Genomic DNA, 230686 nt, shown 5'->3' on the forward strand with positions numbered 1-230686 from the left:
CTGTAGTTGCTTTGCTGCACTTCAAAAACATAAATGTAATTTTTGTCTTGCTCTAAAATATTTATATTGATATTTATTGGAAGAGGTGTAATTGAATCAGATATTCTGCTAATCAGAGAATCTTTCTCTAATAGATCTGATACTGGCGAGAGGTTTCCTTGAAAAATTGTTATGTCATGCAATTTTTTTGCCAAAGGTGCACCCCAGATTAAAAGGCCTCCGCTGGAGTTTAAAAAAGCGCAAATGCCTCTGATTACCCCTTCCAGATTCTTACCGAGATTACCGAATTGAGGATGATAGGCTTTAAATTCGATCTTATCAGACTCTTCCTTTTCTGCATTAAAGAATGCCGTTATATCCGAATAATCAAGTTCCTCCAGGTTTTTTCCAAAATAACTATTTGAAAAGTTAGTCATGTTTTAACGTTTTAACAGAATTTATAAAAGTATAAATAAAGCAACGATATTTTAAATATTTTAATTTAAACAAAAATCGTTATCTAACATATTTGTTTATTTCGAACTGCACAAGTTCAGGCTGTCTGCGAATGAACTGCTTAAAATCACTGTTAGAAATCAAATTGCCGTTATCATCAAACTGAATGTTCTTAATCTGCTCGTTTTCATTTAAAAGCCTTATTATATTAGGACCAAGTCCTATCCTTGTCAGATTGATTAAATTAACGTCAGCAGTTCCATATACAGCTAGAAAGTATGCCTTTTCACTTATGAGATTGAAATCAAACAAAAATGCGATAAGCTTTTTAATTTTAAAACTGACAAAATCCTCTTCCAGTTTTATCTTTATAAGAGCAATATTTGCCAGTCGCTGTCTATTTTTATCTTGGAGATTAATGTAAACTTCTTGCTGGGTTTCAGAATTAGTGTAAACAGCTGATTGTCTAATTGTATCACCAAAAGAACTGCCTATATACAAAAACGGATCAGCAGTTTGAGCCTTTATTTCAAAATATTTAATAGTATCGTTAATTTTTTCCTTTAAACCAAACAGCTGGAATAGTTCAATATAGTATTTATAATAATTTCTTGCCTTTTCATTTTTTAAACGTTCCACTTCAAAATCCTTTATTTCATAAGAAAGGTTCTGTATGAAGACTTCATAAATTGTCTGAATCACATTATCAGGATCTGTAATCTTCTGAATGTTTGAAATGACAGTAGGAATTATGGTATCAACATTTTTATAAAAATCGTCTATGTTGTTTTCAATAAAGTTTAATTTAATTCTGTCACTCTGGTTTTTAGCCTCTCTATTGATTAGAAAATCAGTAGCATCAATTATCCTATTATCTTTTATAATTTTGGATTCCTTCTCATATCTGCTTAATCCTAAATTATCGACATTATAATTTTCCAGCAGCGGATTCTTATTTTCATCTGTGAATGTATGCTCACGAAGCAGGACTATCTTGTTTATCATGTTGCTTCTGGAATCGGTGTAAGTTTCACTGTCAACAAAATGTATGTTAGAAATGATTTTTTCTATTGAGTTTTCCCTGAAAACATAATTAAGCCTGTTGACCCTTCCTATTAAATTATTCAGTCCTTTTGCTTTCAAGCCAAAAGTAGATGTAATGTAAAGGTTATCAATTGGGAAATTGATGCCTTCCAGAATAACTGAGTTTGCTACAACATATTTGAATTCAGGCAGTTCTTTGTAATTATATTCAAGGTATTCTTTTAATATTGTCGGCATTTTTCCGTGGAGATAAACGATGCCCTTTAAAATATACTGAACAACATTTATGTCTTCGGAAATCTCAGTTTCTATTACTTTGGAAATTTTGCGGATAGTGGGACTTTCAATTTCAACCGAAATATTATTATATATTTCTTCTGCAATTTTTTCGACATTTTTTGGTCTGTAATTGTATACAAAGTTTTTTTCCTTTGATCTGGTTGTAATGTAGTCAATGAAATTAGTATTTGATGCTAAAGGGTACAAATCATCAGTAAATCGATTGTAAGCTGATAATCTGTTTCTTTTGTCCAGATAAAAGACTTCATATGCTTTTAAGTTATGTTTTATAACGCTTTCTGCTATTGGACCTTCAGAGGTGTTTTTTATTTTTAAATTTGAAATATCAGATACAAGCGGTGATAAAAACAATAATCTCTGGTTTTTATTACTTTTATAATTAAGCATTATAAGCCTGGAAAGGAGTAAATTACGGCTATCAGTACTTAATAAATTATGAGCCTCATCTATAAATAAAATATCAAAACAGATATTGAATTTATTAATCAGCCTTGTTGCCCTTTCCTGAGTAAGAATTCCAATAAATTTCTCCTGACCGGTGTACATTTCGTCATGGAGTATAAGTTTATAGTTTAGGTTTAGTTTTCGTATGTCATTGTAAGTTTGTGTGATAAGTGATTTTGTCGGAACTATAACAGCAATCCTGTTAAACTCATTCTGGAGGATTACTTCTCGCACAATTGAACTTTTACCATACGAAGTCGGTGCAATATAGGCTGTGTCTTTTGTTTTAACACTGCTGAAAACTTCTGCTGACCTATTGTACTGTTCAATTGTTTCTATATAGCTGTCTCGGCCATAACGTTTACTGATCTGCCGATTTATTATGGATTCATGCAGGAAGTTTTCATCCAGCATTCCGTTTGTAATTAAGTAATTAGAAACGGGGTAAAATCCAATCTGTAAAGAGATGTCATATAAAGGTTTAAAGTTTTTATGAACAAAACTGTATTTGAGTATGATATAATATGCAATATTAAAATATCCTTTTAATCTTTTGTCTTCATTATAATATTGAAAAAATATCAAAGCCGCACTTAGCATGTATTGCTGTTCATGCTCTTCCAACTTGGTATTAAGCACTAGTTTAGTGAAGGAGCTGTTAAAGTACTCATTGTTTTTAAGTCCTGACAGCTGTCTTTTTTCACTGCTTGTAATTTTACTCATTTAGATAGTTAATAAATTGCTGAATAGAATTTTTGTTGATGCATAAAACATCGATCTTCTGAAATTTGTAGTCTTTTGTCAGGCTTTCAATTCTGACTTTTAGGTCGTCTTTATCTATAGTTGCAAATCTTGCCCCTAGGTATATTGTCGAACTTGGAATTATATTATAATTGTCGATTTTACTGAATTTCTTCTGTACGTAGTCCTGAGAGAGCTTTTTTAAAGTTTTCGAAATATTTTCATTGAAATTTACACTTCTGTGTACCGAATGGTTATATGCATTTCTCCATGGATCATTAACTGCATTTGTACCTTCTATTTTCTTTTTAAGATCATTGTAAGCTTCACTTATATTTCCATTGTGGGTTGAATCCATAGTACTTTCCAATGAAGATTTGCTTTCGTAAACGAAATAGAGGTCATTTTGAAGATATAATCCGTCAAAACCTTTTTTCATTCCTTTTTCTTCAAGATTTCTAAATAGAAAATGCTGTTTGAAGTTGTTGCTTCTCAGGTAAAGATGGCAGATAAATTCTGCAACTATTCCTATTTTTTGCACAGCGGACTTATTTTCAATCAGATTTATTAATTCTTGTTTGGTTACTTTCAGGTCTTCAATACTTTCAATTTCTTCATTGTCTCCATTCCAGATGAAGTGCAAGTTGTTTTCAATGTACTTTTTCAATCTGTCTGAGTACTGATCTATATTGATGCAGTGCAGTGTAATTTTGTCAGAAATTTTAATCTTGTGTCGTCCAAACATTTCGGGTATGCAGTATTAGAATTTATTATTTATTTGAGGAAGATAGGCTTTATTATATAGGCATGTAGGGTGTCGTGCAAATATTAAAAATATTAAACTTTATACATTACGGAAAACCGTATCGTTTTTTTAAACATGCAATAAAAATATCATTTAAATAACTTTTAAGCACAGGTAGAAATACCTGATTAGTTTACATAATTATATGAATAAAGATGGATTTTAAAGCAAGAGATTGCGATGGCAACTTTAACCTTCGTATCTGCATTGAATTATTTTAAAAACTTGTTGTCTTTGTGTTGAATAAAGGTAATCTCTTTCAGAAAATAAGTATTAATAATTTCTACTGAATTGAAAAGCGCATTTCTAGAATAATGCAAGCATTTTTTGAAAATGCAATTGCAGATTATTTGGAAGTACTGTAGTATATTTACGTCATAAAATTTATTTACTGCGACTATGAAAAATTTGCTCGGAAAAATATTTGAAGTTTTGAACGTTACTAATTTACCGGATGAGATTCCTAATCATATAGTTATCAATAAACGATAAGCTAGGTTGAAAGCAGCTGAAAAAAAATCTTCTTTAAAACCCGTCTATGAAATTTAATTTCAGAACAACTGCAGACTGAATCCGTGAATTAAGGCAATTAATTTTAACAATTCAACTTAAAATAAGAAAAATATGGCTCGAGACGAAATGGGAAAAGCTATGATAGACAGTACCATCGAATTGGGAATGGCAAATAAAAAAACAATTCCGCTGGTAAGAAATTGGTGCAAACATATTAAAATAATTGATAAGTCAGCTGGAATGATTTCTGAAATTTATAATCTTCCGACAAATCAAACCATATGCTGTCCGCACACGACAAACGAATTAACAGCGGCAAATTTTAAATGGATAGCTACTGATTTTATCATAGATAATTGTATTGACTGCACTTTACATAAAGAAGTCTCTGCAAATAATTATGGTCGTGGTGTGATTGAAGAACATAAAGCAAAGCTGGCAGCTGACAAGCAGAAAAATGAAGAGGAACAACAGCGCAAGAGTAAGATAAAAGCTGAAATTGAGACTGTTTTAAAGGCTGTTCCTTCTGTGAAGAAAACAACTTCACTTTCAATACTAAAATTAATTCAGTCGCTCGATGATTCTCAAATGATAGATTTAGCACCAGCAAAAATTTTGGAAGCAGCTAAACTTTCCCCTGAATTCTTCAGTGAAGCGGCTCTAGATTATCTTTCAATATATTTTGGACAGGAATCAGGAAAAATACTCTTGGAAGCGGCTGATTACATTACGGAAAACGGGATGCAGATATCAAAGTTTACATTTGAGAATCTAATGGAAACTCTGAAAAATCCGCTGACACTTGACAGGGCGGCAAAAATACTGAACCAAAAGCTTTCAGACAAAGAATTAGTAGAACATGATTTAATTTTTGAAGCTATTCTTAATAACTGTGATTATGACGATAGTTATGGAAGAAGGTATTTGACTGAAATTACGTATCCTAACGCTTGTGCTTTATTTTCAAGATTATTCCACATCAATATAAAAACTTTTAATATTCTTTTAGAGACAAAACTTAAAGATAATGACAAACATTCAAGGATAAACTGCTGCGGATTTCTGCGTGATTTATGCGCAATAAATCCTGATATGATTACTCCTTTTACTTCTTTGATAATCATGTCATTTGAGTTCTTTGAAGATGGATACGGCAGCTCAGCGGATGCTGCAGTTCGTGAAGTACTTAAAAGCCTTTATCAGCATGATGCGCAAATAGTAATAGATCATATTGATAGATCATATGAAAAGATAAGTTCTCCTGGGAAAGCTGAAATTTTAAAATTTTACAGCAGACTGCTGGGCACATCATTAAATTTCGATATTTCAGAAACTGATTCCAGTTATATAATCCAGAAATTGGTTACTTTATTGTTAATAGGTATTTCAGATGAACAGCTGAAAGAAGAATTACTTGATACCATTAAAGAAATTTCCAAGAAACGACCGCTTGAATTTTTAACTCATTTTGACTCTCTGTTGGGCTTTTTAGTGACTGCGCACCAAGATCTTGCCAAACTGCACTGGAACATCAATGATCTTGAAAATACAGATAAGCCAGCCCTGACCTTTAATCCTCTGATAGGGAAAAATTTCTATGAGATTGATTCGCTAAAAATGCATGCCGAAAAGTTTATAAACATAGCAGAGGATATCATTGGGAATGTAATAAAAGGAAAACCGGATGATTTCTATGATAAAGTATTAAAAATTATTCTAAACCTTGACAGCAAAAAAGAACAGATTCTTAAGACCTCACTTATTGGCATTCTTAGAGAATCCCTGAAAGATGCTGTAGATATCAGTAAACTGCTTCCCAGCATACATTCCTTTTTACATGATATAGACTCGGAGTCTGTCAGAGATGCAGGGATGAAATATCTGGTGCACGTTATCGATAAACATCCACAGATAGTAACGCAGACATTTATAGATACAGTTAAGATTTTCCTTAACGATCCTGTGACGATCGTACGGGGGAGAGCTATAGAAGCCTATGGCGCTATAATGAGGACACTTCCGGAGAATGTAGCGGAAAAGGAGCTGGATATAATTATAGATTATACAGTCGATTCTTACGTTTTTATTCATAAAGAAGCGGCAAAGCTTTCCTATAGACTATATCCTTTTCTTGATGAATCCCGCCTCACTAAATTGATTATTAATCTGTATAATTTACAGTACTATTATTTTGAAGAGAAGAAATTTGATTATTGCGAAGATCTGACGGGTTATCTTCTTTTCATTACCAAAAAACGTCCGGATGACTACGCAGGTGTTGTCAATAATGTACTGGTAAAAAACTGCAACACGAAGGATTTTTATTGCGAACAAAAAGCAATAAGAAGATTAACTTCAATTGCTGCCGAATCAAACAAATTCGAATCTGTATGGTTTCCTGCAGCGGTTAATTTCCTATTGCACACTTTTCCAGATCCATATAATCAGGGAATGGATGAGCGAAAAACGATTTTTGCCATGATGTACAGGATTAAACCACAAGTATTTGAGAAAAATATCAAAATTTTTACATCTTTCTTAAAAGACAGAATAAACAAATCCATATTTAGGGATGTTAAAGATGGCTATTCGATAATGGCTTTCTTCTGTTGCTATGATAACCTTAAAATTCTGACAGATCATTTTTCAAATGCCATACCGCATAATGCTTCAGTGCAGTACATCCATGAATTCAATGATAATGTAAACGTTATAGCTGACACGGAACTGTCAGCAGGATCTGGAAAATTAGAAATCGAAAAGTTAAAAAACGCAAAGGGAATATGATAGAAAAAAAATACAATCCTGAACTTGTAGATTTTCAGGAAGACCTGCGTAATAATTTATTACTTGTGTCAACAGAATTTGAAATTTCAGAGACCGAGATCTGCCTTGAAAGAGAAAAGAAGATAATCACTCTTATTGAAGCCCTGCAGCGTATAACAAAAGACTCATTAGAGGAAGAATATTTTAAAAATTATAAATATTTCATTTCTGTCTTATTCCATATTATCAAGTGGGCTAATAAAGAGTTTACGGGAAAAGCAGGCGGAGATGCAAATCTAAAGGCTGCTAAGCTACATGCAAATCAAATTAATCTGTCTAAATTTAATTATCCGGAATCTTTTATTGAAAATATTAAGGACTGGCTCACTTCTGTAGCTTCACTGGCTGATGTTAACGATGCGAAAACAGTTTTAGCCGAATTTTCAACAATAATCTTTCCTATGCTTTTTACGCAGGATTACGATGCCTACGCCCGTTTTAGAGGAAATCAACAGCCGGAATATGGATCAAAAGAAGAGATTATATTGGTATCTATTGAATTTTCAATCGACAGCGAGCCTTGGGCGAACCCGCAGATATTAAAGCCTCAGGAAATTTATGGAATTAAAGGAAAAATAAGAGTTAATGAGTGGCCAAAAGGATACAGCCAATTATTCCTGATGCCGGTATCAGCTCAAAATAATTCGCTGTTTGAATTAATTCTTCCTCCCATTGATAAAACTGCCGATCCTGAAATTGAGGTTAGAGGTCAGATTGTCTTTAAATATCCCCAGCATAGTTTTGACGAATCGATGGCTGTCAAATTATTAGCCTATTTTCAGGGTAGCAACGAAAGACTTTTTCCAACAATTATTGGTTATGATCAGCTTATAGCTAAAGTACTGGATCCTAATGCGGTACATTTTCTGACAGGTTTTAAAGGCATGAATAAGGCAGTGTTTGATGTTCTGGAAACTATTCAAAATGAAGCTGGTACAATCGATAAGGAAGAGCTTTATGATTTTTCCTTACTATTGAGTTCAATCCTAAATTATCAGGGCTTCTCTCTACAGCAGGGGATCTACAAAAATATTGACAATATATCTGAAGATATTTTCAGGGATAATATGATTCAGCATTTAATAGGGATGCATTACATAGGCGAAAATTTAAATAAGGAGGCGCATCTGGCAGGGGGGCGTGTAGAAATCGGATACAAAGGAATAATAGCCGAACTGAAAGTGGAAAAAGTAATTTCAGACCGCGATAAAATCATCGCTAAATACAGCAAACAGCCGGTTGCATATGCATCAGGAAATGCGAAACAATTGTCTATTTTATGTGTTCTAGATCTTACAAAAAAAATACTGCCTCCTGCCGCTCCGCAGAATAACGTCATGGTTGTCACTCCTGATGTTCACGGTTTTCAGAATGGAAGAATTTCCTACCCTTCAAAACAGGTTGTCGTTATTTTTGATGGAAATACAGTTAAACCAAGTGATTATAGTAAATAGTAAAAATAGAATTAGCACTTATAAAAATGATCTCAGGTAATAAATAAAGCCAAAAGAAATAGAGAATGCCTGGAAAGGCTACAATCTGCATAAATTAATGAGGAAACAGTCGACAAAGAAAAAAGAGATTTTTTACTGCCTGAGTCTGATGTTCTTTAATATAATCGGACCTTTTTGTCATTGAATTATTAGTTTTTTTCTTGAAAGGCGCTTCGCCACAATTCTGCAGCTAAACCTTTAGATAGGGGAACAATCGACAAAATCTTTAGGTTTACGACGGAAATTTGAAATCAAGTCGATTCACTGTAAATAGAGGGGCTATCTATACTTATCCAATAGTTTTTTCATATCTTCTTTTATGTTTATATCCAATACTTTGGCATAATGCTGAGTCTGCAAGATATTTGCATGTCCCATCATTGATGAAACGTTTTCTATTCTGATCCCATTTCCCAAGGTTACTGTTGTGGCAAAAGTATGCCGTGCCGTGTACCATGTCAGTTTCTTTTTGATGCCGCATACTGCTGCGATTTCCTTGAGGTATTCATTCATCTTCTGATTTGATATGGCAGGCAGAAGCGTTGACTGCAGTTGTTTGTATTTGTTGATTATTCTGTATGCTGGAGGAAGCAGCGGAACGTTTTCATGTAATGAAGTCTTTGTTTTGTTTACCAGAATCCAGAGATCATTGTTGTTGTCAGAAACAAGATTCTCGTATCTAAGAGCAGAGGCATCTGCCATATCCTGTATAACAGCAGAATATGAAGATGTCTCTGGTTTTTTACTAACCGTCCTGCAGTAATTTCAGTTATTTCTATCGTTTTTAATTCTGTAGGAGTCAGATAAACTGCATCTGTTTCGATTACTTTTCCTTGGTACAGATCGAAAGGGTTTTTTTCGATTAAGCCTGACTTGAGGGCATAGTTGAAAGCAGTTTTGTACATGCGCATGTACTTTACAGTTGAATTGTTTCTGATCCCTATATGACCTTTGAAAGTGCTTTGGTACCTAAGGAACAATTCCAGATTATTGATAAAATTGCTGCTTACAGATTTCCATCCCAAGTCCTCTTTGTGATATTCTTCCTTGATAAAATTAGAAAGCAGGTCTTTAGACCGTTCGTATTTGCTTAGGGTTGCACGAGATCATTCATCATGATTAACTTTCCTGCTGAAATAACTGATATGGATTTCGAGAATGCTTAAGACAGTAATTTTGTCATGCGTTTTGCCTTTAAGTTCATTTTTGAGCGTACGAAGGGAAAAGCTTTCATCTCTACGGATTATTTCGTTGAATTTTTTCTCAATTGCCAGTTGAAAAGCATCCAGGCTTCTGCGGAGTGTTTTTTCTTCTTCCAGCCTGAGCACCCTTCGGAGCTTGTTTGTAAAATCCCATCTTTCTTTAGTTATATAATGACCTGTTGATATTGTAATTGAGTCATGTTCATGCCAGAGGCGAACATAAACCGGAGATTCGTTTTTCCAGTTCAGCTTTCCAAGTTTTAGAAAAAAATAAATCTTGAGCATGATTGAATTATTTTCAGTTTGGAAAAAAATAAGTTTATTAAAGGTCTGTAAATTTTATTTATTTACCTATTTATGATTCTGAAAACAGGCTAGTTAATGTTTGATTTTAAAGTGAAAAAATCTTTTTTTTTGTAAAATTAGGGACACTGATAGGGACACAAAAGTATGCCTTATAATTTCAGGTTTTGAGGATCTGTAATTGCAGAAGAAATAAAATCTCCAGTGTTTTCGGAGCTTAAGAGGGGGAAAAACCGTCTTCGGATTTCGGGTTCGAAAACAAAAGGCATCGCCTAAAATGTCGAAACCCCCAGCGTCTGCTGGGGGTTTCGTTTTCAGCGGAGGAAGAGGGATTCGAACCCCCGGACCTGTTACAGTCAACAGTTTTCAAGACTGCCGCATTCGACCGCTCTGCCATTCCTCCAATAAGTCGCAATTATTTTCTCATTGCGGGTGCAAAGATAAAATGTTTTTTCAATTCTAGAAATTTTTTTGATAGTTTTATAAAGGAAATAATTTTTATCGCAATTTATATTTTTAATATTTGTGTAAATGCTTGTGAAACAGTGGTTGTTGTTTCCATAGTTTGCTGGTAGAAAAAATGCCATAATTTACTGCGACATTTATATTTTTTAATCAATTAATGGAATAAAAATATCGATCTTTATTTTTTGTGCATCTTTTTACATGGCTAATTCAATTGCTTTTACAGTGCGTCCGCAATTGTAAAGGTCAGTAAAGTCGATAATTAACTTTGAAAAGTATTATGCGCGTACTAAAGTTGAGAATTATGAAACTGGTATTCATCCAAACATCCGTTTTCTGGTATTTCGAGAGAATGCTTTAAGTAAAAAAGATTATCCTAATGTACTACATGCAAGTGCAGCTATATTTAAAACGATGGCAAAAGATGTAATATCTTCTGAGAGTATTGAAAATGATTCACTGGATGGTTTTTTAATAAATATAGAAATGAATCGAAACTACTACAAGGAATATTAGATTATATTCTGGAAATTTACAAAAAGCGAAACTTCAGCCCACTTTCTGGACATGGAAGTGTATTAATCCCTTATGTTATTAATGGAGGGGGGAGTTATTTTGTACCAAATGACAAAAGCTTTTGTGAAAATTGAATCTGAATTGCATAGACAAACCAATACACTTATTGCTTTTCTATTTTTAAACTGTCTACAGAGATGAAGTTTATTTTGCTTTTTATCAATTCATTGTAACTATCTTTTCCTCAGGCACATCATATATTCTGCTTATGCAGTTTATTGAATTTATATTTGAAGATAGAATTTTATTCTTATAATTCATATTATAAAATATTACGTTTTTACAATTTTCAGGAGAGTTTTTAAAAGGAGTTTGTATTTCATTTTCACTATTAATTTCAGGAGCAACGAAGCAAATTGCCTCATTTTTTTGTGCCGACAAATATTCGTCAAGTGGATTTCGCTTTGTAATTTCAGTTGAATTAGTAATAACAAAAATAAATTTTCCTTTTAGAGAATCAAGTGATGGTAGAGAATTTGATAAAACAGCGTCTTTTAAATTTTTTTCGCCTTTAAGTAGTTTTAAGGGCGTAAGTATATTTTCTTTTCCCATTATAGATATAAGAATTAAATCTAAATCATTAGGTTTTCTTGTTTCAGCGGAATCACTCCAATTTTCTTTCTTATCTATAAATATGGTCAAAACATGATGATTTTTATGTTCATCACTCCATTTTTTTAATGAATTTAAACATTCTCTAAAAGAACCTCCAAAACAATTTACATTACCTTTTTGATAAAAATCATGCTTAACATACCAATCTTGATTCATTTTGTTTCCAGTTTTCAATAAATCCCCAAAACCTTGAAAATTATCCCAAACATCTATCTCAATGGCTGACGTATATTTTAAAACATCTGATATGCTTTTATATATTGGTAAGTAACAGTTGTGACAAGCAATTTCATAGTTTTTATTATAAGGAGTCTGTTGACTATATGTAAAGATAAAAAAAAATAAGTTGATGCTAAGTCTTTTCATTGTTATGGTTATTAAAATCGCCTTTTGATAATTAAACTACCAGGCTTTACATTTCTATTAATAAGTAATCTTGATTTGTTTTGATTTAAATTTTAAGATTTCCTCAATGGAGTTTTTTTTTATTTAAATGCCTCTTAATTGCTCCCTCAATTATGATTTTAGAAGCAGCATTTGAACGATCGATAATTTTTTGCTGTCTATCGATCCCATCATTTGTAAATACCAAAACTTCGTTTATTTTATTTAAGACAAGTGTTTGGTTTTTATCCAATTTATTCCATTTTTCTATTTCTTTAGCTATATCCTCAATTAAAAGCGGTACTCGTGATAATTCTTTTATTGGAGTACTAACTTTGAGAAGCTCATCTCTTTCGAATTTTTCGTATCCTTTTTGGAAAGCTTCATTTATAGCGTCTGCTGGTGATTTTCCATTCTCGTAGTATTCTTCTAAGTATTTTTCAACGACAGCTTGGGTCAGAGTTATTGCTTTCGTACTGTTTTTATCTGGGTTAATCATAGCGACTGCTTTTTCAATTATTTTGCTGCTTGTAACTAATGCCTGAGAAATCGTTTGATACAGCGCTAATTTTTGCAACTCTTGGTCCTCTTTTTTTAAAGGATCAATGTTTTTGTTAAGTTTACGTATTTGAATCTCAGCAGCCCTGACTTTTTGGGTTAGTTCTTTTATTTCTCCTTTTTCTGAAGGAAGTAAATTGTGTTTAAGTATTAAATTTTGAGCTTCTTCATCTAATATTTCATCTTGATTCTCAACTAATTCAATCAGTTCCGTAGCCTTATGATAATCTTCAAGGGCTTTATCCATTATTTCATCTTGCTGATTTTGATAATCTTTAATGCTTTTTCCTTGTGCTACATTTTCGGCTACTTTTTGAGAGATTTGCTCCAGTTTTTTATAACTCTCTAAACTTCTTTTGTAAAGTTCTTCACAATGAGGATATTTGCTTGATGTAACTTGTGTTTGCTTCATCTTTTCAACGACATTAATCGATATAGTTAATTTCCTGTTGAATCTGTTAATTTGTCGTTTATAATCATCCACTTGCGCTGAATGATATGCATCCGCTTTTTTATTTACTTGGTCAAATGCATCTTGTGTTGAGTTTCCATACCTATTTGTGCTTTCTCCAGGCGTTGAAAAATTGTATGTAACTATCCAGCCATTATTTTGAGCGCTTATTGTAAATATCCCAAAAATAATTTGTGCAATTAAAAAGATTATTTTTTTTCTCATAAATTTATAATTAAGAAACTTAGAATAATTATAATTGTCAAACGTGAATATTTTCCAGAATTTTATAGCAATTTAAGAGTATTGAATTAATAATATTTATCCGACATGCATCCCAGGAGTCATGCCTCTTACTTTTAAGAACTGACTTCTAGTGAAAAATTCTTTTTTGATATTTATTTGAGTTTGGGGAACCACGAAATTATATTCAATTTGAGGCTCACTGCCACCAGTAGACAGAATATTATTATTTTTAAATTTCATGTAAAATTCCCACCTAAGATTCCATTTATCATTTGTTGCATCATTTTGGTTTGGCTTATTACCTAAAATTGTAATATGGATATTTTGGATACCATCGTAAAAAATTTTATGAGCATCTTTCTCACTAAAATTAATCCCCATATCTCGAACTACGTTACTTTCAATTTCTGTATTATTTATAAAACTACCTTTAGCTGAATAGAGACTGTCGTAACATTGGATATCAACTATTACATCCACAAAAGAATCATCTCCATTTTTTCCATCACCAGTACTAGGAGTTGCAAATATGCAAATAGCTTCAACCAAATGATTCTTTTTGTCAGGAAAATTGTTATGGGATTCCTGACTTGCAGGCTCATTATTTAATGCAGAAATATTATCAAATTTAAAATAGCCAATAAAAGGGATGAGTAAAAAAGCTGATTTTGTTGTTTGTATAAAATGACGGCGATCCATATAATTTTAGATTAGTGTCAAAAAAATATATTGTATTGATAAGTATTTATTAGAATTACTTTATCTAATTACAGGTTTAAAAAAAAGCTGTAATTTTAAACAATTTCGAGAGTTTTAATCAAGAATTTTCATTGAATTGAAAATTTAATAAAAAGATTTGATTGCACTAAATTTTCAACGTTTCCACAGTTCAAAATTAATTTGCGATTACAAAATTGAAGATTATGCAATAACCGAAAGATTTGGTTATTGTAAAGGTAATTAATTTCTTGCAAAATGTTTTTGTTTATAATTAAAATCTTTAGGTTTGTAATATTATTGTATTTCATAGAATAGTAACCATACTTAAGATGACCTTTTTCGCATTGTATATTTATAATTTTGATTCGTAAAGCCTAAAAAAAAATAATAGTAATAGTATTGGAAGAAATTTATTTAAAATTTACTTGAACTTTTTCTCTTTTTTTTTTGATTCTTTGCATTAAAGTAGTGAACTAATCAACTAATTTTTAATTTATAATATAAACAATTTATAAGTGAAGATTTGCAATTTGTACAATTTAGTAATAGAAACTAAAGAAAATGATTTAATTGTTCTTTTACTTAGTGATTTATATTATTAGCTGTAAATTATACATACAAATTTGTAAATACATTTGTATATGTAAAATTTTTTCATCTTTTATTTATATACGATTCGACCTTTAACTTTTTATTTATCAGAATGTAATGTGCCAACATTCTGATATGAAAGTAAAACTGAGGAAGTCAAGAACATCGTTAGGCGTATTTTCCTCAAGTTTTATGTATAAAAAGGTATCAATTCCAATTTTGTTTAAGATTTTAGCGTGGATAACTTAATGGATTGTTTTTTACTTTCAATGAAAGAAATAAGATATGCGGTTAATTAAAGAGGTAAAACACTAATACATTGTTTTTGGAATTCTTCGATTGTTAAATATTCAAGAGCTGAATGTCTTCTGCAGGTGTTGTAGAAATTTTTGATATAATTGGTGACTGATGTTTTTGCCTTTTGAATAGATGTATATTGGTTTTGATAAATTAACTCTGATTTAATTGTCTTGAAAAAGCTTTCCGCAACTGCATTGTCGTAGCAGTTTCCTTTTCTGCTCATACTCTGAGTAATCTGATCACTTTTAGATAAAATGTAGACAAAGGCTTTGCAAGCATATTGGATTCCGCGGTCTGAATGAAATATTAATTTTTGGCTTCGAATTAATGGGCGGTTGCGCAAGGCCTTCTTAAAAGCGGCTATAGTTGTGTCTATTGCTTTCATGGTTTTGCTTATGGACCAGCCTATAACTTTACGATCGAAGAGGTCTATTACTGCGGTAAGGTATGCCCAGCCTTTCTTAGTTTGGATGTAAGTAATGTCAGATACCCAGACCTGGTTTTGGTTTCTAACTTTAAATTCCTGATTTAGTAAATTGTCAGCTGCAGGATATTTGGGAGAGGAGATTGTAGTTCTTTTGAACTTTAGTTTTGCGACCCGTTTAAGATCATTCTCTAGCATTATCTTTCCAACATACGTGCGGGATACATTTATGCCTATTGCTGAAAGTTCTTTAGTGATTCTTATGCTTCCGTACCTTCCTTGGCTCCAATGATAAATTCTTAGAATTTCAGATGTTATAAATATTTTTCTTTCAGCTCTGCTCGTTGAAAGGTCTTTCCTCCATCTGTAGAAACAGCTTGGATCTACCTTGAAAATTTTACACATCTTAATAATTGGAAATTTATCACAGTTTTTCATGATGAATTTATAGCGAAGCCGTCTTTTCTGTAAAATAATTCCTGTGCTGCTTTCTAAGATATCCTTTTCTATTTGAATATTTTTGATTTCTTTTTTTAATCTTATTATTTCTTTCTGGTTAGTATCTAAATCTGATTTTTTCTCAAGGGTCAGTTTTCCATCCTTGTAAAGTTTTTTCCAATGTTGGAGGCTATTTTTACTGATGCCCAGTTCTTGAGCTACAGTTAATACACTTTTATATTGATTACTGATTGTGACGGCACAAATTTTAAATTCCAACGGCCACTTTTTTCGAGTATTTTCCATGGTTTCAAATTTATAGAGTGATGAATTGTTTTGCAATTGTTTATTCTTACAATTTACTAAATTGAAATCTAATTAATATTTTTAAAACCGCCTTAGCTTTTTGTGGCAAAAAAGGTATCACCTCCACTTTAACTATGTCACAAATTGACCCTATTATAGAAACACTTTCGTTGTTAGATAAATCGTTAGATTATCTTATTAATTCTGATACTCTAAGTTTACATTTTAACGAGTTAAAAAACAAACTTTTTAATGATTCCACTAAAGATATTGAGCTATCTCAATCTGACAATAATAGCGTAGACGAGTTATTTAATGATATCTTTTCAAAACAAAGTCAACAAACAAAGAACTTAACTAAAATAAATGAAGTCTTGTTGTTTTTAGAAACTGAAAAACTAATAAGGCTCATTGAACAAAATCACATAAGAATAACGTATCAAGGTATTATTCAACATTCCAAAGGTTATCTTAATACTTACAATTTGAAAAAGTCAAACGCCCAACGGTTACAAAACGTTGAGGACGTACAGAAGTTCCACCTAAAGTGGATGACGATTCTAACTTCTCTGATTGCGGTTGGTACTCTTGTTGCATCGATTTACTATTTATTTGAGCTATTCTCTGTCCGATTTTGTTTATGTAACAAATAAAGCTAATCATTATTTAATGCTACAAATATCAAAAAAAGTCTACCCGTTATTAAATTTGTAGATTTTCAATCTCTAGTGACCACGGAGGGGTTCGAACCATTCGTACAGGCTCTGTTTTTCCATAATTTATCATCTTTTGCATGTCACCAACACATCTGTAACACCTAGTCTGATCTAACTCCATTTTTTTAGATTTAAGCCATTATTAGAATAAAAAAAACAGCCTTCAGGCTGTTTTAATTTTTATGCGATATTAATATAAATATCTGATTATCTGCAAATGTTAGATGCAATAGTTAACCGCCAACAAATCTGACACATTGCCTAATTTGCTTGTTTTTTCTTTTTGCATACTTTAATTTGAAGCTAAACAAAAAAATAAGGATGCTGAAATACATACTTTACTTTTTCTCTATTATTTGTTAGTACTTTCATTTGCCCAATAAGGAACTTCTATATATACCGATTAAAGACAACACTTGCATTTAAAAAAAATAAATCTTCTTAACACCAATTGGTTAATTCCTCTTTATTTGTGTTATTTCTTTATGAACTTTATCTCTTACACGTGCCAAATTAATAATGAAAAATGATTCTGTATCTTTTTTTGGCCTCTAAAATATATTGAAGTTCAAAAATAAATCGATTTTTTCTTACAACACACTCTACATCAATAAATTGCGAATTTTCATACTTTTTACACTTAAAACATTTATTTTGCAGGAAAAAACATATATTTGATTCCCATTAATTTATCAGCCTAATGCTCTACATTCCAGAACCTTCGTATGAAGACTATTTAACGTATAAGATTAAAAAAGGAGATACTCTGCTTAGTGTGGCTCAAGATTTGGGCGTTGAACCTTACCGTCTCAGAAGTTACCATAACCAATTTGTTCCATCTACAAAAGACTTAATCGAAGCAGATTTTCCCCCTCATCTCGAATATCTTATTTTGGAGCCTGAAAAGGCTGCGCTTACTGATAAAGAAAAAGAACAAAACCGAACAAAAATAAACACTAAAGGTTCCTTTAAACTTTCTCTTGACAATTCGCATATCAACAATTCATACGCCGTTCTTTACTCTATTGAAAAAGGACAAAATGTATATCATATAAAACAAGAATTCAATGTAAAGTGGAGAGCCAAAAATGAAGATGGATATTCTTTTTTTGAGGTTAACCGAATTGGAGATCTTTACATAAATGATACTCGAACCTCAACAATGGCACACGAAATTGCAGAAAAAGCTTCTACAGCCTTATATCCTCTATTGGTTGTAGTTGATCAAACCGGAAAATGGGTTTACATTAATAACTTTAATCGAATTGAAGAACGTTGGGTCGAAACCAAAAAACAGATTCGAGAATATTACAAAGGCGAAGTAGTTGAAAAATACATTTCTATTTATGATCGGAATTTAGAAGACAGCGATTCCTTATATATTTCACTTTCAAGAGACTGGTTTCTTAATGCTTTTTTCAACGAAATTCATATTGAATATCCTACCTCTTTGAGCATTCAGAAAGAACAGGAATTTCCATTCATGGCTAAAAGCGACAATCTTAATTTTAAGGTTGAACAAAAAGTAGATGAATACTTAGACATCGATAACTTTTTAGTAATTGACATTAGCGGGAAATTAAATGACCAGCGAACCAAGACTGATATAGAAAAAGAATTAGGTCTGCCCGTAAAAGAATATTCCGAAGAAAAAGTTACAGGCAATTACAGAGCAAAATATTTTCTAAATCCACAAAATCATATCCCTGAAGTCGTTTTTATAAGCTGCGATTTGGCATTAGAAACCCCTCAAAAATTTTCGGTGACCATATCCAACAAAGACGATCAAAAAGAAATGAGCGTGAAACCCAAAGCGCAATTATTTGTTGAAGAAATAGAATCTAAAAAGAAGTGGTGGCAATTTTAAAAATCAAATTATGAGCGAAAAACATTTTGCAGTACAAGGCGCCACTTGCAAATGCAAGTTTAGCGAAGATCCTTCTAAAACGGATAAAATTAAAGTCAAATCGCAAAATAAACATTTTGGAAATGACAAAGAAGGTTCGGAAAAACTTATAGCAACATCCAAAGAAATCGGTCAGACTTTAGAAAAAAACACCTTTGGGAAATGCAAAAAACAACCCGTTGGAAACAGTTTTATGGTTTGCCAAGCCACAATTACAAAGTGGAGTGGTTTTTATGAAAAAGTAACTCTTAGTAACGAAGGCAAAATATTACTCGAAGACAGCAAAGCAACCTGCCCAATGGGAGCGCCCGATTGTATTGAAATTACAGATCACGGACAAACCGCAGAACCTGGCGAACAGAATTTTAAAAATACGGAACCTATGGTACATAATCTTATAAACCCGATGGTTGATGTTAGAGATATGTACACAAAGGAAGCGAAGCATGAAGGAATAAAATTTGACTAATTATTGTAAAATGGCAAAAGGCGTTAAAAAAATAAAGTGGACAGGAAAAGGTAAAGTAATAGCCAATAAGTCTATCCCAAATAAAAAAGTGACTATTGATGCAGATCAGATTGTTTCTTTTGAAGTAGAGTCTTGGTATAATCAAACAACTGAGGAAGAAAAGAAAAAGAACATAACTTGGATCTTGCAGGATCGAAAAAAACAAACCATTATTATTCAAAAAGTACAGTCTGCAAACCTTCCTAAAGAGATTAGTATCCCTAAAGAATTATGTGGCCCTTTTCAATATTATCTTGAAGCAAGTCTAGGAGGCAAAAGAGATTTTCATAATGAAACTGGTCTCTACATAAGTGGATATGCTCCTGCAAAATTAATCAGTAGTAAATGGTCACAGGTTTATGATGGAAAAGACATTCGTAAAACTTATTGTTTTTCTTATGGCGAAAAAGTTTACTTAAATCTAAAGACAGAAGGTCTAAATGGTCACCAAAACTTACAGATCTTAATTTTTAGACATCTTAATTTTCAAACAGATCCTGCGGTTTTTAAGTATACAAATGTACTTGTAATTGATGGGGAAATAAATCTGGAAATAACCAGCACTTTTAATTGGTACACTGCAATTAAGGACATAAAACAAACCGAAGAATTTTATGTGAAAATTTATGACCCTACTGCTAAGGTTTATATTACTGACGAAAAAGGCTTAACAGATCATGCTACATTTTTAAGAATTAACAAAAAAATTGTTTCTAAAGAAATAAAACCTCCAACAAATTTATCTCCATTAAAAACTGGAGAACCAGATAAAGATGAAGCTAGATTTGAACTTTGTAAGTTTGAAACAATTTCTATAACAGAGCCTAAGGCGACTACCAAATTATTTCATAACGGTCAAAATTTAAGCAAAGTAACAAACCCAAAAACACCAATTTCAAAAACCATTTTATTCGAATTTGAAAAACATGAAATTACAGCAGAAGCCAAAACAATTCTAAACAATGTTTTACAGTATCTGCTGCAATCACATTATTCAACAATTAAAATTGATGGTCACGCATGTGTCATTGGCAAGGAACAATATAATCAAAAACTATCCCAGCAAAGAAGTGATGCTGTAAAAAAACTTTTTGTTGATGGCGGTCTGGATTCACGTCGTATTATTTCTTTAGGCCGTGGCGAAGTAAACCCAACCGATGATAAAAAAGGAAGAGATAATATAAAATACAAAAATGAGAAAGAATATATTGAAAATCGCCGTGTCGACATTTCGTTTGACTCTCTTGGTCACGATGCCCAAACCATTGTGTATGAAACTATTGTCCCTAGCCATAGCCAAAATATTACTATTGACGTTACCGAATATCAAAACAAAGCCTGTTTTAGAGAATTAGGAAAACACAAAAAAAATATCAAGATTAGCTCTCCCGAATATAGCAAAGCAATAGATCAGGTTGCAAATAAATTGGATTTTCCTGTCAGGTCAGATTTGTCATGGATGAATCCTGCCCCATTACAATATATATGGCCAAGATATAACATAACGCATGTTTTAAATGCTGAAAAAAGTATGGATTCAGCAAATAACTATTTTATTGATGTTCATTCTTGTAGGTACTATTCAAATGATGCTAATCATACTATTCAGATAAAAGCCTACCCAGATATAAAATGGTCGCTTAATTTCTTTTTAAATCTAACTAATGATTTAAGTGTTAAATGGGCTAATCAATCAGATTATAAATTAAAAGAATTGCAAAGTAAAGCAGGGAAAATTGGTGCTGAAAGAAGATGGAAACAAAAAGAAGCATCAATTGGTTTTAGTTTACAGGCAAAATGGGATAATAATCAGCAAAGTAAAGAATTAAAGGACGATTATGATATTAAATTCAAAAAATTATATAATGTATTTAATTCACTAGGTGCCTTAGCTGATGGAATTACAAATAAAACTAAAGGATCTATTCGTTCTATTACACCTACAGGCCTCCCTGTAAGCTTTGCTGTAAAACCACCCAACTTATCCTTTACTGGGGATTGGTTTTTAAGCCACCCTAAAAATAATAACTTAATAGTTGGTACGGATGTTAAATTAGTATTAGAAGCATCTCCTTTAATTGGGTTAGAAATTACGATAGATTTATTGGGTGCAGCAGTTTTTATAGCTGGCGAAATTGTAAGTATGGGAACAGCAGGACCTCAAGCTTTACGATTATATAATGAAATTCAAACAAAATTAAAGCAGGGGATCAATTTCGGCAATGATAAAGCGGGTGTCAAAACCTCTGTTGATATTTATATGGATTTAATAATTACGGGAACAATAAGTACGAAATCAGAATTTAGATTTAATACTTCTGGCAAGGCTAAGGATTCCAATTTTAAATTAGCTTCAGAAGCCAAATTAAAAACAGAACTGAAAGTAGGAATAAAAATAAAGGGCGAAGCGGTCATTGCGGTTGTTAAGGTAAACGCCTATTTTGAAGCTTCAGGAGCAGGGACTGCCTCTGTTACTTTTGGACATGGAATAATTTACGATGATAAAGGATTGTATTACCAACCAAAACTTGGTTTTGATGGTCTAGACATCACATATGTTGTGAAAGTAAGTGCTAGTTTAGCAATAAAAATAGCAAAAGAAGGAGTCAAAATTGACGAAAAAAAAGAAGGAAAACACACTTTTGCAGAGGGAAAATTCATTGGTTTTATTCCTCCGTTTGATGTTATAAAAGAATTAGAAGAATTATTCGATATGACTGCAAATATTCCATTAATTAAAAACAATTAAAAAAATGAAAAAAATATTCATCTTATTATTTATGTGTACAACATTTATTTCTTGCAATTCGCAGACAGATTTAGAAACATTAAAATTTGACAAACCAATTTCTGAAGATATTAAAAAGATCAAAGATGTTGAAAAAGATGATAATGGAAACTATGGACTAAAATCTTATAGAACCAATCAACTAGATTATTTTAAGTTTGGCGAGGTTAATTTCTCTAAATACGCTGTGCCTAACGGCTACGATGACGCATACAGTGATATTTATATGCATGTAGACAATTTTGAGCAAAATAATTATTTAGGTTTTAGCATGTATATAACAAATGATCAAGAAGGTACTGCTTTGCTAAATTATTTAAAAAAAAGGTTTGGTAAGCCTGAAGAAAGAAGTACTGGATTAGAAAATGGCATTGCTTTCGTTTGGGAACTAAAAGAATCCAAACAATGGGTTTTATTGGAGCAAAATACTGAAAACACAAGAGACCATAAAAAATATTTAAGAACTCAAGTTACAATTGTAAAACAAGGAACTAGAATGTTAAACTCAAAAAATCCCGAATGGATTACTATTTTGGAAAACTTTAAAGGGTCAAGTACTCCAAAAGATAAATAATTTCTATAAAAATTGAAGAAACTAATATTATTATTTACAATTAGCTTGATGGTAACTTCATGCAATTCTCAAACTAATTTAGAGGCATTGAAGTATGACGAACCCTTTTTGGAAATTATAAAAAACACAAAAGAATTAGGAAAAGACCAAGATGTAATCTATGGTCTAAAGTCATATAGAACAGATAATCTCAAAGATTTTAAATTTGGTGATGTTTCTTTTTCTAAGTATGTTATGCCAAATGCTTATAATGCAGATTATAACGATTTATATATCCACGTTGATAATTATGAAAACAACAACTTTATAGGTTTTACTGCTGAGCTTGTAAATAAAGAAGAAGGTGAAAAATTATTTCTCTATTTAAAACAAAAATATGGCAATCCGGAATTTTGTCAACCACGCGAAGGATATAAATATCAAAAAGGCGAAGGCAATTACATTTGGGATAATAATAATAATTTAGATTATTGGATTTTACTCTCACAAACTCCTAGATTAAAAAAAGATGGAAGCAAATTTATTTATAGCAGATGTGTCATCATAAAAAAAGGAACTCGTGTAGAAAATTCATCAGACAAAAAAGTCTTTACTGTTTTAGAGAGCTTTAAAATGAGTAATTAAAAAATTATGAAATTAGCCATATTAATTTTGATTACTTTAATGATCACATCATGCAACTCTCAAACAGATTTAGAAACATTAAAATTTGAAGATAAACTATTAAATCTTGATAATTTAGAAAAAGATTATAGCATTTATGTCCCTTTGGAAGGAATTTATAAAGTAAAAGACATTGATAAATTTAAGTATTCTAATATTGTCATTGGCTCAGATAGTATAAAATTTAAAAACGAATTAATTGTTTACAAAAATTCATTAAACCTAATAGTTAATTCTTACGACAATAATCAATATTTGGGTTTTGAACTAGAATTAATAAACGAAAAGACAGGTGATAAATTTTTAAACTTTTTGATTAAAAAACATGGTAAACCGCTAAAAGAATATAAATACTTGAAAAATGAATATAAAGACATTGATTACTTATGGCAAAATAAATCTACCAATGAAATTATATTATTTCAAAAATATAATGAAACTTCCCACACATCTTTAGATGGGAACAAAAATGCTGTTTTAAGTAAAACAAGAGTTATAATTGTGAAAGATGGGCTATCAGCAAAACCAAATGAAAATGACCCTAGAAATACTCCAGAAAAGATAAAAGCTGTTTTAGACTCAAATCCTAAAGCTTTTGAATTAATTGAAATTTTTAAAAATTCTATTATAAATTAATTATGAATCAAATATATTACGAATTAAATTGCAGTGCTTTAATGTGCTATTTTGAAGTACGCATAAATGATGTATGCGTTTTTTCTTTAAATGTAGATGGCCAAGCCTCAATGGATATTCCAATAAACAGTGGAATATTAGAGAAAGGAGAACAAGATATAGAAATCAGAGTTTTACCATTATCTGGGGGCAAGGAACTTCATAAAGAAGCTTATGTACGATATAAAGTTATAGAATATGATGTAAGTTCTGGAGATTTTAAATTTATACAGCAATTTGAGAATTTTCAAACAGCTCCTGTTCAGAAAAATATTCCTTTTCTCATACACAAAAGTATCTTTATAGCAAATGTATCTTATAAACTAGATGCATGGCAAAATGGTGTAAATTTAAAAGATGTTAGTTTTGATTTGAAAGAAGCTTTAATAAAAGAAGGTAACAAGCTTGTTGATATGCTGAACAATAAAAACTACAAACTTTTTATTGATAAACTATCAAAAAAAGAAAAAAATGCAGCAATTGTGATGTACTTAAACGCATCAGAATCTAAAAGCAGAATTTCAAAAATAACAGATGAAATTGAGGATGGCTTTAAAGCCGTACCTATCAAAAATGATGTATATATTGAATACTCTGCCTATAACAAATTAGCAACATTAAAAAGATTAAACAGAATGCCTGCCTTATATCTTGAAAATTCACAAACGAATGAAGAAATTGTTTTGGACATACGGTTTTGTGGTTTTCCAGGAAAAGATGAATTTGAAATTTTTTAGAAACAATTGTTAATTCTCCTTACGCAGCAAAGGTTGCCAAACAACTATATCAATACTATTGGCGAAAGCTAGTTTTTGGTTAAGAACAAAATTCTATAAATTACGTATCTGCTTTTTCTTAAAAAACTTGCAACAACACATCTAAAAAAGTAATTGAAAAATCAAACTTGATTTAAATTTAATTTTTTCAAATCATTTTGAAAATGGTTCGAGAATTGTCCCGTTAAGGCTATCAAATGGTCCGACATTAAAATGATATGAAATGAGAAAGCAGAGGATTTCAAATTTTGAAATCCTCTGCTTTTCTTACGAAACTTTTTCTTCATATTTAGATTTGACCATATTCATATCGTCCATTATATTCGCATCTAGGACTTTCGCATAGTGCTGGGTTTGCTTGATATTTGTGTGGCCCATCATCGCTGAAACATTTTCAAGTCTGACTCCGTTGCCAAGAGTTACTGTAGTTGCAAAAGTATGTCTTGAAACATACCATGTGAGGTACTTGGTTATTCCGCAGAGATCCGCAATTTCCTTTAAATAAGCATTCATTTTTTGATTTGAAATGCTTGGCAGCAATCCTGGCTGCTTCCCTTTGTACTTCTGAATGATTTTTTCGACGGGCGGCAGAACTGGAACATTTTCTTTAATTGATGTTTTCGTTCTATTTGATATAATCCACTGGTTACCATTATTGTCTTTTGAAATGTTTTTTTTTGAAAGCTTTAAAGCGTCAGTTGGAGCATATCCGGTATAACAGCTGAACAGGAAAATATCTTTGACCCTGTCGAGTCTTTCAATAAAGAAGACTTTTTTCTCGAGGGCATCAAGTTCGCACTGTGTTAGAAATACTGCATCTTTAACGCTGAGCTTTCCATCATAAACATTAAAGGGATTTTTTTGGATTAGATCCATTCTGATAGCATAATTAAAGGCTGTTTTATACATCTTAATATATTTTACCACTGAATTGTTTTTTATTCCAACATGGCCCTTAAAACAGCTTTCGTATTTAAGGAATTCCTCAAGATTGTATATAAATGAACTTGAAATTTCATCAGCAGGAATATCTTCTATGCCGTATTGTTTTACCATAAAGTTCGAAATTAGCTCAGTGCTTCGTTTGTATTTCTGCAGTGAAGCTGACGCTCTTTCGCCGGCATCCACTTTTTTTCTGAAAAATTTATTATGGCGCTCCATAATTTGAAGCAGTGTGGTTTTCTTTGTCTGTAACTTTGATTTTCCTGAAAGTTCTGCTTTAAGTATTTCTAATGGAACATCTGGATCGACATTAAAAAGGATATTGAATTTCTTTTCGACAGTTAGGCGGTAAATATCGAGATAGTTTTTAAGAACCTTTTCCTTTTCTGTCCTCAGAAGAATTCTTAATTTGTTTGTGTAGTCCCATCTCTCCTTAGAAATGGTCTTTCCGGTACTTAAGGAAATTCTTTTTTGTTGAATGTAATACGTGCAAATATTGAAAACTCTCCATTCTTATCTGCCTTTTCTGATTTCAGGTAAAAAATTACTTTTAACATGCTTTCTAGTTTTTAAATTAATACTCAAATTGATTTAAAAATTTCGAAACACACCTTTGTTTTCGGGGAATACCGAGAGAATTCCCTTTGATTTAGTACACTTTTTTTATGGTCAAAACCCACCAAAATAAAAGTGTACTAATAAGTGTACCACGCTTTGCAATAACATGTGATTTTTGACGATTGCCAAAAAATGAAAAACCCTTTAAATACTTGTATTTAAAGGGTTTTAACTTTTAAAGTTTCTTTTTGAAACTCCATTCAGCGGAGAAAGAGGGATTCGAACCTAAGCTCCGCATCCCGCTCTTATACTGCATTTTCCGATATTTTTTACTTGTTGCGCCACGATTCTGCCACGAACTTTAAAATATACTAAATTAAGATGTAACGTCTTGTTTTTTAGTAGGTTGTAATTCTGTTTTTTGTTATGTGGCAAAAATAGACTTTTTTATGTTATAAGCAACATTTTAGAATTTTTATATTTCATTTAAAAGGTATTTTGACATATTTTAACTTAAATATGGATAATATTTATATTAAATAGCTTTGTAAGCCTGGTCGGGATGATTTGGCATGTCAATTATTGTATGCTGTAATCTGCCTTCATCTTTCATTGGCAAGATATAATTTCTATAAATGTAATTTTCATTTCTATTAAGTATTAGAGCTATCTGTTTTGTGGAGTAGCTTTTAAAACTGCATATTTTATAAATTATATCTTTTATTTTATTTTGATCATTTTCTCTAACTCCTAGGTTGGATATTTGTTCTCTTATGTCAGAAGGTAGCTCCTGTGTTAGATCATAGGGTTCTGTTGTAAGATCATCAGCTTCTGTGTTAAGATCATTAGGTTCTGTGTTAGCAACATCATCTTCTGTGTTAAGAACTCCACCAGTAGTATAATATGTAGATCTTCCTTTTCCTTTTTGTTCAATAAGACCTTTATCTCGGAGACTTCTTAATTCATTACTTGCTTTTAATACATCACATGCATTTAATTGTCGATATGTTGAATTATCAATGGCACCAGCTTCTCGAATGAAAATTAATCCTTTTTTCTGTTCAGTATTTAACTCATATTCAGCAAAAGTATTTAGCCATTGAAGGTCACTTTCATTAAGAAAATGATGCAGTAAAAGACGAGTGGTAAATAAATTTGCGGTGTGGTCACTTTCAAATGTTGGTGGTGCTAGGGAGGATTTTTCCATTAAAATTCTCATTGTCCTTATACCGCTCCCTTTTGTTTCTGCAAGATTGGTTTCGTGAAAAATGGATGCAATAAATGGATTTCTGTTTTTAGAACCTGGTTCGCCTAACTGCTCTTCTGGCTTTAATGAAAATCCTGGATTTTTAATTTCTAGTCTATTGCCATAACGAATAATTTGTATAGGCTGATTTTCTCTATAAGTTCTATGTATAAAAGCATTCACAAGTGCTTCACGCAGAACTTTAGAAGGCAGGCCAATAGCAGAAGCCTGCAACTCTCCATCACCCAAAAGAAATCCTTTAGGAAGATCATCAGCAATTGCACTAAATACTCTTTGAACCAATTCAATAAGCGGACCTCTCATATCTATTGTTGTAAACCTGTTTTCAGGATCTTCAACCCATTCATTACCTGGTACTCTAATGTAATCTATACGTACCATCGGAAGTAATCTTCTTAGGGCAGGACGTTTTCCAAAAACAAGTAATCCTGTATAGGTTAGTTTCCATTCGTCCTTATCTTTTTTGACACATCCTAAAGATCTTAATAAATCAAAATCAGAATAGTTTAACTCCTCAGCATATTCATTTACTTTTGACCTTAAACTTTTATATAAAGAGATAGCTTCTTCACTTACATCATCAAGACTAGTATCTTTTACAATAATACTATCTAAACTATCTTCTTTATTATAGAATATAAATAGATCATCTTCTGTGCATCGCTGGTCACTTGAACCAATTCTTCTGTAAGCGCCTTGCGGCAAGCCCTTTTTTTTTGAAATAAAGAGGTTTTTGTCCGTCAGGTAATTCTTTTACAAACATTTTTAGGACTAACTTTCCATTGGGCATTTTCTCTATTTCAATTTCTGGTCTAACAGGCTGATTAAATAATGTCGCTGTTTGAGAAGCTATATCTAATTGTAATTTGTCTGGATTTGTAATTCCTTCAACTATATAATTTTGAAATAAGGTGCTTTCGTCTTTAACCACTCCTAAAACTATTAATCCTCCTCCTAATCCCGGCTCATTAGAGAAAGCACAAATAGTTTCCATTATAGATGTGTCAATTTCGCTCCCTCTTTTGGCTTCAATTGTCGTGCACTCGTCCGTAATATTTAAATGTTCTAAGATATCTTTAATAAGCTCCATGAAATAGTTTTAGCAAGTATAAAACAAAAATAATCAACTTTTTGTCAATTCAATTTTTAAAGGTCTTTTTAAATTTTAACTTCCAAAGAATTACTGATCTTATTTAATGTAATGTGTTCGCTATATCTGGCTGTTCATTCTGAATGAACAGCCAGATATAGTGAACAAGGTTAATTGAGACTCTATAATTGGAAAAAATAATTTCGCTAATATGTACTTAAAATAATAGAGCAAGAATTACTTTTAATTATTTAAGTTTTTTGTAAATGTTTAGTAATTAATTAAGTTAAATATGGTAACTGTGACAAAAGACACATATAATATCGATGGCTAAAAGTATTTTAGCATTGTTTAAATCAAATCGGTTTTATGAGGCTAATAACTTACCACCATTATTTTTGATTCCGGAACCCAAACGTATGCAGTATAAAACAATTTAGGAAGCATAAATTATTTAGATGAAAAAAGCTAAGACCTATGAAATTTTTGATAATTTTTTTAAACTCGACCAGAGATTAAATAAAATAGAAAACTTAATACTCATAAATGAGTATCGTAATGATTTATTGTTAGCTGAAAAGTGCAGAAGCACTTACAGTAAAAGTGAGCTTGCAATCCTTTTCTATGTTTTAATGAGGGCATTTTATTTTTTGATTCAAGTGATGCGAAAAAAATCGGATCAGTATTCAGGAATTTCTAAGTGAAAATTTTACATATAAAAATAATGAAGGAGTTCAGAAAAAATAACTACAATAAGCAGACAGTTTTCTGATTGTAAAGGTTATACTTATAAAGAGAAACAGATTAAATTTTTAGATGACTTGATTGGGATAGTGATGGAGCGAAAAAGAAAACTTGAGAACTGGTAAGCTCGGGAGGAAAAAAATATAACATTAACAAATAATTCAATATGACAAAGAAAGAAAAGAGAGAGGCTTTTATAATGAAGATTAAAAATATTATAGATCCTTTAAGGGTAAAACTGTAAGGGATCGATTCAAAAATTAGTAAAGGGAAAACCTTGAGACCTGCCTATTACATAAATGAAGATTTAAAAAAGATATTTGGGCTGTCTAATAATACCATTATAAAATACAGGATAAACATCAGGACTTTTTGATTTCTTATCCGATAATTTCCAGATGACATATTGGATTCGTGGAAATCATGAGTATTATCATTTTGATGCTGTTCTTAAATCAGGAACTTTTTATGAGAAGATTAGAAATAATGTGATCCTTCTAAATAATTATGTGGTAGAGTATGATAATTTAAAATTGGTTTTCTCGACTTTATGGTCCCACATTAGTGAGGTTTCCCGATTGAACATTGAAAGAGGTCTTAGTGATTTTCATGTTGTTAAATACAATGGAGACAGGTTTTCAGCAGATAATTACAATAAACTGTATTTTGAGAATATAGATAATGAATTGGAGATAGTAGATTCTAAAAAATTTATCGTTGCAACTCATCATGTTCCAACTTTTAAAAAATATCCGAAAATGTATAAAAAGAGTCTGTTGAATGAAGCTTTTGCTGTTGAGCTTTCAGAGCTTATTGAGCGGTTCAAGCCAATGTGGTGGATATATGGACACAGCCATTATAATACTAAGGACTTTAAAATTGGAAATACAAATATGGTAACAAACCAGCTGGGATATATTCAGAGAGGTGAAAATGAAAGATTTGCCGCTGATAAGGTTTTTATTGTTTAAAATTTAAGATAGGAAATTTATTTTTTACTAATGGTTTCGAATTTAGATTTGATGTTTTTCTTTTAGTTGTCGTTTTGTGAGTTAAGGCCGTTATCTTTAAAGCGATCATTAAGAACATTTAATCTTTCTTTTAGCATATCATAGCTAAGTGTTGCGCCATAAAACATATTTTCTCTCATTTCTGTATAGTCCTGTCTCCATGCTTCATCCACTTCTGGAGGTGGAAGGAATGATAAAGTAGAATGGGTGTGTCTTTCATAAGATATACCTCTCACTGTGGTGTATTTTTGCCTAAATTCTACAATGGTAAAAAATAGATTTTTATCCTTGACTGCAGAAATTCCGTATTCATTATCCATGACTTTTTCTAGATCATATAAATGTCTGGTCAGCCTACTAAATCTTATTTTATCAACTGGCTTACTAAATTCTTCATGAAGCAGAAAAATTTTCTCAAGAAAAGTTCTGGATGGTAATACTACATTTGCATTAAAAGCAGGGATATTAAAAGATTGTTCAGGGAATGTTTCATCAAGTATGGATGAAATAGGACGCATTTCAGAGGGCTCTCTTAGTGATCTGGCTCCGATTTCGATCAGAACTCTTTGAGGTAAGTAACCTGATCCATGATTAATTACAGGCTTATATATTAGTTCAATTGAGTGCGGGTCGCTTGTGTCATCGATATTTTCATCAGTTTTGAGGCTGAAGAGAGTACTTGGTATTCCAATTTTTAAAAGTTGCGCTTCAAGTTCATTTTTGAAGTCAGCAATGATGAATTGCCCAGAAGCTTTGCGAAGTTTTTTGATCGCAGTTTTAGAAAGTTCTCCTGGGAATTTAAGGAAACTTCTATCTATAGCAAGATCTATATCCTCAGAGAAGCGTTCAATTAAATTGTAAGCTTTACTTAATGAAGTTCCTCCTTTGAATATGAGGTGATCTGAATATTGGGAGGTAAAAATTGCCAGCAGTGTCACAGTGACCCACCAGTCTTTTTCAACAGCATAAGCAGGAAGTCCTTTTTGTGCTGCTGCTTCTGTAAATAAACCTGCTTTTTCTTCATCTGATAATGAAATCCAATTTTTTATCATAACTGCTGGTTTTCTGGTAATGCCTCTTTCATTATTGTTCGGATCCATTCAGGAGCTAATTTAATATCATGACGCAGGCGTTCTGTCTTTTCTTTTTTTAATATTTCAATTACTTTTAATATCTCGTCCTCATTAAGCTGGTCTTTTCCCAATGCCTTAAGGCCTTGAATTACCAGTCCGCTTATTTCTCCAATTGAGGCCAGATTTTTTGTTGCTGTTTTTTTAAAATGTAGCGATCTTTTTCCTATTGCTATTTTTCTGGCAACACCATCTGTAAGATATATAGCATTCATTGGTATCTGTGTAGAAAGTCCAAGAATGTTTAGAGAATATGCACCAGTAGGAATAATACGTGCCCGATCTCGACGCGCTATTGCCTTTGCGATATTCTCAATTGAAGGAGTTATTGTGATTCCAAGGGTTTTGTTTATTTCGGGCCTTGTATAAATACCTCTAGAAACTCTCATGATTTCTTTTTTTTCAGCGAGTCGTTCTAAGGATTTACTGATTGTTTTTGCACTTCCGAAACGAAGAAAATCGTCAGTAAAAAACACAGACCCCCTCTTGGCTTTTTTTATGCGTTCAATTACTTTATTTTCAGTGCTTTCTGTCATTTTTTTAGTGCTGTTTTGTCGCAAATATAGTAAATATTTGCGACAATTATATTGATTTTGTATTCTTATGAATGGAGTGATTTTTTTTTGTAGAATGTACCCTGTAATTTACGTTAAGGTGAAAAGTAATAAATGTATTGGATTTTTAAGCTGGATGGTAAAATTTACGATAGTTCTTCATCACAAAGACGAAGTCTTTGTGATGAAGAACTATCAGTCTCTCAATGGGTACATAAGACGCTTATTGCTTACTTAATTTAAAGGCCTTATTGTTTAAGCAATAAGCGTCTTATGTACCCATTGAGGCAAAGTTAGTCTTTTTTTTTGAGAAAGTCAAGAGTTTGGAGATGTTTTGTTTGGGTTAAATGGTTGATTGTTAGTGTTTTGTTTTGTTTTTTTTAATAAACCTTTGAATATTATAAAGGGAAATAGTATTTACTTTAAAATCGAGATCATAAATTTGGTGCTTCTGCATTTTCTTAATTTTAAGATTCTTTTACTATGTGAATTTAAATTAAATAATTCAGAGTGCTAGAAGTGATTAACTAAATGGCATCGAAATTTTGTTTTTCTACCCATGTTTTCTACCCATATAATTGTAAATTTCTTACCAGTTAGTAAGACGGGCTTTAAATTTTCTTTAATTATGATATAGTCGTTAATTATGTTATCTACCCACCTTTCAAATTTAGAGCGTCTTAATTTAAGAATATCAAAACTGGAAAGTATATTTATTTTTAGCTAACTTATATGAAGTTAAATCATGTTCATTTTTTCGTATTGTTCACGAAACTTGAACTATTAAAAAAAAGTGAACAAATCACAAGATACGAATCTGCTGCCCCCAAATCAGCAAACATATCTGTCTCAACCCGATTCGAACCATACTTCGGAATCGTTGGCTGTAGTTGCTTCAATAGGGGATTGTCATCTGTGCCACGATTCTGCCACAAAATATGTAAAGTGCAATTTTGCGGCGCAGTAAGCTCTATTGCCGATGCGCCACGAATGTGCCGCAAAAGTGTTTATTGTAAATCTCTAAAGTGTATAAAAGAACAGCCCTGCAAATCATTAGATTTGCAGAGCTGTTAATTTTTAAGGCTTTTTCAATAAGTCTATATATTCTAAACTTAAAGCCATCAGCGGAGGAAGAGGCCCCGCAGTCTTTATTCCAATCCCGCTAAATACAGGCATTATCCATCATTTTTCATAACACGTGCACCGATAGGTGCAGTTTATCGTAAAAACAGAAAAACCTTTAAATCGTGAGATCTAAAGGTTTTTGTTTTTTGAAAATTTCTCTCGAAATTTCATCAAGGGGAGAAAGAGGCTCTGTTAACCTTATATTGATCCCAACAATTGCTGGTGTTTTCAGCGTTTTTTTAAACTTGGTACACCCATAGGTGCGGTACAAATTTAACTCTCAATTGTTAAGTAACAAAGATATAAAATTCATGGAATTTGATTTGCTAATAGAAAGGTTTTAATTGTATATCTGTACTACTATATCTTTTGATAAGTTCGCTGAAATTATATTTTATACTATCAATCGGAATATCTTCAAAAGGGCTTATTTCTAATGTCCAAGCATTGTCTTTTTTTATTTCCGTTGACGATGGGAAGAACTTCTTTGCCTTCGATGAATCCCAAAAAAAATATACTAATCTTGTAATTGATTTTTTTGTTTAGAGTACAAGAATATATGTACTAATGAAAATTTGAAACTAAATTAAGTGTAAAAATACATGCTTAGGTATTTTTTATATAATCAATAATTAGGGTGAAGAATCATCTTTTAAAATTCACCTTAACTTTGGTAGAAAACTTAATCGTATTTCCAGTTTTCCTACCTTTACTAATCTTGCTTTGCTGATTTGATCTCGTCAGAGGGAGTGTTAAGTATAAATTCTACCATGAGACGTTTGATGTCATTCCCTTTTTCGTTCAGCATATTATGGCCGCATAACGGCAATCCTACTAACCAGGTTTTAGGTCTCTCTTTGGCTATATTTAAGGCACTTTCAGGCACTGCGACCCGATCTAATAAACAAGTTATAACTAACATTGGCGCAGTACCGCCCGTTGACCACTGTTCTTTTGGTGTGGCATCACTAGACTTAGCCTGTTGTCCGGCCAAGGCTGGAAATTCGCCTTGTGCCTGATCCAGCATTGCCAAATTCTCGTTACCTGGAGCATACATAAGCTGTCCTTGCAATTTAAGCCATTCCTCTTTGCTGATTGAGGGATCCATGTAGCGTTGATACAGCGCCATAGTCTCTGCAGATGGCTGTGCTTCGCCGCCGGCACCAATTAAAATAATGCCCAAAACACGTTCGGGGCGGTCTTGAGAAGCGGTTCTCACCACGCGATTTCCATAAGTTTTTCCAGCTAGGTAAACTTTCTTGAGACCGAGGCCGTCTGCCACTTTCTAAAGATCATCTGCATAATCGTGGAGTGTTAATCCCTCAATTTTTCCAGTACTGGCTCCCAGAGTTCGGTAATTGTAGGTAACAACTTTGATTCCTTTTGATGCAATTGCCTGAGCGAGTTCATCGAGCTGGATTGCCGGCCTGCCATTACCGGCAGCCATAATTAAAGCGGCCGGACCATCACCAAAAACAAAGGTTTCGATTTGAATGCCGTCTGCCTTTATAAGCTTTCTGACCCCGTTTGATTTAATTTTTTGGGAGTATCCAAATGTTATTGTGAAAAAAATAAATAAGGCCAGCAAAGGCTTTAAGAGATTATGATATAAAATTTTCATTTTGCTTTTTTTATTTTTTAAATACCGTTTTTCCTTCTTTGATGGACTCCAATATTTGAATGGTGTTAATATCCATTGGATTAATTTTTAATGGATTTTTATCCAAAATCACCAAATCGGCAAGCTTTCCTTTGGTTAATGTGCCCTTTGAGTTTTCTTCAAAATATTGGATTGCAGCCCATTCTGTCAGGGTCTTCAAGCCTTCATAAGAACTAATTCGTTGGTTTGGTCCCAATATTTTTCCGCTTCTGGTCACTCTGTTTACCGTTGCATCCAATACACGCATTGAATTTGGGAAAGTTACCGGTGCGTCATGATGGGAAGTGGTGATAAGTCCTGCATCTATTGCATCTCTCATTGGAGAGATATAATCGGCTCTTGGATGTCCCAAAACGGATTGGGCATGCCAATCTCCCCAATAAAAAGTGTGCATTGGGAATAATGACGGGATCACTTTTAGGCGGACCAATTCAGGAATTTGATCTTTACGCAATGTCTGTCCATGAATAAGCACTGTTCTGTGATCGGGATAATTGTATTTTTTTTCCGCGAGATCAATTGCTTTTAGATACTGGTCAATTGCAGCATCACCATTGGTATGGCACAATAGCTGCCATTTATTTTTAAAGGCAAGTGACACATAATCGTCCGCCTGTTGATCGGTCATTACGCCTTGTCCTTTATAATCTGCTTTTTCACATGCGGGCGGAATATGGTAAGGGTGGGAGAGCCATGCAGTTTTACCTTGCGGCGAACCATCCAGCGTTAATTTCACACCGCCAATTCGATATTTGCTTTTATATTGATGTTCGGGGCTGTAATAAGGGCTTTTCATAATTTTTTCTACACCCAGCGCAACATCAGGATAGGAAACAATATCTAAATAGAACTTTTTGCTGTTTGCTCCATCTTCCAACTGGGACATCTGCTGTAAAGTAGCTCTGCCTTCTTGTACAGTCAAATAACCATTTTTAGCATATTCAACCAAGGCTTTATCAATAAACATTCTATTGGCCTGTGCATCTCCTTTGCCTAAAATAGGGAATAGAACGGCAAAAAAAGCACCTTCTTCCAATACGCCGTTTGGCGTCCCATCAGCATTTCTACGATATTTTCCACCTACGGGTCTTTGGTGTCCTTATTGATGCCTAATATTTTCATTGCATAGGAGTTAAGCACCCCTAAATGTCCTGATTGATGTACGATAACTACTGGTTCAGTGGTACTTATTTTATCCAAATCAGCAGCTTTTGGGTGGTCCGCTTCTTTGAGCTGGGAATCATCGTAGCCATTTCCTAAAATCCAGCCAAATTTTTTAAGCATCGTTTTACCGTCTGCTGAATTTTTATATTGGTTCACTGCATTGATAATTGAAGCAAAATCGGCACCGGGACCATCCGGAGGCGGCAGTAAATTAGCGACCGATGCGGTAAAACCTACATTTAGAAAATGACTATGGGCATCTAAAAATGCCGGGAGCATCGTTTTTCCTTTCAGATCTACCATAATGTGTCCAGATCCTGCTTGCTTCATGGCTTCTTCTTCCTTGCCTACAAATAGTATTTTTCCGTCTTTAACTACAATCGCCTGGGCATAAGTGGGCTTTTTTCCTTCCATGGTGATGATGTCTCCATTGTAATAAACGGCAGTTTTATTGCCTGAACTTTGATCTGTCAACAGTTTTTCGTCTTTTTTGCAGGAGACCATCAACATTGCAAATGCCAATATTGATAAGATTGAATTTTTCATAAGCTTATTATTTAATTAAAAAAATAAATCATTTGATTTTTATGGTTTTACTTCTACTAATTCCGGGCATTTCCAAGTTCCATTCAAAATTTCTTTGTGAGGCCTGTAGAGTCTAATCATATAATTCCATCCCTTCATGATATATAAAAAATTTGGCTGGTTGGGATCTCCTCCAAAATGTATGGTTACGCTGCCATCAGGATTCTTCTTGGATGTTATCGAATTGAAATTATAGCTATTGTATTTGTTTACTTCATAGTATCCTTTTTCATTGTATAAAGAAACAGACCAAAAAGCATCAACAGGAACATCTTTCAGGGTTAGGGTATAAGCAGTTGCACCATCATCTTTAGGTGGATTTAAATTAAGATAAATAGCATCTTTTTCTGGATTTCCACCGTAACCTCCTGCTGTTCCTAACAGTTGTCGTACTTGGGTTACTTCCCATTCTGTGCCAAAAGCGGCTTTACTGTTAGGTAAATCTTTGGCCAATGCCAAAAGTAAATTACGCGTTTTTGTAAGGCTCTCTTCATCCCAATCGGGAATTTCCAACTTGCCCGTACTTGCCTGTTTGACAACAATGGATTCTTGTATTGCTGTGACTATTTTATTGTCTTCGGGACTATTGGGGTCTGCCAAAGTTCTGACGGTTATATGAATAAATCGAGTGCCAACATTTTCCCTGGTCAAGGTATAATTGCCCGGTTCATAAAATACCCGGATATAGGAATCTTCATTGATAACCATCATCGATACAAAACGCCCTTTGGTGTCGGGTATGGTAATGTTAAGGGGTGAGCTGAGATCAAAAATTCCATAAGAATACCTCGTGTCACGATTGGTACGGATTATGGATTGATGATTAACATCTGCCGGGCCGCTGTTGTGGCATAATTTACCAAAGCACCCGTCATTTGTTCTGATTTTGAAATAGTTATCAGTTTCGGCGCGAACAAAATTATCGATTGTTACTTTTTGTTTTCCATTGGGCAGCGTAATTGGATCAAACAGCTTTTCGGTGTTCTTTTTGGGTGGTTTGCAAAAGGTGTTAATTGTGGGACTCAATTTTTCAATTGTTTTACTTTTATTAGTATTCTGGCTGTAAGCACTAGTGAATAATACTATGCACGATGATAAAAGGATAGATGTTAAGATTTTCATGCTAATTATCTGTTTAATTTATTAAAAATCTGTATGCAAATGATTAAAAATTATTATTTAAATAATCTGTTAACTACTCTTTTAAGGGAAATGATTTGCCTTCAAAGACAGTTTCTAACACTTTAATGTCTTTCATTTTTATAGGGTCTATCTTTAAAGGGTTTTCAGCAAGTATGACGAAATCCGCTTTTTTACCCACTTTTATGGATCCCGTAATTTTATCCAATTGCATTAAATTAGCCGCATCAATCGTGATGCCTTTCAATGCATCATAAGCAGATACTCTTTCTTGAGGCGCCATCAAAGTTCCATCGGCCGTTACACGATTAGTTGCTATCCAAGCCAGGAGCAATGGCTGAATAGGAGCCATAGTGAAATCGGAATGCAGGGCAAACTTCACTTTGTTTTTAACCAATGAGCCCAAACGAACCATTTCTGAACCTCTTTGCTGGCCAAGAACAGTATTGGATGCATATTTATCACCCATAGAATAGAGATAGTAGGGATTAGCAGACACCACCGCTCCTAATTTTGCAATACGGGCAGACTGTTCAGGTTTAGATTCTCCAAAATGCTCTATGGTGAGTCTTTGTTTTAATTGTGGCAATTCTTTTTGCAATTTTTCCAGTTCATCCAAGATGGTTTCTAATCCCATGCTGCCATTGCAATGAATATGGATAGGATAGCCTTTGTTCCACCAAAATTTCATGGCTTTGTTTAAATTTTCAGGGGTCATAATCCATTCGCCGCTATGCCCGTCCATATATCCTGGAGGTAAAACTTGAAAATTCTGACCAAAAAATGCACCATCAGCATAAAGTTTTACGGCATGTTCTATTATAATATGCGGCGAAGTCTTTTTGCCAAACTCCTTTACATCGGCAAACGTTTTTTCAAAATCACCGCCATTTACCAGGTTCAATGTATTTACATCGGGGGTAAATTGCATACGGAAAGGTGTCTTATCGTTTTCCAGATTATTTTTCATGTATTTAAAATCGCCCCAAAGTTCTCCCGATGAACCTGTACCCATATCGCCAATGGTAGTTAGTCCACCCATATGTACAAGATCACGAAGTTTTAACATATTGGTCTTCATAACTTCATCATTTCTAATGGTCGGTGCCCATTTCGGAACAACGACATTGAAAAATCCAGCTTCTACAAATTTTCCGGCAGCATAATCAATTTGGCTGTTTCCTTTGGTTTCTTTCTCGGTAATATTCAAATACTTCAAACCTGCGGTGTTCAGCCACATTACATGTGCAGAATATTGCCAAATCATAATTGGTCGTGTAGCAGAAATTCCATCCAATTCTTTACGTGAAATGTCTCCATGAAAAGGCTCCATAAAACCCCAAACAACAAGAGGTTCTTTAGGCTCTTTTAACTCAGCTTCATATTCTTTTACCTTGGCTATGAAAGCTTCATGTCCTCTCACGGATTTTACATTGCCCCAGGGAAAAACCCAGTCAAAAGGTGTGACAAATTTGGTGTTCAAAATCATAGCGCCAAGATTGGGATGCAAGTGCGGGTCTATCAGACCCGGCATCATTGTTTTTCCTTCTAAATCGACCATAGTATGGCCTTCGCCGGCTTGCTGCATGGCTTCGTCTTTCTTGCCTACAAACAATATTTTTCCATCTTTTACGACTACGGCTTCGGCGTAAGTAGCGTTTTCGCCTTCCATGGTTAGAATATCTCCGTTGTAATATACTGTACTGATAGATAAAAGTTTGCCTGCATTGTCACTTTTTGCTGCTTTTTCTCTGCAAGAAACCATAACTATGGAAAAAGCAAGCAATAAAATCAAGTTTTTCATGGTTTTCTAAATTATGTTATGCTTAGTTTTTATAGTTGAAAATTTTGGTATTATATATCTGTTCGTTTAAAGTAAATGAATTGAAAATCAGGAGTGTATGGTGATTTTTTTAGTGGCTAAATAAAAACGGATTGCAATTATGCTTAAAAGTAAGAATTAATACTATACGTAAAAATGTTTTTTATCACTTTTCAAATAGATAAGAATTATTTTTCTTTACTAGTCAGTTGCCATTAGCTCTCCGAGAGCATATCTAAAATAACCTGATGTCTTACTGCGAAGAATCTTCTTTATTTTATTTGGAAACTTGTCTTATATCTTCTTTTAATTTAATTCTTTCCATAATATTTACTATTATTTTGTTCAGCAAATTTATGTCGGGGTATCAGATAAAAACTGAGGCAGATTTTTTAAATAAAAACATATAAGTTTTTTTTAGATATTATGACGTTGTTATTTCAGTGCTAGAATATCTGCTGTTACCGATATTAATTTCTTCTTAAATATCATCTTTCGTATTCTCCAATAGGTTGTAAAAGTTTTGAGATGAGCAGTTATTACTGTATTTCACATTATAGGAAAACAAAAACTCGCACTACTGGTGCGAGTTTTTGTTTAATAACTTTTATTTCGTAAGATGAACTAAATAGTTTTACAATGCACATGTAAATTAGGGGGATTGTAAACCAAAAATTGGTACACTTTGAAAGTATGATTAATTTAAGGAATAACTTGATTTATAGATGAAAGTGTTTTTAAACACAGTAATTGCAAGGAAGTCCGAAGATCAGTTATTAAACATAAAGTAGGTTCAAGAATTTTTGGCCCTGTCCAAAACAAGAAAAACCCCTGTAAACACAGGGGTTTTTTATTCAGCGGAGGAAGAGGGATTCGAACCCCCGGACCTGTTACAGTCAACAGTTTTCAAGACTGCCGCATTCGACCGCTCTGCCATTCCTCCAGTAAGATGCAATCATTTGCTCATTGCGGGTGCAAAGATAAAATGTTTTTTCAATTCAAGAAACTTTTTTGATAGTTTTATATGGAATATTTTTATCAGCGTCTATAAATTCAATTTACGGTGTTAACCCCTTGTGAAACAGATGTTATGAAGTTCGTAATTTGCGTGTGCATTAAATGCCGTAAATTTTGTCATTTATATTTGACAAAATCAATGGAATAATAATATCGATCTCTATAATTTTTTGCATTTTTTTATGTGACAAGTTCAATTGTGTCCGCAGTGCGGACGCAATTGTAAAAGGTTGTAAATCTGATGATTAATTCTGAACAGTATTATCCGTGTATTCAAGTTTAAACCCGTGGAGCCTGCTGAGTGCAAAATTATATAGGATTGTTATTTAGATGTTTAAATTACCAAAATTAGTTTTATTATAGTATCTCGCTTAAAATTGGAGGTATTCATTTGGAAGTTAACGATTAGGTTGAGGTGGCCGCTCAGCCATTAGAACTCTCTGTAGTAAGTCTTTGTAGATTCTGTGTTCTTATTTCTTCTGTAACTATTGTGCCATGATTCTCACACGAAAGAAATACTTGTGGAATATCTTTGATAATCGCCGTAATTTTTGTGGTGCAAAGGCGTGAAGTCCATTTTGATGGATCAATTTGGTGCAATAAAAAAAAGGCAATTGGTTTTGAACTATAAAGAAATTGAAGAATTTAATAAACTAACTAATTATAAAAATCTAGCTTAATTTTTTCTCCAGCTTTTGTTTGCATATCCAATGTGATTGCAGTCTAATTTTAAATAACGGACTTTATATTTTATCTTAAAATTGGTATAGGCGGCAAAAGTTCTTGTCTCGGTTATGATGTTTTTAAGATTATAGTCACTGCCAAGTTATCACGATACACATGTAAATGCTTGTTTATTAATTATTAACTGATCAAATTAGATTTGTGATTCCATTATATTGAAAAATTTATATGAAGTTATCGTATCCAATTTTCACTGCCGTTTGCACGTTCGGTTTTTATGATGATTATTTCTTTTTAAGCTATTTATTTAGTACTGTATTTTAATTATTAAGATTAAAAGAGTACTTGATTATTGCTTTGCAGGTTGTGAATTAATTTCTGAAAAAATACCTTTATCAAATATAATTCTTTAGATTATTTCAGTTTTTATTCTATTTTGAGTGATCACGTTGATATTTTTGAAGGTTTTAGTAATTTATTTAAACTGGATTTTTCTAACTCTTGTAAAATGTTTGATTTTTTTAATTTTAAAGAAGATATACGCAAATTAGCATCGATGGCAAAAGTGGATTAATGATTCTTAATTGACGTGAAGACCTTCGAAGTTACTAGGTTGGAAGTAAATTTAAAACGTGAGTCGTATGTTCTAAATATGAATAGTTTATTAATCGATTGGTACAGGATAACATTAACTGACTGCAATAGTGCGGCAGGTGAAATTTTTTGCTGGATAATCTATTTATATTATTAAAATAGCCCTAGGCCGCAATTATTTTGGATACAAACAAATGATTGTAATCTGCCAATTCATGCTAAAGAAGGTTTTTTTGATAAAATCAGACAGCGTTTTTGGACTTGGACATACCATAAACAAACAATGGATCTTAAATTTGGCATATCACATTCAATTGGATCGGGTAGCCTAACTATTTGAAACCCATTTGAACCACAAATATTTTTAGATTGGATATTTGCTGGACTTTACCGAACCTAAAACACGAACCATTTGACACACTAGATGCTGATTATCTGAAATATTAATACCTGGACATATGAAATCAATTACTCGTTTTATTATTAATACACTTACGGGAGGCATTTTATTTTTAATTCCTTTAGTATTCCTGATAATATTGTTTAATACAGTTAACAAATATATTGTAAAGATATCTGGGCCACTGGCAAATTTGCTTCCTGATCGTTTTTTGGGTTTGGATGGAAGCAGATTATTGGCAGTCGTCTTATTGGCTATTTTTTGTTTTTTAGGAGGATTAGTCATCAGAACTTCATTTATCGCCAATTTTATTTCAAGATTAGAAGTAGCTGTTTTTTGTTATTTGCCAGGATATTCAATGATTAAAGCCATTGCTTCGGATGCTGTTGGTGCACGGGTGTCGCATAAAGCGGTTGCTGTTTTTGTAAAAGATCGCGGCAATTGGTCGCTTGGTTTTTTGATTGAAGAAAATAAAGAATTTTGTGCCGTTTTTTTTCCAGAAGCGCCAAAACACGATTCGGGTGAAGTGCGAATAGTCCCCATTCAGACTGTGCAAAAAATTGAGGTTCCAACACACAAAATAGCTCAAAGTTTTAAAAATTATGGAAGAGGAACTTTAAATTGGCTCGAAAAGGCTAAGGAAATCAATTAATTTAGCCAATACTAAACAATTAGCACAAGTATTTTTAAGGGCTTTAACTGTTTTGTTTTTGCATCATTTTTTTTCTTTATCAGTAAAAACGGATTATAGCAAATCTGTTGATTTTTAAAATAGAAAACCTTTTCTTTTTTGTCAACCTGTAAACAAAAGTGTTGGCGTAAGTGATTTGAATAAGAAATGAATTATTATCACCTTAAATAAGAAATGGAAAACAAAGGTTTTAAAGAAATCTCAAAAAAAACCAGATGTATTTATAAATCTCTCTTCCATATTGATTAATGGACAGTCGATTACATCTGCTGCTAATGTTTATGGATTGTGGATATTATCGGATTTAGAGAAGGGACGGAAGTTATGGCAGTATGTCTGCACAAATTATGACATTTATTATTATAGAGAAGTTTCTTGTTCTTGTTATAGATGGTGCCAGCAAAGCATCGGTATTAAAATGAATAGAAAATTAAAATATAGGCAAACCTGTTAATGATGCTGATATATCCATTTCGGCGGTAATTAATAAAAACATACGAATTTTATTACAAGTATAACGGAAAAAATATTTCTAATCTTTATAAACTAAAACTATTACAAATGAAAAATTACACTAAGTTATTTAATCTCATTCTTTTAATAGCAGCTTCTGCAGTTTACAGTCAGGGCGCTAAGTCTATTCGTGTTAACCTCTATGGTGCTTATACTTTTGAGGACAGTTTCGATTCTTATTATGATTATGGAAATTATTATCAAGGCCAATTACAGGATGGATTTCAATATGGTATTGGAGCTGAATTTGAAGTTCGGCCAAATTCGTTTATTGAAATATTATATTTAAGAGAGGATACTAATGCTCCAACGCAATATTATGACGGAGGTATTTTTGATAAATATGCTGATTTTGATGTTGCAATGAATTATGTTTTGGTCGGTGGAACCCGAAGTTTTAGAAAACCGGGCTCTGCTATTGAAGGATTTGGGGGCTTTATGGCAGGATTAGGTGTTTTAAGTATTCAAAATCCTGAAACTAATAAATCGAATTCTACAACAAAATTAGCATGGGGATTAAAAGGGGGGGCTACGATCTGGGCTTCTAAAAAAGTTGGTATAAAACTTCAAGCTCAGCTTTTATCTATTACACAGTCAATTGGCGGTGGATTCTACTATGGAACTGGCGGAGCAGGTGCTGGTGTTAGTAGCTATTCGTCACTATATCAATTCACATTAGGTGGAGGACTGGTTTTTGAGCTAGGAAAATAAATCTTATCTTTAACTGCATCAATCATAATGTATATTCAAATGAAAACTATGATCATTTAAAAAAGGAGAGCACTGCTTTTTTGCTTTTATTGAGTCACTTTAGTATTAATGCTCTCTTTTTTGCACATATTTTTATACTAGGGAGTTCCTGCATAAGGAACTCTTTCGTTTATTATTATATTAAAGGAACTTTAGTTCTTTTTTATGAGATAAGTTTTTTAGTGGAAATTTACCTGCTAAAAAGTTTTTTTTAGTAGGTGCATGCTTAGCTTATTCTGTTGGTTCATTGCTGTGACGGTTTTGTCTTTTTATGAAGCAGGGCGGACAAAAACGATTAAACTTTAAAGTTTTGAATTGGCTAGACAGACTCTAAGTGGAATTGTGGTTGTGGAATTGCAGCTAAAAAGTGGAGTCTTTTTAGCTGCAATTCCATCTATAGCTTGCGCTTTCTTTAATGGAAAATATTTTGACTCGAAATCATCTTCCCCAAATCATTTTGCTCCTAATGTCTATTGCTATTTTGTTAATAAATAATAAATAATCTATTCTGCCACTTATATTGCGCCAACTTCCTTTTATTGCATGAAATGTAATAAGTATTTGGTATTGATTAATTTTTCGGGATGTAATGCTACTTTAGTATGAAGAAATTATTCTAAATCTATTTACAAAATTTAAGCAATAAAAAAGTACAAGATATGTCAAAAGAAGCAAAAATGATGTTTTGGGTCGAATCAGAATTGCAAACTAAGTTTTTTAATATCGCTTTTCTGGAAGATCGCTCTGCTGCCGAAGTGCTCCGTGAATTTATGAAATCCTATATTAACCAATCGTACCAGCACAACAACAACAATCCTGTAGATACCCCGCCTGTAAATACCAACCTTATAAACGATCTTACTCCCGATCCCGAATATAGGTATAATGAGAATGGTATCAGCCCGAAAAAGCCATCTGATGAAGCATTGGAGTTAGCACGCCGAATTATCAACGGTGAAATTGATCTTCCTGAGTTTGTTCAGACGAAACACATTCCAGAACCAGTTACTGATAATAACAATAAAGAGGAATGTAAAAGTATTGTTAGCCCTTCAGTTGCACCTATCAATCTTGGCTATAAGCCGTCTAAGGAAGAATTAGAGCAAGCCCGTCGATTCTTAAACGGTGAAATCAAAGTGTCGGAATTTATTATCAAGTAAATTCTGTTAATGTAAAATAAGTTGGCATTCAAATGATATTGTACAATTCAATGTGTCTGTTGAGCATTAATTAAAAAAGCATATATCACGTCAATGTCAGGCATATTAATTTATTCACTCTAATACATGAATGTTTTGACTAGTCTAAAAGTCCAAATTAGTTTGAAGACGCACTTTTGTATTTATATATCTATTTGCAATCGTCAACATTTTTGTTTGCCTTCTTATTTTAAAATTCTGAATTATCTAAACCCAGAATCTAAATTATATTATTATAGTCTATATTTAGCGCTAATTCAAAGAGAGGGTCTCCAATTTTCTATAGGAAAGCAATTATTATTGATGATGGGATTTTTTCAATAAATTTGAAATTCAATTGTAAATAAGTTCGAAATTAAAACACTTAAACCATGATAAAAAAAAATCTATTGTTGTTATTAGTTGCATTATCGAAATGAATCATATTTTTAAATTAGTTGAATAAAAATTGAGTATTCAGATTTTGAAAATAACGATGAAAATATAATTGTTTACTAACGATAATGAATGATGAATATGGCAAAATCCTTACTATTTGATGCGGAAACAGAAGAAGTAGGCGAAATCTGTAAAGCACTGGGTCATCCTGCTAGAGTTCAGATTATGACTCTTCTGTGGAAAAAAAACAAAAGGACATGTGGTGAAATCGTTGATTTGATTCCTTTGGCACAATCTACAATATCCAAACATTTGCTAGAACTAAAAAAAGCAAATTTAGTTACTATTCACTATAAAGGAAAGAAGACTATTTATTCTATTGAGGTAAATACGATTAATGTTCTAAAAAATTATTTAAAAAGCTACCTTTCAACGATTGAAATTCCTGAAGAAAAAAAATCGACTGTTTTAACCACCACTTATAGAGTCAGAGGAAGAAATAGTCATTTTAAACAATATAACTATCAATTTCCTCATAAAAATCAAAACAGTAGAGTTTAAAGAGAAGAAAATAATTAACGATCAGAAATAAGTTATTGATATAAAATTTAATATCAAACTATAACAGTACTTTATGCTTCATAGCAACTAGTTGCCTGTAAAGGTTGTAACTTTACATGGGCTTACAGCAAAAAGTCGGACATTTTTTTAATCTCGCACAAATTCTTACCATAAATTATCCTTGTTTTGTTCTCCATATTTATATGAAAACTGATTTGTTGATTCTCTTGAAATAAGCTCGCTAATAAAGTGTGCATCTCCTTCAAGCAGACACCATTTCAATAAAATATCTTTCACGGTTGTATTTTGCCGAGAATAAATGAGTTATTGAGCTTTTAAACATGAGACTTCATTGAGATTTTTAAGTATTTCAGCTCATCAGAAGAAAAAGTTCCCCTGAATTAAATCTTTCATAAATAAAATAAACTGGAGGAAATTTTGCATTTGAAGACCAATATTTGAATGCGCTATATAAGGCTTTTATTCTTTTTTATTAGAAGAAATACCGTTTAAAATGTTTCTTGAAAGTTCGTATTCTGCTTACCAATATAAAATATTCGTACCCGGTTGTTGACCAGAAATACTTCTTTGAAGAAGAGTAATCTAAAGGTTATTTCCAGCTAAAACGTAGTCAGGATTATCCCTTGTTCAGAATCGTCCAAATGGAGGTTTATACATATTTAGGAATACTTTAATCTTTAAGGTTTTAAAACTAATAGAAATGAACGCGACAGAACATAGTTATTCAAAAATCTAATTTTTTTCAGATAATGTATTTTAAATTAAGATTTACCTTAGTTATGTTGAGGTTGAAGAAATAATGAAAATTAGGGGATTGCCTATGTAGAGTACCATTATCTAATGCCGGTTTTATAAGTTTACACCTTTCATTTAGTCAGAGAGGGAGAAGAGAAAAGCCAGAGTGGTGAAGAGCTGGTAATTGATTGAGACTTACATTAAAATAAAAGCTAAGTGGTGTTATTTGGATAGAGAAGTATATAAATTACGAAATACCGCGGACTTTACATTGAGTGGAAAAAGACAGAGAACTGAGCGCTCAGGCATTTCTAATTAAAGCAAAATTGGCACCCTGACCATCCCGAGGCCGTAAAACCAACATTAAGAAAATTGCTATGGGCATCTAAAAATGCCGGGAGCATCGTTTTTCCTTTCAGATCTACCATAATGTGTCCAGATCCTGCTTGCTTCATGGCTTCTTCTTCCTTGCCTACAAATAGTATTTTTCCGTCTTTAACTACAATCGCCTGGGCATAAGTGGGCTTTTTTCCTTCCATGGTGATGATGTCTCCATTGTAATAAACGGCAGTTTTATTGCCTGAACTTTGATCTGTCAACAGTTTTTCGTCTTTTTTGCAGGAGACCATCAACATTGCAAATGCCAATATTGATAAGATTGAATTTTTCATAAGCTTATTATTTAATTAAAAAAATAAATCATTTGATTTTTATGGTTTTACTTCTACTAATTCCGGGCATTTCCAAGTTCCATTCAAAATTTCTTTGTGAGGCCTGTAGAGTCTAATCATATAATTCCATCCCTTCATGATATATAAAAAATTTGGCTGGTTGGGATCTCCTCCAAAATGTATGGTTACGCTGCCATCAGGATTCTTCTTGGATGTTATCGAATTGAAATTATAGCTATTGTATTTGTTTACTTCATAGTATCCTTTTTCATTGTATAAAGAAACAGACCAAAAAGCATCAACAGGAACATCTTTCAGGGTTAGGGTATAAGCAGTTGCACCATCATCTTTAGGTGGATTTAAATTAAGATAAATAGCATCTTTTTCTGGATTTCCACCGTAACCTCCTGCTGTTCCTAACAGTTGTCGTACTTGGGTTACTTCCCATTCTGTGCCAAAAGCGGCTTTACTGTTAGGTAAATCTTTGGCCAATGCCAAAAGTAAATTACGCGTTTTTGTAAGGCTCTCTTCATCCCAATCGGGAATTTCCAACTTGCCCGTACTTGCCTGTTTGACAACAATGGATTCTTGTATTGCTGTGACTATTTTATTGTCTTCGGGACTATTGGGGTCTGCCAAAGTTCTGACGGTTATATGAATAAATCGAGTGCCAACATTTTCCCTGGTCAAGGTATAATTGCCCGGTTCATAAAATACCCGGATATAGGAATCTTCATTGATAACCATCATCGATACAAAACGCCCTTTGGTGTCGGGTATGGTAATGTTAAGGGGTGAGCTGAGATCAAAAATTCCATAAGAATACCTCGTGTCACGATTGGTACGGATTATGGATTGATGATTAACATCTGCCGGGCCGCTGTTGTGGCATAATTTACCAAAGCACCCGTCATTTGTTTTGATTTTGAAATAGTTATCAGTTTCGGCGCGAACAAAATTATCGATTGTTACTTTTTGTTTTCCATTGGGCAGCGTAATTGGATCAAACAGCTTTTCGGTGTTCTTTTTGGGTGGTTTGCAAAAGGTGTTAATCGTTGTATTGAGCTTTTCAATATCTTTACTTTTTTTAGTATGCTGGCTGTAAATATTAGCGCTTAATATACTGCATAGTACCAGAAAAGTTGATTTTATGGCTTTCATATTTTCTGTTTTTTAAGCTGATCAAATTAACATTAGAATTCAAATTCCATATTTTTTTGGAATTAAATAAAATGAACTCTGGAAGATTTAGATTTGCCAAACTTTATTATAGATTCCAATTTATTGATAAGAATTTTCAAATCTTTTACGATGATATACAGTTGCAAGAACTTTAATATCTTTGATTTTTATAGGGTCTATCTTCAAAGGGTTTTCGTCAAGAATAGTAAAATCTGCCGTTTTTCCTGTTTTTATAGAACCAATTTCATTCTCTAAATTCAAGGTTCTGGCAGCCGCGATCGTAATTCCTTACAAAGCCAAGTAAGGGGTAATCCGCTGGTCTTGCGAAAATTTACTGTTTTGAGATGTTACTCTGTTAATCGCTGTCCATGCCAGAGTTAAGGGTTCAATAGGCGCCATAGCAAAATCCGAGTGGAAAGAAACGGGGACCCTTCGGCTGGTGAGCGATTTGATTCGCACTAAATTTTCGCCTCTTTCTCTGCCGAGTCCTTTTTCGGAGTATTTATCTGCCAAAGTCCACAAATAGTATGGGTTAACAGATGCTTTAATACCTAAGTCTTTTATCTGATGTGCCTGTTTATTAGAGAAGCAGCCCATGTGATGCAGGGTAACTCTATGGTCTTTGCGGGGATTTCTTTTTTCATTCTCAGCCGCATAATCCAGCACCTCTTGAATACCCTGGTCACCATTGGCGTGTACGTGAATTTTATAACCGGTATCCCAATAAAATTTTATCTGCTGCTGCAATAGATTCAAAGGAGTCATCCATTCGCCCTGGTGTCCGTCGGTATAACCCCCTTCCATGCGCATCAATTGAGAATAGATTGCTCCATCCGAGAAGAGTTTTACCTGGTTGGGCAAAAAGATGATGTTAGCGGTATTGTATTTTGCAGGCAGTTCTTCCATAAATGCTTCTGCTTTTTCATTGCTGTTTCCTTTCATACCATACGATTGTGTGCCGTTGGGAATGAGATAGACAGTATAAGGCGGTTTTTTGTCCATTTCTTTTTTTAGCAGACTATACTCTAGATCAAAATCAGAACTTGGAAAACCAGGTTCGGCTACTGTTGTTATACCATTTCTCTGGATAAGCTGCGTCATCAAAGCTAAACCTTTTGAATATCTGGAAGGTACAATAAACCATCGTGCAATTTTTGGAACCAGTCCTAAGCATCCGCCTTCAAAGAAGTGGCCCCTTTTCCATTCTACTTGAGGATTTCCTTTAAAGTCGGCTTCTTTTAAATGCATTAATTCTATGCTTTATCGTTCAAAAAGACTTCGTGGAAGGAACGATGCAGTACGGCAATAGGTTTATCGGGAGAAATTTTGTTTAATATGTCCCGATTTAAATCGCCGTGCCATAATTGGTGGTATCCCCAAACCCAATACACTTCACCTGCTTTAGCATTTTTTTGAATCGATACTGTGAGCGCTTTGATGTAAGGGTCGTGCCCTACAACGCCTTTTTTGATTCTTCTGGCAGTGTCCAGTCATATGGAGCAATAATTCGTTTGGCAGAATAGAAGCTGCAATGGAGGGATGTACGTGAGGCTCCACAAATCCGGGCGTCATTGTTTTTCCTTCTAAATCGACCCTATTATGTCCTTCTCCGGCTTGCTTCATCGCTTCATCTTTACTTCCTGTGAAAGTAATTTTTGCGTCTCTGACCACTACCGCTTCTGCATAATTGGCATTTTCGCATTCCATGGTTAGAATATCTCCGTTGTAATATACTATACTGAAAGGTGGTGTTTTGCCTGAATTGTCAGTTTTTTTTCTTCTTTTCGGCAAGAAATCATAACAATGGAAAAAACAACCAATAAAATCAAGTTTTTCATGTGTTTTCTAAATTAGGTCATGCTTAATAATTATAACTGTAAATTTTGTTATTATCTTGTTATTTATCTAATTAATGGATTGAAAATCGGAAAGATATCTTAGTGTTTTTTGTTTTGCTAATACCTAAATGGACTTCTTTAATTAAGTTTAAAAGTAAGAATTTCCACTGCATATAAAAATGTTTCTTATCACTTTTCAAATTGATCAGGATCATTTTTAATACTGTTATATTACTTTAATTTGTTTATTATCCTTTGTTTAAAGGAGCGAAAATTTGAATCTAAAAATGCTGAAGACCAATATTCATAGCTACCGGTTATATAAAAAACTTAGTTTAACTTGCTTAGACATTCCAATGCTTTTTCGGGTGCGGCCATGCCGGACTCATATCACTGCATCATTTGTAATTTTCTATAGCCGAGCAGACGTTCTTTAGGAATGCCGGCAATCAATGATTCTGGTATGGGCTTACAGTGCTCTTCCAAAGAGGGGCGAAGGCTGCCAAAGAGCTCTATTTTGTTTTGGAAAACTGCACATTGGAGTGCAATTATTATAATTTTAATCAATACTCAGTTTTTTTTTTTTTAATACTATATGCACCTTTTTTTTCACAAAGCTTCTATTGCACAAAAATAAATAGGTTTTGCGGCTCCATAAGCAGAAAATTGATCACCCTAAAACACCGGAACCTGTCTTTCAGCTTTACAATAAAAACTTAATCAATTTTTTATAGAGGAGTCGAATGTTACGGCTTTCCAACCACTTATTGGTTTTAGAATTTTGAAAAAATTATCGAGAATATTTTTACAATGAAATTTAGATTTAAATTATTGATAAAATGATATTAAAGAATAGTTATTTTAAAACCATTACGAATGCTCTTTTCTGCGGAAGTTTTTTTGCTGTTTCAAACCTGTATGCGCAATGTGATGTAAATACCGTAAATAATGATTTTGAAGAGCCCTTAGTAAGTATTTCTGCTGAAATGGTTGCTCAAGCAAATGTTCCTGGATGGAAAACTACTGCTCCGGATGGTATTATCGAATTTTGGAAAAATGGTTCTATGAATGGCACAGCATATTCAGGAAATCAATATATAGAGTTAAATGCATATTTTCAGGCAGGTGTATATCAGGATTATGATTCCGCTAAAAATAAGCTGTTTAATTTTTCTTTTGCCCACAAAGGCAGAGCTGGAAGAGACGAAATGGTTCTAAAAGCTGGTCCTCCAGGAGGGCCATATACAATTATTACAACCGCATCAACTGATAATGTGGCATGGAAGGTTTACAGCGGAAATTATACTGTCCCCTTGAGCCAAAATACCACAAGATTTATTTTTGAAGCCATAAAATCCTTTACCAATGATCCGACAGTTGGTAATTTTTTGGATGCGATAAATTTTGCTTCAGCTTTAAAGGCTCCTATAGTATCAGGTGATCTAAACGTATGCTCTGGCAATTCGGCTACATTGAAAGCAGTTGGAGAAATTGATTCGGAAATTAAGTGGTTTGATTCACAGGGCAATATCCTGTATATTGGAGAAACTTTTATTACGCCAATTATAATTTCTGACACAAAATTTAAAGTGATGCAGATTAATTCAAAAGGATGCCAGAGCAGTTTAGAGGATGTGGAAGTAAAATTAAAAATTAAAAAACAGATAATTGCTGATAATGCCTTTTCTATAAAGCAATTAAGTTCAGAATCAGGAATCGATCTAATCGTTGAAAGTACGAACTGGGAGAAAAAAGAGAATTTGTTTTATCAGCTGGATGATGGAGATTTTACTTCCTCGAATAAATTTTTTAATGTACCGCCTGGTATTCATAAGGTTACAATACAATATAGCGGGAGCTGCGAGGATTATAATGAAAAAGTTTTGGTAATCCATTATCCCAGATTTTTCACGCCCAATGGAGACGGATATAATGATATATGGGATATAACAAAATTTGAAAATATGCCTACTCTCAAAAATCTTTCGATTTTTGACAGATTTGGAAAACTGGTAAAAAAAAATAATTCTTACGGGATAGGATGGGATGGAAATTACAATGGGGTAGCAATGCCTTCAAGTGATTATTGGTTTATATTTGAATATACCCATGATGGATCTTCAAAAATAATTAAATCACATTTTGCTTTAAAACGATAATTATATTATTTATTCTGATCACCATGTTTATTTACTAGGTGTGTTTAAAAAAAAGCAGTTTTCTGGCTATTGTAAATTTTTAGAGCCGCGAGTGGTCTATAAAATTCAGCTTAGTTTTTGGTGGAAGAAAGTGTTCAGTGCAAAAAAAAAACTGCTTTAAATTTTGCGGCAGAGAAGTTAGAAGATTCATTTTGAAATATGCTAAAAAAGGGTATGCAGTTGCTATACCCTTCTAAAGTCTACAAGTATTAAAAAAAAATGATAATTATGATCAGCTAAAAATCCTATCTGTAAGAAAACAGATTTAGCTTATTTTTGGTCTGCTTTAGATTTGGATGAAGTGTCAATAAATAAAAAAAATTACGTAAATATTTAATAAAACCTTAAATTTTTAATAATGCAAATTTTAAATATAAATAAGATTTAAATTTTATGATTGTTATAATTGGACGTATCTGTGTAACTATTAGGGTTTTTGCTGATTGTTAATATGCTGTTGTGCAATTATATTTGGTTGATAAATAGTGTTTTGTATAAAAAGAAAAGCTTGCGCTGTAAAGATGTTTTCCTTAAGTTTTTTTTATATATAACTTTGTAATTTGCTGGTTTTGGTGTTAGAATGAGGAGTTTTTAAGAGGCTCAAATATGCATGATAAAAGGAAATGTCGAAATGATGATAATCTGTGATTTAAGATGGTTTTTGTATGTTTTGTGTTTAGGTGCTTCAATGTGAATTTTAATAAGTAATTTTCAAATCAGCTTCGTTTGATATAACTGTTGGCAATTTAAAGGAATGATCAAACGTGATGTTTCTTTCTTTCTTTCTTTCTTTCTTTCTTTCTTTCTTTCTTTCTTTCTTTCTTTCTTTTTTTTGTTAAGTTTAAGTCGTAATTTCTTTTTTAAGAATGCGCATTTAATAATGAAACTGATTATGGATTGTGAATATGTGCTAAGGGAAAACTTATTTATGTTTCGGGTTTCTTAATTAAAAAAGTTATATTGCGTTTGTTTTATCCTAAGTCCCGAGGATAAATTATGAAATGCCACTTTCAGACAAATCCTCTCTTAATACCCCAAACTAAAATTTAAAAAAATGATGTCTAGAAAAGTTAATGCATTATTGGTTGATGATGATTTGAAGAATTTAGAATTATTGAAACATTTCTTAATTAAATTTTGTCCGCTTGTAAATATAATTGGCGAGGCTAACAATGTTAAAGATGCAATAGCATTGATTGAAAATTTGAATCCGGAACTAATTTATACCGATATCCAGCTAGATGATAAAAATGCCTTTGATGTACTTGATCAGATTAAAGTTAGTGGGATTGAAGTTATTTTTGTTACGGCTTATAGCGAGTATGCCTTAAAGGCTTTGAAGTATAATGCACTTGACTATATTTTAAAGCCCCTTGCTATTGAGGATATTATTGTTGCTACAAATAAAGCTGTTTTTAAGCTTAATGAAAAGAAACGAATCAATAAATTGGTTTCAAGAAATGACGAAAAAATGCTTGCCAATATAGGTAGTGATGATAATGATGCGGTCAATGGTTCTTCTTATTTGGCAATCAGTTCTCTTAATAATATATTGATTATAAAAAAAGATGATATTTTGTATTGCAAATCCGAAGGGAGGTATACAATATTTTTTTTAAAAAACAAAATAGAACATGTTTCGTCAAAGAATCTGGGAGAGTATGAATTGATATTGAATAAAAAGTTTTTTTTAAGAATACATCATTCCTACATCGTAAATATAGATCATATTTTATGCATTAATAAAAAACAAGGCTACTATTGTGAAATGGTAGATGGTTCGTTGCTTCCAATTTCTAGGCGTAAAAAAGAAAATTTATTGGTACTGTTAAAAATATAGTTTCCTGGATGGGTTGGCTTAGTATGGAGAAACGGTTTAGGCCCAGGTCTAGGCCTTAGGTATAAAAAGGAATTATGGACGCAGTGCAATTAAGTTTAAGTGCGCAAAAAGGAAATCTAAAAATCAAGTCCTGCAGTGCAATTAAAGTATCAGCTTAAAAAAAATCAAAGTGGATCGTGATATTCTAGCCATAGGTACCCTTTCTAAGGGAGCCAATATTTTGTCTTTTTTATAAGATAATGAAAAAAATATATCTGCCTTAAAGGACGTGCCTTATTTTATCTAGGTTTAACAGGTGTAAAGAAGGGTCTGGCGTCTTTCGGCAGCTGAGTACGCAACAGACTCCATGGTTGCGGTTTAGAAATTGCTCATAAGCATAAAACAACTGTAGATGGATTCCTAATCCATTCTGATCTGGGAACTAAGTGTTCCAGTAAACTTTTACTGCTGGACGGAATTCTTGTAAAACAGCAAAAGAAGTCTGGGCTGGGGAAACAGTTGGAATTAAGCGGCCACTGAAGTTTTTTTCGGATCTTTAAAAGCTGAAGAGCCTCTGGCTGTAAATTAACTTTTGGATAAGAGCTCTGTTGAATTTCTTAAACAAGGATTGAGTGCAATGATTAATAAGGCTGCAGGATTTTGGCTGCACAACCACTGAAGTATTAAAAGAAAAGGGGGTATCGCAGAAATGCGGTTTAACTTTTTTTTTTGTTTTTTCTCAGCATAACCAAAATGTCAGGTTCAAAGACTCGTTATTAGTGTTTCCTTATGCGACCATTTGTTTCCTGATAAAGGCCACTTGTTTCTTTTTATGGTTTTTCTGTGTTTTCCTGTCTTACTTTTGCCGAAGAATAAACCTGTTGGTGTTTTTGAAATCAGCAATACAAAAAAAAATATACACTATTTTGAAAGTAGGATTTTCTAGTGTTGATTTGCGGGACTTTTTGCGAGCTGTTTGTTCAGATTCTGCTGACAGGTTTTATTTAAAAGCTTTAGTTTAAACTTTTTATTTGAATTAATTCGTAAGTATCTGAAATTAAAATGATTGTATGAAAGATGTGTTGGTTAGTCTAAAAAAAAGAATATTCTGTATTTCTGGTCTCTTTGAATCTGGATTTAAATATTTTTGTTGTTCATTAGACGATTCTATTTAGGTGTTTGCGGTTTCTTTAATTAAGTATTTTGATAATGATTTGATGTGGTTTTTGGATATTGCATTGAATGGGCTTAGCTGGATTGATTTGTCTTTTCTTGCAATATAGCTGGTTTAGCAGAACCTAGGGCTTTCTAAAGAGACTGTAAAGTTTCTGAGTTAGGCTTTTTGAATGTGAGACTGGGATTCAAGTAGTGAATTAGCTCTTTGCGTTTGGCTTATGGGTCATTTTATTTCGACTTCATATAAAAAGTGACGGGTTCTGGCTAGTAGCTGTAGGAGTGTAATTCAATTTGCTGGTACTGCATCATTTTTCTTGCCAGCAGATTCCTGTAAATATTTAATTTTAATTTACTGTAAAGCTTCTGATGTTAATTTTCTAGCATCAAAACGATATGCGGCAAGATCTGCATTTGTAAAACATCTTTTAATAATTAATTCTATATTTCTTTCTGTATCTAAAGTGGTCTCCTTGGCAGGGTTTCTTTGCTTGAAGGGGAAACTGTTTTCAACAGTCGCAGTAACTTGATATGGTTTGGTTTTTGCAGTTATAGCTGTTGGCGCATCTGTTCTTTTTTTTTTGCTGATTTGTTGGTTGGGGTAATATAATGCTCTTTCTATTGGATAGGAGGTTTGATCTATTGATGGGCGAGCTAGAATATTTTGTGAAAAAAAAAGCTATTTTTTGACGTGTTCTATTGGGTTCCAAGCTGCGAAATCACTTAAAAAATATATTAACATTGCGGGTTTCTATTGGAAATTCCGAAAAAAGAAACGATGGTGTTGCGGTTATTTGTATTGGAATATATTGTCTCTTTAAAAAAGAATCAAGCTGCCTCTAAATGCGCGTTCCTTCTGCTGCTAAATTCCAATCTCTAAAAACTGCTTTTTCTCTATCTTTATTGAGTCGTCTACTGCGGGTAATGTGATTGTGTTTCTGATGTCTGCGAATAGGTAAATCCTAAGCTGTTATCTCCATGAAGAATCCATTTGGGTTTAATTAGGTTCTCTGTGTTCTTTTGGTATGGAATTAATCTGTTTAGATGAAGAGGTGGTGTTTTGTCTTCTTTTTTTGTAAAAAAAAATAATTTCGAATTGGTCTAGGAGGTATAATTTTAGAATCTCGATAAAAGGCCTTTGTATTGCAGAGTGATTTTATAATACATATCTGGATTTTAATATTTCTTCATAACATATAGTTTGATCTAAAAAAAAATAAGGCGCTAGGGTTGGGTTTTTAAAACCATACTAGAATAAAAAAAGACGGACCGTTGCGACGATGTGGCTTAACTTTTTTTTAGCATGCCCAAAATGTTCGATTTAATTAGTGTTTAGCGGTGTTTTTATTTAAGCCATTTGTTGCGTGATAAAAGCCACTTGTTACTTTGCTGGTTTTGCTTGTGTTTTTTTGTGTTATTTTTGTTTGAAAATAAACCTGTTGGTATTTTTGGAATTCAGCTATACAATAAATATACACTGTTTTAAAGGAGGATTTGCTAGTGTTGATTTGCGGGACTTTTTGTGAGCTGTTTATTCAGATTTTACTGACGGGTTTTATTTTGGTACTTTATTTCAAATTCTTCATTTGGCTTTATTGCTAAAACATGAAAAATCTTATTTTTAATGTTTTTTAAAATTAGTATTCATTAATAATAATATAATACAAGTCCGTATCACGGCAGAATCAATCAGAAATGATTAGCAAAAAAAGGCGATATTCCGTATTTGCATTTTATCGATATAAAAAAATCTGTCTAAACATTTTTTTATAAATTAAATGAGAAATTGCTTCTCTGTTTCATTACAGGCTGTTTTTTTTTTGGTATTATATATTGGCTAGGTATCTCCATAAGTAATTAGTTTTTTAATGGTTTTTGGCAGGGCTTTATTTTAAAGCCGTTACTGTTTTAATCCCGTTTTTCTTGAGTGATTCTTGCTTTTAAACGTGAAAACTTCATGTCGCGCTAATTTTTTATAGAAAATCAATTTCTATATATTAAGCCCTAAGTCTGGCACTATCTGCCGAATTCTGGTGATTTTCTTAACGGAGCCCCTGTTTTTGCATTTTTTATATATAACAAATTAGCTTTTTGAGCTGTATGCAGGCATAATGATGGAGAATAATGGTTTCTTATTGTTTCTTTCCCTGTTCGCTGTTCAAAAGAGTGCTGAGTTCAAAATATGGAAGAAAAGTTTAGCTTGTTAGCGAGTATTTTTCGGCTTTCTGCTGAAGAAGCCGTTGCTTTGTATGTGTTGTTTTATCTCAAATCTTAAAAATATTTAGAAAGCCGTTGCGTGCAATTTTTATTCTTCACTTCATGATGTGTAGTAATAGTGTGGCGATTATTTGATTATGAATTAAGTGATTCTGATGCGTTTTTTTAGTTCTCGAATTTTAAAAACCGGTTATTGCTTGAATTGGCTCAGTTGTTACATGCTTATGTATGAGACATTGTTTTATGTTTACTATTGTAATGAATTTTTTTTCTTTTGCTTTTTCGTTGTTACTTAAACGAGAGAGTCTTTTTAGTTTTTCAGTTTCACATAAAAAAAAATAGTATATAAATTGCTTATGTCCAGTCCCTTTGTTTTTAAAATAAATAAAAAATATTTCTTAAGCCGTTTTAATCATGGTGATGCAAAGCAGGTAAATAAAATTGTTTCTGATAGTATTTTGAAAAGAAAAGAATCGTATTGCAATTATATAAATTCAATTAAGTGCAATAAGGCTTTAATTTTTTTTATTATTTTATTTTTTTATCATTTTAATTCTAATTCCCAAACTAAATCAATAAATCCTCAAGTATTGCCTTTTGATAGAATTTGTGCTGGCAGCGAGGGAGGTAATGATTATAGCGTGACTTTTAGCTATGACGGATTTAATGCTCAAACTGTTTTTGCAGTTGAACTTTCAAAAGACAATTTTGGAACTATTGTATTGCCGGAGACATTGTCCGCCGAAGATTCTGGTGTTAATCAGAAAACAATAAGATTTGCAATTCCTTCGGATATTGTAGGTTCAGATAACTATTGTCTTAGGGTTTCCGCAGCGGGTTTTTCCAGCGGTAAATTCCTTTCTTTCGGTTTAAAAAATTATTTTCCAATTTATTATAAAGTGCATGATAGGCAATTTACAATTAACAATTTTAATGGGGATGCAACATATTGTTTCGGCTCTAATTATTTATTGGCTATTGATGGTGATTCAAAATTACCTGCAAATGATTCGCCTTTAAAATTTGGCTTTTTAACATATAACTGGTACAGAGACAATGGCGTTTCCCAGCCGCCAACGCTAGTAGCTGGAGCCAGCGGACCCTCTTATAGCGTAAATTCTGATGGAGTTTATTATGTCGAGACAAATTATGGAGGCTGCAGCTCTCAGTCTTATTCTAATCGTGTTGCAGTGACTTCGTCCGGTTCTGGATCAGAGTTTATTATAAGTTCTAGCTTGGGAAATCCTTTTTGTCCTACTGCTGATGGAACTGTTTTAACGGCTCCAATGGGTAAATATTATAGCTGGAAAAAGAATGGAGTTGCATTTGGCGGCAATAGCAGGAATATTACTGTTAAAGATCCTGGCCTATATACCGTTGCTGTTGATTCGGAAGGCTGCAGTTCAGCAGGATCCATCAACCTTAAAACCAATGGCATTAATGCAGTTATTGATGCAAAAGATGAGTTTGAACTTAAAGATGGGGAAAGTATAAGTGTAACTGTGACTACTGATGCCAGCCAGCCAATTTTTGAGTGGTATTTGGATAATAAGCTTATAGCTTCTGCCACAGCTGATACTTATGCAGTTAAAACTTCAGGTGTTTATAGAGTAAAAGTTACGCAGATTTCTGAATGTTTATCATCTAAAGAATTTATTTTCAGGGTGAAGGACGAAATGGGCACTGCGGATCTAATACCAAATATAGTTAGGCTGGATAGCCCCTACTGGAAAATTCCTGATATATATAAAACGCCTGCAGCCAAAATACTTATTTTAAACTCAAATGGTGAGGTGCTTTTTGATGATGTGGGAAGCGCCTATGACCCAATGGTGAATTCATTCATTAAAGATTTTAAAAATGTAAATCCGGTATATTACTATGTCATCAAATACGAGGGTAAAATAAAAAAAGGTTCAATAACAGTAATAAAGTGATATGAGAAAATTGTTACTATTTATAGTTTTATTCTGCAATTTTTCAAATATAGCGAATTGTCAAAGTAAATCTGATGTTGAAGCTGTTTCTCTTTCATTGCCTATTAGAAATTCTTTAAAATTTAACAGGAATTTAATTAATCCAACTTTTAGTTTTGTGCGTGAAACAAATTCCTCTGTTAGTTTTTACAGTAAGAAGCAATGGGTGCAGTTTGAGAATGCCCCAAGTACTTATTTGATGAATTATTCAAGCCGTGTCCGAGAAAACGAAGCATTTGCTGTTGGTATATTTCAGCAAAATTACGGACTGATGACAATTTTTGGAGGAATAATGAATTTCGCACATAACATTGTTTTAAATCAAGGCAATAATTTAACTTTTGGATTAAATATGGCTGTTTATCAAAGCGGCTTAAATAAAGGAAAGATTGTATCTGATGATTCTGAGCTTCTAAGTGCCAATTATACTTCAAATTTTTTACTAGGCTTAAATCCAGGGATTAACTATGGAACTGAGTTTCTTGATCTAGGGCTATCGATTAATAATCTGGTTCTCTATAATTTCGGAGGAGGCATTATAAAAGAGGATCCCGAAAAAGCTATTGAGCTTCATGCTATGTATACAGGATATCTGTATGGTAATGGTTTTTTTGGTGACAGTAAATTTTCTGGATTTTTAAAAACAGAAATAAAAAAGGACAAAACAGTTATTTCTGGTCTTGCTATGCTTGCTTTAAAGCAAGGATTTTGGGCGCAAACAGGCTATAATACTTTATATGGGTTTTCTGCAGGATTGGGCATCAATTTGATGCCAGGTGTTGCTATTGAATATAACTTCGAAAGGGGAATGGGGCAGGTTGCCAACATGGGGGGATCGCATGAATTTGCTATTGCTTATAAATTCAAAAACAGCAATTATTATGAAGAAGATGAAAGTGCATTTATAGATCTTTCAAGGTCAAAAACTGTTAAAAAACACGTTGGAATTGAATCTAGCCCGGCTGGCGAAGAGATAGAAGTCTCAGAAAAATTACCTAAAGGCAATTCGAGTTCTACGGAATTTAGCGGCACTACAGCAGGAAATATGAAAGGAAATTTTGCAGCTAATAGCAGCGAGAAATTAGCAGCTGAAGATAAAGAAAAATTTGTAACCGATCCAAAAGGTCTAGCAGCCGAAGGTGACGCATTACAAAAAAAACTGGCAGCTGATTCAAAAGTAAAACCGGATGCAGAGGGTTTTAAATTAAAAGGGGCTTCCGATAAAGCTCAGCCTGAACACGCAGTCTCGCAGAAAAGGGCAGCTCAAAATGTGGAATTAGAAAAAAAATCTGCTGCTGATTCAAAAGTAAAGGCGGGTGCAGAGGGTTCTAAATTAAAAGGGGCTTCCGATAAAGCTCAGCCTGAACACGCAGTCTCGCAGAAAAGGGCAGCTCAAAATGTGGAATTAGAAAAAAAATCCGCTGCTGATTCAAAAGTAAAGGCGGGTGCAGAGGGCTTTAAATTAAAAGGGGCTTCCAATAAATCTCAGCCTGAACACGCAGTCTCGCAGAAAAGGGCAGCTCAAAATGTGGAATTAGAAAAAAAATCTGCTGCTGATTCAAAAGTAAAGGCGGGTGCAGATAGTTTACCTATAAAAGATAAAACCTATAAAGTTATAGAAAATGATAGGGGTAAAGAGTCAAAATTAATGGCCGGTTCTGAAGCTAAATCATTTAAAGTGGATATGCTGGAGAAAAAAACTTATGAAAATTCAAAACTTAAAAAGGATAAAGAACAATCGGAAAGCGGCGCCTCCCTTCTTGAAGATGAAGGAGTTAAAACTGTTAAAAATATTAGTCAATACAGTACAGATTTAAGTAAAAAACAGGAAGATTTATTATTACAGGTTCGGGAAAAGGTTATGGATAAACAAAGAGACCTGGATGACCTAAAACAGGAAAATCAATTAAGCGAAAAACAAATTTATAAAGAACCCAAAGCTTTTAAAAGCGTCACCGACGAGAACAATAAGCTAGAAGCTCTAATAGCGCAGCTTGATAAAGCGGAAATCACTCAAAAAGATCAGATAGCTAATTTAACCAATATGTATAATCAAAGGCTTAAAAAAGCTGGAAATGGAAAAGATTCTTTGGACATGTTTTATCTTGAAAAGATAAATGGGCTAAAGGCAGCGCAATTAAAAATTCAAGACGAAAAAACGGGCTTAATTTTGAATTTAGAAAACATTAAGCAAGCAACTGAAATCGAAAAGAAAAATAGAATTAAACGAGCAGTTTACCAGAATGATCAGAATAGGTATGCCCAGGACGTTGCTACCCTAAAGTCTATTAAGGAAACAACAAAAAGTAGCAGTACGCCATTAACGCCAAAAGATTTTGATTTTGGGGAGAGTCAGACGAACATGCAAGTATTTAAAAATATAAAAAATTACCAGCAGGGCTATTATCTGGTTATGGCTGTTCATAGCAGTATTGAAAAAAGAGACAAATTTTTAATTAAAGCCTTCGCGGCAGGCTGCACAAATATTAATTTCTTTTATAACGTTCAGACTAGTCGCTATTATATATACTATCAGAGATTCGATGATTTAGATGAAGCAATTATGTATTTAGAGGCAAAGGAAGCGAAACCTTATAATGGCAAAATGGCAATTATCAAATTAGAAAATTAAAAAGTATTTTTTAAAGGGCAGAACGATAGTCAATTGCTGTAATACAGTAATGTATTTTAATAGACTATATAACTACCACACAAGACAAAGACAATAAGCAGGTTATGAAAAAGACGATTATTTTTAAATTATCCCTTATAGCAGGGCTGGTGCTAATTTGTATCTCATCTTATGCGCAATTAAGAAGAAGTTTTATACCCAGATACACAGATAGTCTGCATGATGATAGATCAGTTATCGAAAATAATATGCTGAATTGGGGTAATGGAAACCTTCAAGGGCCAAATATTTCTTATTATGTTGCCCAAGCGTATGAAAATTTTAACATAGGCTATGCTGATTATTTACAAATGACAAATAAAAACCCTGTTACAGGAGATAATATTAATCCTGCGACAGGAGAAGCTTATGCCTGCGTGCGTGATAATAAACCCTTTCCTAAGATATATTTATGCGGTTTGAATGATAAAAGGATAATAGATAGTAAAATTACTAATGCTAGCAGTATTCTTTGGCAGGAGACAAAAGATCTGCCGCCACCTGATACGCCAAATCCAGACAGTTGTCCATATGAAGGTGCACAAAACTGGACAACCATTGGAAACGGTCCTATATTTACCGCTGATAGGGCTGGTGTATATAGAGTCATAATTAAATATGACAATACTACGGTGGAAACGTACTATTTTAATGTGTATCAAAACCTGTTTGAGCCAAAAGCAGTAAAACAAGATATGATATGTAATTCTAAAGGAAAAATAACTGTTACAAATCCACCTGAAAATTCTGGTTACATTTACAGTTTGGATGGCATAAATTATCAAAGTTCGAATGTATTTAACGACCTTGGCAGTGGAGATTATAAAGTCTATATCAAACAAAGCCAATTGTCGGATAATACAATTTCAGCGTGTACGTTTTTCACTGATATTAGCATCTTAAAGTTTGATTTTGCCACAGCTATAGAAGCTACACACCCAGCGTGCAATAATGAAAAGGGAACAATAAAGGCTGTAGTTAATAATGTCCCTGGCGAGTATAATTTTATTCTGAGAAAAAAGGGAAGCATTTCAGAGATTCAGAACACGGGACTTATAGAAAATAATTATACTGTATTCCAAGGTGTTGATCCAGGGATATATGAGGTTGTGTTTTCGACAAATAATAATGGCTGCAGTGAGGTTAGGGAAATTGAGGTATTTGATTATCGTCTGACTGCTGCTGCTAATATCACAAAAGCACTTTCGGCTTGCAGTGATGGCGAAATTACGATAACTGTTAACGGGGGGACGCCCAGACCCGGTCCGCCTCCTTATTATATGTACTATATAAATGGAAGTCAAAATTATATTACAGACAATGTGATTCCTGTTAGTAGAGCTACACTTCCACGAGATGGTATCTATAATATTGTTGTTGTGGATGATATGGGATGCAAGGTAAGACTGGCTCCCATCCAAATTATTGAGATTCCAAAACCGACCGTTACGGCAACTCCTAAAATTGTTCCATGCGGTGATAATAAAAGCGGTGAAATTGATATTACAGTAGTTCCAGCAAATTCAGGATACTCTATCTCTTATAATGTTGATAATAAAGGGTTTGTCACCTCTCTACCGATTCTTAACTTAGCAGTAGGACTGCATTCTTTAGTAATCAAATACAGCTACAATGGTGTCGAATGTGCTGAAGATGTACGTAAAATATTTATTAGCGGTGAAGATGGCTCTTTAAGTGCATCTGCAGGAGTAGGTGAAATGTCAGGTTGCGGACCTGTGGGATTTGAGTCTCAGGGAAAAATTAGAATTACCAATGTTCAAGGCGGGGTTCCTCCTTATATGTACAGTTTTGATGATCAGATGTCATGGATAAATTCAAACGAGGCTTATGTGAACCCAGGGATATATACTGTTTATGTTAGGGATAGTAAAGGCTGCAGTTTTGGCATGTCGGATATTGTTTTAGAGGCAAGACCGGCTGATCCGACAATTGAATTAGATCCTATTAGCTATAATTGTGATGGTACTGGGAAAATTACTGCTAAAGTAAGAAATCCGGCAAACGGTAACTATACTTGCGAATATTATATTGACGGAAAAGCAAATTCTCCCATTACCAATAATGTTTTTACAGATGTTACTTCCGGTTCCCATGTCATAAGTGTTAAGTATAAGTTAGTTTCAGCGTTAACTTTCAGTAATTTATTGAGAGAAGATTTTGGAAGTGGGGAAGATACAAAATCACCTGGTATTAATGCCAATTATTGCTGGGAGAAGCAGGATTATATTGCTGAATGCGGTGTTGGGTTATGGCATGATTGGCTTTTAAATGATGGTGAATATGTAGTGACAAAAAAGATTCTTCCTGAACATGGACCTGATTTTGGCTGGATTATTCCTAAAGATCACAGTAGCGGTGGGATTAATAGCCAGGGGCGATATTTAGCCGTAAACGTTGGAGGTACAGTTGGAATAGGAGGTGTTTTATATAAAAAGAGAATAGTTGACATTATACCAAACCAGAATATTAAGGTTGAATTTTATGCTTTAAACCTATTGCGTAAAACTACATTAAAAGACGCCCCAAATCTTACTGTGGAATTACATCAAAATGGGGTTTTAGTGCCGGGAGCATCTTTAAATACTTCTGATATTATTCAAAACGAAAGCTGGAATTTAATTGATAATTTATCATTGAATCCAGGCAATAACACTGAACTAGATTTTGTAATTAGATCCAATAGTGATATCTGGGATGGCAACGATTTGGCAATTGACGATATTTTGGTATATCAGGTGCCTAAGTCCTGTTTATCTTCCAAAGAATTTGATGTGATAGTAAACAGTACTAAAGCCTTTAAAGCCCATCCTATTTTTGATGATGCAAGCTGCTATAATGCATCAGATGGTAAAATTACTATTTTTGCTGAAAATTTCGATTTAGTCAATGGATTTAAATATTCTATAGACAATGGTAAAACGTGGAATGATTCTAAGATTTCGCCAGTGATCATTTCGTCATTGGGCACAGGAAATTATACGGTTATAGTAAAAAATGACGATCAGGGGAGCTGTTTGATTACTATTAACGGAATAATAAAAGCGCCTTCTGAACTTTTGGTTTCCGCCGCTTTAGTCAGCCAGCATGATTGTAGCAATGGCGCATCCATTAAAGCAATAGCGAGCGGAGGGAAACCAAATTATAAATATGAGCTCCGTAAAAGCGATGGTACAGTTGTTGCCTCATTTCAGTTCTCAGACATATTTTATAATATCCCTGCCGGAGATTACTTCATTGTCGTTGAAGATGCTTCTTCATGCTCTTCAGTGGCTTCATATCCTATTTCGGTGACCGCTGCGTCCAAACCGATAGCATATTTAGACGCTAAATCAGATTTTTGTTACGATCCGATAGACAAGACAACGCTGGCTGTAAATGTTTTTGGAGGAAAATCCCCATATTATTACAGTATAGATAATGGTGCTTTCCAGCTCAATAATGAATTTAAAAATGTTGAACCTGGATTGCACAGCATTCGGGTAAAAGATTCAAATGGCTGTGAGGCAGATCAGATCAAGGATATTAAAATTTCTGATAAGTTAAAAGCAGACGCAAAAGTAACTAAAGATTTAGACTGCAGCTTATTTTCGAAAGCCGAAATTACGATTACTGCTTCAGAGGGTTATCCAGGATATAGCTATGAAGTATCTGATGATGGCGGAGGGTCATATAGGGCAATATATGGCAATGTTTTTGAAACAGATAAAGCAGGCAGTTATGTATTTAGGGTAACAGATTCAAAAGGATGCGTTTTTATAACTCTGCCTGCTGATATTAGCTTTTCAAACCTAACAGCTTCATATAATGCAAAGAGCCCTTACTGTCCAGATGATGCAAGCGGATCTGTAACGTTAAATGCGCTGAGCGGAGCTGCTCCATTTAAATACAGTTTCAATGGTGGAAATTTTATTGATATCAATGTCTTCGGTGGCTTGGATTCTGGAGTTTATCCTTATGCTGTCAGAGACAGCAGAAATTGTGAAGTGCAAGGAATGGCAGTTATAGAGGCGCCAGCAAAAATTGATGCAAAGATTCATACGGTAGGAATTTCTTGCAATCCAAACAGGCTAGGAAGAATTGAGGTCAATGTGGAACAAGGAGGGACAGCACCTTATAAATATTACTTATACAATAGTGGAATGCAGGAAATTGCTTCATACACTGAGAACGCTGCTGCTCAGACTCCTGTATATAATTTTTTAGGATTGGATTATGGCATTTATTATATTGCTGTGATAGACGCGAATGGTTGTGCATTTCGAAGTGAAAAAGTAAAAATTGAATCACCCCCTATTTTAGAAGCGGGTGCTGTTACCGCTGGTGCTGCCTGTAGGGATGGTATTTCCGTTGAATTGCTGGTGAAAAGCGGAAGCCCAAATTATACATTTTCAATTAAAGGGCAGAATGTTCAGTCAGGTCCAATTTCTACACCTTCATTTACGTTTGATAAGCTGGATCCAAATTCCACATACACTTTTGAGGTTGTAGATGGAAATGGATGTATATCTGATGTAGAGGTAATAACGCCTCGCATTTCTCCTATTGCAATAAATACTTTCGCTAATGATATCGATTGCTATCAAAATAACGATGGTGAGATATCTGGTGAGGTATTTAACTATGGCCCGACCGTTACGGGACTATATCTTGAAATTCGCGATAATCTCACTAATCTTCCTATTGCGCCGGCTCAGAATATGCAGCTGCTAAATCTGGATGGCAGCCCTGCTTCTTTTAAGTTTGAAAATTTAAAGGCGGGCAGCTATATAATTTATGCACAAGAATTAGATGGCCAGGAATGTTCTACAGCGGCTAGTTTTGAAATAAATCAACCAGATTCTCCTTTAAGCATAAGTATTGACAGTGTGCTGAATGCTAATTGCAATAGAGGGGCCTTAATTACAGTAATGGCTAGTGGAGGTAAGGCTCCATATGAATATGGAGCGATAGAGGCTCCCGGTGCTAATCCTTCTTCTTTTAATAGCAGTAATGTGATTGAAGTCCCCAATCCAGATAAAAAATGGAATATAGTAGTTAGAGATGCTAACGGTTGCGTAAAGGCAGTCGAATTAGATGTTATAAAAGATCCGCTGCCCTCTGGATTTAAAGCCTCCGTTACATCTCAATGCCCTGATGCTGAAGGGAATTTTCAAATTATTATAGATGATTCAGCTGCGTCAGGAATAGCGCCATTCGAATATAGTATAGGGGGAGGCTTCCAGGCTGATAAAATATTTAGAGTAAACGTAGCAGGAACTTATAATTTAACAGTAAAGGACAAGTTCGGCTGTACTTCTGTTTTTCAAGCAATTGTAGATGTTTTAAAGCCATTGGAGCTTGATGCTAAAATTGTCGGCCTTACAGGCTGTTCTGATGGAGATGGTATTTTGAGCGCTATGGCAAAGGGAGGATCTGGAAATTATATTTACTCAATTGATGCAAAAAACATAACCGCAACACCAGCTGTGTTTACAGGTTTATCCTCAGGCTCTCACCGAATAGCTGTGAAAGATCTTGTGACAGATTGCATAGCTGAGGTTGTTGTTGAGTTAAATGCCGCTACGCCTATTACAAAATTTGATGCTTCTTCTGTTTCAGTTACATGTACAGGAGGAAATGATGGTATAATTATAGCTAGTTTAGAGCAGGCAGGTGCAGGCATTAATGATAATCCTATCTATAGTTATAGCTTAAATAACGGTCCCGCACAGCAGAGCCCTTATTTTTTCGGCTTAATGGCAGGAAGCTATAAGGTTTCTGTAGAATCAGAAAGGGGCTGTTCAGCAGAAAAGGATGTGATTGTAGGCGAGCCAGCATTAATAGCAGTTCCAGATCCAACGATAACCCAATATAAATGCAGCACAGATAACAGCACTAATTTTGCAACTGTTGAGGTGAGAGATGTAAGGGGTGGCACTGGAATTTACAGCTATGAGTTTATAAGGGACAATAAAACAGTTTATAAAGGCCCAAAAAGCACCTATACAGAAATGGATTATGCAGGAGGTGCTTACCGTATAAATGTTTATGACAGCAATGGCTGCGTTGGTTCGGCACTAGGGACAAGCACTGTAGAGCCCTTCAATGCAATGGACGATATTGTAATTGATATAGATAAAGATATTACGTGCATCAGCAACCAGCAAGACATTACAATTACAGTTAAGGATAACATGGGGAGCAATCTTGCAGGCAAATTTGATTACATTGTAAAAGGCGCTAATGGAACCCTTTACGGGCCTATTAAAAATAATGACGGAAAATTTACTGGATTAGCTGTTGGCAATTATTTAATTACTGTATATGATTCAGCTACTGGCTGCACAATTCAGGATGTTCATTACATCTTTGAACCCAATACTTTTGATATTAAAGCGATGCCGGTTAAAAATAAAATCTGCTATGGAAGCTCCGATGGGATTATAGAGTTAATGTTTGTTAATAATCAGGCTAAGCAAATAGATGCAGGTCCATTTAGCTATACAATTACGGGCCCCGTTTTTATTTCAGACACAACGGCCGGCGGAGGGCCGGTTAGGATTTCAGATCTGGCGGCAGGGCAGTATAATGTTATTGCTAAATTGATCAATAAACCGGAATGCACCGTACAGACTGTTTTTACAATAGACCAGCCAGTGGCGCAATTGGCAATTAAAAAAGCATATTCCGAAATCACTTGCGCTGCAGGCAATAATGATGGGGTTATTATTGTTGCAGCCAGCGGGGGGGCGTCCGGAGAGTATTTATACGAATTGAGGTCTAAAACTGCCGTTATAAAGCCTTATAGCGATTCTCAGATTTTTGAAAATCTTACTGCTGGAAATTATACCGTTTATGTTAAAGACGGTTTTGGCTGTGAGGCATTTGTTGATGTTTTATTAACTAATCCATCACCTGTTAATATACAAATCAGTGCAACACCAATGCTTAAATGTTATGGCGCAGTTGATGGGGTAGTCAGTATTGATGCCGTTACAGGAGGTTCGGGCAGTTATACATATACTTTGCACGGAGTATTGAGTGACGGCACCTTTATAGTTGAGCAGTCCCAAGGAGGCAGCAAATTTACGGGACTAGGGGCTGGAAGTTATTATGTGTCTGTAAGTGATACTTGGAATTGCAGCTCTAATTCAAATACTGTTGTTATCAATCAGCCAATGAAAGTGAAAGGAACATTGACCATTAGGTACACTGAGAGTTGTAAAAGAAAACCATCTGTTAAGCTTACATTTGAAGGAGGTGCGGCACCGTATTACTATAGCCAAAATGGTACTGACTATTTTGGACCAGTTAATAGCTCGTTTGTTGATATTGATTTGCTTGGGACAACTTCTAAAGCTGAGTACAAATATTTTATAAAAGATGCGAATGGATGTAATAGCTCGGTATCCAATAGTATTTCATTTTTGCCAATTCCTGCTTTGGATTTCGATAGCCTCACTAAATTTGATATAGGATGCCAGGGGAGTGCCACAGGTTCAATATCAGTAAAAGCAAAAGGAGGTTTGGGGAATTATATTTATACGCTGCAGAATAGCCAGGGAGTAGACATACTGCCTTCGCCAGTACAGAATTCTCCTGGTATTTTTACATACCTTCCCAAGGGCAGGTATATAGTAAAAGTCACTAGTTTGGACTGTCAGGCTGTTTCAAAAATTATTGATTTAGATGAGCCATTAGAACCTTTAACTGCGGATGCTATTCCAATGAGTGTAACTTGCTATGGTTATAATAACGGAAAAATTACCATAAATGCGGCGGGCGGTACAGGTAATTATAAATATGCAATTGAACCTGAGTTTAAGCAGTTTTTTGATAAAAATAGTTTTGAAAACTTAAAAGCCGGATTATATGATATTCTTGTTCAGGATCAAAATGAATGCTATCTTCTTATTAAGGATGTTGAAGTAAAAGAATCAGATCCAATTTTAGTTTATGAAGTTTCAAATTCAATGATGCCGGAAATTTGTGCAGGAGATAGAGATGGCGCATTTAGCATTGAAATCAAGGGAGGCAAACTGCCTTACAAGGTGCGTCTTGATAGTGTAGATGGCATATATGTTCAAGGTACGGTAGATCAGAAGGTATTTGATTTCAGAAACCTTTCAGGGGGAGTTCATACGGTTTATGTCAGCGATGCTCTTGGATGTGTGACAGAGTTTGTTGAGGTAATGCCCTCGTCAGTAATTCTTGATCCAAGTGCAGAAATAAAATTTGACTGCGTGAATAATATCCTTACTAATATGGTTGCGGTTACGGTTGATAAAAGCATTTCAAATCTTGCAGATATTGATTTCCAGCTTGATGGCAAAGGAGCATACCAATCAAGCAATATCTTTAGAGATCTTGTTCCTGGAATACATTTTGTGACAGCAAGACATACAAATGGGTGTAAAGTGGCGACCGGCACTTTTGAGATCAAGGCATATGATCCATTAAAGCTTATTGTTAGTACAGCAAAGAAGCAGATGAATATAATAACAGTTGCCGCTACAGGTGGTTCACCTGTTTATGAATACAGTTTCAATGGGGAGCCCTTTACATATTCTAACACTTACAAAATCTACAGATCTGGAGACTACAGGGTTATTGTAAGAGATCAAAATGGATGCACAGATACACTTCTTGTGCCAATGAAATATATTGATGTTTGTATTGACGATTACTTTACTCCGAATGGAGACGGATTTTACGATACTTGGGGGCCTGGCTGCACAAATATATACGATAGGCTCGAATTTTCAATCTTTGACAGATATGGCCGCGTAATAGCTAAATATCATTATGGTGAAAAATGGGATGGGAAATACAGTGGCAAAGAATTGCCTTCTGGTGATTACTGGTATGTTCTGAAGCTAAATGACGAGAAAGATAACAGAGAATTTGTTGGACATTTCACTTTATACAGATAACGAAATAGCGCTCTTACACCGATCTTTAAAAAAAATGTTGCAATGAAAAAAATATTTGTATATTTAGCACTCCTAGCTGTAATTAAAAGTCACAGCCAAGAGTTAAACCTGCCGGTGTTTACCCAATATTTAGCTGATAACCCTTTTGTGCTTTCCCCTGCCTATGCGGGTATTGGAGACAATCTTAGAATTCGTGCAAATGGGCTAACGCAATGGGTTGGAATAAAAGATGCTCCCGAAAATCAATCATGTTATGCAGATTTTAGGGTCTTGAATCGTTCTGGAATAGGAATTTCAATTTATAATGATAAAAACGGTTTCACAAGACAGACAGGCGCCAAAGTTTCTTTTGCGCATCATATCATTTTAGACTATTATTCGGAACAGTATTTATCTTTTGGGCTTTCATATAATTTTAACAGCTTCCGCATTAATATAGATGAATTCAATAACACGATTGAACATCCTGTTTTTGATCCATCGGTTACCGATAATCGTTATACGGCAAATAATAATTTTGATGTTAGTGCTTTGTATCGTAACCGGAGGTTCTATTTGAGTTTTAACGCAAATAACATTTTAAAGAAAAACATAAATAAGTATAGGGCAGAGGAGCCAAATTTGCTTTCAAACTATCAGGTATATACCGGATATACTCTTAAGGATAGAGAAAACAGGCGCATTGAATATGAGCCATCACTATTTTATCAGTATTTTGCAAGCGATAAACGCTCTACCGCCGATCTTAACTTCAAGTACAGGCGCTATAACCGCTACGAAGATTATTATTGGATTGGAGTTTCATACCGGATGGTTAACGATCAATTTCTAAAGCCATTATCTGTAGGGCCAATGGCAGGTTTCATGAAGTCTAAATTTTATTTCGGGTATTCCTATCAGGTAATGTTCAATGATATTGGAAATTATAATACCGGTACGCATGTTGTTACTCTAGGGGCTGATTTCTTGCAGGCCATCAGCATTTGTCCATGTACGCAAAGTCCGGTCCACTAAATAAAAAGAGTTAATTTGTAGGGTTGATTATCCCTGTCTTTTCTTGTTAAACAGCACTTAAATTGCACTGTCCCAAAAGTTAGTCGTTTTTTTTCGGCATTTTTACTGAAAGAAAAGTCAAACACAGTTATCAATTCAAACTTGAGTGTGCGGTATTAGCGGTTAATAGGCATCATTCATGTGAGTGGGTATCTACTTATAAAGTTACAGCGGATCTAACATTTGCAAATAGGTTATTTTTGACAGGGATGGGAAGTGATAGTTTGCTATTACGAAAAAATCAGTTTTATACGATCGATTTTAAATTAAAAACTATTAAATCCTATACAGTTCAACCAATCAATTGAAACAAGAGATTATTGAGTATGCCGATTATTATAATATGAGCGTATAAAAATTTAATCTAAAAGAAATAAGACCGATGCAATATCGAGCTCATTATTATCAAGCTTAATTATAAATTTGTTTAGACTTTTGGATGCAGTTTAAATATAGATTTTTTTTTGTTAATATTTTTATTGTGGCCATGTAATTTTTTGGATATGGAAAAATCTGCTGGTTTATGAAAGCTGATTTTTCCGTATTTCAATAAAAAGACTATTCTCTTAAGGCTAGGTGCATGACGCTATCATTATTGCACATGCATTCCCGCATCTTCTTCTGCTGGATTTCATCTCTCTGTTTTTTTTAGACAGGTAATAATATAGGAATTATAAGCACGGCCAAAGAATTTACTGCTGGTTTTTGCTGGTTCTGTAGAAAAACTTCGGTTTGATCTGAATTAAATGGCATTTTTAGTCTTATGCTTTAAGCTTAAGTTTTTTAGTTTTTTTTCGTTCCATCAGGTCTATGTGCTAATTTATTGAGGAAACTTACGGTCTCAATTTTAATTAAAAAGCTAGCCAAAATAAAACAGCTGCAAATAAATTAATATTTATTCTGGGCAAATTCGCTATGGCAATAAAAGATCTGCGCCTTACCGCGGATTATTATAGAAATATAGCAAAAAACATAGCCCATATGGTGAACTTCGGAGATAATGCGGCTGCTGACAGTTTTTTTTTCAGATCTTAAAATTTGAATTGGCCTTGCGCCGTAAATTAATCTTTGGAGAGCGGATATACGTGAAATTCTGAAGACATTGAGATTTGACACAATAAAAAGAGGAAATTTGGTGTGACCTGTTAAATTATTCTTTATTGAACTGGTGAATTAGGGAAATGCGGATTAATTTTCCCCTGGCGTCCTTCTGCATCTCCAAATTAGTCCCGTATTCTCTTTTTTTGATTAATTAACGTACTTTTTTAGTGGGCAATATCCTAATTCAAGCAGGGTATCTTTGATACTTTTGCAGCTTGAAATGATGATGATTACGATGCATCATGAAAAGTTTCATTTTCTTAAAATGTCTTTGAAATGTTTATGGAATAAATAAATGTTGAAAAACAAATCATGTCTTTAAAATTTTCAAAATGAAATATGATGTATCAATATAAGTTTTTTTCTATTATATAGGTCTATATAGTGAATATTTAGAATTCTATTTAAAGTCTTTTTTTTGCCGGCTTTTTGAATCGTCCGAGATTGTTTTGTATATACAATTGATAATTTTTTCTTTTTTTATGATAAATGTTAAAAATAAATTACTTAAAAATAAATTACCTAAAAATAAATTACCTAAAAATAAATTATATGGTTCGTATTACGATAAATTAAAAAATTTCATGACTGAAGATGAATGGGTCTTGAAAAACATTTATGAGATTAACTATTTCGGACATGGGTTTGGGCATCTATATGAGTTTAAATTTATTGATGAAACATGGTTTGTGCGTCCAGTCTCAGATTACTATAGGGCAGAGAGTCATGCAAAACAGATTTTGTCTTATAGTTTTGCAAAAAACCGTGCCATGGCAGAGGTTCTGATGACGTTTTTAGATGAGAAAAAAGTTTTGTTTGAAAAGGAATGCGCCTTAAAGGGAATAAACGGCATACACAACCCATTTGATAAGAAGTTTAAGCTGCAGGTTTGCTCAATTATAGATTTGTTTGATTTGTCTTAATAGATATTTCAGGTTTCTTTTGGCCTTGATATTTGCATTTGAGTTTTTTTATCTGAAAGATTCGATAAGCTTTAATTTTTGAGCTTTATTGTTTTGGTGCTTTATTAAGGCATGAATAGCTTTAGATGAAATTTAATGAGGCAGCTGTGAAGTATTCACATTTGTTTTTGATTAAGCAGAGAGCATCCTTTTTAGTGGCTGAGCACTTTTAAATTCTATGAACTTCCATCAAGTGAAAGTTGCTTTATTACGGGGACTTGTTTCTATATATTGCATTTGAAATGCTTTAAAAAGAACAAAAAGGTGATTTTCTCATTTTTTAATGACTTAATTGAATTATGCAATTACAATATATATTTTTTTACTTTTATTTTCTGTTTTTTTTTATTTACGGATCTTATTTCCTTATTAAACAGAGGTTATTGGGCTATCGTTTTTTCGGACTTCTATGCTTTGTTTATGCTTATTCTTCATTTTTAAATTTTTTGTTAAGTTCAGGGCTGATTATCCGTGTGCCATTTCTGTTTCGAACGGCTTCGCCTTTCCAGTATTTAGTAGGGCCTTTAAGTTATTTTTTTATTATTTATACCTTAAATCCGGCGAGAAGAGCCAAAAGTTATGATTTATTTCATTTTTTGCCTTTTATATTGCATTTCTTAGAAATTTCCTCAATTATATTTCTTGAGAAAAAGCAGAAATTGGCCTTGATAAAGTCTGTTGCTGCAGGTCAGAATTTTGAACAAAATTTAGGCATATTCAGTAATGAATTTCATATTCTGCTTAAGTATCTCATATATTTATTCTACTGTTTGTTTAGTGCAAAGCTTCTGTTTCCATTTAAAAAGGTTAAAAGAAACGAATTTTTTATTAAGAACAAGTTGCTTTTTAAATGGCTGCTTTTTGATAACTATCTGAAGATAGTATTGATTATTATTTCTTTATTTTTAGTTGTTGAATATGATCATATTTTAAGTTTTGCTAAAGGTTTTAGCGGTTTGGTTTTTGGTCTTGAAATGGCTTTGAGCATACTTTTTCTGATATTTAATCCGAAATTGCTGATAGGTGTAAAATGGGTTTCAATTAATGTTGATGGCGAATCATTATCGGGAACTATTAATCGCAAAAATGATAAGAAGATTTTGCGTGACAGAATAATTTTAGAGAGATTGGATAAATATATGAAGACTAACGAACCGTACAAAAAAAAAATTACAATTAATGAGATTGCCCAGGCGGTTAATATATCACCAAATAAATTGGCTTATTTAATTCGAGAAAATTTTAATCAGTCTTTTGTTGATTACATTAATTCTTTCCGCTTGACTCATGTCGATGTTCTAATCTCGCAGAAAAAACATTTTAAATATTCATTTGAATATGTTGCCTTTGAAGCTGGCTTTAATTCCAAAAACGCATTTTATGTAGCCTTTAAAAAGCTTAGAAACTCAACACCCAAGAAATATTACGGTGATGAAAATTGAATATATAGCTGGAAACTGCAAGATTGCAAATTATTAATCAGTTGTTGCTGCAATGTAATTGTTTTGAAAATGCATAAAGTTTATTCTAATGCTGGAAGTGATTAGGTTTAATAGATGATATCATAACAATGCACTGTTATTTTATATTAGACCGCTTTAATTCGGAAACAGTTCCGATTATTCGGTTATATGAAGCCCTGTGAAAGATATGGCAGCTGGGCGGAATCAATTGAAGTTTTTTGTTTAATTAAATAAAACTGTAGAAATTTTATAAAAAAATCAGCTTTATTCCTTTTAGGATGCTGAAATTATTCTGCCTAAAATATGGCATTATCTTATGATGTCCAAGAGATGGCGGGTTTAGTTTTTAATTGGTTATTTGTCTTGTCTTCTCTGTGTCGGTAAAAAAAAACTGGAATGCAGGATGGCAGTTGTTTGAGTATCCAATAAAACCTGTTTTATTTTTGTCTTATTTTATTATTTTATTATTATGAATTATTTTAAGATCCTTTGTTTGTTTTTCTATTTTTTTTACGGTTCAAAAATTGATGGACAATGCAAAAGAGATACTTTAGAATATTCCGTAAATTCTCTTGATGGATCTTGCTATTCTAATGGGGTAATTACTGTGAGTTTCCCCGCTTCCTCATTATATTGTGGAGGCTGGGAGGCACGGATAGTCAAAACTACGGGAGGAGCGCCAATAATAAAGGCTGTTCCAGTATATGGCGGAGATGTTAATTTTACTTCACTGCCGCCAGGAAGTTATGAGGTTATTTTATCAAATGGAAATACATATCTTCCTTATTCTTCTAATCCAGTTTCTGTAAGCAGTAGCTATACTCCTCTAAATATTAATGTAAGAAGCACTGCTCCTTCCTGTCCAAATGATTCAATGCATTATGCAAAAGATGGAACTCTTACCGTTGATATTCCTACAGGAGGTATAGGCCCTTTCAAATATGAAGTTATCACATCTGCAGGCACACAAGTTTTTGTTTCTGCCGGTGGTTCATCTGAAGACAGAACCCATACTTTTTTTGGAATGCAGGGAGGTGAAACGGTGACTGTAATTACTACTGACTTAGCGGATAATTCTCCTGGATGTGCTGTTTCTGCTACTCGCAGCCATACTTTAGCCAATAATACATCTGTTCCTTTAGCATATGATTTTAGGGCATACAATTTTGTAAGGAACTCTTCTAATTGCAGTGAGGCAAAATTATTTGTAAATCTTACTGATTTGAGCGCTTCACAGCTTAGTGTTCTAAAGCTGCCTTCGAACGCTGTTATAATTATAAATGGGGTTTCTTATAATTTAAGCTGGAATCCAGCTTTTAATCGATTTTATTATGATTCATCGTTGGCAGGTTACCCTGCTTTGGCAGATGGCACGATGATTACTACCGTTTTTAATGATGGCTGCAGTGTGATAACCCGTACAAGCGCTGTGAGTATGGATGATACTTTTTTGGATGTTGGCTGCTCACCAGTTATTGATCAATCAGAATGTAAAGTCAAATATCAAATTCAGATTATCGGTGATCGGGATATAACAGTTGATGGCATGACCGATCGAGATGTTTATTTTTGCAGTCAAAATGCATTAATTTTTGAAGTAAGGGTTTCTGATTCTCCAGAGGTTTGGCGTGTTCTTAACGGTTCTGAAGTTGTTCCTGCGGCCATTTATCCAGCTGGAAATCCAATGAATGTTACTAATGGATCAAGTGGCGTAATGGCTTCTGCAAAAAGTTATTGGAATGTTTTTCAGACTGGAGTTTACAGGGTGACAGCATCTGATAACTGCCATAATGTTCAGAAACTATTTGAAGTTAGCGATAGTGATCCTTTTAGGGGGTTTTCTATTTCTGAATACCCCTCCTCCCTTCTTCAAGGCACTTCTACCATAAAAATTAAACAGCCCAATGCAAATTTTGAGGGGTCTGTTGTCATTAAGGTTTCTCGTGTTGATGGGCAGTCAGGCATGGCCATTAATCCGAATCAGCCTTACACGCTTGCAGGATCTTATGCTATTGATTTTCCTATTATTCGATCGGTAGCTTCTTCTGCGGATGCGGATTTTTTCATAAGTGACCTGCCTTTGGGGGATTATAATGTTGAGGTGACGTCCGGCTGCGGTTCTATTAACGGAATATCTAAATTAATGAAGGTGACTTTAGATCAAGCTGCCGATTATAATCCATATTATAATGTTATACAAGGCTGTGGGAATTCTCATAGAATAGATTATGATTTAAATCAGGGGTTAATGCCTATGGACGCAAAATTGTAGAATTGTTTGCCTCAGATCCATCAGGTGGTTTAGGTGCTCTTGTAGCCTCAAACAATTCTTCTAGCACACCAGGTTCTTGTTCAGGTTTTTTTGCAAATGTGCCTTCTGGAGATTTTATTATCCGTTATACAGATCTCAGTCCAGTGAATGGGCATTATAATCAATATTCTGCGGCATTAAAGAAAACTGGTCCTTTTGAATTTCAGCATCCTGTAAAAATCGCTTCTTATTCGAAAGGTAATGTTAAAGTATCAACAGCATTCTGTAGGCCAATTTCAAATGCAGGTGCTGTCAATGTAGAAATAACGGATGGAACTGTAATTTATCCATTAACTTTTAGTTTGTACGATGTTAACGAACCATCTGCTCCTCTGTTTGGACCTTTTACAGTTGCTAGTCCAGAATTATCCTATCAGTTCAATGAGATACCCTCTGGAGATTATTTTGTCAGAGCGGCAGATCAATGCTATAGTCTCGATACAGCTTTTAGTTTAAAAAATGTTAGTGGGCCTGATTTTAGCGTGCAGGCATCTCGATCAATAGTCTGTTCAAATAATCCAAGTGTAATATTATCTTTTAATGGCGCTGATCCCAGTTTGTATGATATCTGGTGGGAGGATTTCTTTGGGAATTTTATTGTTGAAGGTACAGAAATTAAACTTGCGCCAACAGTTAGCACTACTTATATTTGCCAACGTAAATTGAAAGATCGATTTTGTTCAACAAATCAAATAACAGGCCATTATTATAGAGTGAGGGTAACTCCTGAGCCAGATACTTCATTAAAGGTTTCAGATATTAATTGTGATCGGTTTAAACAAAGTAGTATAACGATTTATAATGCACAGGATAGCAGTTTTGAGTATGAACTTCTTGATAAAAATGGAAATTCTTTTGTTCCTTCAATTGTGTTTCCCGGAAATGGTTCAGACCTTAAGATTGCAATACCAGATAGTGTGCCTTTAAATTTAGGAGACCATATAAAAATTAAAGTATCAAATGGTGACGCTGGATGTACCGAAATTTTGACCGATGTTGCAGATGTAGTTGACACTGTTGGTCCAGATACACCTGTATTGTATGATGCTGAAGGGGAATGTTCTGTCACCCTTTCTGCTCCGACAGCTTACGATGCATGCTCTGGACCTGTCACGGGCATAACCGACGCAGTTTTCCCTATAACGTCCCTAGGCGCCACACAGGTGGTCTGGACATTTGATGATGGCAGGGGGAATATCTCCAGGACTGTCCAGAACGTTCTGGTGAAAGACACTTCGGCGCCTGTCGCGCCTGTATTGCCTGATGCTGAAGGGGAATGTTCTGTTACCCTTTCCGTTCCGGAAGCTTACGATACATGCTCTGGGCCTGTTACTGGTACAACTGACACAGTTTTCCCTATAACGTCCCTAGGCGCCACACAGGTGGTCTGGACCTTTGATGACGGCAGTGGGAATATCTCCAAGGCTGTCCAGAACGTTCTGGTGAAAGACACTTCGGCGCCTTTGACACCTATATTGCCTGATGCTGAAGGGGAATGTTCTGTTACCCTTTCGGCTCCGACAGCTTACGATGCATGCTCTGGGTCTGTTACTGGTGCAACCGACACAGTTTTCCCTATAACGTCCCTAGGTGCCACACAGGTGGTCTGGATATTTGATGACGGCAGGGGGAATATCTCCAGGGCTGTCCAGAACGTTCTGGTGAAAGACACTTCGGCGCCTTTGGCACCTATATTGCCTGATGTTGAAGGGGAATGTTCTGTTACCCTTTCGGCTCCGACAGCTTACGATGCATGCTCTGGGGCCGTTTCTGGCACAACCGACACAGTTTTTCCTATAACGTCCTTAGGTGACACACAGGTGGTCTGGAGCTTTGATGACGGCAGAGCTAATATCTCCAAGACCGTCCAGAATGTCCAGGTCCGCAATATTTATCAATTAGGAAAAGAGAAGACGATTTGTGATAATGGTGGTTCCGGATATAGGGTTATAGTCTCTATAGAAAAACATGGTTTTTTTAATATTACAGGTAATGGAGGGACAGGTATATGGAATGATAATGTCTGGACTTCTGATGTTATAGCTTCTGGGACTGATTACAATATTAAATTTAATGATGCCGCAGGGTGCTCAAGTTTTAATGTCCATGGTTCAGCGCCTTCTTGTTGCAGGTTAGAGATTGAGAGCCCCCCTTCAATAGCGATTAATTGTAAAGATAGTTTGGATACTTTTAGAACAGGGAAACCTATAATTAAAAATTCTTGCGGTCTAGTTAAAATTGATTTTGTTGATAGTACTGTATCAGAAGGATGCAATTCGTTTACCGGAAATCTCATAAGAGAATTTGTCGTGACAGATACAGATGGTAGTTCTGCAACTTGCAGACAATTAATTAAAATTACAGATAATGAGGCCCCTATATTTGAAGGAGATTTGCCTCAAGAGATATTTGTTGATAGCGAAAATATTCCCGAACCTGCTATTATATCTGCTGTAGATGACTGCGATGCTGCAAATGTTTCTTATAATGAAATAAAAGAGGAAGTTGATTCCTGCTTTTATAGATTGATTAGGACTTGGACTGCTGCTGACTCTTGCGGTAATGTTTCAGTATATAATCAAAAAATTAATGTTTCGCGTAATATTAAAGTATTTAATGGGCTTTCTCTAAACAGTGATGGTAAAAATGAAATATTTTACTTGGAAGGAATAGAATGTTACCCTTATAATTCTGTTGAGATTTTCAGCCGCTGGGGAAATAGGGTTTTTAGTATTGAAAGGTATGATAATAAAAAAAATGTTTTCAATGGTTTTTCAAATAGTAAAGGTACTATTTTCAAAAATGAGAAGTTACCAGCGGGCACTTATTTCTATATTTTGAAATATGATTTTAAGATTGACGGGAGTCATGATTTTAAAAATATTGAGAAAAATGGCTATTTGCATATCGTAAATTAAGTATTCGTACTGAGCAATTTTTGCGCTTCGATTATTATTTCTGCATTTTTAATCATTAAAGCAAAGCCAGTTAGCGAGATTAATAATTTGATTTTATTATAATTGAATCATTTGTATTGCCCTTTATGATTTTAAGAATTTAGTTATGGGATTTCATATCGAATTTTTGCTATAGTAGGATAAAACTCCTGATAAATGGATAATATAGTGAATGTGATTCGGCTTATAAAAGCAGTAGTGTATTTAGTATTTTTGTTTAGATAGAAATCAATGGAGATGAGATTAGAAACGGGAATCAGATAATTAATACCTTATGTCTTGGTCGGCATTTTAAGGATATTGAAAAAAACAAGGCCTTTTAACTAGAATGATTTGTAAATATTACGGTTAGATTTAAAGTTTTTATTTAATAACAGATAAAATTTGATAAGTTATGAGTGAGTTTTGGATTGAGAAAGCTTGTGGGGAATCAATTGATAATGCTTTGATTGCTCATGCATATGCCGCGATTGATCAGATAAAAGACATAAACAGTCTGCATGGCACTTTCTGGATAGGACATGTTGAAGAAGATTATGTTCTTGTGATACATAGGAGTATGCGATTATTTTTTATTTATGGAGAAAATCGGGATAAGCAGCTTATGATGTATGTTAAAGATTGGGCAGCAGTGAAATTATTGATCAAGAATTATTTTGCAAAAGATTTTAGTATTCTTAAAAAAGAATTTGATTTATATAAAGCGGATTAAAGAGTTTTATTGTTATTGAAAACGGCATTTGCTTTAAAAATAAATCATTCACTTTTGGCATTTCAATACAAATTGATGCCTTAATATTGAGAAGCCCTCGAACCAGAACTATGCTTTGACAAAAAGGAAATTTACGGACTCTTTTTTTTAAGATAAACTGTCCAATTAAGCTCTGAGAGGATTTGTTTTGGGTACCAGCGAACGAAATTTTTGGTAAGCGCCCAGGCAGCTATGCAGATGGATATTTAAGATTATATCAGCCGTAACGGAAGATTTTTCGAATCATTTTATTGGTGATTTGAATATGTTAAGCCCTGATATGCATGGCTATAAATGAACGATGCACAATGGGGAATTCCTTCTGATGCTGTCTTAGCTTTTGAGTTGAATCTTATGTTTTTGATGCCCATGCTATTAGGGTGCGCTTTGTTGTTGAACGCAAAATAAGACCAGTAATTTATTCTGTATCACAGGGCAGAATTCTATGAGGCACTTGGTCAGTTGGGCAAAAGAATATAACACCATTTTAACCTGATGGGTGTCATTTTAGTGCCAATGGCCAGCCAAAAGATCTTACGATTGGCATGCTGCAGTGTTTTGAAATTTCTTTAAATATAGGCAGTCAAATGGATTAAGTAAAAAGCAATGCGGTTTCGGTTATAGAAATTTATTGCTATTTGACAAACACTTAAATAAGATCTGATCAAGAATCATATAAAGGCTATATGCGATTATAATAATTATTTTTTCCATGCGCTATCGGTTCTGATGTATCATCTAATCAACAAAGAAAAGTTTTATGGGTATATCCTCACGAGCTGACTGGCTATCAAAAGATAGTAATTTGGGGGATTAGCAATATATTCTGCCGTTTGGGCTGCGTCTTTTGGCGCACTCTGAGTAGCATCGGTTAGAAAAGATCCTAAGTTTTCCATCTACAGTAGCGAAAGGGATCGTGCAGTTTGGTGTAATTTAGGTTAATTGCCCCCATTTTATTATTTTTCAAAACATTTTAAGTCCTGAAATCGAAGAGTATCAGAATTGATTGCCTCAAGTTAAATGCTATGTGGATAATGCTGATTTATAGGTCTTTGAAGTCTTGAAAAAAAACACTCAAATGAAATATTATTTTTTTTTATTTAGGTAAGAGCTTTTGAATCGTTTTTACTGATATTATAATTATTAATGCAATTTTATGAAAAAACATTTTACAGTGTTATTGCTTTCTGTTTCTGTATGTAGTTCTGCGCAAAGCAGTGCTGTAGGCACGCTTACTCCGGAAGCTTCTGCTATTTTTGAGGTAAAGTCTGTCAAAGGGGGTTTTTTGGCCCCCCGCATGACCCAGGCTCAGCGCGATGCAATCATTGCTCCTGCTGCAGGCCTTATGGTTTACAATACGGATGTAAACTGCTACGAGTTTTGGAACTCCAGCGAATGGTTTAATATGTGTGTGGACGGCAGATTGGACCCTTCGTCAAACGGCACGGCAAAGGTAGACGCTTATGACTGCAGCGGTGCCGGCGGGGGCACTCTGAATATGGGGATGGCTTCCACAGCGACGCAGGAGATTACCGTATCGGTAACGCGCAAAGGCTCCTATAATATCAGCACCGGCGCTGTCAACGGGGTTATTTTTAGCGATTCGGGCACTTTTGACAGTGCGGGTACAAAGGTGATCACCCTTACAGGATACGGCTCTCCGGCAAGCGCAGGAACCTATACCTATGCGCTTAATACTGCCCCTTCGTGCAGTTTTGACAGGACGGCGGTAAACGGCTCGCTGCTTGTCATATCCAGCCAGCCGGCCGCTCCCCCTGCAGCCTGTTCGGGAACAGGAGAGGTGGTTCTGTCTGTTGCCGTTTCCGGAACCACTGGGATTGCCTATGCCTGGAGGCGCAATGGCGCATTTCTGTCCAATGATTCTGTAATTTCAGGCGCAGCCACCAATACCTTAAAGCTGACCGGCCCCAGAACAAGCGATGCCGGGGATTACGATGTGCTTATAAGCGGCGATGCTGCATCGCCTGTCAGCTCTTCGATTGCAAAAGTTACAGTGAATGCCACGCCGACTGTTGTCACCGCAGAGCAGAAGATCTGCCTGCCAGCCACAGCCAATCTGACCCTTTCTGACGTAACACTGGGCAGCACTCCCGGATTAGCGTACAGCTATTTTACGGATGCTGCTGCCACTAGCGCTTTGGCCACGCCAAGTTCAGTTGGAACGGGCACCTATTATATAAAAGGCACAGACAGTTTTGGCTGTTTTGATATCAGGCCTGTTGCTGTGAGCACAAACAGCGTTGCTGTTGATGCCATTGGCGGGGGAGCCGCTGCGGTGACTGTGGGAAATGAAACCCCCGCTTTTACAGATGCAACTCCTGGCGGTACGTGGTCGATCGCCAATGGCACGGGGAGTGCTACTATTGACAGTTCTGGCATTGTTACGGGAGTTTCAGCCGGCACTGTAACTGTTGTTTATAGCATTGCAAATGCCGGATGTATCAGTGCGGCGTCAAAAAGCCTGACCGTTGGTGAAGGAGGGGTTATCCCCGGAAATGCGTTCTGTGCAGGAAAAAGTATTTCAAAGACATCCTGCATCGGTGTATCTGGAGCTGTTCTTAACGATGATGCTGCCACCACTGACGGGGTAGAATATGACTGGGCTTCTGCCGCCAGCAGTGTTTTGGGAGACGGTTTTGGGGCGACTACGGCTACGCGCGCTCTGGTTGAAATAGGGGGGCAGTGCTGGTCGCGCTACAATATGGATGTGGTGAACAGCAATGACACTCCTGCCGTTGGGGATGGCATAGACTGGGGATCGAGCGATTATTACAACAGTGCTGCAGGCGAGCCTGCAGCCAACGAAGGCCTGCTGTACCAGTGGTCGGCCGCAATGAACGGCAGCACAGCGGAGCGCGCTCAGGGAGTCTGCCCTTCGGGCTGGCATGTCCCTTCAGACTGCGAGTGGATGTTTTTAGAAAATAGCTTAGGTATGACAGTGGCCAATCAAGTAGCTATCGGAGTTAGAAGTTCGGGTACAGTTGGATCAGATCTAAAAATTGGCGGCTCTTCCGGGTTTTCGGCGCTGTTGTCTGGTCTCGGTATTTATGCGCCGGCTTTCGCCAATCGTGGTAGTTACGGTAGCTTCTGGTCATCGTCAGTTAGTGGTTCTGATGCGTTCAATCGCGACTTGAGCTCGTCTAACGCTTCTGCTAGCCGTTACGCGGGTCACAAAGCGTACAGTTTTTCTGTTCGCTGTCTCAAGGATTGATTTATTTGTCTCCGATTGGTGTTTAAAATCCTGCAATTTATTGCAGTACTTTAGTAAAATGCGATTTTTTTTTATCCCTAGTTTATGAGGGCAGATTTAAGAAAAGGCCCGCATGCAGCAAGCACCGATTAGCATGTAATGTTGTTTGGGCTGCTAAATATCATTTTAAAGTTTTGGAAGGGGATATTCAAAAACTGTGATGAACTTGTGGTTTAAATGTTAGAAAATTAGGCAATTGGTATTTTAAATGTAAGTTCAGATCATGTCCACATGCGTATAGAATATGCTTCTAGCAGAATGTTGGTGCGATTTTGAAAAGTTTGAAAGGAAGAACTTCACCAAGGTTACAAATGGAATTCCCAGAACTTCAGACGAAATATAGCGAACAGCATTTTTGGCAGCCGGATATGGAGTGTGGATTACGGGAAATTTCACTGATGAGAGGGTAAACGAATATTTGGAGCATCACCGAAGAAAAGATGACAGTGATAATTCAAATTTCATTCGGGGATGAAATAAAAAGAGGGACTTTCAACCCCTAGTAAACTAAACCTCTGCACTTTATTTGCAGAGGTTTAGTTCTTTTTAGAGTTAACAAATTTTATCGTTATTGTCTATCAGATGATTTTAGAAGTACACATCATCTGCTTACTGCTTTCAAATGTTAATGATTTAACTGATTTGTGCTGGCCTTGCATCCAAACTAGCCATTCATTTAATTGTCTAGTATCTTCTCTGCTATAAATAAGTCGAAATATTTTTCCTGAAAAAAAATCTCATGACGCTTGTGTGACTCTGTTTTATTGCAATTTTTTTTACAGTCTACGAAATTTTAAACAATCTGCAGAAGTCAGTCCCCATAAACAATAAGACTTGAACAAAAAATATATTATATCCAAACCCAAGATAAACCAAATAGCAGCTGAATTTGCACTTTAAAGTCTGGAAAAGAAAACTATTGGGGAAATAAAAAGTGATATTTCGTTATTTATTATAAAATTTTACAAGCGAAAAGATGCCTGTATAATTGGCATCTTTTCGCTTGTCATAATAAAAGGCTTAGTGATTGATTTAATGCTATTTTCCTGATGCTTTAGTGCCTTGATCGCATTTTTTTCCTTTTGCTCTGCATTTCGCTTTACATTTTTCGCTGTCAGAGGCACTCATTTTTTTAGCTTCTTTTTTGGAACAGCAGCTTTCTTTCTTTTCTTGTTCTTTAGACGCAGGTTTTGCTTGCTTCGCACTGATGATAATCGTAAGGAAAACTAAGGCTAAGAGAGTCAGTGTTTTTTTCATTTCTGTATGTTTTAAATTGTATTTAGCGTTTAACTCAAATATAAAATGAATAATGATCGCTAATTTTAAAAGTTGGTTAGTATTTACTTAATAAGAATCATATTTTTATCAGATAATTTTTGATAAAGGCTTTAAGTTTAGTGAAAATTCATATAGTGTTAAATTATTTAAGCTTTTTTAGATTTTGCCTAAGGTTGTGAGAGACCTTTAAGTATTTAAAATTCCAATAAAAAGAGAGAATTTCTATTCTCTCTTTTTTCTGCTGATTTATGTACTAATTCAAAATTATTCGGTGGTGCAAACTCCCGCATGAACAATTAGCCAGAAACTTCCATCTCCGCTATATGTTAAGCTGTAACTGTCTGTGGCAGTATTGTTTAAAGTGTGCTGGTTTCCATATTGCCCTGGAGCGGCTGTTGTAGGAGGACTGTCTGATAAGTACACATGTGTTTCTGTAAATGCTGTTCCGGCATGAGTGGCATTTATTGTTATCTGCACATTGCTGCCTTGAATGACAATTGTAACAGTTCCTGCCAAATATCCGTTATTGATATTGTTTTGGCCAGCTCCGGCATATAAGTTATAAGTATAAGTTCCGTTTGCGACATTGCTGTAAGAAGTGGCCCAACCCCATTTTTCAGAAAGCTGTAAGCTGTTGAAAGTGTTATTGCCAAACATATATGCCGTATCGCAAGTAGTTTCTACAGGAGGAGGTGTGTCGCAAGTTCTTAGACAGTAGTTAAAGTAAGCAGCCCAATTTTTCCCAGGGAATTTGATATCTCCTGCCCATCCAGTTTCTGTCGCTATGTCAGTTCCGTTTACGATGTTTTTCATGCTGGAATGTGCTGCAATAAATAGACATTTGTTAGCATCCAGAACGATTGCAGAAAGAGGAATTGTAAAAGTGTAGCTTTGTACTAATGGATTAAAAGATTTTTTATATGGAAATTGCCCAGGAACCGGGTTTCCATTTTGTAAAGGTACATTGGCATAAGGACCTACATATAAATGAAGTTCACTAAAATACCAATCTTGAAATGCAGTATAGGTTACGTAAAGATTTGCAGCATCATTTTCAATTAAAACTTTCCCAGCGTTGGTAAACTGGCCAGCCATAATGCTAATTGAAATTGGATCGCAGTTAGAATAAGTTCCTTTTGCAGTGGCAATGGAACTCTTCGGCTGTAAAGCTTCAGTCTGAATGTCTGTACTTACTGGTTCGCTGGTGCAATTGACAATCAGGAAGGCAAAAAAGATAAGTGTGATAAATTTTTTCATGGTAAAAAAGAATTTAAAAATTATTAATTAAGAAAAAACTAAAGCAATTTTGAAGTAGAAAATTTAATTTGCTATTTTCAAATTTTATGATTTATTTAACGCATTTCAAAAAATAGCCGTTAAACGAAATTGTTTCATATTCAAATTGCTAATTGTGCCTTGATAAAATGACTTTATGGCAATAATTAACCTTTTAAAGATTGTATATGGTTTCTTTTTGCTTACTCTAAGAAAAAAACAAGCCATCTTTTAGAGACCTTCTTTTCATTCTATTAAAATCTGTTTTTTATTTAAGTTGATGTTTTAACAAAAAACAAATTTGTTTTCAACAGTTGGCAGAAATTCAGATTCTATATTGCTTGGAGTTCGTGACATTCGGTTACTGTTTTTTCTGCTATATCTAAAAATCTAGTGTAACGGCAAACAATTGAAATAATTGACAATATCAATAATACAAAATTGAAACGTTTTTATTTTTTATGATTCATTGTTTTGAGCTTATAATAGATGCCTAGTCTGCGTAAAACTGGATAAAACAGCTTTTTAAGTTATTCTTTCTGAACCGAAACTACTTCGTATTTATCTTTTCCGTCAATTTGCACAGGCTGGTAATACGTTTCCCCAAATTTGATGTATTTTAAATCTCCAATTGCAACTTCTTCTCCTCCTTCTGGAAGCTTGTCTACAATTGTTCCTGCTGTAGGAGCAACTACTGTGTATTTTCCCCCGTCTTTTTCGTAATAGGTCCCTCCATAGTAATAATTATTTACCGTACCTGTATTGACTGTTTCTGCTCCGCTAGGAATGTTATTTACAGTTCCTCCAACTGGCGCGGGTACGGCAGTGTAGCCACCGTTGGTTGAAGTGTACCAAACTCCTTGATCATAATGATATTTATTGTTTTCAACACTGACAATGATAGCAGTAGTTGCGAGAGTTGCAACAAAAAATCCCCAAGGATGCCAAACTGGTCCCCAATAAAAGGGTACATAAGGACGTGGATAGTATGGATGATAGCAGTTGTATCTGTAACCGCCATAAACATACGGAGGACGCGCATAGGGTCTAGGCCCAGGTCTTACAACTGTATTACGATTGTTACGAACATGAACGCTATTATTTACATTAATATTGACATTATTTCTGTTTCTGTTTACAGTATTGCCGCTAATATTTGTATTTCTGTTGCCAACATTGTTTCTGTTTACGGTATTATTTGTATTTACCGTATTGTTTCTGTTGGAATTATTTGAGGGTCTGCTTATTTTAGTTACAGAGTTGTTTACTCCAGGCTTTGCTGTGCTAGGTCTGTCTGCATTTGGTCTGGACTGGTCAAATTGCCGTGTTGCTCCGTCTGCTCTTGGTTTATCATGTTTTTCTCGACGCGTATTTTGCTGAGCCTGGCCTTCAACTGACATCAAGAAACACCAAGCTAGTAAATAAATCAGCACCAATAGCTGTTTTTTTGCTGTATGAGGTAAGTCTTCCATAATTGTGTAATTTTATATAGATTAAAGCTTTTTTTGCGGCATGCATATAAGTTTTTTTGTTTTTCCGTTCGTATCTCTTCGGACATTAATAGCGCATTCCCCTCTTAACTTACATTTGATAATTTTTTCAAACATGCAAAACTTACAAAAAAATGCAATTCGTACTCTTAATCATTATGATTACGCTTACTAAATAAGCCAACTCTTCATATTCTTTTAAATTTCATTCCATTTTTCCTGATAACATCTTTGCAGTTTTTTAAAATAACCATTCCAATAATTTCCTTTAACAAAATTCCATCAGCCATTTATGAACAATGATCAACATTCCTTACAGAAATTGAATTTTCCTAAAAAACAGCTTTAGCCTGACTGATTTTTTGTTTATATTTTATTTTTACGCTATCTGTTTACGAAAAAACTTTAAGTTTTCCTTCCCTTTTTTACACCACACCTATCATTTTATTCCTTATCAAATATTTTTTTCATTAAAAAGATATCTAAAAACACTACAGCTGAACCCAAATAAAGCAGATATTTAAAAATTCTGCCAGTTTTCAGAGAAATAGTCCATCTCAAAAATATTCTCTTCAACCAGAAAATTACTAATTTTAATTAAAAATTTCAGAGGCAAGCTCACTGGCTTCTATGGCGAACAGGTAAGAATAAAATAAATTTCCTTATCTAAGACACAAATAAAAAGCTACTTTTTTTTTCATAAAGTTCATATAAAACACTACCAAGCCGCATTTTGCTATCTTGGACAATAACAGACAGCCAATTAAAAGGAAGGTAACTTTACAATTAAGTCTGCAAATAAATGATAGAGAATATTTAAAACTTCCAAAACTAAACATTAGAGATTAATGCTGGTTTTTATCTGGACATCTTACAATATTCTAAAATATATTTGCAAAAAAAAAATAGCATAGAGAGGAAAGGTTTATATGAAAACACATTTTAACTAACTTAAATTTTAGACCTAAAACCTCCCTACACTATCGAAAACACCAAAAACAAACCTTCGAAAGGTTTAGCAAATATACTGCGGGAACATATTCATATAAAAACAAAATCAGAATACACAAGTACTGTTTTACGCTAAAAATTCAAAGTACAGGACTTGATTTGCAGCTTGACACAATAAAGTCAGTTATGCCCATAGTTAACTTCGCATATTCGAAATTGCCTTAAGTTTAATTTAAAAATTAAATATTAGCTTTAAATAATCAAAAACAATCTCGCTACATGTTCGCAATTTTAAAGCGAAAGCCTCCCAATTAAGCTGTGAAAAAAAGTATATCGCCCATTCCATAGCCTTTGCGAACCTATTGGCTTATCGGAAACGAAAATAGTATGTTAATTGTGATTTGGTATGGAAAGTTTTTTCAGGTAAGAAAAGATTAAGTCAATCGGAGAACAAAAAAAATAACGCCAAAGATTTCATTTGCTGCTATTAGTATAAATGCCCAGTTTGTTCGAATCCCATAAAGTCTACAAGACCGGACGAATGAGAAAACGACTCTTGTTGTTTTTTTTATCTCTAAAGCCTTATTTACCAAAGAAAAAAAACTAATAATAATGATTTTGTATGGATTCAAAAATATTATATTAATTTAACACAAAAAAAAACTCCTGAGTACAGAAGGGAATTTTAGGTATAAACATTTTCGTTAAAGTTATCCATCACAAATAGAAATATCTGAATATTAAAAACAAAGTTAAATTTTGTTTTTTTTCTAGACCTGAATTAGGAATTCAAAACAACACTTTAGCTAATGGTGATATTGAATAAACCGATTTTGGCAACAAAGATGCTATTACTGTAAACTGTTCCGGACTAACCAGTTTTTTCATTTTTAATAAAAATGATTCTCTATTGATGGTCATTTTAGAAGTGTATACAGCTTTGTCTTTTACCATCGGTATGTAAAATGTCTTTCTTTTTGTTTAAAATTTCGTTTACTAAGGCTTTAATAGCAGTTTTTTAAGCATCCATTAATTTTAATTTTGTTGATAATACCCCCATAATCTGATTGATAAATCCGATACATCAAATGAACTTGCAGCCACATTTGAACCAGCCCTTGCAGCGTTAGTATTGTCACCCAAATTTTGTCCATTGGTAAATGAAAGAGTTCCTAAAAGGATAGCTGTAAGAAATATAGTTTCTTTTTCATGTTTCTTTAATTTTATTCAATTAATACCTTATGAATCATATTATTATTTCTAAAACAATTACTTTACTTATAGTTCTTATATAACATACTTGTAATATAAATATTGTATAATTTTAATTGTCCAAAAGCTTAAAAGCTTCTTAAAAACATGAATATAACACAAAGCGATATCACTATGAAATTGTACTGGAAAAAGGCTAGTTCAATAGAAAATAGATGTAATTTCTCAATTGAAAATTTGGCGAAATTAATTATAACCAAATTGAAGCTTTTTTTTTTGAATAAGCATAGTTTATCAAATAATCTTGATATAAAAGCTTCAGATATAAAAAATAGTTTGAATAATCCGTTTTGGAATATCAAAGAGATCAGTATAAAAAGTTGAAAATAATGAAACTATAAAATTCAAAAGAAAAGCAGTAAATAATAACCTTGTTATTATCGAAAAAAAAGGGTTTTGAATAACTCAAAACCCTTTTTTTTCGATAGACTTATAGAATAAGCTGTTTGAACTAAAATTTGTATCTCAATAAAAGCTCATAAGTGCCTCTTGCGCTGCCCAAAGAGGGTCTGGTAATCCATTCGTAAGAATACCCTAAAAGCAGCCGTTTATTGACTGTAAAATCTGTTAAAATTCCAAAGGCTTGGTCTGTTCTATACATGGCGCCAATTTCAAACACTTCATTAATCCCAAGCATAGCATTAAAATCTGCAGAAACAGGAGCGTTGCTCACATAACGCACCATTATAGAAGGCTTTAGCGCCAATAGCGCAATGCTTGACTTTAATTCAAAATCATATCCGCCGCTTAAATACCAATGCGCTCTATCAGATGCCATTACAGCATATCCTGATTCATTGCGAACTCTCTCGGCACTAAGCATTCTGGGCACCGAAAGGGACACATAATATTTTTCGTTCTTTAAAACAAACCCTAATCCAATATTTGGGTTAAAATTGCTATAGGAGACCAAAGCAGGATCAGACTGAATATTATATGTATCTAAACCGGAAGTGTTAACACTGTAGAAGTTACCGCCGGCTTTTAACCCAAAATATAAATCCAAAGCAGGATTTAATTTCATTTTGTATGAAAAATCAATTCCAACAAAGGTTTGTTTCTCCATAAAAGTCTTATCGCTGAGAATCGAAAGGCCAATACCCGTATTTAATGCTATCGGGGTTTCAAAGGAAACACATTGGGCTAGAGGAGCATCCGGCACACCCGTCCATTGATCCCTCAGGGAACTTGCTATTGCTGTTTCTTCACCGATTGCTGCATACGCCGGATTAATGCTGTTCATATGATAGCGGTATTGTGTAAATGAAGCATCCTGCTGAGAGAAGGAAACACCACTAAATAATAGAAGTGTTCCCGTTAATATATAATTAATTTTTTTCATCGTATAAAATTATTTAGTAATAAATATCCAGCCCTTTTTAATCATAATCCCTTGTGATTTTAAGTCTACGATATAATAGTATGCACTTGATTCAGGTAATGCGCCCTTATCACTCCAGCTTCCATTCCAGTCATTTTTATAATCTTTAGAATAGAAAACCTCACTTCCCCATCTGTTAAATACGCGAACAGTTGTGCCGGGATATTTTTCTATACCATAAATGATCCATGTATCGTTGATTCCATCCCCATTAGGTGTTATAGCCTCTGAAATTAGAACATCTTCCGCATCACATGCATCTCCAATTCCGTCTCCGTCTGTATCCACCTGGCCAGAGTTTGAAACAAGCGGACAGTTGTCTGCTCCATCCAATATGCCGTCATTGTCTGAATCCGTATTCAAATCGCATGCATCTCCAATTCCGTCTCCGTCTGTATCCACCTGGCCAGAGTTTGAAACAAGCGGACAGTTGTCTGCTCCATCTAAGATTCCGTCTCCATCATCATCTGAATCACATGCATCTCCTATTGAGTCCCCGTCTGTATCCAATTGGCCAGGATTAGCAATTAAAGGACAATTGTCGACACCATCAAGGATTCCGTCTCCATCATCATCTGAATCACATACATCTCCTATTGAGTCTCCGTCTGTATCCAATTGGTCAGGATTAGCAATTAAAGGACAGTTGTCTGCACCATCAAGGATTCCATCTCCATCATCATCTGAATCACATGCATCTCCTATTGAGTCTCCGTCTGTATCCAACTGGCCAGCATTAGCAATTAAAGGACAGTTGTCTGCACCATCTGGGATTCCGTCTCCATCATCATCTGAATCACATGCATCTCCTATTGAGTCTCCGTCTGTATCCAACTGGCCAGGATTAGCAATTAAAGGACAATTGTCGACACCATCTAGGATTCCGTCTCCATCATCATCTGAATCACATGCATCTCCTATTGAATCCCCGTCAGTATCCAACTGATCAAGGTTAATCATCAATGGACAGTTGTCTGCAACATCTAGGATTCCGTCTCCATCATCATCTGAATCACATGCATCTCCTATTGAGTCTCCGTCTGTATCCAACTGGCCAGCATTAGCAATTAAAGGACAGTTGTCTGCACCATCTAGGATTCCGTCTCCATCATCATCTGAATCACATGCATCTCCTATTGAGTCTCCGTCTGTATCCAACTGGCCAGGATTAGCAATTAAAGGACAATTGTCGACACCATCTAGGATTCCGTCTCCATCATCATCTGAATCACATGCATCTCCTATTGAATCCCCGTCAGTATCCAACTGATCAAGGTTAATCATCAATGGACAGTTGTCTGCAACATCTAGGATTCCGTCATTGTCGCCATCTAGATCACAGACATCTCCCATTCCGTCTGCGTCCGTATCCAATTGGCCAGGGTTTGCAACTAAAGGACAATTATCCGTAACGTCTGGGATGCCGTCAGTGTCTGTATCTGCATCTATAACCTCAATGCTAATGATAAAAGTTTTGCTGCAGATGCTGTTTATGGCTGTCACCGTATAGGCTGTCAATGGCGCTGCCGCATTTGGCGTACCGGATATAACACCTGTTGTTGCATCCAAGACCAATCCGGCCGGCAGGGCTGGGCTCACGCTATATGATGCCGCATTGCTGCTGCTTGGCGATAATGGAGCTATTGAGCTGTTTGTTGTAAATGTATTGTCTGCCGAAGCATAGCTGACCGTTGGATTGGCGACAACAGTAACGGTTTTTTCAGCGAATGTTATATTTCCTGATGGATCCTCTATTTCCGCTCTGTATACCGAACTGCTTTGCGCATCGCCTGGCATACTGGAAACCGTATAGTCTTGAGAGGTGGCAAAACCAATCTTGCTCACGTTATTGGAGTAATAATTCGCAGTATAGACGTTTCCTGCACCATCAATGGCGATGTCCCTAGGACTAAGCCCTGTGGAGCTCAATATGGAGCTCACGCCTGAAGACGTGATTTTGGTAACGTCATTGGCGGTATAATTCGCGGTATAGACGTTTCCTGCGTTGTCAAGGGCAATGCCCCAAGGGCTACCCCCCGTGGTGCCCAGTATGGTGTTCACCCCTGAAGGGGTGATTTTGCTCACGCTATCTTCGGCAAAATTCGTCGTATAGACGTTTCCTGCGCTGTCAATGGCAATGCCCCTAGGACCAAGTCCCGTGACGCCCAATATGATGCTCACCCCTGAGGGCGTGATTTTAGTAACGTTATTGGAGCCATGATTCGCAGTATATACGTTTCCTGATGCATCAATGGCGATGCCATAAGGTTTGGTCCCTGTTGTTCCCAGTGAGTAGCTCGCCCCCAAAGGCGTAATTATAGTAACGTCATTAAAGCCATAATTTGCAGTATATATGTTTCCTGAGCTGTCAAGGGCGATGGCAACAGGTTGAGTCCCTGTGACGCCCAGGATGGTACTAACCCCTGAAGGTGTGATTTTAGTAACGTCATTAGAGCCCTCATTCGCCGTATAGACGTTTCCTGCACTGTCAAGGGCGATGGCAACAGGTTGAGTCCCTGTGACGCCCAGTATGGTACTAACCCCTGAAGGTGTGATTTTAGTAACGTTATTGGAGTCATAATTTGCAGTATAGATGTTTCCTGATGCATCAATGGCGATGCCACCAGGTTTAATCCCTGTGATGCCCAATATGGTGCTCCCTGTTTCAGTCGGCACCCCATCCTTATACCATCTCGTGTTTGGCCCAGCAGAAGAGCTTAAGGTCACGCTGCCTCCGGCGCAAAATGCCGTCGGTCCGCTTTCGGTGATAGTGATACTCTGTGCATTTATAAATTGAATAGTGCACAAGTATAACAATAAAATAAAGCATTTTTTCATAATTAGTGGTTTTTTTATTACAAAACAATGTTATAATCAATATACAAAAGATTATTTTGAAGGTTTTTTGTATTAATGCCTACTTGACCAATAGCTAAGCTGCTTATCAAAACCAGGAAGATTTGTAGAAAATATTCTTTTCATTTTAAATTATTTAATCTTTACTAATTTTGAGGAGCTATAAGCCATGAGTTATGCTTTTTTGCTGTATTTAAAAAAATGATCCAGATCCAGTATAAAGCTACTCAGGGTATAAAAACTGCTTTATCCGAAAATACAGCATACAATTGAGAAGCAAATAAAGCAGGGACAGTCATAAACCCAACGGCCTAAGGCTTCTTTGAGTTATTGTTTAACATTTTCTTTCAAATTTATTTTCTCAAACAAATAAAACAAAGCATTTGGCCTGTCAAAAAGTACCTAAAACTCTATTTTCAAGACAAAACATGACCAAAAACATTTTAAAACTTATTTACACCATCTAAACAAAAGTTTCGTTCTTTAAATTAAGGCCTTAAAGCCCCCAGAAGGGCACTAAATAGCTTCCTTATCTTAATTGAAGCTGTTTTTTAGACCAAAAAAAGCTCCGAACAGGATTAAAATATCCATCCTAAACGTTTTTATTTTAAAAAACTAAGGAGAAGAGGAAATTTTACTTTTCGATTCGGCTAGCTGTAAAAAAGAAACAGGTAAAGCATTTACAATTTCGCACTTAAAACCTTCTTGGGATGATATTTTAGCTATGCACAAGATTTATCCTTAAGAATTTTATATACAGATAGTTATGTTTGAAATAAATATAATACATATAGTATTGTTAAAGTCAGAACTAAACTATTAATTCTATTGATATTGACTGCCAAAAATTGAAATCATAAACTTCACTGTAGATTAAATATGACTTTAAGCAAGTCATAATTAAAATGTGTTACAATTTAATAATTTCTTTGGTACTAATTTTTTTTTAAATCACTCATAAAGTGGTTCGAGAATTGTCCCGTTGGGGTTGTCTTTTAATTAATAGCCCAAAAAATTACAGCTCCTTAATTCCGAACTTCTCACTAATATTCACTCCGAAAATTTCATCATTAAAGCGTTGAATGTTTATGACTTCATGTTCACAATCTAAATCATTAAATAAAGCCACTTCATTTACCTAGTCGTTTATGGTTTTATGATCTGTAAAAAAAAATATTAAATTGCGTTAGAAGATGCTTTTTTCGTTTTAAAATCATGGATATCATTGTCAAGTAAATCATGGAGTGTTTGTCTTTTGCTTTCTTCTAAAGTTTCAGTTGCAATACGCTGTAAAGTTCTTTCTGTCAAAAACAGTTTAGCCAGTCTCTCTAAGACATCGAATAATGTTAATTGATTATAAAAAAAATGTTAGAACATTTGTCTCTCTTTTCAGGGTAAAATATCCCTTAGAAAACTCCTGCCATCTTCTACTTTAATAGAATGCCAATAATCTTCTGTAGGTATTTCTTGTCCAATATATGTGCCATTCCAATCTTCACTCATGGGATTGATTTCCTTAAGCGGTTTCCATAACGATCAAAGAATTGAATTGTATTTTTTGGCATTAAAACAGAATTGATTTCTTTTAAATTCTATCTGTAGTTCGATACGTCCCTATTAGAAGTAAATGTGGAATTCCTAAAACAGCAGCTTCTTTTGTAACAAGGCAGCCATTAAGGTCTTTTGTATAAATGGTATGAATTCCTGATGGAACATTTTGAAAAACATTGCTATTTTTATAATCTCCAGATTGATTATACAAAGAAATTGTTATTAGTTCCGATTTTATAGATTCCTTTTTTATTGACTATAAGATCGTACTTATTTCTAAAAATAATTAGGTTCCCATCCAATGTCCAGATATAGGTATAATTTGATTTTCGAGTTTCATCTATATATGCCCACCTTGATTGTATTGGTAAAAGCTGGCAAATCACTGCATGCCAATCGATCTCTTGCTAATTGAATAGTTTGGAACAGAATTAACTTTTAACGGAATAATTGTAGTTGTGGTGCAATTTTGATTTATTGGATTGATAGCTTTCACTTTTACATCTTGTATTGCTGTTATAGATGGCTTGGGTAGTGGGCTTACTAAAATATTGCCATTTGCATTTAATATTTTAGGGGCTTATCTGTTTGGCTTCCCGGAATATTATATTGAAAAGCAATAGTATCAAAAAAGTATTTTCCGTCTTGTAATACGGGGTCAATTTCATCATCACAAAAAGTGGTCAGCGAATCAGGAATTGAAAAGCCTGCAGTAAACGATTTACAGCAAATTCAACTGTTGCGCCATAAGAACAAACTGATGCGGTATTTTAGATGTGTGATTTTGGATTATAGTACGATTCAGTGCTGGTTTTATAAGCTTGCATCTTTGCTTTAGTCAAAGAGGAGGAAGAAAAGATCATAGTTTTGGGCAAGCTGGAGATTGGACGAAACCGTCATCAAAGTAAAAGGCATTTAGTGTTATTTATATAGGGAGCAGATAAATCAGACAATACGGTTGACTTATTTTGACGGGAAAAAGACAGAGTATGAGTGCTGAGTCTTTTCTAATTAAAGCAATTGTTAATAAGGCCGGCCAATAGTAATAAAACATTGATAAAAGCGGTTCTAATACTGCAGCAATTAAAGTTTATGACAGGCGCTCTTTCTCAAAGGTTATGATTAGGCGGTGCAGATATATTAACAATATTGTATAACAGGGCTATCGTTTCATCACGTAAAGCATCCAAAAAGGATTAGGCTTTAAAAATTTTGAATCGGCCAAAAGAATATTGGGGGAATTTTAATTGTACATAAGCTAGGAAAGAATCAAATGTTTGGACCAGAGATGCCTATTTTCAAATCATTCAGTAAATTGTCGGACTAACTTTTGAATTGCTTAAGGTTTTATATTTAATCCTGACAGATTCGGGAGAACCAAATTTAGAGCATATATTAAATATTTCAGTACAAACTATGCGTGTTTTTTAATTTAAGGTTAGTAATATCTATTGAAGAAGGTAGTTGGCTGTAAAAAAGTGGTTTATGAATATCTGTTTAGTTGTGCTTCACGGATTAATGAAAAATAAAAGTGGATATGTTGCATCTGTTTTTTAGCTACTTCCATTTATTTGAATTCAATTCTTTCAAATTTTATTATTCAATTAAAATATAAAAGTACTGTCGAAGAATCTAATCTAGATCAGATCACAGTATTATTTGAATTTGATTGAGTAGCTTATATTGATGCCTCTATTTTTTCCAATCATAAAGATTTTTTTAGTCTTCTTATATTAAAATTTAGAATTATCGGGTACTTGTTTTTTTTGATATTTTTTTCTTCATTTTTCCGTAATGTTAATTTTGCATTTCTAATTTTAAAACCAAAATCTAACAAGAAAAGGATTACTATGTTTATTTAGCCTATTGCGGAAGTGTGTTAGGTTATTTTTCAACTAAATTGTATAACAGCCTTACTCTAAATTGACTGAGCTGAGCAGAAAACGAAATTAGAAGCTTAAGGTAACGATAAGTTGGTTCAATTAGATCAGTCCAAACCTTCTATTGCTATCAAAGCAATGGAAAGCCTAAATAGATTGGTAGATATTAATTTGGCTGATATTTTTTAACGAAAAAACGATAACCAGATTGAAGACATTAGTAATCTTACTTTTGTTTAGGGAATTCATACTTGGAATAAAGTTGGACAAAAATGGAAAAAACAGCTTCAACAACTGAATTGAAATTTGTTTTTTCCTGCAAAAAGAATCTCAAACTGCAAAGACCAAAACATTTTCTTCAAAAGCTGTTGCTTCTGATAAAAAGTTGAAATCGAAGACAGTTATGATTGGGAATCTGATTCTTTATGCCATTAGAAAAAGAAAAACAGTTTCAGGAGAATTGACTAAATAGGAGTAATTATCCGATGGAATTGAAATGCAAAGGGGCAGGACAAAACTAAAAGTATTGTAATGTATAGATGATATTTTTCTTGGACCTTATACAAATCCTGTCTATTTCATCGAGATTGGCCTGATTAATAGGAATTAGAAGGTTGGAGACTTTCTGAAAAGAAAACCAACCTAATTTAAGTAAAAAACATTAGACAAACCAGTTGCAGTGTACACCAAATCGGAATAGTTCTTTGGTTTTGAGGTAAATTAAAACGTTAAAGATATGCCCCATTAAAAGCTGTACTTGATGTTAACCAGTATATAGAAAAATCATTAACCAGCAAAAAGCAATATTATGAAAAAACAACTCTGCCCGGTAAATGCAGGACTATTAACCAAACAAAAAAAAGAAAGCAATATTCTTTTTTTTTCTATTTATTTAATACCTCCTCTTTTTGAGATACTTAAAACTCTACTTGGATAGAGAGGGCCTGTAATTTTTCTTTCGACCTGATAAGATAGTACTATATTCAAAAGCCAGAAGGCTCAAAAAGCCTTCGCGGAAAGTTTACGTCTATAAACTAGGATAATTTTGAAAAGAATTAGTGGCCAAACATGATGTTAAAAAATAAATATTTGAAAGTAATGAATACTAAAAAAAATTTAAATTATGAAAAAAATAATACTAATTTGTTTGCTTTTAGCAATGAATTTATCCAATGCTCAAAAAGAAGAAGATGAAAAGGAAGATATAAAATACGAATTAAAACACAAAAGCCAAGATTGGTTTACAGGAATGAGACCAGGAGCGAATTATTTTAAAATCAAGGAAAAATTTGACGCCTATTTTGGAAACCACAGGTGGGAGGAGAGTAAATCACGGGAGATAGGTGAATCTTGGATAAAAGAAAATATCTTTTATTTGGATAAGGAGGGGTTTGTACAATCCCGTCCTCCATTTGATGCATCTAGATCCAATATTGGAACCAATAACGTCTTTTCTGGAACAACAACCAAAACTATTGGTAGCTGGAGTTTGCTTGGACCGGTAAACAGTGCCACTACAACGTATTCCGGCAGAGGAAATCATGGGGGCTATGTATATCTCAACAGAATAGATCCTACCAATCCCCAAAAAATGTTTGCTTCATTTGCTACTGGTGGATTATGGGTGACTGGTGATGGAGGAGCAAGTTGGACGTTAACGGATTCCAATTTTCCTGATGAAGCCTATAGAGATATTGATGTTTGCACAGGAAGCCCAAATACGGTGTATGCTTTGAGTAGTAAACAACTCCTAAAATCTACAGACGGTGGATTAAACTGGACTGCTACAACATTAACAAGCGCAACTTATGAAGGAACTGCCTATGATATTGCAGTGTCTGCATCAAACCCAAATATAGTTGTTGCAAGATGGGGTGATAAAATATACAGAACTAATGATGGAGGGACAGTTTGGACAGTTATAGTTAGTGGTTTGCCTGATTATTATATAGTTGGAGATTGTTCTGCAAATAGCGAAATGCTGGATTGGAGCACAACAAATGCCGCTACAGTTTATTTTATCAGTACAACAAACAATAAAATATCGACTATTTACCGTTCTACTGATTCGGGACTGACTTTTACTGTTTTGTCAACTATAACTTTAGATCCTACCGCAAATGGGCAGGTAATAGGTTGGGCCAAGCTGCTGCTTCCTTCCAATAATGCGGCTTCCATTTACGTTGCAATTGGTACGGGGGCGGATTCCTATGGTCATCATGCGGTATCATTATACAAACTAAATGCAGCTACTGGTGCAGAAGAATTAAAACGCATTAATATGATTACGGGCACTTTTCCAAATGAGGTACATCATGGTGATATTTCAATGGACAGAACCAATGAGAACAAGTTGGTTTTTGGATCATACAGCCATCAGAAAAATTGGTTTTCGGTAAATAATGGGGCTTCATTTACAGAAGCCGCAACAGGTATGCATTCAGACCTTCGATCCCTGGATATGGTAAACAACAGGGTCATGATCGGTACAGATGGAGAGTCTGTATTGTCTTTGGATGGAGGAAGTACCAATACAACGATAACAAACAGTATCAGCAATCATGAATTATGGGGGTTTGGTTCGGCTTTTAAAACCAATCTTGTAGCGGGAGGAGCCAATCATGGGCCAGTAATGATAAAAGAGGCGGGTAATGGATTCATATGGTATAATGGGACAGGAGCTGATCAGGGGAATACCGATGTGAATCCACTGGATGACAGGTATATTTATAGTCAGGGATACAGCAATTACAGGTATTTTAGAACAGGAATCCATGCTTTGATAAACGAGTCCAATTTTCTGGATTTAGGAGGTGTTTATTCTTATTTCAATTCAATTGAGTTCCATCCGAATTATTATTACTCCATGATCACACACCATGCTGGACAGCAGCCAGTAGGAAATCCAAATCTTGCCACTTGGAAAAATTCGCTTATAAAAACCGAGGATAACGGCAATAGTATCGCTATAGTCAAAACATTTGATAGTGATGTTTTTAGAGAAAAAATATGCATGACCGACCCGAAATATATGTATGTTATTGAGGGATTGAGTAACAATAAGCTTTGGAGAACTTCAGATGCGGGGATAACATGGACTAACATAACACCATCTCTGGAGGCTAGTGGTAATATGACCAATATGTCTGATATCGCCGTTAGCGATGTGGACCCAAACCAGGTCTGGATTACTTACAGCGGTGTGCAATTAGTATGTAAGGTGTTAAAAACCAGTAATGCTTTGACAGGAACTCCTTCGTGGACTAATCTTACCCAGCCTGTTTTGACAATGAATCCCAATACGAAAATTATTTTTCAAAGAGGTTCAGATGGCGGGGTATATGTAGGCAATAAAAGCGGTATTTATTACAGAAATAATACCATGGCTAATTGGGTTATGCTTGGGAACGGATTACCACAAACAGATGTTCGATTTATGTTTATAAATTATAATGAAAACAAGTTAAAAATTGGGACATCAAGAGGTGCCTTTGAGAATAATTTATTTGAAATATCTCCACCTAAAGCTCAGATTTCTGCCAGTACAAGTAAAGTAACCTGTTCTCAATTGGAGAAAGTGCAGTTTAAAGATTATTCGACGGTTCGTAATGCAGGTGCCACCTGGTCATGGAGTTTTCCTGGGGGAACACCGGCAACATCAACGCTTGAAAACCCTGAAGTTTCCTATGCCAATGCGCCTAATGGTAAATACAACGCCACACTTACAGTAACAGATGCTTACGGAACCGATACCCAAACCATCATGGGAATTGTTGAGGTCTTGAATCAATGCGGAACCTCGACAGTAGAAACCATTCCGGGAAAGGCTGCAAATTTAAAAGGGGCAACAGGGCAGGATTATCTGAATGTTTCAAATCTAAACCTTAGTAATAATGCTTTAACTTTTTCTTGTTGGATAAAACCAAACGGAATTCAAACCGATTATAGTGCTATTTTTATGGCTCAAAATTCTCCAAATGCCTTTGGTATTAACTTTTTAAATGGAAATAATACCATTGGGTTTCATCCCAATTGGAGTTGGAATTCTGGCCTAATTGCCCCTGCAAACCAATGGTCTCATGTTGCATTGGTTAGCAACGGTACTAGTGTTACTATTTACGTTAATGGTGTAGCGAGCAGTGTTGCAGGAACCATTACAGCAGAAACCATAACAAATGTGTTTTTAGGAACCTATGGCAGAGGCTACAATAATCGTGTTGCTAATTTTCAAATAGATGAGGTTTGCTTCTGGAACAGGGCTTTATCAACAGAAGAAATAAGAAAATGGAGGCACTTAACAAAAAGCAATGCGGGAGATTCTATCCTAACAGGATTAGTAGCCTATTATCAGTTTAATGAAGACTTAGGCTCAATATCTATGAATAAGGTAGGGAGTGGTTATTTATCCTATTGCGGATCTACTTTTAGTCATGATATTTCTACAGCTCCAGTATTTGGCGGAGTGAGTGAGAAAATTAACGTTACATCCAGTGGAGTGAAAAACTTTTCTGCAACAGGATTGTCTATGACCTTCACAGATTTCAAAGTTCCTAATGGAGATGTTTGGGTTTCTAAATCGTCAGTCAATCCGGATACATTACCAGATGATTTGTTAAATTTTAAAACGTATTGGGCTGTAGATAATTATGGTGTCAACCAAATATTTACTAATTTATCAGAATTAAAATTTACTGATAATGCGTTGAATACTTCATCATCAATAGCTAGCACGTATAAATTATATAAAAGGAATGTTAACGATTTTGGTGCGAGTTGGGGAGCGGCTTTGGATACTGGCGATTCAAGAACCGGAACCGGAAGCAGTGCCGCAATAGCATTTTCAACAGGACTTACTTTGACCTCTCTGGGACAGATGGCACTGAGTCAAAATGCTTCAGACAGCACACTTTCGTTAGAACAAAATGAAATTAAAACTAACGATAAGCCGTTGGTATATCCGAATCCTTTAAAAAGCAATACGCCCCTAAAAATATCGGTATCTGCAGAATGGGAAAATTCGACAATTTTTCTATACAATAGCCTTGGAGAATTAGCGGTAAATGCTACATTGAAAGAAGGTCTAAATGAGCTTTTGATTAATGCGCCTAAAGGTGTTTACTATTTGAAAATTGTTAACCAAAATGATACTTTTAGTGCAAAACTCCTTATGGAATAATATTGTTTTGGCTGCTTGAACGGACCCCATCATATTTATTTATGATGGGGTCTGTTTTTGAGTTAAGTTCAAGTAAACTTGGTTTTTATCATGAAAAGACAGATAAGCTTCATTGACGCAAAAGGGGGCAATAAGCAAAGAATGGGATATTTAGGGTAGCGGAAAAACGTAAGCTTCTGCCTTCAAAACCATTTTTGTTCTCTTAGTAGGTAAATAAATAGAAGTTTATAGGGCACGCTAGATGAAATAAACTGATAGCTGATTTTATCACTTTATCTTTATGAGTATAGATAATTGAAGCCTTCAAAATGAAAAACACTCGATTGGCGGAGAAAAAACACACTTTAATTTAGAGATAGATGCTTATTATAAAGAAAGTTGCTTTAAGTAGTTGAAAAGACTTTGTTCGTTTTTTTCTAATAGACTAATTTAAATCATGGTCTAGTACTGAAAAAATCATCTAGAAGTTTATAAAAAAGTTTATTATAGTAAGCAAGCGATTGCTCAAGAGAGTAATTCTCTTGAGCAATCGCTTGTGTTTTAAAACTCAAAGTATCTTGTCTGTTTTTCTTATTGACAAAAAAACAGCTGTGTGCTGAGGATAATTGAAAAGGAATGTTTTTCAATGCTTTGATTTTTGTGCACATATCTGTTTTTATAAGATTAAAAAGAATTTCTTATCAATGCAGCTCTCTAAAAATGAAGCTTGGCCCCAAGAGACGCATTTCTTCCCGACGCGTTCATACCAGAGGCAAAAGTCCTGTATTGTAAATCGAAGATATTTTCAAGACCAACGTAGATAGTGAGGGTTTTATTGATTGTGAAGGCACTTTTAAAATTGGAAGTTTGCCATGCTGGCATACCGGCTACAGGCGCATATTGTTCATTATCTTCACCGTTTAAAAAATAATCATTGATTTTTTTTTTGCCGTTGAAAAGCATATAAAAATCAAGGCATGTTATTTTTTTTTTGTATTGTAAGCCCACCTTTCCGTATAAGGGGGGAATATGGTCTAATGGTTTGTTTGCCGAGTCTTCCATAATTTCTCCTTTAGTTAAATTAACTGTACCGTACGCCTTTAGAGGCTCTGTAATAAACACATTTAGGGTTGATGAAAAACCGGCTATATAAGCATTGCCTTTGTTTTGCATAGCAAAAACTTCGCTTTGCACTCCTTCATAGATTACAGAGTTCTGACCCCCATATAGGTACTTATCGGTAATGATAGCATCAAACAGTCTGGTGCAATATACAGTGTTATCAAACTGAATTTTTTTACCTTGGCGTAAAGTGACAGTTAAGTCTAAGGTTAATGATTTTTCGGGTTTGATGTCTGGGTTAGGAACAATCAAAGTACCGGGCGCAGATTCGAAGAGTTTTGCTAAATCATCGATATTGGGTATCCGGTAAGCGGATGCTAAATTCAAAGCAAATTTAGCGTTTCTGCTATTTTTTACAATCCCTGCACTGCCACTATAAGTAAAATTAGTTTGTACGATTTTATCGTAAGGAAGGTTAAGAAATGTATTATCCTCGATTGTACTTTTTAATGCTGCATAACCTACTCGTGCCCCCAAATTGTAGAAAGTAGTTTCATTTATGCTTGCATTGTAGGCCGCAAATAGATCCGATTTGAAAGTATGGTTTCTGCCATTGGAATATCTGGTATCCGTGGGGGTTACCACTCCTGTGATCCGGTTAGCACTAGTTGCGCTCGAATTTAAATTATCATAGAATATTTCAGTGCCATACAGGAAATCTCCATGGCCGAGTTTTTTGCCGAAATCGGCATTTAAAGCAAAGACATTTACCTTTTCAATCTGGCTTTTAGTATTGTCATTGTTGAATTTTCGGGTAATTCTGCTTTCCTCAATATTTTGGTAGCTCAATCCTAAATTCATGTCACTATTAAAAAGTATTTTATTTTTTGAAAATTTATAAGCAGAAAGAAATCTTCTCTGCGGTCCGTAATTCCAAAGGGCATATTTCAAATCAAAGCCAGCAGTATCTGTCAAACGGTCATATCTGGGAAGGTCTGAGGAAGTTGAATACTGCAAATTTAAGCTGTGTTGCGTGTGCTCATCTTGTTGGAAAATGACTTTTTGCATGGCATTGTACTGTTTGTATTCTGAAAATTTTTGGATAAGAGGGTTACTGTTGGTTACCAAATAATCAACATTATTTGCTGTCTCTGCATATTTTAGGCGCTCCCCAAAAGATTCACCATTGGCATTGGCCCCCATGCGTAAATTTCCGTAACTGTTGTATGAGAAAGAAGACAGCGAGCTCCATTTGTTTCCGGCGAAATTCAAATCGAAATATTCTGTTAATCCCTCGTTGGCACTATTGTAATTGGCCATTACATTTCCCGAGAATAATTTGTTATTGGTTTGGGAGAGAAACATAGGATTTTTGGTTTTCATGTTGATGGCCCCACCTAGTGCATCACTTCCAAAAATAGTGGAAGACGGTCCAAAAAGAATGTCGACTTGTTCTAATATGTTTTCATCTACTGTAATTACATTTTGAAGGTGGCCTGATCTGTAAATAAGGTTATTCATGCGAATCCCGTCTACCAATAGCAGAATTTTATTGGCTTCAAGACCTCGGATTACCGGACTCCCGCCTCCTTGCTGGGATTTTTGAACAGTTATCGTTCCTGTATTGGCCAATATATCAGCCATGCTTTGGCTTTTTTGAAGCTCTATTTGTTTTTGGGAAATACGTTCAATAAGTTGATTTGTTTTTAAGTAGCGTTCAGTGCGAATATATATTTCTTTTAATTTAACTGATTTTATGCTGTCCGCAAGAGTTTGCGAATACCCAGCTATGGCGAAAAAAGTTGCCAGTAAAGTAAATTTTTTTTTCATTCCGTTTATGGTTATATAATTTCTCTTTTAACTGGCAAATGAATTAATTGACACGGAGGTTTGAGAAGATCGTTTTTTTTTTTTTTTTTTTGGGGGGCTGTTTTGATTTTTTTTGTTATCAGGTTTAGGCTTTTTGCGAATTGGAAATTCATCTGTACTTCAATCCTATTGCAGGCTTTTTGCATATTATTTTGATCCATTCTTTTAAGAGATAAAAGCAGTCATCTTTTTTCTTAATTAATTCTCTTTGTAAGATTAATTTCTTAAGAAACTATCGGTTATTTTTACTAGACAAGTAAAAAGCTAATGAAATGTGCTCGAACATATTTTATTTGTATTCTCGAGCATATAAAACTTTGGAAAATAGTTTTTTGGATATATAAATATATGCTTGAGAAAATTTATACATTTTAAGATTTTTTTCGCTTTTTTTCGCTTTTTTTTGTCTTTTTAAGCATCTTTTTCTTGTTTTTTAAATTGTTTCGAAATATAATCTTGTTTGCAAATATTTGACAACCAACTTTTTTTTAAAAGGATTTGCTAATTATACCAAATGAATTTCTACTTACAATTTCTATCCAATAAAGCTTGAGCCTCAGGATAATTTTTGGCTTTTGAAAGATTAAAGTATTGGCATGCTTTTTCTTTATCATTCTTTCTATCATAAGAAAGTCCTAGAAAAAACTCTATTCTACCGCTATTATTTTTGGGATTTTCATATGTTAGAACTTGCGAAAAGAAGGCTATGGCCTTCTCATAGCGGCCTAAATTAAAATAAATTCCCCCAATTCGCTTTAGAGCATTTTCATTATCAGGATCTATCTTTAGAACTTCTTGATAATTCTCTAACGCTTTCTTGTACTTTTTTTGATCTTGAAACACTTCTCCTCTCTTGATATAGATTGCTGATAGAATTGCAATCCTCCTTTGGCGCAGTATACTGTTATCGGGAAATTCTTTAACAGCTTTGTTTAAAAAATCAGTCAGTTTTTTTTCATCGTAACATAAAATTTGCAAGCTGTGTGCTGCGATGTTCCATGCTTCTGGACTTCTTACATGGCTTGTTATTAATTGATGCTGCCGTAAAATTTCTAAAGTATCGTGTTTCAATGTTGCTAAATGTTGAGCATATTGATAAGCTTTCAAATTTTTAGGGCGTAGCTTTAGACTTTCTTTGATATATACATAAGCACTGTCCGTATTTTTTTTTTCGATAGATATCAGGTATTTTTCCATCGCAATTCCTCCTAAATAAGGATTGATTTTTTCAGCTTTTGATAAGTACTTAAGCGCCATATCATACTTTTTTTCATGTGTATAATAACGAGCAGCAAACTCATAATAAGATTGAGACGTACTTAAAATATTTGGGCATACGGGTAATTGGCTCGCAATATAGTCACCGGTGAGTTTTCCTTTTATTTTATCTCCATCTTTATCGAGAATCAGTTCAGTTTCCAGATAACCCGCTTTACATCCCAAAATTGCAAAATACGCTGGTATTATTCCAATTAAGGCACACAGCAAATAAATATTATTTTTCCCGGTGCTAAATTCTAATTTCGATTGTTGAGGTTTGTTTAAAATTGTAAATACAACCAATAAACAAAAAGAAATAACCATTGTTCCTTTAAACATTGGAAAGTTAAAAAAGGAGTCGACTCCATAAGAAATAACCATCATTAAAGTTAATATAGCTACAATCCTTGAATTGTCATTAAATGGCTTTATAACGTTTCTAAAATTGAGAAAAAATAAAAAAACAAATAAGAAAAAATAAATTAATCCATTTATAACGCCTGTTTCTGCAAATATTTCTAAAAAATCATTGTGAGTATGAGTAGAAATGGTAGCATCGGAATTTTTATCTCTTTCATAAGGAATTGATTCTACAATATAATTACCTAACCCAACCCCTAAAATTGGGTTAGCTTGAGTCATTTTGATTGCGTTCCTCCAAAATTGAAGTCTTAAATTAGCAGACTGATCTCCACCTTTTATTTGCCCAATCCGATTTTCTATGGAAGAATATCGCTGTCTGTTTTCAGAATGCTTGAATGTAATATCTGCAATATAAATAGAGATTAAAACCGGGAAAATTAAAATTGCACAGGTAACAATTTTTTGTCTATACGGCAAAGATGTATTAATATAATACAATATAAAAATAAAATAAACTAAAAACAAACTAATGATTGCCGCTCTAGCTCCGGTTAATAAAATGACGATTGTGACCAATAATAAAGACACAAATAGGAACAATTTTTTATTGCCTGAAAAAGTGGTAATCCCGATAAGTAAAAAAGGGACTTTCAAATTCAAAGTAGCGGCAAGAATATTGATGTTTCCTGTGTTGCCAAACATCTTTGACAATGCTTCGCCTGTAGAAAAGTGATCGGCGATCTGTTTAAATTTATAAATTTCATAACCAGATTTTAAAATAGCAACGAGGCCTACTATAAGAATGATTTTGTAAATAAGGTAAAGTTTATTTTTAAGCAAAATCGAAAAATTAACTATTAAGCAAAATATAATCGTTAAATCAATTAAATTTGAAATAACCAGTGAAGCATTTTTTGCACCGAAAAACGAGAGGCCGCAAAAGAGAATAAATATTAAATAGATTCTTAGCAAAGAATTGTTTTTTAAAAAGTCAAAAGTGTCTACAGCAATAAATTCAGGTTTTAAATAAAAATAGACGGACATGATTATATTTAAAATCGAAAATTCTAAAAACTGGGGATATTGAATGCCCGAAATATTAAAATTAGGTAAGAAATCAATTGCAAAAAAAAGAATTATAAAGATAAGGGCGTAAAGATCTGCGCTTTTATTATTCTCAGCATAATTATTTGTTTCGATTCTATTCATTTTTATTGACTTATAAGTTATAACTACATTTAGATAAATTTTGCAAAATCACAATAGTGATGTTTAAATTATATAGTAATACAGTTGTTATTCTAACTTGCACGCAATTTTTTCAAAAATTGTTGCGCTATAAAACGATTCTGTATGTTAATTTTTTAATATAATTACTCTAAGAAGCTTCGTGGTGTCTGGCTTTACTTTTAAAGACATAACTGCCTGTCAAATAGTACCCGTTAAATCTAACATTAGAATCAGGGACAACACCTCACGATGAATTAGCATCCTCCAAAATCGAAAACCTATCATATCATAGAAAGACTCGCAGCGATTATAATCCAAGCTCCAAACCTATTTTGATCGATATTGCCAGTGTTTATAATTTATACAATCAAATACATGACAGAACAAGTTAAATAAACAGTAAAGTTGTCTTTTATGAAAACAAGCCTCTTAAAAAGTTCAAAATTAAAGAATAATAAAAGCATGAGGAGTTCGAACAAAACTATATGGTACCAGAAAAAAGAAAAAAAAGAATAACGATACTTAAAATAAGTGTAGCAGCAAAGATTTTTTTAAAACAGGACTTTTTGATCAGATATTAAAACAATAAAAATGTGTAAAAGCAAAAATGAACATAAATCACAAAAAAATATAAAAACATCTTCAAATAACCCAATTATAAGCTATTTCTACAATTAAATTGGATGCGCATACAAAAAGTGGATATAATTCTGGAAGTTTTCAGAAATCGTTGAAATAGTGTTTTTGCAATTTCTCTCAAGAGCAAGAATATTCATTGCACAGCTTTCCTGAATTCCCTTTATGCTGAATTCTTTTCCCAGACTGCTTCCGCTGGCAACGCATCGGTTTGCATGATAGACATATGCAATTCAGTACAGCTGTCCTTTCTGACTTTTTTTTAAGACGGTATGAATGCCTTTTTCATCAATAGCTTCTGCTAATTTCTCAGCAGGAATTACATTTTTATCCAATAAAATTTCCCGCATTTTTCAAACGATATATGCCTGACTGTTTTTTATTTCATTCTCTTTAAATTTTGCCTCCAGAAATTTTAAGGTCGGCTATATGTGAGAGTGAGTGACGATGAACAGACAGTGGCTACTGACGGAGAAATCAGGAAGAAATGCTTCGAAAATACTGCGATATAAATGCAGTTGAAGTTAGGCATGTAATTTATGAAGACCATTCGGCAAAGACATTCAACCGCCCGCAGTGGAAGAAACTGCTTGCGGATCTAAAGAAGCATAAGAATAAAACTGATCTTCTCCTTTTTACCAAATGGGACAGATTCAGCAGAAATGCAGGAGATGCTTACCAGATGATCAGTATGCTAAGAAAATTGGGAGTTGAGCCTCAGGCGATAGAACAGCCTTTAGATCTTTCAATACCGGAGAACAAAATGATGCTGGCTTTTTATCTTGCTGCTCCCGAGGTGGAGAATGACAGAAGAGCCCTGAATACCTTTCACGGTATGAGAAGAGCTAGAAAAGAGGGTAGATATATGGGGATTGCACTAATAGGGTATATTAACAGAGTAAAAGAAGACGGAACAAAATATATTGCATTCGACCAGCCAGAAGCCTCTATTTTAAAATGGGCTTTTGGAGAACTTTCCAAAGGTATATTCAATACGGAACAGGTGCTTCACATGGCAAAAGAAAAAGGGCTTAAAGCAGGCAAGAACCATTTTTGGAGAGCGATCCGCAATCCCCTTTACTGCGGCAAGAAAGTTCCTAAATATAAGGATTAGGAACGCACTTTAGCAAGAGGACAGGACGAAGCTTTAATTTCGGAAGTGCTTTTCTATAAATTTCAGGATGTGCCTGAAGGGAGATCCCACAAATATCTTCCAAAAGCTCTTTTAGCAAAGCCTTTTCCGCTGAGAGTTTTTTTTCATCTGTCCCGACTGCGGAAAAATACTCACAGGAAGCATATCTAAAGGTTGCTATAAATATTATTCTTATTACCACTGAAGTGCTGGTTGCCGATACAGGATATGTTCGGAAACGGCCAATGAGATATTTATACAGAACCTGAAAAAGTATGTGCCAATTCCTGAAATCAAAAATATTTAGCCAATGTAATCGGCGACTGTTATAAGGAACAGATCAAAGATGTATTGGAAGAAAAAACTAAAATCATAAGCCAGATCAAAGTTTATGAAACCAGAATATCAAATGCAAGGGATCTTCTGGCAACAAAACAGATTGAGGCTTCTGACTAACGAGATATGAAATCAGATTACGGAGAGATGCTAAGAAGGTTTGAACTTAAATTATCTGGCATTGATGATGAGAATAAGGATATGGAAGAGCTTTTAAAAACAGGGGTGGAGAATCTTATGAAGCTTAATGAATATTATGAAACGGCAACTGGATTGAATCAAGAGATTTGTTAGGTTCGATTTTTCCTGAGAATTTTACAATCTCAGAAAACGGGTTTCGAACCGCTAGAGTTAATGAAGTAGTGCATCTCATCTACAGTATTAACAGGCTGATAGGGCTAAATAAAAAAGGGATAAGGAAGAAATTTTCTTCTTTGTCCCAAGTAGTGGCCGCTATGGTGCAAAATAAAATGCCAAATGGCATGAAACTTGAATTTCTTCTATCTCTAAATAGTATATTTAAATTATAAATAGATTGCAATAAAAGCCATTCTTTTAAAAATAAAAAATATCTGAAATGTAAACTTAAAAATTACATTTCAGATAGCACAGAATCTAAAATACAAACCAAATTTAAAGATAAAACGGATTCATTTAAAGGCAGGCTTTCGGCAGAGAGAGTTACAAATTATACTTCCGGGAAACATTTTGGCTTAAAATAGATTCCCTATGGCCATGAATAGAATATTTTAAAAATTCATTAAACTCTAGCACTATGTCTCTCTTAGTTTTATCCGAACCATCTAAAATAAAAAAACTATCGCCTTTTTTTAATTGCGAGATTTCTTTTGTCAATTTTTTATTAAAAACACAGACAATCGTAATGGTTCTTTTGTTAAAAATATTTTTAAACAAACTAAATTCCTCAGCATTATAAATTATGTATATAAGAAAATTTTCATAATCATCATACATTACCATAGGCACAAAAAACGCTGATCTTTCAATATCGTATTGTTCACCGAAATTCTTTTTTACAATTTTGGAAACAAAATTTTGACTGTCACAAATTAAAATCTTCTTTTTTTCAGAACAATCCATAGATGAAATTTTAAAAAAAAACAGAAACACTTACTAGGAATCTATTAGACTCATTTTTTATCCTTAAAGATGAGACCAATAAATATTTGATAATTTCCATAAAAAAATCTTCAAAGCAAGATTTTAAAATGAATAAACATTATTAAAATTTAAACAGGGATAGATTTTGAGAAACAAAAATCAAATGCCCTTCCCTTTTTTACAAAGATGGCAAAACAATAATAATGCACATTCCATAAAACAACCTGAAGAAGACTCGGCAAAATAAAAATACCAATATGTAAACCTAATTCAAAAGCCTAATCTTCTTAGATTGTTAAAAACCACAAAACAAAAGTCCTCTCAAAGCATCAATAGCACTGCAAAGGTAAGATGCAAATTAGGTCCAGCATTTGAAAAACGGAGACAGTGAGCACTGTTTTAATCAAAAAATATAAAATCCGATACTTTAATGTTGCATATCACACTGTCTTAACGACATCTTTAGACTCCTGCCTTCAGTTTATTCATAAAAAAAAGCAAAATTTCACTTTACTATTACGCATATCCGCATAAAAACAGAAAAAAAGTAAAAACAGTATTTCCATAATTCCTTAATTTGCCAAACTTTGAAAATGTCTTTAAATGTCAGAGGCCAAATTCCTTTTTTTTTATTGTGCCAAATCTAAAATATCTAAAAAAGATCAAAGCTTACCTGCTTGAGAATTTGTTTTTTATTTTATCCTTATACAAGGTCAGGCCATAATATCCTACGAAAAGGAAAAACCGTCCAGAACTTCTTAATCATTCTGGCGCCATGCCATCTGCATTGCAGGCGAAATTTTCCTTTTAACTTATTCTTTAAAACTAATGAGTTTAGTTCTGCAGCCACGCCCTCATGTTCCATGACTGAGTTTTAGTCCCAAATAAAACTATTGTCAAAGTGCCTTACAGATCGCGCAATCTGCATTTTTTTGACTAATACGATGCGGAACATTTTTTCTTTAGTGGAGTAATTACAATAGTGTTAAAGCTTAAAAACAGCTGATATTAGTCTTTGTTTCTCAATTATTATTTCATGACAGTACTTTTTAGATCCAATATTTTTTTTTAAAACCCAAATGCAGAAGTACTTTTGTCAGCTTTAAGGCATTCCATTCTGAAGTAATTCTAAAGTGCTATGATCTTAATGCCGAGCTGGTTTTCTTAAATTAAAGACAAACCTTGAATTGGCAGTATAAAACTGGGATTTAAAATGAGGTTTTTAAAGCCAGCATACAAAAGATGCTTTGGAATTAAAAGCTAAAACTAGCGCCACTTTTAAGCTTATTAGACATTAATAAATCTTAATAAATATTATATATAAATTAACACGTAAAAAAAAACTTTTATGAAAACTAAATTATTCATGTTATTGCCTATTTTATTTTGCTTCTTTATTTTATCATCATCTTGTGATAATGATGTGCCAAAAAAAGAAGAGTCTGATCGGGAAAAGCCGGATCCAAATCCAGATCCAAATCCAAATCCAGATCCAAATCCAAATCCAAATCCTGGAACGGCTGACATAACATCACTTATTAGTCAAGATAAATTTTTACTATTATTTCCATACCGTTATGGGGCAGAAGCGGTTAACAATTGGACGGTGAACCCTCAGAAAGATTTTTACACCTATGAAGCTTTAAAAAAAGCCGTAAGCGGAATTTCAAATATTAAGATAATTATTGAAAGAAAAGGTTTTTTTCAAAAAATTACCCGCACGGAAAAATCAACCAACATTACAAAAGTGATAAGAGAAGATCCAGATTTCAGTGCTTCATGGAATACCGCCTCTGTTATTAGAGAAGAAGTTGATTACGCAAATTTCCTAAATGAGGGTTCAACTGACGTTCGTAAAAAAGAATTAGCTGCTTTTTTTGCAAATATATCGCATGAAACTACGGGAGGATGGAGTACAGCTCCAGGCGGTGCTTTTTCATGGGGGCTACATTTTCGTGAAGAAGTTGGTTATGAAAATGGTGACAAGCTTAGCTACATAGACGAAAGTGCTAAAGATTATCCTGCCATTGCCGGACAGTCTTATCATGGGCGCGGACCCATCCAATTAAGCTGGAACTATAACTATGGGAAAATGAGCGAAATGCTTTATGGCGACAAAAATGTGCTGCTTCAAAATCCCGGAAATGTAACCAAAGATGCTGTATTGGCATTTCAGACGGCAATATGCTTTTGGATGACTCCCCAGTCTCCAAAACCTTCATGTCATGATGTGATAACAGGTAAATGGCAGCCAACGCAAAATGATATAAATGCAGGGCGCAAACCTGGTTTTGGAATGACTATTAATATCATTAATGGAGGATTGGAATGTAATCAGGCCGACAATGCTAAAACACAAGACAGAAGAGGTTTTTACCTTCGTTATCTTAATGAATTAGGAACCAGTGATTCTAATTGCGAATGCAAATGCGACAAAATGAAATCATATTAAATAATTATATGAAGTAATTGTTTTCAGTCTAGTGCTTTTTTTTATTGACATATCTTAAATCTTTAAACTTACTAATTATTAGCATAAGCTGCAATTATAAAAAACATGTGCCCAAATTTAAAAAAGTGAATGGAAAATCTTAATATTTAGCTTTGATCCAGTCATTTAGAAGTAGAGAAATAGCATAGTCGGAGTACGCTGATAAATGCAGGAAATCAATATTTTTATCTGGCTGGAAAAAAGAAGATGCGTGCCGATTTTTCAATTTAAACATTTTTTAATAACTGCAGGGCAAAAGGGGGCTTTTATAAACAGAGGCTCAAAGAAATAGGGTGATAACTGCTAAGCTTTTTAATTACCAATCCAATATATATGTATTCTAAAATCTAAAATCATTAGGCAAAGACTTATGCATGAGATTAATTTCAAATTAGCATAATGAAATTATACTTTTATTTTCTCCATCCATTCTTAAGGTATTTTTTTATGATTTTTCAAGTGAAGCATTTTTGCTTCCATTGAAAAGACAATGAGTATGCTTTTAAAACGTATTGGTTAAACTGGACACTATAAATGAAAACATTTTTTCTGCATTTTATTAATGCGCGCCTGCACAGAAGTTTTTTAATATTCTGTTTGCTTTTTTTGACAGGCTGCATCTGCTTTTCAAAGTATCATTATTGCACCTGTTTTTTGCAAACGAATTTTAAAAAAGGCCCCCTATCATATTTTGGCAGCTTGTTTTACCCATGCTGCAGCCGTAAAGGCGGTATTTCCACATCAGCGGAATATTTGTTTAGGATTTTATTTCAAAATTTAAGAACACAAAATCTTATATGCTATGATAAAGTCTGTTTTGGAATTAGTCCCTTCTTTTGGGATTGGGAAACAGTCTTTTCTTATATGTGTATCGTAATATGTCTGTTTTTTTTGGGATACATTCTTAAACATCTTAAAATTAGAGTGAGTAAGACAAATAAGCTCGAACTTGATCTCATCACATTAGAATTGAAGTCATTGAAAAATCAAATGAATCCACATTTTTTATTCAATGCTTTAAATAATTTGCAAAGCATACTTTTTATAAATGGGGCCGAGCAGGCTAACGTATACTTATGCAAATTTTCCACTCTAATGAGATCAACTTTAGAAATGACCAGAAATAATACTACATCATTAAGGGATGAGCTAAATTACATTAAAATTTATTTAGATTTTGAACAAATTAGGGCTAACGATGAGTTGATAATAACTTATGATGTTGAAGAAAATCTAGAATTAAGCGAGATTGAGATTCCTGTGATGGTCGTGCAGACAATTATTGAAAATGCGATCACCCATGGTCTTATTCCAAGTAATAGAAAAAAGAGGCTGCTGGTTAAGATTTATAAAAGTAACGGCAATCAATTGAAAATTATAATTCAGGATAATGGAATAGGGAGAAGCATTAAGAAAACCGATTATGATAAATTAATTCAAAGTAACAAACATCATAAATCGTACGCTACACAAATAATTTCAGAAAGATTTAAAATTCTCAATAAATTAAAAAAACAGAGATACAATCTTGAAATTGTTGATTTAAAGAGAAATGGTATTCAAACAGGGACCAAAGTAATTATAACACTGCCAATTATTTTTTACGATAAGAAATCAAAAATATAAAAGAAATGCGGTATAGTGGGATGTATTGATCGATCTTGCTAAAATGTGCAGGTTTATTAATTCTCCATTGATTTTACAGCCAAACTCCATATGTTTTTTTTATTTAGCGATTGACTGCTGGTAAAAGATTAGAGATGTATTTTTTTAACGGCATTTCTTTTTAGCACCGTTTTATTGCGTTTTATGTTTTTTTGGTACAAAAGACAGCTTCTCGAGTTTTTCTGCTGATTTTATAAGAAATATCTTTGTTGTGTAATTCTTAATTTTATGAGAAAGAAAATTTTTATTTTATTTTTTGTGGGTTCATTTTATTATGGATTTGCTCAGGTTGGTGTCGGTACTAATGTTCCAAATCCATCTGCTCAATTAGACGTGGTTTCGTCTGATAAGGGAATTTTGATTCCTCGGGTTGGTTTGGCAGGAACTACCGATGTTACTACAATAAAAAATGGAAACCAAAATAGTCTTCTGGTTTTTAATACAAACACTTTTTCTGACATTCTACCTGGTTATTATTACTGGTATAACGACAAATGGAATCGAATTCTTGGATCTTCAGATGCCGCAGGAGGCAATGTTATTTATGATCCAGTAGCAAATACTTTCACGTATATTGACTCAAATGGAGAAACCAACAGTATTGACCTTGGTTCTCTGGTCGGCAAAAATGAGACTGTGACCACGCTGCCATCCACAGGCAGCGGCACCTATACCTATACGAGCGAGAACGGCACGGTTACCATTATAGATGTTCCGGCATCTGTTACGGGCAATGCGAACAATATCTTTACGAATCCTGCTGTTGTTACGGAGATAAACAGCCTTATCAAGGCCAATGAGACCCTTACCAGCCTTGTGTATGACACATCGGCCAACACGCTGACCTACAGGGACGAGGATGGCGCTGCAAACGTTTTGGACCTTGGTTCTCTGGTCGGCAAAAATGAGACTGTGACCACGCTGCCATCCACAGGCAGCGGCACCTATACCTATACGAGCGAGAACGGCACGGTTACCATTATAGACGTTCCGGCATCTGTTACGGGCAATGCGAACAATATTTTTACGAATCCTGCTGTTGTTACGGAGATAAACAGCCTTATCAAGGCCAATGAGACCCTTACCAGCCTTGTGTATGACACATCGGCCAACACGCTGACCTACAGGGACGAGGATGGCGCTGCAAACGTTTTGGACCTTGGTTCTCTGGTCGGCAAAAATGAGACTGTGACCACGCTGCCATCGACAGGCAGCGGCACCTATACCTATACGAGCGAGAACGGCACGGTTACCATTATAGACGTTCCGGCATCTGTTACGGGCAATGCGAACAATATCTTTACGAATCCTGCTGTTGTTACGGAGATAAACAGCCTTATCAAGGCCAATGAGACCCTTACCAGCCTTGTGTATGACACATCGGCCAACACGCTGACCTACAGGGACGAGGATGGCGCTGCAAACGTTTTGGACCTTGGTTCTCTGGTCGGCAAAAATGAGACTGTGACCACGCTGCCATCCACAGGCAGCGGCACCTATACCTATACGAGCGAGAACGGCACGGTTACCATTATAGACGTTCCGGCATCTGTTACGGGCAATGCGAACAATATCTTTACGAATCCTGCTGTTGTTACGGAGATAAACAGCCTTATCAAGGCCAATGAGACCCTTACCAGCCTTGTGTATGACACATCGGCCAACACGCTGACCTACAGGGACGAGGATGGCGCTGCAAACGTTTTGGACCTTGGTTCTCTGGTCGGCAAAAATGAGACTGTGACCACGCTGCCATCGACAGGCAGCGGCACCTATACCTATACGAGCGAGAACGGCACGGTTACCATTATAGACGTTCCGGCATCTGTTACGGGCAATGCGAACAATATCTTTACGAATCCTGCTGTTGTTACGGAGATAAACAGCCTTATCAAGGCCAATGAGACCCTTACCAGCCTTGTGTATGACACATCGGCCAACACGCTGACCTACAGGGACGAGGATGGCGCTGCAAACGTTTTGGACCTTGGTTCTCTGGTCGGCAAAAATGAGACTGTGACCACGCTGCCATCCACAGGCAGCGGCACCTATACCTATACGAGCGAGAACGGCACGGTTACCATTATAGACGTTCCGGCATCTGTTACGGGCAATGCGAACAATATTTTTACGAATCCTGCTGTTGTTACGGAGATAAACAGCCTTATCAAGGCCAATGAGACCCTTACCAGCCTTGTGTATGACACATCGGCCAACACGCTGACCTACAGGGACGAGGATGGGGCTGCAAACGTTTTGGACCTTGGTTCTCTGGTCGGCAAAAATGAGACTGTGACCACGCTGCCATCCACAGGCAGCGGCACCTATACCTATACGAGCGAGAACGGCACGGTTACCATTATAGACGTTCCGGCATCTGTTACGGGCAATGCGAACAATATCTTTACGAATCCTGCTGTTGTTACGGAGATAAACAGCCTTATCAAGGCCAATGAGACCCTTACCAGCCTTGTGTATGACACATCGGCCAACACGCTGACCTACAGGGACGAGGATGGCGCTGCAAACGTTTTGGACCTTGGTTCTCTGGTCGGCAAAAATGAGACTGTGACAACTTTAGCGGACAATAACAACGGCACCTATACCTATATAAACGAGAGAGGTACTGAGGTAATTGTTGATGTTGAACCATGGAGAATTACAGGTACAACTTCACAAGCTAGGACAAATAGTGATAATATTTACCAATTGGGCACTGTTGGCATTGGCACATCTAATATGATGAACACTTTAGATAATAATGTCAAGCTTGCTGTCAATGGGGCCATAATTTCAAACACTTCTACTTATGCTGATTATGTTTTTGAAGATTATTTCGATGGAACATCAGTGTTAAAATCTGACTATTCCTTTAAATCTTTAGAAGAAGTAGAAAAATATATTAATGCAAATAAACATTTGCCTGGGGTCACAGGAATTAAGGATTTGAGTAAAAATGAGAAAGGAGATTATATCTATAATTTAAACGAACTTTCTATTCAGTCACTGGAAAAAATTGAGGAATTATACCTTCATATTATTGAAATGAAGAGAAAGCTTGAAGCTAAAGAAATTTTTATTAATGAAATCAAGGCTGATATGGATGGTAAGGAAATGGAAATCAGAAAATTGCAAGAGCGTTTAGTGAATTTGGAAGAATTAGTTAAATCAAAAAAATAGAGTATACTGATTATTTTAATAGCAATAAAATTTCCTTTTATGTTGGCGAGGATTATTAACAGGTTATTTGTTTTAATGTATTTGCTGCTTGTTTATCGTTAACGATGTATCTGTTATTTTTTTGTCAGTGAATGGAGAAGAACATGTAAAATACTAGTATTTTTTTAGTGGCAATATAATGATGTCCATTAACAAATATAAATTTGTTGGGACAATGTTTTATAGCTAATCGATAAGATAGTTTATTCTTGCAGGACATTAAATTTTTGAGTGATAGAGCTGCTGAAAGAAACGAAAAGTTGATTTTTTTTGCTATTGCAATATTGTATTCTTCTAATTTGATAATCTACTGATAATTTGCTGCTTTATCTGCCTTAGAAAAATAAATTATTTGACGGGATTTGAATAATGAATGAGTGTGCACATGAGGGGATTTTATTATTATTATGAACGGGTTAATTTAAATTATTATGAAATATTCATGTAAATATGGTTCCTGTCTATTTCTAATTGCCATATTTATATGTAGGGCGCAAACCTTTAATGCTGGAGATCTGTATGTAAGTTCGGGCACGGTATTGTCAGTGATGTCAGATTTCAATAATTACGGGATTTATGAGAATAATGGTGAAGTGATTTTTAAAGGAAATTTCAATAATGATGGAGTAAGCACTTACAACCCTGCCTATTCTGGATATACCCGTTTCGAAGGTAATTTGCCTCAAAATATCTCAGGCAGTATATTAAGTGAATTTAATAAGGTTCTGTTCAATAACAATTATGCTGGGCCGGCTTTTCTTCTCTCTGGAGATATTACGATCAATTCTGGAGTTGAATTTTTAAGAGGTATTGTCGATGATGATAGTTACGGTGGAAGCATTATTTTTTTAAATAATGCCGAACATATCGGTTCTTCGGACCAGAGCTATGTTGATGGGTATGTAATGAAGGAAGGCAATTCAGAGTTTTTGTATCCTGTTGGAGATCAAAATCATTTTAGATCTGCGCATGTTTCAGCACCTTTTCAAAGCAATACTAATGTAATATGTAAATATTTCTTTGAGAATTCAAAATATACTTATGAAGATAAAGAACCTGTAATAACTGATATTGATGACACGGAATACTGGTCACTTGAAAATTCTACTGGGGCTAAGGAATTATTGGTTACATTGAGTTGGGATGAAAGGACAACTGAGGCCTCAATAATTACTGATCCAATAGAGTCGCTTCATGTAGTAAGGTGGGATGAAAAGCGAAAACTTTGGATAGATGAAGGAGGAATTGTTGACAAGAATGCTAAAACGGTAAGAACTGCTTCATTCGTTTCAGGATATGGCATTTTTACATTAGCGCGGGTCAAATTAGAAGAGGAAGGATTATTTATTTATAATGGAATAACGCCTAATGGAGATGGTGTAAATGACTATTTCTTAATCGATGGAATTAAAAACTATAAAAATAAGGTTATGATATATAATAGATGGGGAGCTAAGGTTTTTGAAACAAATGATTATGATACTCGCGGGAATGTATTTGATGGATTTTCAGAGGGAACAGGAACTGTAAAAGAGAAAAAAGGGCTTCCTGACGGTACATATTTTTATGTTGTTGAATACGAATATGATCGTCCTGGGTTTGAAGCTGGGACAATTAAAAAAGCAGGATACTTATATTTAAAAAAGAACTAATGAAAAAAAAAATACCAAATATCGGTAAAATAGTTGTTAAAAAGATTTATGGTTTTTGTTTATTGATATCTTTAAGCGCATGGAGCCAGCAGGAATCTCAATATACCCAATACATGTACAACACATTGAGTTTTAATCCTGCTTATGCTGGCTCTAGAGACTGTCTGAGTATATTTGGGCTACACCGTAATCAGTGGGTTGGGCTAGAGGGGGCGCCTGTAACAAATAATTTTTCAGTTCATTCGCCGGTAGGTGATAAAGTTGGATTAGGACTATCTGTTTTAAACGATAAGATTGGTCCTATGGACGAAAATTCAATATCTGTTGATTTTTCTTACACTTTTGATTTAGATAATTTTTATAATGTAGCATTTGGTTTACGAGGAACTGCCGATTTTCTTAATGTAGATTTTAATAGACTTAATATCTATAACCCCGACGATTCTCAACTGCAGAATAATATTGATAATCAGTTTTCTCCAAATGTTGGGGTTGGTGTATATGCATATTCTGATAATTCTTATGCTGGGTTTTCGATTCCCAATATTTTGGAAACTAGTCATTATGCAAGAAATTCCAATTCGGCTATAAAAAGCAAAATGCATCTTAATTTTATAGCTGGATATGTTTTTTCGCTAAATGATGATTTTAAATTCAAACCTGCAACATTGGTAAGAGCAGTTATAGGCGCGCCTATTCAAGTTAATATATCAGCAAACTTTCTTTACAGAAATATCTTGACATTGGGCGCAGGTTATAGATGGAATTCATCTTTTAGTGCAATGGCCGGTTTTCAGATTACAGACGGATTTTTCGCTGGTTATGCTTATGACGCTGAAACATCACAACTTTCATATTACAACGCTGGTTCTCATGAATTTTTTTTGAGGTTTGAATTGTTCAAGAAGTTTAACCGTGTTATAAATCCCAGATTCTTTTAAAATTTTGAAAAATGAGAATAAGAAAAATTATATTATTTATGTTGCTACTTTTTTGTTTTATGTCAAACTCACAGGAAAGTAAACTCCTGAAAGGCAAAGAACTATTTGAGAGCCGTGCTTATATAGATGCTTTAAAAGTATATGAGCAGGTTGCTAATAAAGGATTTGAAAGTGTTGAGTTACTGCAGAAACTCGGGGATTCCTATTATTTTAATAGCAATTATATAGAAGCAAATAAGTGGTACTCAAAATTGTTTGCACTTGACGAACAAATTGAAGTAGAATATTATTACAGATTTTCGCAAACTTTAAAGTCTGTTGGGGATTATAAAAGATCGGCTGAAATAATGAACCGTTTCAGCCATGTCGTGGGAGATCAAATAAGAACCAAATTGTATCTGAAGGAGGAGGAATATCTTTCAAAGATAAAAGCTAATTCTGGACGTTTTTTAATAGAGCCAACATCAGTGAGTTCTTCTTTTTCTGATTTTGGACCTGCTTTTTTCGAAAATAAGCTTGTTTACTCGTCTAATAAAGAATATGGGAAACTTTTTAAAAAAGTGGATAGGTGGACCAACAGTCCTTTTAACAATTTGTATATAGTGGAACTTGATAGCGAGAAATTCATGCCTGTCAATGATGGACGAAAGATTGAAATGGCTAGTAGTAATAAATTTCATACCTCCTCTGCTGTATTTACTAAGGACGGCAAAACAATGTATTTTACTGGAAATGCTGCGAAAGGTGCGAAACATAGCAGAAGAGGAGCTTTTTTGCTTAAAATTTATAAAGCTGAATTCGTTGAAAATAAATGGTCTAATATCCAGGAGCTGCCTATTAATTGCTTAGATTGTAATACAGCCCATCCTGCATTAAGTTCTGATGAGAAAACACTATTTTTTGTTTCTGACAGAAAAGGAGGATATGGGAATGCAGATATCTATAAAGTCAGCATTTCAGAAGATGGCCGTTTTGGTGATGCTGTAAATTTGGGATCAGATATAAATACTGAGGGAACAGAAACTTTTCCTTTCATGTCAAATGCCAATGAACTTTATTTTGCCTCTGACGGTCATCCCGGTTTAGGCGGGCTTGACATTTTTGTTGCTCCTTATGAAGACGAAAAGTATTCCAGTGTCTATAATATTGGAGAACCAATTAATAGCTCTTTTGATGATTTTTCTTTTATTATTAATGAAAAGAATAATGGATTTTTTAGTTCTAACAGGGCAGCAGGAAAAGGGTATGATGATATTTACGGTTTTAAAGAATTGGAAAAGCTTATTTATATAAGTGATTTTATTATTTCAGGAATCGTTAATGAGGAAATTTCTAATAGGGCACTTTCTGGAATTACAGTAGAACTTTATGATGCCGGATTAAATAAAATTGGGGAAACAAAAACGGACAAGGAAGGCAAATATTCATTCAAAGCGGATAAAAAGTCAGAGTATCATATTAGAATATCGGATCAGGAATATATCACAAGTGAAATTACAACGAGTGAAAAATATATGGCTAAATTTGGAGTTCCAGAAATCCTGCTGCAGAAAAAACTTGTCAGGGCTGATGAAGGAATTGATTTAGCGAAAGTGCTGGGAATTAAGACAATCTACTTTGACTTTGATAAAAAGAGATTTAGACGAGATGCCATCGCGGATCTTCAAAAAATTGTTACAGTTATGCAGATTTATCCTAATATGCATATTGATATAAGGTCGTATACAGACAGTCGCGGTTTTCAGAATTATAATTTGCATCTTTCTGAAGAGAGATTTAAATCTGTAACTGCTTATTTAGTTAAAAATGGCATTAACCCTAACCGTTTGAGCGGTAAGGGATATGGTGAGAATCAGCTTGTGAATGGCTGTTCTGATGATGTAGATTGCAGTGAAGCTGAACATCAAAAAAATAGAAGGACTGAATTTATTATTATTTCCATTTAAATTGCTAAAGAGCAGCTATGGAAATTGAATTTTCAATTTGGTCCATGGAATATGCCTTTTCGCAATTCCATGAATTATTATCTCATCTTGATCTTACTCTTTATTGCAGGGATTAGCTTTTGTTTTTTGACGAGAAAGATTTGAAACTTTCCTTTTCAAAATATAGTGCAATAGAGATGGCATTTTGGATGTTCTTAATCATTTAGCAGTTTTTTTATTTCGGAGCATATATTCAAATAAGCTCAGACATAAAATTGGAGGAAATTTAATTGATGCATTAAGAGCGTTTTTTAGCAGTGAGGTTTGATGTTATGTAAACCTATTCCTGTGGCGAAGGAATCAGCTGTTGAACTTTCCTTCTCTAGCACCCGCAACAATGATTGCTGGTTGGCATGAAATTAATGGATTAAAAGGGATTTAAATCTTGTTTTTAGTGTTTTTACTCCTTTGGAAATTGAAATAATATTGTTTGATTCAGTTTCTGTTCTGTTCCAGCATTAGTTAAACAATTTTAGCTAAATAGGTGATAATGCCTTTGAATGGTGTCCATATATAAAAAAGGCGGCTGCCGGCTTTATTATTGGGTGCAGGTAACAATAACAGCTCTAACTGAGATCTCAATTTAATAACTAAATGAAAATATTTTTTGAATGTAAGAAGATTACTTCTATTAATAAAAAAAACAAATGAAGAGATTAATATTTACAACTACAATGTTTGGGCTAATATTATATTGTCAGGCTCAAACAAAAATTGGAGGAAGCGGAATTGCTACAAAAGCTGATGCTTTAGTAGAGATGGGCGATGATGTTGGAAATAAGAAGGGTCTGGTAATTCCGCGTGTGCCATTAACGGCAACTAATTCAGCATTGCCAATGACTAGCCATATTGCTGGAATGACTGTATATAACACGGCGACATCGGGTACTTTTCCTTACAATGTTGTTCCGGGTTTTTATTATAATGATGGTTTGAAGTGGGTATTGGCAAATCCTTCTGATGTTCCCAATGCTACCACGGCAGCAACAGGTAAAGTGCAACTGGCTGGAGACCTGGCAGGAACTGGAACTACAGCTTTAGTGCCAAAAGTAAGCGGTTTGCAGGGGACTCCAGTTTCTGGTACAGCACCGGTAAACGGACAGATATTATCCTATAACGGAACCTCGTGGAGCCCCATAACGCCAAGCGTTTTTTCTGAGGCTGACGGCGTTGTTGGGAATGAGGTTGCTGACGTATTAGCAAACGGCGGTCTGACCCGCAGTGGGTCTGGCACAAATGCAGATCCATATAAAATAGGCATGACATCCGGCACAGCTTCGGGACAGGTAATGCAGTGGAATGGAACGGGCTGGTCTGCTTCTGATATTCCCAATGCTACCACGGCAGCAACAGGTAAAGTGCAATTGGCTGGAGACCTGGCAGGATCTGGAACTACAGCTTTAGTGCCAAAAGTAAGCGGTTTGCAGGGGACTCCAGTTTCTGGTACAGCGCCTGTAAACGGACAGATATTATCCTTTAACGGAACCTCTTGGAGCCCCATAACGCCAAGCGCTTTTTCTGAGGCTGACGGCATTGTTGGGAATGAAGTTGCTGACGTATTAGCAAACGGCGGTCTGACCCGCAGTGGGTCTGGCACAAATGCAGATCCATATAAAATAGGCATGACATCCGGCACAGCTTCGGGACAGGTAATGCAGTGGAATGGAACGGGCTGGTCTGCTTCTGATATTCCCAATGCTACCACGGCAGCAACAGGTAAAGTGCAATTGGCTGGAGACCTGGCAGGATCTGGAACTACAGCTTTAGTGCCAAAAGTAAGCGGTTTGCAAGGGACTCCAGTTTCTGGTACAGCACCGGTAAACGGACAGATATTATCCTTTAACGGAACCTCTTGGAGCCCCATAACGCCAAGCGCTTTTTCTGAGGCTGACGGCATTGTTGGGAATGAAGTTGCTGACGTATTAGCAAACGGCGGTCTGACCCGCAGTGGGTCTGGCACAAATGCAGATCCATATAAAATAGGCATAACATCCGGCACAGCTTCGGGACAGGTAATGCAGTGGAATGGAACGGGCTGGTCTGCTTCTGATATTCCCAATGCTACCACGGCAGCAACAGGTAAAGTGCAATTGGCTGGAGACCTGGCAGGATCTGGAACTACAGCTTTAGTGCCAAAAGTAAGCGGTTTGCAAGGGACTCCAGTTTCTGGTACAGCTCCGGTAAACGGACAGATATTATCCTTTAATGGAACCTCTTGGAGCCCCATAACGCCAAGCGCTTTTTCTGAGGCTGACGGCGTTGTTGGGAATGAGGTCACTGACGTATTAGCAAACAGGGGGTTAACCCGAAGTGGAACTGGCACAAATGCAGATCCATTCAAAATAGGTATGACATCAGGGACGGTCTCTGGACAGGTAATGCAGTGGAATGGAACGGGCTGGGTTTTAAGCACGCCAAGCAATGGTACCGTAACCAGCGTAACTGGTACGTTGCCTATTGCAGTAGCTTCAGGGACAACGGCACCAGTTATCTCTTTGAATTCTCTTGGGGTGAGCAATGGTTTTCTAGCAGCAAATGCTGTAACCACCGACAAGATTTTAGACGGAACAATTGTAAATGCGGATTTGGCAGCCGGAACTGGGGGGATATACAAGGGCAGTGGGTCATTAAGCGGACCAACTGTCGTGACGGGTGGTGCAAATTCCTTTGCTTTCACTTCTACTTCTACAGCCACAAATGCTTTTTCTGTGGATGGCACCACTTTTAGTTTAGATGCACAAAACAATCGGGTGGGTATGGGTACGGCATCACCCACCACGACTTTGCATCTTTTCAGCGGAACATCTGGAGCACTAAGAATTGAAGATGGTACACAATCTATTGGCAAAGTATTAACTAGTGATGCAAATGGTGTGGCCACTTGGGCGGCTTCTGGTGTTAATACTTTTACTGGGGTAGTTCCTAGCGTGTATAGCCCTTTCGGAACTGCTCCGGGAGTTACATATCTTAATGCCTACATTGATCTGCCCATTGGTAAATTTTTTATTTATACTGGCGTATTGGTGAATGGAAATAATCAGCCAAATACAAATTACGCTGCACGGTTAAGTTATTCATCTGCATCAAATAGTTATTCAACTTCTGGATTTTCTTATATCGGTTCTTTTTTAATGCTGAATCTTTCTTCAAATGGTGCAGGAGCGATAACTTCTTCTTCTATTATGTTTGCATCTGGGTTTGTTAAGGTAAATATAACCACTCCCACAAGACTATATTTAATGGATGTTGATTCGGTAGGTTTTGGTAATGTTGGTCATCTTGAAGATAGTGGTGAAAATTATATTTTTGCTATACAGGCAAATAATTAAGTAAATTTTGAGTCTTTCCTTTATTGATTTATAATTAATTCAAAATATGGATAATAAGTTAAATAGGCTTTTAGCTTTTATTTTTTGGTTTAGCCTGCAAGTACAGGCACAGCAGCATGTTTATGTTTATAGAGACTCTGTTTTTGCAAAGCTGGACGGTTATAAGGGCAAATATAAAAAACTGGACAGCCTCAAGTTAATATATACCCAAGAAATTCAGACAGAGCGCGCTAAACTGCAAAATAAGTATGTTGGCCTATCAAATCTTTACGCTGTGGAAAAAGGAGAAACGATCGATCAATTAAAAGCTCGTATGAATAGCTTGGACAAAGAAAAACTGATCCTCTTGCAGGAAGAAGACAAGCTATTGGCCACACGGATAAAAAGTTATAACAGGATGCTTGAGCAGCAGTTCATATTAGAAATTCAGCCCTACATATCAGTAGTAAATAAGGCGATAAGCAGTTATGCAAAGAAAAACAAGGTGGATTACGTGTGGACAATGGAAGAATTGCAAAATAATCTGCTATTTGCTAATCCGGGGAAAAACATAACAAAAACAATAGCAGATGCAGCGAATAAAGAGTTTGCAAGGAGAAATCTATGATTTTACATTTTTTCCTCTGTTTATCTGCTTGTATTTTTAGAAATCGATTTAATGATGCTATTTAAATTTCATTTTTTTGTAAAAATAAAGGCGCGTGATGTAAAATAAGATTCTTGATTTTTTAGATTAATAAGTTGTATTTTAGCAATATAGGAAATGAAAAATGAAATTGCAGGCGGCCATCTTCTTATATGGGAAATTTTGCATTATTTTTCTTGCTGAATTAATTTCCAGTTATCCCATCAATGTTTTTTAAGATTTTGTGGGCTTGGTTTGGAATATGCATATATGAAAATCTAAGCTTATGAATCCTAAGTGAATTTTCATAGTTGTTTTAATCTGTCTAACTGTATTTGCAATTGGAAAATAATTTAGTCGCAGCCAGCTGGCAGTCAGCGAATCTGATATTTAATATTTTTTAGGATATTCTTTCAGTCAGATCGTTGATCTAATGTAAAACTTAATATCGGATCCTCTGCTTGCGGAGCATCTCCTTCAGCTTCTCTTGCTAATGCAAGTATTGTGTAAGCATTATTTTGGAAACTGTTGGGAAAGAAAGTTCAGTTTTTTATAAATTTTTATTAGTAGTTCTCTGGTATAGAGCATGAATTTTGGCGCTCTGACTGCTGTCGCTATCTTTAGTTGAAATTAATTGCAATAAGTGCTTCCCCCTGTTGAGTAGAGAACTGCTTTGTGATGGCTCTGTATAATTGATTATTTAAGCTTAGACTTGCTTATTTCTGGTTAAAATGAAGTGCTAAATGTAATTAAAGCGGCATAAAAAGAAAAAAACAGACGGAAGCATAATTTTTGCCCGCATCCTAAAGCTATAATTTTACAAAGCATTCTGCTGGTATTAAGAATTGATATAATATAAAAAAATGGCGGCTTCACACAAAAACTCCGTTTAAATAGTAAAATTTTAATGTCAATTTTTAACTGTCTATTGCAGGTTATTCAGATTTGGGCCCTAATTAAATGGCCAATTATAAAAAACACTTTTATATTAAAGATAAAATACCATTCAGCCTACTACAGTAATTTGATATAAGGCTGAGTTGATACTAAAGCCACCGTGTTGCATCAATGCCAAAGGCAGCTCTGCGCCAACTGATTGAACGTGCAGCTGTATGCCAAATATTGCCGGTATCCCATGCTGCAGCGCCACACTTAATGCCCCGTCGAATTTAGGATGCTGTTTTACAATTACTATTATAACTGTCAACCCCTATTGAGCTCTATGCCAGATAATTTAATAAAAACCTTCCATTGCTTCTTTTTTTGTAAAAGTCTATTTCTAGAGAGTAATATGTAATTCATCTCGGAATTAAAATTATTATATTTGTCGAAGATGCCACCGTTATAATATTATGTAGGAGCATTTGCTTGTTCGCTCAGGTATAATAATTCAATATTAAAACTTGTTTTTTTCCAAATTCGAACCAGCACCAATATTGAAAAACATCCTGAAGCTGGCTCTTGTAATAATTGTCTTAATCGCAATAAGAATTAAAACTATCTTTAAAAGCGTAAGCATCAAAAAGAATGATTCTAGTAGGATTATCAAATTTATTACCGCCTGGCATTTCTTGTGCAGAGACAAAATGAGAAACAGTTAAAAAAATGACATCTTAGATATATTTTTCATGACACTTATAACTTACTAAACATCTCGGGGCCATCAACGAGAAGTAATGTAATTTATGATTGAATTTTTTAGGGGTAATTAAAAAATCATAGCAAAGTTTTTTTTAATTTAAACAGATTAATAAGCCTGCGACAATAACCTTTGGAATACTATTTCTTGGATTTATGGTATAAATGAAGATAAGTTTAAGAATAATGCCGGCAAACGTACATTTAAAAAAAATTAATAGACAAAACAATAACCGAGAAAAGTTGGACTGCATTTCTTCAATGTGCCTTTTTTTCTAATTCTTTAGTGGTTTTACAGCTTAAATCCGGATGCCTTATTTTTACTGTTCCCAATTACCTATTTCACGAACGGTTGTTCTCTGGAGATTAATTTACGCCCGCAGCCGATCCGCCTTTTGTATGCCTGAAGGAACTTTCAGTGGCTGCATTATCCTAGCAGTCTCCTTTTTGAGGCTCATGCTTTTTTTGATATTTTATTAGAATCCGGCATAACGGCAAATATTTACAATTCCGCTGAATGCTAAGACCAGATTGAAATAGGGATCCATCTAATTGCTCCGGCGGGCTGTGTTTTCGTTTTACTCTTAAAACAGCGGTCCTTAGTTTTACGATTCTCTTTCATGTTTGTTTAGCTTCTTCATTGGGTAAAGATATCACACAGGAAAAATATCTTTTTTTAATTTTTATAATGCTGACATGCGGTTTATTAGTGTTTTTTTTTGCGAATTTTATTTAATTTGCATATAATTTCTTGTTTTGTGGAGGTAATTTTAATTTCTGTGCTGTCACATTCAAAAGCCGAAAAAATTACAGTCAGAGGCATGTTTTTAATTAAATCTAGAGTAAAAGAACCGTCAAAATCGGAAAAAAAAGTGCGCCTTTCCAGAGGAATCTCAATTTTAGCACCAGGTATTGGTATCTCCCCTTCTTTTTCGTCAACATACAATACTTTTCCCGATATTTTTTTTCCCTGAGCATTGCATAAATTCAGAAAAAATGATAGTGCAACAATTAAAGAATATTCTAATTTCATATAGATTGGATTAGTTTGTAAAATCCTTCAGGAATCTGTAAATTTTCGCTGCGCATAATATGTTTTTCTATACTTGGATTAAAACGTTAAGTTTTTACGCATGAAAATATTTTCCTGTAAAATTACCCGCTTGGTTTTTTAGTTAAAACCTTAAAGTAATACTTGTTGTCTTTTAGGTAATAACTGGTTTTTGGCAGTTTTCTTTGATTGTTAATGATGGAAAAAAATGACCCACTTAAAAATCTAATGTATTATGCTATCTACGAAATTTTAAGTGCAACCACAGAGCGGATGCGCTAACTTAAGATGGAATTCCAGTTAAGAACCAGATCTTAACTTTTGAGCATGAAGGAAAATCTTAAGAACTGATAACCAAAATTTTAAACAAAGCAGCCCAATCAAGCCCCGAAAGGGATGACAATCTGACAATTTACCCAAAGAAAACTTGGAATCACAGCTCTTTGCTTTGCAAAATGGTTTTAGGATAACCAAGAATTGGAACAGAAAAAAAATCCCTAAACTTGAGAATTAAAAGAAACAGAGTTAGGACGCAGCATTTTAAACAGGCTATAGGCATCTTTTCAGTGGCAGGCCGATGATTTATACTTTCATAAAAGGCCATGAAAAAAATATATTCGATTAAAAAGATGCGCAGCGTTTTAAAAGTGATCCCAAGCGGCAGCTGTAATTGGAAGCGGCAGATTTTATGAGAAAGGCAGGAAAAAACAGCTCTGATAAAAGAAGAAGCCGCTTCAGTATAATTTAATGAGAAACAGCGCTATATGGAAACCTCAGACCCGAGCGTCTGCTCGAACAGACGAAGCAATTACTCTGGAGTTTCAATCCGGGGGACATCTGATATCCGAAATAAAGGCGGCTAAATGCAGGGAGCAGTTACGCCTGTAGGAAAATTGAGCAAAAAAACATCAGCCAATCAAAGCATAATCATTCTGCTGCGCCAAATATCCTGAAAAGAGATTTTACATCAGCAGAAAAGGCTTGGTTTCCAGATATCACGCATATGCAGATAAAGAATTGTTTTTTTTTTCTGGCCATCATCCTGCATTTATTTGACAGAAAGATAGCGGGCTCGAATTTCAGCAATGGACTAAGCAGAATGTCTGATGATCCATGCTGGCGGGAAATCCAATATGCCAATAAAAATGTATTGAAATCTTAGAAAATAACACCCAAAGCATTCAAGCATAAAGAAGGCTGCAAGGATAATGCTGCCACTGAAAGCTCCTTCAGGCATACAAAAGCCGGATCGGCTTTGGCTGCAAGAATTCCTGAAGAACAGACTTGCATGAAATTTTTGACTCGAGCATCAGCGAACAGGCGAAGCAATAAATTGAGAGTTGGCACAATAAAAAATAAGACGCACCGCTTTGAACTATAAAACTATTGAAGAATTTAGTAAATAACAAATTATAAAGATATAGTAGTTTTTTCTTCAGTTTTGTTTGCATGTGCAAGTTATTGATGATAACTCGTGATAAATCTGTTGAATAAAATATTTGTACATGAACTGGTTCTGATAAATTATTTAAGTTAGTATATTCTAGAGTTTTTCTTAATCTTAAATATGTAACTAGAAGTGTTAAAATTTTATTTTTTATTTTTTTTGGTATTACGATGTTGGTATTGCTTGGGTGTTCAGTTTTATATTATAAGGTGCTTAACAGCCAGTTTAATTTTTTTTTATTTACTACTGAGTACTGTTTTTTGATTTTTTATGCTAAAATGGTTTTTTTTAGGCTGGTAATTGATATTTCTTATTCAGGATATAATATAGTTTTGCACTTTATTTAGTAATTAGTTTTGCTTTAAATTAGGATATGCGAGCTTAAACAGCTTAATCTACTGTTAAATGCTGATCATGTTGAAAAGTTGTAATTATTAAATTATTTAATATTGATTCGAATGGGATGATAAGAGTTATGCAAAAGATAAGGGTTTAGACAGTAGAAAAAAAATAATTTAGAAAAAATGAAGTGTGGAGTTAATCCTGTTATTGAATGGTTTTTAATTGTATAAAATTGGATTTAAATCAAAAGGGCTATTTGTAAGCTATTTATTCGATTAGAAAAAAATGAGACCTTATCTCTTTTAAAAGTCTTGTTAAACTTTTCAGTGCTAGGATATATAAAATTTGAAATCAGCCAATTCTGGATTTCGATATAAAAGAAGGCTAATTAAAAGCGGAATAAATCTATCTGTTCGTAAAATGGATAAAGGAGTCAACATTTAATCAATAGCTTAAATGGAAGGTTGTGTGTTGATTAGCTGTTTTTGTATATTGTTGTAGTTTAATAAAAATAATGAATAATAAAAATAATAAAAATAATAAAAATAATAAAAATAATAAAAAAATCTTTATTTGGATATTATTTGCTTTTAGCTTTAATTTTGCCACTTCTCAATCATCTGGCATAGGTACAGATACTCCAAAAAACTCTTCTGTTTTAGAAATTTCGTCTTTAGATAAAGGGGTTTTGATACCTCGGGTTGATTTAAGCCTTTTAACGGGAGGTAATTTAAATATTTTTGGACTTTCTGGAAGTGATGGCCCTCAATTGGGCATTAAAGTATTTAATACTTCAAATATCTTTCCTTATAATTTAGGGGAGTACATTTGGTATGATAATAAATGGAATTCATTTAATAGTGGTATATTTTCCGCATTGAATGGTCTTACAAAAGTCGGTAATAATGTTGAATTAGGCGGTAGTCTAAATAAAAACTCAACAATTAATCTTGATAAAAACTTTTTAGTAATCGAGAATAATTTAAATTCTAAGGGGCGTTTTCGATTTGGAGGAGCAGACCAACAATCTTTCATCAGAATTGATGATGAAAACAGAGCAGGTCTTAGTATGTACACAGGGCAAGTTGCTTGTTCCTTAGCGACATCTCCTGTTTTTACTTCTTTGGATGCATTTGGTGCAAGATTGCAAATGGGAACAAATGGTGGTTTTCCTATCGATTTATTTACTAATGGTGTGTCGCGTATAACTGTAAAAGAAGATGGTAAAGTTGGGGTAGGGATAACTCCTACAGCCACTCTATCTGTAGGAGGGACAGTAAGTATTAGCGATGTTAAGACAAATATTGGTCCTTATGAAAAACAAAAATTGTTGGTTTTGAACAATTCGAATATAATTGAACAAATTCCAGGAAATACGTTTATTACTAGTCAAGGTGTTCCTACTTTGCTTTTTGGTGCTTTCGATTCGCATAATGAATCAATTCCGACTAATAATACATTTAATAATATACATTTTTATAATGTTGTACATGGGGCTTTAGAAAACAATTCTGTTTTTACAATTCCAGAAACTGGCGTTTATGAAATATCCACGCATATTAATTATTATAAATCAACTGTATCGGCGGGAACATTTTTTATAAATACTCGTTTGGATTTGAGTGTTGACAATGGTCTAACTTGGAATACTATTTCTTTTGACGCAGAAGATGTCGCCAGTCAAAGTAGCCGTTTCTTTAGTCAGATAATAGCGAATTTCAGATCTTATAATAAAGGAGATAAGGTTCGAATTCAGAGTAATTGTAATGCTGGGTTTTCTATTGAAATTATTGGATCAAATCTTAAGGTTATGAAATTTCCTTAAATTTTTTTAATAATAAAATAGAATAGACATTTGCGCTGCGGTTGTTTAAAGAAGTAACCTATTGTACATTTTAAGCAGTGTTTTTTTTTATTTTTATAAATTATCGATATTCCTATCAAAGATTTTTGTGCATTGAACTACAATTGCGTCAATTATCTTTGATAGGATTTTTGTTTGTATCCTTCAAAAGATTTTGTTTAGTGTCTTTCTATTGCAAATAGGCTAAATAGTAAAAAAAATAAAGTTTCTATTTTTTTATTCTTTTTCTGATTTTCTAAAAATTTTGGCCAGTTGCTGCTGTATGATAAATATCAGGTATATGCCAATAATGTGAAATTGGTCATTTGTTCTTTAGAATATTTCAGATAATGTGTGTAGTGCACAGAAATGTAAGGTGTCAATTATAATTTTTCGTCCTTTCTGATTTTTTTTTATTTTTTATTAATGTTGTTCGTATTCTGTAGAAGAATTATGGTGCTATATTGAGCGTTTTTAGGTTGTAAATTTCGAATTAATGGCTTAAGCTGTTAAAGTAGTTTTCAAAAATAAACTTGCCATTATTTATTTTTTCTAAAGTGATACCTTGTTAACTCTTAAAGCATTGCCGGGGTTATAAAGGATTCAGTAAAGTTTTTTATAAAATAGTTTAATGTGACGGTCGATTAAAGCCTGTTGGTATTTTACTGATGGTTCAGCTGACGTGAAGTTCAGAATGCTAAGGGGCTAATGAGTTATTTTTTGGAGTATCTATTATGAATATTTTGCTGTTTGCTATTAGACTATGTTGTGGAATTTTTACTAAAGGATAAAATAAATGATAAGCAGTCATTTGTTAACAGGTAACTGTAAGTATTATAGGTGCTATTGGATTAATAGTTGCAGAGGTTGATTCAAATATAGTATTATAATTCTGATTGGCTCTAATGTTATTTTATATTAAGATCCTGTCTTTTGTTTAGTTGACTGTTGTTATGTAAAGCATCCTTGTGTGTTTGATGGCCGTTGCATAGTTTATTTTATTTTGTTTATAATGTTTTTTGCCTAATATGATGGTTGAAATTGAAGTTTTCGTGATAGATCGAATTGCGAATTACCTTAGAATACTTTTAAATGTTGAGCTGTAAAGTTATTGTGGTCTTTAAAGCTGTTGGTTATCATAATGCTTTGAACGTGTTTAAAAGTCTCTCATAAGTTAAGCTATTTGTTGGCAATCTTTAGTGAGTGGTCTATTTGCACTCCAAAATTATGTAGTAAACTATAAAAAATAGTAGTGGTTTTAAATAAGAAAGGAGGATACTTGTTGCGGTAATATATAAAAGCAGTTTCATGCTATGTGTTAAAAGATTATAAAAAATAATCTTGATGCTGTTTTGTATAGTGGCATAGGTGTAGTTTACGCTGGGTTTTCTTTGATGGAAGAAGTTTTTTTATAGTTAGAATTATTGTTAAGTAGTCTTGTTTTTAGCGCTAAAAGTGTTTTGCAGGACTTCTTACGGGGTTAAATGCATGTTGCTTTGTGTTTCTGGATATAATTTTGCAACTGGTTTTAATTTAAAAAAATGAAAAAAGAATTATTAATGGGATTGTTTTTGGCTTTATGTTATAAAGCGAATTCTCAGGTTGGCGTTGGTACAGTTTTGCCTAATGCGTCCGCTCAGTTAGATGTTGTGTCTTCAGATAAGGGGGTTTTGATACCAAGGGTAGCTTTGCAAAGTTCGAAAGACAATGTGACTATAAAAAATGGAAATCAAAATAGTCTTTTAGTTTTTAATACATCTAACCTATCCGATGTTGTTCCGGGGTATTACTACTGGTATGATAACAGATGGAATAGGATATTGGTTTCTTCTGATGCTATTAGTTTAAGTGGCGGTAATGTTTTTTATAATATTGGCAATATAAATGATCCTAGTAATGATTTTTTTAGCTATGTTGATTCATCGGGAGCGGTTCAGGTAATCGACATCGCCTCTATGGTAAAAGCCAATGAGACCGTAACCACTCTTGTGGGGGATTCCAAGGCAGTGTATACCTACACCAATGAGAAGGGCGATAAGGTTAAGATTGATGTGCCTGGGGATGTTGCGAATAATTTTCAGGAAATCATCAATAACAGCTCAGTGCAGAATATCCTAGACCAGTATATCGTGAATAATGTGGAGGGGAATGTGAGCTATGACGCTGCCAAGAACACCTTCACGTATGTTGATTCATCGGGAGCGGTTCAGGTAATCGACATCGCCTCTATGGTAAAAGCCAATGAGACCGTAACCACTCTTGTGGGGGATTCCAAGGCAGTGATACCTACACCAATGAGAAGGGCGATAAGGTTAAGATCGATGTGCCTGGGGATGTTGCGAATAATTTTCAGGAAATCATCAATAACAGCTCAGTGCAGAATATCTTAAACCAGTATATCGTGAATAATGTGGAGGGGAATGTGAGCTATGACGCTGCCAAGAACACCTTCACGTATGTTGATTCATCGGGAGCGGTTCAGGTAATCGACATCGCCTCTATGGTAAAAGCCAATGAGACCGTAACCACTCTTGTGGGGGATTCCAAGGCAGTGTATACCTACACCAATGAGAAGGGCGACAAGGTTAAGATCGATGTGCCTGGGGATGTTGCGAATAATTTTCAGGAAATCATCAATAACAGCTCAGTGCAGAATATCCTAGACCAGTATATCGTGAATAATGTGGAGGGGAATGTGAGCTATGACGCTGCCAAGAACACCTTCACGTATGTTGATTCATCGGGAGCGGTTCAGGTAATCGACATCGCCTCTATGGTAAAAGCCAATGAGACCGTAACCACTCTTGTGGGGGATTCCAAGGCAGTGTATACCTACACCAATGAGAAGGGCGATAAGGTTAAGATTGATGTGCCTGGGGATGTTGCGAATAATTTTCAGGAAATCATCAATAACAGCTCAGTGCAGAATATCTTAAACCAGTATATCGTGAATAATGTGGAGGGGAATGTGAGCTATGACGCTGACAACAACACCTTCACGTATGTTGATTCATCGGGAGCGGTTCAGGTAATCGACATCGCCTCTATGGTAAAAGCCAATGAGACCGTAACCACTCTTGTGGGGGATTCCAAGGCAGTGTATACCTACACCAATGAGAAGGGCGATAAGGTTAAGATCGATGTGCCTGGGGATGTTGCGAATAATTTTCAGGAAATCATCAATAACAGCTCAGTGCAGAATATCCTAGACCAGTATATCGTGAATAATGTGGAGGGGAATGTGAGCTATGACGCTGCCAAGAACACCTTCACGTATGTTGATTCATCGGGAGCGGTTCAGGTAATCGACATCGCCTCTATGGTAAAAGCCAATGAGACCGTAACCACTCTTGTGGGGGATTCCAAGGCAGTGTATACCTACACCAATGAGAAGGGCGATAAGGTTAAGATTGATGTGCCTGGGGATGTTGCGAATAATTTTCAGGAAATCATCAATAACAGCTCAGTGCAGAATATCCTAGACCAGTATATCGTGAATAATGTGGAGGGGAATGTGAGCTATGACGCTGCCAAGAACACCTTCACGTATGTTGATTCATCGGGAGCGGTTCAGGTAATCGACATCGCCTCTATGGTAAAAGCCAATGAGACCGTAACCACTCTTGTGGGGGATTCCAAGGCAGTGTATACCTACACCAATGAGAAGGGCGACAAGGTTAAGATCGATGTGCCTGGGGATGTTGCGAATAATTTTCAGGAAATCATCAATAACAGCTCAGTGCAGAATATCCTAGACCAGTATATCGTGAATAATGTGGAGGGGAATGTGAGCTATGACGCTGCCAAGAACACCTTCACGTATGTTGATTCATCGGGAGCGGTTCAGGTAATCGACATCGCCTCTATGGTAAAAGCCAATGAGACCGTAACCACTCTTGTGGGGGATTCCAAGGCAGTGTATACCTACACCAATGAGAAGGGCGATAAGGTTAAGATCGATGTGCCTGGGGATGTTGCGAATAATTTTCAGGAAATCATCAATAACAGCTCAGTGCAGAATATCCTAGACCAGTATATCGTGAATAATGTGGAGGGGAATGTGAGCTATGACGCTGCCAAGAACACCTTCACGTATGTTGATTCATCGGGAGCGGTTCAGGTAATCGACATCGCCTCTATGGTAAAAGCCAATGAGACCGTAACCACTCTTGTGGGGGATTCCAAGGCAGTGTATACCTACACCAATGAGAAGGGCGACAAGGTTAAGATCGATGTGCCTGGGGATGTTGCGAATAATTTTCAGGAAATCATCAATAACAGCTCAGTGCAGAATATCCTAGACCAGTATATCGTGAATAATGTGGAGGGGAATGTGAGCTATGACGCTGCCAAGAACACCTTCACGTATGTTGATTCATCGGGAGCGGTTCAGGTAATCGACATCGCCTCTATGGTAAAAGCCAATGAGACCGTAACCACTCTTGTGGGGGATTCCAAGGCAGTGTATACCTACACCAATGAGAAGGGCGATAAGGTTAAGATTGATGTGCCTGGGGATGTTGCGAATAATTTTCAGGAAATCATCAATAACAGCTCAGTGCAGAATATCTTAAACCAGTATATCGTGAATAATGTGGAGGGGAATGTGAGCTATGACGCTGACAACAACACCTTCACGTATGTTGATTCATCGGGAGCGGTTCAGGTAATCGACATCGCCTCTATGGTAAAAGCCAATGAGACCGTAACCACTCTTGTGGGGGATTCCAAGGCAGTGTATACCTACACCAATGAGAAGGGCGATAAGGTTAAGATCGATGTGCCTGGGGATGTTGCGAATAATTTTCAGGAAATCATCAATAACAGCTCAGTGCAGAATATCTTAAACCAGTATATCGTGAATAATGTGGAGGGGAATGTGAGCTATGACGCTGACAACAACACCTTCACGTATGTTGATTCATCGGGAGCGGTTCAGGTAATCGACATCGCCTCTATGGTAAAAGCCAATGAGACCGTAACCACTCTTGTGGGGGATTCCAAGGCAGTGTATACCTACACCAATGAGAAGGGCGATAAGGTTAAGATCGATGTGCCTGGGGATGTTGCGAATAATTTTCAGGAAATCATCAATAACAGCTCAGTGCAGAATATCCTAGACCAGTATATCGTGAATAATGTGGAGGGGAATGTGAGCTATGACGCTGCCAAGAACACCTTCACGTATGTTGATTCATCGGGAGCGGTTCAGGTAATCGACATCGCCTCTATGGTAAAAGCCAATGAGACCGTAACCACTCTTGTGGGGGATTCCAAGGCAGTGTATACCTACACCAATGAGAAGGGCGACAAGGTTAAGATCGATGTGCCTGGGGATGTTGCGAATAATTTTCAGGAAATCATCAATAACAGCTCAGTGCAGAATATCCTAGACCAGTATATCGTGAATAATGTGGAGGGGAATGTGAGCTATGACGCTGCCAAGAACACCTTCACGTATGTTGATTCATCGGGAGCGGTTCAGGTAATCGACATCGCCTCTATGGTAAAAGCCAATGAGACCGTAACCACTCTTGTGGGGGATTCCAAGGCAGTGTATACCTACACCAATGAGAAGGGCGATAAGGTTAAGATTGATGTGCCTGGGGATGTTGCGAATAATTTTCAGGAAATCATCAATAACAGCTCAGTGCAGAATATCCTAGACCAGTATATCGTGAATAATGTGGAGGGGAATGTGAGCTATGACGCTGCCAAGAACACCTTCACGTATGTTGATTCATCGGGAGCGGTTCAGGTAATCGACATCGCCCCTATGGTAAAAGCAAATGAAACGGTTACTACATTACAGTTAGCAGGTAATAAATTAGTATATCGCAATGAAAAAGGGGATAATCCCGATATTGATTTGTCTTCGCTTACAAATACTGCATGGAATATTGCTGGAAATGCTGGAACTTCAGCTGATAGTAATTTCTTGGGTACAACAGATCCAGTGGATTTAGTTTTCCGTACCAATAAAACTGAAAAAATGAGAATTACTTCTACGGGCAACGTAGGTATAGCTAACAGTAATCCAGAATATGCTTTGGATATTATTGGTGATGCTAAGGTTTCCAACAATGTATATTGTGCCTCAGTATTTACAACTTCTGATGTTCGTTTGAAAAAAAATATTAAAAATTTAAATGACGGGTTAAAAACAATTTCCTTACTGCGACCTGTCACTTATATAAAGAAAACTAATATGAATGCAAAAGATTATACAATAAGCGAGAGTGGTTTTATTGCGCAGGAAGTGCGTAAAGTGCTTCCTGATCTTGTTACAGAAATGAACGATCCTGATAAAACATTGATTGTTAATTATAATGCGGTTATTCCAATTTTAACTAAAGCTATTCAGGAACAGCAAGTTCAGATTGAGGCGCAGCAAAAGCAGATTGATATGCTTGTTAAGGCTTTAGAGCATAAAAAATAGATTCTTAGTTTGATACGATGGTTTGGTTGTTAAGCCAAACCATTTATCATCTGTAATTGTTTAATGTTTTTACTATTTTGATATGATATTTTTTATAAAAGATAAAGCACTTCTCGCCATAATTTTTCCTGCGGCTATTTTTGCGCAAACCAGTAATCATGGTGAATTATACATCTCTCCTAATACTGTTATGAGTGTAGTTGAGGAGTTTGACAACAAGGGCAGCGGTGATTTTATAAATGACGGTGATTTGGTTCTTTACAGCCATTATAACAATGATGGCCTGGTTACTTTCACTCCTGAGAGTATTCCTGGTGTTACCAGGCTGCATGGGAAAGATGGCATGCAAAATATTTCAGGAGGGGCACCAATGGATTGGAATAACGTCGAGTTTGATAATCGTTCTTCTCAACCTTTTTTTTCTTTAACCAATCAGGTCAGTATCTACGGCAAGGCTGACTTTTTAAGTGGCGTTGTTAAAAATGAAGGAAGAACCGATATGCTGATTTTTGAAAAAAATGCCAGCCATACCAATACTGGAGACCTTAGCCATGTGGACGGTTATGTTAAGAAAAATGGAAATCAGGCTGGTTTTACATTCCCGGTTGGAAATAAGGGCAATTATGCGTATTTGAGGATTTCTGAGGCCAGTAATCCTTCCAATGCCTATTTTGGCAAATACAATTTTGAGAATTCAAACAATTTGTACCCGCATAAAAAGAATGCCTCCAATATTTATATTGATCAGAAGCAGTATTGGAATGTGGATAAGATCAGCGGTGCTGATGATGTTTTTCTTTCTTTGTTTGTAGATAAAAATACTGCTGATTTAAAAAAAACTTATGAAGACCTGCATATTGTGGGCTGGAACCCCGTTCAAAGTACTTGGGTAGATCTTGGCGGAGAATATAACGATTCAAGAAATGAAGTTACTACAACAGCTAAAGCTTTAAACTTGTATCAGGTCTTTACTTTTGCCATTGTAAGTTCAGTTGCTGAGGATAACGATGTTCTTGCCGATCAGGGGATGTCTCCAAATGGTGATGGCTATAATGATTTTTTTTATATCAAAAATATAGAAAAATATCCTGATAACTCCGTTGAAATTTATAATCGATGGGGAGTCAGGGTTTATGAGAAAAGGGGGTATGATAATAATCCGGCTGCTTCCTTTAATGGCATTTCCCAAGGTGGCGCCACTATTTCAAAGTCGGAAGGGCTGCCTGAAGGAGTATATTTTTATGTTATAACCTATAAGGATCAAAATGGAGTAAAAAAAGAGATAAAAAGCTACTTGTATATCAAAAAATAGTCTGATATCAAAGAGCTACTAAAAAAACTAAATGATGAAAACAAAACTATTTTTAATTTTTCTAATGTGTTTGTCGGCTATGGCTTTTGGACAGCAGGAGCCCCAGTATACCCAGTATATGTATAACACTATGGCTGTAAATCCAGCTTATGCCGGCTCAAGGGGGGCGTTAGATGTTTTTCTTTTACATCGTGCGCAATGGCTTGGCTTTGATGGCGCGCCGGTGACGACAAATTTTAGTATCGATTCGCCTGTCAGTGAAAATATTGGCGTAGGAGTGTCTTTAATGAAAGATAAAATCGGGCCATCTAGTGAAAATGACCTGGCTGCAAATCTTTCTTATGGTTTTTACATTAACGAGATCTATAGGCTGAGCTTTGGCTTAAGGGTAAGCGCAAATGTTTTGGATATTGATTTTTCCAATACGCATGTAAACGATCTAAATGATTATGCATTTGAGACTAATATTGATAACCGCTTCTCTCCCAATATTGGAGCTGGCGTTTATTTGAATTCCGATAATAGCTATATCGGAATTTCCTCTCCTGCTTTTCTAAAATCAGAACATTTTGACAGATATGCAGAACCGAATGCCAGTTCGCATGTTATAAACAAACAGATGCATCTTTATCTCATGGGAGGATATGTTTTTGATTTGAGCGATAATGTAAAATTTAAACCTTCATTCTTATCAAAACTGACCTCTGGAGCGCCTGTACAGGTTGATTTGTCGGCTAATTTTTTAATGAATGATAAAATTTGTGCAGGTTTGGCATATCGTTGGAACGCCGCGCTCAGTGCGCTTGTGGGATTTCAGGCAACTAATAATTGGTTCATCGGCTATTCCTATGATATGGAAACAACAAGACTGGCCAATTATAATTCAGGTTCGCATGAAATCTTTCTTCGATATGAGCTGTTTAATAAATATAACAGGTATGTTGTTTCACCTAGGTTTTTCTAAATCGGCATGTTTTGATGCCTAATAAATATATGTGAGTATGAAAGTTTGTATAAAAGGTCTATATATCTTCTTAAGTTTCTTCTTTATTAATTCTGTTTTAGCCCAAAAGAAGCAAATTGCTATTGCGAACGAAAAATTCCAAGAGTGTTTCTATATAGACGCTATTAAAATTTATGAGCGTCTGGCCGAAAAAGGATATAGAGATGAAATGGTATTGAAGAAGCTCGGGGACTGCTATTATTTCAATTCAGATTATGTAAAATCACATAAGTGGTATAGCCAGCTGTTTGCTATAAACCCGAAACAGGACCCTGAATATATTTACAGATACGCCCAATCGCTGAAATCAGTTGGGAATTATGGCAAAGCAGATAGTTATTTAAGTGATTTTGTAAAAGCCTCCCAGTCGGATGCCAGGGCTGTGCTGCTGGATAAGAATAAAAATTATCTCGAGATAATCAAATCCAATTCTGGCCGTTACCAGATTAATAATTTAGATATTAATTCTGATTTGTCTGATTTTGGGAGTGCTGTTTGGAATTCCAAACTAGTTTTTGCTTCTTCTAGGAATATCGGTGCTAAAACAAAAAAAATCAGCCATTGGGATAATAATCCTTATAATTCGCTATTTTATTCGCTCATAGACAATGAGTCTAAGCTTTCAGAACCGGAATTGTTTAGTTCTAAGGCGATTGCATCGAAGTATAATGAGTCTACGCCTGTTTTTTCTAAAGATGGCAGGACTATGTATTTTACGCGCAATAATGTATCTAAAGTTAAAAAAGATAACAGAGGAAATCCGATTATTATCTTGAAGATATATAAGAGCATAATGGATGGTGAGAACTGGTCTGTCCCTGTAGAACTGCCTTTTAACAGTAATGAATACAATGTTGCGCATCCTGCTTTGAGCCCTGATGGGAAGTATCTCTTTTTTGCTTCTAATATGCCTGGCACGCTTGGCCAGTCTGATTTGTTCTTTGTAGAGCTCAAATCCGATGGCAGCTATAGCGCTCCTAAAAATTTAGGAAGCATAATTAATACTGAAGGGAGGGAAACCTTCCCTTTTATTACAGAGGCAAATGAACTGTATTTTTCCAGTGACGGACATCCCGGACTTGGAGGTTTAGATGTTTTTGTCGCTACCCTTGGCAATAGTGCTGATGTTGTGAATGTTGATAATGTTGATAATGTTGGGGAGCCTTTAAACAGCTCTCATGATGACTTTTGCTTTTTTATAAATTCTTTTACTAAAAAAGGTTTTTTTACATCCAACAGACCTGACGGAAAAGGGCTTGATGATATCTATTCTCTAGTGGAGACCCGAAGGCTCAATGGTTTTATACTCGATAAGGTGCTTATCGATAAAAATAGCGGTCTGCCTATCGCGGGCGTTAAGATATCGGTATCAAACGAACAGTTTGGTTTTGTTTGTGAAACCGTTACTGATTCTTCAGGACGCTTTAGCGTTCCTCTTGATTACAATAAGAAGTACTATATTAAGGCAGAGAAAGAAGAGTACCTTACGGCCGAAAAGCCTATTATGGTCAGCAAATTAGGCAATGAGGATAAAGACTTTGTGCTTCAGACTGAAAAAAGACTCCTCCCGGTAAAGAGCGGTGATGATGTGGCCAGGCTTTTTGATATCGGCATTTTGTACTTTGATTTAAATAACTCGGCCATAACTTCTAAGGCCAGCGTGCAATTAGAGAAGATGCTCGAGCTGCTAAAGGAGTATCCGTCATTAAATATTGAGATTCGCACGCATACCGACAGCAGGGGTTCAGATGCGTATAACATGCAGCTCTCAGAGAGACGGAATAAGTCGATTGCCGGCTGGCTAGCGCAGAGAGGCATAGAGCCGAAGCGTCTCTCAGGTAAGGGCTATGGCGAGTCTATGCTGGTTAACCAATGCGGGGATGGGGTGAAATGCAGCGAGGAGGAGCATCAGCAAAACCGCAGGAGCGAATTTATATTTGTCAGGCCATAAGTTGGCTGCCTGCCTATAATTATAATACAATTTTATGAAAAAATATTTTACAGTTTTTTTATTCTGTATCTCTGCACTTTGTTTTGCGCAAAGCAGTGCTGTAGGCACGCTTACTCCGGAAGCTTCGGCTATTTTTGAGGTAAAGTCTGTCAAAGGGGGGTTTTTGGCCCCCCGCATGACCCAGGCTCAGCGTGATGCAATTACTGCTCCCGCTGCTGGCGTGATGATTTATAATACGGATGTCAACTGCTACGAGTTCTGGAACTCCAGCGAATGGTTTAATACGTGTGTGGACGGCAGATTGGACCCTTCCTCAAACGGCACGGCAAAGATAAGCGCTTTTGACTGCAGCGGTGCTGCAAGTGGCGTCTTAAATACAGGTATTGGCGCAGTGGCCACCCAGCAGATTACTGTAACGGTAACGCGTAAGGGATCCTATAATATCAGCACTTCAGCTGTAAATGGTGTTTTGTTTGCCGATTCTGGCTTTTTTGACAGCATTGGAGACAAAGTGCTTAACCTTACAGCGTATGGTATTCCGACAGTTGCAGGCACCTATACCTATACGCTTAATACTACCCCTTCGTGCAGTTTTGGCAGGACGGCGGTAAACGGCTCGCTGCTTGTTATATCCAGCCAGCCTATAGCGCCTGCCGCTTCCTGTTCTGCAAAAGGAGTTGTCAATTTGTCGGTTACCGCTTCGGGGACTACAGGCATTGGCTATCAGTGGAGGCGCAATGGGGTAGCTTTGACTGATGATGCAGTTATTTCTGGTGCTGCTTCCAGCGCCTTGAAATTGACAGGCCCCAGAACAAGCGATTCTGGAAATTATGATGTTGTAATCAGCGGCGATGCCAGCTCTTCCATAACTTCTGCTGCAGTGCAGGTGCAGATAAATCAGAGCCCAGTGGTAGTTACCGCAGAGCAGAAAATCTGCCTGCCTGCCACCGCCAATCTGACCCTTTCTGGCGTAACACTGGACAGCACTCCCGGATTAGCATACAGCTATTTTACGGATGCTGCTGCCACTAGCGCTTTGTCCACGCCAGGTTCAGTTGGAACGGGCACGTATTATATAAAAGGCACAGACAGTTTTGGCTGTTTTGATATTAAGCCTGTTACGGTAAGCACAAACAGCGTTGCTGTTGCGGCCATTGGCGGGGGAGCCGCTGTGGTGACTGTGGGAAATAAAACCCCCGCTTTTACAGATGCAACTCCTGGCGGCACATGGTCGATCGCCAATGGCACGGGGAGTGCTACTATTGACAGTTCTGGCATTGTTACGGGAGTTTCAGCCGGCACTGTAACTGTTGTTTATAGTGTCACAAATGGCGGATGTATCAGTGCGGCGTCAAAAAGCCTGACCATTGATGCAGGAGGGGTTATTCCAGGAAATGCGGTCTGTGCAGGAAAAACCATTTCCAAGATAGCTTGCACCGGTGTATCTGGAGCTGTTCTTAACGATGATGCTGCCACCCCTGAGGGGATAGAATATGACTGGGCTTCTGCCGCCAGCAGTGTTTTGGGAGCCGGTTTTGGGGCTACAACCGCAACGCGCGCTCTGGTTGAAATAGGGGGGCAGTGCTGGGCACGCTACAATATGGATGTGGTGAACGGCAATGATAAACCTGCCATTAATGATGGCATAGACCGCGGATCGAGCGATTATTACAACAGTGCTGCAGGCGAGCCTGCAGCCAACGAAGGCCTATTGTACCAGTGGTCAGCGGCAATGAACGGCAGCACAGCGGAGCGCGCTCAGGGAGTCTGCCCTTCAGGCTGGCATGTCCCTTCGGACTGCGAGTGGATGTTTTTAGAAAATACCTTGGGTATGACAGTGGCCGATCAAGTAGCTACAGGATACAGATATTCTGGTAGAGTTGGAGATCTAAAAATTGGAGGCTCTTCCGGATTTTCGGGGTTATTTTCTGGTTACGGTAATTCTGCGCCGGCTTTCCGCGATCGTGGCAGTATCGGTTACTTTTGGTCGTCGTCAGTTAGTGGTTCTAATGCGTTCAGTCGCATCTTGTACTTGTCTTACGCTTATGGTAGCAGGAACTCTACGACCAGAGCGTACAGTTTTTCTGTTCGCTGTCTTAAGGATTGATTTATTTTATTTAGCAATATCAATCATTTTTAATTATGTTGGTTTTAGAAAAGCGGAGCTGCAGAAGCCAATGCAGTTTGGAATGCATTTCCAGTTAATGGCAGAATGGCAATTTCAGTGCGAAGCTATGGCGCTGTTTTATATAACGTCAGGGCTTTGTCTTTTAAGGGCGTTTGGCCAGGGGCTGTTCAGCCAATGCGGAGATGGGGTAAAATGCAGTGAGCAGGAGCATCAGTAAAACTGCAGGAGCGAATTTATATTTGTCAGACCATAACTTGGCTGGCCGTCTTTAGACTTTATTTTTTTCTTAATTATTAGTGCAGTTTTTATGAAAAAATATATTACAGTGTTATTGTTTTCTGTTTCTGTATGTAGTTCTGCGCAAAGCAGTGCTGTAGGCACGCTTACTCCGGAAGCTTCTGCTATTTTTGAGGTAAAGTCTGTCAAAGGGGGTTTTTTGGCCCCCCGCATGACCCAGGCTCAGCGCGATGCAATCATTGCTCCTGCTGCAGGCCTTATGGTTTACAATACGGATGTAAACTGCTACGAGTTTTGGAACTCCAGCGAATGGTTTAATATGTGTGTGGACGGCAGATTGGACCCTTCGTCAAACGGCACGGCAAAGGTAGACGCTTATGACTGCAGCGGTGCCGGCGGGGGCACTCTGAATATGGGGATGGCTTCCACAGCGACGCAGGAGATTACCGTATCGGTAACGCGCAAAGGCTCCTATAATATCAGCACCGGCGCTGTCAACGGGGTTATTTTTAGCGATTCGGGCACTTTTGACAGTGCGGGTACAAAGGTGATCACCCTTACAGGATACGGCTCTCCGGCAAGCGCAGGAACCTATACCTATGCGCTTAATACTGCCCCTTCGTGCAGTTTTGACAGGACGGCGGTAAACGGCTCGCTGCTTGTCATATCCAGCCAGCCGGCCGCTCCTCCTGCAGCCTGTTCGGGAACAGGGGAGGTGGTTCTGTCTGTTGCCGTTTCCGGCACCACTGGGATTGCCTATGCCTAGAGGCGCAATGGCGCATTTCTGTCCAATGATTCTGTAATTTCAGGCGCAGCCACCAATACCTTAAAGCTGACCGATCCCAGAACAAGCGATGCCGGGGATTACGATGTGCTTATAAGCGGCGATGCTGCATCGCCTGTCAGCTCTTCGATTGTAAAAGTTACAGTGAATGCCACGCCGACTGTTGTCACCGCAGAGCAGAAGATCTGCCTGCCAGCCACAGCCAATCTGACCCTTTCTGACGTAACACTGGGCAGCACTCCCGGATTAGCGTACAGCTATTTTACGGATGCTGCTGCCACTAGCGCTTTGGCCACGCCAAGTTCAGTTGGAACGGGCACCTATTATATAAAAGGCACAGACAGTTTTGGCTGTTTTGATATCAGGCCTGTTGCTGTGAGCACAAACAGCGTTGCTGTTGATGCCATTGGCGGGGGAGCCGCTGCGGTGACTGTGGGAAATGAAACCCCCGCTTTTACAGATGCAACTCCTGGCGGTACGTGGTCGATCGCCAATGGCACGGGGAGTGCTACTATTGACAGTTCTGGCATTGTTACGGGAGTTTCAGCCGGCACTGTAACTGTCGTTTATAGCATTGCAAATGCCGGATGTATCAGTGCGGCGTCAAAAAGCCTGACCGTTGGTGAAGGAGGGGTTATCCCCGGAAATGCGTTCTGTGCAGGAAAAAGTATTTCAAAGACATCCTGCATCGGTGTATCTGGAGCTGTTCTTAACGATGATGCTGCCACCACTGACGGGGTAGAATATGACTGGGCTTCTGCCGCCAGCAGTGTTTTGGGAGACGGTTTTGGGGCGACTACGGCTACGCGCGCTCTGGTTGAAATAGGGGGGCAGTGCTGGTCGCGCTACAATATGGATGTGGTGAACAGCAATGACACTCCTGCCATTAATGATGGAATAGACCGTGGATCGAGCGATTATTACAACAGGGCAGGAGTCGAGCCTGCAGCCAATGAAGGCCTGCTGTACCAGTGGTCGGCGGCAATGAACGGCAGCACGGCGGAGCGCGCTCAGGGAGTCTGCCCTTCAGGCTGGCATGTCCCTTCGGACTGCGAGTGGATGTTTTTGGAAAATAGCTTGGGTATGACAGTAGCCGATCAGGTGGCAACGGGATATAGAAATTCAGGTATTGTTGGCATAAAATTAACTACTGGAGGATCTTCTGGATTCGCTGCACTATTGTCAGGTAATGGGCTCTATGCGCCCTCTTTCCAGGGCCGCGGTGTTAACGGCTTCTTTTGGTCATCATCGCCTAGCGGTTCTTCTGCGTTCAATCGCTCAGTGCAGTATAATGTTACTTCTATTTACAGGGGCGCTAACAGCGTAGCTCAAAGTTATTCTGTCCGCTGTAAAGGATTGATTTTCTTTATTGATTTTTATTGGAGCAAATCTTATTAAGGGTTTGAGATAATATATATTATGACGGCTAGATAAAATGAGTAGCTGGAAAAGGGATCTTATTATAATTTATTCCTTTTTAAGGACGATATTCTTAGTGAAGATGGAAAATTAAAAGGGCATTCCAATAAAATTTATCAGCGGGATAATAAAGTTTTTTATTTTACTGTTATTATATTTTATAGTTTTAGGGGATATGTCTTAAAAACAGCCCTTTTTGACTTATCGCAATCTCAATCAAAATTGCCATTGCCAACGGGAATTGCAGCGAAAGATTTATGTTTTTCAATCATATTTCAATATTTTGTGGCATTACGATTGCTGTAAGCTGCAAATATTGTTTATGTTAAATTATTTTCCCTTCGTTATGTTAAAATGGAATTGTAAGAAATTAAGTGTGGTTTTTGAATTAATGCATGAGCAGTATGAGATTTAAGTTTATTTTTATTGTATTTATTTTCAGTGGCATAAGCCTTTCTTTTGCCCAGGTCAAGGACAGTATAAGGATTCGGGGAGAATTTCATGATAACATTCGCTATGCCAGTGCTGTTTTAGTGGCTTTTGGCTCAGAGGAGAAAGCAGTGTTAAAAAGTCCCATTAAGCAGGGGGTTTGCAAGATCTCCCTGCCAGCAGACCTGACACCTGGAATTTATCGTCTGGTGTACAGTCAAAGCGAAGCAGCTTCTTATATCGATCTAATACTTAATGGCTCAGAGCCTCTTATTTCTTTTTCGTTAGACGCAAATAAAAAAGAAACAGTGGTTTTCAAAGAATCTGATAGTAATAAAAGGTGGTATGGATATCTGCTGGCAAGCAGGAGCAGACTGCTAAAAATAGAAATGCTTTCAGAACTTTGGATGAACTATCCTGATCGCAGAGATAAAATTCTTTCAGCGGTGAAAAGCAGTATTGAAAAGGAAAAGGAACACTATCAAAACGAGCTCAAAATTTTTATTAAAGAAAATAAAGGAAGCTGGCAGGCTGATATGGCTGCAAATACCCCTTATTATTTTACTGATTTAAATGAATTGCAGGTCTTGCAGGATTACGACCGCAGGAACCATTATTGGGACCATATAGACACCCAGAATGAAGGTTTGCTGCATAGTCCACTTTATACAGACCATATCCTTAATTACCTTCGGTATTATATGAATCCCCAAATGCATTTTGGCGAACAGGAGATGGAAGAGGGCTTTAAAAAGAGCAGCGACACCATAATGGCTAAGTTTGGAGGAAATGGGAAAACACAAAAGTTTGCCTTGCAATATCTGATTAGAGGCTTTAAGGAAATAGGCCAGGAAAAGGTATTGCAGTATATAGATCAAAAGTATGCCCATATTGCTTTACAATGCCAGGATGATCAGGAAAAAGAAGCGTTTGAACAGCGGATGGCCTGTTATGAACTGCTAAAGAACGGTGTGAAAGCTCCTGATTTCAGCTGGTATGATAAGGATGGAGTCGTTAAAAAATTGAATGACATTGCCGGTGATAAGGTTCTGGTTGTTTTTTGGGCAAGCTGGTGTACGCATTGCCAGCAGATGATGCCAAGTCTTAATGAATTTGCTTTAAACAATCCCAATATAAAAGTACTGGCTGTCAGCCTGGATGATGATCAGGATGCTTTTATGCGAATCACAGGGAAGTTTAATAATATGCTTCATTTTTGCGATTTTAAAAAATGGAACAGCGATCCTGTTATAAAATATAATATTGTGGCGACTCCGAGTTTTTTTCTCTTGGATAAAGAACGACGAATCATTGACAAATATGCTTCGTTTGAAGGTTTTATAACTGCTCTGGCTAAAATGCAATAGTTTTTCTGCTTTTTTAATTGTAAAACAGCTGATTGTGTCAGTACTATCCTTTTACAGTTTAAATGATTAACGGTAATCTTATAAATGCTATGGTAAAGTTTAGCTTGATTGTTTTTATTTTTTTAGACAGTTATAATTTTGCTCAAAACAGCAGCATTGCTAACCCTTTGCCTTTGCCTTGAGCTCCATATTTATTTACTTTTTATAAGTATTTGTCAAAGCTTGCAATTGTGATATTGGCTATACAGTTTTTGAGCAGACTTTTATCAGGCTATATCAGTGCGATTCTGTTATTGGGGATGCTGATATTTTTTGTTTTTTTTGACAGCACCTTTTAGTCCTGCGATTATTTCCTTTATGAAGATTTGAAAATCAAGCAGGAAGCTGGTTATTTTCGATCCGTTTCTTAAAGAAAAAAGGTGCTACAAATGTAACTGCTATATTTGATATAGCAGTTTTTTTTTTAAATAGATGTCCATAAATCTTAAAAGATTAGCTCTTCCGTTTACTGATGGAGCACGCAGCGTACTAGCTAATTAGTGCTTACAGTGTTAAAAATTGGTTTTAGATCTGATGTGGGCTCTTTTTCTTTTTCAGTTAGGATGCCTATTTTGGCTTTAGCATCTGCTAGTGCTCCAATGATATTATTCAAAATTAGTGCACGGTCTTTTACCAGTTCTTCCAGATGCTGGATGTATGCATTAGTCTGTTTTCAGTTTCTTTGTTATAAGATCTTCAAGAATTATTTGGTTTTCAAATTAACCTCGCCAACTCCAAAGAAGAAAAGAAAATGCCGCCGTATTTTTTAAAGAAATGTCTTTCATGACCAGAAAGAATATGTAGGAACCCAGAAGATAATCTTCACACGAATCACTATTTTATTCCGGCTTGGTCATCCAGTATGCTAATAAAATTTGCCTGCATATCGGATTCTTATAAAAACGGCACAAGAAATATGCAACGTAAAGCAGACAGCGGGTGATAAATTCTGGGGTTGAGGGGTTTGTTCAGATCTTTAAAAGCTGACTTGGCTGTGGTCGCAATTGATATGTTGAAAACAGCCATGCATGAAACTCGGGAAATAAGAATTGGGAACAGTAAAAAATAAGACATATCGAGTTTGGCTGTAAAATCAATGGAGAATTAATAATTCTGATCCATTTCAGCAATACACATTTATTTTTACGGTTTTTGTCTGCGTATCCTAATTCTCATTTTAGCTGCTGCTGAGCAGGTAATATTAAGTTTTTCCAAAATGGATGATCGACACTAGTTTCTATTTTTGCAGTAAAAGCAGAATTATCCAATTATCGAATTTTCAAATGCCTTTGAAAACTTACGAGATGATTCTCTTTGCAATATTGAAGTTTTTCGCTTCTGGCAATTTGTTAGCGATTTTTTAGATAACGCCTTGCATAACCGTATTTTTCAAAATGTTTGCGTTTATATTTTTTTTTGAAATATACATTTTTGAAAACTTTTTTTTCATTACTCCTCTCTGTTTCCTTGTAAAACGGGACTTAAGCTGTTTTCTAGTCAAATGAAATTTGTCTTTTTTAGTTTTGTTTTGAAAATGCTAAAAAATGTTAACGTTGAAATATTCCGATAGCACTAATAATTAAAAGTACCTTATTTTAAATAAATAAGAAAAAACGGGAGTAGCCGTATGAAGTAATCTGTCTGTGCTTCAAAATTTAAAACTTCTTTTGCAAAAAAAAAAATAAGCACATTTTTACTTTATAAATTTAGCTATAGTACTGCTCTTAAATAATTATTGGGATACTGGAGTTATTTAATCAATATGAAAATGTGTTTGTTTTAAAAAAAAACAGTTATGATCAAAAATCTACTTTCTTTGTCGATATGCTTTTTAAGTATTCAGCTTGTAGGTGCACAAACACAACCTGTGATTTCATATCCAGGCACTCTAACCTACACCAAAGGGACAGCTATTAGCACTGTAAGCCCTACCCCTAAAAACAACCTTGTATCCACTTATGCTGGAAACGGATCAGCGGCTTTTGCTGACGGAACAACCTCTACAGCTTCATTTAACAAACCTGTCGAAGTGCTTTTTTCTTCATCTGGTGATTTATATGTCGCTGAGCATTCCAACAGACGAATTAGAAAAATAACTTCAGCAGGAGCTGTATCAACTTTTGCTGGAAACGGAGTTGGGGCTACTGTAGATGGAGTAGGTACTGCCGCTTCCTTTGTTTCGTGTTCATCTTTGGCTTTTCTCTCCTCAGGCGACTTAATTGTATCAGATTTTACCGGGTGTAGAATAAGGAGAATAACACCCGCAGGTGTAGTGACAACTTTTGCGGGAAGCGGAGCATTGTCTAGTATCGATGGAACAGGAACCGCTGCTTCTTTCCATAATCCGAGCGGAGTAGCAGTTGATGCTTTAGATAACATATATGTTACAGATTTTAGTTCTCATAAAATAAGAAAAATAACGCCCGCTGGAGTTGTATCGACCTTTGCGGGTAGCGGAGTTCAGGGGGGTGCTGATGGTTTTGGAACGGCAGCTTCTTTCAGTAATCCCAATGGACTCATAGTTGGTCCTACTGGCGATATATTTGTTACCGAGGCAAGTCATAGAATTAGAAAAATAACCCCTACAGGAGCAGTAACGACTTTTGCAGGCACTGGATTGCCGGGAATTTTTAATGGTTCTACATTATTGACTTCTACATTTAATAATCCTAGAGGCATCTATTTTAATAGTTTAGGTTATATGTTTGTCAGTGATCAGAATGGAAATGTGATTAGAAGAATAAGTCCCTCAGGTGAGATTGTTACTCTTGCTGGTAATGGAATATCGGGAAATAGCGATGGGGCTGGATCCCTTGCGCAATTTAGCACTCCCGCTGGAGTAACCATTAACCCTGCAACTGGCGATTTATATAATGCTGATTCTGGCAATAGTATTATAAGAAAGATTAAAACAGCAGTATTAAGTATTAGTCCTGCCTTACCTGCAGGATTAGTTTTTAATGCTTTAACAGGAGAAATAAGTGGAACGCCAACTGCAATTACTTCAAAGGCAATATATAATGTTACAGCCCAAAACGAAGGAGGCACTACGATTGTTCCAATTGAAATAACGGTTAATGATATTATCATGGGGCCTGTATTTTATCCAGATACCGCTTGTGATGTTAATAAGCCGCTTGCAGTGTCAATTAAACCTGTTCCGATTACTGGGGGTGCAGTGGTTTCTTTTTCAATGGGAACTGGGGATTCCTTGCCCGATGGATTGGTTCTTAATGGTTTGACTGGAGAGATAACTGGGACTCCAACAGTTATCGGGAGATTTTCATGTGTAATTATAGCAACAAACAGTGCTGGATCTAGATCCTCCAATTTGTTTTTGATTGATGTTAAGGATGTTGATACAGACAATGACGGCATCCTGGATGGGGCAGACAACTGTCCGCTTGTTTCAAACTCTGACCAGCTGGATACTGATGGTGACCTGATAGGGGATGCCTGCGATGCTGATGATGACAATGACGGGATACTGGATGGGGCAGACAACTGTCCGCTTGTTTCAAACTCTGGCCAGCTGGATAACGATGGGGATCTGATAGGGGATGCCTGCGATGCCGATGATGACAATGACGGCATCCTGGATGGGGCAGACAACTGTCCGCTTGTTTCAAACTCTGACCAGCTGGATACCGATGGTGACCTGATAGGGGATGCCTGCGATGCTGATGATGACAATGACGGGATACTGGATGGGGCAGACAACTGTCCGCTTGTTTCAAACTCTGGCCAGCTGGATAACGATGGGGATCTGATAGGGGATGCCTGCGATGCCGATGATGACAATGACGGCATCCTGGATGGGGCAGACAACTGTCCGCTTGTTTCAAACTCTGACCAGCTGGATACCGATGGTGACCTGATAGGGGATGCCTGCGATGCTGATGATGACAATGACGGGATACTGGATGGGGCAGACAACTGTCCGCTTGTTTCAAACTCTGACCAGCTGGATACTGATGGTGACCTGATAGGGGATGCCTGCGATGCTGATGATGACAATGACGGCATCCTGGATGGGGCAGACAACTGTCCGCTTGTTTCAAACTCTGGCCAGCTGGATACTGATGGTGACCTGATAGGGGATGCCTGCGATGCAGACGATGACAATGACGGCATCCTGGATGGGGCAGACAACTGTCCGCTTGTTTCAAACTCTGGCCAGCTGGATACTGATGGTGACCTGATAGGGGATGCCTGCGATGCTGATGATGACAATGACGGGATACTGGATGGGGCAGACAACTGTCCGCTTGTTTCAAACTCTGGCCAGCTGGATAACGATGGGGATCTGATAGGGGATGCCTGCGATGCCGATGATGACAATGACGGCATCCTGGATGGGGCAGACAACTGTCCGCTTGTTTCAAACTCTGACCAGCTGGATACTGATGGTGACCTGATAGGGGATGCCTGCGATGCTGATGATGACAATGACGGGATACTGGATGGGGCAGACAACTGTCCGCTTGTTTCAAACTCTGGCCAGCTGGATAACGATGGGGATCTGATAGGGGATGCCTGCGATGCCGATGATGACAATGACGGCATCCTGGATGGGGCAGACAACTGTCCGCTTGTTTCAAACTCTGACCAGCTGGATACCGATGGTGACCTGATAGGGGATGCCTGCGATGCTGATGATGACAATGACGGCATACTGGATTTAGCAGACAACTGTCCGCTTGTTTCAAACGCTGATCAGATGGATACTGATGGGGATCTGATAGGGGATGCCTGCGATGCTGATGATGACAATGACGGCATCCTGGATGTTGCAGACAACTGTCCATTGATGATTAACCTTGATCAGTTGGATACTGACGGGGATTCAATAGGAGATGCATGTGATTCAGATGATGATGGAGACGGAATCCTTGATGGTGTCGACAATTGTCCTTTAATTGCTAATGCTGGCCAGTTGGATACAGACGGAGACTCAATAGGAGATGCATGTGATTCAGATGATGATGGAGACGGAATCCCAGATGGTGCAGACAACTGTCCTTTAATTGCTAATCCTGACCAATTGGATACAGACGGAGACTCAATAGGAGATGCATGTGATTCAGATGATGATGGAGACGGAATCCCAGATGGTGCAGACAACTGTCCTTTAATTGCTAATCCTGACCAATTGGATACAGACGGAGACTCAATAGGAGATGCATGTGATTCAGATGATGATGGAGACGGAATCTTAGATGGTGCAGACAACTGTCCGCTTGTTTCAAACTCTGGCCAGGTGGATACAGACGGAGACGGAATTGGAGATGCATGCGATTTGAATACGGATTCAGACAATGACGGCATATTAGATGGAGCAGACAACTGTCCGCTTGTTTCAAACTCTGGCCAGGTGGATACAGACGGAGACGGAATTGGAGATGCATGCGATTTGAATACGGATTCAGACAATGACGGCATATTGGATGGAGCAGACAACTGTCCGCTTGTTTCAAACTCTGGCCAGGTGGATACAGACGGAGACGGAATTGGAGATGCATGTGATGCGGAAGATGTTCTAATTTCAGAGGCAATAACACCTAATGGGGATGGAATCAACGACACTTGGATGATCTATGGCATTGAGAATTATCCTGGCACTACTGTTCGCGTATTTAACAGATGGGGAAGTGAGGTTTTCTATTCTAAAGATTATAAAAATGACTGGAATGGAAGCTGGAGTGATAAGGGCACATTACCTGAATCAAGTGCATACTATTATATCGTAGACTTAAAATCACAAGGGATTATGATTAAAAAGGGCTGGATATTTATTACTAAATAATTTTATACGATGAAAAAAATTAATTATATATTAACGGGAACACTTCTATTATTTAGTGGTGTTTCCTTCTCTCAGCAGGATGCTTCATTTACACAATACCGCTATCATATGAACAGCATTAATCCGGCGTATGCAGCAATCGGTGAAGAAACAGCAATAGCCAGTTCTCTGAGGGATCAATGGACGGGTGTGCCGGATGCCCCTCTAACCCAATGTGTTTCCTTTGGAACTCCGATAGCATTAAATACCGGTATTGGGCTGTCAATTGTCAACGACAGGACTTTTATGGAGAAACAAACGTTTGTTGGAATTGATTTTTCATACAAAATGAAATTAAATCCTGCTTTGGATTTATATTTTGGGTTAAAAGCCGGCGGTAACTTCTACAGTGTTAACACTTCCGGTCTAGATACTTATAATATTCAGGCTGATCCTGCTTTAATATCATATACCAGTTTTAATCCAAATGTAGGATTAGGGTTTGTCTTAAAGAATGAAAAATATTATGTGTCTCTTTCGGTTCCCAGAATCTTAAGTACTCAAAAGGTAAGGAACCAGTCAGGATATGCTGTAATGGCATCTGATAGAGCCCACTGGTATTTCAGCGGCGGGTATGATTTTGAATTAGACTCAGGTCTGACCCCCTTGGTGCTAAAGCCTTCCCTAATGTTGCGTTATGTGAGCAACGCTCCTGTTTCTGCAGATTTTAATTCTATGCTTGAGATAGCTAAAATATTTGAAATTGGCGCCATGTATAGAACAGACCAAGCCTTTGGAGTTTTGACTGATTTTACAATTAATAAACGTCTGCTTTTAGGGTATTCTTATGAATGGATTACCAAACCTTCTTTGGGCAGCGCAAGAGGAACTTATGAGCTTTTTTTGAAATATACTTTTTAGATTAATTTCAGATAATATTAAAATTATTTTTATTTTGATTATAGCATCTTGAATGAATAAAAAAATCCACTTAAAAAGTGGATTTTTTTATTCATTCAAGTGCCTGTCTGATATCTTGCCGGTGGATGGCGGATGTTTAAACTAAAAAGCTAAAATAGGGGATAGAGATGTTGCCTATTGTTCTGGCGAATTAATTCAACCCAGAGAATAAGGAATCAGTTTGGCTGGGCAGTAAAACCATCTGGGGATTATTTCCTGCAAACGTTTGTCTGTCTTGTGATGACCTATTCCTGCGTGTGGAAGCCAGTGAATACCTCTACAGTTCTTTTACATCATTTATAGTTGTATTAGGAGGTTAAGAATTTAGAATTATAAGCCCCCATTTGAACAAAATTTAAATATATATCCTTTTTTACGGGCGGTAGTATTTTCTATGATAAAATTACGGTTTGTTTTGAAAATATTGAAAGCACGCATAAAAGACAAAACCTTTAAAATTGTTTGATTTGTCTCGTTTGCCGTTTTTTTGCTTTAATTATAAAATTTGAATGTCTCTTTTGAGTTCTAAGCATAAATAACACTGCATAAATTTTACGGTTTCGTAAAAAAAATCCCTTTAATTTTTCTTTTAGAGAAAACTTTCGACTCCCGAGTCCTGATATTGCTAAAACTTTTCACGATATAAGATCTGTTGTTTTTAATTGAATTTTCTTGCTGTTTAATTTGATTTTATTTACGATTTTCTTAAAAAGATGTTCTAAGTTTTGTAATTCTTTTTCTTCGTCTAGTATTAATGTTCAGTTTTAGATGTGATTTTAGGATAAACTGTAATTCAAAATAGCAAAATGTTATTTTAATTTTGGACAAGTCCCGAATAAGATTTTTTTATTAAAAAGCAGTACTTCTAAATCTTAAAAAAAAATTTTTTTAGTTTCAATGACGCCTACATTTGTGCAGCAAAGGCCTTTAGATTCCCTTTTAATTGTTTTTGTTGTTTTTGGTAGAGAATATGGAGAGGTAGGGCTATAATTGGCAGATTTGGTATTTTTTTCTGCCAGCCTCTCTGTATTTTTTTTCTGTGGATTTTAGATTGACTTTTACTGTTGGGCATTTTTATTCTTTTTTATTGCTTAGTTAATAAGGGCATTTTTAAATAAAAATTAGGTTTAGTCTAAAATAAAAGATCTCCCTTTTTTAATATTGCTGGAATAATTTTCGGATATAAAAAAATAGGATTGCATTTTAGGAAATCTTTGAAATTTGTGAATTTACATGAGTCTCGCTCAACAACGGTAGATGATTATTTTGGTAATGTAATCCTGTTTTTTCTTTTTTTTACTCATATCAGTTGTAAAGAAAGAATATAATTTTAGCATGTGGCCGCCACATTTTTTTACAGGATTTTGAGAAAAAATCTCAAAGATAAAATGATAATGGAATGTCTGATTTACATCTTCTGACTGGTCAAGTTCTCATCTGTAAGGATTTCGGAACTCAATTGTTTAATAGGCATTTTTAGAAAGAGAATAACTGTTTTGGTTTGCATCACTTAAATAAAATGAATTCAGTTTTTTTATTTAAAAAGAAGACAGGAATTTTTTGAGTTGGTGCGATTTTAGATAGGATGTCTGCTTTTCCATATTCTTAATCGCCATTTAATACCTTTTTTTGTGAGTTTTCCCAGCTGCTGTCTTTGAAATGTAAATTCGGTTTCTAAATACGATAATTTTTCCTTAGACCGATATAAATTATGAATAGCGCTTGAGTAATTTTTTAATAAAATATTTTTGGCTTTTATGGCTTTTCAGGCTTATTTTTCTCCTATCAGGAAAATAAAATGCAGAGTGCGGTTTATAATAATCGCCCCGGCATCTTTTCTTCCTTTTATTGATTGGAAGCAGTGCGTTTTGTGATTGTTCTAAAAATCATTAAGCGCCATCCTGAGAATGCATGTATAGGGGATCTGAAGCTCAACCGAGGGTTTCTGGCGGTTTAAATATTGTGTAAGCAATGTTTTGCTAAAATTACTGCAGAACTCGCCAGCTTTAGGAATAAGGGCGAATATTGAGAATTTGGCACAGATAAAGAATTTAAATTCTTTGTTTGAGATCTTCGAAATTTTGGAATTGCAAATATGGGATGATGGCTTTGATGATATGTTTTAATTTCCAGGTGAAACAATAACCTGTTTTCTGGAAGAAAGCTTTTAAATTTGATAGATTAACCTTTGATGCTCTTGTGCTCAGACCCTCCAGGGATTTCTCATTATTAAACAGAAATAGAAGAAAGTGGGCTGTTAGCCATTATTATATGGGAGGTTTGCTTTTAAGGCGAGTTGGAATCTTGAAGGAGTTCGATAAGGATTCGACAAATCTTCAATTTTAGGATAATAATGTATGAAATCACTGTAGTTTAAAGAATCTAATTCCGGTTTTACTGAGGCGTTGTATGATTCTTTTTAAGCTTTAAAAAGTTGCAATGATTTGAAGGCTTAATTATGTGGGACCTGCATTATTAGCTTCAGTGAGCTTTAAAAGGCATTAAATGTATTTAAAAATGATGCAAAATCAGGCAGTTTTAATTAAAAAAGATTAATTATGGATATTCATAAGCTTTTACGTAACCAGCTTAACAACATTGTGCCTTCCGATCTTCAGGAAGATCCATCTATCCAATCCTTTATAAAAGCAGTTAATGGCTCTTACTGGTCCTTTGAAAAAGAAAAGGGCTCAAAGAGTCCTGCACTTAAGGAAACAGAAAAAGTGTACAATGAAATGTTAGGGAAGCAGGAGTATGGAAATAAGGTAAAGCAGCAATCTAGCTTAAATCTTTGCAAATGCAGCGGTGATGCAGATCAAGATTATTTGCCGGTAAATCGGGAAAAGAAAAATGATCTTCCTTTTAATGCAAAATATATTGACAGACAAATTGCCCATTGCAAAGCAGAGATAAAAGAAAAAGAAACTGTTCAGTTTTTAAAAACGTTATTGGAGAATCTGCAGTCTGGAATTCTGGTGGTAGACAGTAATAATAATATTTTATATTTGAACCAGTATTTATGTGATATGCAAAATATCAATTCTTATCCTGATCTTATGACTGGAAAGAATATAGATGGATATATAAATCATACTCAGGTATTGTTTAAAGATGGAGCATCATATGGAAATAGGATTATTGAAGTTATGTCTCATAAAAAAAGTGTGGCACATGAAATGCTTGAGACAGTCGACAGCCGTTTTTTTGAAAGAGATTATACACCTATTTTTGCTGAAAATGAATGCATTGGCCATCTTTGGAAGTTTACTGATGTAACAGAAAGCATTAAAGATAAAAATTTACTCAAACAAAGTGAAGAGCGTAAGAGTATTATTATAAATTCTTCGTTTCATGCCATTGTTACCGTTAATATAAATGGAAGAATTACTTTTTGGAATAATCAGGCCGAAGTTATTTTTGGCTGGAAAAAAGAAGAGGTCTTAGAAAAGAAACTAGATGAGATTATAATTCCAGAAAAACATGGGGATGGACACAAACAAAGATTAAGATATTTTAAAGATGCAGGCAAGGGGTTTATTTTAAATAGACAGATAGAATTTCGGGCCATTAATAATAATGGACGGGAATTTCCTGCTGAGATATCTATTATACCGCTAGAGCAGAATGGAGAAGTGTTTTTTTGCTGCTTTATAAAGGACATTTCAGAGCAAAAAAAAACAGAAATTAAGTTAAAAGTTCAGGAGGAAAAGTATCGCAACATTCTTGCTAACATGAATTTAGGTCTTATCGAAGTTGACAACAATGAAATTATTCAATTTGCCAATCAAAGTTTTGCTGACATGTCAGGATTTGAAATCAATGAATTAATTGGACTGAATGCTTCCAAAACATTTCTTTTCGCAGAAGGCATTGAAAGATTAAATTCTAAAATTGAACTGCGTAAAAAAGGCATATCCGATGTTTATCAAATACCGGTAAAAAATAAAAAGGGAGAATTAAGATGGTGGGCAGTTGGCGGGGCGCCTAATTATGATGATAAGGGAAGATTAGTGGGATCTATCGGAATTCACTTAGACATTACTGAACAAAAACGGATGGAGGCCGAACTTGAGAAGGAAAGATTAAAGGCAGAAGAAGCCTCCAAAGCCAAGGAAGCTTTTTTAGCAAATATGAGCCATGAAATCCGCACTCCCCTTAATGGCATAATCGGTTTTTTGAGAGAACTGAAGCGCCAGAACTTAACCCCATTGCAAAGACAGTATGTGGAGAGAAGCGCTTTAGCTTCAAAACATTTGTTGTCAATTATAAGTGATGTATTAGACATTTCTAAAATTGAAGCAGGTGAAATGTCACTTGAAACAGAAGATTTTATATTTGAAAATGTAATTTCAAATGTTGTCAATGTCCTTGATCCTTTAGCAAAGAAAAAATCATTAGAACTGATCATAGAGATTTCCAAGGATGTTCATAGTGTTTTAAAAGGAGATATTGTAAGATTGCAGCAGATATTATTTAATCTCGTTGGAAATTCTTTGAAATTTACAAGTAAAGGCCAAATATTACTGAAATGTGAAGTGCTTAGAAATGCCGAATCTTGGCAGAGACTGCAGATTTCTGTTACGGATTCTGGTATAGGAATGGATCAGGGCTACGCAAAAAAAATTTTCAATAAATTTTCGCAGGAAAATATCGCAATTTCACGGAAATTCGGAGGCACCGGATTAGGTATGGCTATTACTAAAGAACTGATTCATTTAATGAATGGTGAGATTAATGTCAAAACCGAGAAAGGTACAGGAACTACTGTTAGTTTTGTTGTCGATTTAGAAAAGGGAGATGTTCAGGGCATAAAAAAAATTAAAAATGAAATTGATGTTGATATTTCAGGACTTAATGTTTTACTGGTTGAGGACAATGGGATAAACAGAATGGTTGCGAATAATTCACTGAGGCACTTCAATTGTTTGGTTACGGAAGCAGTGAATGGTATTGAAGCCATAGAAATATTAAAAACTAAAAGTTTTGATGTTATTTTAATGGATCTTCAGATGCCTGAGATGGACGGCATAGAAGCCACTAAGAAAATTAGAAAGGATTTGAAATTGCAAACGCCTATAATTGCTTTTACAGCCAATGCATTTAAAAGCGAGATTGACAAATGCAAAAAAGCAGGCATGGATGATTATATTACAAAACCTTATGAGGAGTTTGATTTGATTGAAACCATTTGTATGAATATTAAGAATAGTAATTTTGTAAATAATTCTATGGGGGAAAAAGAAAAACGCAATGACTTTTAACTGCTTTGTGCAATATCAGCAGAGATGACTTGTGTTCTGTTAAGAAAAAAAATGCAGATTTTATAGACCAAATTAAACAGTTTATTTCTAAGACAGAGCAGGTTATATCTTCCAATGAGTTTTTTGGCATTAAGCCAGCTTTATATTGGGATTTCAGATCGGATAAGCAGATAAGGTTTTGATAAAGATTGTGTTAAAGGTGTTTTTGCAAATTAAAAACGAATAGCTGCTTACTTTGGATCAGTTGGCCAGACAGGTTTAGGGTTTATTTTATAGTTATAATGTATATTTGATAATTAGAGAGTGGCGCTTGGGTTAATTGGCAGCTTGCACTAAATCTTGTAAGTGCCATAATGCTTGTTTTTATGCTTTTTCATGAACTGGTTATCCGGTTTGTGATAAAAATTGGCTGTCGACGGAAATGTTGGTATTTTATGCAACCTATTATTTAGGCGGCACATGCCAGGACTTATATTTCAGATTCTTTGCTTTTGCAATTTCTGCCAATTATGTTTTAGCATTTAGAAGTCTTAAAAATTACGAATAAGTCGATTTTAGCCATTGACTTTTTACTTCACAAATAATTGAATATATATATTAAAGTCATGCAATCAGTCCGTAATCCTGATCCATATTGTTTTCAGGGGCTGCACAACAAAAACTGGAAAAGTCAAACTGCATTGCTGCAATAGGCCGGTTTAGTAATTCTCCAATGCCTTGTCTAGAATTCAGAAGTTTCAGCCTGATCAGTTTCTCAAAGCTTAATCGGACGTCTTGTTGTTAAAAACAGCAGACGTAAGAGTAGCCTTGCATTTCTTTTTCCTATTAAGTCGGCATATCCAATTCAATGGTTGTAATATTTTTTTGGAGTCGTATTTCTTAACTTTTTAAAAGCAACATAAAAAGCATTTTTAGACTGAAAACCTGCTTCGTAAGCAATGTATTCAAAAGAATACACTAAGTGTTTTTTTTCTAATATTTGATTGTCAATTGAAAAAAGCCTGTAATTGTTAACATAATCGGTAAATGATAAATCATAATTTTCATTGATTATTCTTGCCAGTTTGACATTTGAAATTTTTAAGGATTCCGAAACATCCTTAATAGTTATTTTTCGTTTATAAACTTCATTAAGCTCCATGAAATTAGTTAATTCTCTTAAAATCCCTTCATCTTGTCTCTTCTTCTTGCTGCATATTTCTATCGTGTCCTGCTTGGTAGATGAAATCCATTTGATCCCTGATAATAATTTTGGATTAAAAATCAAATAAAACATGCTGATCAGCATTTCAAATCCATAGAAAAAATTTCTGAATTGCCCCCCTAAATATGGAATGCAGTTATTATTAAACAGCACAAAGGAAATGCCAAGAATAATTAGCAAACTTTTTGAGCATGTTTCAAAAATAAGCCAGGAGAAAACCAGCTTATTTTTAGAGGGCAATAATCTGCTTTGTTTTATTAAGATTGGAAACAATAATTTAAGAGAAAAAAAACAGTACATGAAATAAAGAATGTTTTTTATAATTATATGCTGTTGCACACTTAAAAATCCCAGACTGTATTGCATCATGTTCTTATCTGTAATCGTTTGGATAATGGCCAGTTTTTCACTAATGGAGAGCGAAAAGGTAGGAGCCAATTCGCAAAAATTTGCAATAAATGGAATAAAATGGAGATAATATAGTTTGTTAAAAGGCCTGTCTGGCTCAAGTGTATATAATACAAAAAAATAAGTAAGAGGGCCAAACAGATAGTGAAAAGGGGAAGACGTTCTGTATAGATTAGGAAATAGCCATAATGTTTTAGAAAAGAGAAGAAAATTTATAAATGAACTATAGGCCATAACTAAGCAGAAGAGACCATAGATTTTATAATTGATTAATTTTACTTTGAAAAGAAAACAGCAGCCCATTAGGATGAAAAAAAAAGAGCATACAACGAAAAAGTAAGTATAAATCAGCATAGGAATTGGTTTTTATGTTAGTACTGCAATATCTGGCTAGTGACAGTGGCTTAAGGGGAGCTTGATTCTTTATGGCTTTTAAGTTTAATCTGAAAATTGCTTCGGTTTTTTTCTCATGCATTAATTAAATGAGCATCCCTATTCTTTATATGATTTGTGTCCTGCTATTATTGAAGATTAGGAGCTCTTGTAATGCGCTTTATTTTTTATATTATCTCTATTAAAAAATCCAATGTAACAAGTAAAAAAATCAGAAAGATTAATAAGTAATTTACTGGTAAAATTGGAAGAAAATATAAAGATTAAAAATGATCGAAATCATTTGAAAAAGTGATAAAGATCATATTTTTAAATTACGGATAAGAATAATTTGTAAAGGAGTTTGTTGATAATAATCACTTTCGTCCAGCAGCGGCAGTCTATCTAGACCGTTGTGCTTAGCAGATGCTTCGTGGTTTGATGGCAGGCGGTAATCTGAAAACGATCTTTTGAGTTTTGTGCTTATAACCTGATAATCCCTTAGTCTGCTCTAGGGACGTTCTTAAGTGCAGATATAATTTATTTTCCAATATAGGGTAACCTATATTATATAATTGTTGAATGGCTTCAGTATCCTTTCTGCTTTTGGCCTGTATTGCAGATCGTTTTAGAATTGCAACCATTGCCTATGATCCAGCGATCGAATCAATGCAGGTCTAATCAGTATGTTGGTTTTGCAGTCTGTGGAACATGGCAAAATTGCCCAAAAACAATTCTCTGTCTATTCTGAATAAAGAATGTCTCTTTCGCGTTATCAGTTTCAAGAGAAGATTCTATCCCTCTATGAGGCTCCTTTTATCCAATATGGCTCGATTTTATATGGCTATTCACGGTCTTTATTTCATATCTGACAGTCCAATTGGTTAATCCTTTTTATCTTATTTCTGTGATATAAAGATTTGTTTTGCTGTTACGGTGATTGCACAAAATAGATTTCTCGCCAACACAGCTTACTGGCTAAAAGGCAGGTGTTTTATAATATAATCTTCATTGGCATTCCCATTCTGCGAAAAATGAGCAATTGCTTTGGCTTCAGATTCGCTTGCTGACAGATACATTGCTGAAAAATACTATTAGAAAATAGGAGTTTGAGGATAGAATTAACTTATTCCGCAATCGCTTGGCTTTTAAATTTAAAGATATCCAGTCTGCACTTTTTTTCAAATATAGTTTAAGGATCTGTGTCCGGATGTCCATCTTAAAACGTTTGATTTTATCTCTTTATCAGTAGTTTTTTGATGTTCATACTGAAAACTGTATTGATAGCTTGCAGCAGTTCTTTTCTATTAGACGGTAATAAAAGGCTGGTAACAATAATTAATGTTTTTTAGGTTTTTTTTAGTTGTCAATTGACTGTTTATTAGGTTTTTATGTCTTTTATTGCGTCTTGTATGCTTTAATATAGGCTCTTTAAATTTGTCCTGTTTGTTTTTAATATATTAAAAATGGTACTAATCATTATACATAAAAACAAAATAAAAAAAACAATGAAGAGTAACTTTGCCACAGTAATAATTTTGAATATGAAAAAGTATTTTTGGATTTTATTGGTTTTGGTGGCTGACATTGTTTATTCGCAGTGTAATACTAATTTTTCGGTTTCTGTGGTTGCCGGCACATGCGCGTCGAATGCATCTTTAGTGGTAAAAGTCCCTGCCTCATCGAATTGCGGCGGCTGGTTTGCCCAAATAGTTAAGACAACTGGGGGATTCCCAGTTATATTAAATGTACCTGCAAATGGAGGCGATGTTGTGTTTAATTCTTTATCTGCGGGAAGTTATAATGTCTCATTATCTGATGGTGTCACTACCGTTCAATATCCCAGTAACCCAGTTTCTGTAACATCAAGTTATGTGCCAATGAGTTTTAAAACCACTAGTACAGCACCTACTTGCCGGAGTGATGCACCAAGTTATACTCCTGATGGAAGTTTAACGGTAAATATATCCACTGGAGGTATAGGACCTTTTAAATATGATGTGGTTTCTTCTTTAGGAAGTCAGACATTTACAACTGCTGGTGCAAGTTCAGCTGACAGGACCCATACTTTTAATGGAATGAATGGGGGGAGACTGTTACCGTGACAGTTACGGATTTAGCTAACGGATCGCCAGCCTGTTCTGCAGTTAGTACTCAGACTCCTAAAATTCTGACTAATACAAATTCGCCGCTTAGTTTTGATTTCAGGGCATATAATTTTGTCAGGGATTGTGGCAACTGCAATTCGCCAAAAATGTTCATTAATCTTATAAATAATACAACTGATCAGCTTAACATTTTAAAACAGCCAGGAAATGCCACTATAACTATTGCAGGTACTGTCTACAATCTTAGTTGGGATTCTATTTCTAAAAGGTTTTTTTATGATTCTTCCTTGCCGGGTTATCCGCCTTTGGCGGATGGTTTGACGGTTACAACAAATTTTTATAATGGATGTAATACTCTTACCAGAACTAGCACTGTGAGCATGGATAATTCTTTTATGAATGTTGGCGTTTCCACGGTTTATGATCCTTTATCGTGCTCTTTTAAATACCAGCTTCAAGTTCTTGGAGATAGAGATGTCACATCTTCAGGAATTATTGATAGGGATATTTATTTTTGTAATAAGAACACGCTGGTTTTTGAAAGGAAAGTTTCTACAAATCCTGACGTATGGCAGGTTCTTACTGGAAGTGAAGTTACTCCAGTCGGAGTTTATCCCGCAGATAATCCTTTAAATGTTACTAATGAATTAACAAGTTTTGTAGCGTCTGCCAATACATTGTGGATTGTTTCTCAGGTAGGTGTTTATAGAATAACGGCATCGGATAATTGTCATTCGGCCTCAAGAATTTTTACAGTTGCTACTGGTAGTCCGTTAGATAGTTTCAAAGTGGATCAGGGGACTTCTGTGCTTGAGGGAACTTCTTCTATAAGAATTCGACAGACTAACGCGGATTTTAGTAATCCTATTACAATGAAAATTTATAGAGCCGATGGACAAACTAATTTGTCGATAAACCCTTTAAATCCGCTTTCGATGGCTGGTTCCTATAATATTAAGTTTCCTATTGTAAGAACTGTTGCATCAGCTCGTTTTGGTCTTACTTTAATAAGTGATTTGCCATTAGGGAATTATAAAGTTGAAATATCTGATGGCTGCACTCCTGTTACAGGATTAACAAGAATCATAGATGTTACTCTGGATAAGGCAGCTAGCTACAGCCCTGTTTATAATGTTTTTTCTGGTTGTTCGAACTCTAATGCGATAGATTATAATTTAAATCCGATAAATACCGGACTGGCAGCTACACCTGTGGTTAGGCTGTTTAAAGATAATGGGTTTGGTAGCTTAGGCGCGCTTGTTGCAACGAGTTCAACATCAGGCACTTCTTCAGCGGCTGCCGGTTCTTTTCAGAATTTGCCAACCGGAGATTTTGTGCTGCAGTTTTCTAATGTAAAAGCCGATGAGCTTGTTAGTCCGGCAGATCACTACTCGGCTGCAACGGGTAAAGTTGGTTATGCCCAATATACCCATCCTATAAAAATTGATCCGCATGAAGATTTGACTCTAAGCGCTTCAACGTCATTTTGTGATGTTAGCAATTTAAATTCAGGTATCATAAGTGTACAAGCTGGGGGATCATTTTATTATCCTCTTAGTTTTTCTTTATACAGTTTTTCAAATCCATCAGTGCCGTTACAAGGGCCTTTTGCAGTTAATAGCCCTGTTTTGGGATATGATTTTATTAATGTGCCTGTAGGAGATTATTTTGTTAAGGCAGAGGATAAATGTGTGAGTTATAACCAGAATGTTACTGTTTCGTCTGTAACGACTTCGCCTGTTGCAAAAGCTCTTAATGAAACTGTCTGTCCCCGAAGCCCTTCAACTTTGGTTGGACTTAATGCTGGTTCTGATTTGTATACTATTACCTGGACAGATGATTCTGGCCAGATTGTTGGAACAGGTTCACCATTGACTGTTTTCCCAACTGCAACAACAAACTATACTGCCAGTTTTTCACTTAATAGTTCATTAGGGTGTGCTCAGACGGCGCCGTTAACAAGCAGTGTTAAAATAAAAGTTACTGCTGATCCTATTTTATCTTTAATTGTTGAAGATATTGAGTTATGCACCAGTTCTAGCCCTGCGATAAATATTTTGAATACTCAACCAGAATTTAGTTATGAGGTATTAGATTCAAATGGAAATTCATTTTCTCCTGCTATTATTAGCAGTGGCAATGGTGGTAAATTAACGATTCCTTTAAGCGGTACTATTCCTTTGATAAAAGGTATGTATTTTAAAGTGAAAGTAACTAACGGTAATGCTGGATGCTCAGGTATTTTAACTGATGTTGCCGCGGTTGTGGATACAACTGCTCCTGTAGCTCCTGTACTGGCTGATCTTACAGGTGAATGTCCGGTTACGCCAATAGCTCCAACGGCACAGGATGCCTGTGCAGGAACCATTACGGGAACCACGGGCACTGCATTTCCAATCACCGCACAGGGCACCACGGCAGTGGTGTGGATATTTGATGACGGCAACGGCAACACCTCGACGGCCATTCAGAACGTAACGGTAAAAGATACTCAGGCTCCTGTAGCTCCTGTACTGTCTGATCTTACAGGTGAATGTTCAGTTACGCCTATAGCTCCAACGGCACAGGATGCCTGCGCCGGAACCATTACGGGAACCACGGCCACTGCATTTCCAATCACCGCACAGGGCACCACAGTAGTGAGCTGGATATTTGATGACGGCAGGGGCAACACCTCGACGGCCATTCAGAACGTAACGGTAAAAGATACGCAGGCTCCTGTAGCTCCTGTACTGTCTGATCTTACAGGTGAATGTCCGGTTACGCCTATAGCTCCAACGGCACAGGATGCCTGCGCCGGAACCATTACGGGAACCACGGCCACTGCATTTCCAATCACCGCACAGGGCACTACAGTAGTGAGCTGGATATTTGATGACGGCAGGGGCAACACCTCGACGGCCATTCAGAACGTAACGGTAAAAGATACGCAGGCTCCTGTAGCTCCTGTACTGTCTGATCTTACAGGTGAATGTTCGGTTACGCCAATAGCTCCAACGGCACAGGATGCCTGCGCCGGAACCATTACGGGAACCACAGGCGCTGCATTTCCAATCACCGCACAGGGCACTACAGTAGTGAGCTGGATATTTGATGACGGCAGGGGCAACACCTCGACGGCCATTCAGAACGTAACGGTAAAAGATACGCAGGCTCCTGTAGCTCCTGTACTGTCTGATCTTACAGGTGAATGTTCAGTTACGCCTATAGCTCCAACGGCGCAGGATGCCTGTGCAGGAACCATTACGGGAACCACGGCCACTGCATTTCCAATCACCGCACAGGGCACTACAGTAGTGAGCTGGATATTTGATGACGGCAGGGGCAACACCTCGACGGCCATTCAGAACGTAACGGTAAAAGATACTCAGGCTCCTGTAGCTCCTGTACTGTCTGATCTTACAGGTGAATGTTCGGTTACGCCAATAGCTCCAACGGCACAGGATGCCTGCGCCGGAACCATTACGGGAACCACAGGCGCTGCATTTCCAATCACCGCACAGGGCACTACAGTAGTGAGCTGGATATTTGATGACGGCAGGGGCAACACTTCGACGGCCATTCAGAACGTAACGGTAAAAGATACGCAGGCTCCTATAGCTCCTGTACTGGCTGATCTTACAGGTGAATGTTCAGTTACGCCTATAGCTCCAACGGCACAGGATGCCTGCGCCGGAACCATTACGGGAACCACGGCCACTGCATTTCCAATCACCGCACAGGGCACCACAGTAGTGAGCTGGATATTTGATGACGGCAGGGGCAACACCTCGACGGCCATTCAGAACGTAACGGTAAAAGATACGCAGGCTCCTGTAGCTCCTGTACTGTCTGATCTTACAGGTGAATGTCCGGTTACGCCTATAGCTCCAACGGCACAGGATGCCTGCGCCGGAACCATTACGGGAACCACGGGCACTGCATTTCCAATCACCGCACAGGGCACTACAGTAGTGAGCTGGATATTTGATGACGGCAGGGGCAACACCTCGACGGCCATTCAGAACGTAACGGTAAAAGATACTCAGGCTCCTGTAGCTCCTGTACTGTCTGATCTTACAGGTGAATGTTCAGTTACGCCTATAGCTCCAACGGCGCAGGATGCCTGTGCAGGAACCATTACGGGAACCACGGCCACTGCATTTCCAATCACCGCACAGGGCACCACGGCAGTGGTGTGGATATTTGATGACGGCAGGGGCAACACCTCGACGGCCATTCAGAACGTAACGGTAAAAGATACTCAGGCTCCTGTAGCTCCTGTACTGTCTGATCTTACAGGTGAATGTTCAGTTACGCCTATAGCTCCAACGGCGCAGGATGCCTGCGCCGGAACCATTACGGGAACCACGGCCACTGCATTTCCAATCACCGCACAGGGCACTACAGTAGTGAGCTGGATATTTGATGACGGCAGGGGCAACACTTCGACGGCCATTCAGAACGTAACGGTAAAAGATACGCAGGCTCCTATAGCTCCTGTACTGGCTGATCTTACAGGTGAATGTTCAGTTACGCCTATAGCTCCAACGGCACAGGATGCCTGCGCCGGAACCATTACGGGAACCACAGGCGCTGCATTTCCAATCACCGCACAAGGCACCACAGTAGTGAGCTGGATATTTGATGACGGCAGGGGCAACACCTCGACGGCCATTCAGAACGTAACGGTAAAAGATACGCAGGCTCCTGTAGCTCCTGTACTGTCTGATCTTACAGGTGAATGTCCGGTTACGCCTATAGCTCCAACGGCACAGGATGCCTGCGCCGGAACCATTACGGGAACCACGGGCACTGCATTTCCAATCACCGCACAGGGCACTACAGTAGTGAGCTGGATATTTGATGACGGCAGGGGCAACACCTCGACGGCCATTCAGAACGTAACGGTAAAAGATACGCAGGCTCCTGTAGCTCCTGTACTGTCTGATCTTACAGGTGAATGTCCGGTTACGCCTATAGCTCCAACGGCACAGGATGCCTGCGCCGGAACCATTACGGGAACCACGGCCACTGCATTTCCAATCACCGCACAGGGCACCACGGCAGTGGTGTGGATATTTGATGACGGCAGGGGTAACACCTCGACGGCCATTCAGAACGTAACGGTAAAAGATACTCAGGCTCCTGTAGCTCCTGTACTGTCTGATCTTACAGGTGAATGTTCAGTTACGCCTATAGCTCCAACGGCGCAGGATGCCTGCGCAGGAACCATTACGGGAACCACGGACACTGCATTTCCAATCACCGCACAGGGCACTACAGTAGTGAGCTGGATATTTGATGACGGTAATGGCAATATCAGAACGGTGAATCAGAATGTTTTGCTTAATAAAATTCATCAAGTTGGAGAGACTTTAACTGATTGTTCGCCAGATGGTTTAGGTTACAAGGTTGTGGTTACTTTTAGTGGAATTGGCGTATTTAATATTTCAGGAAATGGAGGTGCGGGTATATGGAAGGATAATGTTTGGACATCTGATATTATTGCTGCTGGAATTGATTATGATATTAATTTCGAGGAGGCAAATGGCTGTAGTAATTTTAATTTACACGGAATAGCTCCTTTTTGCTGTACTCTAAATGTGAAGAGCCCTCCATCGGCTGTTGTTAATTGTACGGATAGTCTTTTGCCTTCTTCAACTGGTGAGCCAATAATTGAAAGTTCGTGCGGTATGGTAAATGTTATATTCATCGATGGGCAAATTTCAGGTGGCTGCAGTGCTAATACAGGAAGCTTTACTCGAGAGTTTTTTATAACTGATGCGAATGGCAATACTAAAACTACTAAACAGTTAATAACGGTTGAAGATATGCAAGCACCTGTTTTTATTGGTGATCTGCCTCACGATATTTCTGTTGATTGTGATAAAGTTCCTGAGCCAGTTGATTTGAGTGCAAAAGATGATTGTAGTGATGTAAATATATCTTATAGTGAAACTAAAGAAGAAGGCGAACGAAATTGTTATTACACTCTGGTCAGAACCTGGAAGGCTTCAGACCTTTGTGGAAATGTTTCAAGTTTTACGCAGAAAATAAATGTTTCGTGTTATGTTAATGTTTTTAATGGTCTGTCTCTTAATGGAGATAATAAAAATGAAGTGTTTTATTTAGAGGGTATAGAATGTTATCCAAATAATACAGTTGAAATTTTTAATAGATCTGGAAATAGGGTTTATCATGCTGATGGGTATGATAATGTAAAAAAGGTTTTCAAAGGAATTTCAGAAGGAACTGGCACTATATCAGGAGGTAATATGCTGCCTACGGGTACGTATTTCTATATTTTAAAGTATGATTATAAGAAGGAGGGAGAGAATGAAAGCAGACAAATTGAAAAAACGGGATATTTATATATATTAAAGTAATTATTTTGATTTTTTTTTCAAAGTTTCTACTGGCCTCAGTTCGGGGTTTAAAATCCTGCAATTTATTGCAGTACTTTAGTAATGCGAAAAAATATAATCTTTGACTTTTGATAATATTTTCAAATAAGTTTTTAAAATGGAGAGACTTTCAGTCTCTCCTCAAAACAAACCTCTGCACTTTCTGTGCAGGGTGGTTTAGTTGTTAATTTTTTTATGATAATATCAAGGTTATTTTTTTTCAATTAGCTTTTGGCCTAATTTCAAATTTTGCTTTAGCTCAGCAGGATTCTAAATATTTACAGTATATGTTTAATACTGTAAATATTAATCCTGCCTATAGAGCAGCTAGATATGTTTTTAGTGTTTCTGCGCTTCATGGAAATCAATGGGTCGGATTTGATGGTGCACCCATAACTAACAGCATGTCTTTTAATGCGCCTGTTGATTAAAGTAGGAGATTATGGATTGGTTTGTCTATTGCGAATCATAAAATTGATACTGCTCTTCAAAATGATATTTCTATTGATTTCTCTTAATAGTATTCCTTTGCGGTACGATTTTGAGCTGTCTTTCTGATTAAAGGCTAATGCAAACTTTTTTCTATAGATTTTTCTAAATTCAATATTGGAGATGATGACTATGAATTTAGTAATAATTTAAATAATGAATTTCCCCCCAATGTTGGGATTGGATTAGTCCTGCATAATAATAGTGCTTATTCTGGATTTTCTGTGCCTTCTCTGTTTAAGGTTAAATATTATGATAATTTAAGGTACAGTTCTGATGATTATGTGATAACTAAAGAGATTAATTGCTATTTTATTGGAGCGAAAGTTATTGATTTAACATATTATCTTAAATATGAGCCTATGTTCTTGTTAAAATTTGTTGCTTGCGCACCATTACAATTGGATTTAGGCAATAGCTTTATTTTAGTCAAAATTTTATTATGGGCCTTTCTTATAGAATTTCTAATGCCTTAGTGCTTGTTTGGTTTTCAATTAAATAAATCTTTTTTTTAGGATATGGATATGATTTTGAAACAAATAAGCTTATGAAATTTAATTCAGACACTCATAAACTCTTTTTGAGATATGAGGTGTCCAATAGATGTAAATGTTATTTTTGAAGTAGATTTTTTACTATACATGTTTTATGTATTCATAATTAGAAAAAAGTTTTTGATTATAGGAAAACAAGAAGATAAGTGATAAAAAAGAAGAGGTTTCTGTTTTAAGAAACTTAGAATAATAGCTTTTTGAATGCACAAATGGAGTTTGGCTGCCTACAACTTGCTGCATCATGTTTTTCTAGACAGAGTAAAATTAAAGTAAGTGCTGACAAATCCACGAACTTGAGAAAAATTAAGAGAAGAAGAATTTGAGTATGATATGCTCAAAAATGCATAAGCTTGAAAACTCAGTCAGATTCACCGCCTGCCTCTTTCAATTCAAACTGACGGCTAATGTCAGAATAGAGTGATTCATAAAAAATTAATATTTTTTTTATGATGTTAAGACGGTAGATTCGTAAAAAAAACGGATTATGGCAAAATGAGTAAAATTGGAAAAATTCTATTGCAATGGAAAGAGTAAGCCGTATATAAGCTCCTACTCACCAAGACCGTAAAGAATTATGTCTTTATTTGAAGTCCGAAGATTAAACGTTGAATTAACAGATACTCAAATAAAGCTTCTCTTATCAGAGACTATTGGGCAATCAATTAGCTCCAAAAAATGCAGACATTAAAATAGGTCATGAGCTAGAAAACAGATATTTCTATATTATATATTTGAATAATAGACTGCTATAGATTCTTATGTTTGCATGATCAAACCTATCAATACAAAGTATGTTTGAGTGAAGCAGCCCAGTAATGGATATGAATCACAATCTTGTGATAATAGTATTTGAATTATACTAAAAAACCGCTTTTCCTCATAGATAACGATAATGCAGAAATCAAAGAAGTATAATTTTTGGTGGGCATATTGTGAGCCAGCCACTACACGTATACCCGGCTTCGGGAGCCTGCAAAAAGAAGATTTTGTCGCTTCAGCAAAAATGGCATGCCTTTTTCTTATGACACCCCAGAGACAATTGTTGCAAATGATTAAAAACACATAAAAAACAACCTTTTTTGTGTCGACAATTAGTGAAGCCCTATCGATTCAGGCAACATTGCAAAACAATACAACAATCTCGTATGCCAGAAGTTATAAGTGCAGAGATAATTCATTAGTTGAAACGGCTTTCGGGATGTTTTACATAAAACTAAAAAAACAAATTCTTTAGACTTGAAGAATAAAAGAAGCAGATATTAGATTTGTTGTCTACTCATAATAGCTAAAAAATTCAATGGGTGTTCCTTACTCTCAAAAAAAATGTTCAAGTAGCATTGATGAACTCAATAAGAAATATTGTGAGATAATCCAATGTGAAAATGGGCCGGCTTTATAAAGGCCATTTTTACGAATACTAACCTTCGAGAAAAAAACACGTGAGTAATAATAATAGATGCGTGTTAACAGGCATTTGATTTTATAGTTTATAATTTTAAATATTAAAAGAAAAAACATTTTTTAAGATTTTGAACAGAACCATTTGGTACTGAATGTGCAGAGTGGTTTTAGTTCTTTTGTAGCTAACAAATTTTATTGTTATCATTTATAAGATGATTTTAAAAGTACATGCCATCTGCTTACTGCTTTGAAAATGTTAGCAATTTAAGTGTGGATATGTAAACAAAAATTGGAGAAAAAGTTATGCAATATTTTTATATTGTCTAGTTTATTAAATTCTTCAATTGTTTTATAGTTCAAAGCTGAATTTCTTCTTTTTTTATTGTGCCAAATTTCGATGTATTGCTTCGTCTGTTCGCTGACGCTCGAGTCAAAAATTTCAAGTTCCATCTGTTCTCTGGAAATTGATTTACTGCCATATACCAATATCCTTTTTTTAAGATCTGGAAAAACTTTCTGCAGCCGCATTAACCCAGCAGTATCCTTAAGGGCGATTACTCCTTGTTATATTTTTATAGGAGTCCAATACACCAGCAGATTTTTTAGTGGCTTATTGGATTCCCTGTTCATAATGGAATATCAATTCATTTGCAATTGTTCTATTCTTCACTGCCATTTTCCTAGCCGTCATTGTAGTTTGTTTTGCACTTAGTCGATTGCATGAACTCCCGCCGAATATCTTTCTGACGAATAATCTAAAATGATGGTTAGAAAAAAAACAATTCTTTATCTGCATATACGTGATATTTGAAAACCAAGCCTTTTCTGCTGCTGTAAATTCTCTTTTCAGGATATTTGGCGCAGCAGAATGATTATGCTTTGATTGGCTGATGCTTTGATTTTTTTGCTCAATTTGGCTACAGGCTTAACTGCTCCCTGCATTTAGCCGCCATTATTTCGGATATCAGATGTCCTTGGATTGAAACTCCAGAGTAATTGCTTCCTCTGTTCGAGCAGGATCTCGGGTCTTGGGCCTCCAAACTGCTGTTTCGCATTAAATTATATTGAAGCGGCTTTTCTTTTATCAGAGCAGTTCTCCTCTGGCTTTCTCATAAAATCTGCCGCTTGGGCTTACTTTTAAAACGCTGCACGTCTTTTCAAGCTCATGGATTTTTTCCTGTTCAGGGCTAAGCTTTAATTTTTATTTCCCAGAAAAACTTCCTGTTCCAATTTTTTGGTAATCCTGATGCATTTGCAAAGCAAATGAGCTGTTGTTGCAAGTTCCTTGGCAATTGAGAGATTTTATCTTTTTCCTAATTTAATTGGAAAACTTTCTCTTTAAAATTGCGGCTATAAGTTTTACGATTCTCTTTTTTTACTCTAAAGTGAAGATTTAGTTCTTAACTAGAGCCCATGCTAAGTTTGTAGATCCAACTTTTTCTTTGAGCATTATGCGCGAGTGGTTTAAAGCTGATTTTTTAAGTCCTGTATTTCTGCAAACCAAATTATTCAATACTGCAAGTGCAGAATATGGGAGGTGTTAAAGTGTTTAAAATCATATATTTGTGTATGCGGCAAAAGTGACGGATAATTTTTTAATATATTTTGGCTGGAACGCTGATTAATGGTTTGTAGCGAAAATGAGGGGATTAATTTTAAGAATATTTTTTACGTAATATCTATAGCTTAAAATACAGAAATGATCTGTTTTTACAATAAAATGCAGCTGTCATTGTTTAATTTGATTAGTATGAAATTACAGTAATTGCTATATGCGCATGGAAATAGTTTGATAAGTCCTGTTTTGTGGTTAGGGCTGCTTTCAGGGAAAAATAAATAATAAATATCGTAAATTATGAAAATCAAAAAGTTGCAAGTTTTAAAAGAAAATTCTGTGCTGTTTTTTTTATGTTTTTTATCAGTTATGATTCAAACAGCATACGGGCAAGCCGATCCTCAGCGGATAAGTAAGGAAAGTTTTAAAGGAAGGATAAATTTGGATGTCCGCGACTCCAAAGAAGACTGGACGCCATATCTGCCTAAAAAAGCACCGGCCGGGGCACCAAACATTTTATTTATATTGTATGATGATACTGGTCTTGCGGCGTGGTCTCCTTTTGGCGGAGCAATAAATATGCCTACATTGCAGAAATTGGCAGATAGCGGTCTGATTTATACCCAATGGCATACCACGGCATTATGTTCCCCTACCCGTTCTTCATTACTGACAGGAAGAAACCACCATTTAAACTGCATGGCTGCAATCACTGAGGGGGCTGCTGGTTTTCCGGGAGGAAGCGGAAGATTGCCTAAGCAGGTAACCACAATTGGGCAGATTCTTCAGGATAATGGCTGGAGTACTTTCTGGATTGGAAAAGATCATAATGTTCCTGAACAGGATGTCGCTTCTGGAGGTGATAGAAGCACATGGCCGCTGCAAATGGGTTTCGACCGATATTACGGGTTTCTTGGTGGGGAAACTAATCAATGGTATCCTGATTTAGTAGAAGATAATCATTTTATCGAGGCTCCCAGGGGACCTGAAGAAGGCTACCATCTGTCTAAAGATCTTGCTGATCATGCCTTGGAGTATATTAGGGATCAGCAGGCTACAAATCCATCAAAACCCTGGTTTATGTGGTACTGTCCGGGTGCGAACCACGCTCCCCATCATGCTCCTGAGGAATATATAGCTAAATATAAAGGCAAGTTTGATGAGGGATATGAAGCATATCGCAAATGGGTGCTCCCACGCATGATAGCAAAAGGAATAATTCCAGCAGGAACAGAATATGCAAAATTGAACCCTCTTCCGCCAGGTATTTCAAACCCTGGAGATGAGGTGCTGGACTGGAGTAAATTGAAACCTGAAGAAAAAAAATTGTTCTCACGGCTTGCCGAAGTCTATGCTGGATTCTCTGAATATACTGATGCGCAGGTGGGGCGTGTAATTGATTATCTGGAGAAGACCGGACAACTGGAAAATACCGTTGTCATTTATGCCGCTGATAATGGCGCTTCAGGGGAGGGGTCTCCAAGGGGCTCTGTGAATGAAAATAAATTTTTCAACGGCTATCCTGATGAGCTGTCTGAAAATTTAAAATATCTGGATAAATTAGGAGGGCCTGACACTTATGAACATTACCCTACAGGCTGGGCGGCTGCTTTCTCCACTCCTTTTAAGATGTTTAAAAGATATAGCGAATACGCGGGAGGAACCTGTGACCCTCTTGTTATTTCCTGGCCAAAAGGGATAAAAGCCAGGGGCGAGGTGCGAAATCAGTTTCATCATTCAACAGATATTGTGCCAACTTTATTGGACATCTGCGGTCTTGAAATGCCTAAAGTTTATCGAGGTGTTGAGCAGTATCCTTTGTCAGGTGTTTCAATGCGTTATAGTTTTGATGCCGCGCCAGACAGTAAAACCAGTAAACATGTACAGTATTTTGCCATGTTGGGCAGCCGGGCTTTATGGAAGGACGGCTGGAAAGCAGTTGCCCTTCATGCGCCTTTAACAGGAAAGGGTAATTTTGATAAAGATCAATGGGAGCTTTACAATACGGATCTTGACCGTGCTGAATCCAATGATCTGGCGAAGAAATATCCTGATAAGCTAAAAGAATTAATTGCTGAGTGGAATAGTGAAGCTCAAAAAAATCTTGTTCTGCCCCTTGATGACCGCACTGCTATAGAACAGCTTGGACGCGAGAGGCCTTCGTCTGAACCAGCGCGCGATCAGTATATTTATTATCCTGGAACAGCGCCAGTCCCAGAGGGTGTTGCAGTTAATGTGCGAGGGCGCTCTTATAAAATTGTTGCGGATGTCAATCTAAAAGAAGCAAATGCTTCTGGTGTTGTTTTTGCACACGGTTCCCGTTTTGGCGGGCATGCCATGTTTATTAAAAATAAGAAGCTGTATTATGTTTATAATTTCTTGGGAATTTCTCCAGAGCAGACTTTTGTTTCAAATATTGAAATCACGCCTGGCAAACATGTTTTAGGTATGGAATTTATTCGAGAGAAAGCTGGAGCTAATGGGGAGTCAATAGGCATGGCTAAACTTTATATCGATGGTAAGGAAGTTGCATCAGGTGTTATGAGAACGCAAACCGGCAAATTTACGCTTTCTGGTGATGGGCTCTGCATAGGATTTGACAGTGGGGATGCTGTAAGCAGGGAATACAAAACTCCTGGAGAATTCAAAGGCGGTGAGATCTATGGAGTTGCAGTGAATGTTGGAAAAATAGAATATTCTGATTTAAACAATGAAGCAAAGAGGGCTTTGAATAGAGACTAGTAAAGGTGGAAATTCAGTAATAAGCTTGATAATTAGAAATACAGATGCTTAAAGCAGAAGCAAGATCATTTGATTTTGCTTCTGCTTTTTTTAATGCCGCATCTTAAGTCTGCATGCATTGTTTTAATAAGATAATTTCATTATTATAATTATGTTTATTTTAAAGCAGGGAAAAATTTTATGTTAAAGTATCTGTGGAATTTATTAATTCACATATTATAAGGCGTTTAACAATAGCCTGGTATTAGAGTATTATTAAAGCCTTATTGTTCTTTCGCTATCATGCTTTATGATTTTTACTTTTTACCATAAGTGGGTCTATAAAAATCAGCCCATAAAATTAGGGCTGGCAGCTCGATTCAGGATAAAAAGCCAGAGGTTTATTATTATTATTATTATTATTATTATTATTATTATTTGCGGTGAGGAAATGCAGCGCCGTTTTTTCCATAGCAATAGTTCTGACGCTCTAGAAATTACTGAAAATAATATGCTGCTAGCTGAATTATAAACGCCAGCCATAAATTTATGCCTGCCTTGAATGAGTTTTATAGCTTTATCTCTTCTTCTTCTTCTTCTTCTTCTTCTTCTTCTTCTTCTTCTTCTTCTTCTTCTTCTTCTTCTTCTTCTTCTTCTTCTGAAAAAACGCATCAATTAGAGTGAAATTTAGCTGGGATTTGCCAGCATTAAAAATTGACTAATGAATGGAAAACTAATTTCGAAAAGTAGGGGCTAATGATTGTAAAAACAAGTCGGTTGCCAATCGAAAAATGAGAGAATGGGGATATCAGTCTGCAGTGCAAAACCTGTAGATCCAGTATGCAGGCTTTGCACCGCAAACGCTCGTGGCATGTCTTGTCAGCATAGAAATGGCTGTATTGCAAAGCATCTTCCGGACAGATAAAAATCATAAGAAAAGACTTTTTTTATCTGTCTTTTTAAGAATTATGCCAAATGAGTCTTTAATTTGATTGTTTTGAATTGAAACGGTACTTTCGATGCTTGAGAAGTCTTCTTTTTTTTATTATTCAATTTACATTTGCTGGTAAGTAAAAGTTTTTCATTTCATTTTATTTTTGTTTTTGGTATTTTTTATAATGTAGAGAGGTCAGAAGTTTGGTTATTTAGTATGCTGTTTTTATTTTTTCTGCCTCTCTATGTTATATTATTTTAAAGTGAAAAAGTTTTAAGCATGGTACTGATTGTTTAATTGTTTTTTTAAGAATACACTAATTAAATTTATCTATACTGTTTTTTTTATTTATTGAATTTGCATAGAGAAAATGTTCATCTAACACTAAAATGCTAAAAAAGATATGAATAGAAATTTTTTATTGCTTATATTAAGCTTTTTGCTTTCTATGAAATGCACAGGCCAGTTTTCTGAACCAGTTGATTCTATTGAGGTTAAAGAAATATCTGGCTCTAATGATATGCAAAGTTATATAATGCCGGATGTTCCAAAGGAACTTTTTAGATGGGCAAAATATGATGGAAACAGTTTTTCTTATAAGGTAGGTCTTGTTCCTATAGTTGATTATACTGGTTTTCTGCAAAACCAGGAAAGTAAGAGACAGGTAGGTTTACAGGATAACCAGTTTGATTTGCGTTCAGCTCGTATTTCAGTGGGAGGATTTTTTCATGCCGGAACAAAAGTGCGATATTTTTTTAGTTTGGAATACAAAGGCTTTGACAGGGCTCCAGAGAGCAAAGGAATTGGCATAACAGATGCGTACCTTGAGGTGCCTATTGGTTTGAATGCAGGAAAAATCAGATTTGGTAAAATTAAAGAGACCTTTGTATATGAAATGGTAGGTGATGCGGCAAATCTGCCGCAGATGGAACGGATTTTAAACCCATTTTTTAATTCGAGAAATATCGGCATTATGTATATGAACTATGCATTTAAAGATAGGATGACTTTTGCTGCCGGCTGGTATAATAACTGGTTTGTAGACGGCCAGACCTTTAAAGAAAGTGCAGACACTTATAGCGCAAGGATTACTGGTCTTCCAATTTTTAAAAATGACGGCAGCGAATTTCTGCACTTGGGGGCTTCTATGCGGTATGTGCAGACTGAAGGGGGGATTTTTCGTTACAAAGACAGAAATGAGTCTAATGTTACAGATTATTATATTGATACTGGTAATATACCTTCAAAACAGATATGGAATCTTGGTTTGGAAGCCCAGTATACTTTTGATCGATTTTCGATTTTAGGAGAATATGTTAATTCGTGGTGTGACGTTATTGGTGATTCCAACCTTAATTTAAGCGGATATTATATAGCGGGAAGTTATGTTTTTACAGGTAAACAAAGGCCATACGACAAAAAAGCTGCTTATGCCAGACGTATTATGCCGATGGAAAAAGGGGGGGTATGGGAAGCGGTCATCAGGGTTTCATACTTAGACTTTAATAATCAGAACGTAGATGGCGGAATACTGCATAAGCTTCATCTCGGACTTAATTGGTGGGCTACTCAGCATTGGCATTTTGGTGTTGGTTATGGACTAAGCCAATTAAAAAAAGATAATCTTTTAGGTGTTACGAATAGTTTTCTGACACGCCTGCAGTGGGTGTACTGATACTTTTAATGCTGTCTTGTTTCTTTAAATTTAATTTTAGCAGAATAATATTTCAATTATAAAAATTAGTTTTGTTAAGCCTGCCGCAAAATTGCGGATCTTAGTGTTTTTATCATCCTGCACTAAATATGCATTTCTGGAAATGATAAGAATTGAAATAAGGGATCTTAAATAAAACCAGCGGCAATATATTTTAATATGACTACGGTTTTAGTTTGTGAGAAGCCTAAATTGGATATGCAGACAAAACGAAAGGCATATTCTTTATAATTTGTTATTCACTAAATTCTTCAATAGTTTTATAGTTCAAAGCGGTGCTTCTTATTTTTTATTGTGCCAACTCTCAATTTATTGCTTCGCCTGTTCGCTGATGCTCGAGTCAAAAATTTCATGCAAGTCTGTTCTTCAGGAATTCTTGCAGCCAAAGCCGATCCGGCTTTTGTATGCCTGAAGGAGCTTTCAGTGGCAGCATTATCCTTGCAGCCTTCTTTATGCTTGAATGCTTTGGGTGTTATTTTCTAAGATTTCAATACATTTTTATTGGCATATTGGATTTCCCGCCAGCATGGATCATCAGACATTCTGCTTAGTCCATTGCTGAAATTCGAGCCCGCTATCTTTCTGTCAAATAAATGCAGGATGATGGCCAGAAAAAAAAACAATTCTTTATCTGCATATGCGTGATATCTGGAAACCAAGCCTTTTCTGCTGCTGTAAATTCTCTTTTCAGGATATTTGGCGCAGCAGAATGATTATGCTTTGATTGGCTGATGCTTTGTTTTTTTTTGCTAAATTTTCCTACAGGCGTAACTGCTCCCTGCATTTAGCCGCCTTTATTTCGGATATCAGATGTCCCCTGGATTGAAACTCCAGAGTAATTGCTTCGGCTGTTCGAGCAGACGCTCGGGTCTGAGGCTTCCACATAGCGCTGTTTCGCATTAAATTCTACTGAAGCGGCTTCTTCTTTTATCAGAGCTTTTTCCTGCCTTTCTCATAAAATCTGCCGCTTCCAATTACAGCTGCCGCTTGGGATCACTTTTAAAACGCTGCGCATCTTTTTAATCGAATATATTTTTTTCATGGCCTTTTATGAAAGTATAATCATCGGCCTGCCACTGAAAAGATGCCTATAGCCTGTTTAAAATGCTGCGTCCTAACTCTGTTTCTTTTAATTCTCAAGTTTAGGGATTTTTTTTCTGTTCCAATTCTTGGTTATCCTAAAACCATTTTGCAAAGCAAAGAGCTGTGATTCCAAGTTTTCTTTGGGTAAATTGTCAGATTGTCATCCCTTTCGGGGCTTGATTGGGCTGCTTTGTTTAAAATTTTGGTTATCAGTTCTTAAGTTTTTCCTTCATGCTCAAAAGTTAAGATCTGGTTCTTAACTGGAATTCCATCTTAAGTTAGCGCATCCGCTCTGTGGTTGGACATTTTTTAAAATAAAATATCAATATTCATTATTACTGAAATGAATTTAATTTTAAACTACTATTTATAGATTCATATTGTTGTATGAGATTGAATCAAGTCCTGTGATTTGATTTCTTGTAATAAAACGGCACTTGGAAACATTCCTTTTGTTTTTTTTTTTGATAAGTTGTGAAGGTATATTTGCAAGCCTTAATTCAAGCTTTATTTTGATGATTTGTGAGGTTTGGCTCTAAAATTTAAGTTAACTTATTATAATGTTTTTATTTAAAATTGGTTCACTATACTTTTTTAATTGATGCTAGAGGTTTTGCCGCCTCCATACTCTCATTATTGTTTGTTTGAAGTAAATAATATTAGCTTTTCCTTAGTTTTTTAGCTTAAATGCAAAGAATTGGGTTCTTTGGTTTTGTATGGGAAGGTGAAATTGGAAGTAATTGGTTGTTTGAGAGCGGTTCTATTGCCGCATGTGAAAAAAAACTTTTAGTTTATAGTCAAATTATATAAAGAATATCTCACCTAAATAGGCTTACTTTTCAATATTGGTTAAGATGAAAATAAAATAAAATAAAATAAAATAAAAATGAAAGTTAATGAAAAGTTAGGTAAAGTTTTGATTCTTTTGATATTAAACTATGCTACTTATGCGCAAATCGGAGTTAATACGTCTAATTTACAAGGTTTGATTCATGTAGATGGTAAAAAGGACAACCCAAAAAGTGGGATTCCAAATTCCCAAGAGACCATAAATGATTTTGTTGTGACCAAGGATGGATGCCTTGGTGTTGGAAATGTTAATCCTAAAGCAACTGTTGATATTACTTCATCTGAACATGACGCGACAGTGACTAATGGTATATTGGTTCCAAGAATATCTGGTGAAATGTTACATTTAGCTGATAATAATAATACTTATGGAGTTGAACAAGATGGGATTTTGGTATTTGTTCTTCAGCCTCCCTCTGTAATTAATAGAGTTGGACAAACGATTGATATTGATGCAAGAGGCTTTTACTATTTTGATTATTTTATAGATAAATGGGTAAAAATGCTTTATAGTGCAAAACCTGCAATAGTTAGTGTTATTGATTGTGCTGGCGCACGTGCTAATGGAGGAATAGTTTATGGTTTTCCAGTTAACACTTCTGTAACACTTCCTTATAAAGGAGGTAATGGTGGTGCATATTCTAGTTTTGTTATTAATTCTACTGGCGTTACGGGGCTTACTGCGAGTTTATCCCCAGGAACTCTTGAGAATGGTGATGGTGTGGTTACTTTTAGAATTGAAGGAACTCCCGCTGGAGTTGGAACTGCCAGTTTTGATTTGTATTTAGGCGGTAAGAATTGTTCTTTTTCTATTCCTGTGACAAATTCAACAAGTTTTGTTAATTGTTCTATTAAAAGCAGTGGGAATATGACAATTAATACTAATTATGTTGCTGGTTCTGTAAAACAAACTGTTAGGTTGGATGTGACTACTCTAGGAACATATAATATTAGTGCAGTTAAGAACGGTGTTACTTTTGCGGCAAGCGGGACATTTTCAAGTGTTGGTAGTAAAGATGTTGATTTGATTGCAACGGGTATTCCAACTTCGTCGGGATTGATTACTTTTCCTGTTAATATGACCGGTAGCGCAGGTGTATCAAACTGTAGTTTTACATTTTATGTAACCCCCTTGACGGTATCAGGAAACTTAGCTAGTAGATCAGGTGACGGATGTTTAGGTGGGGGACAGGGAGAGCAAGATTCTAAGAATTTTGGATGGGAAGATACAGGAATAAATAATATTATTCTTAGCGGTGGAAATTATGACTTGAGTACTTCTGCAAATATTACGGGGCGAGGATACGTGTACAGTGGAAATCCTACAAAACATGTTGGAGGAAGTGTTATATACAGGTTGGTGAATGTTCAGACTGGTGCTAATTATGCTGTTTCAAAGAGTACGAGTGGTAGAGTTGAATCGGGCTGTTATTCAAGAGGGGGGGGTATAGCACCTATAATGGAGTTGATTCTGGCTATAGCGATATAGTTTTTATTCCTGCTGGCACCTATAAGTTGCAAGCTTATGGGAATAGTTATATGACAGGCTGTAGTAGTTTTTCTAGTGATTATTGGGCGGGATGCGGCTTGCAAATTAATGGAGGGACTTATAAAATTTCTGCCCATTAAGTATGATTTTTTATTAAGTCCTTAAGAAAGAGGTTATGGTAAGTGTTCTTCTAAAAGGTTTTATAAATTGCAATTAAATTTGATATTAAGAGATTATCTGAAAGTAATTATCGGATAGTCTCTTAGTTGTTTATGTTATTGATTCTATTTTAAGTCTTGCAAAAATACAATAATGAAGTGTTTTTTTAAACTCTTTTGTGCTAACAGCCACTGGATATGCAAACAAAATGCAACTTAATTTTTCCTTTTGGTATTTATGTGAATATCCGCTGTTTTGTTAATTTGTTTTCAGGATTGATTGCATGGCCAGTTCTAATGTCTTACTTGTTTAGCCCTTATTTAAAGAAAAATAAATGGAAAAATAAGTTGTGTTTTTTTATTGAAGCTGCCTGTGCAATTATTTGATAAGTTCTTTATTCAGAATCATACAGATGCTCACTTTTTGCAAAGAAAGCAATTAGGCTAAACTTATGAATCGACCTTTTTGTAAATATAAGATGTTATGGTATCCCTAGCTTTGGAGCTGGATAATAGTTTTTGGACTTTCATGCCGCTCGCTGTTTTAGCATTGAGGTAATTTCTTCTTTTATCAGAGCAGTTCTTCTCTATGTCTTTCTGATAGAATCCGCCGCTTCCAATTATAGCGGCCGGTTGGGATCACTTTTAAAATTCTGCACATCTTTTCAATCGAATATGTTTTTTCATGGTCTTCGGGAAAGATCATCGGCCTGCCTTTGAAAAGATGCTTATAGTCTGTTTTAGAATATGGCGTTCTAACTCTGTTTTTTTTTTTTTTTTTTTTAGTTTATGGATTTTTTCCTGCTCAGCGCTAAGCTTTAATTTTTCCTTTTCCTGAAAAACTTTCTGCGCCAAAATCCTGGTAATACTCACGTCATCTGCAGGGTGAAGGAGCTGTTATCCCAAGTTCCTTGGCTAAAATGTGAAATATTATCTTTATGGCTTAATTGGGCCGCTTTCCCTTTAAAATTGCGGTCATAAGTTTTTAGGATTCTCCTTCATGCTCTAAAGTTAAGATTTAGTTCGTAACCTGAGAGAAAGGGAGGGGATAAAAAATACTGTTAGTTTTAAAAGATCTAATTTGTGCTAGAAATTATAAACCGTATTCTAAGTAGTACTCTAAAGCAAAGTTTTTTTGTATAAATTAGAGTTTTAGATTGGTAAAGCAGTGGCGCTGTTTTTGGGGTAAGTTTCATATTGCAACTGTAATTTTTATTGCTATATAATGATTGAGATGCCAAAATCCATAATAAGAAATGGAAGATCTTAGGAGCCAGAATATTTTTATAGTAATTGCATAAAAAAAAGAACCCTAATACTTTGCATAAAATATAATATTAGGGTACGTGCAGGCTGCATTAAGCTGAAAAAATAATCTCTCTGTAAAATAATTGCTTGGTGAACGGTTCTGATTGTTAAAAGCTAACTAACAGCTAAAGATTTTTGCTTAAAAATTTGAATAAAAAATATTTTAATAGCATATGGAGTCAACCTTCATTACAATTGATGCGTTATTGCCTGATGGCGCTGATAATAGAATGTCTTCAACATATTTTGCTACAGACATAACGAAATTTCCTGGTTTTGAAACTTTAAAAATGAACGATGTATAGTCATTACATGAACCAGATGCCAGTGGAGCGTAAAATGCGCCTCCTTTGCCAATGCCTCCATCTTGAGAAGTTAGTGACCAGTATGCACCTGAACTTTTGCTAAATTGTAATTGACTAGGGCATTGGTATATGCTGACATAATAAACGCCAACTTTTAAATAAACTTTTGAAAAGGTAGGAATGGGATTGTATATGTAAGGAGTTCCTGTAATATTATAAGACCAAGATGAATTGGACATCGATGTCAGTTGAGCTTCAGTTGCGGCAATACTCCCTGAGGAATTTTGCCATGTAGGCGGAAGACCCGGACCTTCAGATACAAGAACTTGATTCTTTATTCCTTCGGAATTATTTGGTGCTAAGGAGCCTGTAAAAAATAATGAACCGTTAGCGTTAATTTTAAATTTTTCGTCGTCATTATTTTCAACTTTCAGAAGATCTTTAAGAGGTGAGCTGCTTTTATCTTTTATATTCAAAATAGCGGTAGGGCTATTTGTGCCAATGCCTATTCTGTCATTAGCTCCATCAACAGAAAAAGTACTGCCATTAACCGAAAAACCATTAACAGCCGAAGAGGTAAAAGCTAAAGGGTTGGAGCCTTGGTTAACGGTCGTTGGGTTAGTTAATGATCCAGAACCTTTATAAATTCCTCCAGTGCCAGAAGATAAGTCCTGGTTCACGATAGTGTTGTCAAGGATTTTATCGCTAGAAATTGCATTGTTCGCCATATGGTTATTTTCTACACCAAACGAATTTAAAGAAATAATAGAACCGGCCGCTGTGTTTTTAACATCAATTGGAGCTGCACCCGAAACAGAGCTATCAGTAATTATTTTATTCCACTTATTGCCATACCAATAATAAAATCCTGGTGTTACATCTGCAGTTGTGGAGATATTAAAAACTAAAAGTGCATTAACATTTCCATTGACAATAGTGCTTTTATCGAGGCTGCCGGCTAAAGATACGCGCGGGATAAGGAGGCCCTTGTTTTGAGAAACTACATCAAGTTGAGAAGATGGATTAGCTGTCAAAGTTCCAATGCCAGAATTCTGTGAATACGTGTAAATACTTAAAGTATTAAATAACAAGATTAAAAAAAATTTCATAAAAATATATAATAATTAAAAGGATTTCTATAATAGGAATTAAATGTGAGAAGATTAAATCGTATATGGGGAATGAATTTTAAAAACTTAATAATTTTTCCATACTTCCTGGAATGCATTAATACAGTATATTGTTGGCAATTTCTGACTGCATTTGTAAAGCAGGGAAACTGACATGGGAGCCATTAAAATAAAATTTCACTATAAGTTTGTTTAAATTTTATATCTGGTCTTGCTGCTAAGGTAGAATTCACAAAAAAAAATATAATAATTGCTGCAAATGTACCGTGGTAACATGTCAAAAAAAAATAAAAAAAATATTTACAAGTACCACATTGTTAGAAAAAGTCAAAATGCAGGACTTTATTCAATCTGATGCAGCAATATCAATTTCTGTATTATAGGCTATATATAGCCAATTAATTTAAAGCATTAATAATTGTCTTACCTTGTGATTGGGTTTTATTTTAAAAATAATCTTTAACTAGTTTGGGATAAACTATCGTTGTGGAATCATATCATATTATTCTTGTTTGATATAGGTGATGTTAGCTGTTTTCTGCATTCTTTTTAGGCTTAATTGCAAAATACCCTTTCGAACCAGTCATCCATTTCTCGAGATGGAAATATAGAGGTAAAAAGCTATTAAATCAGTCCGGCATATCCTAAAAGATCCTTTTCTATTTTGAAGCAATCGTATTTCTTTGAATGCACATTGTTGTAGGGTTTGTTTATTTGATTAATAGGTTTTATCTAGTGAGAAAAGAATTGACAGGTAATTTTGTCATTTCTGGAAAGGTTGCTTGTTTCGGTAATGGATTTATCATTTCAACTGGCTTTTTTTGTCAATTCTATTGTGTAGCCCTTCATCATTGTAATGATATAACTATTGTAATAATACTTCTTTTGACTCTTCTTGCGAATCAAAATCAGTGTCCCCTAATAAATATTCATCAAGAGTCTTCCAAAAACGTTCAGCCTTGCCATTGGTCAGCGGACCGTAAGGTCTTGCATATCTATGGACTATTCCTAATTCCATCAGCATTCTTTCAAAAGGATGCTTAAACACTTTAATGAGGCAAACATTACTGTTAGACGGGACTAATTCAGCCCAGGCAATCCTGTTGTAATCATCAATTACACAGACCAGATAGAGTTTTTTGTTTTTTCCGCGAATTACACTTTTGCTTAAATAATGACAATCAATATGACCAGCTGTCCCATTCTTTGATTATTTTCTGATGATTCTTTTCAATCTTCGGAGTTAATCTGTTTATTTTATGACGTTTTAAAATATTATAGACTCCAGAATATGATGGTTCATGTTTTCCTAATCTCTGGGATTTAAGATGCTAACAATTTCATATCTGTTGTTCCTTTTTCCGGTAATTCAACTGCTTTTTGTTCAATAAATGGCAAAGGGAGTCTTGTTTTATATTTTGGACCGCGCTTCTGAGGCAGTAAATCTATTGGTTTTCCACTTTGCTTATATATCGATTGTAATATTTTAAAGAACTCTTTCTGCAGGTATCTTTGGCTGCGTAAAATCAATTGCCTTCAATCCATTGCCTTCTTGAAAAATGGATGTGTCCTGTTCTTAACCTGTTCATACTCTCTTATTAGAAAACGATACTTCTCTAAATGATGTCTTTCCAATGTATAATCCTGATAATTGCTTCTCATCGCAATAAAATTTATTAAAGTTAAATTTTGTTGCCGAATTGTCTAACTTTTATAATTTGGACGGTTCGGGAACCGAAATAAAACCTGTGCCTGTCATGGGGGAAGTGGATCCGCGGAACTGATTTTTGAGATAGGATTTTGGCTAATTTTCTTTCGCTTTTTTTTTTTTAGTGCTTGGGCTTTTGATTGAAAATTCCACATAAATTATTGTCCTCAATCTGAATTTTGAATCGTAGCCTTTTGTTTTGAGAAATTTATTAGATTTAAATCTTTCAATTAAGTTAGAGGAGAAAACCTGTATGCGTTTTCTTGAATTTTCAGAATAAATAGCGTTGAAAGCAAATTTATCTATAAATACAAAAAAAAAAGCAACTTATTAAATGTTGTATTTCTACTGGCCACATCTGAACAAGTGCCGAACTTTTTTAGCGCATGTAAATATTCCTGCTAAAACATGCCTAGGTTTTTAAATATTGATAAAAGAGTAATTCATAGAATCCATGTTTATTGATGTTTCTGGGAATAATGAAGCGAAACCAACGGTCTTCGATCTAATCTTTTTTAATTAATGCCATTAAATCTGATTCTTTACGGTTTTATAAAGTTTAATAAAATGAGGCAAGTGATGTTAAAGAGTCTCTTGGAGCCAGGCCATTGTTTCTGTCAGTATGGCTTGCCAGCTAATATGGGTTTATATGGCCTTTCCATCTTTAAGAGTTTTTTGGTCTTCTAATTCTTAAATTTGGATTATCCGACACTTATTTGCTTGATGTTTTAGATCTATTGATTTTTCTGTAATCTTAATTTAGCCGCTTTAATTTTAATTGTTCAGACAGATGAAAAAATTACTTTGCTTGCTTGGTGCTGTTTTAGTTACATTAACCTTTTGTTCAAATAATGATTGTGATCCGTTAAAAACACCATCTGCTTTATTGAAAAAAATATCTTACCCAAAACCTAATGGTACTGTGTATTCAGAGACGGTTGCATATGATGGAAACAAGATTGTCAGTGTAACTGGCGACTATTTTATGATTAAGTATACCTATTCGGGTGGCTTTATTGCAAAATCTGAGGAATTCGATGAAAATGACCAATTGGTTTATACAGACGAATATATTTATACGGATGGAAAACTGGCTGGCATTGTTGAAAAAGATGCTGATTCTGCAAACAGTTATGAGACTAAATACCTTTATAATGGAGATGGTACGGTTTCCTATGAAGAATTCGCAGTAGTGCCAGGCAATGAGCTAAAGAGCGTCAATAAGGGAAAATATACATTTAGAGATGGTAATTTAATAAAAGATGAGGGGGCTGATTTTGTAATCTTATACGAATATGATAACAAAAATCATCCCTATAAGAATGTTTTGGGGTATAATCTGCTGTTAGGGGATGGCGCTGCCTCAAGAAATAATGTAATTAAAGAAACCCGTAGTTCAGGTTCTAGAGCTAAAGTTAATAAATCGGTAATAACATCTGTTTATAAATATAATTCGAATAATTTTCCAACCGAGAGGGTTCAAAGCCTTTTAAGCGGCAGTTCAGCTTCATCCGAAACAATTCAATATGCTTATTAGCAAGGCTTAAGTGTGCGAAATAACCCAAATGCTCCATAGCAATTAAGCCGAATATCCTGTTATGCCCAGCTAATTAAACTAGGGTATTGATCAGGTGCAGAAAAAGGGGTAGAGTAGTTTTCTGTACAGCGTTTAAGATATCATGACAAGTTCTGTCATTAGACAAGATGCTGCTGAAATAAAGGATAAATGCGATAAATGCGATAAATGCGCTGACAGTTGACAGTGGAAATATTAAAAATCACTGCTAACTTTTTTCATTTTAAAAGCTTCATATCGAATTGCTTTTTAAGTTATACCCCATAGATTTGATCTGTTTAGATTTTAATAACCGGAAAGTTCATGGGGAGCATGAAGCTGTTTCTGCATTAGACAATTCTCATGTTTGTTTTCTGAAAGAGACAGGAAGGCTTGCAAATAAAAACGGCTAAAGAAAAAAGTAATCTGCAGAATGCAAATCATAGAATTATGCCATATTTTAAATAAACTTTAAGCATTATAAGTTTAGGCTCATTAAAAAAAATGAAAATAAAAAACTGCAAAAATAGTGTAGTGATAATTAAAGAATCTTTCAACAGCAGGATTTTTCAGAATATTGCTCCCAGATTGCATAAATAGCCCTCCCTTTCCTGTTTTTAACCCGATGCTTTGGTGATTTTTTTACTGCTTATCCGGGCTGGAATGCCGATTATCGCTTATTGAGTCCATTTATTGCTTTTAGGCGGCCCATGAGAAATGAAGAAGTACTTTTGCCATTTTATATTTAAAACTTCAATAAAGATTGAATTAATAATTATGGGCTTATACAAATTACGTTTTTTTTTAATTTTCTTGATTCTTCCTTTTGCCAGTATGCATTCTCAGGTTACTTATGAGTTTTGCGCAACTGCCAAATACGGCAATACGATCACTATGGACTTTAAAGTCCATAACAATACCAGCGCTGCTATACAGGACTATAATTTTGCTTTTAATTGGAAAGGGGTCTCGAATGTTATTATGTGGTCGGGAATGGATGTTGTTCAAAATGGGAATAGCGGTATAGTCGAACTTAAAAAAACGACTTGGGGGAATGCTCTGAGAGTAGGCACCAACACTTTTAGCATAACTATGGATTATGTGCCTGGGATGTTTCCGCCGTCTCAGGGCACATTAAATGGTGCTTCCATAAAAGGAATTACCTGTTATACCCCTCCTGCCATCGAGAATTTTAAATGCGAAAAAAAAATCAGCAGTATCTGTGCCATAAAACCTGCAGGAGCTAATGGAAATGAAATAAAAATTGGGGAAGGCTCTGTTTGGGCTTGGGGTCAGCGGGTCGATGTCTATGTTCCCGAAAACAGAAAAGGCTGGGCTATCGGTATGGCCGTTTCTCATGCTTTGTTCACAAACCTAATGGGATTTGATGCCATGAGCATCAACGAATATTTTGCCACAACAATTCAGGAAATTAATGCAGGTTGTGAAGGAAGCAGGCTTATTGCTCCGAGCTGGGTTACAAAAAAATATCCGTATCAGGATTTGATAAACGGCGGAATGAATTGTTATGATACCACAGGGAAGGTTGCTGCGGGATATTTTCAGCAGGAAATGGGAGGAAGCTGGATGGAGATGTTTATGAACTATCCTTGTTTTATACCTCAGGTACCTAAAAACAGCTTTATAGGCGATCCGGCCATTGGGGCAAGTTTTGAGTTTCAATCTATTGTAAAGACGTATCACGATTACAGAAATATTGCTTTCTGGCAATATGTTAAATGCTGGAATCCTATAGGATTTATAAAAGACTCAAAAGATCCCTATGCAGCGGTCAAAATTTTGTCTTTGGCCTATAATCAGGGAATGAACAGCGGCGCTTTTGAGCCGGTTTTCGTTAAAAATCGTGCGGCTGCTCTGGGGGCGGCAAACCTGATGGATTATATTTCTCCGGCTTCGCCTTCGGGTTTGGACCGTCTTTATGCAGAACAGATTAATAGGCTCACAAAGGTATTAGACAATAGGATAGCGGATATAAGCTGGACTGATGCTGCCATTTGGGGCGTAACGGATAAATCGGCCCATAGTTTTAGAGGGTTTTACGACTCTCAGATTGCATGGAGTGACGTAGAGGATTATATAAAAAAAATTACGCCTTTTTATGCTGTTTTCGGGGTAACCGAATCCAATTTTACTGCTGCTGTCAAACCTGCTTTTGATCGTATCAATGCGGGAAATTCGATCTCTTTTAGATACCAAATGCACGATGTGATAGATGCAATCGTTGTCTTCCTGCCTGCCTTTGATCCTAAAAAAGGATTGTCTGAAGTTTATGGCCACGAATCAAACACTTGTTTTGCCCCAACAGCCAAAATGGAAGGCTCTGACGGTGGCTGCGGGAAAGATTTAGGCTTGAGGGTTTATTTCTCAGGTACGCCTCCTTATAAATTTACTTATAAAAGAACAGATGTGTCTCCGGAAGCTGTTTATCCGGAAATAACCACTTCACAAAATCCGTATTTGATAGATTCGTCATCTCTGGCGGAAGGAACATATGCTATTATTGCAATAAGTGATGCTAATTCTGCGGGAGAAGTAGTTTGTGAGCCAATAGAAATAAAAAACGATGGAGTGGCATTATCTGCAAAATTAGTTAAAGAAGGAGGAGGGGCATGCACGGGAACAGACTCAGGGATTAAGGTTGAGATAATCGGCACAGGACCTGGTCCTTTTACAATAGAATATGAAAAAGACGGAGTGGCCCAGCCCTCAGTGGCGGCTGCAGGGAGTTCTAAGATACTCATACCTTCCCCAGCTCCGAAAGGCACTTATAGATTAACAAAAATTTCATCTGCGGGCTGCAGTGCAGCACTGAATGAGAGTCTTGTTATTGATGACGCTGCAGTTCCTGTTCCGAGTGCCCAGCTGGTAAAATATGGAGAGGGGCTATGTGCTGGAACAGTTGGCGGAATTCAGCTAGAGATTACCAGTGCAGAATCCGGCCCTTTTATAATAGAATATCAAAAAGACGGGGTGCTGCAGCCTGCTGCTGCCATAAGCGGCAGTCCTCACATACTTGTACCTGCTCCAGCACCAAAAGGAACTTACAAGCTGACAAAAATTACGAGCAGCAACTGCGATTACCCCCTTAATAATACTCTTATTATTGATGATATTGCAGCCTCTAAGGTGAAAATAGACGGAAAGCCGCTTTTTTGCAAACAGTCAGCAGCTATTCTAGAAGCGGTAACAGATCCTGCAGCAGCAGACATCGATTCTTATCAATGGTTTAGAGATGATGAAAATATACAGGGAGCTGATAAAAAAACATACAATGCAGGTCAGGAAGGATATTATTCCGTAAAGATCACAGATAAAAATGGCTGCGAATCCGAGTCGCCAAATGTAAAAGTTACAGAAAAATGTCCGGATGACGGCGAAAATCCAGTACAGGACGATTACCCTAAATTTTTTACGCCGAATGGTGATGGACATAATGACACTTGGCATTTTAAAAACTTTGACAAATACAAAAAAGCCCAAATAAGAATTTTCGACCGTTACGGAAAGTTTATTATTGAGTTATCGGAGCATAGTCCTGGATGGGATGGCACCTGCAATAACAGTCCGCTTTTTGCTACAGATTATTGGTTTGTAATAACTTATCAGGATCCGGATAATCTGTCTGTGCAAAGAACATACAGAGGACACTTTTCATTAAAACGATAACAGGGCTTTAAATGGTTTCCCAATAAAAAAACACACTTTATGATTAGTAACTTTAAAAAGCTGTCTTTTTAGCAGCAGACACAACAATACTTTAGATGATATATTCGAGAATTTTATTTTACCTTGCACTTTTCGCATCGCTATCGTGTTTTTCTCAGGAAGGAATCGCGGTGTATTCAGATTATCTGTCGGATAATTATTATTTGATCCATCCTTCAATGGCAGGGGCGGCCAAATGCGATAAAATTAGACTGACGATCCGCAATCAATGGTCTGGAGAAAAAGATGCTCCTGCATTGCAGACCCTAAGCTATAATGCCCGTTTTAACGAGAGATCTGCAGGCGGAATTATTGTTTATAATGACAGAAACGGCTATCATTCACAAAAAGGGGCTAAACTCACCTATGCGCATCATATTATGTTTTCGCGTGATGAAGTCGCTTTAAACCAGCTCTCTTTTGGCATTAACGCCAGTATGGTGCAGAGCCATTTAGACGAAACGACCTTTCTGGAATCGGGAATTGCCGACCCTATTATTTTTGGAAATATCCAGAATGCCTCCTATTTCAATTTTGATCTTGGGGCATCCTATAATTTTCTAGATATGTATGCCCACTTTACGGTAAAGAATGCATTAGATACCAAACGGAATCTTTATACGGACTTTGAAAGCGGTAATTTAAGAAAATATATTTTGAGCGGCGGCTATATTTCTGGAGATTTGGACAGAATATTATGGGAACCATCCATAATGTTTCAGTTTATCGAAAGGACAAAAGAAAAAACGATTGACTTAAATTTAAAAGCCTACAGGAATTTCAGCGAAGGAATGGTTTGGGGCGGTTTGTCGTATCGTAGGGGTTTGGACGGGAGTAAGGCAGCGGAAAATGTTTCCAAACAGCGCTTGCAATACATAACGCCTCTTATTGGATTCAATTACAAAAAATTTATGTTCGCCTATACCTACTCGGCAGTTGCAGGCAATATAAAATTTGATAATGGAGCCTATCATCAAATAACGCTTGGCATTAATTTATCGTGCAGAAAAGAAAGATACGATTGCAGATGCCCTGCCGTAAATTAGAGCGATCAAGTTTATAATGCTGCAATAGCCAATAATAGTGAAAATGAAAGATAATATTTAGAAGAAGGATATTTAAATTATTATCTGGCGAGTTAAATAGAAAATTAATTGTGGACAAGGCCTTCCCATTTAGACCTAAGTTTTATGTTCTGCCTTTTTAAGCTTTTAAAATCATGAATGGGAGAGGTGATTGCTTTATGAAATCTATTGTGCCAGGGGCAGTATATCTTAAGCTTTCATCGGGCTGTATGGGGTGTTGAAGCGATTCTGTAAACGGGGGCATGCTTATCATTCTGCGGGCCAAGGCCGGTTTTGTAAGCTGACACCTGTCATTGGACCGCAGCCCAAGCATAGAAAAATGAGAGCACAGGAAAACTGCGGATTAGAGCAGAATACTGTAAAAGTTAAGGATATATGGGTTATTTATATGGGGCCGGCAATAGATAAGACAATTCATCTGTCTTTTTGAGCAGAAAAAATAGAGATTGGGCTCCACCAGCAATTTGCAATAAGCGCTAGAGCGGCAGGCATTTATAGAAGTGCTCCTAATGCTGCAGAATAGGATTGCTGATTTATCAACCCGCGAATGCAAAAGCGGATTAGGCTTTAAAATTTTTGAATCCGCTGTGGACAGGCCATGGGGGAATTAAAGCTCTAGAGATGCCCAGAAAGAATATATGGCTGGATTATGGATAAGTATGTTTAAATATTCTGCAAACGGAACGGATAATGGTTAGATTGCTTATATGCTTATATTTGATTCAGACAGAAGGGGCAGAACCATAAAATCCTTGGAGTTAAGAAGTGTCTATATTATACCGCTAGATGTAGCAGCATGGTTCGTAATTTTATGCCATCTGTTTTTTAAAGAGAGAACATGTTAATTTAGCCATACGGTAGGGCCTGCATCTAAAAAAGATAAGTCTTTTAATATGCTATTAGAGATAATTTTTCGATTTTTACTTCTTTTTTAGGCTGGAATCCTGTAATAATTAAAAGAGATAATTTTCATGTATACTATAAATACACAGCTAGTTTATTTTAAATATAGTTTATATTCCAAAAAAATACTGGTAAATGTTAAATGGTTCAAGCTTGAAGGTTCAGGGAATTTTAATCTGCAGGCGCTTTCTTTCAATGAAATAGAAATTGTTCATTTTAAGGCTTTTATAGATCGGCATAAAGATAATTTTCCAGGCGGACAGTTTGTTGAAAGCAGCAATCTTGAAGGTTTTAATATTCCCCTGATTAATGAGCTTTCTAAAACTGCGGTTCCCTTTTATCTTATTTTGTCAAAACAGTCAGATCTGAATCTAAATAAGAATATTTATCAGACGGCAAATATTGTGTTAATGGATAAAAATTATGAATCTGAAATAAATTGCACTTTAGATTTTGGTGTTATAGGCAAAATTGAAATTTATAAAGAATTAACTGCATCCTAAAATTATAAATCTCGTTTTGCTGTGTGAATTATCGGTTTCTGCTGCACTTGGAAATCCTTTTATTTTTGGTTTTTAAAATTAACAAAAATGAACGCTAAAGGTCATGTTATCCAAAATAATAATCCTTCAGGCACTGTATTTTACATTAAGATTCCGCTTAGCTGCCGCTGTTGTGAATTTGAAGAAACAATCAAGCGTTTGCTAGGGCAGTAGGCATTGATAAAAAACGCTGGCTAATTCTGCAAGAATCAAAATTTATAACAGGCGTTTTCGTTTCCAAAGGTTTAAGATGATGCGCTGCAGGTATCCTGCAATATTGCAGAGCAGGATTATCTCTGTCCACTGTCGTATTCAAAACGGATCAGGCTTTAAAGGCCTTGAACCGGCCAGAGGGCATTGAGCGGAATTAGCTGTGGAGGTGTCCAGAAAGTATATATGGCTAGATTGGAATAGCCGCTTTTAAATACTCTGCAAAAGGGGCGTCCAAAGTTTAAATTGCTTAAATTCTTTTATTTGGTTCTGAAAGGTGTGGCAGAATCCTGAAATAATAAGAATCTGCCTATTGGGTACCGTTTATGCCGTTTTTTATTTTTGCGGTACTTATATTGTTTATTTTGAACTCCGTATGTTTTAATTATTATTTAATTTTAAATTTTTTAAAGCATGCTTTTATGGCATTTGATTATACAGGTTTTCTGATAACAAGGAAAAGTAAACAGCACGCTGGTTTTTATGGAATACTCTGTTTGATTTGCATCTGGCAGGTGTTTCTATACGAGTTTTTTAATGCGCGATTGGAAGTCGGATATTTTTTAACCTTGAGTATACGGACTTTGACAGACGCCAGAAAATATAGTGTTGGGATAATTGGTGTATGTCTGGAGGTATGCATTGGTTTGAAGGCCGGATAAATCGATGGTAAAATTAAAGAAAGATTTGTTTAGGAAATGGCAGATGCGCCAAATTTGCCTCACATGGAGCAAATTTTAAATCTTTTTTAATTTCGGAGAATATGAGTAATGCGCATATCAATTATGCTTTCAGCGGCAGGTAGGGTTTCGCTGCCGATTGGCAGTCTTGTAAAGAAAGTGCAACTGCTTTTAATGGAAAAGGAAGGGATTAGCCACTGCTGCTGAGGATTATACAGATATGGGTAATGTTTGTCAAAACAGGTTTGGAGCTTGTATTATAATCGCTGCGAGTCTTTCTATGATATGATATCATATGATATGATAGGTTTTCAATTTTGGAGAATGCTAATTCATGGGGAGGTGTTGCCACAGATTCTAATGTTGGATGTAAGGGGGGGATTTGGCCGGCACTTATGTTTTTAAAGCCACGTGTTAAAATTGCATTAGAAAAGAAGCCTTTCTGCGTTAAAAGGAAGGTGTAAGTAAAAAATATTGTTTAATTAATACTTAAATGTGCTTGTTATGAAAATAGAATATGCAATGTTGATAGCCATACTGAGTTTTTCATCAGTACAATTGATGGCACAGGATTTTCCAGTTAAGCAAAGATGGTCATATTATGGAGAACCTTATGTGATGTTACCCAATATTAGTGGAAAAACGGCAATAGGAAATTTGTCTGAGATGTATGTAGATGCTGATCCGCATCAGATTTTTGATAATCTTAAACTAGGAGTGATGCTATATTTCGAAGCTTCAAACGGAAAATGGAACCTGAATTCCGATCTTCTTTATATGAATGTGGGAAAAGGCGTGAAAAGCAGCACACTGATCAGTAATGGCGAAGTTTCAGCAAAACAGCTAGGATGGGAACTGGCAGGTTTATATAAAATAAGACCATGGCTTGAAGTTGGTGTTGGCGGGCTTTTAAATTCTATTAAAGTGGGACTGGACATCAATAGAAATAATATAAGCGGCGGCACTGCCAATATTAAAAAAGAAACTTCTGAAATCTGGTTTGACCCTATGTTAATTGCTGTTTTTAAAAACACACCCGATAAAGGGTTTATTTATTCAGCTCGAGCAGAAATCGGCGGATTTGGATTAGGATCACAATTTGCCTTGCAGCTGCAAGCTTATGCGGGATACCGATTTTCAAAATTATTGCAGATTCAGGGAGGTTACCGCCTTATATCATTGGATTATCGCACAGGCAGCGGCTCAGACTATTTCCTATATAATATGGATACGTATGGTCCGGTTATAAAATTCGGTTTTCATTTTTAAAAGGCCTTTAACATTAGAACGAAGTTGTATCTACTGCCTTTTTAACTCTTAGGGGCATCAATGGGGAAGCCCATTGTTATCCCAATTCCATTATGCTGGCGAGAGTATATCTTAAGGGTATGCACATGTTGGCTATAGGGATGTCCAGGAGATGATAAAAACGCGAGGAATTCATGCTGTTCATCCTGCCATTCAAAAGATGGGTTTATAAGTCTGCGCCTTTCATTTAAAGTATTCTCAAATTATTATTTTAAGCATGAGATGCCATATTGGGATAATCAGTTGAAAAGTATATGCCATAGTGCGGATAATAAACATAAAATGGAAGATTATGTTTATGGACATGCCCTCCAAAACTGCAGTGAAATGATTAATCATTGCGGCTGGAGGGCTTAATTTATTTGAATAGAGCCTAATTTGCTTATAATTCTTATCATTGCGGCTGATATGGCAGTAAACTTATGATGCATAATCAAAAACTAGGATACTGTCTAACCATAGTTTCCTGCCAGCTCCAATTGATTTCATTGCTGTTCCTGATGATAAAAAAGTAATGCTTTTTTGGGATAATGAAACCTTCAAAAGGCTTTATGCCTCATTTATGGTTGAGAAATCTTCAGACATATCAATTATAAGCCAATATCAAATACCGCACTTGTAAACTTAAATCATAAAGACGGACATCCGTCTAAAATATGCATTATGCCGATACGCTTAGCGTAAACGGCAAAGTGTATCATTATAGATTATAAGGTATAACTTCATTTGGAGAAAAAGGAGAATTTACAAAACCGATTGCTGTAACAGGAGGTGCGGCTGTTATAACTCCGGCAAGGCTTGTAGATTATAATATCATAAATTCAAATGAAGTTAATCTGGAATGGGATTATCCCACAGAATCAGAAGGGTTTATTCAGGGCTGCGAAATTAATTTAGCAGATAATGATAGAGGGCTTTATAAAGTGGCTTCTAAAATTATTCCGCCATCGGCAAGAAAATTCAATTTTATGGAAAATTTATATCCATCAAACTATTTTACAATTTCGGTTGTTGGAAAAAACAGCCATAGGCTAACCTCTCAAAGTATGCTCGTGCAGACTGTCGATTCCATACCCCCCCCCTTGTCAAACCAATTGGGCAGGAAGAAGCAGTTGATGGTCTTGGAGCGGTTAGGCTGAAATGGAAACCCAATTTGGAAAAAGATTTGCGCGGTTTTCGAATATTAAGTGCAAACACCCAAGGTGGGGAGATTGTAGATATTTGCCATCGATCTTATGTCGCACAGAGTTATAAAGACAGTGTGAGTGTAAAAATGGCCAACAGTAAAGTCTATTAAAGAGTTGCAGTCTGTAGATTAGGGTAAAACATATTACAGCAAGAAATTGAAAAATTTTTATATTGAGATAGAATGTAAAATGATTTTAAGAAATATCATTTTCAATAAATTAAACAGGATGTTGCCGTTGTGTCTTTTTTACAGCTGATATTATTATTTTATGTGCTGAATCAATATTATTGCCATCAAAAAAAATCTATATTAATTATTGCAATATTAAAATTTAATTATTTGTCTGATTGTTTTTCCTAGAACATATAAAAATAATTGAAATTAATAAATAAAAAAATAAGGATCTTGAAAATAATAACTGTACTCACTAGTTTTATTCTTGTAGGATTATATTCTTGCACTGAAAAAAACAAATCTGCTTCTTTTAGTGCTGCTGAGGCCAAAAACATTAAAGAAACGGAAAATAAAATAAAGATAACTAATAGTAAATCTCTTTTAGACCCTTCCCAAATTGCAGACGTAAAATATTCTCTAGAGCAGTTGGATAATACAAAAGGACTATCGAACAGCTCTGTGAATTGCATTTTCCAAGATTCTGAAAATTTAGTGTGGATTGGTACTTGGGACGGCCTAAACCGATATAATGCTAATGATTTTAAAATTTTTAGGCCCGAACCAAATAATGAATTCAGTTTAAGCAATCAGGTGATTCTTAAAATTGATGAAGATGACAAGGGACGGATCTGGATATTGACCATTCATGGCATTAATCAATACGATAAAAAAAATGATAAATTTAAGCGTTATTATTTTTCCAGAGAGAATAATCCGCCATTATCAGAATCTGAATTTAATATGGCACTTGATGCCTCGAAAAAAGTATTTTGTGCTGTAAAAAACTGGGGAATCGGCTATTTCGATGGAATTTCTTTTAAGTTAATAAAGACTAAAAACCTTTCGACAAAAGCTGTAAAAAAAATGGAGTTTTTGCCTACTGGCGAATTATTAGTACTGTTTGAAGATGGTAAATTGTATGCGCTGACCATACAAAAAGGAAAACAAAATGAGAAAACAGTTTCAAAAGCGGTACTCATTTCCAATAATATAAGCGCTTGCGGATATACTGCAAGCCAAAAAGTTTTTATAATTCCTAAAATCGGAAATGCTTTTCTGTATTCATTAAACAATAATGAAATCAATTTAGTAATCGATAAAAAATTTGCCTCTGTGATTTCACATGTTTCTGGGGGGCTTTTGGTTTCAGGCAAATCCGGCTATTTTATAATAGATGAATTTGGAAATTGCATTTCTAAACCTTGGTTGAAACATCTCAACAATCAAAAAATAACAGCATTAATTCAGGGAACCGAAAACGTAATTTGGAGTGGTACGGATGGTGATGGATTGTTTAAAACATATCCGATAAAAAAGACTTTTAATTTAATTTCGAAAACCCAGATTCCAGATTTGGGAGGCGGAATTGTCAGGAGTTTTTTAGAGGTAGAAAATAATTCCTTTTTTATTGGAACAAAAGGGAAAGGCTTATTTCGTTTTCCGTCTAATTTTTATCTCAATGAGGGCAGACCTTTGCTGTATGAGAATTTTAATGAAAGCAACAGCATCATCAATAATGCCGTATTTGCATTGCACAAAGGGCGGGATAATCTCGTTTTTATAGGTACGGATGGAGATGGAATTGCAGTTTTTGATCTGAAAAAATCAAAACTGATAAATTGGTTTTCTATTGAAGGAAATCAAAAATGCGATTATTTTAAATCTGTATATGCTATTTTTCAGGATAATAGCGGTTTTATCTGGCTGGGAACAAATGGCTTCGGAATGATTCGCTGTAAAATTGAACGTAGTGGCGAAAAGCTAAGAATAACAGAATTCAAAAAGTATTTAGCCAATAGTAAAGGCGGAAAATCTCTAAGCAGCAATATCATATTTTCGATTATTCCTCAAAACGAACAGCAGTTATGGATAGGAACAAGATTAGGCGGACTGAATCTTTTTGACAAAAAAACAGAACAGTTTCAGATTTACAAAAACGCAATTAATGATTCTGAAAGTCTGTCGAACAATGATATTTTGTGCCTGCAGATGGATCAAAATAAAAAACTCTGGATAGGAACAAGTTTTGGTTTAAATATGCTGCAGGATTTAAAAAGCGACGGAAAAGCTATTTTTAAAAGTTATACCACAAAAGACGGACTTCCCAATAATACGATTCATGGAATTGTTTTAGATAAAAAATCAAATTTATGGATCAGCACTAATTTTGGGATATCAAATTTTAATGCCAGCGCTTCGAAGTTTATCAATTATACAAAAAACGAAGGTCTTCAGAATAATGAATTTGCAGATGGCGCCTTTTATCATAACAGTAAAACTGATTTGATATTTATGGGAGGAATAAAAGGATTCAATTATTTTCTGCCGCAAAAAATTGTTGAATCTTCAATTGTCCCCGATATTCTTATTGATAAAATTAGCGGGCACAATCAAGAGGTTCCTTATTATCAGGGATTGGTTATTAAACCGGGTTCATCTGATTATCCTTCGATTACACTAAAGCACAATCAAAATTTCTTCGATATAGAATTGGCTGCTTTGACGTATATCAACAGCGAAAAATGCCAATATGCTTATCAGCTGCAGAATTTTGATAAGGAATGGAATGTGATTGGCAGCAGGCGTGTAATTTCTTTTACAAACGTTCCAAAAGGGAATTATTCATTAAGGATAAAATGGTCGAATAGCGATGGGGTTTGGAGCAAACCGGTCCATGCGATTGATATTAATATTCGCCCCGCTTTCTGGCAGTCCAACAGTGCGATGGCTGTTTATTTGGTTTTATTTATACTGTTGGCCATGCTGGTTTTAAGTTATTATAAGAAACGGCAATCGCTCAGCCAGAATATATTTTTTAGAAAAAGAGAAGAAGAACTGCATGAGAACAGGCTGACTTTTTTTACCAATGTAGCGCATGAATTTCAGACACCTTTGACTTTAATTGTTGGACCTGCACAAAAATTAGCAGAAACAGCAAATCTGGATGCCAAAAATCAGAAGTTTATAAATATGATTCAGCGCAACTCGTCACGATTATTGTTTTTAACGCAGCAATTACTCGAATTCAGAAAAGCAGAATATGATTATCTGGAGGTAAGCGCAAGAGAATTTGACTTGGTTAATCTCGTGGAGCAAATAGCAGAATTATTTGATGAATGGGCTTTTGACAGGAATATTGAATACAATCTCGAGGTTCCATCTGCATTATATGGATGGTTTGATAAAGATAAAACCGAAAAAATCGTATTTAATCTCATGTCGAATGCGTTTAAATATACGCCCTTAAACGGAAGAATTGATCTTAAATTCGGCATGGAAGAAAAAGATGCTTCTGCATTAAATATCACGATTGCCAATACAGGAAAGGGAATTCCGAAAGAAAAATTAAATTCAATATTTGACCGGTTTTTTCTATCCAATTCAGATCAGGTTTTAGACAATGATATGTTTAGGACGGGAATCGGTTTGGCTTATATTAAAAAATTAGTCACAGTTTTAAGAGGCAAAATAGAGGTTTCCAGCATTGCAGATCAGGAAACTATTTTTACTGTTTTATTGCCGTGCAGCAAAGAATCATTCAGCGATAAAGAACTGGATCAGGAAAAAAGTTCGACTTTAATATCACAGCATCTTAAAAATATCCTTGAAGAAATTCCCGATAAATCAGACGAACTTCCCTGCAAGATTTCATCGCTTGATGTGCTCGAAGATTATCGCAAAAAAGTCTTAATTGTCGAAGATGAAAAAGAAATTCACGAGTTCCTGCATGATTTATTGGGAGAAAAATATAAAATCATTGTAGCTTATAATGGTGTCGAAGCGTTGGAAATTTTAGAGAATGAAATTCCTGACCTTATAATAAGCGACGTTATGATGCCTTTGATGGATGGAGTCGAACTTTGCAAGAAAATAAAAACCGACATAAAAACCTGCCGCATTCCGTTTATTATGCTAACCGCAAAAGATTCTGTAATACATAGAATTGAAGGATTGGAGAGCGGTGCAAATTCTTATATTCCAAAACCATTTTATCCCGATCATCTGTTAGTGAGAATTCAAAAACTGATAGAAGAAAAAGAGCTTATTCTAAAACATTTTTCTCAGGATACTTTGATCGAAAATCTAGCGACGCTGCCAATAAACAACGACGAAAAAGGCTTTATAAAAAAAGTAGTAGAACTCATACGCGATAATATTGACAATGAAAATCTTCAAAGTTTATTTATCGAAAAGGAATTAGGAATCAGTAATTCGCAGCTGTACCGAAAAATTAAGCAGATTTTCAATTTTACGCCAAGTGATCTAATACGGACAATCCGTCTAAAACATGCTGCCGAATTACTGCGTAAAAATGTATTGACGGTTTCAGAGGTCTGTTATCAATCCGGTTTTAATAACCGTTCTTATTTTTATCGCGAGTTTAAAAAAGTCTACAACATCACACCTAAGAATTATCAGCTTAAGTACAAATCTAAAAAGTTGTTTTAACTGTGTAACTGCTTTTAAATAAATGAATTATTTATTGGTGTACACTTTTGACGGAATAGTGTACACCTTTTTTTATACCCTCAGATTACTTTTATAAGGATTTCTAACAATCGTTCAAAAAAAAACTATAAACTCATTTAAATTACCAATTTTTTATTAAGATGGAAAAAATAACCACGATTATTAATCAATTTAACACATTTCTATGATGAAAAAAAATATTTTTTATCATTTATTTCTATTAGGAATAATGTTGCCGGGAAGTGCCATATACGGACAAACTGTAAAAGGTGTGGTTTCAGATGATAAGGGGCCATTGCCGGGAGTAAATATTAATGTAAAAGGTTCAACGGTAAGCGCGGCAACAGATTTTGACGGAAATTATGCAATTAAGGCTAATGCAAATGCAGTTTTGGTTTTTACCTATATTGGATATGCAGCGAAAGAAATTTCTGTAAATGGCAAGATTGAAGTTAATGCAGTCTTAGCAGAGGATTCTCAAAAATTAAGCGAAGTAGTTGTAGTAGGTTACAGCAGCCAGAAAAAAGCTTCCATAAACGGAGCTGTTACTCAGGTTGACATGGCAGGCCTTTCTAAGACCAGGGTTGCAGATGTTGCTCAGGCTTTACAAGGACAGGTTGCGGGTGTTTTTGTTGCGGCAAATACCGGCGCTCCCGGAGATGGCATCAAACTTCGTATCCGTGGAGAGGGAACTCTTGGCAATAATGAAGCGCTGTATGTTGTTGATGGGGTTGCTACCCGCGATATTTCATTTTTGAACCAGTCTGATATTAAATCGATGACCGTATTGAAAGATGCTTCGGCAACAGCAATTTACGGATCAAGAGCGGCGGGCGGAGTTGTTATTATTACAACTAAAAGCGGTGTTAAAGGAATGGCAAGTTTTGATGCTGAGGTCTTCTCGGGAATTCACTATGCGGCAAATCTTCCTAAAATGCTAAATGCAAGCCAGTATATGGCTGTAAAAGATCAAGCCTGGCACAATACAGCAGGAAATGCTGCAAATGCAGAAAGCCCGTATGCTTTTGACAGAAGAACCAGAACAGATTTATCAGATACTGATTGGCAGAAAGAATTATTTACTGCCGGAATATCAAACAATTTCCAGGCTTCGGCAAGTGGTGCGACCGAAAATGTGCAGTATTTAATTTCTGGCGGTTATTATGGAATTGACGGAATTGTAATCCAAGATAATGACCAGTATAAAAGATACAATTTTAGAACTAACGTAAATGCAAATCTTACGGACAGGTTTAAAGCAGGGACAAATTTACAGATCAGTTTTACCAAACAGGATAAATTATCGTCAAGCGGCGATGCGCCGGGAATTATTCGTCATGCTTTATTGCGTGCGCCGGTAATTGGCGTTTACAAAGATGTGAACGATCCTATTTACAAAGCCAGTGATCCGTATACAGATCTGCCTTTTTATACAGGACCTAACGAGGGCTGGAGCAAAAATTATGAATATACATCGAATCCGCTTGCTATCGTTCATTTTACAAATGATGTGCGTGAAAGATTTCAAACTTTTGGAAATGTTTATGGAGAATATGCCTTTTTAGGGGATAAATCTTTAAAAATCAAAAGTAGTTTAGGAGTCGATATTGCCTTTTCTCACAACAAAAACTTCGCTGAAAATTTTGGTGATGATAATATTGCCGATACAAGTTATCAATATTTTGGTATGGGCAGACAAAATCGTCCGAACAGCCTGAACGAAAATAGAGGACAGGAAATGACCTTTACTTTTACGAATACCTTAAACTATGTAAAAATCTTTAAGGAAGTGCATAACGTAAACTTTTTATTAGGTATGGAAAGCATCACCAGTAAATCATCGGCTATTGGCGGCAGCAGAAATAACTATGAAAACAGTTCACCGGAATTTCAATATTTGGATTACGGAAACAGCACGCTTAATGTTTGGAATTCTGGAAATGCAAGCAGCTGGTCGTTACTTTCTTATTTTGCATCTGGAAATTACGGTTATGACAATAAATATTTTGCAGCAGCAACCATAAGAGCCGATGCTTCATCAAGATTTGGCCCTAACAATAAATGGGGATATTTCCCGTCGGTTGCTGCAGGATGGGTAGTTTCTAAAGAAAAATTCATGGAAAAAGCAGATTGGATTTCTAACTTAAAGTTAAGAGCCAGCTGGGGGCAATCAGGCAATCAGGAAATAAGCGATCACCAATGGTACAACTTATATATGCTGGGAAAAGATCCGCATCTTATCCGTATTGGAAACCCTGACGTAAAATGGGAAACTGCAGCACAAACAAACGTAGGGATAGATTTAGGTGTTTTGAAAAACAAACTAACATTTACAGTAGATTATTTCTCAAAGATAACAGATGATATTTTATTGAATGTGGTGCCTCCCGGAACAGTCGGAAATTTTTTGCCAACAAGTGTTAACTCTGCTTCAGTAAGCAATAAAGGATTTGAATTTGGATTAAGCCTTCAGAACAATGACCATGAATTCAAGTATGGCATCAACGCGAATCTAGCGACGTTAAAAAATAATGTCGAGAGACTGCAGCAAAATGTAAGCAGCATTACAGATGATGCAACGCACACTAAAACTGTAGTTGGGCAGCCGATAAGTTCTTATTTTGGATATCAGTTTGACGGAATTTACCAGAATGCAACCGAAGTTAGTTCTCATTTATTTACTGCCGCAAATGGTACGCAGCCGGGAGATATACGATTTAAAGATCTTAATAGCGATGGACAGATAAATGCAGAGGACAGAACTTTTATAGGAAGTTCGATTCCTAAAGTTACCTATGGTTTTAATTTTAATGCAGATTATAAAAACTTCGATTTCTCTTTCTTATTGCAGGGAGTAGAAGGTGTTGGCCGTTATAATGATTCAAAACAGATTTTAAATTATGACAGCCGTCCATTCAATTCAACGACAGATGTTCTAAAAAGCTGGACAGGAGAAGGATCAACAAACACAACACCTAGAGTGACTTTTAACGATAACGGAGGAAGCAGAGTTTCCAGCGTATTTGTAGAAGATGCATCGTATTTGAGATTAAAAAACATTGAAATTGGCTACACATTTTCAAAATCAATTCCGGGAGTAAATAGTTTAAGATTATATGCGTCAGGACAAAATTTATTCACTATCACAGATTATACTGGCTTAGATCCTGAATCGACATCACTTATTGACAGAGGAACTTATCCGCAGTCGACCGCTTTTATTTTTGGGGCTAAAGTGAAATTATAATTAATAATTTAAGTATTATATCATGAAAAAAATATTTATAACCTTGCTTACAGGCTCATTATGTTTGGTTAGCTGTCAAGACGGACTAGATGCCGAAGCAACAGGATTGTCTACCAAAGAAGGATTGGTTACAGCAGATGTAGTCGAAAATTCGATAAGTTCATCCTATCAATTACTTTCTAACAGATTGAATATTCTGGGCCAATGGAATTGGGCTGGAGGCTTGGTTTTTCAGAACGATTATATCATGCAGGACATTGCATCTGACGATATGGAAAAAAAGTGGATTTCCGACGGAGACCAGCCTTGGATAGATGAAATCAATAATTTTACTTTCACTTCAGCAAATGGAGGCCCGAATGGTTTATGGAAATACAATTATGAAGGAATTAAAAGATTGAATCTTGGAATTGAATTATTGACAAGGCCAAATATTGGAGCTGTTACCGGAATCTCAGCGGCAAGAAAAAATCAGCTATTGGGAGAAGCTTATTTTTTAAGATCGTTCTATTACTTTTCATTAGTAACCAATTTTGGTGATGTTCCTCTGATCGTAAAACCTGTTGAATCTCTGGAAGAAGCCTTTGCAGTATCTGTAAGAGCAGATAAAACAATTGTTTGGGATAAAATAAAAGCAGATCTAATACTTGCACAAGAACTGCTTCCGAATACTAAATATTCATCGGCTACAGAAAAATGGAGGGTTTCAAAAGGAGCAGTTATTGCCTTGCAGGCAAAAGCGGCTTTGTACACTCAAAGATGGTCAGAAGTGGGGCCACTCGTAGATCAGTTAGCAGCATTGGGTTATGGTTTAGACGCTAATTATTTTGATAATTTCAGCACTGCTAAAGAATATAACGATAGCGAAGTTATTTTTTCTTACGATCACCAATCTAATATAACTCTCAGAAGGGGAAACGGAATTTGCGCTCCTTTAGGATGGGGATTTTTTGCTCCAAGCGCCGATTTTTTAAATTCATTTGAGCCGAATGATCCTAGAAAATCATATACTGTTGATAGTGCAAATCAAAACATCAATAAAATGCTGGGCAGTCTGGACGGAACCAATAAAGGGAATGATGACGCACCCAACAACAAAGTTTACCTGCGTTATGCAGATGCTTTATTATGGAAAGCAGAAGCACTGAATGAGGGAGGAGATTATTCTGGAGCGATTGCAATTATCAATCAAATCAGATTAAGAGCAAGAACGACAATTAACGCATTAGGAGCCGTGCCTCCTGCGGGAACTTTACCAGACCGCCCGGCATCATCGGATAAAGCGCTTATAAAAACCTGGCTGATCTCTGAAAGAAGAGCCGAACTTGGTTTTGAAAATCAAAGAATGCTTGATTTAAAAAGATGGGGAATAGCAAAAGAAGTGATGACGGCTCACGGAAAAAACTTCCAGGATAAACACATGTTATATCCAATTCCACAATCAGAGATTGATGCATCGGCAGGAACTTTAACACAAAATGCGGGATATTAATATTCACGCATGTAAGGTTGATCCAAATCGTTTTTGATTTGGATTAACCTTCATTTAAACCAATAATAAGTATGAAAGACATTGCAAAACGTTTTGCAGATAATCCATTATTATCACCAATAGATATTCCTGCAAGCAGAGAAGGATTAGAAATTACCTGTCTATTGAATCCGGGAGTATTTCAATATCAAAATAAAACCTGGCTAATAGTCAGAGTGGCGGAAAGACCTGAGCAAAAAAACAATATAATTTCATTTCCGATATTAACTCCAACAGGCGCAATTAAAATTATCGAATTTTCAATAGATGATCCCGAATTAATTGCAGCAGATGCAAGGGTTGTCAATTATAAAGGAAGTGATTATTTAACAACATTGTCGCACTTACGCTTATTATGCAGTGAAGACGGACATAATTTTTATGAACCTGAACATTATCCATCACTTGCAGGAGAAGGAGTTCTGGAAGCGTTTGGAATAGAAGACTGCAGGGTTGCCCTAATCGAAGGAAAATATTATTTGACATTTACTTCAGTGTCAGATAATGGTGTTGGGGTTGGTTTGCGTACTACCACCGATTGGAAAAACTTCGAAAAACACGGTATGATATTGCCCGCACACAATAAAGATTGTGCCATTTTTGAAGAAAAAATAAACGGTTTGTTTTATGCATTGCATCGTCCAAGCAGTGTAGATATTGGGGGTAATTATATCTGGATTGCTTCGTCTCCAGATGGAATTCACTGGGGGAATCATCATTGTATTGTTAAAACAAGAAAAGGATTTTGGGACAGTAAAAGGGTAGGTGCCGGAGCTGCTCCAATAAAAACAGAAAAAGGATGGCTTGAAATTTATCACGGTGCCAACGAAAATCACCAATATTGTTTAGGTGCATTTCTGATGGATTTAGAAAATCCTTCGCAGGTAACTGCAAGAACAGAACAGCCAATTATGGTGCCGACGGCAGAGTACGAATTAAGCGGATTCTTCGGTAATGTAGTATTTACAAACGGTCATATTGTAGAACCAGACGGAGATACACTGACCATTTATTACGGTGCATCTGATGAATTTGTATGCGGTGCCCAATTTTCGATCAAAGAGATTCTTTTACTTTTAAAAAGCAACTAATGTTTAAAAAACTTATATCAGAAATTGACCATTTTAAAAGCCAGACACATAATTTCCGTATTTTAATTTTTACCAATCTGGTGTATGCTTTTGTATTGCCGGTAATCGATATTTTTGTGGCAGCCTATATTATGAGAAATTCTAATGATACCTCTAAGGTTGTCATTTATCAACTGGCAATTTATACCGGAATTCCGCTTACGTTTTTGCTGAATGGCTTCTTATTGAAACACATCAATATCCGCAAATTATATTCAATCGGAATGATGCTCAGCGGTGTTTCCATGATTATAATGATGTCCTTAAAAACACTTGATTTAATCGGAGTTGGCATCGCAGGAATCACGATGGGACTTTCTTTTGGGTTATACTGGTCGAATAGAGATTATCTTGCCCTGGCCATAACCAATGATAATAACAGAAATTATTATTATGGATTAGAAACCTTTATTTACACCATAATTGCTATTGTTATACCTGCTGCAATTGGCTGGTTTATACAATCTAAAGCAGGAGAAGATCAAAAACATGCCGCTTATTTGATTATAACGGGAATTGTTTTTCTAATCACTGTTTGGGCATCTATAGTCTGTTTTAGAGGAAACTTTGATAATCCGATACAAAAACAATATATCTTTTTTAAATTTCATCCGTTATGGCGCAGATTATTATTGTTGGCTTCCTTCAAAGGATTGGCGCAAGGATTTTTAGTTACAGCTCCGGCAATGCTCATTTTTAAAATTTTAGGAGAAGAAGGAGCATTAGGAAATGCGCAATCTATTGGCGCAATTTTGGCAGCGGCCATAATTTATTTCATCGGACGTTTTTCTAAACCTTCAGACAGAATCAAAACATTTTCGGCAGGACTTATTCTGTTTGCTTTAGGAGCCTGTCTAAACGGATTTTTGTTTGATAAAATAGGTGCAATCGTATTTCTATTGCTACTGCTTATTGCAAAACCGCTAATGGATCTGGCTTATTTTCCAATTCAGTTAAGAGTAATCGATATTGTATGCCGTATAGAAAAAAGAGGCGAATTTGCTTATATACTAAATCATGAAGCAGGACTATATGTGGGAAGACTTTTGGGAGCAGGAACTTTCCTGGCTTTATATTATGCCGTTTCAGAAGATTTTGCTTTAAGATACGCCATAGGGATTATTGCCTTATTGCAATTGTGTTCTGTTTTTATAAGCAAAAAAATTATCAGAGAAGGAGACAGGCTTTCTCTTGAAAAAACGACAGAAATAGATGCAAAAGCCTTAGAAGAAGCAGCTGTAAAAATTACTCTAAAATAAAAAATAACCGAATGAATACTCTTTTAAAAATTACTGTTTGCTGCTTATTGGTTTTAAATCTAAGTGCAAGTGCACAGGTAAAACAGCAATCGATTTCTCGTGTAGATCAAATGCCAAATTACCCAAAACCTTTTCAGATTATTGATTATAACAAACTGGCAAAAGATTTTGATAAGACCATATACGATTTTGATGCAAAAGGAAAATTTTGGCCAATGGTCTGGATCGATAAAAGTCAGAAAAACTTCCCGCAAGATATAGTCGGTTTATATACGGCAGTTGCTGATGTAAGACAAGGCACCAATAACAAAGGCATGTTTCATGAAGCGCTCTGTACAATGGGAGCGACCTTAGGAGCAAGTTTAGTAGGCATTGATAAAACAAACCAGCAGAACAGAAACTATGTTAGCATGCTGAAAAATTATTTTAATAAAGATACAGGCTGGGATATTATGATGAATAATACCTGTCCCGAAGTGGCTTTGCTAGGCGGCGGATACGGTCGTGACTGGTGGTATGACCTTTACCCTAATCTATTATTTTATGCTGTTTACGATCAGTATCCAAAAGAACCTGAATTTGATAAAATTGCAAAAACTATAGCCGAAAAATTCTTCAAAGCTGATTCGACCTTAAATGGAAATTATAATTATTCCTTTTTTGATTATGCAAAGATGAAACCCATGACCAACAATATTTGCGCACAGCCGGATGCAGCCGCAGGCCATGCTTGGGTTTTATATTCGGCATATAAAAAATTTGGAGATAAAAAATATTTAAAAGGAGCGGTCAGTGCAATGAACGCTCTTGAAGCGCAGCCAATAAATCCAACTTACGAATTATTGATGCCTTTTGGAGCCTATTTGGCAGCAAGATTAAACGCTGAAGAAGATAAAAAATACGATACAAATAAAATGCTCGCATGGAGTTTTGACGGAACAGCAATCTGCCGTGAAGGCTGGGGTGTTTTGGTTGGAAATTGGAACGGATTTGATATTTCGGGTACCGTAGGAAGTACTGTAGATCATGGCGGATATGGTTTTTTAATGAACACTTATGATGCTGCCTGGCCTTTAGTGCCGATGGTGCGCTACGATCAGTCGTATGCGCGAGCGATTGGAAAATGGATGCTGAACGCTGCAAATGCTTGCCGATTTTTTTATCCGCAATACATGCCGGACGAACACGAAACAATTCCTGAACTGGCCGAAGTTTCAAAAGGAGTTATTGGATATGAAGGTATCATAAAAAAATCAAATTTAGCAGGATACGATCACATACAAGCTCCGGTTGCACAAGGCGACGGGCCGCTTTGGGTGGCGGGAGAGAATCCTAAAGAATCTCAATTCAGCATTTACGGAAGCGGACATGCAGGGATTTTTGGCAGCATTATCAGAAAAACGAATGTTGAGGGTATCTTGCAGTTAAATTTATTGGCAACCGACCTTTTTAGAGATAAAGCGTATCCAACTTATTTATATTACAATCCATTTGATGGTGAAATAAGAGTTACAATAAAAACGGCTAAAAATAAAAAAGTTGATTTATACGATACCGTTTCAGGCAAATTTATTGCTCGAAATGTTTCGGCTTCATCCCAAATTAAAGTTTCGGGAGGCAATGCAGCAGTAATTGTTCTTGTTCCTGCAAAAGGAAAAATCACCTATCGGGATACTAAAATGCTCGTAAACGGAATTGTTGTTGATTATCATGCACAGCTTTAAAAATAAATCAGAAGATGAAATTTTCATTTAAAGTTATTTTGCTCATTTCGTTTTTTATTTTGAAAAGCAATTTTATAATGGCTCAAAACAAAGATCATAAATGGTGGAAAGAAACCGTTTTTTATCAAATCTATATGCCAAGTTATGCAGACAGCAATGGCGACGGATATGGTGATTTTAAAGGAATGAAAGCTAAACTAGATTATCTGCAAAATTTAGGGATAAACGGAATTTGGTTATCCCCATTTTTAACTTCTCCAAAAGTCGATAACGGTTATGATATTGCGAATTATTACGAAGTTGATCCCACTTATGGAAGTAGGGAAGATTTTGATCTTTTTTTGAAAGAAGCCCACAAACGCGGCATAAAAGTGATTATGGATATGGTTGTAAATCATTCCTCAACAGATTGTAAATGGTTTCAGGAATCCAGAAAGTCAAAAGATAATCTTTATCGCGATTATTACATCTGGAAAGACAAACCCAATAATTGGGAATCTTTTTTTGGAGGTTCGGCTTGGGAAAAAGATGCACTTACCGACCAATATTATTATCATAAGTTTGATAAAAGAATGGCTGACCTTAATTGGTCATATCCGCCGCTGGTTGCTGAAATTCAAGAGATACTTCGCTTTTGGCTTGATGCCGGAATAGACGGATTTAGACTTGATGTTATTAATTTTTTAAATACCGATGGAGTTACTGCTGACAATCCGTTGAAAGATGGGCAGCAGGAACATATAAAAGATATCGATCAGAACGGGGTGAAAAATGCCATTCGAATCATAAAAGCAACAGTAAACGAATATGAAAACCGCTTTATTGTAGGCGAAATTGGAAGTGATAAGATTGAAATTCTAAAGCAATATCAATCGGAAGATTTATTGGATGCGGTTTTCAATTTTAATTTCGGAAGTATTAAGAGCTTTTCTGCCAAACGCATTTTTGATGAAATGAAGAGTATGGAGAAAAATATGAGCAGTTATCCAACGTTGTTTTTTGGAAGTCATGATATGCCCCGTATGATGAACAGGCTTGCGAATGGCAATGCTGACAGAGCATTTGCACTGGCTGCTTTAACTTTGACTGGAAAGGGAATTCCGTTTGTTTATTACGGAGAAGAAATCGGAATGCAGAATATTACTGCCAATGCCATTCAGGAAATGGCAGATGTGCAAGGTAAAACGCATTATAAGCTGGCGCTGGAAAAAGGTAAAAAACCAAGAGAAGCACTTTTTGAAGCAAATGAGCGCAATCGCGATAAATCCAGAAGTCCAATGCAATGGAATGCAAAACAAAATACAGGGTTTTCTACCGAAAAAGCATGGGTTAAAATTAATCCTGATTATAAAAAAACAAATGTTGAAGCTCTGACAACTCAGAAGAAATCAATTTTGAACAAGTATAAAAAACTAATTGCATTACGAAACAAAGAGAAAATTCTGCAATACGGAAAATACGATAATCTTGAATTGAATGAAGATCAAATTTTATTTACAAGATCCTTTGAAGGAGGAAAGGTTAATGTGATAATTAACTTTGGAGGTAAAAAGAAATTAATCTTACCAGCCAATATCCAGATATTAATGGGAAGTAAAGATTTAAAATCGAATAGTTTGATCATTTATAAAAAACTTATAGAATGATTTAAAATGGATTTTCTAGTTTTGGCAAAGAACATTAACATGCCTCAATGTAAAGAATCTTTAGATTCATTTGGAATATCTAGATCTTCTCATTATAGATTCGATCAGCTAAAGATCATTAAAAATTATCTTTTTCGATTTTAAATCCTCTTATATATCCACTCAAAAATAAACCGAATTCGAGCCTCCCTGGAATTGGAATCATATTGCGAAAACAATTTAAATGAGAAGTAAAAACAAGTTATTGAGATTTCAATGAAGCTGTAGCTCAAATGTGGAGTGAAATTGAGTGTCCTAACTAAAATGATAATTAGTGAAGTTCACTTTTCCCCTCTGGGTGCCAAAATATAGCTCCTGCCCGTGGATTTCGAACTAAAAAATACAGCATCATTTTTCTCATACCGATAAATCAGTCCAGGGATTTTTTTTGCCTGCTTTATTGTAAAAACTTCATTTCCTTTTATATAATTGAGGCCATAAAGGCCATCACCCAGCCAAATCCTTTTTTTTGAATCAACTTGACAATTTAAAGTATTATTAGCATTAAGGCCATCTTCTAACGAAAAATTCTGAAAATCACTGCCGTTAAATTTGGTGATTCCATTATCTGCTGCAATCCAAATATTATGATCGCAGTCTTCACATACAGAATTAACGAAATCTTATTTGAGCCCATTTCTAGAATCAATTTCAAAAAAGCTGTTACGATATGATATTGCGCAAAAACAGGTATTGGATATCAAAAAAAACATGGGGAATAGCCTATTGGGACAGTCTTTTGTTTTTCTAAAAAAAGTTCGTCATCTTTTTTTTATTTTATTATAATGATCAATATTTTTTTTTGAAAAAACATCAAAAGTATTCTCCTCTATTTTATTTAATTCATTTAATGCTATTTTGCTTTTCACTTTTATTAACAATTCGTCAGGAATGCGTAAAATTTTAATTTTCTTAAAATCATTCTCATTAAGCCGCTGCGATAGCCCTTTCCAAAATTGCGCAAGTAATGATAGGGAGATAAAATAAAATAGGGTGCTGTTTTTAGGGCAGATTTTATTTTTATTGGTATAGACGAGCCATATTGGAGCGAGAATTAGCTTTTGGGTTTTCGATAATTCTTCGAATTCGGACACAGTGACTGAAAAGTAGCTATTTCTCGACATGCTGAATTTTATTTTTTCCGCACTTCTTAAATCAAAAATAACTTCTCCTAAATTTTTTAGGTTAACTAAAAAATCTGATTTTTTGCTTTTTGTTTTATTTAGAGATGGACAAATCTGTTCAATCTTAAATGGTCCTTGTCCAAGATAGAGATAAGGTATTTTATTTTTCTCTAATAGTTTCTTAAATTCTAGTTCTTTATCGGTGTTTTCAATTTTGAAATAAGATAACAGATGTATGATTTCGGGATTTGTATTTATTTGATCAAAAATTATTTCATCAAATTTATCAGATGGATTGGTTATTAAAATTGAATTTCGTTTAGTGGTCATGAAGGGTGGTGGTTTAATATGAATTTCATGTTATTGTTAAAAGAACGGTTCTCTGTCTCAGTAATAGATGCAATAGAAAAGTTCAGCTGTCTCAAATAAAAATAGATCTAAAAAGAAATCATTAAATTTTTAATCTAATGACTTCTGGCGCAGTCAATATATAAAGATGCAAAAGTAAAGACCGCCTTATAATATCGCTGGCGGTGCTTGCATTAAAAAGTATCAAATATTTTTTTTTTGCAATAAGCGGTACGTTTTTTAATGCTTATTTGCAGGACTTTGATAAAACAGAAACCCAGAAAGAGAATGCTCTTAGATTTTCATGATAGGTTCTGGCTGCCAATAGGAAGGCAGGAGTGCTTTTTGAAATAATTGTTTGGCAAAAGTTAAAATTTCCAATTCCGCCATTATTGGCAGGCTCCCAGGTAATTAAAAAAAGCCACTGTTTGCGGGTATGCCTTCAAAAAAAAATCAATAAAGGGGCCATTGGATTTTAGACCTTATCCTTTAAATGTTTCTGTGCCATTTTTTTCTTTATAAGAGAATAGAATAAATCAGAAAATTACAGTAAAGGCTGTTTTTTTATTTTTTGAAGAAAATAGAAGCCGCCAATAGCTGCAATTATATTCCATTGTGCTGTGCTGTCTTGGCATATAGATTCAAATAGTGCTGAAAGCTGCGCTGTAAAAATGAATAAGGCTGGTTTTTATTGGTGCCGTTTTTTTTTTAAATACGCTTTTTATAGTACTAATGCAAGTTGAGAATTGTGCTGATAAGCATTTGTATTGGATACCTTTGCCTGTGTTAAATGTGTCGATTTTGATTAGGTTCTCAGTTTGACGGCTTTTAATTGGTGTGCTTTTTTGTTTTGATTCATCGGAATCATAAATTCAATAAGCGGGTGGCCATCCGAAAAGGCTTAGGCATTCTCTTTTAGAAGCTCGAATTTTGACTTCTCCAAGGACTCTGCCTTTCGGATATAGAGTGAAAGCGACTTTTTGAGGCTCGAGATATTTGAACTGCAATTTTGGGCGGTATGCGCTAAAAGGAAGGTTATTTAAAGAAAAGGAACACTGTTGAAAATAATATTTTTAGCAATCTCATAGAGATAAAGCAGGCATTACCCGATCAGGAGTCTAGAATAAAAGCTTTAAAACCCAATAAAAAAGACAGTATGCCAAACTAGAAATTGACGGTTCAGTAAAAGTTGGCTATGAAAATGGGAATAAGTTGGGCTATAGAGATGAGAGCAATAAAGATTATCCTACTTGCTGAAAGGAAGTGTTATTATGGCCTTGGACCAATTCAGTTAAGTTGGAACTATAATTACGGGCAATTGAGTGAGTTCTTGTATGGAGATAAAAAAACTCTTATTTCGAAATCCCGGAAATTTGACTATCGATGCTTCTTTGGCATTTCAGGTGGCAATATGGTTTTGGATGACTCCCCAATCTCCAAAACCATCCTGCCATAATGTGATAACAGGTAAGTGTCGGCCTAGCCAATCTGGCAAAATGCAGGCTGTAAACCCGGTTTTGGGATGACTATCAATATCATCAGCGGAGGGTTAGAGTGCAATCAGACGGATAATGCGAAAAAGAAAGATAGAAGAGGCTTTTATGAACGCTATCTGGATATGTCAAAACAAGCGATCCTAAATTGCGAATGAAAATGTGATAAAATGCAATCCTATTTAGCTGAAACAAGTCAGTTCGTAAAAACTGCTATTTTAATAATTTTCTCTTTTTCAAGATTAGATAATTTAACCGGTGCCAATCGGGGTTATCTGATAATTTGACTGAGTTCTGCTATATCTTATGGCTGTAATATTTAAAAATAGTGCCAGTTTAATTTTTAAGAACTCATCTATTGGCGCCATTAAATCAAAATATAGCGTAACGATATTAAAAAAAAAAAATTAGACGAAAATAAATTAAGGTCTAATGTAAAATCATACAACTAAATGGGTGCTAAGAATGCTATTAATGCCAATAGGATATTGGTCTTTGCCGGTTTATTATTTATGTCATGCAAGACAAATTTTGCATCAAATTACAGAATTGCCACCAGCAGGCGCAATTATTATACTGACAAATACAGTTTTGTCAAGGACTCAATTGTATTTTATGAAACCAAAAGGAATGGTTCCCGCCAATTTTATCGCGTGCACTATAAGGATTCTAAAATATTTCGTCCTAAATAATTTAAAAGGGTTCCATTCAATAAAGGCTGAAATTTTGGATATGGCTTATTTCTGTTAAAATTAATCATTACGCATTTAAGCTCAAATTGCTTTGCCAAAGCGTGTTTTTGGCAGCTTTTCAATAAGGCTTCTGCTGTTTTTTATGCAAAATTCTGCAAAAATGAATTTTATGCTAATTCTTCTTTTTAAGCTCCCATGTATAATCGACTAATGTTTTTTATTTATCGCCGGAAGGCAATTTTCCTATGGTGCAGCCTTTTTTTTTGCCGCCTTTTTTTGCTGCAATTGTGGCATAGTGATCTGTTTTTGGCTATATAAAATATTGCATCATAGTAATGAAAATTCATAAAGTATTTTAGGTTTTGTATCAACGAGTAAATTCAGTAAAATGAAAAAAATAATTTTAGTGGCACTAGTAATATTTTCTGCGTTTGCATCAGCGCAGCAATCTGTTTCTATAGTCCCGAAGCCTGTCAGAGTGAAAATGAAAAACAGCAGTTTTATTATTGATAATTCAGTTGCTGTAAAATTTGATCAAAAGGATCAGCAGATGGGACAAATAGCTGTTTTTTTTAAAGACTGCATAAAACGGGTGACGGGATTTGAATTAAATGAGCATAAAGGAAAAGCAAAAGAGATTGTTTTCAGTATCGAAAAAATCAATGGAATTGGAGACGAGGGATATTTGATCTCTGTTGATCCCGAAAGAATCCTATTAAAGGCAAATACATCAAAAGGCCTGTTTTATGCCGTCCAATCTTTATTGCAGACTCTGCCTTTTGTTGGAACGAATGATTTGGCTCAAATTCCCTGTATGGAAATAGAAGATTATCCCCGTTTTCAATGGAGAGGTATGATGTTGGACGTTAGCCACCATTTTTTTTCTATGGAAATGATTAAAGAATTTATCGATTTGCTGGCAGCATATAAAATGAATGTTTTCCATTGGCATCTGGCTGATGGTGCCGGCTGGCGTTTGGAAATAAAAAAATATCCCAAACTTGCGCAGCAGGCTGCTTGGCGCGTTGATGATTTAGATAGGCCTTGGAATTGGGCTGAGGTAGAATTTAATGCTGACCGAAGCAAATCCACTTATGGCGGCTATTATACTCAGGAGCAGGCTAAAGAAGTTGTAGCTTATGCCAAAGCAAGAAATATTACGGTTATACCTGAGATAGAAATGCCAGGGCATTCAGAGGCTGCTTTGGCGGCCTATCCCGAATTCTCGTGCAATTCTAAAAATAATTTCACGCAATCTGGGAATTTCTATGCAAGTAAAGTAGAAAGTAATATTTGCGCAGGGAATGAGGGGGCCTACACATTTCTACAAGATGTGCTTAGCGAGGTTTTGGCTATTTTTCCTTCAAAATACATTCATATTGGAGGAGATGAGGTTGATAAAACAAGCTGGCAGCGATGTGCCAAATGCCAAGCCAAAATAAAAAAGGAAAAACTGAAAAATGAGCAGGAATTGCAAAGTTATTTCATGTATAAAATGGAAAAGTTTCTGGTTTCAAAAAATAGAAAGATGATAGGCTGGGATGAAATTCTTGCAGGCGGGTTATTATCCCCAGAGGCAACAGTTATGAGCTGGCGCGGAGAGGCTGGTGGAATTGAGGCGGTAAAAAAGGGGAATGATGTAATTATGTCGCCTGGTTTTCCATGTTATTTTGATCACTATCAGGGAGATCCTGAAACGGAGCCAGCTGCTATTGGAGGATTCAATACGCTGAAAAAAGTATATAGTTACGAGCCTGTTCCCAATGAGCTCTCTGCAGAGGAATCTAAGCATGTTTTGGGTGCGCAAGCCAATTTATGGACAGAATATATTGCATCTGCAGAACAGGTGGAGTATATGATTCTTCCCCGCATTCTTGCATTGTCAGAAGTTTTATGGTCTGTAAAAGGACAACGCGATTGGGAGGGTTTTACAGAACGTCTTAAGGGCCATATGACTGGTTTTCAGCAAAAGGGCCTGCACTATAGTAAAGGGAATTTTACAGTCGACCTCAAGGCTATTACGGAAGATGATAAACTTTTTATAGCACTTGAGGCAGAACATCCGGAAGCTGCAATTTATTATACAACCGATGGGAGTATGCCTTCTAGCTCAAGCAATCGATATGATAAGCCTTTTGAAGCAAGTCATTCTATGACCATAAAAACGATTATGGTTATCAAGGGGCAGGTTATGAATAAAAAAACTGCCGAACAGTCTTTTACATTCAATAAGGCCACTGGAAAAGCGGTTGCTTATGACAATGCTTTTAGCTGCGCTTATCCTGCAAACGGTGCCAATACATTAACCGATGGGCGTCGGGGAACGCAAAATATTGATAAGCACTGGCATGGATTTAATGGCAACGATTTGGTTGCCACTATTGACCTGGAGAAAAGCACTTGTGTCAGCACTATTAGTTTAGGCTTTTTTCAAGATTGGCGACAATGGATATTCCTGCCGCAATGGGTGAAATTTGAAGTATCTCAAGATGGAATTAATTTCAAGGAAGTAAAAACAGTATTAAATACAATTCCGCCATCAGATAAAGCGAGCCAGATAAAAGATTTTACAGCCAAATTTGCACAGCATAATGTAAAAGCTGTCCGCATAACGGCAAAAAACCTGGAAAAATGCCCTTCAGGCCACCCAGGAGAAAAGGAATCTGCTTGGTTATTTGCAGACGAAATTCTGATAGAATAGGAAATGTTGGGCGCATTAAAATTTAACAGTAGTTGCTCTTATCACTAATCAAATGTCATTTTTTATTATTATTTTATTTTTCAAATTCTAATTTTATAAGCAGCTTTATTGCGGCACGTGTTTTTATGGCATTTCCTTTTTGTTTTTTAGTAATTTTAAATTTAATTATATGTAAAATGAAAAAATTGCTATTTAAAGATGCTCTAATTTGGCTAACTTCGTTTTTTAATGGTGATAATCCGTCTTGGCCATCTGGCTCAATTTTAGCCAAAAAGGGGATTTTTACACAAAGCGGTGGTAGAGCCTATTGCGAAGACATGGTATATAACGATAAAATTGTGAGAGTCATTGGAAAGGATTATGTGATTGCATACACTTTAAAAAAGGATTTAAATATAAAAACGGAAGAGTGCAATAGGAATGGGGATCTGGATATTGTAAAAGAGTATCATTATGCCAAAGGCAGACTTGCCGCCTTAACAATTAAAAAAACGGAATTGTCATTTTATTCGAAAATTAAATTTGTTCATAATTTCGACGGAACTGTTTCTTACAAAGATTTAAGGCTTAACTCCTCAACCAACACTAAGGATGATAGGGGATACGTTGGGAAATTTATATTTAAGGATGGAAATCTGATTCAAAAACTATATTCATATTACGAACACGAAGGATCTATAGTATATGATTATGATGTGAAAAATAATCCTTTTAAAAATGTTGCAGGCTTTGATTTCCTGTTAGATATTGATATGCCTCAAAGCTAGCTTGACAGCATAATAAAAAAAACTCACACTTCGGGATCTGAGACTAATATTCGGACTTACATTACCCCCTCTGACTATGAATATGATGCGAATGATTATGTGATAAAGGAAGTTGCAACTTATCAAAGTGCAAGCGAAAGGTTAACTGAAAACGGATCAATACAGATATTAGAATGGTTTTGCTAAATAATCTATACGATTGATTAGGGAACATGCTTAATTTGCATCTGTAAAAAAGATTTTTGCAGGCGTCTTCTAATTTATAGGCTCTCATTTTGATTTCTATCTGTTCATGCATTTGGCCAGCAGCTCAGCAGATGATTTGAATAATGAAGCCTAAGTTCATTATATATCTACGGCCTGCATTGTAATTTTGTTTTTAAAATCTCTTTTATGCTTATGCTTGCCAATCATAAACCGCTATTTAAAATTGCATTTGTTCTTTCAGCTACTGCATTTTACAAGACCAGAGTTTAGAAAGGATACGGAGAAAGACAGCAATCTGCACTATTTTCACCATAGAAAAAGAAATAAGACAAAAGACTTTTTGCATTTTGATAATTTTGAAGAAAACCAAAATGGCAGATAGACTTTTAATCTACGGCAGAACCCTGTAATCTGTCTTTTTTAAGTTTTATATAATTGGAATCCAAACTGCTAGGAGGCGGCTATAATTAATTTTCGTCTGTCCAAAATAACTTATGCAGGATTCTGATATAAACTCAGATTGATTGAATATTCTTATAAATCAGCTTAACTTTCTGCTTCAAAACCAAGTGACAGCTCCAGTTAAAATTCTCTTCAACTTTTGCAATAGAAAAAGTGCCAAGCCCATAACAATTGGCTGTGGTTGTGCAAGTGATCAATAAGGGAGAACAGCCAAAATCAATTGATTCCCAAACTTTTTGACGAAATTAAATAAGGTATTATAGTTATCTTTATCCTTAAAATAAGGGGCTGATTTGCCAGAGTCAGACCTGCTTTAGTACATACGTCCAGCAGCATTTCCCATTGCAACTGCTGCCATTCCGGCTCCTTGGGCTGCTGTGCCCATCGCTGAAGTTGAAGAGTTGTTGAATATATGGGTCACTTTTTGCGCCAATGCGCGGCCACCTCCGGCATAACAATGTAATTTGCTAGAGAGGGAACAGTGAAATAACCCGCAATACCATAATCATAAATACTAAATACGCTCAATGGCTTCCTTTAGTGTCGGAATTGAATTTATTGAAAGGGTTTTTAGTTCCGATTTTTTCAAAAGTTGTTCATACTGTCTTTGCTTCTAATTTCCATTTTTTGTATATCAAAACCGTCGTTTTTTTTGTATTTGGCCCAAACCGTAATTATTGCAATTTTCCTGTTGTTCAAGTTTAGCGCAAGTCTTTTTTCTTTTTTTTTCTTTTTATAGGACTTTTTTATGTTTAATTCATGGTTTTATTTATTCTAATCTTAATATTTTTGCACGCTTTTTAAAAGATAAAGCATTTTTTTCTTGTATTTATTATCTCGTTTTACTTAACTGTAACTATTTGTTTTTTTTAATTTATTTGTCCTTAAATTTTGAATTAACTATAAGATGGTGATTATCTTTTTTGCAAAGAATAAATTTATATTTTTTTAAGCGCTCAATATTTTAAATAATTATGTATGAAATTAAAATTTTTACTTTTGTTTTTTTTGTTAAACGTATGTGCTTATTCACAAAATTCTGGTATTGGAACTTCCAGTCCCAATGCTTCTTCCAAACTTGAAGTTTTTTCGTTGGATAAAGGTTTGCTTATTCCTCGTGTTAGTTTAAAGAGTACATTAGATACAGTTACGATTGCTAACGGTAATGTAAATAGTCTTCTTGTTTTTAATACGCAGACTGTTGGAGATGTTAGTCCTGGTTACTATTATTGGTATACTGACAGATGGAACAGGCTTACAACATCGTCAAATAACGGGCTTATAACAACAAATGGGGTTGTTGAGTTGGGAGGAACTTTAACAAAACCTACGGTAATCACTGCAAGTGCTTCAAATACATTGGCGGTTGCTGGTTTGTCTACTGGTTCTTCGAGCGATCAGGTTTTGGTAAGTGATGCTACAACGGGGGTTGTAAAAAAAATCGCATCAGCTAGTTTAATTCCAGCTACTACTGTAGATGCTACTGTTTTAAATGGCGCTCTGACAACAACAGTAAATGAGATATCCGATTCCACTCCTGTAAATGTTTTAACATCGTCAAATAATGGTGTTACTTCAATAAATGGAGTTGCTGAATTGGGAGGAACTTTAACAAAACCTACGGTAATCACTGCAAGTGCCACAAATACACTAGCGATTCCAGGTTTGTCTATTGGTTCTTTTAGCGATCAGGTTTTGGTAACTGATGCTACAACCGGGGTTGTAAAAAAAATCGCATCAGCAAGTATTGATACAACATTGGATGGCTTTATAGATTATCCAAGTAAAGGGCTAGTCGCACTAGGAACTATGTCAGACGGCAAAAGTGAAAGAGGTCAAGGAAATGATTTTGTTATATTAGATGATGCAAGTACCGGTATTGGTACAGGAACACCAAACCAAAGTGCTATCTTAGAATTGAAATCCAATACAAGAGGCTTTTTGCCTCCAAAATTGACAAAAAGTGAAAGAGATCAAATAAATAATCCGGCTACTAGCTTAGTAATTTATTGCACGAATTGTAATAATGAGCAAGGATGTTTGCAGGTAAACGACGGTACGGCTGATCTTCCTGTTTGGAATTGTGTAAGTGGAATCCCTCAACAAAATGTAACTGCTGTATGCAATGGCTTTGTGTCAGGGAATTATGTTGCGGGTTCTGCATTATCTGGAACTTATACTGTCTCTATTGGAAATAATAGTTTTTCCAGTGCGACTATAGCTTTTGATAAATCTGATTTGACACTTTCTGGAGTATCCGGAGTAACTGTAAGTTCTGTATCGCCAACATCAGTTACTATTTTAGCAGGAGAAACAAAAGTTATTACTTATAATTTAAGCGGAATGATTGGTTCTGCCGGTACATTGTCAGGTTTTTGGAAAAAGTTAACGCTTAGCTGTTCTAAAGAAAAAACGGTAACCTACCCAGATGCTATTTTTAACTGTAACGCAACAAATATTTTATCTAACGATTATAGTTTGGTTAATGGGAAATCCTACACAGGATCAATAACAATTCCTTACACGGTAAATGTTTCCGGAGGAACATATAGTGCCCAGACAATTACTTCAAATGGTATTACCTTTACACGTAATGCAGGATCTTATAACGCTCCATCAGGAAATATTGTATACAATTTTTCTGGAACTTTTACAGGAAACACAAGCGAAATTTTTACAATAACTACTGATCTTGCTGCAGGTTCCTGTACAATATTTATTTTTGATGCTATTAGAGCAGCTATCGTCAAAGGTGGCAACACCAAAGATCTTTCCAAATATGATGCGGCAAGAACGCAAGATGTAATTAATGTTACTTCTGCTTCATATGATCAAATAGCAGCTATTACAAATGCGTCTAAAATTTTATCCTCTGACGGATTATTTAGTGGAAATCCTCCTAATGGTACTTCTGGTCAGAATGGAACGAGGCCCTTTCCGCCAGTTGCCTTTGATACCCAAAACTATTTTAAAGCAGGATCGTACTTTGTAGCTTTCAAGGTAAAAACAAAAGTTCCATCGTATTTTTCAAATATAAATTATTTAGGAACTAAAATTCAATTTAAAGACAGTTCTGATACAGGATTTAAAGATTATTGTAATCCTTTAACTAGCTTAAATGCTAGTAGTTATACTGAATATTATTTTGTTATTAAACAACCTCAAAATGCTATTCCTACAGACCCTACTTTAGGTGTTTTTAATCCTGCTTCCAATAATGATCTTATAGGGGGAGGAAATAATAGTGGTAATTTTCCTGCGTATTTGCAGGGAATAGAAGTGAGCAACAAGCAGTGGTAAGTCTTTTTTTAATAGATATACAATTTAATCCTAAACAATTCAAACCAAAAAGCAAGAGATGGCTTTTTGGTTTGAATTGTTATTTTCGCTTATATCTTGTAGTGAGACATGGTAGCTGGAAATAGTTAGGCAAGACAAAGGTTTTTTTGGATCTGATGCAAAACTTGGTTAGTAGGTAAAAATATTAGAT

General features: G+C 35.7%; 115 protein-coding genes, 2 tRNA genes and 4 pseudogenes (1 of these 121 running past the window's edge). 78 read left to right on the forward strand and 43 right to left on the reverse strand.

Features of this window, described 5'->3' with window-relative positions:
- The 3 genes from M0M44_RS10745 to M0M44_RS10755 all read right to left on the reverse strand — a co-directional run.
- A protein-coding gene (locus tag M0M44_RS10745; protein WP_248729743.1) for an ATP-binding protein crosses the window boundary here: on the reverse strand, positions 1–416 show its 5' portion. It extends 619 nt beyond the left edge of the window; only the first 416 of its 1035 coding nucleotides appear in the window; the start codon lies at positions 414–416; the stop codon falls past the left edge of the window.
- Positions 417–495: 79 nt separating this feature from the next.
- On the reverse strand, positions 496–2637 hold the full coding sequence (locus M0M44_RS10750; RefSeq protein WP_248729744.1) for a DEAD/DEAH box helicase: 2142 nt from the start codon (positions 2635–2637) through the stop codon (positions 496–498).
- Between the two features lie 301 nt (positions 2638–2938).
- Entirely contained in the window at positions 2939–3631 is a 693-nt protein-coding gene (locus tag M0M44_RS10755) for a hypothetical protein (protein WP_248729745.1), read from the reverse strand.
- 762 nt (positions 3632–4393) lie between these two features.
- Between M0M44_RS10755 and M0M44_RS10760 the strand changes: the two genes are divergently transcribed.
- Together M0M44_RS10760 and M0M44_RS10765 are read left to right on the forward strand one after the other, a co-directional pair.
- Positions 4394–7069 (forward strand): hypothetical protein, encoded by a 2676-nt coding sequence (locus M0M44_RS10760; protein WP_248729746.1) that lies wholly within the window; start codon positions 4394–4396, stop codon positions 7067–7069.
- Complete coding sequence (locus tag M0M44_RS10765; protein ID WP_248729747.1) at positions 7066–8562, forward strand: hypothetical protein; 1497 nt, start codon at positions 7066–7068, stop codon at positions 8560–8562. Before M0M44_RS10760 ends, M0M44_RS10765 begins: the two co-directional genes overlap by 4 nt.
- 318 nt (positions 8563–8880) lie before the next feature.
- Here the strand turns inward: M0M44_RS10765 and M0M44_RS10770 are convergent, their stop codons facing one another.
- From M0M44_RS10770 to M0M44_RS10800, 8 genes are all read right to left on the reverse strand, one after another.
- Positions 8881–9303 (reverse strand): site-specific integrase, encoded by a 423-nt coding sequence (locus tag M0M44_RS10770; protein WP_248729748.1) that lies wholly within the window; start codon positions 9301–9303, stop codon positions 8881–8883.
- Positions 9231–9668 (reverse strand): phage integrase SAM-like domain-containing protein, encoded by a 438-nt coding sequence (locus M0M44_RS23870; protein WP_420842779.1) that lies wholly within the window; start codon positions 9666–9668, stop codon positions 9231–9233. Before M0M44_RS23870 ends, M0M44_RS10770 begins: the two co-directional genes overlap by 73 nt.
- Before the next feature lie 39 nt (positions 9669–9707).
- Positions 9708–10088: an Arm DNA-binding domain-containing protein gene (locus M0M44_RS10775; RefSeq protein ID WP_248729749.1), complete on the reverse strand. Its 381-nt coding sequence runs from the start codon at positions 10086–10088 to the stop codon at positions 9708–9710.
- Between the two features lie 336 nt (positions 10089–10424).
- Positions 10425–10509 (reverse strand) — tRNA-Ser (locus M0M44_RS10780).
- A 797-nt stretch (positions 10510–11306) separates the two neighbouring features.
- Complete coding sequence (locus M0M44_RS10785; RefSeq protein WP_248729750.1) at positions 11307–12128, reverse strand: Ca2+-dependent phosphoinositide-specific phospholipase C; 822 nt, start codon at positions 12126–12128, stop codon at positions 11307–11309.
- Positions 12129–12231: 103 nt separating this feature from the next.
- Positions 12232–13380 carry a V-type ATP synthase subunit I domain-containing protein gene (locus M0M44_RS10790; RefSeq protein WP_248729751.1) on the reverse strand — a complete coding sequence of 383 codons (1149 nt, stop codon included), beginning with the start codon at positions 13378–13380 and terminating at the stop codon, positions 12232–12234.
- Between the two features lie 96 nt (positions 13381–13476).
- Positions 13477–14100, reverse strand: coding sequence for a hypothetical protein (locus tag M0M44_RS10795; RefSeq protein WP_248729752.1), 624 nt, complete (start codon positions 14098–14100; stop codon positions 13477–13479).
- A gap of 907 nt (positions 14101–15007) precedes the next feature.
- Positions 15008–16180 (reverse strand): IS3 family transposase, encoded by a 1173-nt coding sequence (locus tag M0M44_RS10800; protein WP_248729753.1) that lies wholly within the window; start codon positions 16178–16180, stop codon positions 15008–15010.
- A gap of 134 nt (positions 16181–16314) precedes the next feature.
- Between M0M44_RS10800 and M0M44_RS10805 the strand changes: the two genes are divergently transcribed.
- From M0M44_RS10805 to M0M44_RS10840, 8 genes are all read left to right on the forward strand, one after another.
- The gene (locus tag M0M44_RS10805; RefSeq protein WP_248729754.1) at positions 16315–16833 is read left to right on the forward strand and encodes a hypothetical protein; all 519 of its coding nucleotides are present in this window, start codon (positions 16315–16317) and stop codon (positions 16831–16833) included.
- A gap of 763 nt (positions 16834–17596) precedes the next feature.
- The gene (locus tag M0M44_RS10810) at positions 17597–18763 is read left to right on the forward strand and encodes a peptidoglycan-binding protein LysM (RefSeq protein ID WP_248729755.1); all 1167 of its coding nucleotides are present in this window, start codon (positions 17597–17599) and stop codon (positions 18761–18763) included.
- Positions 18764–18773: 10 nt separating this feature from the next.
- Entirely contained in the window at positions 18774–19271 is a 498-nt protein-coding gene (locus M0M44_RS10815; protein WP_248729756.1) for a DUF4280 domain-containing protein, read from the forward strand.
- Positions 19272–19281: 10 nt separating this feature from the next.
- Positions 19282–22059, forward strand: coding sequence for an OmpA family protein (locus tag M0M44_RS10820; RefSeq protein WP_248729757.1), 2778 nt, complete (start codon positions 19282–19284; stop codon positions 22057–22059).
- 4 nt (positions 22060–22063) lie between these two features.
- Positions 22064–22672: a hypothetical protein gene (locus tag M0M44_RS10825; RefSeq protein ID WP_248729758.1), complete on the forward strand. Its 609-nt coding sequence runs from the start codon at positions 22064–22066 to the stop codon at positions 22670–22672.
- A gap of 12 nt (positions 22673–22684) precedes the next feature.
- Positions 22685–23296 (forward strand): hypothetical protein, encoded by a 612-nt coding sequence (locus M0M44_RS10830; RefSeq protein WP_248729759.1) that lies wholly within the window; start codon positions 22685–22687, stop codon positions 23294–23296.
- 6 nt (positions 23297–23302) lie between these two features.
- Positions 23303–23971, forward strand: a complete 669-nt coding sequence (locus M0M44_RS10835) for a hypothetical protein (protein WP_248729760.1) — start codon at positions 23303–23305, stop codon at positions 23969–23971.
- 2 nt (positions 23972–23973) lie between these two features.
- On the forward strand, positions 23974–24747 hold the full coding sequence (locus M0M44_RS10840; protein WP_248729761.1) for a hypothetical protein: 774 nt from the start codon (positions 23974–23976) through the stop codon (positions 24745–24747).
- Between the two features lie 306 nt (positions 24748–25053).
- Here the strand turns inward: M0M44_RS10840 and M0M44_RS10845 are convergent, their stop codons facing one another.
- The 3 genes from M0M44_RS10845 to M0M44_RS10855 all read right to left on the reverse strand — a co-directional run bounded on the left by M0M44_RS10845 (position 25054) and on the right by M0M44_RS10855 (position 28643).
- Positions 25054–25947, reverse strand: coding sequence for a site-specific integrase (locus M0M44_RS10845; RefSeq protein WP_248729762.1), 894 nt, complete (start codon positions 25945–25947; stop codon positions 25054–25056).
- 874 nt (positions 25948–26821) lie between these two features.
- Positions 26822–28258, reverse strand: coding sequence for an ATP-binding protein (locus M0M44_RS10850; protein WP_248729763.1), 1437 nt, complete (start codon positions 28256–28258; stop codon positions 26822–26824).
- Positions 28221–28643: an AlbA family DNA-binding domain-containing protein gene (locus M0M44_RS10855; RefSeq protein WP_248729764.1), complete on the reverse strand. Its 423-nt coding sequence runs from the start codon at positions 28641–28643 to the stop codon at positions 28221–28223. Before M0M44_RS10855 ends, M0M44_RS10850 begins: the two co-directional genes overlap by 38 nt.
- 1130 nt (positions 28644–29773) lie before the next feature.
- On the opposite strand from M0M44_RS10855, the pseudogene M0M44_RS10860 reads away from it, so the two are divergent.
- Positions 29774–30358: pseudogene (locus M0M44_RS10860) on the forward strand (metallophosphoesterase); the annotation flags it as partial.
- A gap of 62 nt (positions 30359–30420) precedes the next feature.
- Here M0M44_RS10860 and M0M44_RS10865 read toward each other — a convergent pair.
- From M0M44_RS10865 to M0M44_RS10905, 8 genes and pseudogenes are all read right to left on the reverse strand, one after another.
- Positions 30421–31497, reverse strand: a complete 1077-nt coding sequence (locus tag M0M44_RS10865; RefSeq protein WP_248729766.1) for a nucleotidyl transferase AbiEii/AbiGii toxin family protein — start codon at positions 31495–31497, stop codon at positions 30421–30423.
- Positions 31446–32063, reverse strand: coding sequence for a DUF6088 family protein (locus M0M44_RS10870; protein WP_248729767.1), 618 nt, complete (start codon positions 32061–32063; stop codon positions 31446–31448). Before M0M44_RS10870 ends, M0M44_RS10865 begins: the two co-directional genes overlap by 52 nt.
- 1855 nt (positions 32064–33918) lie before the next feature.
- Positions 33919–34488, reverse strand: coding sequence for an alpha/beta fold hydrolase (locus tag M0M44_RS10875; RefSeq protein ID WP_248729768.1), 570 nt, complete (start codon positions 34486–34488; stop codon positions 33919–33921).
- Positions 34489–34491: 3 nt separating this feature from the next.
- On the reverse strand, positions 34492–34827 hold the full coding sequence (locus M0M44_RS10880; RefSeq protein WP_248729769.1) for an alpha/beta fold hydrolase: 336 nt from the start codon (positions 34825–34827) through the stop codon (positions 34492–34494).
- A 10-nt stretch (positions 34828–34837) separates the two neighbouring features.
- A pseudogene (locus M0M44_RS23875) lies at positions 34838–36576 on the reverse strand (amidohydrolase).
- Between the two features lie 39 nt (positions 36577–36615).
- A complete protein-coding gene (locus M0M44_RS10895) occupies positions 36616–37737 on the reverse strand; it encodes a DUF1214 domain-containing protein (RefSeq protein WP_248729772.1) in 1122 nt (373 codons plus the stop codon).
- 73 nt (positions 37738–37810) lie between these two features.
- The gene (locus tag M0M44_RS10900; RefSeq protein WP_248729773.1) at positions 37811–39559 is read right to left on the reverse strand and encodes an amidohydrolase; all 1749 of its coding nucleotides are present in this window, start codon (positions 39557–39559) and stop codon (positions 37811–37813) included.
- Between the two features lie 876 nt (positions 39560–40435).
- A tRNA-Ser gene (locus M0M44_RS10905) sits at positions 40436–40520 on the reverse strand.
- A gap of 1810 nt (positions 40521–42330) precedes the next feature.
- Between M0M44_RS10905 and M0M44_RS10910 the strand changes: the two genes are divergently transcribed.
- The 4 genes from M0M44_RS10910 to M0M44_RS10925 all read left to right on the forward strand — a co-directional run bounded on the left by M0M44_RS10910 (position 42331) and on the right by M0M44_RS10925 (position 46364).
- Positions 42331–42924, forward strand: a complete 594-nt coding sequence (locus tag M0M44_RS10910; protein ID WP_248729774.1) for a DUF502 domain-containing protein — start codon at positions 42331–42333, stop codon at positions 42922–42924.
- A gap of 600 nt (positions 42925–43524) precedes the next feature.
- Positions 43525–44187: a hypothetical protein gene (locus tag M0M44_RS10915; RefSeq protein WP_248729775.1), complete on the forward strand. Its 663-nt coding sequence runs from the start codon at positions 43525–43527 to the stop codon at positions 44185–44187.
- Between the two features lie 698 nt (positions 44188–44885).
- A complete protein-coding gene (locus M0M44_RS10920; protein WP_248729776.1) occupies positions 44886–45386 on the forward strand; it encodes an antitoxin VbhA family protein in 501 nt (166 codons plus the stop codon).
- 555 nt (positions 45387–45941) lie between these two features.
- Positions 45942–46364 (forward strand): ArsR/SmtB family transcription factor, encoded by a 423-nt coding sequence (locus tag M0M44_RS10925; protein ID WP_248729777.1) that lies wholly within the window; start codon positions 45942–45944, stop codon positions 46362–46364.
- Between the two features lie 1067 nt (positions 46365–47431).
- Here M0M44_RS10925 and M0M44_RS10930 read toward each other — a convergent pair.
- The 4 genes and pseudogenes from M0M44_RS10930 to M0M44_RS10945 form a co-directional block, all read right to left on the reverse strand.
- The gene (locus M0M44_RS10930; RefSeq protein WP_248729778.1) at positions 47432–47791 is read right to left on the reverse strand and encodes a hypothetical protein; all 360 of its coding nucleotides are present in this window, start codon (positions 47789–47791) and stop codon (positions 47432–47434) included.
- Between the two features lie 39 nt (positions 47792–47830).
- Positions 47831–48952 carry a DUF1214 domain-containing protein gene (locus M0M44_RS10935; protein WP_248729779.1) on the reverse strand — a complete coding sequence of 374 codons (1122 nt, stop codon included), beginning with the start codon at positions 48950–48952 and terminating at the stop codon, positions 47831–47833.
- Between the two features lie 120 nt (positions 48953–49072).
- Positions 49073–50221: pseudogene (locus tag M0M44_RS10940) on the reverse strand (amidohydrolase).
- Between the two features lie 153 nt (positions 50222–50374).
- The gene (locus M0M44_RS10945; RefSeq protein ID WP_248729780.1) at positions 50375–50764 is read right to left on the reverse strand and encodes a hypothetical protein; all 390 of its coding nucleotides are present in this window, start codon (positions 50762–50764) and stop codon (positions 50375–50377) included.
- Between the two features lie 886 nt (positions 50765–51650).
- Between M0M44_RS10945 and M0M44_RS10950 the strand changes: the two genes are divergently transcribed.
- The 13 genes from M0M44_RS10950 to M0M44_RS11010 all read left to right on the forward strand — a co-directional run bounded on the left by M0M44_RS10950 (position 51651) and on the right by M0M44_RS11010 (position 86077).
- The gene (locus M0M44_RS10950; protein WP_248729781.1) at positions 51651–52970 is read left to right on the forward strand and encodes a T9SS type B sorting domain-containing protein; all 1320 of its coding nucleotides are present in this window, start codon (positions 51651–51653) and stop codon (positions 52968–52970) included.
- Positions 52971–54063: 1093 nt separating this feature from the next.
- Positions 54064–54849 carry a LytR/AlgR family response regulator transcription factor gene (locus tag M0M44_RS10955; RefSeq protein WP_248729782.1) on the forward strand — a complete coding sequence of 262 codons (786 nt, stop codon included), beginning with the start codon at positions 54064–54066 and terminating at the stop codon, positions 54847–54849.
- Positions 54850–58808: 3959 nt separating this feature from the next.
- Positions 58809–60155: an immunoglobulin domain-containing protein gene (locus M0M44_RS10960; protein WP_248729783.1), complete on the forward strand. Its 1347-nt coding sequence runs from the start codon at positions 58809–58811 to the stop codon at positions 60153–60155.
- Between the two features lies 1 nt (position 60156).
- The gene (locus tag M0M44_RS10965; protein ID WP_248729784.1) at positions 60157–62826 is read left to right on the forward strand and encodes a PorP/SprF family type IX secretion system membrane protein; all 2670 of its coding nucleotides are present in this window, start codon (positions 60157–60159) and stop codon (positions 62824–62826) included.
- Between the two features lie 104 nt (positions 62827–62930).
- On the forward strand, positions 62931–71798 hold the full coding sequence (locus tag M0M44_RS10970; RefSeq protein WP_248729785.1) for a T9SS type B sorting domain-containing protein: 8868 nt from the start codon (positions 62931–62933) through the stop codon (positions 71796–71798).
- A gap of 42 nt (positions 71799–71840) precedes the next feature.
- Complete coding sequence (locus M0M44_RS10975; RefSeq protein WP_248729786.1) at positions 71841–72812, forward strand: PorP/SprF family type IX secretion system membrane protein; 972 nt, start codon at positions 71841–71843, stop codon at positions 72810–72812.
- Positions 72813–74434: 1622 nt separating this feature from the next.
- Positions 74435–74875 (forward strand): hypothetical protein, encoded by a 441-nt coding sequence (locus M0M44_RS10980; protein ID WP_248729787.1) that lies wholly within the window; start codon positions 74435–74437, stop codon positions 74873–74875.
- Positions 74876–75522: 647 nt separating this feature from the next.
- On the forward strand, positions 75523–76356 hold the full coding sequence (locus tag M0M44_RS10985) for a helix-turn-helix transcriptional regulator (RefSeq protein WP_248729788.1): 834 nt from the start codon (positions 75523–75525) through the stop codon (positions 76354–76356).
- A gap of 490 nt (positions 76357–76846) precedes the next feature.
- Positions 76847–78649, forward strand: coding sequence for a hypothetical protein (locus M0M44_RS10990; protein ID WP_248729789.1), 1803 nt, complete (start codon positions 76847–76849; stop codon positions 78647–78649).
- A 2-nt stretch (positions 78650–78651) separates the two neighbouring features.
- Positions 78652–81606 carry a T9SS type B sorting domain-containing protein gene (locus tag M0M44_RS10995; RefSeq protein WP_248729790.1) on the forward strand — a complete coding sequence of 985 codons (2955 nt, stop codon included), beginning with the start codon at positions 78652–78654 and terminating at the stop codon, positions 81604–81606.
- A gap of 433 nt (positions 81607–82039) precedes the next feature.
- Positions 82040–82357, forward strand: a complete 318-nt coding sequence (locus tag M0M44_RS11000; protein WP_248729791.1) for a hypothetical protein — start codon at positions 82040–82042, stop codon at positions 82355–82357.
- Positions 82358–83552: 1195 nt separating this feature from the next.
- A complete protein-coding gene (locus tag M0M44_RS11005) occupies positions 83553–85628 on the forward strand; it encodes a fibrobacter succinogenes major paralogous domain-containing protein (RefSeq protein WP_248729792.1) in 2076 nt (691 codons plus the stop codon).
- Between the two features lie 320 nt (positions 85629–85948).
- Entirely contained in the window at positions 85949–86077 is a 129-nt protein-coding gene (locus M0M44_RS11010; RefSeq protein WP_338030087.1) for a hypothetical protein, read from the forward strand.
- A 628-nt stretch (positions 86078–86705) separates the two neighbouring features.
- Here the strand turns inward: M0M44_RS11010 and M0M44_RS11015 are convergent.
- The 8 genes from M0M44_RS11015 to M0M44_RS11040 form a co-directional block, all read right to left on the reverse strand.
- On the reverse strand, positions 86706–86924 hold the full coding sequence (locus M0M44_RS11015) for a hypothetical protein (RefSeq protein WP_248729794.1): 219 nt from the start codon (positions 86922–86924) through the stop codon (positions 86706–86708).
- Between the two features lie 285 nt (positions 86925–87209).
- Positions 87210–88202, reverse strand: a complete 993-nt coding sequence (locus tag M0M44_RS11020; protein WP_248729795.1) for a hypothetical protein — start codon at positions 88200–88202, stop codon at positions 87210–87212.
- A gap of 548 nt (positions 88203–88750) precedes the next feature.
- Positions 88751–89692, reverse strand: coding sequence for a DUF6515 family protein (locus M0M44_RS11025; protein WP_248729796.1), 942 nt, complete (start codon positions 89690–89692; stop codon positions 88751–88753).
- A gap of 2692 nt (positions 89693–92384) precedes the next feature.
- On the reverse strand, positions 92385–93275 hold the full coding sequence (locus M0M44_RS11030) for a PorP/SprF family type IX secretion system membrane protein (RefSeq protein ID WP_248729797.1): 891 nt from the start codon (positions 93273–93275) through the stop codon (positions 92385–92387).
- Between the two features lie 9 nt (positions 93276–93284).
- Positions 93285–96152: a thrombospondin type 3 repeat-containing protein gene (locus tag M0M44_RS11035; protein WP_248729798.1), complete on the reverse strand. Its 2868-nt coding sequence runs from the start codon at positions 96150–96152 to the stop codon at positions 93285–93287.
- Between the two features lie 1194 nt (positions 96153–97346).
- Entirely contained in the window at positions 97347–97478 is a 132-nt protein-coding gene (locus tag M0M44_RS23780) for a hypothetical protein (RefSeq protein WP_256469804.1), read from the reverse strand.
- Between the two features lie 81 nt (positions 97479–97559).
- Positions 97560–97682: a T9SS type B sorting domain-containing protein gene (locus M0M44_RS23880; RefSeq protein WP_420842780.1), complete on the reverse strand. Its 123-nt coding sequence runs from the start codon at positions 97680–97682 to the stop codon at positions 97560–97562.
- 73 nt (positions 97683–97755) lie between these two features.
- Entirely contained in the window at positions 97756–97932 is a 177-nt protein-coding gene (locus tag M0M44_RS11040; RefSeq protein WP_248729799.1) for a hypothetical protein, read from the reverse strand.
- Between the two features lie 2477 nt (positions 97933–100409).
- On the opposite strand from M0M44_RS11040, the gene M0M44_RS23785 reads away from it, so the two are divergent.
- Together M0M44_RS23785 and M0M44_RS11045 are read left to right on the forward strand one after the other, a co-directional pair.
- The gene (locus M0M44_RS23785) at positions 100410–100538 is read left to right on the forward strand and encodes a hypothetical protein (protein WP_256469805.1); all 129 of its coding nucleotides are present in this window, start codon (positions 100410–100412) and stop codon (positions 100536–100538) included.
- A 186-nt stretch (positions 100539–100724) separates the two neighbouring features.
- A complete protein-coding gene (locus M0M44_RS11045) occupies positions 100725–104777 on the forward strand; it encodes a LamG-like jellyroll fold domain-containing protein (RefSeq protein WP_248729800.1) in 4053 nt (1350 codons plus the stop codon).
- Between the two features lie 693 nt (positions 104778–105470).
- Here the strand turns inward: M0M44_RS11045 and M0M44_RS11050 are convergent.
- The gene (locus M0M44_RS11050) at positions 105471–107648 is read right to left on the reverse strand and encodes a TonB-dependent receptor plug domain-containing protein (RefSeq protein WP_248729801.1); all 2178 of its coding nucleotides are present in this window, start codon (positions 107646–107648) and stop codon (positions 105471–105473) included.
- A 561-nt stretch (positions 107649–108209) separates the two neighbouring features.
- Entirely contained in the window at positions 108210–110519 is a 2310-nt protein-coding gene (locus M0M44_RS11055; RefSeq protein WP_248729802.1) for an O-antigen ligase family protein, read from the reverse strand.
- Positions 110520–111663: 1144 nt separating this feature from the next.
- Here M0M44_RS11055 and M0M44_RS11060 point away from each other — a divergent pair.
- Positions 111664–112290, forward strand: coding sequence for a recombinase family protein (locus tag M0M44_RS11060; RefSeq protein ID WP_248729803.1), 627 nt, complete (start codon positions 111664–111666; stop codon positions 112288–112290).
- 480 nt (positions 112291–112770) lie between these two features.
- Positions 112771–112938, forward strand: a complete 168-nt coding sequence (locus M0M44_RS11065) for a hypothetical protein (protein ID WP_248729804.1) — start codon at positions 112771–112773, stop codon at positions 112936–112938.
- Positions 112939–113325: 387 nt separating this feature from the next.
- Here M0M44_RS11065 and M0M44_RS11070 read toward each other — a convergent pair whose 3' ends face one another.
- On the reverse strand, positions 113326–113745 hold the full coding sequence (locus tag M0M44_RS11070) for a hypothetical protein (protein WP_248729805.1): 420 nt from the start codon (positions 113743–113745) through the stop codon (positions 113326–113328).
- Positions 113746–115114: 1369 nt separating this feature from the next.
- Here M0M44_RS11070 and M0M44_RS11075 point away from each other — a divergent pair.
- The 8 genes from M0M44_RS11075 (at position 115115) to M0M44_RS11110 (ending at position 129655) form a co-directional block, all read left to right on the forward strand.
- A complete protein-coding gene (locus tag M0M44_RS11075; protein WP_248729806.1) occupies positions 115115–116218 on the forward strand; it encodes a chitinase in 1104 nt (367 codons plus the stop codon).
- A 903-nt stretch (positions 116219–117121) separates the two neighbouring features.
- Positions 117122–117883, forward strand: coding sequence for a sensor histidine kinase (locus M0M44_RS11080; protein WP_256469815.1), 762 nt, complete (start codon positions 117122–117124; stop codon positions 117881–117883).
- Between the two features lie 267 nt (positions 117884–118150).
- On the forward strand, positions 118151–121102 hold the full coding sequence (locus M0M44_RS11085) for a beta strand repeat-containing protein (protein WP_248729808.1): 2952 nt from the start codon (positions 118151–118153) through the stop codon (positions 121100–121102).
- A 587-nt stretch (positions 121103–121689) separates the two neighbouring features.
- The gene (locus tag M0M44_RS11090; RefSeq protein WP_248729999.1) at positions 121690–122793 is read left to right on the forward strand and encodes a T9SS type B sorting domain-containing protein; all 1104 of its coding nucleotides are present in this window, start codon (positions 121690–121692) and stop codon (positions 122791–122793) included.
- Positions 122793–123734 carry a PorP/SprF family type IX secretion system membrane protein gene (locus M0M44_RS11095; RefSeq protein WP_248729809.1) on the forward strand — a complete coding sequence of 314 codons (942 nt, stop codon included), beginning with the start codon at positions 122793–122795 and terminating at the stop codon, positions 123732–123734. The genes M0M44_RS11090 and M0M44_RS11095 overlap by 1 nt, the downstream gene beginning before the upstream one ends.
- An 11-nt stretch (positions 123735–123745) precedes the next feature.
- Entirely contained in the window at positions 123746–125680 is a 1935-nt protein-coding gene (locus tag M0M44_RS11100; protein ID WP_248729810.1) for an OmpA family protein, read from the forward strand.
- Positions 125681–126366: 686 nt separating this feature from the next.
- Positions 126367–129048 carry a beta strand repeat-containing protein gene (locus M0M44_RS11105; RefSeq protein WP_248729811.1) on the forward strand — a complete coding sequence of 894 codons (2682 nt, stop codon included), beginning with the start codon at positions 126367–126369 and terminating at the stop codon, positions 129046–129048.
- 46 nt (positions 129049–129094) lie between these two features.
- The gene (locus M0M44_RS11110) at positions 129095–129655 is read left to right on the forward strand and encodes an OmpH/Skp family outer membrane protein (RefSeq protein ID WP_248729812.1); all 561 of its coding nucleotides are present in this window, start codon (positions 129095–129097) and stop codon (positions 129653–129655) included.
- A 2362-nt stretch (positions 129656–132017) separates the two neighbouring features.
- Here M0M44_RS11110 and M0M44_RS11115 read toward each other — a convergent pair.
- Positions 132018–132344 carry a carboxypeptidase-like regulatory domain-containing protein gene (locus M0M44_RS11115; protein ID WP_248729813.1) on the reverse strand — a complete coding sequence of 109 codons (327 nt, stop codon included), beginning with the start codon at positions 132342–132344 and terminating at the stop codon, positions 132018–132020.
- 2321 nt (positions 132345–134665) lie between these two features.
- On the opposite strand from M0M44_RS11115, the gene M0M44_RS11120 reads away from it, so the two are divergent.
- The 13 genes from M0M44_RS11120 to M0M44_RS11180 all read left to right on the forward strand — a co-directional run bounded on the left by M0M44_RS11120 (position 134666) and on the right by M0M44_RS11180 (position 165108).
- Positions 134666–135976: a hypothetical protein gene (locus M0M44_RS11120; protein WP_248729814.1), complete on the forward strand. Its 1311-nt coding sequence runs from the start codon at positions 134666–134668 to the stop codon at positions 135974–135976.
- A 1559-nt stretch (positions 135977–137535) separates the two neighbouring features.
- On the forward strand, positions 137536–138384 hold the full coding sequence (locus M0M44_RS11125; protein WP_248729815.1) for a hypothetical protein: 849 nt from the start codon (positions 137536–137538) through the stop codon (positions 138382–138384).
- Between the two features lie 962 nt (positions 138385–139346).
- A complete protein-coding gene (locus M0M44_RS11130) occupies positions 139347–142433 on the forward strand; it encodes a tail fiber domain-containing protein (RefSeq protein ID WP_248729816.1) in 3087 nt (1028 codons plus the stop codon).
- 82 nt (positions 142434–142515) lie between these two features.
- Positions 142516–143745 carry a T9SS type B sorting domain-containing protein gene (locus M0M44_RS11135; protein WP_248729817.1) on the forward strand — a complete coding sequence of 410 codons (1230 nt, stop codon included), beginning with the start codon at positions 142516–142518 and terminating at the stop codon, positions 143743–143745.
- A gap of 34 nt (positions 143746–143779) precedes the next feature.
- Positions 143780–144709 carry a PorP/SprF family type IX secretion system membrane protein gene (locus M0M44_RS11140; protein WP_248729818.1) on the forward strand — a complete coding sequence of 310 codons (930 nt, stop codon included), beginning with the start codon at positions 143780–143782 and terminating at the stop codon, positions 144707–144709.
- Positions 144710–144746: 37 nt separating this feature from the next.
- The gene (locus M0M44_RS11145) at positions 144747–146699 is read left to right on the forward strand and encodes an OmpA family protein (RefSeq protein WP_248729819.1); all 1953 of its coding nucleotides are present in this window, start codon (positions 144747–144749) and stop codon (positions 146697–146699) included.
- 34 nt (positions 146700–146733) lie between these two features.
- A complete protein-coding gene (locus M0M44_RS11150; protein WP_248729820.1) occupies positions 146734–148806 on the forward strand; it encodes a fibrobacter succinogenes major paralogous domain-containing protein in 2073 nt (690 codons plus the stop codon).
- A 328-nt stretch (positions 148807–149134) separates the two neighbouring features.
- Entirely contained in the window at positions 149135–149830 is a 696-nt protein-coding gene (locus M0M44_RS11155; RefSeq protein ID WP_248729821.1) for a hypothetical protein, read from the forward strand.
- A 162-nt stretch (positions 149831–149992) separates the two neighbouring features.
- Complete coding sequence (locus tag M0M44_RS11160) at positions 149993–151246, forward strand: fibrobacter succinogenes major paralogous domain-containing protein (RefSeq protein WP_248729822.1); 1254 nt, start codon at positions 149993–149995, stop codon at positions 151244–151246.
- Positions 151247–151671: 425 nt separating this feature from the next.
- Complete coding sequence (locus tag M0M44_RS11165; protein WP_248729823.1) at positions 151672–153063, forward strand: TlpA family protein disulfide reductase; 1392 nt, start codon at positions 151672–151674, stop codon at positions 153061–153063.
- Between the two features lie 1834 nt (positions 153064–154897).
- Positions 154898–158908, forward strand: coding sequence for a thrombospondin type 3 repeat-containing protein (locus tag M0M44_RS11170; protein ID WP_248729824.1), 4011 nt, complete (start codon positions 154898–154900; stop codon positions 158906–158908).
- Between the two features lie 9 nt (positions 158909–158917).
- Positions 158918–159808: a PorP/SprF family type IX secretion system membrane protein gene (locus M0M44_RS11175; RefSeq protein ID WP_248729825.1), complete on the forward strand. Its 891-nt coding sequence runs from the start codon at positions 158918–158920 to the stop codon at positions 159806–159808.
- Positions 159809–162405: 2597 nt separating this feature from the next.
- Positions 162406–165108 (forward strand): PAS domain-containing hybrid sensor histidine kinase/response regulator, encoded by a 2703-nt coding sequence (locus M0M44_RS11180; RefSeq protein WP_248729826.1) that lies wholly within the window; start codon positions 162406–162408, stop codon positions 165106–165108.
- A gap of 844 nt (positions 165109–165952) precedes the next feature.
- On the opposite strand, the gene M0M44_RS11185 is transcribed toward M0M44_RS11180, so the two are convergent.
- Complete coding sequence (locus M0M44_RS11185) at positions 165953–166384, reverse strand: helix-turn-helix domain-containing protein (RefSeq protein WP_248729827.1); 432 nt, start codon at positions 166382–166384, stop codon at positions 165953–165955.
- A 2252-nt stretch (positions 166385–168636) separates the two neighbouring features.
- Between M0M44_RS11185 and M0M44_RS11190 the strand changes: the two genes are divergently transcribed.
- From M0M44_RS11190 to M0M44_RS11215, 9 genes are all read left to right on the forward strand, one after another.
- Positions 168637–169197, forward strand: coding sequence for a hypothetical protein (locus M0M44_RS11190; protein ID WP_248729828.1), 561 nt, complete (start codon positions 168637–168639; stop codon positions 169195–169197).
- Between the two features lie 149 nt (positions 169198–169346).
- Complete coding sequence (locus M0M44_RS11195) at positions 169347–175568, forward strand: T9SS type B sorting domain-containing protein (RefSeq protein WP_248729829.1); 6222 nt, start codon at positions 169347–169349, stop codon at positions 175566–175568.
- Between the two features lie 257 nt (positions 175569–175825).
- Positions 175826–176017 (forward strand): type IX secretion system membrane protein PorP/SprF, encoded by a 192-nt coding sequence (locus M0M44_RS11200; protein ID WP_256469816.1) that lies wholly within the window; start codon positions 175826–175828, stop codon positions 176015–176017.
- A 153-nt stretch (positions 176018–176170) separates the two neighbouring features.
- Positions 176171–176551: a type IX secretion system membrane protein PorP/SprF gene (locus tag M0M44_RS23885; RefSeq protein ID WP_420842781.1), complete on the forward strand. Its 381-nt coding sequence runs from the start codon at positions 176171–176173 to the stop codon at positions 176549–176551.
- A 26-nt stretch (positions 176552–176577) separates the two neighbouring features.
- A complete protein-coding gene (locus M0M44_RS23890) occupies positions 176578–176697 on the forward strand; it encodes a type IX secretion system membrane protein PorP/SprF (RefSeq protein WP_420842782.1) in 120 nt (39 codons plus the stop codon).
- Positions 176698–179885: 3188 nt separating this feature from the next.
- Positions 179886–182327, forward strand: a complete 2442-nt coding sequence (locus tag M0M44_RS11205; RefSeq protein ID WP_248729831.1) for an arylsulfatase — start codon at positions 179886–179888, stop codon at positions 182325–182327.
- A gap of 528 nt (positions 182328–182855) precedes the next feature.
- Complete coding sequence (locus M0M44_RS23790) at positions 182856–182990, forward strand: hypothetical protein (protein WP_256469807.1); 135 nt, start codon at positions 182856–182858, stop codon at positions 182988–182990.
- Between the two features lie 653 nt (positions 182991–183643).
- Positions 183644–184915, forward strand: a complete 1272-nt coding sequence (locus M0M44_RS11210; protein ID WP_248729832.1) for an OprO/OprP family phosphate-selective porin — start codon at positions 183644–183646, stop codon at positions 184913–184915.
- Between the two features lie 2047 nt (positions 184916–186962).
- The gene (locus M0M44_RS11215; protein WP_248729833.1) at positions 186963–188375 is read left to right on the forward strand and encodes a hypothetical protein; all 1413 of its coding nucleotides are present in this window, start codon (positions 186963–186965) and stop codon (positions 188373–188375) included.
- A gap of 1629 nt (positions 188376–190004) precedes the next feature.
- On the opposite strand, the gene M0M44_RS11220 is transcribed toward M0M44_RS11215, so the two are convergent.
- On the reverse strand, positions 190005–191255 hold the full coding sequence (locus M0M44_RS11220) for a hypothetical protein (RefSeq protein WP_248729834.1): 1251 nt from the start codon (positions 191253–191255) through the stop codon (positions 190005–190007).
- An 886-nt stretch (positions 191256–192141) separates the two neighbouring features.
- Positions 192142–192294 (reverse strand): integrase core domain-containing protein, encoded by a 153-nt coding sequence (locus M0M44_RS11225; RefSeq protein ID WP_248729835.1) that lies wholly within the window; start codon positions 192292–192294, stop codon positions 192142–192144.
- Between the two features lie 1480 nt (positions 192295–193774).
- On the opposite strand from M0M44_RS11225, the gene M0M44_RS11230 reads away from it, so the two are divergent.
- From M0M44_RS11230 to M0M44_RS11285, 12 genes are all read left to right on the forward strand, one after another.
- Positions 193775–194521: a hypothetical protein gene (locus M0M44_RS11230; RefSeq protein ID WP_248729836.1), complete on the forward strand. Its 747-nt coding sequence runs from the start codon at positions 193775–193777 to the stop codon at positions 194519–194521.
- Between the two features lie 795 nt (positions 194522–195316).
- Positions 195317–198226, forward strand: coding sequence for a T9SS type B sorting domain-containing protein (locus M0M44_RS11235; RefSeq protein ID WP_248729837.1), 2910 nt, complete (start codon positions 195317–195319; stop codon positions 198224–198226).
- A 95-nt stretch (positions 198227–198321) separates the two neighbouring features.
- Positions 198322–199311 (forward strand): PorP/SprF family type IX secretion system membrane protein, encoded by a 990-nt coding sequence (locus tag M0M44_RS11240; protein ID WP_248729838.1) that lies wholly within the window; start codon positions 198322–198324, stop codon positions 199309–199311.
- Between the two features lie 1010 nt (positions 199312–200321).
- Positions 200322–200756 carry a hypothetical protein gene (locus M0M44_RS11245; protein ID WP_248729839.1) on the forward strand — a complete coding sequence of 145 codons (435 nt, stop codon included), beginning with the start codon at positions 200322–200324 and terminating at the stop codon, positions 200754–200756.
- 1433 nt (positions 200757–202189) lie between these two features.
- Positions 202190–202954, forward strand: a complete 765-nt coding sequence (locus tag M0M44_RS11250) for a hypothetical protein (protein ID WP_248729840.1) — start codon at positions 202190–202192, stop codon at positions 202952–202954.
- A 1633-nt stretch (positions 202955–204587) separates the two neighbouring features.
- Positions 204588–208805 carry a hybrid sensor histidine kinase/response regulator transcription factor gene (locus M0M44_RS11255; RefSeq protein ID WP_248729841.1) on the forward strand — a complete coding sequence of 1406 codons (4218 nt, stop codon included), beginning with the start codon at positions 204588–204590 and terminating at the stop codon, positions 208803–208805.
- 205 nt (positions 208806–209010) lie between these two features.
- A complete protein-coding gene (locus tag M0M44_RS11260) occupies positions 209011–212073 on the forward strand; it encodes a SusC/RagA family TonB-linked outer membrane protein (protein ID WP_248729842.1) in 3063 nt (1020 codons plus the stop codon).
- A 22-nt stretch (positions 212074–212095) separates the two neighbouring features.
- Positions 212096–213565 carry a RagB/SusD family nutrient uptake outer membrane protein gene (locus M0M44_RS11265; protein WP_248729843.1) on the forward strand — a complete coding sequence of 490 codons (1470 nt, stop codon included), beginning with the start codon at positions 212096–212098 and terminating at the stop codon, positions 213563–213565.
- A 71-nt stretch (positions 213566–213636) separates the two neighbouring features.
- Positions 213637–214695, forward strand: a complete 1059-nt coding sequence (locus tag M0M44_RS11270) for a glycoside hydrolase family 130 protein (protein ID WP_248729844.1) — start codon at positions 213637–213639, stop codon at positions 214693–214695.
- Positions 214695–215993 (forward strand): MFS transporter, encoded by a 1299-nt coding sequence (locus M0M44_RS11275; protein WP_248729845.1) that lies wholly within the window; start codon positions 214695–214697, stop codon positions 215991–215993. The genes M0M44_RS11270 and M0M44_RS11275 overlap by 1 nt, the downstream gene beginning before the upstream one ends.
- Before the next feature lie 11 nt (positions 215994–216004).
- Positions 216005–217717 (forward strand): hypothetical protein, encoded by a 1713-nt coding sequence (locus tag M0M44_RS11280; protein ID WP_248729846.1) that lies wholly within the window; start codon positions 216005–216007, stop codon positions 217715–217717.
- A gap of 14 nt (positions 217718–217731) precedes the next feature.
- Positions 217732–219363 carry an alpha-glucosidase gene (locus M0M44_RS11285; RefSeq protein WP_248729847.1) on the forward strand — a complete coding sequence of 544 codons (1632 nt, stop codon included), beginning with the start codon at positions 217732–217734 and terminating at the stop codon, positions 219361–219363.
- Between the two features lie 800 nt (positions 219364–220163).
- Here the strand turns inward: M0M44_RS11285 and M0M44_RS11290 are convergent.
- Complete coding sequence (locus tag M0M44_RS11290; RefSeq protein ID WP_248729848.1) at positions 220164–220856, reverse strand: hypothetical protein; 693 nt, start codon at positions 220854–220856, stop codon at positions 220164–220166.
- 1352 nt (positions 220857–222208) lie between these two features.
- Between M0M44_RS11290 and M0M44_RS23895 the strand changes: the two are divergent.
- From M0M44_RS23895 to M0M44_RS11300, 3 genes and pseudogenes are all read left to right on the forward strand, one after another.
- Positions 222209–222525: pseudogene (locus M0M44_RS23895) on the forward strand (glycoside hydrolase family 19 protein).
- 922 nt (positions 222526–223447) lie between these two features.
- Positions 223448–225760, forward strand: coding sequence for a glycoside hydrolase family 20 protein (locus M0M44_RS11295; protein ID WP_248729849.1), 2313 nt, complete (start codon positions 223448–223450; stop codon positions 225758–225760).
- Positions 225761–225936: 176 nt separating this feature from the next.
- The gene (locus M0M44_RS11300) at positions 225937–226527 is read left to right on the forward strand and encodes a hypothetical protein (protein ID WP_248729850.1); all 591 of its coding nucleotides are present in this window, start codon (positions 225937–225939) and stop codon (positions 226525–226527) included.
- 982 nt (positions 226528–227509) lie between these two features.
- Here the strand turns inward: M0M44_RS11300 and M0M44_RS11305 are convergent.
- Positions 227510–227617, reverse strand: coding sequence for a hypothetical protein (locus M0M44_RS11305; protein WP_248729851.1), 108 nt, complete (start codon positions 227615–227617; stop codon positions 227510–227512).
- A 557-nt stretch (positions 227618–228174) separates the two neighbouring features.
- Between M0M44_RS11305 and M0M44_RS11310 the strand changes: the two genes are divergently transcribed.
- A complete protein-coding gene (locus tag M0M44_RS11310; RefSeq protein WP_248729852.1) occupies positions 228175–230496 on the forward strand; it encodes a hypothetical protein in 2322 nt (773 codons plus the stop codon).
- Positions 230497–230686: the final 190 nt, after the last annotated feature.

The sequence above is a fragment of the Flavobacterium humidisoli genome (assembly GCF_023272795.1).
Taxonomy (GTDB): domain Bacteria; phylum Bacteroidota; class Bacteroidia; order Flavobacteriales; family Flavobacteriaceae; genus Flavobacterium; species Flavobacterium humidisoli.

Excerpts from the sequence above, each read along its gene's own strand:
- M0M44_RS10750 (WP_248729744.1), bottom strand. The coding sequence starts at position 2,637 with ATGCTGGATGAAAACTTCCTGCATGAATCCATAATAAATCGGCAGATC.
- M0M44_RS10760 (WP_248729746.1), top strand. The coding sequence starts at position 4,394 with ATGGCTCGAGACGAAATGGGAAAAGCTATGATAGACAGTACCATCGAA.
- M0M44_RS10765 (WP_248729747.1), top strand. The coding sequence starts at position 7,066 with ATGATAGAAAAAAAATACAATCCTGAACTTGTAGATTTTCAGGAAGAC.
- M0M44_RS10770 (WP_248729748.1), bottom strand. The coding sequence starts at position 9,303 with ATGGCAGATGCCTCTGCTCTTAGATACGAGAATCTTGTTTCTGACAAC.
- M0M44_RS10775 (WP_248729749.1), bottom strand. The coding sequence starts at position 10,088 with ATGCTCAAGATTTATTTTTTTCTAAAACTTGGAAAGCTGAACTGGAAA.
- M0M44_RS10785 (WP_248729750.1), bottom strand. The coding sequence starts at position 12,128 with ATGAAAAGACTTAGCATCAACTTATTTTTTTTTATCTTTACATATAGT.
- M0M44_RS10790 (WP_248729751.1), bottom strand. The coding sequence starts at position 13,380 with ATGAGAAAAAAAATAATCTTTTTAATTGCACAAATTATTTTTGGGATA.
- M0M44_RS10795 (WP_248729752.1), bottom strand. The coding sequence starts at position 14,100 with ATGGATCGCCGTCATTTTATACAAACAACAAAATCAGCTTTTTTACTC.
- M0M44_RS10800 (WP_248729753.1), bottom strand. The coding sequence starts at position 16,180 with ATGGAAAATACTCGAAAAAAGTGGCCGTTGGAATTTAAAATTTGTGCC.
- M0M44_RS10805 (WP_248729754.1), top strand. The coding sequence starts at position 16,315 with ATGTCACAAATTGACCCTATTATAGAAACACTTTCGTTGTTAGATAAA.
- M0M44_RS10810 (WP_248729755.1), top strand. The coding sequence starts at position 17,597 with ATGCTCTACATTCCAGAACCTTCGTATGAAGACTATTTAACGTATAAG.
- M0M44_RS10815 (WP_248729756.1), top strand. The coding sequence starts at position 18,774 with ATGAGCGAAAAACATTTTGCAGTACAAGGCGCCACTTGCAAATGCAAG.
- M0M44_RS10820 (WP_248729757.1), top strand. The coding sequence starts at position 19,282 with ATGGCAAAAGGCGTTAAAAAAATAAAGTGGACAGGAAAAGGTAAAGTA.
- M0M44_RS10825 (WP_248729758.1), top strand. The coding sequence starts at position 22,064 with ATGAAAAAAATATTCATCTTATTATTTATGTGTACAACATTTATTTCT.
- M0M44_RS10835 (WP_248729760.1), top strand. The coding sequence starts at position 23,303 with ATGAAATTAGCCATATTAATTTTGATTACTTTAATGATCACATCATGC.
- M0M44_RS10840 (WP_248729761.1), top strand. The coding sequence starts at position 23,974 with ATGAATCAAATATATTACGAATTAAATTGCAGTGCTTTAATGTGCTAT.
- M0M44_RS10845 (WP_248729762.1), bottom strand. The coding sequence starts at position 25,947 with ATGGAGCGCCATAATAAATTTTTCAGAAAAAAAGTGGATGCCGGCGAA.
- M0M44_RS10855 (WP_248729764.1), bottom strand. The coding sequence starts at position 28,643 with ATGGAGCTTATTAAAGATATCTTAGAACATTTAAATATTACGGACGAG.
- M0M44_RS10865 (WP_248729766.1), bottom strand. The coding sequence starts at position 31,497 with ATGGATCCGAACAATAATGAAAGAGGCATTACCAGAAAACCAGCAGTT.
- M0M44_RS10870 (WP_248729767.1), bottom strand. The coding sequence starts at position 32,063 with ATGACAGAAAGCACTGAAAATAAAGTAATTGAACGCATAAAAAAAGCC.
- M0M44_RS10880 (WP_248729769.1), bottom strand. The coding sequence starts at position 34,827 with ATGAAAATTTTATATCATAATCTCTTAAAGCCTTTGCTGGCCTTATTT.
- M0M44_RS10895 (WP_248729772.1), bottom strand. The coding sequence starts at position 37,737 with ATGAAAATCTTAACATCTATCCTTTTATCATCGTGCATAGTATTATTC.
- M0M44_RS10900 (WP_248729773.1), bottom strand. The coding sequence starts at position 39,559 with ATGAAAAACTTGATTTTATTGCTTGCTTTTTCCATAGTTATGGTTTCT.
- M0M44_RS10910 (WP_248729774.1), top strand. The coding sequence starts at position 42,331 with ATGAAATCAATTACTCGTTTTATTATTAATACACTTACGGGAGGCATT.
- M0M44_RS10915 (WP_248729775.1), top strand. The coding sequence starts at position 43,525 with ATGAAAAATTACACTAAGTTATTTAATCTCATTCTTTTAATAGCAGCT.
- M0M44_RS10920 (WP_248729776.1), top strand. The coding sequence starts at position 44,886 with ATGTCAAAAGAAGCAAAAATGATGTTTTGGGTCGAATCAGAATTGCAA.
- M0M44_RS10925 (WP_248729777.1), top strand. The coding sequence starts at position 45,942 with ATGGCAAAATCCTTACTATTTGATGCGGAAACAGAAGAAGTAGGCGAA.
- M0M44_RS10930 (WP_248729778.1), bottom strand. The coding sequence starts at position 47,791 with ATGAAAAATTCAATCTTATCAATATTGGCATTTGCAATGTTGATGGTC.
- M0M44_RS10935 (WP_248729779.1), bottom strand. The coding sequence starts at position 48,952 with ATGAAAGCCATAAAATCAACTTTTCTGGTACTATGCAGTATATTAAGC.
- M0M44_RS10950 (WP_248729781.1), top strand. The coding sequence starts at position 51,651 with ATGATATTAAAGAATAGTTATTTTAAAACCATTACGAATGCTCTTTTC.
- M0M44_RS10955 (WP_248729782.1), top strand. The coding sequence starts at position 54,064 with ATGATGTCTAGAAAAGTTAATGCATTATTGGTTGATGATGATTTGAAG.
- M0M44_RS10965 (WP_248729784.1), top strand. The coding sequence starts at position 60,157 with ATGAGAAAATTGTTACTATTTATAGTTTTATTCTGCAATTTTTCAAAT.
- M0M44_RS10970 (WP_248729785.1), top strand. The coding sequence starts at position 62,931 with ATGAAAAAGACGATTATTTTTAAATTATCCCTTATAGCAGGGCTGGTG.
- M0M44_RS10975 (WP_248729786.1), top strand. The coding sequence starts at position 71,841 with ATGAAAAAAATATTTGTATATTTAGCACTCCTAGCTGTAATTAAAAGT.
- M0M44_RS10980 (WP_248729787.1), top strand. The coding sequence starts at position 74,435 with ATGATAAATGTTAAAAATAAATTACTTAAAAATAAATTACCTAAAAAT.
- M0M44_RS10990 (WP_248729789.1), top strand. The coding sequence starts at position 76,847 with ATGAATTATTTTAAGATCCTTTGTTTGTTTTTCTATTTTTTTTACGGT.
- M0M44_RS11000 (WP_248729791.1), top strand. The coding sequence starts at position 82,040 with ATGAGTGAGTTTTGGATTGAGAAAGCTTGTGGGGAATCAATTGATAAT.
- M0M44_RS11005 (WP_248729792.1), top strand. The coding sequence starts at position 83,553 with ATGAAAAAACATTTTACAGTGTTATTGCTTTCTGTTTCTGTATGTAGT.
- M0M44_RS11015 (WP_248729794.1), bottom strand. The coding sequence starts at position 86,924 with ATGAAAAAAACACTGACTCTCTTAGCCTTAGTTTTCCTTACGATTATC.
- M0M44_RS11020 (WP_248729795.1), bottom strand. The coding sequence starts at position 88,202 with ATGAAAAAATTTATCACACTTATCTTTTTTGCCTTCCTGATTGTCAAT.
- M0M44_RS11025 (WP_248729796.1), bottom strand. The coding sequence starts at position 89,692 with ATGGAAGACTTACCTCATACAGCAAAAAAACAGCTATTGGTGCTGATT.
- M0M44_RS11030 (WP_248729797.1), bottom strand. The coding sequence starts at position 93,275 with ATGAAAAAAATTAATTATATATTAACGGGAACACTTCTATTATTTAGT.
- M0M44_RS11035 (WP_248729798.1), bottom strand. The coding sequence starts at position 96,152 with ATGAAAAAATGCTTTATTTTATTGTTATACTTGTGCACTATTCAATTT.
- M0M44_RS23785 (WP_256469805.1), top strand. The coding sequence starts at position 100,410 with ATGAAAAAACAACTCTGCCCGGTAAATGCAGGACTATTAACCAAACAA.
- M0M44_RS11045 (WP_248729800.1), top strand. The coding sequence starts at position 100,725 with ATGAAAAAAATAATACTAATTTGTTTGCTTTTAGCAATGAATTTATCC.
- M0M44_RS11050 (WP_248729801.1), bottom strand. The coding sequence starts at position 107,648 with ATGAAAAAAAAATTTACTTTACTGGCAACTTTTTTCGCCATAGCTGGG.
- M0M44_RS11055 (WP_248729802.1), bottom strand. The coding sequence starts at position 110,519 with ATGAATAGAATCGAAACAAATAATTATGCTGAGAATAATAAAAGCGCA.
- M0M44_RS11060 (WP_248729803.1), top strand. The coding sequence starts at position 111,664 with ATGCTTCGAAAATACTGCGATATAAATGCAGTTGAAGTTAGGCATGTA.
- M0M44_RS11065 (WP_248729804.1), top strand. The coding sequence starts at position 112,771 with ATGAAATCAGATTACGGAGAGATGCTAAGAAGGTTTGAACTTAAATTA.
- M0M44_RS11070 (WP_248729805.1), bottom strand. The coding sequence starts at position 113,745 with ATGGATTGTTCTGAAAAAAAGAAGATTTTAATTTGTGACAGTCAAAAT.
- M0M44_RS11075 (WP_248729806.1), top strand. The coding sequence starts at position 115,115 with ATGAAAACTAAATTATTCATGTTATTGCCTATTTTATTTTGCTTCTTT.
- M0M44_RS11080 (WP_256469815.1), top strand. The coding sequence starts at position 117,122 with ATGTGTATCGTAATATGTCTGTTTTTTTTGGGATACATTCTTAAACAT.
- M0M44_RS11085 (WP_248729808.1), top strand. The coding sequence starts at position 118,151 with ATGAGAAAGAAAATTTTTATTTTATTTTTTGTGGGTTCATTTTATTAT.
- M0M44_RS11090 (WP_248729999.1), top strand. The coding sequence starts at position 121,690 with ATGTCAGATTTCAATAATTACGGGATTTATGAGAATAATGGTGAAGTG.
- M0M44_RS11095 (WP_248729809.1), top strand. The coding sequence starts at position 122,793 with ATGAAAAAAAAAATACCAAATATCGGTAAAATAGTTGTTAAAAAGATT.
- M0M44_RS11100 (WP_248729810.1), top strand. The coding sequence starts at position 123,746 with ATGAGAATAAGAAAAATTATATTATTTATGTTGCTACTTTTTTGTTTT.
- M0M44_RS11105 (WP_248729811.1), top strand. The coding sequence starts at position 126,367 with ATGAAGAGATTAATATTTACAACTACAATGTTTGGGCTAATATTATAT.
- M0M44_RS11110 (WP_248729812.1), top strand. The coding sequence starts at position 129,095 with ATGGATAATAAGTTAAATAGGCTTTTAGCTTTTATTTTTTGGTTTAGC.
- M0M44_RS11115 (WP_248729813.1), bottom strand. The coding sequence starts at position 132,344 with ATGAAATTAGAATATTCTTTAATTGTTGCACTATCATTTTTTCTGAAT.
- M0M44_RS11120 (WP_248729814.1), top strand. The coding sequence starts at position 134,666 with ATGAATAATAAAAATAATAAAAATAATAAAAATAATAAAAATAATAAA.
- M0M44_RS11125 (WP_248729815.1), top strand. The coding sequence starts at position 137,536 with ATGAAAAAAGAATTATTAATGGGATTGTTTTTGGCTTTATGTTATAAA.
- M0M44_RS11135 (WP_248729817.1), top strand. The coding sequence starts at position 142,516 with ATGATATTTTTTATAAAAGATAAAGCACTTCTCGCCATAATTTTTCCT.
- M0M44_RS11140 (WP_248729818.1), top strand. The coding sequence starts at position 143,780 with ATGAAAACAAAACTATTTTTAATTTTTCTAATGTGTTTGTCGGCTATG.
- M0M44_RS11145 (WP_248729819.1), top strand. The coding sequence starts at position 144,747 with ATGAAAGTTTGTATAAAAGGTCTATATATCTTCTTAAGTTTCTTCTTT.
- M0M44_RS11150 (WP_248729820.1), top strand. The coding sequence starts at position 146,734 with ATGAAAAAATATTTTACAGTTTTTTTATTCTGTATCTCTGCACTTTGT.
- M0M44_RS11155 (WP_248729821.1), top strand. The coding sequence starts at position 149,135 with ATGAAAAAATATATTACAGTGTTATTGTTTTCTGTTTCTGTATGTAGT.
- M0M44_RS11165 (WP_248729823.1), top strand. The coding sequence starts at position 151,672 with ATGAGATTTAAGTTTATTTTTATTGTATTTATTTTCAGTGGCATAAGC.
- M0M44_RS11170 (WP_248729824.1), top strand. The coding sequence starts at position 154,898 with ATGATCAAAAATCTACTTTCTTTGTCGATATGCTTTTTAAGTATTCAG.
- M0M44_RS11175 (WP_248729825.1), top strand. The coding sequence starts at position 158,918 with ATGAAAAAAATTAATTATATATTAACGGGAACACTTCTATTATTTAGT.
- M0M44_RS11180 (WP_248729826.1), top strand. The coding sequence starts at position 162,406 with ATGGATATTCATAAGCTTTTACGTAACCAGCTTAACAACATTGTGCCT.
- M0M44_RS11185 (WP_248729827.1), bottom strand. The coding sequence starts at position 166,384 with ATGTTTTATTTGATTTTTAATCCAAAATTATTATCAGGGATCAAATGG.
- M0M44_RS11190 (WP_248729828.1), top strand. The coding sequence starts at position 168,637 with ATGAAAAAGTATTTTTGGATTTTATTGGTTTTGGTGGCTGACATTGTT.
- M0M44_RS11195 (WP_248729829.1), top strand. The coding sequence starts at position 169,347 with ATGTTCATTAATCTTATAAATAATACAACTGATCAGCTTAACATTTTA.
- M0M44_RS11205 (WP_248729831.1), top strand. The coding sequence starts at position 179,886 with ATGAAAATCAAAAAGTTGCAAGTTTTAAAAGAAAATTCTGTGCTGTTT.
- M0M44_RS23790 (WP_256469807.1), top strand. The coding sequence starts at position 182,856 with ATGCCTGCCTTGAATGAGTTTTATAGCTTTATCTCTTCTTCTTCTTCT.
- M0M44_RS11210 (WP_248729832.1), top strand. The coding sequence starts at position 183,644 with ATGAATAGAAATTTTTTATTGCTTATATTAAGCTTTTTGCTTTCTATG.
- M0M44_RS11220 (WP_248729834.1), bottom strand. The coding sequence starts at position 191,255 with ATGAAATTTTTTTTAATCTTGTTATTTAATACTTTAAGTATTTACACG.
- M0M44_RS11225 (WP_248729835.1), bottom strand. The coding sequence starts at position 192,294 with ATGGAATTAGGAATAGTCCATAGATATGCAAGACCTTACGGTCCGCTG.
- M0M44_RS11230 (WP_248729836.1), top strand. The coding sequence starts at position 193,775 with ATGAAAAAATTACTTTGCTTGCTTGGTGCTGTTTTAGTTACATTAACC.
- M0M44_RS11235 (WP_248729837.1), top strand. The coding sequence starts at position 195,317 with ATGGGCTTATACAAATTACGTTTTTTTTTAATTTTCTTGATTCTTCCT.
- M0M44_RS11240 (WP_248729838.1), top strand. The coding sequence starts at position 198,322 with ATGATATATTCGAGAATTTTATTTTACCTTGCACTTTTCGCATCGCTA.
- M0M44_RS11245 (WP_248729839.1), top strand. The coding sequence starts at position 200,322 with ATGTATACTATAAATACACAGCTAGTTTATTTTAAATATAGTTTATAT.
- M0M44_RS11250 (WP_248729840.1), top strand. The coding sequence starts at position 202,190 with ATGAAAATAGAATATGCAATGTTGATAGCCATACTGAGTTTTTCATCA.
- M0M44_RS11260 (WP_248729842.1), top strand. The coding sequence starts at position 209,011 with ATGATGAAAAAAAATATTTTTTATCATTTATTTCTATTAGGAATAATG.
- M0M44_RS11265 (WP_248729843.1), top strand. The coding sequence starts at position 212,096 with ATGAAAAAAATATTTATAACCTTGCTTACAGGCTCATTATGTTTGGTT.
- M0M44_RS11270 (WP_248729844.1), top strand. The coding sequence starts at position 213,637 with ATGAAAGACATTGCAAAACGTTTTGCAGATAATCCATTATTATCACCA.
- M0M44_RS11275 (WP_248729845.1), top strand. The coding sequence starts at position 214,695 with ATGTTTAAAAAACTTATATCAGAAATTGACCATTTTAAAAGCCAGACA.
- M0M44_RS11280 (WP_248729846.1), top strand. The coding sequence starts at position 216,005 with ATGAATACTCTTTTAAAAATTACTGTTTGCTGCTTATTGGTTTTAAAT.
- M0M44_RS11285 (WP_248729847.1), top strand. The coding sequence starts at position 217,732 with ATGAAATTTTCATTTAAAGTTATTTTGCTCATTTCGTTTTTTATTTTG.
- M0M44_RS11290 (WP_248729848.1), bottom strand. The coding sequence starts at position 220,856 with ATGACCACTAAACGAAATTCAATTTTAATAACCAATCCATCTGATAAA.
- M0M44_RS11295 (WP_248729849.1), top strand. The coding sequence starts at position 223,448 with ATGAAAAAAATAATTTTAGTGGCACTAGTAATATTTTCTGCGTTTGCA.
- M0M44_RS11300 (WP_248729850.1), top strand. The coding sequence starts at position 225,937 with ATGAAAAAATTGCTATTTAAAGATGCTCTAATTTGGCTAACTTCGTTT.
- M0M44_RS11310 (WP_248729852.1), top strand. The coding sequence starts at position 228,175 with ATGAAATTAAAATTTTTACTTTTGTTTTTTTTGTTAAACGTATGTGCT.